The sequence below is a fragment of the Enterococcus sp. DIV0724b genome (assembly GCF_050531475.1).
GTDB classification, from domain to species: Bacteria; Bacillota; Bacilli; order Lactobacillales; family Enterococcaceae; genus Enterococcus_L; species Enterococcus_L haemoperoxidus.
The window spans coordinates 173014-403699 of the sequence record NZ_CP172890.1 but is presented as its reverse complement, the minus strand read 5'-3'; the positions used below and the strand labels follow the sequence as shown (position 1 = coordinate 403699).

The 230686-nt window shown below is 35.6% G+C and carries 206 protein-coding genes, 3 pseudogenes and 2 other annotated features (1 of these 211 cut by a window edge); of the genes and pseudogenes, 41 read left to right on the top strand and 168 right to left on the bottom strand.

The genetic code is table 11. The annotated features are described in order from the left end of the window. Positions 1-55: 55 nt before the first annotated feature. The 8 genes from IGJ02_RS01855 to IGJ02_RS01820 form a co-directional block, all read right to left on the bottom strand. The gene (locus IGJ02_RS01855; protein WP_430603045.1) at positions 56-607 is read right to left on the bottom strand and encodes a CYTH domain-containing protein; all 552 of its coding nucleotides are present in this window, start codon (positions 605-607) and stop codon (positions 56-58) included. Beyond that, the gene (locus IGJ02_RS01850) at positions 591-1385 is read right to left on the bottom strand and encodes a nucleoside-diphosphate kinase (RefSeq protein WP_430603044.1); all 795 of its coding nucleotides are present in this window, start codon (positions 1383-1385) and stop codon (positions 591-593) included. The genes IGJ02_RS01855 and IGJ02_RS01850 overlap by 17 nt, the downstream gene beginning before the upstream one ends. Beyond that, on the bottom strand, positions 1375-2427 hold the full coding sequence (locus IGJ02_RS01845; RefSeq protein ID WP_430603043.1) for a pyruvate kinase: 1053 nt from the start codon (positions 2425-2427) through the stop codon (positions 1375-1377). The genes IGJ02_RS01850 and IGJ02_RS01845 overlap by 11 nt, the downstream gene beginning before the upstream one ends. A 154-nt stretch (positions 2428-2581) precedes the next feature. Continuing rightward, the gene (gene tmk, locus IGJ02_RS01840; protein ID WP_430603042.1) at positions 2582-3205 is read right to left on the bottom strand and encodes a dTMP kinase; all 624 of its coding nucleotides are present in this window, start codon (positions 3203-3205) and stop codon (positions 2582-2584) included. Next, positions 3187-4449 carry a hypothetical protein gene (locus IGJ02_RS01835; protein WP_430603041.1) on the bottom strand — a complete coding sequence of 421 codons (1263 nt, stop codon included), beginning with the start codon at positions 4447-4449 and terminating at the stop codon, positions 3187-3189. The genes tmk and IGJ02_RS01835 overlap by 19 nt, the downstream gene beginning before the upstream one ends. Then, entirely contained in the window at positions 4434-5555 is a 1122-nt protein-coding gene (locus tag IGJ02_RS01830) for a pyridoxal phosphate-dependent aminotransferase (protein ID WP_430603040.1), read from the bottom strand. The genes IGJ02_RS01835 and IGJ02_RS01830 overlap by 16 nt, the downstream gene beginning before the upstream one ends. Then, a complete protein-coding gene (locus tag IGJ02_RS01825; RefSeq protein WP_430603038.1) occupies positions 5552-6361 on the bottom strand; it encodes a hypothetical protein in 810 nt (269 codons plus the stop codon). Before IGJ02_RS01825 ends, IGJ02_RS01830 begins: the two co-directional genes overlap by 4 nt. A 28-nt stretch (positions 6362-6389) precedes the next feature. Next, the gene (locus IGJ02_RS01820; RefSeq protein WP_430603037.1) at positions 6390-7178 is read right to left on the bottom strand and encodes a hypothetical protein; all 789 of its coding nucleotides are present in this window, start codon (positions 7176-7178) and stop codon (positions 6390-6392) included. A 570-nt stretch (positions 7179-7748) separates the two neighbouring features. On the opposite strand from IGJ02_RS01820, the gene IGJ02_RS01815 reads away from it, so the two are divergent. After that, the gene (locus IGJ02_RS01815; protein WP_430603035.1) at positions 7749-8615 is read left to right on the top strand and encodes a hypothetical protein; all 867 of its coding nucleotides are present in this window, start codon (positions 7749-7751) and stop codon (positions 8613-8615) included. Positions 8616-8837: 222 nt separating this feature from the next. Here IGJ02_RS01815 and IGJ02_RS01810 read toward each other — a convergent pair whose 3' ends face one another. The 3 genes from IGJ02_RS01810 to IGJ02_RS01800 form a co-directional block, all read right to left on the bottom strand. Further along, positions 8838-10346, bottom strand: coding sequence for a DUF1846 domain-containing protein (locus IGJ02_RS01810; RefSeq protein WP_430603034.1), 1509 nt, complete (start codon positions 10344-10346; stop codon positions 8838-8840). A 97-nt stretch (positions 10347-10443) separates the two neighbouring features. Beyond that, entirely contained in the window at positions 10444-10767 is a 324-nt protein-coding gene (locus IGJ02_RS01805) for a hypothetical protein (protein WP_430603033.1), read from the bottom strand. Between the two features lie 141 nt (positions 10768-10908). Continuing rightward, entirely contained in the window at positions 10909-12180 is a 1272-nt protein-coding gene (locus IGJ02_RS01800; RefSeq protein ID WP_430603032.1) for a Rid family hydrolase, read from the bottom strand. Between the two features lie 386 nt (positions 12181-12566). On the opposite strand from IGJ02_RS01800, the gene IGJ02_RS01795 reads away from it, so the two are divergent. Both IGJ02_RS01795 and IGJ02_RS01790 read left to right on the top strand, forming a co-directional pair. Beyond that, positions 12567-12893 (top strand): winged helix-turn-helix transcriptional regulator, encoded by a 327-nt coding sequence (locus tag IGJ02_RS01795; RefSeq protein WP_010761757.1) that lies wholly within the window; start codon positions 12567-12569, stop codon positions 12891-12893. A 90-nt stretch (positions 12894-12983) separates the two neighbouring features. Then, positions 12984-13592, top strand: a complete 609-nt coding sequence (locus IGJ02_RS01790) for a hypothetical protein (protein WP_430603030.1) — start codon at positions 12984-12986, stop codon at positions 13590-13592. A gap of 56 nt (positions 13593-13648) precedes the next feature. Here IGJ02_RS01790 and IGJ02_RS01785 read toward each other — a convergent pair whose 3' ends face one another. Both IGJ02_RS01785 and IGJ02_RS01780 read right to left on the bottom strand, forming a co-directional pair. After that, on the bottom strand, positions 13649-15421 hold the full coding sequence (locus tag IGJ02_RS01785) for a collagen binding domain-containing protein (RefSeq protein WP_430603028.1): 1773 nt from the start codon (positions 15419-15421) through the stop codon (positions 13649-13651). A gap of 201 nt (positions 15422-15622) precedes the next feature. Continuing rightward, positions 15623-16306 (bottom strand): replication initiation protein, encoded by a 684-nt coding sequence (locus IGJ02_RS01780; RefSeq protein ID WP_010761761.1) that lies wholly within the window; start codon positions 16304-16306, stop codon positions 15623-15625. A 258-nt stretch (positions 16307-16564) separates the two neighbouring features. Here IGJ02_RS01780 and IGJ02_RS01775 point away from each other — a divergent pair, with 258 nt between their 5' ends. Together IGJ02_RS01775 and IGJ02_RS01770 are read left to right on the top strand one after the other, a co-directional pair. Continuing rightward, on the top strand, positions 16565-17284 hold the full coding sequence (locus IGJ02_RS01775; RefSeq protein ID WP_010761762.1) for an SDR family NAD(P)-dependent oxidoreductase: 720 nt from the start codon (positions 16565-16567) through the stop codon (positions 17282-17284). Between the two features lie 233 nt (positions 17285-17517). Further along, entirely contained in the window at positions 17518-18519 is a 1002-nt protein-coding gene (locus tag IGJ02_RS01770) for an LLM class flavin-dependent oxidoreductase (protein WP_430603026.1), read from the top strand. A gap of 104 nt (positions 18520-18623) precedes the next feature. Here the strand turns inward: IGJ02_RS01770 and IGJ02_RS01765 are convergent, their stop codons facing one another. Next, positions 18624-19490 carry a hypothetical protein gene (locus IGJ02_RS01765; protein WP_430603024.1) on the bottom strand — a complete coding sequence of 289 codons (867 nt, stop codon included), beginning with the start codon at positions 19488-19490 and terminating at the stop codon, positions 18624-18626. A gap of 238 nt (positions 19491-19728) precedes the next feature. Here IGJ02_RS01765 and IGJ02_RS01760 point away from each other — a divergent pair, with 238 nt between their 5' ends. Next, positions 19729-20727, top strand: coding sequence for a linear amide C-N hydrolase (locus IGJ02_RS01760; RefSeq protein WP_430603023.1), 999 nt, complete (start codon positions 19729-19731; stop codon positions 20725-20727). 68 nt (positions 20728-20795) lie between these two features. On the opposite strand, the gene IGJ02_RS01755 is transcribed toward IGJ02_RS01760, so the two are convergent. The 18 genes from IGJ02_RS01755 to IGJ02_RS01670 all read right to left on the bottom strand — a co-directional run bounded on the left by IGJ02_RS01755 (position 20796) and on the right by IGJ02_RS01670 (position 38516). Continuing rightward, positions 20796-21542 carry a helix-turn-helix domain-containing protein gene (locus tag IGJ02_RS01755; protein ID WP_430603021.1) on the bottom strand — a complete coding sequence of 249 codons (747 nt, stop codon included), beginning with the start codon at positions 21540-21542 and terminating at the stop codon, positions 20796-20798. 327 nt (positions 21543-21869) lie between these two features. Beyond that, positions 21870-22448 (bottom strand): histidine phosphatase family protein, encoded by a 579-nt coding sequence (locus IGJ02_RS01750; protein WP_430603020.1) that lies wholly within the window; start codon positions 22446-22448, stop codon positions 21870-21872. Positions 22449-22552: 104 nt separating this feature from the next. Next, entirely contained in the window at positions 22553-23119 is a 567-nt protein-coding gene (locus IGJ02_RS01745) for a YdeI/OmpD-associated family protein (RefSeq protein ID WP_430603019.1), read from the bottom strand. Between the two features lie 74 nt (positions 23120-23193). Beyond that, complete coding sequence (locus IGJ02_RS01740) at positions 23194-23916, bottom strand: hypothetical protein (protein ID WP_430603017.1); 723 nt, start codon at positions 23914-23916, stop codon at positions 23194-23196. 36 nt (positions 23917-23952) lie between these two features. Beyond that, positions 23953-24477: a signal peptidase I gene (gene lepB / locus IGJ02_RS01735; RefSeq protein ID WP_430603015.1), complete on the bottom strand. Its 525-nt coding sequence runs from the start codon at positions 24475-24477 to the stop codon at positions 23953-23955. 197 nt (positions 24478-24674) lie between these two features. Further along, positions 24675-25340: a YccF domain-containing protein gene (locus tag IGJ02_RS01730; protein WP_430603013.1), complete on the bottom strand. Its 666-nt coding sequence runs from the start codon at positions 25338-25340 to the stop codon at positions 24675-24677. A gap of 14 nt (positions 25341-25354) precedes the next feature. Next, on the bottom strand, positions 25355-26416 hold the full coding sequence (locus IGJ02_RS01725) for a DUF916 and DUF3324 domain-containing protein (RefSeq protein WP_010761775.1): 1062 nt from the start codon (positions 26414-26416) through the stop codon (positions 25355-25357). A 74-nt stretch (positions 26417-26490) separates the two neighbouring features. Then, positions 26491-27240 carry a WxL domain-containing protein gene (locus IGJ02_RS01720; RefSeq protein WP_010761776.1) on the bottom strand — a complete coding sequence of 250 codons (750 nt, stop codon included), beginning with the start codon at positions 27238-27240 and terminating at the stop codon, positions 26491-26493. A 29-nt stretch (positions 27241-27269) separates the two neighbouring features. Beyond that, positions 27270-28061 (bottom strand): WxL domain-containing protein, encoded by a 792-nt coding sequence (locus tag IGJ02_RS01715; protein ID WP_430603012.1) that lies wholly within the window; start codon positions 28059-28061, stop codon positions 27270-27272. Beyond that, positions 28054-28419 carry an LPXTG cell wall anchor domain-containing protein gene (locus IGJ02_RS01710; protein WP_430603010.1) on the bottom strand — a complete coding sequence of 122 codons (366 nt, stop codon included), beginning with the start codon at positions 28417-28419 and terminating at the stop codon, positions 28054-28056. The genes IGJ02_RS01715 and IGJ02_RS01710 overlap by 8 nt, the downstream gene beginning before the upstream one ends. Positions 28420-28438: 19 nt before the next feature. Further along, positions 28439-30997, bottom strand: coding sequence for a hypothetical protein (locus IGJ02_RS01705; RefSeq protein ID WP_430603008.1), 2559 nt, complete (start codon positions 30995-30997; stop codon positions 28439-28441). A 106-nt stretch (positions 30998-31103) separates the two neighbouring features. Continuing rightward, on the bottom strand, positions 31104-33728 hold the full coding sequence (locus IGJ02_RS01700) for a lectin-like domain-containing protein (RefSeq protein ID WP_430603006.1): 2625 nt from the start codon (positions 33726-33728) through the stop codon (positions 31104-31106). 174 nt (positions 33729-33902) lie between these two features. Beyond that, positions 33903-34988, bottom strand: coding sequence for a DUF916 and DUF3324 domain-containing protein (locus tag IGJ02_RS01695; protein WP_430603004.1), 1086 nt, complete (start codon positions 34986-34988; stop codon positions 33903-33905). Between the two features lie 110 nt (positions 34989-35098). After that, positions 35099-35815, bottom strand: coding sequence for a WxL domain-containing protein (locus IGJ02_RS01690; protein WP_430603002.1), 717 nt, complete (start codon positions 35813-35815; stop codon positions 35099-35101). 41 nt (positions 35816-35856) lie between these two features. Continuing rightward, positions 35857-36525 (bottom strand): WxL domain-containing protein, encoded by a 669-nt coding sequence (locus IGJ02_RS01685; RefSeq protein WP_010761783.1) that lies wholly within the window; start codon positions 36523-36525, stop codon positions 35857-35859. 29 nt (positions 36526-36554) lie between these two features. Beyond that, positions 36555-37280 carry a WxL domain-containing protein gene (locus IGJ02_RS01680; protein ID WP_010761784.1) on the bottom strand — a complete coding sequence of 242 codons (726 nt, stop codon included), beginning with the start codon at positions 37278-37280 and terminating at the stop codon, positions 36555-36557. A gap of 169 nt (positions 37281-37449) precedes the next feature. After that, the gene (locus IGJ02_RS01675) at positions 37450-37740 is read right to left on the bottom strand and encodes a hypothetical protein (RefSeq protein WP_010761785.1); all 291 of its coding nucleotides are present in this window, start codon (positions 37738-37740) and stop codon (positions 37450-37452) included. A gap of 86 nt (positions 37741-37826) precedes the next feature. Beyond that, positions 37827-38516, bottom strand: coding sequence for a DNA-binding response regulator (locus IGJ02_RS01670; protein ID WP_430603000.1), 690 nt, complete (start codon positions 38514-38516; stop codon positions 37827-37829). Between the two features lie 255 nt (positions 38517-38771). Between IGJ02_RS01670 and IGJ02_RS01665 the strand changes: the two genes are divergently transcribed. Beyond that, on the top strand, positions 38772-40247 hold the full coding sequence (locus IGJ02_RS01665) for a helix-turn-helix domain-containing protein (RefSeq protein ID WP_034683716.1): 1476 nt from the start codon (positions 38772-38774) through the stop codon (positions 40245-40247). Positions 40248-40278: 31 nt separating this feature from the next. Here the strand turns inward: IGJ02_RS01665 and IGJ02_RS01660 are convergent, their stop codons facing one another. The 14 genes from IGJ02_RS01660 to IGJ02_RS01595 all read right to left on the bottom strand — a co-directional run bounded on the left by IGJ02_RS01660 (position 40279) and on the right by IGJ02_RS01595 (position 57487). Next, positions 40279-41793 carry a helix-turn-helix domain-containing protein gene (locus tag IGJ02_RS01660; RefSeq protein ID WP_430602998.1) on the bottom strand — a complete coding sequence of 505 codons (1515 nt, stop codon included), beginning with the start codon at positions 41791-41793 and terminating at the stop codon, positions 40279-40281. 255 nt (positions 41794-42048) lie between these two features. Continuing rightward, a complete protein-coding gene (locus IGJ02_RS01655; protein WP_430602997.1) occupies positions 42049-42978 on the bottom strand; it encodes a helix-turn-helix transcriptional regulator in 930 nt (309 codons plus the stop codon). A 99-nt stretch (positions 42979-43077) separates the two neighbouring features. After that, the gene (locus IGJ02_RS01650) at positions 43078-43572 is read right to left on the bottom strand and encodes a DUF1456 family protein (RefSeq protein ID WP_010761790.1); all 495 of its coding nucleotides are present in this window, start codon (positions 43570-43572) and stop codon (positions 43078-43080) included. After that, on the bottom strand, positions 43569-43832 hold the full coding sequence (locus IGJ02_RS01645) for a hypothetical protein (RefSeq protein ID WP_430602996.1): 264 nt from the start codon (positions 43830-43832) through the stop codon (positions 43569-43571). Before IGJ02_RS01645 ends, IGJ02_RS01650 begins: the two co-directional genes overlap by 4 nt. Positions 43833-44170: 338 nt before the next feature. After that, positions 44171-45283 (bottom strand): alanine dehydrogenase, encoded by a 1113-nt coding sequence (gene ald / locus IGJ02_RS01640; RefSeq protein WP_430602994.1) that lies wholly within the window; start codon positions 45281-45283, stop codon positions 44171-44173. Positions 45284-45473: 190 nt separating this feature from the next. Next, positions 45474-46463: a tagatose-bisphosphate aldolase gene (gene lacD / locus IGJ02_RS01635; protein WP_010761793.1), complete on the bottom strand. Its 990-nt coding sequence runs from the start codon at positions 46461-46463 to the stop codon at positions 45474-45476. 170 nt (positions 46464-46633) lie between these two features. Continuing rightward, a complete protein-coding gene (locus IGJ02_RS01630; RefSeq protein ID WP_430602993.1) occupies positions 46634-50602 on the bottom strand; it encodes an endo-alpha-N-acetylgalactosaminidase family protein in 3969 nt (1322 codons plus the stop codon). A 158-nt stretch (positions 50603-50760) separates the two neighbouring features. Then, on the bottom strand, positions 50761-51753 hold the full coding sequence (lacD, locus tag IGJ02_RS01625) for a tagatose-bisphosphate aldolase (RefSeq protein ID WP_430602992.1): 993 nt from the start codon (positions 51751-51753) through the stop codon (positions 50761-50763). A 24-nt stretch (positions 51754-51777) separates the two neighbouring features. Next, positions 51778-52956 (bottom strand): SIS domain-containing protein, encoded by a 1179-nt coding sequence (locus IGJ02_RS01620; RefSeq protein ID WP_430602990.1) that lies wholly within the window; start codon positions 52954-52956, stop codon positions 51778-51780. 18 nt (positions 52957-52974) lie between these two features. After that, positions 52975-53379, bottom strand: coding sequence for a PTS sugar transporter subunit IIA (locus IGJ02_RS01615; RefSeq protein ID WP_010761797.1), 405 nt, complete (start codon positions 53377-53379; stop codon positions 52975-52977). Between the two features lie 16 nt (positions 53380-53395). Beyond that, complete coding sequence (locus tag IGJ02_RS01610; RefSeq protein ID WP_010761798.1) at positions 53396-54205, bottom strand: PTS system mannose/fructose/sorbose family transporter subunit IID; 810 nt, start codon at positions 54203-54205, stop codon at positions 53396-53398. After that, positions 54192-55079: a PTS mannose/fructose/sorbose/N-acetylgalactosamine transporter subunit IIC gene (locus IGJ02_RS01605; protein ID WP_430602989.1), complete on the bottom strand. Its 888-nt coding sequence runs from the start codon at positions 55077-55079 to the stop codon at positions 54192-54194. The genes IGJ02_RS01610 and IGJ02_RS01605 overlap by 14 nt, the downstream gene beginning before the upstream one ends. A 141-nt stretch (positions 55080-55220) precedes the next feature. After that, entirely contained in the window at positions 55221-55697 is a 477-nt protein-coding gene (locus tag IGJ02_RS01600) for a PTS system mannose/fructose/N-acetylgalactosamine-transporter subunit IIB (protein ID WP_430602988.1), read from the bottom strand. Positions 55698-55705: 8 nt separating this feature from the next. After that, positions 55706-57487 (bottom strand): glycoside hydrolase family 35 protein, encoded by a 1782-nt coding sequence (locus IGJ02_RS01595; RefSeq protein WP_430602987.1) that lies wholly within the window; start codon positions 57485-57487, stop codon positions 55706-55708. Positions 57488-57651: 164 nt separating this feature from the next. Between IGJ02_RS01595 and IGJ02_RS01590 the strand changes: the two genes are divergently transcribed. From IGJ02_RS01590 to IGJ02_RS01575, 4 genes are all read left to right on the top strand, one after another. Then, positions 57652-58359: a GntR family transcriptional regulator gene (locus IGJ02_RS01590; RefSeq protein ID WP_430602986.1), complete on the top strand. Its 708-nt coding sequence runs from the start codon at positions 57652-57654 to the stop codon at positions 58357-58359. A 137-nt stretch (positions 58360-58496) separates the two neighbouring features. Then, entirely contained in the window at positions 58497-59435 is a 939-nt protein-coding gene (locus IGJ02_RS01585) for a 1-phosphofructokinase family hexose kinase (protein ID WP_430602985.1), read from the top strand. Between the two features lie 81 nt (positions 59436-59516). Continuing rightward, a complete protein-coding gene (locus tag IGJ02_RS01580) occupies positions 59517-59807 on the top strand; it encodes a hypothetical protein (RefSeq protein WP_430602984.1) in 291 nt (96 codons plus the stop codon). A gap of 18 nt (positions 59808-59825) precedes the next feature. Then, positions 59826-60752, top strand: coding sequence for a LacI family DNA-binding transcriptional regulator (locus IGJ02_RS01575; RefSeq protein ID WP_430602982.1), 927 nt, complete (start codon positions 59826-59828; stop codon positions 60750-60752). 81 nt (positions 60753-60833) lie between these two features. Here the strand turns inward: IGJ02_RS01575 and IGJ02_RS01570 are convergent, their stop codons facing one another. The 6 genes from IGJ02_RS01570 to IGJ02_RS01545 all read right to left on the bottom strand — a co-directional run bounded on the left by IGJ02_RS01570 (position 60834) and on the right by IGJ02_RS01545 (position 64189). Further along, positions 60834-61232 carry a DUF1801 domain-containing protein gene (locus IGJ02_RS01570; protein WP_010761806.1) on the bottom strand — a complete coding sequence of 133 codons (399 nt, stop codon included), beginning with the start codon at positions 61230-61232 and terminating at the stop codon, positions 60834-60836. Positions 61233-61244: 12 nt separating this feature from the next. Then, positions 61245-61772, bottom strand: coding sequence for a GyrI-like domain-containing protein (locus IGJ02_RS01565; protein ID WP_430602979.1), 528 nt, complete (start codon positions 61770-61772; stop codon positions 61245-61247). A gap of 86 nt (positions 61773-61858) precedes the next feature. Next, positions 61859-62584: a YebC/PmpR family DNA-binding transcriptional regulator gene (locus IGJ02_RS01560; RefSeq protein ID WP_010761808.1), complete on the bottom strand. Its 726-nt coding sequence runs from the start codon at positions 62582-62584 to the stop codon at positions 61859-61861. A gap of 217 nt (positions 62585-62801) precedes the next feature. Beyond that, on the bottom strand, positions 62802-63002 hold the full coding sequence (locus IGJ02_RS01555) for a hypothetical protein (RefSeq protein ID WP_244264897.1): 201 nt from the start codon (positions 63000-63002) through the stop codon (positions 62802-62804). 91 nt (positions 63003-63093) lie between these two features. Next, a complete protein-coding gene (locus IGJ02_RS01550) occupies positions 63094-63486 on the bottom strand; it encodes a YxeA family protein (protein WP_010761810.1) in 393 nt (130 codons plus the stop codon). A gap of 199 nt (positions 63487-63685) precedes the next feature. Continuing rightward, the gene (locus tag IGJ02_RS01545; protein ID WP_430602977.1) at positions 63686-64189 is read right to left on the bottom strand and encodes a VanZ family protein; all 504 of its coding nucleotides are present in this window, start codon (positions 64187-64189) and stop codon (positions 63686-63688) included. 122 nt (positions 64190-64311) lie between these two features. On the opposite strand from IGJ02_RS01545, the gene IGJ02_RS01540 reads away from it, so the two are divergent. Then, on the top strand, positions 64312-66117 hold the full coding sequence (locus IGJ02_RS01540; protein ID WP_430602976.1) for a M3 family oligoendopeptidase: 1806 nt from the start codon (positions 64312-64314) through the stop codon (positions 66115-66117). A gap of 105 nt (positions 66118-66222) precedes the next feature. Here the strand turns inward: IGJ02_RS01540 and IGJ02_RS01535 are convergent, their stop codons facing one another. The 6 genes from IGJ02_RS01535 to rpsO form a co-directional block, all read right to left on the bottom strand. Further along, positions 66223-67530, bottom strand: coding sequence for a PcsB-like coiled-coil domain-containing protein (locus IGJ02_RS01535; protein WP_430602975.1), 1308 nt, complete (start codon positions 67528-67530; stop codon positions 66223-66225). A gap of 293 nt (positions 67531-67823) precedes the next feature. Beyond that, on the bottom strand, positions 67824-69149 hold the full coding sequence (locus IGJ02_RS01530; RefSeq protein WP_010761814.1) for a coiled-coil domain-containing protein: 1326 nt from the start codon (positions 69147-69149) through the stop codon (positions 67824-67826). A gap of 241 nt (positions 69150-69390) precedes the next feature. Continuing rightward, a complete protein-coding gene (mreD, locus tag IGJ02_RS01525) occupies positions 69391-69906 on the bottom strand; it encodes a rod shape-determining protein MreD (RefSeq protein ID WP_034683718.1) in 516 nt (171 codons plus the stop codon). A 1-nt stretch (position 69907) separates the two neighbouring features. Next, positions 69908-70768: a rod shape-determining protein MreC gene (mreC, locus tag IGJ02_RS01520; RefSeq protein WP_430602974.1), complete on the bottom strand. Its 861-nt coding sequence runs from the start codon at positions 70766-70768 to the stop codon at positions 69908-69910. Between the two features lie 186 nt (positions 70769-70954). Next, positions 70955-73069 (bottom strand): polyribonucleotide nucleotidyltransferase, encoded by a 2115-nt coding sequence (gene pnp, locus IGJ02_RS01515; protein WP_010761817.1) that lies wholly within the window; start codon positions 73067-73069, stop codon positions 70955-70957. Positions 73070-73280: 211 nt separating this feature from the next. Next, a complete protein-coding gene (gene rpsO / locus IGJ02_RS01510) occupies positions 73281-73550 on the bottom strand; it encodes a 30S ribosomal protein S15 (protein WP_010761818.1) in 270 nt (89 codons plus the stop codon). Positions 73551-73831: 281 nt separating this feature from the next. Between rpsO and def (IGJ02_RS01505) the strand changes: the two genes are divergently transcribed. Then, positions 73832-74395 carry a peptide deformylase gene (def, locus tag IGJ02_RS01505; RefSeq protein WP_010761819.1) on the top strand — a complete coding sequence of 188 codons (564 nt, stop codon included), beginning with the start codon at positions 73832-73834 and terminating at the stop codon, positions 74393-74395. Positions 74396-74445: 50 nt separating this feature from the next. Here the strand turns inward: def (IGJ02_RS01505) and IGJ02_RS01500 are convergent, their stop codons facing one another. The 3 genes from IGJ02_RS01500 to IGJ02_RS01490 all read right to left on the bottom strand — a co-directional run bounded on the left by IGJ02_RS01500 (position 74446) and on the right by IGJ02_RS01490 (position 76788). Further along, positions 74446-75222 carry a Cof-type HAD-IIB family hydrolase gene (locus tag IGJ02_RS01500; protein ID WP_010761820.1) on the bottom strand — a complete coding sequence of 259 codons (777 nt, stop codon included), beginning with the start codon at positions 75220-75222 and terminating at the stop codon, positions 74446-74448. A gap of 22 nt (positions 75223-75244) precedes the next feature. After that, positions 75245-75892, bottom strand: coding sequence for a DNA alkylation repair protein (locus IGJ02_RS01495; protein WP_430602973.1), 648 nt, complete (start codon positions 75890-75892; stop codon positions 75245-75247). Positions 75893-75990: 98 nt separating this feature from the next. Next, complete coding sequence (locus IGJ02_RS01490) at positions 75991-76788, bottom strand: formate/nitrite transporter family protein (RefSeq protein WP_010761822.1); 798 nt, start codon at positions 76786-76788, stop codon at positions 75991-75993. Positions 76789-77405: 617 nt separating this feature from the next. On the opposite strand from IGJ02_RS01490, the gene rpsD reads away from it, so the two are divergent. Further along, positions 77406-78017 carry a 30S ribosomal protein S4 gene (gene rpsD / locus IGJ02_RS01485; RefSeq protein ID WP_010761823.1) on the top strand — a complete coding sequence of 204 codons (612 nt, stop codon included), beginning with the start codon at positions 77406-77408 and terminating at the stop codon, positions 78015-78017. A 162-nt stretch (positions 78018-78179) separates the two neighbouring features. Here the strand turns inward: rpsD and IGJ02_RS01480 are convergent, their stop codons facing one another. Both IGJ02_RS01480 and IGJ02_RS01475 read right to left on the bottom strand, forming a co-directional pair. After that, complete coding sequence (locus tag IGJ02_RS01480; protein WP_430602971.1) at positions 78180-78854, bottom strand: ABC transporter ATP-binding protein; 675 nt, start codon at positions 78852-78854, stop codon at positions 78180-78182. A 17-nt stretch (positions 78855-78871) separates the two neighbouring features. Then, positions 78872-79957, bottom strand: a complete 1086-nt coding sequence (locus tag IGJ02_RS01475) for an ABC transporter permease (protein WP_430602970.1) — start codon at positions 79955-79957, stop codon at positions 78872-78874. A 192-nt stretch (positions 79958-80149) separates the two neighbouring features. Here IGJ02_RS01475 and lepB (IGJ02_RS01470) point away from each other — a divergent pair, with 192 nt between their 5' ends. Both lepB (IGJ02_RS01470) and IGJ02_RS01465 read left to right on the top strand, forming a co-directional pair. Next, positions 80150-80695, top strand: a complete 546-nt coding sequence (lepB, locus tag IGJ02_RS01470; RefSeq protein ID WP_430602969.1) for a signal peptidase I — start codon at positions 80150-80152, stop codon at positions 80693-80695. Positions 80696-80851: 156 nt separating this feature from the next. Next, positions 80852-81295, top strand: a complete 444-nt coding sequence (locus IGJ02_RS01465; RefSeq protein ID WP_430602967.1) for a hypothetical protein — start codon at positions 80852-80854, stop codon at positions 81293-81295. Between the two features lie 66 nt (positions 81296-81361). Here IGJ02_RS01465 and IGJ02_RS01460 read toward each other — a convergent pair whose 3' ends face one another. The 11 genes from IGJ02_RS01460 to IGJ02_RS01410 form a co-directional block, all read right to left on the bottom strand. Then, positions 81362-81979, bottom strand: coding sequence for a DUF1054 domain-containing protein (locus IGJ02_RS01460; RefSeq protein ID WP_430602966.1), 618 nt, complete (start codon positions 81977-81979; stop codon positions 81362-81364). Between the two features lie 32 nt (positions 81980-82011). Continuing rightward, a complete protein-coding gene (locus tag IGJ02_RS01455) occupies positions 82012-82581 on the bottom strand; it encodes a GNAT family N-acetyltransferase (RefSeq protein ID WP_430602965.1) in 570 nt (189 codons plus the stop codon). 74 nt (positions 82582-82655) lie between these two features. Then, positions 82656-83423: a tryptophan synthase subunit alpha gene (trpA, locus tag IGJ02_RS01450; RefSeq protein WP_010761830.1), complete on the bottom strand. Its 768-nt coding sequence runs from the start codon at positions 83421-83423 to the stop codon at positions 82656-82658. Next, entirely contained in the window at positions 83420-84613 is a 1194-nt protein-coding gene (trpB, locus tag IGJ02_RS01445) for a tryptophan synthase subunit beta (RefSeq protein WP_430602963.1), read from the bottom strand. Before trpB ends, trpA begins: the two co-directional genes overlap by 4 nt. After that, the gene (locus tag IGJ02_RS01440; RefSeq protein WP_430602962.1) at positions 84606-85211 is read right to left on the bottom strand and encodes a phosphoribosylanthranilate isomerase; all 606 of its coding nucleotides are present in this window, start codon (positions 85209-85211) and stop codon (positions 84606-84608) included. Before IGJ02_RS01440 ends, trpB begins: the two co-directional genes overlap by 8 nt. Further along, positions 85208-85966 carry an indole-3-glycerol phosphate synthase TrpC gene (gene trpC / locus IGJ02_RS01435; RefSeq protein ID WP_430602960.1) on the bottom strand — a complete coding sequence of 253 codons (759 nt, stop codon included), beginning with the start codon at positions 85964-85966 and terminating at the stop codon, positions 85208-85210. Before trpC ends, IGJ02_RS01440 begins: the two co-directional genes overlap by 4 nt. After that, positions 85967-86980, bottom strand: a complete 1014-nt coding sequence (trpD, locus tag IGJ02_RS01430; RefSeq protein ID WP_010761834.1) for an anthranilate phosphoribosyltransferase — start codon at positions 86978-86980, stop codon at positions 85967-85969. A 1-nt stretch (position 86981) separates the two neighbouring features. Continuing rightward, positions 86982-87557, bottom strand: a complete 576-nt coding sequence (locus tag IGJ02_RS01425) for an anthranilate synthase component II (RefSeq protein WP_430602959.1) — start codon at positions 87555-87557, stop codon at positions 86982-86984. Next, positions 87554-88918 (bottom strand): anthranilate synthase component I, encoded by a 1365-nt coding sequence (gene trpE / locus IGJ02_RS01420; protein ID WP_430602958.1) that lies wholly within the window; start codon positions 88916-88918, stop codon positions 87554-87556. Before trpE ends, IGJ02_RS01425 begins: the two co-directional genes overlap by 4 nt. Positions 88919-89880: 962 nt before the next feature. Continuing rightward, positions 89881-90108, bottom strand: a binding site (T-box leader). Positions 90109-90178: 70 nt separating this feature from the next. Then, positions 90179-91414, bottom strand: a complete 1236-nt coding sequence (gene pepT, locus IGJ02_RS01415; protein WP_430602957.1) for a peptidase T — start codon at positions 91412-91414, stop codon at positions 90179-90181. A gap of 43 nt (positions 91415-91457) precedes the next feature. After that, on the bottom strand, positions 91458-93104 hold the full coding sequence (locus tag IGJ02_RS01410) for a peptide ABC transporter substrate-binding protein (protein ID WP_430602956.1): 1647 nt from the start codon (positions 93102-93104) through the stop codon (positions 91458-91460). A gap of 183 nt (positions 93105-93287) precedes the next feature. Beyond that, positions 93288-93523, bottom strand: a binding site (T-box leader). A 273-nt stretch (positions 93524-93796) separates the two neighbouring features. Between IGJ02_RS01410 and IGJ02_RS01405 the strand changes: the two genes are divergently transcribed. Further along, positions 93797-95059, top strand: a complete 1263-nt coding sequence (locus tag IGJ02_RS01405) for a MucBP domain-containing protein (RefSeq protein ID WP_430602954.1) — start codon at positions 93797-93799, stop codon at positions 95057-95059. Positions 95060-95127: 68 nt separating this feature from the next. Here IGJ02_RS01405 and IGJ02_RS01400 read toward each other — a convergent pair whose 3' ends face one another. The 4 genes from IGJ02_RS01400 to IGJ02_RS01385 form a co-directional block, all read right to left on the bottom strand. Further along, the gene (locus IGJ02_RS01400) at positions 95128-96093 is read right to left on the bottom strand and encodes a siderophore ABC transporter substrate-binding protein (protein WP_010761840.1); all 966 of its coding nucleotides are present in this window, start codon (positions 96091-96093) and stop codon (positions 95128-95130) included. A gap of 70 nt (positions 96094-96163) precedes the next feature. Continuing rightward, positions 96164-96922 (bottom strand): ABC transporter ATP-binding protein, encoded by a 759-nt coding sequence (locus IGJ02_RS01395; RefSeq protein WP_430602953.1) that lies wholly within the window; start codon positions 96920-96922, stop codon positions 96164-96166. Then, complete coding sequence (locus IGJ02_RS01390; RefSeq protein ID WP_010761842.1) at positions 96919-97887, bottom strand: iron chelate uptake ABC transporter family permease subunit; 969 nt, start codon at positions 97885-97887, stop codon at positions 96919-96921. Before IGJ02_RS01390 ends, IGJ02_RS01395 begins: the two co-directional genes overlap by 4 nt. Further along, positions 97884-98831, bottom strand: a complete 948-nt coding sequence (locus tag IGJ02_RS01385) for an ABC transporter permease (protein WP_010761843.1) — start codon at positions 98829-98831, stop codon at positions 97884-97886. Before IGJ02_RS01385 ends, IGJ02_RS01390 begins: the two co-directional genes overlap by 4 nt. A gap of 372 nt (positions 98832-99203) precedes the next feature. Here IGJ02_RS01385 and IGJ02_RS01380 point away from each other — a divergent pair, with 372 nt between their 5' ends. Further along, positions 99204-99650 (top strand): YueI family protein, encoded by a 447-nt coding sequence (locus IGJ02_RS01380; RefSeq protein WP_430602951.1) that lies wholly within the window; start codon positions 99204-99206, stop codon positions 99648-99650. A gap of 226 nt (positions 99651-99876) precedes the next feature. On the opposite strand, the gene lepB (IGJ02_RS01375) is transcribed toward IGJ02_RS01380, so the two are convergent. The 11 genes from lepB (IGJ02_RS01375) to gshAB form a co-directional block, all read right to left on the bottom strand. Further along, on the bottom strand, positions 99877-100653 hold the full coding sequence (lepB, locus tag IGJ02_RS01375; RefSeq protein ID WP_430602949.1) for a signal peptidase I: 777 nt from the start codon (positions 100651-100653) through the stop codon (positions 99877-99879). Between the two features lie 64 nt (positions 100654-100717). Beyond that, positions 100718-101383 (bottom strand): hypothetical protein, encoded by a 666-nt coding sequence (locus IGJ02_RS01370; protein ID WP_010761846.1) that lies wholly within the window; start codon positions 101381-101383, stop codon positions 100718-100720. A gap of 33 nt (positions 101384-101416) precedes the next feature. Then, entirely contained in the window at positions 101417-102511 is a 1095-nt protein-coding gene (locus IGJ02_RS01365; protein ID WP_010761847.1) for a DUF916 and DUF3324 domain-containing protein, read from the bottom strand. A 91-nt stretch (positions 102512-102602) separates the two neighbouring features. Then, the gene (locus IGJ02_RS01360; protein ID WP_010761848.1) at positions 102603-103418 is read right to left on the bottom strand and encodes a WxL domain-containing protein; all 816 of its coding nucleotides are present in this window, start codon (positions 103416-103418) and stop codon (positions 102603-102605) included. A gap of 32 nt (positions 103419-103450) precedes the next feature. Continuing rightward, complete coding sequence (locus IGJ02_RS01355) at positions 103451-104257, bottom strand: WxL domain-containing protein (protein ID WP_010761849.1); 807 nt, start codon at positions 104255-104257, stop codon at positions 103451-103453. A gap of 5 nt (positions 104258-104262) precedes the next feature. Then, positions 104263-104619: a hypothetical protein gene (locus IGJ02_RS01350; protein WP_430602947.1), complete on the bottom strand. Its 357-nt coding sequence runs from the start codon at positions 104617-104619 to the stop codon at positions 104263-104265. Positions 104620-104633: 14 nt separating this feature from the next. Continuing rightward, positions 104634-107399 (bottom strand): WxL domain-containing protein, encoded by a 2766-nt coding sequence (locus IGJ02_RS01345; RefSeq protein WP_430602946.1) that lies wholly within the window; start codon positions 107397-107399, stop codon positions 104634-104636. A 74-nt stretch (positions 107400-107473) separates the two neighbouring features. Then, positions 107474-108754: a pectate lyase-like adhesive domain-containing protein gene (locus tag IGJ02_RS01340; protein WP_010761852.1), complete on the bottom strand. Its 1281-nt coding sequence runs from the start codon at positions 108752-108754 to the stop codon at positions 107474-107476. 81 nt (positions 108755-108835) lie between these two features. After that, positions 108836-109546, bottom strand: a complete 711-nt coding sequence (locus IGJ02_RS01335) for a winged helix-turn-helix transcriptional regulator (protein ID WP_430602945.1) — start codon at positions 109544-109546, stop codon at positions 108836-108838. 332 nt (positions 109547-109878) lie between these two features. Then, positions 109879-110991 (bottom strand): tyrosine-type recombinase/integrase, encoded by a 1113-nt coding sequence (locus IGJ02_RS01330; RefSeq protein WP_430602943.1) that lies wholly within the window; start codon positions 110989-110991, stop codon positions 109879-109881. Positions 110992-111863: 872 nt separating this feature from the next. Then, on the bottom strand, positions 111864-114134 hold the full coding sequence (gene gshAB, locus IGJ02_RS01325) for a bifunctional glutamate--cysteine ligase/glutathione synthetase (RefSeq protein ID WP_430602942.1): 2271 nt from the start codon (positions 114132-114134) through the stop codon (positions 111864-111866). Positions 114135-114360: 226 nt separating this feature from the next. On the opposite strand from gshAB, the gene IGJ02_RS01320 reads away from it, so the two are divergent. The 3 genes from IGJ02_RS01320 (at position 114361) to IGJ02_RS01310 (ending at position 119978) form a co-directional block, all read left to right on the top strand. Continuing rightward, positions 114361-114855, top strand: a complete 495-nt coding sequence (locus IGJ02_RS01320; RefSeq protein ID WP_430602941.1) for a cysteine hydrolase family protein — start codon at positions 114361-114363, stop codon at positions 114853-114855. A gap of 199 nt (positions 114856-115054) precedes the next feature. Further along, positions 115055-115933, top strand: a complete 879-nt coding sequence (locus IGJ02_RS01315) for a YitT family protein (protein WP_010761857.1) — start codon at positions 115055-115057, stop codon at positions 115931-115933. A 322-nt stretch (positions 115934-116255) separates the two neighbouring features. Further along, the gene (locus IGJ02_RS01310) at positions 116256-119978 is read left to right on the top strand and encodes a BspA family leucine-rich repeat surface protein (RefSeq protein ID WP_430602939.1); all 3723 of its coding nucleotides are present in this window, start codon (positions 116256-116258) and stop codon (positions 119976-119978) included. Positions 119979-120147: 169 nt separating this feature from the next. Here IGJ02_RS01310 and IGJ02_RS01305 read toward each other — a convergent pair whose 3' ends face one another. Beyond that, positions 120148-120522: a winged helix-turn-helix transcriptional regulator gene (locus tag IGJ02_RS01305; protein ID WP_010761858.1), complete on the bottom strand. Its 375-nt coding sequence runs from the start codon at positions 120520-120522 to the stop codon at positions 120148-120150. A 156-nt stretch (positions 120523-120678) separates the two neighbouring features. On the opposite strand from IGJ02_RS01305, the gene IGJ02_RS01300 reads away from it, so the two are divergent. Together IGJ02_RS01300 and IGJ02_RS01295 are read left to right on the top strand one after the other, a co-directional pair. Further along, on the top strand, positions 120679-121521 hold the full coding sequence (locus IGJ02_RS01300; RefSeq protein WP_430602938.1) for an aldo/keto reductase: 843 nt from the start codon (positions 120679-120681) through the stop codon (positions 121519-121521). 22 nt (positions 121522-121543) lie between these two features. Then, positions 121544-122339: pseudogene (locus IGJ02_RS01295) on the top strand (SDR family NAD(P)-dependent oxidoreductase). Between the two features lie 63 nt (positions 122340-122402). On the opposite strand, the gene ftsY reads toward IGJ02_RS01295, so the two are convergent. The 30 genes from ftsY to IGJ02_RS01145 all read right to left on the bottom strand — a co-directional run bounded on the left by ftsY (position 122403) and on the right by IGJ02_RS01145 (position 159599). Then, positions 122403-123629: a signal recognition particle-docking protein FtsY gene (gene ftsY / locus IGJ02_RS01290; protein WP_010761861.1), complete on the bottom strand. Its 1227-nt coding sequence runs from the start codon at positions 123627-123629 to the stop codon at positions 122403-122405. Continuing rightward, positions 123630-124457 carry a Cof-type HAD-IIB family hydrolase gene (locus IGJ02_RS01285; protein ID WP_430602937.1) on the bottom strand — a complete coding sequence of 276 codons (828 nt, stop codon included), beginning with the start codon at positions 124455-124457 and terminating at the stop codon, positions 123630-123632. A gap of 27 nt (positions 124458-124484) precedes the next feature. Continuing rightward, the gene (gene smc / locus IGJ02_RS01280) at positions 124485-128063 is read right to left on the bottom strand and encodes a chromosome segregation protein SMC (protein WP_430602936.1); all 3579 of its coding nucleotides are present in this window, start codon (positions 128061-128063) and stop codon (positions 124485-124487) included. Between the two features lie 23 nt (positions 128064-128086). Beyond that, positions 128087-128779 (bottom strand): ribonuclease III, encoded by a 693-nt coding sequence (gene rnc / locus IGJ02_RS01275; protein WP_010761864.1) that lies wholly within the window; start codon positions 128777-128779, stop codon positions 128087-128089. A 235-nt stretch (positions 128780-129014) separates the two neighbouring features. Beyond that, positions 129015-129422 carry a nucleoside-diphosphate kinase gene (gene ndk, locus IGJ02_RS01270; RefSeq protein ID WP_010761865.1) on the bottom strand — a complete coding sequence of 136 codons (408 nt, stop codon included), beginning with the start codon at positions 129420-129422 and terminating at the stop codon, positions 129015-129017. A gap of 337 nt (positions 129423-129759) precedes the next feature. Next, positions 129760-129948 (bottom strand): hypothetical protein, encoded by a 189-nt coding sequence (locus tag IGJ02_RS01265; RefSeq protein ID WP_010772013.1) that lies wholly within the window; start codon positions 129946-129948, stop codon positions 129760-129762. A gap of 65 nt (positions 129949-130013) precedes the next feature. Further along, positions 130014-130991, bottom strand: coding sequence for a hypothetical protein (locus tag IGJ02_RS01260; protein ID WP_430602935.1), 978 nt, complete (start codon positions 130989-130991; stop codon positions 130014-130016). Positions 130992-131351: 360 nt separating this feature from the next. Continuing rightward, on the bottom strand, positions 131352-131951 hold the full coding sequence (locus tag IGJ02_RS01255) for an immunity protein Imm33 domain-containing protein (protein ID WP_430602933.1): 600 nt from the start codon (positions 131949-131951) through the stop codon (positions 131352-131354). A 468-nt stretch (positions 131952-132419) separates the two neighbouring features. Continuing rightward, complete coding sequence (locus IGJ02_RS01250) at positions 132420-132848, bottom strand: SMI1/KNR4 family protein (RefSeq protein ID WP_430602932.1); 429 nt, start codon at positions 132846-132848, stop codon at positions 132420-132422. A 16-nt stretch (positions 132849-132864) separates the two neighbouring features. Continuing rightward, positions 132865-133311: an SMI1/KNR4 family protein gene (locus IGJ02_RS01245; protein ID WP_430602931.1), complete on the bottom strand. Its 447-nt coding sequence runs from the start codon at positions 133309-133311 to the stop codon at positions 132865-132867. A 12-nt stretch (positions 133312-133323) separates the two neighbouring features. After that, on the bottom strand, positions 133324-135291 hold the full coding sequence (locus IGJ02_RS01240) for a T7SS effector LXG polymorphic toxin (RefSeq protein WP_430602930.1): 1968 nt from the start codon (positions 135289-135291) through the stop codon (positions 133324-133326). Positions 135292-135321: 30 nt separating this feature from the next. Further along, positions 135322-136032, bottom strand: a complete 711-nt coding sequence (locus tag IGJ02_RS01235; protein WP_430602929.1) for a DUF4176 domain-containing protein — start codon at positions 136030-136032, stop codon at positions 135322-135324. Continuing rightward, a complete protein-coding gene (locus IGJ02_RS01230) occupies positions 136032-136325 on the bottom strand; it encodes a TIGR04197 family type VII secretion effector (protein WP_010771988.1) in 294 nt (97 codons plus the stop codon). The genes IGJ02_RS01235 and IGJ02_RS01230 overlap by 1 nt, the downstream gene beginning before the upstream one ends. 24 nt (positions 136326-136349) lie before the next feature. Further along, positions 136350-136787: a DUF5082 domain-containing protein gene (locus IGJ02_RS01225; RefSeq protein WP_430602927.1), complete on the bottom strand. Its 438-nt coding sequence runs from the start codon at positions 136785-136787 to the stop codon at positions 136350-136352. Between the two features lie 38 nt (positions 136788-136825). Beyond that, complete coding sequence (gene essC, locus IGJ02_RS01220; protein WP_430602926.1) at positions 136826-141289, bottom strand: type VII secretion protein EssC; 4464 nt, start codon at positions 141287-141289, stop codon at positions 136826-136828. Then, positions 141270-142442, bottom strand: a complete 1173-nt coding sequence (gene essB, locus IGJ02_RS01215) for a type VII secretion protein EssB (protein ID WP_430602925.1) — start codon at positions 142440-142442, stop codon at positions 141270-141272. The genes essC and essB overlap by 20 nt, the downstream gene beginning before the upstream one ends. A gap of 13 nt (positions 142443-142455) precedes the next feature. Continuing rightward, entirely contained in the window at positions 142456-142716 is a 261-nt protein-coding gene (locus tag IGJ02_RS01210; protein WP_010761884.1) for a hypothetical protein, read from the bottom strand. A gap of 14 nt (positions 142717-142730) precedes the next feature. Next, positions 142731-143225 (bottom strand): hypothetical protein, encoded by a 495-nt coding sequence (locus tag IGJ02_RS01205; RefSeq protein ID WP_010761885.1) that lies wholly within the window; start codon positions 143223-143225, stop codon positions 142731-142733. Positions 143226-143256: 31 nt separating this feature from the next. Further along, a complete protein-coding gene (gene esaA, locus IGJ02_RS01200) occupies positions 143257-146637 on the bottom strand; it encodes a type VII secretion protein EsaA (protein ID WP_430602923.1) in 3381 nt (1126 codons plus the stop codon). Between the two features lie 249 nt (positions 146638-146886). Further along, positions 146887-147183, bottom strand: a complete 297-nt coding sequence (locus tag IGJ02_RS01195) for a WXG100 family type VII secretion target (RefSeq protein WP_010761887.1) — start codon at positions 147181-147183, stop codon at positions 146887-146889. Positions 147184-147531: 348 nt separating this feature from the next. Further along, the gene (locus IGJ02_RS01190) at positions 147532-149310 is read right to left on the bottom strand and encodes an oligopeptide ABC transporter substrate-binding protein (RefSeq protein ID WP_010761888.1); all 1779 of its coding nucleotides are present in this window, start codon (positions 149308-149310) and stop codon (positions 147532-147534) included. 16 nt (positions 149311-149326) lie between these two features. After that, positions 149327-150232 (bottom strand): ABC transporter permease, encoded by a 906-nt coding sequence (locus IGJ02_RS01185; RefSeq protein ID WP_010761889.1) that lies wholly within the window; start codon positions 150230-150232, stop codon positions 149327-149329. A gap of 31 nt (positions 150233-150263) precedes the next feature. Next, positions 150264-151226, bottom strand: coding sequence for an oligopeptide ABC transporter permease (opp4B, locus tag IGJ02_RS01180; RefSeq protein WP_010761890.1), 963 nt, complete (start codon positions 151224-151226; stop codon positions 150264-150266). Then, positions 151226-152170 carry an ATP-binding cassette domain-containing protein gene (locus IGJ02_RS01175; RefSeq protein ID WP_010761891.1) on the bottom strand — a complete coding sequence of 315 codons (945 nt, stop codon included), beginning with the start codon at positions 152168-152170 and terminating at the stop codon, positions 151226-151228. The genes opp4B and IGJ02_RS01175 overlap by 1 nt, the downstream gene beginning before the upstream one ends. Next, positions 152170-153177 (bottom strand): ABC transporter ATP-binding protein, encoded by a 1008-nt coding sequence (locus tag IGJ02_RS01170; RefSeq protein ID WP_430602921.1) that lies wholly within the window; start codon positions 153175-153177, stop codon positions 152170-152172. Before IGJ02_RS01170 ends, IGJ02_RS01175 begins: the two co-directional genes overlap by 1 nt. 260 nt (positions 153178-153437) lie before the next feature. Next, on the bottom strand, positions 153438-153677 hold the full coding sequence (gene acpP / locus IGJ02_RS01165) for an acyl carrier protein (RefSeq protein WP_010761893.1): 240 nt from the start codon (positions 153675-153677) through the stop codon (positions 153438-153440). Between the two features lie 143 nt (positions 153678-153820). Then, positions 153821-154819 carry a phosphate acyltransferase PlsX gene (gene plsX / locus IGJ02_RS01160; RefSeq protein WP_430602920.1) on the bottom strand — a complete coding sequence of 333 codons (999 nt, stop codon included), beginning with the start codon at positions 154817-154819 and terminating at the stop codon, positions 153821-153823. 322 nt (positions 154820-155141) lie between these two features. Beyond that, positions 155142-157196: an ATP-dependent DNA helicase RecG gene (gene recG / locus IGJ02_RS01155; protein ID WP_430602919.1), complete on the bottom strand. Its 2055-nt coding sequence runs from the start codon at positions 157194-157196 to the stop codon at positions 155142-155144. 85 nt (positions 157197-157281) lie between these two features. Beyond that, positions 157282-158955, bottom strand: a complete 1674-nt coding sequence (locus IGJ02_RS01150) for a DAK2 domain-containing protein (RefSeq protein ID WP_010761896.1) — start codon at positions 158953-158955, stop codon at positions 157282-157284. A gap of 281 nt (positions 158956-159236) precedes the next feature. Continuing rightward, positions 159237-159599: an Asp23/Gls24 family envelope stress response protein gene (locus IGJ02_RS01145; protein ID WP_010761897.1), complete on the bottom strand. Its 363-nt coding sequence runs from the start codon at positions 159597-159599 to the stop codon at positions 159237-159239. A gap of 266 nt (positions 159600-159865) precedes the next feature. Between IGJ02_RS01145 and rpmB the strand changes: the two genes are divergently transcribed. After that, positions 159866-160054: a 50S ribosomal protein L28 gene (gene rpmB / locus IGJ02_RS01140; protein WP_010761898.1), complete on the top strand. Its 189-nt coding sequence runs from the start codon at positions 159866-159868 to the stop codon at positions 160052-160054. A 44-nt stretch (positions 160055-160098) separates the two neighbouring features. Here the strand turns inward: rpmB and IGJ02_RS01135 are convergent, their stop codons facing one another. The 11 genes from IGJ02_RS01135 to gmk form a co-directional block, all read right to left on the bottom strand. Further along, on the bottom strand, positions 160099-160743 hold the full coding sequence (locus tag IGJ02_RS01135) for a thiamine diphosphokinase (protein WP_430602918.1): 645 nt from the start codon (positions 160741-160743) through the stop codon (positions 160099-160101). Continuing rightward, positions 160743-161393 (bottom strand): ribulose-phosphate 3-epimerase, encoded by a 651-nt coding sequence (gene rpe, locus IGJ02_RS01130; RefSeq protein ID WP_010761900.1) that lies wholly within the window; start codon positions 161391-161393, stop codon positions 160743-160745. Before rpe ends, IGJ02_RS01135 begins: the two co-directional genes overlap by 1 nt. Before the next feature lie 52 nt (positions 161394-161445). Beyond that, positions 161446-162345 carry a ribosome small subunit-dependent GTPase A gene (gene rsgA, locus IGJ02_RS01125; RefSeq protein ID WP_430602917.1) on the bottom strand — a complete coding sequence of 300 codons (900 nt, stop codon included), beginning with the start codon at positions 162343-162345 and terminating at the stop codon, positions 161446-161448. Positions 162346-162475: 130 nt separating this feature from the next. Then, a complete protein-coding gene (pknB, locus tag IGJ02_RS01120; RefSeq protein ID WP_430602916.1) occupies positions 162476-164668 on the bottom strand; it encodes a Stk1 family PASTA domain-containing Ser/Thr kinase in 2193 nt (730 codons plus the stop codon). Continuing rightward, a complete protein-coding gene (locus IGJ02_RS01115) occupies positions 164665-165414 on the bottom strand; it encodes a Stp1/IreP family PP2C-type Ser/Thr phosphatase (RefSeq protein WP_010761903.1) in 750 nt (249 codons plus the stop codon). The genes pknB and IGJ02_RS01115 overlap by 4 nt, the downstream gene beginning before the upstream one ends. A 15-nt stretch (positions 165415-165429) precedes the next feature. Further along, positions 165430-166794, bottom strand: a complete 1365-nt coding sequence (gene rsmB, locus IGJ02_RS01110; RefSeq protein WP_010761904.1) for a 16S rRNA (cytosine(967)-C(5))-methyltransferase RsmB — start codon at positions 166792-166794, stop codon at positions 165430-165432. A 5-nt stretch (positions 166795-166799) separates the two neighbouring features. Further along, the gene (gene fmt / locus IGJ02_RS01105; RefSeq protein ID WP_430602915.1) at positions 166800-167741 is read right to left on the bottom strand and encodes a methionyl-tRNA formyltransferase; all 942 of its coding nucleotides are present in this window, start codon (positions 167739-167741) and stop codon (positions 166800-166802) included. Next, positions 167734-168228 (bottom strand): peptide deformylase, encoded by a 495-nt coding sequence (def, locus tag IGJ02_RS01100; protein WP_010761906.1) that lies wholly within the window; start codon positions 168226-168228, stop codon positions 167734-167736. The genes fmt and def (IGJ02_RS01100) overlap by 8 nt, the downstream gene beginning before the upstream one ends. A 32-nt stretch (positions 168229-168260) precedes the next feature. Further along, positions 168261-170693: a primosomal protein N' gene (gene priA / locus IGJ02_RS01095; RefSeq protein ID WP_430602914.1), complete on the bottom strand. Its 2433-nt coding sequence runs from the start codon at positions 170691-170693 to the stop codon at positions 168261-168263. A gap of 207 nt (positions 170694-170900) precedes the next feature. Beyond that, positions 170901-171206: a DNA-directed RNA polymerase subunit omega gene (gene rpoZ, locus IGJ02_RS01090; protein WP_010761908.1), complete on the bottom strand. Its 306-nt coding sequence runs from the start codon at positions 171204-171206 to the stop codon at positions 170901-170903. A 4-nt stretch (positions 171207-171210) separates the two neighbouring features. After that, positions 171211-171825: a guanylate kinase gene (gmk, locus tag IGJ02_RS01085; protein WP_010761909.1), complete on the bottom strand. Its 615-nt coding sequence runs from the start codon at positions 171823-171825 to the stop codon at positions 171211-171213. Between the two features lie 401 nt (positions 171826-172226). Between gmk and IGJ02_RS01080 the strand changes: the two genes are divergently transcribed. Further along, positions 172227-173675, top strand: a complete 1449-nt coding sequence (locus IGJ02_RS01080) for a DUF1958 domain-containing protein (RefSeq protein ID WP_430602913.1) — start codon at positions 172227-172229, stop codon at positions 173673-173675. Between the two features lie 68 nt (positions 173676-173743). On the opposite strand, the gene IGJ02_RS01075 is transcribed toward IGJ02_RS01080, so the two are convergent. The 4 genes from IGJ02_RS01075 to IGJ02_RS01060 form a co-directional block, all read right to left on the bottom strand. After that, a complete protein-coding gene (locus IGJ02_RS01075; RefSeq protein ID WP_430602912.1) occupies positions 173744-174031 on the bottom strand; it encodes a hypothetical protein in 288 nt (95 codons plus the stop codon). Positions 174032-174101: 70 nt separating this feature from the next. Next, positions 174102-174986: a YicC/YloC family endoribonuclease gene (locus tag IGJ02_RS01070; RefSeq protein ID WP_430602911.1), complete on the bottom strand. Its 885-nt coding sequence runs from the start codon at positions 174984-174986 to the stop codon at positions 174102-174104. Positions 174987-175002: 16 nt separating this feature from the next. Next, positions 175003-175221, bottom strand: a complete 219-nt coding sequence (locus IGJ02_RS01065; RefSeq protein WP_010761913.1) for a YdbC family protein — start codon at positions 175219-175221, stop codon at positions 175003-175005. Further along, positions 175218-176915 (bottom strand): patatin-like phospholipase family protein, encoded by a 1698-nt coding sequence (locus IGJ02_RS01060; RefSeq protein WP_430602909.1) that lies wholly within the window; start codon positions 176913-176915, stop codon positions 175218-175220. The genes IGJ02_RS01065 and IGJ02_RS01060 overlap by 4 nt, the downstream gene beginning before the upstream one ends. Positions 176916-177211: 296 nt before the next feature. On the opposite strand from IGJ02_RS01060, the gene IGJ02_RS01055 reads away from it, so the two are divergent. Then, positions 177212-178645: a DUF1958 domain-containing protein gene (locus IGJ02_RS01055; RefSeq protein WP_010761915.1), complete on the top strand. Its 1434-nt coding sequence runs from the start codon at positions 177212-177214 to the stop codon at positions 178643-178645. A gap of 150 nt (positions 178646-178795) precedes the next feature. Here IGJ02_RS01055 and IGJ02_RS01050 read toward each other — a convergent pair whose 3' ends face one another. From IGJ02_RS01050 to yfmF, 11 genes are all read right to left on the bottom strand, one after another. Next, a complete protein-coding gene (locus IGJ02_RS01050) occupies positions 178796-179449 on the bottom strand; it encodes a hypothetical protein (RefSeq protein WP_010761916.1) in 654 nt (217 codons plus the stop codon). 301 nt (positions 179450-179750) lie between these two features. Continuing rightward, positions 179751-181772, bottom strand: a complete 2022-nt coding sequence (locus IGJ02_RS01045; RefSeq protein WP_430602908.1) for a MucBP domain-containing protein — start codon at positions 181770-181772, stop codon at positions 179751-179753. Positions 181773-182017: 245 nt separating this feature from the next. Then, positions 182018-182701, bottom strand: a complete 684-nt coding sequence (locus IGJ02_RS01040) for an MIP/aquaporin family protein (RefSeq protein ID WP_430602907.1) — start codon at positions 182699-182701, stop codon at positions 182018-182020. Positions 182702-183094: 393 nt separating this feature from the next. Then, positions 183095-183598: a type 1 glutamine amidotransferase domain-containing protein gene (locus IGJ02_RS01035; protein ID WP_430602906.1), complete on the bottom strand. Its 504-nt coding sequence runs from the start codon at positions 183596-183598 to the stop codon at positions 183095-183097. 55 nt (positions 183599-183653) lie between these two features. Further along, positions 183654-184841, bottom strand: coding sequence for a MoaF-related domain-containing protein (locus IGJ02_RS01030; RefSeq protein ID WP_430602905.1), 1188 nt, complete (start codon positions 184839-184841; stop codon positions 183654-183656). A 165-nt stretch (positions 184842-185006) separates the two neighbouring features. Next, positions 185007-185855: an aldo/keto reductase gene (locus IGJ02_RS01025; RefSeq protein WP_430602904.1), complete on the bottom strand. Its 849-nt coding sequence runs from the start codon at positions 185853-185855 to the stop codon at positions 185007-185009. Positions 185856-185895: 40 nt separating this feature from the next. Further along, a complete protein-coding gene (locus IGJ02_RS01020; RefSeq protein ID WP_430602903.1) occupies positions 185896-186063 on the bottom strand; it encodes a hypothetical protein in 168 nt (55 codons plus the stop codon). 331 nt (positions 186064-186394) lie between these two features. Then, on the bottom strand, positions 186395-186973 hold the full coding sequence (gene pgsA, locus IGJ02_RS01015) for a CDP-diacylglycerol--glycerol-3-phosphate 3-phosphatidyltransferase (RefSeq protein ID WP_430602901.1): 579 nt from the start codon (positions 186971-186973) through the stop codon (positions 186395-186397). A 202-nt stretch (positions 186974-187175) separates the two neighbouring features. Beyond that, positions 187176-188105, bottom strand: coding sequence for a helix-turn-helix domain-containing protein (locus IGJ02_RS01010; protein WP_430602899.1), 930 nt, complete (start codon positions 188103-188105; stop codon positions 187176-187178). A 421-nt stretch (positions 188106-188526) separates the two neighbouring features. Next, positions 188527-189819 carry an EF-P 5-aminopentanol modification-associated protein YfmH gene (gene yfmH, locus IGJ02_RS01005; RefSeq protein WP_430602897.1) on the bottom strand — a complete coding sequence of 431 codons (1293 nt, stop codon included), beginning with the start codon at positions 189817-189819 and terminating at the stop codon, positions 188527-188529. Next, positions 189812-191080 carry an EF-P 5-aminopentanol modification-associated protein YfmF gene (gene yfmF, locus IGJ02_RS01000; protein ID WP_430602896.1) on the bottom strand — a complete coding sequence of 423 codons (1269 nt, stop codon included), beginning with the start codon at positions 191078-191080 and terminating at the stop codon, positions 189812-189814. Before yfmF ends, yfmH begins: the two co-directional genes overlap by 8 nt. Positions 191081-191281: 201 nt before the next feature. Between yfmF and mscL the strand changes: the two genes are divergently transcribed. Next, positions 191282-191731, top strand: coding sequence for a large conductance mechanosensitive channel protein MscL (gene mscL, locus IGJ02_RS00995; protein WP_010761921.1), 450 nt, complete (start codon positions 191282-191284; stop codon positions 191729-191731). 136 nt (positions 191732-191867) lie between these two features. Here the strand turns inward: mscL and IGJ02_RS00990 are convergent, their stop codons facing one another. The 3 genes from IGJ02_RS00990 to treR are packed head-to-tail and all read right to left on the bottom strand — an operon-like array spanning position 191868 to position 193887. Next, positions 191868-192299 carry a GNAT family N-acetyltransferase gene (locus tag IGJ02_RS00990; protein WP_430602895.1) on the bottom strand — a complete coding sequence of 144 codons (432 nt, stop codon included), beginning with the start codon at positions 192297-192299 and terminating at the stop codon, positions 191868-191870. Between the two features lie 52 nt (positions 192300-192351). Continuing rightward, positions 192352-193137, bottom strand: coding sequence for a sulfite exporter TauE/SafE family protein (locus tag IGJ02_RS00985; protein WP_010761923.1), 786 nt, complete (start codon positions 193135-193137; stop codon positions 192352-192354). Positions 193138-193173: 36 nt separating this feature from the next. Continuing rightward, on the bottom strand, positions 193174-193887 hold the full coding sequence (gene treR / locus IGJ02_RS00980) for a trehalose operon repressor (protein ID WP_010761924.1): 714 nt from the start codon (positions 193885-193887) through the stop codon (positions 193174-193176). 163 nt (positions 193888-194050) lie between these two features. On the opposite strand from treR, the gene IGJ02_RS00975 reads away from it, so the two are divergent. The 3 genes from IGJ02_RS00975 to IGJ02_RS00965 all read left to right on the top strand — a co-directional run bounded on the left by IGJ02_RS00975 (position 194051) and on the right by IGJ02_RS00965 (position 198468). Then, complete coding sequence (locus IGJ02_RS00975) at positions 194051-196804, top strand: glycoside hydrolase family 65 protein (RefSeq protein WP_430602894.1); 2754 nt, start codon at positions 194051-194053, stop codon at positions 196802-196804. A 21-nt stretch (positions 196805-196825) separates the two neighbouring features. After that, the gene (pgmB, locus tag IGJ02_RS00970) at positions 196826-197476 is read left to right on the top strand and encodes a beta-phosphoglucomutase (RefSeq protein ID WP_430602893.1); all 651 of its coding nucleotides are present in this window, start codon (positions 196826-196828) and stop codon (positions 197474-197476) included. A gap of 167 nt (positions 197477-197643) precedes the next feature. Further along, complete coding sequence (locus IGJ02_RS00965; protein WP_430602891.1) at positions 197644-198468, top strand: VanW family protein; 825 nt, start codon at positions 197644-197646, stop codon at positions 198466-198468. Positions 198469-198564: 96 nt separating this feature from the next. On the opposite strand, the gene IGJ02_RS00960 is transcribed toward IGJ02_RS00965, so the two are convergent. Further along, positions 198565-199083 (bottom strand): ClbS/DfsB family four-helix bundle protein, encoded by a 519-nt coding sequence (locus tag IGJ02_RS00960; protein WP_430602890.1) that lies wholly within the window; start codon positions 199081-199083, stop codon positions 198565-198567. A 107-nt stretch (positions 199084-199190) separates the two neighbouring features. Here IGJ02_RS00960 and IGJ02_RS00955 point away from each other — a divergent pair, with 107 nt between their 5' ends. Together IGJ02_RS00955 and IGJ02_RS00950 are read left to right on the top strand one after the other, a co-directional pair. Then, positions 199191-200000, top strand: coding sequence for a MerR family transcriptional regulator (locus tag IGJ02_RS00955; RefSeq protein WP_430602888.1), 810 nt, complete (start codon positions 199191-199193; stop codon positions 199998-200000). A gap of 179 nt (positions 200001-200179) precedes the next feature. Further along, a complete protein-coding gene (locus IGJ02_RS00950; protein WP_430602886.1) occupies positions 200180-200347 on the top strand; it encodes a hypothetical protein in 168 nt (55 codons plus the stop codon). A 56-nt stretch (positions 200348-200403) separates the two neighbouring features. Here the strand turns inward: IGJ02_RS00950 and nagA are convergent, their stop codons facing one another. The 3 genes from nagA to IGJ02_RS00935 all read right to left on the bottom strand — a co-directional run bounded on the left by nagA (position 200404) and on the right by IGJ02_RS00935 (position 202995). Next, positions 200404-201549 carry an N-acetylglucosamine-6-phosphate deacetylase gene (gene nagA / locus IGJ02_RS00945; protein ID WP_430602885.1) on the bottom strand — a complete coding sequence of 382 codons (1146 nt, stop codon included), beginning with the start codon at positions 201547-201549 and terminating at the stop codon, positions 200404-200406. Further along, positions 201546-202316 carry a DeoR/GlpR family DNA-binding transcription regulator gene (locus tag IGJ02_RS00940; RefSeq protein ID WP_010761933.1) on the bottom strand — a complete coding sequence of 257 codons (771 nt, stop codon included), beginning with the start codon at positions 202314-202316 and terminating at the stop codon, positions 201546-201548. The genes nagA and IGJ02_RS00940 overlap by 4 nt, the downstream gene beginning before the upstream one ends. Before the next feature lie 109 nt (positions 202317-202425). After that, complete coding sequence (locus IGJ02_RS00935; RefSeq protein ID WP_430602884.1) at positions 202426-202995, bottom strand: hypothetical protein; 570 nt, start codon at positions 202993-202995, stop codon at positions 202426-202428. Positions 202996-203254: 259 nt separating this feature from the next. Here IGJ02_RS00935 and IGJ02_RS00930 point away from each other — a divergent pair, with 259 nt between their 5' ends. Continuing rightward, the gene (locus IGJ02_RS00930; RefSeq protein WP_430602883.1) at positions 203255-203767 is read left to right on the top strand and encodes a DUF6933 domain-containing protein; all 513 of its coding nucleotides are present in this window, start codon (positions 203255-203257) and stop codon (positions 203765-203767) included. A gap of 396 nt (positions 203768-204163) precedes the next feature. Beyond that, a pseudogene (locus IGJ02_RS00925) lies at positions 204164-204864 on the top strand (transposase); the annotation flags it as partial. Positions 204865-204909: 45 nt separating this feature from the next. Here IGJ02_RS00925 and IGJ02_RS00920 read toward each other — a convergent pair. From IGJ02_RS00920 to IGJ02_RS00910, 3 genes and pseudogenes are all read right to left on the bottom strand, one after another. Further along, positions 204910-205320, bottom strand: coding sequence for a hypothetical protein (locus IGJ02_RS00920; protein ID WP_430602882.1), 411 nt, complete (start codon positions 205318-205320; stop codon positions 204910-204912). Positions 205321-205438: 118 nt separating this feature from the next. Then, positions 205439-206062: pseudogene (locus IGJ02_RS00915) on the bottom strand (lipase family protein); the annotation flags it as partial. A gap of 15 nt (positions 206063-206077) precedes the next feature. Then, positions 206078-206527 (bottom strand): hypothetical protein, encoded by a 450-nt coding sequence (locus IGJ02_RS00910; protein ID WP_430602881.1) that lies wholly within the window; start codon positions 206525-206527, stop codon positions 206078-206080. A 135-nt stretch (positions 206528-206662) separates the two neighbouring features. On the opposite strand from IGJ02_RS00910, the gene IGJ02_RS00905 reads away from it, so the two are divergent. From IGJ02_RS00905 to IGJ02_RS00890, 4 genes are all read left to right on the top strand, one after another. Further along, positions 206663-207031: a DUF1433 domain-containing protein gene (locus IGJ02_RS00905; protein ID WP_430602879.1), complete on the top strand. Its 369-nt coding sequence runs from the start codon at positions 206663-206665 to the stop codon at positions 207029-207031. Positions 207032-207375: 344 nt separating this feature from the next. Next, positions 207376-207546: a hypothetical protein gene (locus IGJ02_RS00900; protein ID WP_430602878.1), complete on the top strand. Its 171-nt coding sequence runs from the start codon at positions 207376-207378 to the stop codon at positions 207544-207546. Positions 207547-207822: 276 nt separating this feature from the next. Beyond that, positions 207823-208281: a hypothetical protein gene (locus IGJ02_RS00895; RefSeq protein ID WP_430604054.1), complete on the top strand. Its 459-nt coding sequence runs from the start codon at positions 207823-207825 to the stop codon at positions 208279-208281. A gap of 234 nt (positions 208282-208515) precedes the next feature. Then, a complete protein-coding gene (locus IGJ02_RS00890; RefSeq protein ID WP_430602877.1) occupies positions 208516-209907 on the top strand; it encodes a glycoside hydrolase family 1 protein in 1392 nt (463 codons plus the stop codon). Between the two features lie 107 nt (positions 209908-210014). Here the strand turns inward: IGJ02_RS00890 and IGJ02_RS00885 are convergent, their stop codons facing one another. After that, the gene (locus IGJ02_RS00885; protein WP_430602100.1) at positions 210015-211199 is read right to left on the bottom strand and encodes an IS110 family transposase; all 1185 of its coding nucleotides are present in this window, start codon (positions 211197-211199) and stop codon (positions 210015-210017) included. Between the two features lie 317 nt (positions 211200-211516). On the opposite strand from IGJ02_RS00885, the gene celB reads away from it, so the two are divergent. Continuing rightward, entirely contained in the window at positions 211517-212863 is a 1347-nt protein-coding gene (gene celB, locus IGJ02_RS00880) for a PTS cellobiose transporter subunit IIC (RefSeq protein ID WP_430602875.1), read from the top strand. A gap of 384 nt (positions 212864-213247) precedes the next feature. Here celB and IGJ02_RS00875 read toward each other — a convergent pair whose 3' ends face one another. The 7 genes from IGJ02_RS00875 to IGJ02_RS00845 form a co-directional block, all read right to left on the bottom strand. Further along, on the bottom strand, positions 213248-213652 hold the full coding sequence (locus tag IGJ02_RS00875) for a pyridoxamine 5'-phosphate oxidase family protein (protein WP_430602873.1): 405 nt from the start codon (positions 213650-213652) through the stop codon (positions 213248-213250). Between the two features lie 189 nt (positions 213653-213841). Then, entirely contained in the window at positions 213842-214900 is a 1059-nt protein-coding gene (locus IGJ02_RS00870) for a DUF916 and DUF3324 domain-containing protein (protein ID WP_430602872.1), read from the bottom strand. Between the two features lie 59 nt (positions 214901-214959). Then, complete coding sequence (locus IGJ02_RS00865; RefSeq protein WP_430602871.1) at positions 214960-217833, bottom strand: WxL domain-containing protein; 2874 nt, start codon at positions 217831-217833, stop codon at positions 214960-214962. Next, positions 217823-218200 carry a hypothetical protein gene (locus IGJ02_RS00860; RefSeq protein WP_430602869.1) on the bottom strand — a complete coding sequence of 126 codons (378 nt, stop codon included), beginning with the start codon at positions 218198-218200 and terminating at the stop codon, positions 217823-217825. The genes IGJ02_RS00865 and IGJ02_RS00860 overlap by 11 nt, the downstream gene beginning before the upstream one ends. Positions 218201-218306: 106 nt before the next feature. After that, positions 218307-219122, bottom strand: coding sequence for a WxL domain-containing protein (locus IGJ02_RS00855; protein ID WP_430602868.1), 816 nt, complete (start codon positions 219120-219122; stop codon positions 218307-218309). 119 nt (positions 219123-219241) lie between these two features. Then, positions 219242-220675 carry a helix-turn-helix domain-containing protein gene (locus IGJ02_RS00850; RefSeq protein ID WP_430602866.1) on the bottom strand — a complete coding sequence of 478 codons (1434 nt, stop codon included), beginning with the start codon at positions 220673-220675 and terminating at the stop codon, positions 219242-219244. Between the two features lie 191 nt (positions 220676-220866). Then, positions 220867-222342, bottom strand: coding sequence for a helix-turn-helix domain-containing protein (locus IGJ02_RS00845; protein ID WP_430602865.1), 1476 nt, complete (start codon positions 222340-222342; stop codon positions 220867-220869). Between the two features lie 244 nt (positions 222343-222586). Between IGJ02_RS00845 and IGJ02_RS00840 the strand changes: the two genes are divergently transcribed. After that, positions 222587-222877 (top strand): putative quinol monooxygenase, encoded by a 291-nt coding sequence (locus tag IGJ02_RS00840; RefSeq protein ID WP_430602863.1) that lies wholly within the window; start codon positions 222587-222589, stop codon positions 222875-222877. A gap of 142 nt (positions 222878-223019) precedes the next feature. Here IGJ02_RS00840 and IGJ02_RS00835 read toward each other — a convergent pair whose 3' ends face one another. From IGJ02_RS00835 to IGJ02_RS00820, 4 genes are all read right to left on the bottom strand, one after another. Then, entirely contained in the window at positions 223020-223205 is a 186-nt protein-coding gene (locus IGJ02_RS00835; protein WP_430602862.1) for a hypothetical protein, read from the bottom strand. Between the two features lie 411 nt (positions 223206-223616). Next, positions 223617-224579: an RnfABCDGE type electron transport complex subunit D gene (locus IGJ02_RS00830; protein ID WP_430602861.1), complete on the bottom strand. Its 963-nt coding sequence runs from the start codon at positions 224577-224579 to the stop codon at positions 223617-223619. After that, positions 224579-225868 carry an electron transport complex subunit RsxC gene (gene rsxC / locus IGJ02_RS00825; RefSeq protein WP_430602860.1) on the bottom strand — a complete coding sequence of 430 codons (1290 nt, stop codon included), beginning with the start codon at positions 225866-225868 and terminating at the stop codon, positions 224579-224581. The genes IGJ02_RS00830 and rsxC overlap by 1 nt, the downstream gene beginning before the upstream one ends. A 482-nt stretch (positions 225869-226350) precedes the next feature. Beyond that, entirely contained in the window at positions 226351-227322 is a 972-nt protein-coding gene (locus IGJ02_RS00820; RefSeq protein ID WP_010761942.1) for a ribose-phosphate diphosphokinase, read from the bottom strand. Positions 227323-227725: 403 nt separating this feature from the next. Between IGJ02_RS00820 and IGJ02_RS00815 the strand changes: the two genes are divergently transcribed. After that, positions 227726-230686: the 5' portion of a 5'-nucleotidase C-terminal domain-containing protein gene (locus tag IGJ02_RS00815; protein ID WP_430602858.1), read on the top strand. 786 nt of this gene lie beyond the right edge of the window; the window shows 2961 of its 3747 coding nt (coding positions 1-2961); its start codon is at positions 227726-227728; its stop codon lies off the right edge, out of view.

The following is a 230686-nucleotide window of genomic DNA, read 5'->3' as shown; positions in this document are numbered from 1 at the left end:
TATGTCTTAATTCAATAAAAAATACATCACCTATTTATTGATAACGTAGTGAATTTTATTTCTGATGTTGATTCAAAAACCTTTTGAACTTCCCAAAAGTGTTTATATATTTTTCAAGACCTACTTTTTTTAATATTATTGTTGCACTATCCTTATCAACTAGATCAAACTCGACTTCTAATTCATAATCAATTACATTTAGATAATAGTTTTTATCTAGCATAATCTGCACTTTTTCAGTACAACATACAAACCTTTTAGTATGCAATTTCCCTATATACTTCGCTACTCCTATTTCTATTTTTTCAAGTTCGGGAATTTTATTAAGATCTAAATATTTAGGAATATCTAAAATGTCGTACTCAAGTTCTTTTCTACTAACAAATAAGCGACTCTGCTTTTTATCGGCTAACTTTATTTGAAGCTTTTTTTGTCCTGTACAAAACTCTCTTACTCGGATTGTAATATCATTCTTTTTTATTTCTTCATTTATATAATAATGATTGATTTGCTCAAACTCTTCTTCAAAATCAAATTTAGTAAGAATTTCTTTATACTTCTTTTCAGAAATAAGCCTTTTATATTCATTCTCAACTTGATCTACCATGATCCATCCTTACACCTAGATTATAGTTTCTAAAAAATCGAATTATTTTTTTAGCTTTTAAAAAATCATTAGTTACGGTAAGTGGAAATTCACCTAAATAATTTACTCCAAAAGCAATATAATATGCTTCTTCAACAGGATACTCAGGAAAGTACTCTAAAATAACTCCAGCAGTATATTTAGCATCATGAATGTCGTCATCTATCAAAAATAATTTTATATTACTTGATAATTCCATGAATATTTGAGCTATTTCTTCAAAATTATAAGTATTAAGTATTTTTTCTAAAAACAATGCACATTTATAGTTTTGTTCAACAGATATATTGTCCAATATAGGAAAATCTCCGATAATAGTAGGATTTTTAAATTCAATTACCTTGTCATTAAAATGGAAAAATACGTCCATATCTTTTTTGAACTCATCTATATCTCCTGGAGTATGTAAATAATTTTTAAACGGAGAGTTTGAAAATTTGTCTCGTGTTTCATATTTTAATTCGCTTGTTTTTTTTATAGCATCAGAATTTGATCTCACAATAATTAATAGCAATCGCTTGTTCTCAAGATATCTTGTTAAGATAGTTTTACAGACATGGTCTGTCATTGAATAAGGCCACAAATATTCAATCTGACTTTCAGTCAACTCAATAGCCACTTCCTTAACAATAGATAAATTTTTGGATTCAATCCTATCATATATATATTCTTTCACATTGATATTTTCAATTGCTTCAGGCTTTAACAATACAAAAGACTGTTTTAATTTATCTTCCATTAGTTATACTCTCCTTCAGTAACCTATCAGCGAATTCTATTCTATTTTGTATAATTCTAAATATCTGCTTAGACTTTAATTCATTAGAATTAAAAATGTCTTCCGTATTCGTACCTGGTAAAATAAAGGTATCTATACCTAATTCGAACATCGCTAGTAGGTCTATCAATTCTGCTCTTTCTGGAACCATTCTTTCGCCGATATGATTTAAAATATCAGTTGCACATATTACTTTTTTTTGCTTTTCTTTTGTTAAAAACGCAATACGTCTTAAAGAATGCAGGTATTCGGACAACTTTATATTTAATGCAAGGTCCCCTCTTGCTAACACAATTCCATCTGAAACCTCAATAATGCTTTCAATATTTTTAACGGCCTCTGCTGTTTCAATTTTAGGGAAAATAGTAACAATCTCGGGAATTATCTTTCTGATATCTGATACATTTGCTTTATTATCCACAAAAGATGGGAGTACATTAATTTTATTAGGACATTGTTCGGATAAAAGCCTAAATAAATCTCCCCACTTCTCATCCAATTTATTTTCTATATTCGCAATAAAGATTGCTTTATCTTTTTTAATATAAAAGTTATTGCACGCTTTCACAATTATCTTACTTTTTTCTATTGAGTTGATAATAAATGAGCCTTCACCATCCCCATAAAAAATTAAACTTCCCTTTCTTAAATTCGGGCGTAATCTACCTTCTTCTACAATTATGAATTGATCTTGTTGAATCTCAGTCTCTTTCTCAAATATTATGGAGTAAATACTATCTTTTTTTATTCTCCCACCTACTATATTTGAATGGGCAATCCGACTTTTATTTCTAGGGAAAGGTATATCAAAATAAAAATCAATCCCTGTTAATTCTCTTGAGAGTAACCTCGCTAAAATAGTCTCATAATAATTTCCAATTTTGTCATCAGGAATTTTACATAGATTTATTCTTACACCTTTTAAATTCAACTTTCTTATAACTTCACTAATTTTTACTATATCCGCTTGTGAATTAATCCCACTAATTGTTTGGATGAACATAAGTTAAACCTCCTTGATGAAAATCGTTCTTATTTTATAAACTATTTCAATACTTAAATAACCCCATTAATTTACAATAATTAATATACTCTATCATTTATCTAAACTGATTTACGTACAAACAATTCTTCACGCTTTAAATAACATTCATTTACTAATTATTCAAAATCTTTTTCATTTCTTTCAAAACGTTTAGGTATACTTTATCAATTGAGTTGTTTGCATTAATATATATGATTTTTTCTTTTGGGATATACTCAGATAAAAAACTTTTATATCTATTTTTTGCTGTCCTTAATGCTGAAAAATTTTCATTTTGTTCAATTTTATTACCTCGATTATTAATTCTAGCCATAGCTATTTCGATATCTATCTCAAAATACAACAAATAATCGAAATCCATTTCTCTTTTGATTATATCGTTTGCAGTATCTAGTAAATATTTAGGTATTTTTGTTCCTTGATAGACATAAGTAGCAGGGTAATATCTATCACATAAAACAATTTTACCATCATTCACTTGATCCTTTATACCACCAAATTGAAGTACATGGTTTAAGCGATCTGCTATTATTAATAAAAATTTTTCCGTGTCTGTTTCATCGGAACTATAGCTAATTAACTTATCTGCACGCTTACCAAGTTCTGAATGAGTTGGTTCTTGAGTTAAATATACGAGACTATTTTTATTAATCAGTTTTTCCCCAACTAACTTTATAATTGTTGACTTCCCACAGCCATCTATCCCCTCAAAAACAATTAGCTTTCCTTTTGACATGGTGTTTTCTCTGTTTTTTTTAAAGTCATTAGCCTTGCAATTATAGTAATAATTTGTTGCTTAATTGATGGTGAAAACGTCTCGAATTTGGGGTTAGCTTCAATTAGCAGCTTGGGATTTTTAAGATTGATTTGTTTAATCTCAATTTCAATTCCCCTACTATTTAATATTTCATTTACTTGCTCTATAGAAATAAAACTTTTATTTGCACATAACATTCTTTGCTCAATCGGACAGAGAGATAGCTCACAGTCTTTTGCTTTTAAGTAATTAGTTAATGAAATATTATTAACCTTTAACGCATGAGAAATAGCACACGATGAATGCTTATAAACTGGTACCCTAGGAAAGTATTTATCAGCTAAAAAACATATATTTTTAAAATCATCATCTGTTAAAGTTTTATTATGTCTTGAAGCCGCTGAAACATTTTGAGGTAGATTTAAACCCCTTACTTCAGTCATTCCATATTCGATTCCTTCAGTCCACCTTAGCCCACCAGGAATTATGCTATCGATCTGCGTCCCATATTTATCCGAAATTTCTTTAAACATATTTTCTAAATATTCAAAATCATTATTCCATTCTCTCACTAAAGGTCTTAAGTACCAATTAAACGATATGTTTTTACACTCCTTCAGTTTTTCAATATTAAGGAATCTGTTATTTAAAAATGGTTCTATGTTCTTTTTATTATTAGCCCAACAAATAGAAATAATTAGTTTATTTGTTTTTGAGATCTTTTTCAGACGATTAATACATTCTTCAGGAATCCCGGCCTTTGTAACTATCCAAAAAGGATTTTTTAATCTTCTGCTTTGAAACCATTCCATTATTTCCATTGTGCTTTCTATAACATCTTCTGAGAAAAAAGGTTCTGTACTTGATGTACAGATACTAATCGGCCCTGTATTTTTTTCAAACAGAGGATGGTCAATCAGTTCTTCTAATATTTCATTAAGAGAATAGTTTGTTCTTCTAATTGGTTTCCTTCTCATTTTTCCATTACAATCCAGATCTTGTTTAACCCCTTGAACATGACAATAAGCACACTGAAGTTGACAACCAGTCCAAATATCAATACTGATAGAATTTCCAGTTATACTGACTGCCGATAGTGGATTATTTTCAGATGGTCCTAAACATCCATACATATAATCTGTTACTTGAAATTCTCTCCCCGTCTTTTTACCAGTAACAGTTGATACAGGTTCACGATTCGCTATTTCTACTTTATTATGCATATATCCTCCTTGAATATTTTAATCCGATTAACAATTATATCCATGGTTTCTTCATCAACGCATAGATTAATTCTCTGAAATCCTTTTAAATTGAAATCTTCCGCATCCCTCAATATAATTTTAGTATTTTCAAAAATTTTTTCTGTTGATATATTCATACCCTTACTATCTATAATTTGAAAGCAACAAAAAAAGAATATATCTGGATAAATTAATTTCAAATTAGGCATTTCCTTTTCTAAAGCAACTAACTTTTCCAGATTTTTTTTACATATTTCCAAATGCCAATTAGAATCAATTCTTTTTATTAGTTCCAAACCAATTTTTTGACTTAAACTTGATGGACCTAAATACATATTTCTAGCCGTTTCATGCAATTTATTCACCTTATCTACACTTGTAATTGCAAAGCCAATCCTGATACCAGGGGAACGATAGTATTTAGAAAGGCTTCTAATTATTATTATATTATTTAGATTTTCAACGTAATCTAAAAATGATTCGTCATCTTTTTCAGATAACCCGAAATAAGTTTCATCAATAATTAATAGAACATTTTTTTTGTTTGATAATTCTATTAATTTTTTGATGCTGTCTTCTTCTAAAAAATGTCCTGTCGGATTTGAAGGATTAGCTAATAAAATGGCTTTTATATTAGAATTAAAAATTTGTTCTACATCCCTAACATCAAACCTTAATTTTTTTTCAACATCAAGTGAGCATTTTTTGATTTTAATATCTAATTGATTGCATATTGAACTGTAGAGAGACCAACATGGATAAAACAAACCAATTGATTCACCATTTTTTACAAATGTTTTTAACGTCATATAGATAGCCGCTGTTGCTCCGCTAGTAACTAAAACATTATCAATATTTAGAAATTGATTTGATATACATTTTTTTTGGTAAGCTCTTCTTAGATTAAAATTTCCTTTTGTGTCTTCATAATAGTTAAACAAATCAAAAAGTTCCAAATCATTATATTCACTGACCTCTATTTTTTCTGAAGTTCCACCAGCTAGAAATATACTTTTTTTACTGTCACCTAATTGTTTAACCATGTCATAGTTAGAGAACGTTTTATGTGTATACTTTCCATTCATATATTTACCTTCCTCTTGAGTATTTCAACAGTCTCTCTGGCTGCTTCGTAATTAAACTCTTCACAATTAAATTTTTCCATTTGAATTATTTTTTGAAACTCATTATAATTACTTTTGCTAACTAAATGTTTTAAACTAGGGTGAAACTCATTTTTACTTACGCAAAATAACCTAGAGAAAACACTTATCAGTTCAAAAAAAGCGAACATAAAGAGAAATTTATTTCCTTTTTCATACTGATCTAATGCTAATGTAGATTTATTTTGAAATTGAATATGCAATTTTTTTTTTGCTTCTTCAAAAAAAAGAATGGACTTACTACTAATTTCTTGAGATTTTTTAGAAATGCATTTTGATTTATCAAAACATCTGATTGAAGAAGAAATATCATACAACATCACCTCTTCAATTACTCCACCTATTGACCAATCTTTAATTAGACAATTCATAAATTCTCCATTCAAAATTTTATCTATGTATTCCATATAATTTTTTTCTTCTCTGAAAGCTAAACTAATAGAAGTCTTGTTATGTGTAACTATATATATATCATCACTAAATACTGGAGATACTAGCTTATCTTCAATTTTTTTTAGTACTTTTCTCATTTTTATATTTGTATTTGTTAATATGAGCAAATCAATATCCGAGCTTCCATATACATACATTCCTTTCGCAAGTGATCCTATAATAGAGCACGAATAAATTTCAGGAAAAGTATACAATTCATTAATAAGGATATTTAATGCCTGATACAAGTCCCTTGGTATATTTTGCTCTTTACAAATATTCCCTAGATTTTCCACTTTTAAATGCCTCGATTCCAGATTATTCTTAAAAAATATGATTGGTCAAAAGCTCTTGAATGAAAAACAGCATCTCTTCTACATGTAGTTCTAAGTTTTCTTCAGAAATATTAGAGAAATATAATAGATGAAGAAACTCTTTTAGTTCTACGTTATTACCATACCCATTATTATTGATATAAACTCTTGAAAACCATTTTGGTTTCAAAATTAATTTTCCATGTTTTGCATTATTTAAAGCAATGGCATATTTTAAAGAATTTCTAGCACAATCTAAAGCAACAATATAGTCTTGGGCTCTAAAAAAATTGAGAGCATCCGCATAATTCGATCTTGCCTCCATATCAAATTTGTTAACAATGATTGCTTCCAAATCAACTAATTTTAAAGCATTATTAATTTCATTCATTTTTTCGCTATTTGCTATTACAACACCGAACTTTAATCTCAATACTAACTTTAATATATCTTCATTTACCTCGGTTCCTCTGGTTAAAGATTGAAATTCAGTAATTATCTTTAATATTTCACCATACGTCCAATACTCAATATCTAAAGATATTCCTTTTACATTGATAACCTCAACACCGGTACAATTTTGATATGACAACAAATAATCTCTCTTCTCAAACTCATGATCCAAAATATATAAATCAATATCTGAAAATTCATTTCCCAATCCATCTAATTTAGAACAGTATCCAATGATGGTTTTACTTTTATCCTTTGAGCCAAACTTTACCGAATTAAATATCTCATTATATGAAATATTTCTTTTCTCTAAAAAACGACTAAAAATTTTTTGATTACTATCCATAACTTATTTCTCCTTCTAATAGAAGTAAAGCAACTTAATATGGAACTAACATTAAAGTTGCTTTACTGTTTACTTCTATTCGAGATATCATGTTTTAAGTGAATGCATCAACAACACAAACAATATCTCAAAACTCATTTAGCTTACCCATAATGTGCTACTGCTAAAACTTGTGAAATAACTTCTTGGCTTTCAACAAGTTTACATGTTGGTTTCTCATACATTTAACATCCCTCCTTTCAATAGTCGAATATGAAGATAAAAAATTTGTAGACCAGAAATTATTATTGAGTTTACGATAATTCTTCTTACTTACTATAGCCTGAGCTTCCCATCGTATATGTAACGTTCTTTTTAAATAAAAAAAACCTTTAAATTCTATTAGCTTAACCCATTTTGACGCTAAACCACTACAATTAATATTCCTAAAGCAACTTTTATCAATATACTAGTAACCTTTTTCATTCCTTAACCTTCCTTTCCTTTCTAATTCTTAGTATAATTGTATCAGGTAATTATTTTGTAAGAAAAATAATTTCAGATATGAAATATTTAGAGAGAAGGGATTGTTTGAAAAAAGTTGGTGTTATTCTCAAAGAATTCAGGACTAGTAAAAATTTGTCTTTAGAGTTTGTAACAAAAGATATTATGTCTACCGCCCAATTATCAAAATTTGAAAGATCCGAAGTTGATATCACTTGTGATAAATTTCTCAAAGTTTTAAAACGAATAAATATTACGTTAGAGGAATTTTCACTTGCACAAAATGATTTTTCTTTAAGCGGATTGGAAGAAATTCTTTATAAAACAAAAAAATATTATGGAGAAAACAACGCTAATAAATTAAATATTTTACTCTGTGTAGAAATTGACAACTACAAAGAGACTGGTGTAATCTATCATTTACTCAATACAATTTGTATCAAAGGCTACTTATATGATATTGATCAATCTCCTGAGTCACTACCTAGCAAAAAAGAATCACAGATAATAAATGATTATTTATTATCCGTAGATGACTGGAGTTATTACGAACTTCTTCTTTTTTCAAATTGCATAAAATTCATAAACTCTCACACAAGCATTTTACTAGCAAAAGAAATGACAAAAAAAAATTTTTTTTATCGAAACTTACCAAAGAACAAGCGTATTATAATAAAAACTTTAATAAATATTTTTATTGCTTGCTGTGAAAATTCGTTATTTAAAGATGCTCACTACTTCAAAAATGTTATTAGTTCCTTGCTCAAAGACGAAACTTTTTTATATGAAAGAAATGTTTTTTTATTTGCTAAAGGACTATTTTTTCTGAAAACTGATGAGAAAAATCTGGGTATTTCAATGATGAATGACAGCATAAAAATTTTTAAAGAACTAGGATGCGACAATTTATTTTCAAACTATAAAAAATATTTTGACGACTTGGATAAATCCTAGTCATTTTTCTTATATGAATAAAAGAATATAAAAACAGATTAGATTAATACAGACAAACAAATTCAAAAAAGAAAACGATAGATCAATAAACACACTGAAATTAGAAGCTCAAACCCTCTATGGCTTCTAATCTTAGTGTGTTTTAATTAAATATTTATATTAAAATACAAACTTTAAATCGTTACTACGAATGATATACCGTATTACTCTACACCACTTACTCTAAATATAATACAAATTCTCAGACGGATAAACCGCATCACTGGTAATATCCAATCCTAACTCTCTTAACGTTTGCTCATCATTTTTACTCAACATCACCGTAGAATGTGCTTGGACACCATTCAATTCAGATAATTGATCATAAGCTAATTGTGCTGTTGGGTTCGTAACGGCACTAATCGCTAAAGCAATCAAAATTTCATTGGCTTTTAAAGCCGTAATTTTACTGTGAAGATCTTTTCTTTTCATCGTTTGAATCGTTTCTAGAATCACTGGTGATAATAATAAAATTTCATCCGAAATATTGGCTAATGTTTTAATAGAATTCAAAATAGCAGATGAACATGAATCCATTAAACTGCTGGTTCTCCCGGTTACAATTCTGCCATCTGTTAACTCAAACGCAATAACGGCAGGTGTGTCATTACTTTGGGTTTGTTCTCTTAATCGTTCTGAATACTCTCTAGCAGGAAGCACCGCTTTTCGGTCTTCTTTTTTCAGCTCGACTTCTTCCATAATCAGCTTAATGCGATTGACTGTTTCTTCATCGATCAAGCCTTTTTTAAAGTCACATTCTGTGGCAAAACAGCGACGGATGATTTCTTGTTTAGAGGCTTCTTTCACTACATCATCATCGATGATCCCAAAACCAACACGGTTCACACCCATATCCGTTGGTGATTGATAGACAGATTCTGCGCCGGTAATTTTTTCAATGATTCGTTTGATCACAGGGAAGGTCTCAACATCACGATTGTAATTAACAGCAACTTTTTGGTATTTATCAAAATGGAATGAATCGATCATATTCACATCTTTTAGATCCACCGTTGCAGCTTCATAAGCAATGTTTAAAGGATGTTTCAACGGAACATTCCAAACTGGGAAGGTTTCAAATTTTGAATAACCAGCAGTCTTACCGTTACGGCTTTCATGATACAGTTGGTTCAAACAAGTCGCTAATTTCCCACTACCAGGACCAGGTGCTGTAACGACTACGATTGGTTTTGTTGTTGGAATATAGTCATTTTTCCCAAAACCTTCTTCACTGACGATTTTCTCAAGATTTGATGGATAGTCCTCGATTGCCGCATGTTTATAGACTTTGATATCTCTTCTTTCCAATTTGTTGATAAACATTTTTGTAGAAGGTTGTCCACTGTAGCGTGTAATCACCACACTATTGACTGCTAAGCCATACTCTCTTAATTCATCGATTTGGCGCAAAATATCCATATCATAGGTAATCCCATAATCACCACGAATTTTATTCCGCTCGATATCGCCTGCATAAACACAAATCAAAATCTCAGCCTGGTCTTTTAATTTTTGTAACAGTTTAATTTTAGCATCCGCATCAAAACCTGGCAAAACGCGCTTCGCATGCATATCCCCAATCAATTTCCCACCAAACTCTAAATATAATTTATCGTAATGATCGACCCTTTCAAGGATATATTTTGACTGCTCTTCGATGTACTTTTGTGGATCAAAACCTAGTTTTTTCACGTAAGAACCCTCCGATATTTGTATACTGCCATCTATTATAAACTTATTTACGACTGATTACGATATAGAATTTCACTTTAATGTTGAAAAAAGATCGCTATCTTGTCAGATATTTTCGATATATACAGATTCCCGTAATAAACAGGATTGCCAAATTTTTAGATACAACACTACTATACAAAAACAAACAAACTGGGACCATCACACTGACTCCGTAATACACCCACCTAACAAATAATTTACCTGCCTGTCTTTCCATTTTATTTTCTGGAGAGATTTCATAGCTTTTAATATCTAGAAGATTTCTTGCTAAAAATAACCCATTTGATTTATCCACAAGTATTGCAAATAACAGAAGAAGCAAACTAAATATAATTAAAAATAGTAAGACTTGGTCCTTTGAAGAAAATAGATTTTCCATCTTGAACCTCCTTTAACTTCCACACATTTTTCATTCTATTATACAGCAAAATAAACCTATGTTCCTCCATTAGCAAAGGTAACATAGGTTTATTTTATGATTCTTTTCTTGTAGCTAGAACTTTCATAACTTTTAGTTTAGCTATTTTACAATCGGCGGTGTTCCTTCCGCATTGCCAACAATTGCATCAATTTGGATCAATGCTCCTTTAGGTAATTCCGATACACCAACCACTCTTCTGGCAGGCACACCATCTGGGAAAAATCTTGCATAAACTTCATCTACAGCATCCATATCTTCTATATTCTTAACAAAGATATTCACTTTGACCACATCAGTCATTACATGTTCAACACTTTCAATGATCGCCTTGATATTCTCTAAACACTGACCTGTCTGCTCTTTTATTCCACCAGTAACCATCTCATTCGTTTTTGAATCGATCGGTAATTGGGCTGAAATATTATTATAATGTGAAAAAGCAACTATTTGTGTTGAGAATGGACATTTCGGCGCAAGTTCGGTATTATTCGCTTCGATGATCAGACCATGTCTATCTTCAATCGCTTGGGGCGGCGTACCATCTCCATGTGAAACGACTGCTTCAATTTGAACTGCAGCGCCCATTGGTAGATCTTTTACTGCAACCACTGTTCGCGCTGGAACATACGCAACTGTTCGGGCAATTGCTGAATCCGGGAAAAAGGTTGTATACACTTTGTTTACAGCATCCATCTTCGACAAATCTTTTAGGAAGATCGTAATTTTAACGATATCATCGAGCGGAACATCGTTACTTTCTAAAATTGCTTTGATATTTTTTAGACATTGACCTGTCTGTTTTTTAATACAACCAGCTACTACTCTCCCTGTTTTAGGGTCGAGCGGTAATTGGGCTGATAAATTATTGTAATGTGAAAACGAGACCGTTTGCGTCGATAATGAACTGGTTGGCGCATTTGATGTATTGTTTGTCAGTTTGATCAAATCACCTGATTGAGGAGCATCCGGAATGGTCCCTTCACCATTCGAAACAAGAGCTTCAATTTGTACTAAAGCGCCCATTGGTAAATCCTCTACCACAACTACCGTTCTTGAAGGCTGGTAACTCGTAAAAAATGATGTGTACACCTCATCTACTGCATCGACATCTTTACTATGCTTAACAAAAATAGTGATTCGAACGATGTCATTCATCACATGATCGATACTTTTTGCAATTGCTTTGATATTCTCAAAGCACTGTTCAGCTTGTTTGTTAATACCTCCTGCTACCAATTGACCAGTTACGGGATCGATCGGTAATTGGGCTGAAAAGTTATTGTAGTGAGAAAAAGCAACTGTTTGTGATGCTAGTGGATTCTGTGGTGCATTTTTCGTATTTCTTGCTAGTACTGCGTTGTTATTGCTCATATTCCTGTTCCTCTTTTCTTTTAGATACATTCAAATAAAAAATATTCTCCTCACGAAATGATACCGCTTTCAAATTAACCTTCATAAAAAATTGCTTTTTCCAATGTTAACCAGGAAACATAGAAGTTTCTCTTTGATAGGTTCACCATTTTTTACTCTTCTGCTTTTATTATAAAAATCATGACAAATTGACAAAAATTTTATCACTCATTTCAGTCTACAATAATAGCGCTAACATTTCAATAACGTATTTTAAAATTTATAGAACCATCATTCTCATTTTTACAATGAAAGTTGATTTTCTACCATAAACATGCAACAATTCTTCTATATCAGAGTCACTGCTATAAGCTGACTCATCTTCAAATGTTAGGAGCAACTTTTTAATGATAAAAAAAGAAGAAATGCCGCTTTGCGATGTAGCAACGACAGTTCAATTGATTGGAAGTAAGTGGAAAACGTTGATCATTCGAGATCTAATAACAGGTCCAAAAAGAAATTCCGAATTAAAACGATCGTTAAAAGGAATTTCTCAAAAGGTCTTAACTGATAGTCTTAACTCAATGATTCTAGATGGCATTGTAGAAAGAATCGATTTCCAAAAAGTGCCACCTCATGTTGAGTATCAATTAACCCCTTTAGGAGAAAGCTTATTGCCTGTCATTGAATCCATGAGACAGTGGGGACAATTTTATAAACAGCAGTTAGGATAGATAGTTACAAATTAGTGCCTACTTAACATTTTCAAAAAAGTTGTCTATACTTTATTACAGATAGCAACAACTATTAAGGAGGAGTTTTAAGTGAATACTGAATTTACACCAATTGAAGCCGTTCATACCGCTGTTGAACAAACCATACTAAATGGCGAGCCCGTTTTAAGAGTTGTAAAAAAAGATAAAATTATGGAATTTGACGAAAATACGTATGCTAAACTAAACAACTTAACTTTTCATAACGGAACAATCGAAGTGAAAATGTTAAGCCGCTTATTGCCAGATGCACCAGATTTTGCGCGAGGATTTATCGGTATTGCCTTTCGGATCAATCATGACGATACCAATTTTGAATCTTTCTACGTAAGACCAACAAATGGTCGCATAGATGATCCGGTTAGAAAAATTCGTGGGGTGCAATATTTTTCCTATCCTAAATACACCTTTGACTATTTCCGAAATCTTGGCATTACTGATTTTGAGGGTCCAGCTGATATTGGACTAGATGAATGGATCAGCTTAAAAGTAGTGATCAATGGAGCTCGTGGAGAGTTTTATTTGAACGATAGTGAAGAACCCGTATTGGTAGTGGAGAATATGAAACATGGTGCTGATGCTAAAGGTGGGATTGGTTTCTTTGTTGATATTGGGACAGAAGCATTCTTCAAAGAGTGGAAGATTACAGCAATTGATTAGATAAAAAGGATAAAACAAATAGTCGGTACTATTTGTTTTATCCTCTATCCTATTGTTTATTTAGCGGTTCTTTTACGATTCAATACATATGCTCCAAACGTCGACATAATCACTGCCAAACCAGCAACCATACCAACATAGCTATCTTCGCTACCGGCTTTAGGTAATTGTGCTTTTGATTGAGCTTTAGAAGCCTTCAAAAGTACTTTATCAGCTTTTGGTTGTTTCTTTTCTTCTTTGACTGGTATCATTTCACCTTCTGCATGCCCATTTGGTTTAATATCCTCTTTTACAGGCTTGTCTTGGTCTACCTCTTTACCAGAAATCGCCGGTTCTAATGATGGTACTTCTGTTACTTTCACCGTTTCTGGTTCAATTGGTTTGATTTCTTCTAACTCAGTTGATTCATCGTCGATTGTTTCGACTTGTTCATCAACGTAGATTTCTGGGCGTTCTTCTTTGGCTTCATTTAGCTCTTCTTCTTGGCTTTCTTTCGCCTTTTCTTCCTCGATCGGTTGGATCTCTCCTAATTCTCCTGATTCATCTTCGATGATTTCAGTTTGTTCACCAACATAGATTTCGGGTTGCTCTTCTTTTGCTGTATTTAGCTCTTCTTCTTGGCTTTCTTTTGCCTTTTCTTCCTCAATCGGTTGGATCTCTCCTAATTCTCCTGATTCATCTTCGATGATTTCAGTTTGTTCACCAACATGGATTTCGGGTTGCTCTTCTTTTGCTGTATTTAGCTCTTCTTCTTGGCTTTCTTTCGGTTGCTCTGGATCAAACGATGTGATTTCTTCTAACTGACCGGATTCATCTTCAATGATTTCTTCTTGTTCGATCGGTTCTTTGATTTGTTCATTTTCATCGCCAGTCGCATTTCCATCCAAAAAGATATTCTTCACTTGATGAGTTGCAACTTCGTTGATTGCTTTTTCATAATAAAGTTGGTAATCGATTTGACAATCGTTGGTAAAGTTCGCTTGTTTTTTCCCAGCTTCTGTTATCGTTGCTGTGTACATGATTGAAAATGAAGTCAAACGCGCTTTTTCGCGATAAAGACGAATCACAAAAGCATTATCTGCTCCAAATTCAACTGTACCATATCGCTGATTTTCAAACTCTTCCAAACTTAATGTTGATTGACCTAAATGGTTATCGATAGTAAACATAAAACTATCTTTATTTAATACTTGGCCACCACCTGATTTATCTGTCAGCACGATGTCATTACCTAATTCACTTTTATTCAAATTTGCATTTAAAAACCAACGGATTTGACCTGATTTCCCTAATAGGTCTCCTGTTTTATAAAAGAAAGGTTTCTCACCTTCCACACCACCGCCGGTATGTCCTTTAATCACAATATTTGGTACAGTGATTGATGTACCTAAGTTTGCAGGTATCTCTTTTACTGTATTTTCTGCAACATTTTTTACACGCACGCCAAATGTAAATTCACCACGGACACGATCAAGCTGGTCCACTTTCTCGTTAAATGTAGCAATTACTTTATCTTTATAAACACGGACTATTCCTAATCCATTTAAATTAATTTCTCGTGGTACGCTGTCGGAATCTGCAAGACCTTCTAGCTCTTTTGGTAATGTTAAAGTCAATTTATCTCCAGCTTTTAACTTTGTATCAGATTTTTCACTAAAGTTTACCCGAATAGAGGTAAGTTCGCCATCTGACAATTCTGTTTTATCAAAATGAATCGAATCAACAAATCCTCCACTATTTAATTCTGCCGCCAATGACTGTTCACTAAAACCAACTAATCCTAAAAACCCTACAAACATTACTACACACCATGATAATTTCTTTAACATCTTTTATAGATCATCCCTTTCTCTGATTGATATAGACCAATATGTATTCTTTATCGCTTTTTTAAATAGCAACTTTTCTGATGTTAAACAAAAAGTAAATCTGTGTCAAATCATATACATTTTAGATTAAATTATGATGATTTCGACTCATAATGCATGATTTTGTATAAAAAAAAGCCAGCTGATCATTTAGCGGATTTTTTACTGCTTCGCTCTATCAAATTTAAAAACATATCCTTCTACTTTATTTCCTTGCGTTTTGCTATATTTTTTTTCAACAAACAAATGATCAAAATACTTATTTAACTCTTCAAGTGCTGGCTTTAAAATCTTTTGATCGATCTGACCTACTTGATAATTTTTGGGAATTCCAAGTAAAAAAAACAGCGTTTCAATCTGTACTTCCCAATTGCCTTTTTGCTCAAATTGCTTCAATAAACGATATAAATTCTTAGAATACTTCTTTTTTAAAGAAATAAATTCTTCTAATGAAAAACACGTAGCATTCGTATTCACCTGATTCAAAAGACAAGTGAATTTTGGATTAAATTGCGCTTCAATTGCTTTTTCTTTTTCGAGAAATTTAATATCCCTAAAAATAGCAAAGCTTTCCAGTCCAATTTGTTCATCATCTGTATACAAATGGACATACTCAGAATCAATCAACTTTTGATGCATGCTCTTTAAATCCTTCAAGAAACGAATAGTAGAGGTTGATTTATAGTTTGCTAAACGTTTTAGATCGTCCCAAGTTAGATAAATTTGTTTATGTTCTATTTCTTTTGTTTTACTTAAAATAGCGAAAAACAGATTAAATTCGTTAGCGTTAAAAGCGCCAAATGAGACTGTATTCAACTCATTTTTATATTTTACATAATCGTTCATCCTTATGCTCGCTTTCTACGTTTAGATTGAACGTCATTATAATCAGTTTATTTTCAAAAAGCAAGCTGAAATACAAAAAAGTACTGATTGATCTTTAGAAAACATAAAATCCCCAAAAATCAAACAGGCTAAAAAGCCTTGTTTCATCTAGCTTTCGATCATCTTGATGTGTCATCCAAATTTTATTTGCACAGACATAGCTTAACAATGGTGCTATTCTTTTGTTGTAATTCAAAACACAATGGAAGGATGTTTTTTATGAGTAAATCAATTATTATCGTAGGTGCAGGTCCAGGAGTTGGCTATGAAACGGCAAAAAAATATGGTAATGAAGGCTATAAAGTTGGGCTGATCAATATTTTAGAACCTGTTTTAGTCGAATTAAAAGATGAATTAGAGCAAGAAGGAATCACAGTCTATTACGAACCAGCAGACGCAAGTAATACAGAAGAGTTAAATAGAGCAATCGACCGATTAGTTCAACAACTTGGTAGTTTAACTACGTATTTCTATAATGTGCCAGGTCCATTAGGTAAGTCTTATATGCCGATGCTGGATGCACCAGAATCCTTATTCTCTTTATTTTTACAATTAAGAGTAACGTCTGTCCTAAGTTCTGTGCAGCATGTACTACCTTATTTGGAAGAAAGTCACGGTTCTGTTTTGATTTCTAGCGGTCAATCTGACCGTATTGCTTATCCATACACTGGTATCATGGGGACAGCTCAAGCAGCGTTGAAAATGTTGATGACCCATTTGAGTCAAGAACTAAAAGAAAAAGATATTTTTGTGGGCTACTTTCCATTAGACAATCCACCAGTTATCACAGATGAGAAAAAAGAGGCAAAACGGGAAGATTTACCTGGCAGCTTTGAATTAACGAAAGAAATGCGAATCACTGCTAAAGACGTAGCGGAAGAAATTTTTAAAGAAGATGCACTTAGAGAAAACTTTGATGTTCGGATCAAAAAATCTTAATATTTACACAATTCTATTATCAAAAGATGCTGGGACATAACTCTGCGAGTCATATCTCAGCATCAAGCAATCTGAATAAACGGTGGAATCAGAAGCAACTCCTTTTTATTGCTTAAAAACATAACGAAGTATGCGTTGATGTTGCACAGTACCTACTGCGTTCTCGGAGTTCGACACTTCTTCCCTAACCTCTTTGCTATTAAAATACTACATAAGAAAGAAGCATATAATCAATGACAATGAAAAAATTAGCTCTCTCCGTTTTAAATCTTGTTTCAGTCCGCGAAGGTCAATCAAATCAGGAAGCTATCGAAGATATGGTTGATTTAGCACGCTATACAGAACACTTAGGTTATAAACGATATTGGATTGCAGAACATCATAATATCAATGGTACAATCAGTTCAGCAACCTCGATGCTGATCAATCACACGTTAGAACATACAACAACAATTCGCGTCGGCTCTGGCGGTGTGATGCTGCCAAATCACTTCCCGTTAGTCGTAGCAGAACAATTCGGTACATTAGAAACGATTCACCCAAACCGTGTAGATCTAGGTTTAGGACGTGCCCCTGGCGCTGACCCACATACAGGGAACGCTTTACGAAGAGCACTTTTGAATGGTGTCGATACTTTTCAAGATGACATTACTGAATTATTACGTTATTTCGGCCCAGAAGAAAAACAAGGAGAAATAAAAGCTTATCCAGCTGTTGGTACCAATGTTCCTCTCTACATTTTAGGTTCATCTACTAGCTCAGCAAAATTAGCAGCAAAACTAGGTTTACCCTATTCATTTGCCGGACATTTCCCAAATAATAACATAAGTGCTGCACTTGCTACATATAGGAATGAATTCCAACCATCTGATTATCTCGATAAACCTTACATTATAATGGCTCTAAATGTCATTGCAGCTGAAACAGATGAAGAGGCGCAACATGAATTAACAACAATGCAACAGATGTATCTTTACTCCATTAGAAATCAAATCCAACCTTTAAAATCTCCAGTAGCTTCTATGGATGGTTTATGGAGTCCGATGGAAAAACAATATGTAGATTCACTATTCGGTTTGACTTTACTTGGAAATAAAGAATCCTTAAAACCACAATTACAACTCTTTCAACAACACTTCCAAGTAGACGAAATCATGGCTGCTAGTTATCTATATGATTTTGATAAACAAAAAAATTCGTTTAGGGTGTTGAAAGAAGCAGTAGAGGCGTTATAGTTTTTCTTGTTAAAAAGAAAAATGCATGTGTTATTTGCGGCTACAATTGCCACATTAAAAAAGACTATAAACGGCGAACAAGCTGTTTATAGTCTTTTTTTTGATCACTCTTTACTTTGACCTTTCGACAAGAGCTCAATCAACTGTTGTTGCTGTTCAAGAACTTCTACCAATCGTTCGTTCACTTCTATTTGACGGCTCTTTTTTGTCCGCTGCAATTTCGATTCTGCCCATTGACTATTTTTAAAGAGACGAAGCCCTTCAACCATGTGACCTCCTAAAATAATTACAATGGCGGTACTACTCAATCCAACTAGCCAATTTTTCAAGACAAGCAACTGCTCCCAAGTTTGTTGTACCAAATCAGGAATTTCTGCGATGTTTCTGGTTGTTTGAATCAGTGCTTTCAATTGCTCTACCAATGATATTACACTTGGAATCATCTGATCTAAAGTAAACGTAGAATGCTGAAAAATATCTGAAAGTTTTTGATGAAAGCGATTGAGTTCCTCTGAACTCAATCGATGGATACGTCCCTCAATCACCGTATATGTTTGATACGTTTCCATTGCCATTTTAGTTAATAACGTTAAAAGAGCAATCACTAAAAATAAATAACCGACCACTACTAGTTTTTCGCTCAAATGCCACTGATCATTTTTTCTTAATTGCCATAAAAAATACCCAATCAGTGCTAATCCAACAAACACAATAATGCTCTGGATAATAACGAGTATAGTCAAATTAGTTACTACCTGATTGAGCTTGACTGAAAAAGCTGTTTGCCAATCTTCAGATGAAAAAAAAGTCAATACATTACTGACTGTGATTCGAAAAGATTTTCGAATGATGTTTTCAATAAAACCTCGCTGATTGATCACCATAAAAAGTAATACAGCAAGGTAACTCAGACTACTCAAATGAACAAGCCCTCTTAAAGGAACTCTTTTAGTAAAACGTTCTTCCTCCACAAAATCCCCCTCAATTCGATAATCGAATAAAATATAAATCAATCATAGTATTATAACAAAAAAGTCGATACTAATACATTTATCCAAAACTTCTCCTATCGAAATCTTTATACAATTTATTTGATTATAATTTTAAACTACGTTAAACTTTTAGAAAGTTCACTTTAACTTAAATTATTCTATAATATTATTTTTTAGATATGGCTTTTATTTTATAAAAAAGAGGGAGCGATAATCGATGTGTACAAGTATTACAATGACAACGAAAGACCAACATGTTTTACTGGCAAGAACAATGGATTTTGCAGTTGTTCTGGAGGCCGAACCAACGTTTATTCCACGGAATAAATTTGCATTTGTTAATGACGAAAATGATGATCGTAAAAATGATTATGCCTTTGTAGGAATGGCGCGGCAAGTAGATGACGGACACTTTGTTTTTGCCGATGGCTTAAATGAAAAAGGACTTTCCTGCGCAGCCCTCTACTTTTCAGGTTATGCTGGCTATAATAGTCAAGATACTTCTAAAAAATATACTTTAGCACCGCATGATGTTGCCCCATTTTTACTTTCTACTTGTTCAACTATTGAAGAAGTAACACGTACAATGGAAAATGCGCAGGTTGAAAATACAGCGCTAGATTTCTTAGGAATCGTCCTACCGCTTCATTGGGTCATCACGGATAAAACTGGGAAAAGCATTGTCATTGAATATACAGAACAAACATTACACATTCATGAAAATACGATCGGTGTTATGACAAATAGCCCTGATTACAAGTGGCACACAACGAATTTAAGAAATTATATTGGGCTTCAACCTGAACAGAAAACAGAAGTTCATTTAAAGGATATGGTGATGAAACCTTTTGGTGAGGGTGCTGGTGCTTTTGGTCTTCCAGGTGATTTCACTCCACCATCAAGATTTGTCAGAGCAGCCTTCTTGAAAGCTTGCTTACAAGATGTTCAAACGGAGTTAGACGGTGTTACGTCTATGTTTCATGTGCTTGCTAATGTCGATATCCCTAAAGGTGTTGTAAAAACAACACAAGCTTATGATTATACTCAATATACTTCTGTCATGGTAAACAGTTCGTTGAATTATTATTATAAGACATACAATAATCAGCGTATCCGATGTATCCAATTAGAAAATGAAGATTTTGATGCGACTTCTGGTAAAATCTGGTCTAGTGGTGATTCGGAAGATATATTGTATCGAAATTGTAAAAAATAATCCGTTAAACAAGCTAAAGAGAGCAACAACCATTTTTTAATAGGTTGTTGCTCTCTTTAAGTTTCTGCTTATATTCTTTGGCCAACGATTTCTTGTCTTTTATTAAGCGTTTGTTTCAATAGTTCTATATATTCTTTTTGGTATTTTTTCAAATAAACGTTCAAAGACTGTTCTTTTTCATCTGACCAACTCGGATCGCTTTTTATTAAATTACTAGACTCATCTACTTCGACTGTTGCATCGTATTTTACTTTTGGATCATTGGCTTTTGAAATCACTACATATCGTTTATCATTCTCTTTGACTTCAACCACTAATTTGTCTTTGCGAGCTATGACCCATGGAGTATGTTCTTTTAGGGGAATAGGATTGAAACCTGTTTCCATAATATAGGTTGCATACAAAACGCCATCCTCTTCTATAGCATAACTCCCTGAGTATCGATAATCATCTTGCTTCCATGAATAGGTAGCTAGATTCTTTAAATAATGCTTTTCATCCATTCTCAGTTTGGTATTAAAGCCGACATAGATCAAAGCCAGTACGCCAATCCCTAATAGTATCCGTTTGTAATACTTGTTCCATTTCATTTTTTTTGATAAATCTTTTGTCATTTCCGTATCCTCCCGTAATAAGTTATCAAGAGAGATACCGAACAAGTCACTGATTGCTACAATTGTTTCTAAATCCGGATAATTCCTGCCTACTTCCCAGCTAGAAACAGTGGAACGAGAAACATTTAATAATTCACTTAACTGTTCTTGTGTCAGTTCTTTTTTTAAGCGTTGCTCTTTGATTTTATCGCCAATGTTCATGGTATCACCTCTTTCTTTTTTATTATCTTGATAACTTACAATAAAAGGTAGCCACTTTTCGTATCATTTCTAGATTTTTGTATGATACAATTCGTATCATATTGATTTGTCGGTATTTCCAGGGATCAGCACTTAAACATTATAGCAAAATTCTAGCGGATTATTGTCTTATTAAAATAAAAAACACGCTCAAAAACTTGTAGAATCTACGAAGGTTTTGAACGTATTTATCTATAAAAGACTTGCACATTTATTTTTGTGTCAGCTATCTAGTTGATCAAGCCATGAGAGAAAAATTCGCTCCTCTTGGAATACACTTGCCATCTTTTATTCCAAACTTGAAAAATCGTGATTGATGATGTCTATTAATGTAAATGTATCATGCCCAAATTCAAATTTTAAAATACAACAATTTCCTAATCTATCTTTTTGATCGACTTCACTGGTATGCGCCCAGTTTCGCATAAATTGCCGACAAGATGCCCCATGTGAAACAGCTAAAACAGTCGCTCCTGCTTCTTTCATGATGTCCATCAAGGTTTCAGATATGCGCTGTCTAAATTGAAACTCTTCTTCTCCACCATATCCAGCAAAAAAGTTGCCATATGGTAATGGCGGATTCAGAGACTCACTCTCTGATTCAAAACGGCCAAAATTCCATTCTTTCAATCCTTTTACCCTTTTATATGGCTTATCCGTTACTTGCTCTAAGGTATCACTTGCTCGTTCAGAGGTAGAAGAGTATGCGCTATCAAAAATAATGTCGCGGTCCTTGAAATAACCTCCAGCGATTTGCGCTTGTCTGATGCCTTTTTCTGTAAGGGGTGAATCACACCAGCCTTGGATTTTTTTCTGTTGATTAAATAATGTTTCCCCATGCCTCATCAGATATAATGTTTTGGTCATAATCTTGCCCTCTTTTCTATTCATTGTGTTTATCATAAACCATGAAGTGAACTCCAAGGCAAGCAAAAAAAGCTGAACATTGTCGATTCAGCTTTTTTTGCTCTTTATTCAAGTAATCGGCCTTCATCATGCCAAGCACCATACATTTTTGCAGCCTTTGTATTTTTCAGAAATTTATCTAGTCGCTTCTCAAATAACTCTGGCTGATGCTTATAATTTTGGATCGTGTCGATACGGATACGCCGATATAATTCTGGGAAGGTCAAGAATGTTTCATAAATTTCCATGTCTGCTTTTAGTTTCTCTGCTATGATTTCGTCAATTTCAAAAGACTCTTCTGTCATATCAGGTAAAACGTTTCTACCTTGATCGGTCATTAAGCCTAATCTTTCCAGACGACGGACGCGTTCTTTGTTTAGCTCTGTCCATGGACTTTTTTTCGCTCTTGGTGAAAGTCGTTGAGCAGTTTGTGTATCAGAGACTTTCTTTTTGATACCATCGATCCAACCGAAACAAAGGGCTTCTTCTACCGCATCTAGGTATTGGATTTTATTGGGTTCTGGTTTGATGCTAACGATGATCCAGCAGTATTTTTTGGTTGTGCTGTTTGCTTCTAACCAGTTACGTAATTCTTGTCGGGTCGTTATGGGTAGTAGATTATCTATTTCCATCTGATAAACTCCTCTTTTACTATGATTAGAGTATTATACAGGAATCTGAAGGGAAAAATAACTATTTAGCCAAACTACTCTCTGTAATCTGTTAAACGAGCATATATTTCTTTGATTTCTGATTGTTCGTCGATTCCCACATACAAAGAAGAACGAATATTTTTTTTCTTGTACGCATCCTCTCCATTGTCTGAGACTTCTAATTCTTTTGATTTGACCTCTTTCTCATGCTCTTTCAGCTGTGTGAGCGCAATCGTTAAATTCTCCACTTGAACTAGTTCCCCTAGTTTTTTTAATAATGGCTCTACATTTTCGCTTTGAAATGCCGATGATTCTCCATAATTTGAAAGTGTGATTGTTTGGTCAATTAAATTAGCTTGTTTTTTTTCTGGAAGATAGTGGTACTCAGAATCAATATAAGCGAATGCCTGCATGGTATCCCCTTGCTCATAAGGATAAAATCCGCGTACCTGTAACTTGTTTTCTTTCGCATCGATTGTATAAGTTACGGTGCCTTTTTCTCCTGTAGCTGTCAATAATTCTTCATCTAAGATGGCTTCAGTTTTTTCAGTCAAAGTAGATAGCGATACAGCAAACTTTTCTTTTAAAATGGTTTCAGCTGCTGCTTTAGAGAGATCACTATATTCGAAAACACCGAATGGTTTGGTTCTCTTTGATTGCCACAGCAAGTCTTGCGATTCTTTAGGAAAACCGTTCTCTTTCTCACATCCAGAAATGATCAATATGGGGAGTAAACATACGATGATCAGCGTTATCACACGCGTTTTTCTATTCATAAAAGATGTACCTCTTTTCATATTTTACTTAGCTATTTAAAATTTTTGCATTTGATGTAGTGGGAACCATTTCAATTTTACGACCCCGATAACATCGTTTACTTGTATGAAACCAAATTTTCGACTATCTGTTTCATACATTCGATTGTCTACTATCACAAAATAACTATCTTTTGGCACCATAGATTCTCCTGTCTTTTCCAACAGTGTAAAGTCATTAGTGTACATGTGATTTTCTTTCGCCGCTTGGGTAATCGAGGTTGCTAAAAAGCGCTCATTTTTCATTTCTCCATTGATAAATAATTGATCATTTTGATAGTATAATGACTCTCCTTGTAATCCGATCACACGTTGAATTACTTTTTCTTTGGTAAATGGATGAATAAAATAAATCAGATCATACCTCTTTATAGAGGCTAACTTATTTACAACAAGCCGATCCCCTTCATTTAACGTCATTGTCATACTGTAGCCATTGACCCTAGGAACGGTGAACACGACTATTCGAAAAAAGCTAATTAGAAGTAAAGTAATAACGGTCGTAATACCTAGCTCTATCAAAAATCGTTTCACTCTTTTCCTAGTCTTTCGCTTTTTTCTTTTTTGCTGAGATTGTCTTGGACGCTTGACTTTCCTTATGTTTTTTTTAGTGGAACGCTTATGTATTGAAGCGGTCGTCGACCGTTTGCGTTTCTTCGGCCGCTTCTTTGTAGAGGGAATTGTCTTTTTTTTATTCACTACATTTCACCTCAACTCGTTTACTTTTTTTGTTTTAAAGCTAATTCGTTGATTTTAAAATAGTCAAAAACTTTCTTACGACTTTGTGTTAGCTTTTCTAGATCTTTTTGATAATCAGAAACCAGTTGCGCGTTGGCTAAATCCTCACTACTTAAGGCATAAATATTCGTCCCGAGTTCTTTCATCATGGCTTTATAACGAATCAATAACGACGTGCCTTCCTCTGACATCCCTTGCGCTAGATTTAGATTTCCATAACTCACTAGTAAGGAACTGACATCTCTTAACTTCGGTTGGATTTTATCGATGCTGCCACCCCTTTCGATATCTTTTAAATTTGTATTTACCTCTTCCGTGACAAAATAACTTTGCACAATCATATTGGAATCTTCTGCCGTTAAATTCGTTGATTGATAGTAACGTGCATACAATGCTCCGCAAATAGTTACGATCCCAAAAATCGCAAGCAACAACAGCCATCTGAGAAAAAAGCGATTTTGTTTTTGAAGTCGATATTTTTTCTTTTTTAGCCAACGTCTTTTTTGTTTCGTTTTTGGTCGTTTTCGGTTCAACATGTTTAACGTTCGCTTAATAGAGAACAAGCGCGTACTTACAAACAGAAGTACAAGGATGGATACGAAACCACTCGATAATAGCCCAATAAACAGCCAATCCAATACACTCATTTGGTCATGCCTCCTCAGCTATTTTTTTTACTTTTCTTTCTTTTCTTTTTCTTACTGTTGTTGATTACTCGAACAATGAAGAAAATGATGACAAAAACAGCTATAATTCCAGAAACAATCAAACCGATCAATCCCCAATCGATCCCTCTTTCTTGAATCAAGGTCACATCTTGCGCGTTATATTTATCGGCTTCTTCTTTTGTGATTTTAAATTTTTTCGTCCATTCCCATTTTTTTTCTTGATTGCTTACAAGGACATGAGCATTGTAAACACCGGGTTCCATTTTTTCAGAATTCATTAGAATAGGAAAATCAATCATCGAATTAGGAGCCATCCTCATTTTGATTTTCTTGGTTTCATACAAAATTTCACTGGAATCCTCTTTCATCACTTGGGCTTCTACATCCATATCATTGACAAAATCTGGCTGTATATTTGAATAGTTAATAAATATAGCATTACGATAGTTAGATAATCCTGGATAAACGTTATTCAGTTCTAATTCTGGTTCGATTGGTGTATCTGTTTCTTTTAACACTAAACCAATCAGATAAGCATACTCATTGATAACCCCTTTTTGTTTCTTTTTTTCCTCTTCTTCTTCTTTGGTCGGGATCACTTTCAAGTGAATCCCACCAGTTAAAATACCGTCATAACTTGTTGCAGGCATATCGATGGTTAATTCTAATACCTCTTTTTGATTCGGTGGAAGGACAACTTTCTCAGGCCCTGTCACCATTTTTTTCAAGTCAAATTTCAGTGAGGAATCGTCTTTAATTGGGCTTGGGCCAAATTCAATCACACCATTTGAATTTGTTTTTGCTTGGCTGATTTCGACACCAACAGTGACTTCTTTATCTACATCATTTTTCAATTCTATTTGAATTTTTTGTTTTTTCCCTGGTGTCATTCTTAAGTTAAAATACCCAACGTCTCCTTCTTGATTTTCTGGTTTGACTACTGTGTAAGTATAGGGCGTGGCGATTGCTTCGGTAGCATATGTTTTCTCTGTTGTCACAATCATACTAACTATGTAAAATAAACAGATTAATAAAAATGCGTTTCTTTTTTTCATCTACAAATCAACCTTTCTAAAAAAACTCACCGATTTTTTTAATCGGTGAGCTTACTTTCGTTTGCGTTACCTTTTTATTTTAATGGTGTTTCTGAAAGTGTCCAAGTAACGGTTGCTTGATACGTTCCTGTACGGACATCTGTACCAGATGGAACCGTTAATTTGACTGCTTGGTTACCTGGTTTAGCCTCGTCACCTAATTTACCGAAAGCGATAAAGTAGTCTCCTCGACCTTTTGCCCCAGTATTAGTGAAAATTGGTGTAGACTCGCCGAATTTCACTACTGCATCGTGGTGCAATCCAGATTCTCCTGGATTTTGGATACCATTTTCAGCAGCATCAAGTAGACGTTGGTGACCATAAGTGATCGTTGCATTGTCTAATTTTCTTAGTGTTTCGCCGTCTTTGAATTCAAATTGCTTTGTTACTTTAGCTGTTAATTGGTATGTGTGATCATCTACTTGGCGATCATCTTTAAAACGAATATAGTTAGCAGATTCTGCTTTAGGATTTCCAGCAGGTACATATGTTTTGGCAAATGACGTAATTTCTTTGGTCGCACTTGCTTCTGCTTTACCAAAATCTAATGGTGTCACTTTACGAATCAAGAATTTCCCGTTTGGTTGTTTTTCAGGATCTTTTTCCTCTGTATCAGGTACTGGATTATCCGTTTCTTCCTCATACGTTGCATCTGTAAACTCAACTTTACCAACATTTCCGTCCATTGTACTGTCTGGTTCAGCTGCTACCACTGTCCCTGTTGCTGCCGCTGTTGTTAACGCTGCTAGTAAAATTGTTCCGCATAATTTGTGTGTGAATTTCATTTGTATTTCCTCCTAAGATTTGTTTGTATTTATGGCAACTCGGCTATTATCCAAGTTAACACCGTTGAGTATGTTCCCGCTTCGTTTTCAGAAGTTTTGGGAATGGTTAAATTGACTGCATTATTTACATAGCTAGGTTTCTTGAATACTGGATCTTCGATTATGTTGCCAGTATTGTTGATGCGGGGAAATATGGTTGGTTGTTGCTTATTTGTATTTTCTTTTGACGCACCAAAAATGATACTCCAAGTTCCCATGCCCCGTTCAGCTTTTGCAGTCGCTATTGTATAGGTCTCACCGACATGATTCATTTGAATCACTTCTTTTGATACTTCTGGTGAGTATTGACTGTTCGTGGCAGAATTCGTCCACGTATGATCAAATGAAATGGTCGTACCTTTTAATTGGGCACCGTGTTTCATCAGTTGTTTAAATTGTGTTTCTTGTCTTAATTGAATCGTCCAACCGCTAGGTTTTTCTCGTTGATCGGTTACTTGAATAAAATTGCCGCGAACCTTGTCACTATCGTGAAACAATTGTGCATTAACAGGTAACACACTTATATCGTCTGTCATTTCGACCGTACTAAAGTTTAAGTAAGGGACAAAGTCGATTCTTAAATCGCCTTCAGTCCGAGGAATCTCTCCTGGATTTACGATTACTTTATTATCTTCTGGATCTTGGATCTGAGAGCTATCGGACCTAGACTTTTCAATTTCAAAAATGGCACCGCCAGAATGATCTGTAGCCTGACTAATAACTGGTCTCGTCGCTATAGTAAACATTAGGAAGGTCAGAATAAGTATTGATTTTTTATTCATCATCCATCCTTCCTTTCTTGCGTTCACTTTGCTTATTTTTCTTTCTTAAAAAATAAGCCGTCAAAAAAATCAACAATATTAGTATTCCACTAATGGTTAAACTTTTCTGTACCAACTCACCTGTAGAAGGCAATCGCCCGATTGGTTTTTGACTCTGTCCTTTGGTATTGGGTAGTGATGCGTCTTTTGTTGTTGAGGTAGGACTTCCACTTGTTTCAGTCGTTCCATTAATTAACGTTACTTCCCCCTTAGTCTGAACGGCACCTTCACTTCCAAGACTTTTCATCGGAAGAATGAACAGCATCATACTGAATAGAATAGAGGTGATGAAAAGACAAATTCCTTTTCTATTTTTCATTGGCTATTCTCCTTCATCATCATGGCGTATCGCCCAATTGGTATTCGATACGAGCCTGATACTTTCCGATTTTCCCTCCGCCGTTTGGTACTTCCATTTTGAACCCAAAACCAGCTTCACTCCAAGTATCACTCACAACAAATTCACTCTTAGAGTCATTTGTATGTCGCATCAGTTCTTCTACTTTGTTTAATTCAAAAATAGTTTCGCTGTCTTGTGCTCCTGTGTTGTAACGTAGAATTCCTGTCATTTGGGAATTTGGATCATCTACATTAGTGAATTCTTGTATCAAAACGGCTTTTAGTGTCCATTCTTTTTTGCTTTGGCGGGTATCTGTTATGGCTAATTTCTGACCCGCTAAATCCGGTTGGTTTACACGAACTTTTCTAAACGTTGCTTCGTGTTGCCCAAAGTCCATGATTTCGGGAACTGAATTAAGTCTTAAAACACCTTTATAATAAAATTTGACTTCTTTGACCTCTCCGTATATCACTTCAAAATCAGCTTCTGGTAAGGGCGTTTTTTCTTGACCATCAATCAGCACTTTACTTAAAATATAGTCTTCGGTTGGATGAGAAGTTATCACAACTTTCTCTCCTATCAAGCCTTCTTTAGGCTCTTCTTTGTAAAGTTCATTTTCAGGGGTCGTTTCTTCTTCTAAATGTAGTATCGTCAATTTAGCTGCTCTTGGTTTGACTGTGAATGTCTTTAATTCCCCAGATGTACTTTCTACTATTTCACCATTTGATGCCGTTCCGCTGACTTTAAATGCCTGACTCACGTCAAAAGAGCTAGTCAATATTGGGTTAGCAATGGTGGATAGAACATCGTAGGTCAGTTTTAATTCGGTCTTCGGTTCGACATTCCCCAGTTTCACTTGCAGTTTTCGATCTGCGCCAAATGTAACATCAGATGCAGGTACTGATACACCATTCAATTTGACTGTTTTCAAATCAACATCGATATTTGCTGGAAAAGCGTTGGTTGTTTCATACATCACATTGTCCCAAGGTGATGGTGCCACTGCTGTATTTTGAATGGTCGAAGTAAATGTTACTTTTCCCCCTTCTAAGATTTCCGCTTTGTCTATAGCCAGATTTGCAGAAATGTTCGGTGGATTAGGCATAGTAACATTTAGTATCATTGCAACCAACTCAGACTCCACACCATTTATATTCTTGGCTTTAAGAAAAATAGCATTCTGCCCTTGTTTTAATTCATCTTTATTTACAAGAAAGTTAAATGGCATATCCGTCCCAGGATTGGTATTATGAATCCAACTTAAGACTGGTTTCATATTAAATGGGCTACCGATAGAATACGATATATCTTCTAAAAACATAGTTTCATCATTAAATGTTCCTGATAGCGTATATCCTTTTCCTTCACCTGAATAAGTATCGGCGTTTTTATCTACTTTTAAAAACAGCTTATCATTCGTAATAGGTGCATTTTCATCTTTTTTATCAATCCCTACACTGTAGGAATACCCCATAACTGAACCAACTGGGAAGGCTTGTCTAGCAGATTTCATGAAGATTGCCGTATCAATTGGTTCAGGTTTGTTATTAGGATAGGCATCAAAGGCATCTTTCCCGGCTTCTCCATTTAGAAGTTCTGCACCTGGGGCATCATATGTTGGAAAACCACCATGAATTGGGTTAAAAACAGGATGTCCATCCAATCCCCATGGCATCTTATACTTACCAGCCTTCCAGTTGCTAACTGGATTAGAAACGTTAAAATTATAATTTAAACGATAGATAATGGATTTATCCGTGGAGCTTGGATTTTCAATATATAACCCTCGATTTCCCCCTAAAAAACGAACAGGCACTGTATCATTGACTAGGGATGTATCCATCATCGTATATAAAATCGTCTCATCATACCAACTGTCTTGAACGAGATTGGGATCAGAATTATTTTTAACAAAGGTATCTATTTTTATCGCTTTGTTCGACGGTGTCATGATGATCGTAATATCAAACTTTGATTTGTTATAATTTGCTGATTTATTGTAAGGATCTGTTAAAGATTCTCCTTTAAACATTAACGCTTCTATCGTTTGATTCGGGCTATACTTTGCATAATATTTAGGGTTTAAGATATTTTCTCCATTTATTTTATCGTCGTTTCTAAGTGAGTTTTCATGTCCAAACACTAAGCCTACAGGGAAGGTTCCTAAAGGATAGGATTGAAACCCGTGTAATGCACCAACTGTTTTTCCTTTGTCTAGTAAATAGACATTAGGAAAAAAAGCATATTTATTAGCAATTTGATTTGGTTCAACTGCCATGTATTGTTGAAACTTGTATTCTAAACTTGTCTCATTAGATATTACTAAGCTTCCTGTCGGGCTTTTCCCTTTTATCTTTGTCCAACCTTCCAGTTCAGGATTTTCAACATAACCTTCTGCTGACCTCAGTTCAGGGAGTTTTCTTTTTGTTTCTGAATCCCCCTTAGATAAGGGCTCTTCTGCAATTGTATTAGCTTTGATCAAATTGGGGTTCTGCCACACGCTCATAATTATCGCTATCGATAATAAACAACCTACTATTCCCAACCTTCTTTTCATTCACTTTCCCCCTTCCAACTCAAATAATATTTTTGAGTTTCTATTTGAACAACATTACTTTAAACTTGCTCTAATAAAAACAAACAGCTGTTTAATAGGCAGTCGCTCACTCTTTCGGAATATCTAATAACGTCCACTCTATCTCCCCTTGATAAGTTCCGCTATAATTTCCAGGTTTCAAGTCAAAAAGTATGCCTTGATTCGCTTGCCAATCTACAGCTACATTTGCAAATGTCTCTGTTGTTTCTCGTTCAAATACTTTAACGCTACTATCTACAGGGATTGGTGTGGCTTGATTGTTTTGGTTCACATAAATCAACGAATTGGTAATAATGTGGTTTTCTTTCGTTTTAAAATCGCCTGTCAATTTAGCGTAAAGCGTTGTTTTACTTCCTTTCCCTCGGAAGTCTTCTATTTGAATATCCCAACCAGCTTTTCTAGCCAACGTTTGTGGTTGATTTGTAATAGCTCCTTGTTCAAAGCTGACTTCTTCTGGTACTTTACTGAAGGTCATCGTTCCCGCTACTACCAATAAATTGATTTTTCCAACAGTAGATTTCATTCCACTTGTCTTCCACTCAGCTACAACGGTCAGACTGTACTCCCCAATAGGTAACGTTTCTGCTTTTAATGTTGCAGTCCTTGTATGAACTTCATTGATTGTAGGATTTGCGATGATTTCAGTCATTGAGTCATTCACAGCACCATTAATCGCATATTTCAACATTAAATCATCGGCTTCTTCACCAGAAACTTGCGTTTTGATCGTAAAATCTGCCCCATTTAAAATGGTTGTTGTTTCACCATCACCTTCAACGACTAATTTAGGTGCTAGTTCTAAATGCTCAACAGTGGCTTCCAAAGGTTCACTAATAGCAAATTGGCTTTTTTGAATTAAGTTTACCTTTGTGCCTTCTTTCATTCGTACCAGTGGACTTAAAACAAACTTCCCTTCAGGATCTACGGTCGTTTCTTTAATAAGTTTGTCTTGTTCATCTCTTAACTGGATAGTTAATCCAGGAACTCCAATGCCTTCGATCGAAGTCGCTTTATCTGTAATTGCAGTGTCTAATGTTACTTGTTGCGGTTTTACAGCAAATTTTGCTGTAGCTTGAATTTCTGGTTGCCCGGACAATGGTTGTTCTGGAATACCCGTCACGGTTAAGACATGTTCTTTGGTTACATCTAAGGAATCAATCAACTCTTGCGATAATTGCAGCTTCCAAGGGTTAAATTCCTCATCATTTGTTGCATAGGTTTCTTTTGGTAAAAGAATGGTTGCTCCATCATCTACTTGATAGATCAGTGACTTCAATTTTCGGAGGTTTTTAAGTGACCAATTCCCCGTAATATCAGTACTTTTATTGAGAGGCGCGATTGGATCTATCGCCAGACTATCCTTAACAGTACTTGCGGTGATTTGGTAATTAAATGTCTCTGGATTTGACATATAGTTTTTTCCAGCAAAACTGATCGTATCTGAAACATTTTGAGTCGCCGTCAATTCTTTCGTTTGTGCTTCAAACGATATTTTTCTGGTAGTCGATGTTAAAGACAGATCGCCTAAAGCGATTCGCTTGCTCTCGATAAAGGATGTATCATCAATAGGGATACCATCTAATTTCAGTGAACCAGGAACATAATCCACAAATTCATTCAGGTTCGCTACTCCTGATACATCAAACCAATCTTGTTTCCCAGATTCATACGTGACTTCTGCAGTATACGTCACCTTTTGTCTAGCTTTAAGTGATTTTCCCTCTATAGGATTTCCCGTACTATCAACCGCTGTAATAGTTGACTTCGCATTAACTAGACCTGGAACTTTCGTAAATACAACGCGGCTATACTGTGTCGAGCCACCTGTTGAACCAGTGAATCCCCAAATAACGTCATTCGTGCCAAAAATCACTTGAGGATCAATAGGGACAGCTACTTGAGGCGAACTACCATACTGATAGGTCAAAGTTTGTTTTTTACTATCCCAAAAAACAGTAAATTTATTCCATTGATCATTGGCTAACGAATTATAAACTTGTGTTGACTGATGGTTTAATGATGATTGCCATGTATAGCGTTCACCATATGAATCTTCTCTACCAGGAAAAGCATAGGCGATGTGCGCTCTATCAAAATAGCTAAAATAAGATAAATAAGCATCCATCCCTTTCTCATTGTAGTAAGTGTCAAATTCAACAGCAAAGCTATTTTCTAACGCCCCGACTGCATGTTTCTTTGTTTTTGGATCATACTTTCCATAAACACCTAGATGCTCCCCCATTATCCCTCTTTTAGTCGTTAATCTTTCGGGATCGTTGTGCATAGCAAAGGTCATACCGTCCCCATTGTCTTTCTTTTTATTCCCAAAATAAAGATAAGCTTCGAGCTCAAAGTCCTTTGTTAAATCCAATAGATTATTTGACGTTGACCAAATAGCTCCTTCTTGATTAATTTTATTGTCTGTTACTTGAACAACATTTCCGATCAACGTACTATCTGAAATAGCTGGTAATTGGAAAATCCCGTCTAAGAATACATGTTCTGGTGGGTTATCTATTCCAGTATTTGCCCTCAATAAACTTGTTTTATCAGCAATTGGAGCAGTATTTGTTTTCTTAACAACTTCTTTTTCATTAGCGCTGATACCTGATTGTGTATTTATGTAAACGAAAGTAAATACTGCTATAATACCAATCAATAGCAAATATCGCCTTTTTTTTATTTGCTTCATTTAGTGGGAAACCTCCTATTCTCATATTGCGTCTTCCCGTAATTTCTACGTTCAAAGTTATGCGACCCTTTTCCCAAGATTGTTTACTCATTTTTCTTTATGGTTGGCTTAACGGGTTCACTAAGACTTGTAGATTTCTTAAAACAGATTATTAACGTTTTTCGCACACTGTAATTACTTTTTAACGATTTTTTTCTTTCTTTTTTTTGGTCCCTTTTTTCTTTTTAGTTTCTCTTTTTTCTTTTTGTTCTTCTTGTAAATCATTACACAACCGATCAGACATACAATTATGACTACACCTACGCCAATCACTAAATACCAATTCATTGGTTGTTCTTCTAATTCAACGGCCTCTTTATTCAATCGATCACTATCTGTTTTTTCAATGGTGAATTCTTTGTCAAACTCCCAGTTTTCGTCATTCGAACTTGCCTGAAGTTTCAATCGATATGTTCCTGGTTCTAAGCGTTGATTATTCCAACTAATTGGAAAATCGAAGTTTGAATTGGGTGCCATGGTCATATTTTCTTTTGTTGTTTCATGCAGCACTTCTGTTTTATCTTTTTGGTAGATTTTTGCTGCTACTTTAAATTTACCGATCATTGTTGGTTTGATGTTTTGAAGATTGGCAGTCACAACTGTTCGATAGTTCAATAAATCTGGTTTGATTTCATTTAATGCAACATCGGGTTTTACTTTCTGATCATCAATTGTTAGTTTTGTTCCGATTACATATGAGTACCGATTTTTTATTTGAACGTTTGCTTCTGCTTTTTCTTCTTCTTCACCGATATTTTTATAGAGGTAAAAACCACCTAATATCATTCCCTCTATTTTTTCTTTCGGCATTTTTAGTTTGAACGTAACATTTTTTGTTTCATTTGAAGCTAGTTCAACGACTTGTTTGTCGGAGATTAGCTCAGTAAATGGATACTGCAATGTGTTGTCTTGTTTTTTGGGACGCTTGGTAAAGTCCATTTCACCATTTTGGTTGGTCGTCGCAACATTTGGCTCAACTGTCACACTGACTTTTTCTTTTGTTGGATTGGTCAGTACTAATGTTAAATCTTGCTCCATTCCTGGTTGCATCCTTAAATCAAAATACGTTTGATTTTTATCTACTTGATTCTCTGGAATCTCTGCTCTTGCTGAAAAATTAGCTTCTCCAGATTCTTCTTTTGCTGCTACTACTTGCGGCAATAACAATAATGCCACTATGATACTTAACGTAAACAGTGCGGCTTTTAATTTTCTTTGCATTACTTTGTTATCCTTCCATCGCTTTTTATTAACAAGGTGAGTGGATTTCTCCACTCACCTAACTATTGAGATAAATATAGCAGCTGCACTACACTATATGTTTGGCTCACTTACTCATTATTTACTGGTTTTGGTATATCTGACAGTGCCCAGTTAATTGTTGCTGTATAGCGAATATTGGTTTCTGCCGATCCTTCAAGGACAAGCAATTGTATTTTTTCATTATCATCCGCTTCCCCTGAAAAAACATCTAACCATGATCCTTTACCGCTACCTTCTCCAGCCTGCATCAAAGTATATGTATCCTGACTATCAAAGACTAGATCATACCCCTCTGGAGCAGATGACACATTGCCTGAACGTGTCTTGATAACACCATCTTTAAAAGATAAAACTGCGCCTTTTAATTCCTTTGTGCCATCGCTATTCATAAACTTAGAAACTTGTGCTGTTAAATTCCAGCCAGTCCCTGCGCCTCGTAAATCAGTGACCTGAACAAAAGGATCTTTGTTCTGAGCAAAATAATGTTTATCCCCATTGGCTAATTGTTGTTTACCAAATTTAATACTTGGAACATAATCGATTGTTAACGCCCCTACATTTCCCGTACCTTTATTTGTTGGATCTAATGGATCTATTGGCATCGGTGGTGTCGGGTTGTTAGGATCAAGAGGGTCGAGTGGCGGTTTAATGCTCGTATTCTCTGTGAATTCGATGTGATTATCTTTGGAGTTTACCTGACTGGCGTCTACTTCTACCTTGTGGAGAGTGAAAGTAAGCAGTAAAAATAATAAAGCTGTCAGATTCAATACACTTATTTTTTTCATTCTACTCCTCCAACTGAAAACATTTTACTTTAGTTTCTTGTTTATTCAGCTTTAGGTGTCGTAGTTAATGACCATTCAAGCGTTGCTGAATACTCACCAATAAAGTTACCACCAGGAATTGTTAATTTAGATGTTCCTTTATCGAAATAGTTAGCCCAAGTTCCCAAACCATTTCCCTCAGCAGCAAAAAGCAAGCTTTGAGGTGAATCATTTAAGGTAACTCCGTCAACATAACCAACTGGTGCTCTGAATGCTACACCTTGAGGGTTCGTTGTTTGAAGCTCTTTAGACGCTAAAGTAAGTGTTGCACCAGTTAACTTGTTGCTTTTATCGGCTGTTTCAAATTCTGTGATTTTAGCTTTTAAATCCCAACCGGCACCTGTTCCACGAGAATCAGTTACTTGTACATAAGGATTATTTGTATTTTTAATTGGATATTCCGTTGTTCCTACCCCAATTTTATCTGTACCAAAATCAAAGTTTGGCGCAACATCAATTGATAACGGTCCAGGTTGGTTCGTTATATCTTCTTTTGGCGTGTCCTTGTCGATTGGAGGTGTTACAGCATTAGCATCTCCAGTAGTCAATGTGACAATTCCTTTTGACGTTGGATTTTTTGCTGGTGCGTCTTCTGCAAAAGTCACTTGCGCCGCCCCCATTAAAGCGATTGCTGATAGTGTTACAACGGTTGTTATTTTAACGAATTTCATAAAAAAATCTCCTTTATTTTAATATATATTTATTCTGCTGTTGGTACGCTGATCAATGACCATTCTAGAGTAGCTGAATAATCACCCGCTAAATTCCCTGCAGGCACTGTAATTTTGACTTCGCTTGAATCCATTACATTCATCCATGACCCTAAACCAGCACCTGCTTCAGCTTTCATAAATGAATCAGCTTGAGCATTTCCTGTCAGCAACGTAATTTCAGAGACCAATGGCTCTGCAGATGTATTTCCTTCTGTTTTGTCCATACGTCCTTGTGGAAACGATAATGTTGCCCCTTTTAAAATTTTCTTATCATCCGTTTTATCTGCGAATTCTGAAGATTTCACTTGTAAGTCCCAACCAGCTCCCGTACCACGACGGTCTGTTACTTGTACTTTTTTCGTTTTGATTCCGTCAACCTGATTCGTTACTGAATAAACTTCAGTTGTTCCAGATAGTTCAAATGAACCAAATTCTAGCGCTGAAATCGCATCGATTGTCAGTGGACCTTTGTTGCCTGTTGAAGGTGTTTCAGTATCGGGTGCTTCGTTTTTTTCTTCTTCTGGAACAAGTACTTCTGGTGACTCTTTCCCTTCATTAGGCTTTAAGTTGATATGCCCATGAGAAGTCGCTTTTGTTCCATCTTTATCATTTCCAGTCGTTGTTTCCGCTGCAAGTCCTGTACTGTTTGCCGCCAACAGCGATACCGCTAACATCCCTGCCATTATCCCTTGTTTCAAACTCATTTTACTCATTTCTATTCTCCTCGTTCTGTTAATTTTTTCTGTTTCTTACTAATTTCTAAATTCTTACAATCCCTTTATCAAATTGGTAAGAACAGAGAAATCAGCGCTTGATCAGTCGATGTGATTTTTTTAGTTCTCATTTCTAGTACTCCTTCCACAGCTTTTTTCATCGCTCTAACTATTTTTTAAGCTTTAGCTTACTTTTTCTACTTACAATGAGTCCACATAAAATAACGCTGCCTATAAATGACCACCTATTTCTATTGTCTTCCCCCGTTTTAGGTAATACTCGGTTGTTGTACTCCACTCTAACTTTCTCTGGTTGTTCAAGTATGTTCTCTTCTTTTGGCAATGAATCTTTTTCAGTAAAGAAAATTCCTATCTCACTATCTGCCTCAGATGCAAAATATGGTGTTCCTACACTTGCCAACATAATCATCCCGATTACGATTAGTAATTTATTTTTCATTCGCTATTTTCACCTTCTTAGCCCGAAGGCCAACATTTTTTTGCTATTGTGTCATTGACTATCAAAATTGTACCTAGTTCATTCAATTAAATATTCAGCATATATCCTCTAGAACGCACTGTTTTTATAAAAATTGGTTTTTTAACATTTTTTTCAATTTTTCTTCTCAAGTGATAGACAACATTTGCGATTCTATACTGCTTGTTTTCTGCTGTATCTGTTTTCCATAATTTTTGGTAAATTGTTTCATAGCTAACTGCAAGGCCTTGATTTCTACATAATAATTCCAACAGTTGAAATTCTAATTTAGTTAAGACAATTTCTTTGTTTCCTTCCATCATCACACTAACATTCGTTGGAATCAGCTTAAGTAGCTCCTCTTCATGATAATTTTCTGTTACAAGGTTCGCTTTAGCTTGTGGTTGATTGATTCTTAGTAAAGAGTTTTCCATAATAAAGTTAATTTCTTTTGGTTCTCTGCTTAAATCAAAAACTTCATCTGCACCTAATTGTAAATACACCAACTTACCAACTGATTTTTCTGTAGCTGTCATGATCCAGATATAACAAGTTGATCTTTTTTTTATCTTAGAAATCAATTCACAGATCATACTTAAATTGCTGATATTTCCTTCTAAAATAATGATTGCTTGTAACGTTTCTACTAACTCTAACTCTTCTGTTACTTCAATAATTTTATGTCTTTGTTTGATTTCCTCTATGTCGATTCTATTTTCTGCATTAGTTCCTAAAGAAAGCATTCCTATGTTACACATCTATATCTTCTGCTCCTTTTTCTATGTATTATGTTTTTTATTTAATATAATATCGTTTTTATACATAACTCTTAAAAATAATATTATATTATTTCGTTTTATTTTGTTTCCAATATCGTTTGTCCCCTGAGAAGTTATTGAAATATCATTATATTTTTTAAATAAATGCTAATAATATACGCTTAGAAACTATCCGTGTTATGATAGTTTCAAGATTTTAAAAGGAGTTGTTCACACAACATGGAAACTATTTTTATGAAGAAAAATGAAACTCTTCGTTTTGAGCTATTAAAGCAACTCCTGTATGCTAAATCTGGCGCAACTTCACAACAAATGATGGATTTTTTCACTCTCTCAAGTAAAACGTTTTATCGTTATAAAAAACAACTCAGTGATGATTTAAATACTGTATTCCCACAAGGTGACGTTACGATCCAGAAGAAAAAACTCCTTTATGTCATTGAACTAGCGCCTTCACTGACATTTAGTTATGTTCTCGACTCTATGAGACTTTATTACATAAGAATCTCACAAAAATTTTCAATTCTTGAAGCCGTTTTAAAAAGACATTATATTTCTGTTGAAGCATTAGCGCAGGATCTGAATTTAAGTCCCTCTCATGTTTACTCGAATTTAACGTTTCTTAATAAGCTCCTACGTCCTTTTGAATTGAAAATTTCTTTTTCTCCCTCTATTTATAAAACAAATTTTCAAGGAGCCGAACTAAATATCCGAACTTTAGGATTTGTATTGTTTTGGAATGTTTTTAAAGGGTTAGAATGGCCTTTTGAGAAAACACCAAGTTCTTACAAGACACTTCCTTCAGCTGTGAATGATCAAAGACTTTCCCCTTCACAGCAAACCAGAATTAGATATTTTCAAAACGTTACTTACTGGCGCACGATATACAGAAGAGAAAGTTTAACTCTATCACAAGAATTTAAGGATTATCTTGTCTACTTTGAATCAGTAGCACCTACTAAATTATTTTCAAATTTAGAAAATGTAGATCTTGAACAAATCAATCTGAAAGATGAAGCCTTTTTCTTTGGCTTTTTATCAAGATTCCTTGTTGCAAATATAGATTCAATGGAAGAAAGACAAGTGATTACCCAATCACTTGTCCAGTCAAAGTTACCATTAGCTGAGCTGACCACACGTACTTTAGACAAGCTTTTAACTACGTTTAAAGTGAAGCTATCCCCTGATAGTTATCTGGAAAACTACTATTTATTAATTATCTGCTTGATTTATATCCGTTTTATTGGAATCAATTTCAGAAAATTTCTTGTTGACGATACAACGGTTTCTAAAGCAAATTGGTTTTCTTCTGATGAATCATCTTATCGTTCTTTCGTAAAAGAGACACTTGGCAAAGAACCTTTAATACGCAAACACTTGAATGCTGGTCTTGTCTCTTTTATGGCAAAATTTTTCAACTCTATTTTGAAAAGTGGAGAAAGAGATGCTAAGTTACGAATCTTCATTCAGCATTCTAACAATCATTTTATTTATGACTTTGTTAAGAATAATCTACTCACCATTTTTGGGGATACAACGTTAGAATTTACGTTTGATGTAGGGGACGCCGATGTGATTATTTCTGATGCTTTTGAAGGAGAAGACTCTAACGAAAAAACATTTCATTTTGAACATTCCCATGATCAAGTCTCTTGGAGAGAATTGATTCTTTTTATCAGTGGAAAGATTTATACATTGCATAATACTTGAGCAACTATCGTTATTGAAAACTACCACTACTCTAACCTAAATACAGGTGTCGATCATCGTAGTGTTCAATGATTTTTTTCCCAATCTCTTCCAATAACAATTCCAAGTCTGAACTGTTAGAAAAAGAAGAGATGAATATTTCTTTGGCTTTACTGTTCTTTTCTGTTAACTCGATATCTGTCACGATAATATCTGGAGAACCCTGTTGGTTTTTGACAAATTCTATCTTGTCACTAAACAGTAATTCGATTTTCTGCGATATGATTGGACCTACGAATACTTTGGAATTTTGAATTAGAATACGTACTTTCGGGAAATCAACTTGCATAAATTTCACTAAAATTGTATATGTCACAAGGTAAATATAATCGGTCAATGTTTCTTGTGATGTATATTTTTTGATTGCTTTAAAAAAAGAACCATATTCTGTTTTCGTGATTAGTTTTTCAATGACCATCTGAATATTCTGTTGGATTTTTTTTTCTGTTGGATCTGCATAAAAGAAGTTTTTTTCATCATAAATATAGTAAAACAGCTTGGGATCAATGAAACACGTCTCCATCAACAAGTGCATCATATCGAGTTCTTTTCGAAGTTTCCAATAAACCATCGGCGTGCTATTACCGTGAAAGAACGTCTCGATCAGTTTTTCAGCTAACATATGACTATATTTCACTAATTTGAAATTTTCCTCATTGAAAAATTTCTGATGTTCTTCGATCACAAATACTTCTCCATCCACTAAACGTTCTTTATAAAGCAATAGTAAAGCAGCGCTTGTTTCATCCCAAGATTGTTTTTCTGGACGATTTTTCTTTAGGTGAAAATACTCAAAAAATACTTTTGTGTACATTCCATCCTGAAATCGTTCAGATAAAGCAGTCAGGATAGATTTTTTCACCACTTTTTTTTGGCTGATACGAACGTTACAAATAAAGAGTAATAAACATACTTGTCTTTTTCTTATACAATTCAAGCTTTCCCAGCCTTGTATTCTCTCACTAAAATAAGCCCTCATTTCGTTATAACTAGCTTGATCAAAATCCCAATTGTTTGACGCATTGAAAAAGAATAGAAAAAAGAAATTTCGAATTCGTAACTCGCTTCCTTTGATCTCATTTTTTCGTGTCAAACTTAACCCACATTGATTTAATATCTTTTGAAGTTTACTTCGATTACGTGAGAAAGTTGCTGGACTGATAAATTCTAAATCACAAAATGTTATCGCATCGATTCGTTCCATTAGAAAAATATGCTTAATCATTTTATAGAGAATGGAGGTCTTTAAGTATTTATTGCTAATACTGACTAAATCAATATTACTCGCATATACGCCTTGTACCATATTATGTATGTAGGATACTTCAAACCGTTCTTTAGAAACAGTTAACTCTTGCTCGAATTGTTTAATAATAAGTGAAACTGTTTTCTTTGAAAATTTGGTTGCTTCTGCTATTTCTGATAAACTTACTTCCTCTCTTCTATTGGCAATAAAACTTAGGACATTGATTCTTCTGTCGTATACTTCATCTAAAAAAATCCGCATATTTTCACCTTCTTTTTAACTTTTAGATTTCTTTTTCTTAATAAAATTTATATCGTAAATATCATACCTGTTTAATATAAGTTTGTTTTTCTTTTACTTCTTACCCCTCAAACATTTATGAAATCACAACTATTTATATTAAATTATTTTTTATATTTTTTTTATTTTCTTTAGGTGTTTTTTTCGACAAAAAAATGGAATATAGATAAAAGTAGCATCAAAAAAGAACGCCCTAACGCTCTCTTTTGATGCTACTTAACAATCATTCTGGTATGTTTCATTCAACTTGATTATTTCCTGTTTATGCAGCTCTTTCAATTTTTCTGGTGCAATCACTCTTACACCGTTGCCAAACATCAGTAAAAAGGGGAGGATTGTTTTTTGCTGATTTGCATAAATCCTTACGTCTACATGGTTATCTCCTACTTCAATTTCATCTTCTGTGTAATAATCATACAGTTTTCCTAAATCTTCTTTTTTAAAACGTAATTGGATCAACTCTCCGTCAGATTCAATGAGTCTTGAGTTAGAGTATTCAGTAGGTTCAAATGTCATCTTTTGAATCGTAAGTTGCCGAATACGCGTGACTTTAAAATACCTACATGCATCTCGTTCCTCACAATACGAGTAGATATACCAGCTACCATTCATCAACATCAATTCATATGGGTGAATCGTTCTTTGAGTATGATCACCTTTGTTGTCCACGTACCAAATCGTCAACTTCCGATTTTGTTTGAGAGAAAGATTGATCTGATTGATTTTCATTTTTGTTTCGGCTTCAATTTCTGGTCGATGCATCGTTGGTGACTCAAAAGAGAATTGTTTTTTGAGTTGCCTTTTTTGAGTTGTTTTTTCTTGTATTAGTGTAATTTTTTCTTTGATTGTGTTTTGCTGATCCGAAATTCCGAATAAACCTTCTTGGATATTTAGCGCATTAAGAATATCTTGCTTCTCTTCTCCACTATAAGTGTATGTTCGTAATTTGAAAGAATCTACCAGAGAGAACCCACCATTGCGTCCTGGGTGAGAAATAATCGGAAAACCAGCTAATTCAATCGTTTCGATATCTCTAAAAATCGTTCTTTTGGTCACGTCAAACCGTTGAGCCAATTGAGCAGTTGAAACAAGCTCATTTTCTAGCAGTAGAACGATGATTGCCAGAATTCGTTCGATTTTCTTCATGTTGCTTCCTCCCTTAGTCAGAAAAAGGATAAAACTAGAGTTCGTTACTCTTGTTTCATCCTGATAATAATTTTTATTTTTGTTTCACTAGTTGATTGATTATTCCCGATACTTGATCGCTAAACCTTTCAGGAAATTCCTTGCATAGCGGTCGCCGCATTCCTTGTAATTTCGGTGTCCTTCTTTTCTTAAAATTGCACTTAATTCACTATCCGAAGCGTAAACTCCAGCCAATCTTAGCACATCTAGCATATCATCACTTGTAAGTGTTAAAGCTATTTTTACTTTTTTAAGCAACACATTATTGACGTTACTTTGGCTCGTGATCAAGAATGTTGGTTTAGGTGCCACACCATTTTTAACAGGTGGTTTACCTCTTTTATACGTGATCAGACCGTTTAAGAAAGCTTCTAGTGTGCGATTGTCGCAAACGGCATCTCGTGGAAGTTCGTCTTCTTCATTTTGTTTTGTTAATAAAACACGTAACTCTTCTCTTGTGATTTCTAGATCACCTAATTTAAAAATTTTGATCATATCTGTATCTTTAATGTCTAACGCATAGCGTAAGCGAATCAATATATCGTTATTATTCATCTTTCTCCTCCAGAAAACGTATCATTATTTCTTAGTATAAAGCTTTCTTTCAGAGATTGCATCAATTTGTTGTGATTCGTCAGAATAAATGAATGACAGATTTCAACTTGGGTAAGTTCCACGGTACATACATAGCTTAAATGTGATCGAAGTTTGTATGCAAAAAAATGTTGAAAAACAGCTTTTTGCTGGCTCTTCAACATTTTTTCTAATTCTTTATTTTGCTGATACATTCTTATAGTGGGACGCCAATTACGCAATGGACTTCTCCTTTGCACAATCATTTACTAAGAAAGCTTCTAATACTTGGTAAAATGGTGTCACTGGTGAATGATCCATTAATACTTTTTGAGCATCTAGCAATGGATCCCAACGATTTTCGTTTTTGGTGGCATAGGTTGTTGCTGATTCTATTAGTAATTGATCGAATTCTTCATTGCTGAATTTACCATAGTTTTATTCTCCGCTTGTTCTGAACAATTGCTACTACATCGTCTTCAAATCCAGAAACGCCTGATGCATTGGATAAACGTTCAATTGCATGTAAAGATTTAGTTTTTGTCATTGGGATACGAATTCTCCTAATAAATTAAATTATTTATAAAACGGATTGAACAGAAGAATAGGGTAAATTCAAATCAGTCGCAACTGCCTGATTCGTCATCGCACCGTTCAGCGTGTTAACACCTGCAAGTAATGCTGGATTTTGTTCTACGGCTTGTTCAAATCCTTTATTCGCTAATTCTAATACATATCGTAATGTCGCATTGGCTAAAGCAAATGTTGCGGTTTGCGGAACGGCTCCCGGCATATTCGCAACAGCATAGTGAACCACACCATATTTAACATAAGTTGGGTGTTGATGCGTGGTTACTTCATCGATTGTTTCAAAAATCCCGCCTTGATCGATAGCAATGTCGATGATCACAGAATGTTCTGGCATTGAAACAACCATTTCTTTTGTGACTAAAACAGGTGCCTTATGTCCTGGAATCAAAACTGCCCCAATCACAAGATCTGCGTCTTTGACTGCTTCTTGTATGTTGAAGTGATTTGAAACAAGCGTTTTGATTGCTCCGTTGAACTGATTATCGATCTCTTGCAGTTTTTTGATATTGACATCTAAAATCGTAACATCTGCACCAAGTCCAAGCGCGATCTTCGCTGCATTACACCCAGAAATCCCACCGCCGATAATAGTCACCTTACCTTTTTTCACTCCTGGAACGCCGCCTAACAAAATCCCTTTTCCTTCTGGAACTTTTTCTAAAAATTGGGCGCCGATCTGGGCCGCCAAACGTCCGGCAATTTCACTCATTGGTGCTAACAAAGGTAATTCTCCATTGGCTAATTGAACACTTTCGTAAGCAATCGCTTTCGTTTTTTTCTTCATTAATTCTTCAGCTAATGGTTTATTGGCTGCTAAATGAAGATAGGTGAATAGCATCAAATCTTCTCTTAAGTATTGATACTCTTCTTTTAATGGTTCTTTTACTTTTAAAACTAATTCTTGGGCCCAAGCTTCTTTAGCAGATGCTACAATTGTTGCACCAACCGCTACATATTCTTCATCATGGATCGAAGCACCTAACCCCGCATTAGTTTCAACAAAGACTGTATGACCATGTTTAATGAGATCTAAAACTCCAGCAGCTGGTAAGGCTACTCGATTTTCGCCATTTTTGATTTCTTTTGGAATACCAATTTTCATTATTCAGGATCCTCTCTAACTCATTACTTAGCATTATATTTTATACGCTACTTACTAAATTATAGTTTAATGAAAGTTCATCCGCAATACATAGAAAAAAATTAAATTTTCTCTTTATTTTTTAATCCTTGATTTACATAAAACATCTGAAATAAATCTTTGATCGATTTATTTCAGATGTTATTTATTCTTATCCAACTTCCACCTTTGAACGCCAGGATGTTCCGCAACGTTCTACTATTTCATTTAAGGTTTCAATATTTTCTTTTCCTTGTGTGGCAAACCAATCACGACCTGCTGCTTCACCTTTAGCAGCAAACGGCTTGACCCCTTCACGCCAAGTAGCCCGTCCACATAGGACACCACTAAATTTAGAACCCGCTTCTTTTGCAAATTCCAGTGTTTCTTGGAATAATTTTGTTGAAACACCGGCACTAAGAAAAATAAATGGCAGTTCCGTTAATTCACTTTGCTTTTTGAAATAGCCTAAGGCTTCTTTTTTACTATAAACCACTTCATTTTCTGCAAAACCTTCTACATAATTCATGTTAACTGGTACTTCCATTTTTAATACATCGATATGATATTGAGGTTTAGAAAATTCAATCATTGATTCCAGAACCTTATGGGGCTTAACTCTCGCAAAAGAAGCTGAACTGGAATCTGTGATTTCGGTGTCGTAAGTCACGATTTCCACAAAAAGCGGAATATCTTCACCTAAGCATTCGCTACCTAGCCGTTCAACAAAAACATGTTTTAAGTGATTGATTGCTGCTGGTTCATCTGGATCATAATATAATAGAAACTTGATAGCATCTGCCCCAGCAGCTTTTAAACGAGCTACTGACCAGTCTTCTAATAAATCCGGCATTCTACCGGGAGTTGAAGTATCGTACCCCGTTTTTTCATAAGCCAATAATAAGCCACAATTGTGATCCCGTACTTTCGTTGCTGGCAATCCGTACTCTGGATCAAGTAAGATCGCAGAAGAATATGGTGTTAACTCTTCAGAAGCAACTTTTTTAAACTCAACAATTTCTTCTCCTGTCGTCATTGTACTTGCTGTAGCAATCATTTTTTTCAGCGAGCCTCTTTGATCGATCGCTAACGCTTCGATCAGACCTTTTTCATTCGATAAACGATTCAAAGCATCCATTTTTGCTTGACTGATTTTGATCATTGTAATGACTCCTTTGCTCTTTTTTGAGGCAAAACCTCTCTTACTTTTGAGTATACTCGCTGATATTTAGAAAAACAAAGAAGAAGACTTTATCATCAGGAACGTAAAAAAGAGCTTAGTGATACGCTGCATTTTTTGCGCTTATCCACTAAGCTCTTACGGTATTCAACTTACTTTGTCGTTTTGACTGTCACGGTAAAATTATCAATGACCAAGTCATACGCGCCTCCAGTTGTATAAATACCAAATGTGGTATTTCCTGAAGCATCACCAGTAATTTCTGCTTCATATTTTTTAGTTTTTCCATCTGCCGATGTCGGTAAAATTGTGCCAACTTTTTTAAGATCTGAAAGTGATTTAAATTCACCTGTCACAGACCCTGCAGAGAAAATATCTTTTCCATCTGTTTGGTAATCAAAGCTTACTGTGTATTTTTTACCTGCTTCAAATTTTATGTTTTGCGGAGTCGTTTGAAGCATCAAACCAGTCCCTTGCTTGTGGGCTTTTAAGGACCAATTGCCTGATAATACATCAGATACTTTATTTCCATTCCAACCGTATTGCGTATACGGTTCGTTTTTCTCTGATAAGTGTATTCTTGGATCTTCCACACCACCAGCTTGCCCTTTGACAAATGGGAACAATCCAATTGCTTGGGTATCTTCAAAATCTTGTTTGATAATGGTTTCACTCGTTGGATTCATTACATCTGTTTGTCGTTCGACGATTCGAATATCATCAAATTTTGTTTTGTTGGTTCCTGCTTCTGCTGCTAGAGTAAGTGTTACTTTTTGCGCATTTTCCGGAACTACAAAATCGACTCTGGCATTTTGCATATATTGGGGATATTTGCTGCTGGTATGATTAATATCCGCTTGAATATAGTTTTGAACGACAGAATTGGTATAATCTTTGGTATATTTTTTCCCGTCGATTTCCATTGTTATGCTCGCTTTTCGGTTATGCGTTTCAGTATTGACGTATGCACTGTACTTTCCTGCTTTGGGTACTGTTAAGTCTTGCTTGATCGTCATTGCTGCTTTTCCGGCATTGAGAACATAGTCACCATTTGGGTCTTTAATGACTGCTGCATCTCCTTGAATGACTTGCCAATTTTTAGCCAATGTATCTTGCTCATTGAATCCAGGATCTTTCACGGGTGTTCCTGTGCCAAATTTTACTGGTTCAACAGTCGCTGGTTCAGCAATTACATAAGGTGTTTTTGCTGCTGCTTGAATCGTTACTTGGTTTCCTGTTATATTAGCTGCTCCTTTATCTTTTCGACCTTGATCCGTTAGTTCGTATACATGTAAATTCGTTTTTGTTTGCAATTCGTCTGGAATCGTCCATGTTGTAGAACCGCCTGTCTCATTCCAATGATATAACTTCAGTTCTTTATTGACTGTCCAAGGTAACAGATAGGTGCTCCCTTTTAATACGTCAACGTTATTTAGCGTTATGCGTTTTTGATCACTGGCATCTTTCTTTGTTACAACTACTTTATCATTAGCACTTGCCAGTTTAATCGTACCATATATTTGACCCTCGGCTGAAGTCGTTGTATCCCAGTTTGTGATTTGGTAATGTTGTAAGAATTTTGTTGGAATATTGATTGCAAAGGTTTTATCTTTATACGTATTGAAATTGGTTTTTCCAACCCAACCTTCATATGCTTCAAACTCTGCTCCACCTAATAATGGATTATCAGATATGATCCATGTATCTTTTTGATGATTACGAATAAAACGCACAATATTACTGTTAAATCCTTTCGTTGAGGTTCCTCCATATGCTTTTTCGGCAGACCAATGATTCCAAATCGAATCATATTCTAGTGCATTTGGAAACTCATTTGCTGTAATCCAACCCAGTCCATTGATTTCTTTACTTAATTGGCGGCTTAACCAACCTGCTTCACCTTGATTTCCCCAGACATCTACATAAATATAATCCAATTTCGGTACGTTTTGCTTCAATTCTTTGAAACGTTCCAAACGATTCCCACTGATTGTATCTGGGCGTTGTTTGATGAAATAAGATGGGTCTAACCAATCCCAGCCTCGTTTGGTTGGATCGACTAACTCTTCACTAAAGTGTTTTGCTTCTGGATAAGACTCGGTATCATTGACATGTACTCCAAAAATCGCGTTAAGCTTATGACCTTCCTCAATCAATTGATTTAGATCATTTACTCCACCTTGACGTTTACCAACTTCGCCATAATCTGGATGTGCTGAATCGTGTCCTTCATTTTGATAGCCTTTTAATAAGTTCATTTGCCCTAATCCATCTGTCAGGTTATACACTCGTTTTGATTCATCCAACGTTACTGAAAATGGATTTGTTGCCTGGCTGGCAAAGTTGAATGGAATTCTTTGATTGACTAATTCCGGCACTTTTTCAGCACCAACAGGATTGTTCATAATAGCGCGATAGCTTATTGCTGCATCTTGCCAATCAACTTTGCCATCACCATTCAAGTCTTTTGCAAATTTGACTTTCACCTCGGGTATATCACCTGTTAAATAAGTGTTCGGCGCATCAAACGGGCGGTAGGTCCATGAGCCACTCCATAATGATGTCACATATCCAGCCGCTGTTTCTTTTGTTTGTTTATAGATACGATTATTATCGCTGTTATCAACGGTGCCATCACCATAAGCATTGGTCCAAAAACTTGCAGCATAATCATTCGTATTTAAGAAACCATACATATACTGCTTTGTTCCAACTTCATTTGATGACACTAAGTTCTGGAATGTATCTCCGTTTTTATTGTTGTTGTTCGCATTCGTTCCTGTATTCATGACAACCCCAGAAAATGCTGCTCCTGCATCGGTACTATTTACTGAAAGCATTCCTTGATTTGCAATAGCCAATGTATGGATTTTTGTCGTTCCTTCTTTGATATCCGTTATTTTCATTGCCATTTCCAGACCGTCAGAAATAGTAAAACTCACTTTAAAACTCAAATCGATTGCTGGCACTGTTACTTGATAGATTGCCTTATTTTTTGCAGTAGTCTGTTCTTTCACCGCAGTTGCTTCGTAGGGTTTCCCATCAATCAAAACTTGATTGTTTTTTTCTTGCTGACCTTTAAAAATAATTTTGTTATCGCTTGGATTTTCGTAACGAATCACTCTTGGAAATTTAGGGTCTAAAACAGCAGTAAGGTCTGCAGATGAAATTTTATCTCCTGTTTCAATACTACCTTCATCAATGACCGTTATTGTCGCTTTAGCTTTCAAAGCTGTTCCAGTTACTGTTCCCAATACATCAAAACTACCGACTTTTTGGTAAGATTCTGGTGCAATTGGGTCCCACGAAACAGACTCATCTTTTTGAATGCCAGTATTGTAGGTTGTTTTGACAGTTGTAGGTAAAATTGGTGCTACACCAATTTTGGTAAAAATCTTACTAGGTGCTATTTCGGTAATTTCAGGTATTATCTCAGGAATCGTTCCGCTATCACCATTTTTAAAATATTGATAGGTGACAGACTTTTGGTCGTACCAAGTTCTAAAACCGATGCGCCCGGCTGTCGTCGGAATTTTAGCTCCATTAGCCAAGACAGGTTCTCCGTCATAAAATTGAGTACCATTTAGCCAAATCGTGATTTTTGTTCCAACATAACGAACTTTTAAAACGTAAGTCGTATCAGCCACTAATGTTGGTCCAGAAAGATTATCGTTCCAAGATGTTGGACTTTCAACGAGCCATTTTCCATTTACATTATAGCCAATAAAAATCCAACTATCTTTAGAAGCACCTCTAACAACGACACCCGTTCTGCCTTCTCCTGAAGTAAATTTAAATGACGTTTCAATCTCGCCATCTGCTTTTTGAGGCGAATCTAAATTGATCGATACCGCATTATTGCCAGATTCTGTCTTTCTGGAAATGTCTAGTGCGTTACTTTTTAAGGTTCTATTGGTTCCGCCAACTAAATCCTGCCAATTGCCTAATTGTCCATTTTGAAAATTTGTTTGCCAATAATTTTCTACAGCTTTTGGTTCTGCAACGATCTGAGATTGATTTTGACTACTGTTCTCATCCGCCAAAACATCGGTTGACCCCAGCAAAATCCCACAAGTCATTAAAGCTAAGATGCTAATAGATGTCGTATACTTTTTTTTCATTCTTTTGTCACTCTCCCTCTTTGAATACGTTATCATTTAAAAACGGGCAACGTTCTTCGCAACAGTCGATTTATAAAAAGACAGAATGACGGACAGAAAATATGTTTAAGTTCATTCTGTCTATTTCAATACACTTGATTTCACTTACTCCAACTCGTTTACGCTATTACTTCTACCTTGTCATGCCAAGAACTTGCTGTTCGTTCGACGACCTCATTCAATTGTTGAATATGGTCTTTTCCTTCAGTACGCAACCATTGACGAGCTGATTCTTCCCCACTTTCAACAAAGGGCGTTACTCCATCTTTCCAAGTAGCACGTCCGCATAATACACCGTTAAACGTCGAGCCTGCTTCTTTGGCAAATTCTAGTGTATCTTGGAACATTTTAGCTGTAACACCTGCACTTAGAAAAATAAATGGTAACTGGGTCGCTTCACTTTGTTGCTTAAAGTATGTCAGTGCTTCTTCTTTGGAATAAACAGCTTTTTCTGACCCTATTCCTTCAACATAATTCATATTGACCGGGACTTCTACTTTCAACACATCAACTTTATATTGTGGTTTCGAAAATTCCTCCATCATCTTGATGACTTTTTCAGGTTTGATTTTTGCATATTCGCTAGACAAAGCATCTGTAATTTTCGCATCATAAGAAATCAATTCTAAATAAAACGGTATATCTTCACTAAAACATTCACTTCCCAACCGTTCCACAAATATATGTTTTAGATGATTGATTTCTTGTGATTCATCCGCATCATAATACAATAAAAACTTAATTGCATCGGCACCTTTTTCCTGCAAACGTATAACAGACCAATCCCCTAAAAGATCTGGTAATCTTCCTGGTGTTGATGCATCATATCCTGTTTTTTCATAAGCTAGTAACAAACCAGCCTGTTGGTCTCTTGATTCAGCTGCTGGTATCCCATATTCTGGATCTAATAAAATAGCAGAGGCAAATGGCGTCAATTCTTGTGAAACCATGGTTTTAAAATCAATAATATGCTGCTCAGTAGGTTCTTTTCCTAAAGCTTTGATCATTTTTTTCAATGCGCCTCGTTGATCGATTGCTAAAGCTTCAATAATTCCATCTTTTGTTGATAAACGGTCCATCGCTGCTTTTTTACTTGCTGTCATTTTTAGCATTTATTTCTCCCTCGTTTTTTTATTTTAGTCATGATAATCGTAGATTTTGACCCCTTTTACGACACGATTGACAGTCCCTGTAGCAGAAGGTGTATCTGGTGTATTGTTTACTTTTAACGAACTATGGATTGCAATCGTTTGAGCAAATAAAACGTATGGCAAGACCAAGTAAGCTTCGGGTAATTCTTTGCCTGTTGAATAGGTAAAACGTTGTCCTGAGAAATTATCCTTGCCTTCTACATCGAGTGTGATAATCCTTGCTGCAATCTTATCGGCTTTTATTTCTTCTGCGATATCCAAATCATATTTTCTCGTATACGAGTCATTTGTTACAAAGACAAAAACCAGTGTTTTCTCGTTGACGAATGATTTTGGCCCATGCCTAAACCCAATCGATGAGTCAAAAATAGTTGCTGTTTTTCCAGCTGTTAGTTCAAGAACTTTTAATTGTGCTTCTCTTGTCAAACCAGCTAAACTACCAGAACCAAGATATGCTATTCGGTCAACTGAACCGTCTAGTAATTTTTCAATTTCAGACTCTCTTGTGATAACTTCTTCTCCCATTCGGATCGCTTGTTGGGCAAACAGTTGTTTTTCATCCATACTACTCGTGTCAAAAATCAAGAGAGCACTTAGCAACATACAGGTGAAACTACCTGTCATCGCAAATCCTAAATCATTGGATTTTTCAGGCATTAATAGTAACAAATTATTGGTATCTCCTACCGCTTCTAGCGCAAGCTGACCATCTCTTGCACATGTAATGGTGATTTGATAGAGCTTTTTAACCAGCTGTTTGGCTAATTTTACCGTTGCGACTGATTCTGGTGAGTTACCGCTACGAGCAAAAGATACTAATATCGTCGGCACCTCTGTTTGTAAATAATCATAGGGATTAGAGACAATATTCGTTGTCGGTATACTTTCAAAAATAAAATCTGCTGTATTTCCTTTGTGGTTTAAATAAGGCGTAATTGAGTCACCTACATAGGCAGATGTACCTGCTCCTGTAAAAATCACCCGGATTTTTTTGCCTTTTTCGGTTTCTACAATCGTAGCAATAAATTGTTCTATTTTTTTGCGCTGATCGTTATGGTTATTAAAGGCTTCTTGCCATAGATTTGGTTGCTGTTTTATTTCTTGTGTTGTGATCAAAGCGCCGATTTGTTCAAGTGTTTCTGGGGTTTCTTTAAATAATTCCATATTGTTTTATACTCCTATCTATTCATCTTCATCATCAAATGCATCTGCCGCTAATAATTCGTTGACTTTGACCGTACTTTCCTTTGCCTCTGCCACAAAATCGCTTTGGCTTCCTAACAAATTTGCATTAACAAAACTGATGACCATCGGCAAATTCATTCCCGCATACAATTCAAATGAGGCACCATTCATTATTTTTTTTGATAATATATTGCAAGGCGTTCCACCTAATAAATCTGAAAAAACTATAAAATTCTCTACTGATTCTGTGATCTTTTCAAATTTTTCTAAGAACTCTTTTTCACCTTCTTCAGCCAACAAAGGTACAGTATAAATATTTTCTTGTTCGCCCATGATCATCTCCGCACTGGCTTTTAGCTCTGTACAAAAGTTGCCATGACTGACTAATAGTAAATTATTCAAACCTAGCGCCTCCCAACTATTTTGAAATGACACCTAAAGCAGATAACGCAACTGAAATAATCAGTACGATAAAGATTGCTCTAGTTGACGTGATATTCTTTTTGCCAAGTAACCAATACACACCACCAACGATTGCAGCTGGCAATAATCGAGGCATGATCATATCTACATTATTTTGAACATTGATCGTTAAATCTCCAATTGAAGGAGCCCAAGCAAAATGCACATTGATCATCGTTGCGACTAAAGCCCCGACCATAAACACACCCATCAATGTCGCAGCATTTGTCATCGCTGTTAATCTACTTTGCATAGTCGTTACTAAAGAGATTCCTTCTTTATAGGCAAATTCCAGTTGTTTCCAACGAAATACCATAATCGCAATTTGCGCAGCCATCCAAATAAAGGCACCGATTGGATTACCGTTGACCGCCATATTGGCAGCTAGTGCTCCAAAAATAGTCGGCACTAATGCCCCAAAAATTGAATCTCCAATTGCGGCAAAAGGTCCCATCAACCCAACTTTGATCCCAGCAACAGAATCCTTTGCAGTGATTCCTTCTTTTTCTTCAATCGCTAAATCGATTCCTGTAATGATTGTATTCAAAAAGTTACTTGTATTAAAAAATTGTGCATGGGTACGCATCATTTCCTTTAACTCAGGTGTATCGTCACCATACATTTTTCTTAGTTGAGGTAAAATCGTATACAGATAACCTGAACCTTGCATTCTTTCATAGTTCCAACCTAACTGGAACGTGAATAAACTTCTTTTATTGATTTGGTTAAAGTCTTTTTTCGTTAATTTATAGTTAGATTTCGTCATCTTCGATCTCTCCTTCATCGGTGTCTTGCGAATGATCTTTTACAACAACAGGCTGTGCAATTGATTTTTTATATTCATTTAACGCTAATGCAAAACCGATCAACGCAATCGCAAGCATCGGTAAATTAGTAAACATTGGCGCAAAATCTTTCGCTACACCTGCAACTGCTCCACCTAATAATTGGATATTGCCAAATACAGTGGTTAAAAGAGCTGTAAGCACAAACCCTAAAATCAAATAAGATAAATGTTTTTTAACTGGTAAGTATCGTAATAAAATTGCAAAACCGACAGCAGGTAAAACAGCTCCTGCAACTGATAATCCATCACCTAACCATTTTAGATCCGTATTCAAATAACCAACCACATTATCAACAAAACCGCCACCGAAACTTAGAGCAAAAAATACTGGTAACGCTCTTGAAAGGGCCCAAGGTAAAGCTCCTAATAAGAAATTACGTTCAATCCCCTTATAATTCATCGCTTCAATATTGCTATCTATTCTATGAGCAAAAAATGTATTCGTAAAACGACCAAGAATATCCATTTGAATCATCAAACTAGCTACTGGCACCGCAATCGCTGCTATGGCTTGTTCTGGATTCATCCCTAATCCTATTGAAAATGCTGTTGCTAAAACAGTCCCTGAATTTGCATCAATCCTGGAAGCGCCACCAAATGTTCCTACACCTAAAATCGTCAACTGCATACTTCCACCAATAATCAGACCTGCAGTTACATCCCCCATAATAAAACCTGCCACCAAACCTGCAAAAACAGGTTGGCTAAATGCTGAATAAATCTGTAGCTCGTCTAAAATTTGATACCCTGCATAAAGCGTTAATAATAAAATTTGCCACCATTGAATTGCCATTGATATTCCCCCTAATTTAAAAGTATAGTGGGCTCGTTTAGTCTCGAATGGAAAATAGGAAAAATCGACTGAGGTGTTTTTTGCCTCATTCTATTTTTATCTTTTTTTTCAAGAAACTAACTCGCTCATAAAACACATTCCCTATTTCAATAAACTCATAAAGTCTTCTGATTTATCACTCGGCACCATTTGTGAAATTAATTTTACACCTGCAGCATCTAATTTTTTAAACTCTTCAATATCCTTTTCCAATACGTTGATCGACTTAGTAATTGCTTTAGAATGCTCACTTTGCGACATATTGCCAACATTTATTTCTTTAATTGGAACGCCCAATTCAACTAATTTTAATAAGCGATCAGGTCTTCTAGCAATGATCAATAGCCTTTGCGAATCATATTTCCCAGCCAAAATATTAGCGGCGGCTTTTTCTATCGGCAAAACACTTAATTTCACACCAGACGGCGTTGCTAATTTTAGCCCACTCTTTTCAATCGCATTTTCTGATACCTCATCATCAACAACCATAATGCGACTAATATCTAATTTCGTTGTCCAAAGGTTAGCTACCTGTCCATGAATCAATCTCCCATCGATTCTCACTGCAATAATACTCATCTTCTTCACTATCCTTCCTGTATTTCTTTGTATTTTGGCTGCTTATCAAAATTAAGTTCTGATGCCCACTCTCCTTCTGTTTCAAATACAATGATCTCATTGGCGCCTGTTTTCAAGACAGATGCTGGAACGTACAGAGAAAGTGTCGGTCCTACATTCCAAAATCTACCTAAATTAAATCCATTGATCATCACCACTCCTTTGCCAAATTTTTGCAAATCAATAAATGTATCGGCAGGATTCTCCACAGCGAATTCATAGCGATAAAATGCTGGTGTTCCTTCGATCCACGGTTGCTTGTAATCAATATCGTCAAGTTTTGAGAAATCAATATTGTATTGATCCCATTCACAAATAAAATGCAAATCTGCCATAACACCAGTACGAATTCCTTTTCGTTGTGTATCCGCTAACAATTTATGCCCGTAATTCACACGTCCCATATTTTCAACTAGAATATCCAACTGATTTCGTGCTTCATTTGGGTGGCAAAAGATTTTTTCACCAATTTCATCTCGATATTGTGTCGCAATTTTCGCTTGATTTAAAAAGACATGAACACGATCACTTGCGTCGATCACTCTTATAAACTCTTCATCGGAGTGTTTAGAAATCTTCGCTCTGTACAGTACGTAGCCATAATTTTGGTTTAATTTCTCCATATTCTCAGGATATTTACTTGATTTATGCTGTGAAATCAACTCTACTACAGAAAATAGACTGACCTTTTCTTTCAATTGAGCCACAGCTGGCTCCAAGACTGATTTTCTAAGTGGTTCTGATTGTTTTATATCAGGAAATAACGCATGGACTTTCCTTTGTACAGCGAAAAATTTTTCTGTTGGGTTTCCTTGTTCATCTAGTAAAGCATCATAATCATACGATGTTATCTGCGGTAAATCTTTACGCCCTCTTGCTGAGCAGCCATTCATGAAACCAAAATTGGTACCACCGTGAAACATGTAAAGATTAATACTGCCTAATTCTAAAACCTCTCCAACCGCATCTGCTAATTCTTCAGGATCTCGCTTGATAATTTCCTCACCCCAACGATTGAACCAACCGTCCCAAAATTCCATACACATCAACGTCCATTTTTTTCCATGACGTTGGTGAAGATTCCTCAATTGAGTGAAATTCTCTTTGGCTTTTGAACCAAAATTACCTGTGCTTAAGATATCTTTCTCTAAAAACATACCAGATGTCTGCGCTTCATCCCAAGCACCATCTGAGGTGAAAAGTGGTACGTTGACCTGATTTTTTCTCATTAAGTTATACATAGCCAATAAATATTCTTTATCCTCACCATATGATCCATATTCATTTTCCAACTGCATCATAATGACAGGTCCACCTTGATCGACTTGCAGCGGACTAATTTGTTGAAACAATTTTTCATAATAGTTTGCTACTTTTTCAATAAATAGAGGATCACTAGAACGAATTCTCATATCAAGATCGTTCAATAACCAAGCAGGTAACCCTCCAAATTCCCACTCTGCACAAATATAAGGGGATGGACGTAAAATAACGAATAATCCTAAGTCTTGTGCCAAATATACAAATTTTTGAATATCTAGATGCTCCGTAAAATCAAATTTTCCTTCTTCTTGTTCGTGTAAATTCCAAGGAATATATGTTTCCACTGTATTAAATCCTAAGGCTTTCAAGTTGTATAACGAGTGATACCATTCTTCTGGTCTAATTCTAAAATAATGTATAGCCCCTGACATGATTTTATACGGTTTCCCATCCAGTAAAAAATCCTCTTTCACTTCAAATGTATGCATTCCGACCTCTCCTTTAAAACGCTTCCAGTTAATATATTAACATATTAACTTCTTTGCGTAGGATTTGTCAATAAATATCTTTTTTATTCTGTATCATTAAAAATCATGGCTATTTTTCAACATTTAACTTATTATATTAAGTAAGAGAAAAATGGAGGTGTGCTATGAAAATCCCAAAGTATCAGCAAATAAAAAATGACTTACTAAACAAAATAAAATCCGGCGAATTTGAGCATGGTGATCGTTTTTATAGTGAGAACGAGTTGATCAAATTGTATAATGCAAGTTCTATCACTGTAATCAGAGCGATCCAAGAATTAGCATCAGAAGGCTATCTGGTACGTTATCAAGGTAAAGGAACATACGTCTCACGTTCTAGAAAAAGAAAACTGGTTGAATTTACAGATATAGAAATTTTTGCAGGTAAAACTGAAACTGTTGAAGTTATCAGCATCGTAGAAGAATCTGATCCAACAATCCTTGAAGCGCTAAACTTGCAACCTGACCAAACATACAGACGAATCACCCGAGTTCGTAAAGTCGACGATATCGCTTTTATTTTGCATTTTACTTATATGCCAAATCAATTTATCAATCCTGAGATACAAGAACTAAGTTACTATGACTCAATTTACGAGAGATTTAAAACAGAATTTGGGATCCACATGTATGATGAGCATGCAACTGAAACAAACGAAATTTTATTTCCTACACCAAAAAAAGTGGCAAAACTTTTAGCTATTTCAGAAAGTGAACCTGTCGTTTTCCAGAAAAAAAAGACAACCTTACAAGATGGAACAGTAGCAGAATATGTTGAAAGTTATAAAAAATGGGACTACTATAAAATCGAATTCTCAACCTATGAAATGTGATGCTCGACACATGTTAGAAACGCGCTTGCAATACGTCCTTCGTTTCTTATATGTGTCATTTCCAAGCTAAAGAATGAAACCGCTTAATTTTCTTCAGATCGTTTATTAGGTCAATAACATTTAAGGAGTTGTTCCAAATGATTCATTTGATTTGCCCAAATCCAGCCATCGACCGAACACTTTTAGTAGAAAATTTTACTTCTGAACGACCTAATCGCCCTTATGAAGTAAAAGAATTTGCTGGCGGGAAAAGTTTTAACGTCGCTTATGCACTAGACTTTGAAGATTCGACTGTTCCTTACTGCATCCATACGATTTTAGGCGGGCGAAATGGCGCGTATTTAAAAGAACTTGCCTCAATAAAAGATATTCATTTAGAAATAACCGATGTGGATGTCAATACACGATTTTGCACTATCATTGTAGATACAAAGACCCATAGAATTTATCCCATTTATGAAAATAGTTTCGTGTTGAATCCCCTTTTATTAAACAAATTTACCAAGCAATTACTAAATACGATCCAACCAAAAGACACCGTTGTTTTTTCCGGGTCCTTAATGAAAGGAATGCCTGATGATTATATTGCCCAGATTCAAAATCAATTAAAAGGGCAAAATATTCGCTTTTTCATTGATACTAGTGGTCCCGCTTTGGTTGAAGCTTATAAGGGAAAACCTGATGTGATCAAAATCAATGATGAAGAACTAAATGATTTAGTTCCTGATCGCACCTTTAAAGAGTTAGAGGATTATGTCAACTTTCTAAATTCAGAAACAGCAGCAGCCATTCCCTATTTCATCGTCACACTTGGGGAAAAAGGGGTTATCGCAAAATTAAATCAACAGATTTATCATCTTTTTGTCCCACCAGTTCAGGCGAAAAACCCAATTGCCTGTGGTGATTTCTTTTTAGGCGGATTGGTCAAATACCTGACATTAGGGTCCTTAGAAGATATTGATGTCTTGAAAAAAGCAGTTAGTTATTCAACAGCTAATGTGCTTAACTGGTTCCCTGAAATGAAACAGCTTGATATCAATCGAATCGAACAAAAAATTATCATTAAAAAGCTATAACAAAATAAATACACTCATTCCTCTTGACCTGATACGCGTTTCATACTTTATAGTTGAAAAAAAGACAGGAGGAATCGATTTATGATGAATGGTATGCTTGAATTGACTGATTTCTTAGGACTCGATTATTACTTCGTTTCTTTATCAACTGAAAAAGGAGTACTTGTGATTCGTAGTTTGAATAACTATTGCAAACCAATTGATAAAGCAGTAGAATTGGCTGAAATAGACGGATTAACGTTTGGAGAAGAAGGCGAGCTTGATTTTATTTGCTTTGATTATGAAGGAGAACATTTTCACTTTATTGATTATGGAAATCACTTGATGCCTTTTTTAAGCCGGATTCTGCGTTCTGTAAGCGTTAGTTACTAGGTTTGAAAGGAGTCATTTATGGCAAATATTCGTGATATTGCCAAGCTATCTGGTTATTCAGTCACTACCGTTTCTCGCGTTTTAAATAATCATCCTTATGTATCTGAGGAAAAACGAGCAAAGATATTGAAAATCATGCACGAACTAGATTATATACCCAATGCCAAGGCGCGTGATTTGAGTAGTGGTAAATCAAAACATATTGCGGTCATGATCCCTTATGCCAACCACCCTTACTCTGATAAAATCGTCAGCGGTATCTTGAATGCTGCGTTTGACGAGGGCTATAAAGTGACCTTACTTCCAACTAATTATGATCCTAACATCGAGAAACACTATTTGGATGAATTAGCTGCAAAAGCTTGGGACGGTATGATCATTACCTCAAAAAAAGTTTCTTTTGAAACCATTACACGTTATCTAAAATATGCACCGATCGTTTGTTGTGAAGATACGGGTGATTTCCCTATTTCCTGTGTTTCAATCAAACGTGAAGCATCCTATGTTGATCTTTTTACAAGTTTGAAAAAACAAGGCTATCATAAAATTGGTTTAACAGTCGGACGTACTGAAAAAGAAAGCGCCAGTACTGGATTGGTGTTACAAGCTTACAGTGATATCATCGGCTATTTTGACGAGTCAATGATTGTTAGAAAGTGCCGTACATACGAAGATGGTATCCAAGCGGGAATTCATTTTGCACAGTTAAAAGAACTTGAAGTGATTGTCACCAATGGCGATGATGTTGCTGCTGGTATTTTACAGCATGTTTCTCGAGACCAGGTGACAGTGATTGGAGAGGAAAATTTACTTTCCAGCAGACTGCTTAATTTTTCGACGATCGATCACCATATCGATCAGTGTGGGGAAGCGGCTTTCCATCTTTTGTGGGAAGAAGTAAGAAGAACGGTGTCCATTCCTTATACATTTATTAAACGCCAATAGGATCATCAAGCTCTATTTACGCCAACTAAAAAGGAACTATACAAACCCATTATCTGTGGTATTGTATAGTTCCTTTTTAGTTTATCTCTTATGATATGTCAATGCTTGCTCAATACAAAAAGTCAGTTCATTGACTGGTAGTTCTTTTTCAGGATCAATAACAATTGCTCGATTCTTAGAAAACTCGAAAACATCACTAAATAACGCTCTAAATTCCTCTACTAAAGTCGTTTGACAGTGAAAGAAGACCGCGATTTTTTCATCACCAAAACGATCGATACGGATTGGACTGCCTGACTTGCTTACTTTCGTTGCATAAGAAGGCTGATGCCATTTTAAACTTTCTTCTAACTCACCAACAACAGTTAAATTCGCTGCTGTAACAAAAATCAGATCACGAATTGCCAGTAAAGGTTTTCGATATTCTTCAGGATAACGTTCAAAAACAGTTGCAACACTTACATCAGTGATTTCTTTCATTTTATCCCTCTTTTACTGTTTTATAGGTATCCATAATTCACAGAGATAATCTGCTGCTTCCATGTCTCCAAGCGGATAAAACTCAATTCTCGGAATCTCAGTATTTTCCAAAATTGGCTCATCTAGCCACGGTGCATACTTTTTTTGTTTTAATTGCATCAAGTTATTAAGCTCAAAAGGCTGGTTTTCATCGATGGCCTTAATTCCTGCTGAAATCGCGCCGATACACTTAAATATTGCCCAAGAGGAGGCTGGAAATGGGCGATCGTTTAACTCGTTTTTAGCAGATTCCTCATGATTTACACTTGTTCCAATCGTATAGTTAAATTGTTCCTTTTTACTCTCGTTACTATCAGAAACACCTAATAACCCCTGGACACTGCCATCTGAGATAGACACCAGCTGATTGATTTTTTCGTCTGTCAAATTTGACCAGAAGTGTGATATTGCATAGAAATTTTCATTGTTTTCGATCTTAGCTATTTCTTTTGTGTATCCTCTAACAGTGAATGCTGCTTTTTGCTCAACTCGATAATTCATCGTATCATCCCCTTTAACGTGATGACTATAAATTAACATAAAAATGATGACAACTTTATGTCATCATTTTCACTATTTCTAAAGAATCACCTATCAGCTGAAGTGAAAACTTCTGATACATCATCGTCTTCTTCTAGTTTATCGATCAGAATTTGTAGTTGTTCTTGTTGCTCTTCTTCCAGTTCTACCAAGGTTTGCGGCACCATCGTCAATTCCGCTTGTGCCAATGTATAACCGTCTTTCTCTAAGGTATCTCTGACTGTAGTAAAATCTTCTGGTGCCGTATAAATTTCAAACACTTCTTCAGATGTTTCCAAATCCTCTGCGCCTGCTTCCAATACATTTTCAAACATCGTATCTTCATCAACCGAAAGACCTGAGCGCTCAATTGCGATATACCCTTTGCGATCGAACATATAACTCACGGAACCTGTTTCACCTAAAGAACCGCCATTTCTAGTAAAAGCAACTCGGACATTCGTTGCTGTACGATTACGATTGTCTGTCAAAGCATAGACTAAAATCGCTACCCCCGCTGGTCCATATCCTTCATAAGTAATCTCGTCATAGTGCTCATTTTCTCCCGCACTACTGGCTTTTTTAATTGCGCGGTCAATATTATCATTAGGCATATTAGCCGCTTTGGCTTTATCCATAACCAATCTTAACGCTGCATTAGTTGCTGGATCTGCTCCTCCTGCTTTAGCCGCCATATAAATTTCTCTTGATAATTTTTGAAAAATCTTTCCTCGTTTCGCATCCTGTGCATTTTTTCTACCTTGAATATTTTTCCATTTACTATGCCCTGCCATTGTTATTCCTCCTATTTTAAAAAGTGTATCTTGCTCATCCAGCATCTTATCTTTTTTCCGAAAGACTCACTCTTAAAGCTAGATAATCTAGTTTAATTTATTACCTTCTATTTTACTATTCTTCCTAATAGTTGCAACCTTTACTCTTATTTGAGACAGATTACAGTAAAAAAGGTAAGACACCTATTGAAATCGGTTGTCTTACCTTTTTTTCATTTTAATCAACAACATCTAGCTGTAAATTCACATCACGCAAGCTGAACATTTCTCCATCTTTAAATGGAATTGTACATTCTTCTTGCGCTCCGCTCAATAATTGAATATTGATGCACTCTGTATCTGGAAAAATTCGATAGGCCAACATCCCTAAGCTTGGGATCGTTGCAGTATCTCTTGTCTGCTTTTTATTAATAATCACACGTTCCAAATTTAATCACTCCTTACTTATAGATTATAGAAGGATTTCTTTTGAATTAGACTATTTTCTACGTAAGATTTTTTTCATTTAACTATAATAAGGGCAATATTTCTTTCGACAAATCTCGTTTATCTATTTCTTCCCAATCCAAAACTTTCTGACCTTTAACAGTGAGTTTAAGGAATTTGTCTGGGGTTAACTTTTTCCCAAACGAAATATACTCTAGTTTCCGCTTTTGTCCATTATTAGTGTAACAATTTTGAATATATGCAAAATTTTCTATTTTTGTGACTGCATCAGGATATTTGTACTCATATTTTTCTGTTGTCTTAGTATAAAGAGTTGCGGTCTTGACCAACGGATTAAAGTGATCGATCATAGCTGCAGCAGTCGAGGTATTATTGTACGTATAAATTCTCAGCCCCATCACACAGATTCCCATGATGACGATTATCGCCAATACCGATTTGCAGAACTGTTTCATCAGATGCCACTCTCTCCTTTTCGTCTAATTTCATCTACTCTACTCATAGTAGAATATTTTCATTCTATGGACATCCAGCTAGAGACTGATTTTTTACTTAAATTATAAAAATAAATGAAACAATCCTCTGAATATCAAAGTATCGCTCCATTTATTTAAAAAACTGAATTATTATTTCAGACGCTCATTAGTACTTCACTTATTTTTTCTTCAATTTTTTGATACCAATCACAAGTAAACAAAGAACCACTGCCGTAAGTGCGCCGATAGAATCCAGCATCACATCCTGAAATAGTGGTGTCCGACCACCTGTCAGCATTTGATGGTATTCATCCAAACCAGCATAACCAGTTGCTGTAAGCCACGCAACAACACCAATCAAAAGCGGTTGTTTGATTCTCATATTTAATCCAATAAACCAGCTACCACCTAATAAAAAGTATGTCCCAAAATGAGCACCTTTGCGAATAAAGAACTCCACAAATTTTGCATAACCTCGTGCTTGAATGCTTACTTCACTTCCAGCATAGCTAAATGAGATGCCTTTCAATTGTTCCTTAAATGGATGATTACTCAATAACTTGTCCAACAATCCAACTTGAGATTGTTGTTCGTATGTTTGAGAAGAACTATAAAATAAAACTGCCATAATTAAAAAGGCCAGAAATATATAGAAATTACTATTTTTCAACTGTTTTTTCAATTTGTCACCTCGTTTCAATTACTATCATTATAGTAGTTTTTTATAATAAAATAAACAATCGCTCAATCTTTTTTTCTTATGATATACTAGAAGAAATAGAATTAAGAAAGAAGGAATCAGATATGACTTATTCGCTCGTTTGGGATTTAGATAGCATTTTCCCAGGAGGTAGCCACTCGGTACAATTGGAACAACGTTTAACAGAATTGAAAGAGCAAAGCCAAACGTATCACCAATTGATTGAACAGTGGACACCAGAAAATGACACTGATTATCAAGAATTGCAACAAATCTTAACTTTACAAGGAACAATTTCTGATGGTTTTTCACAATGCAACAGCTTTATCAACGCATTAGCATCTGCAGATACAAAAGATAAGAAAGCTAAAATTTTGTCTGGTGACCTCTTTTCATTATTACCTGCAATTCAGTTAGCAGAAACTATTTTCACTAAAAAATTGACAGAAATTTCTGATGAGCATTGGCAAACCTTAACAGCTTTACCTACCTTTGAATCGATTGCGTTTCGTTTAAATGAAATTCGTCGTGACGGCATGCAGCTATTATCCGAGCAGGAAGAGAACATTATCAATACATTATCTTTAGACGGTCTTAACGCTTGGAGTAGCCATTACGATACGATTGTGGCGAGTATTTCGATTCCATTCACAGAGGACGGTCAACCTATTTCACTTTCAGCTGGACAAGCTTTTAATCGGATGATGAGTGATCCTAGCGCAGAGGTTCGTGCCAAACTATTCAAAGAATGGGAAAACGCTTGGAGTGAAAAAGCCCCCTTATTAGCAGACACTTTGAATCATTTAGATGGATTCCGTTTAAGTGAATACAAACTACATGGTGTGACTGATTTCTTAGAAAAACCATTGAACTATAACCGTATGCAAAAAGAAACCCTAGATGTAATGTGGGCAACGATTCAAAAAAATAAACAGCCCTTTATTGACTTTTTGACGCGTAAAGCACAATTATTCGGAAAAGAAAAAATGGACTGGCAAGATCAAGATGCACCAATCATTTTAGGCGATTTAAAAGAAAAAACATATAGCTTTGATGAAGCTGCAGAATTTATTTTAGAAAACTTTGAAAAATTTAGTCCAAAAATGGCGACATTTGCTAAAGATGCTTTTGAAAAAAGTTGGATCGAAGCAGAAGATCGTCCCGATAAACGCCCCGGCGGTTATTGTACTGAACTTCCTGAAACCAAAGAATCTAGAATTTTTATGACATTTGGAAACTCGATCAATGAAGTCGCAACCTTGGCTCATGAATTAGGTCATGCGTTCCATAGCAGCGTGATGTGGGATCTTCCAACTCTTGATCGAGAATATGCAATGAACGTCGCAGAAACAGCCAGCACGTTCGCAGAATTGATTGTTGCTGATGCAACCCTTAAAGAAGCAGAAACGCCTGAGGAGAAAATTAATTTATTAGATACTAAGATGCAAAATGCAATTGCGATGTTTATGAATATCCACTCTCGCTTCATTTTTGAAAATAGTTTTTATGAAGCTCGTCAAAAAGGGTTGCTTAGTGAAGATGAAATAACCGAATTGATGCTTGAAGCGCAAAAAGAAAGTTATCAAGATAGTTTAGGAACTTATCATCCTCATTTTTGGGCAAGCAAATTACATTTCTTTATTGATGATGTTCCATTTTATAATTTCCCTTACACATTTGGCTACTTGTTCAGTATGGGGATTTATGCTTATGCAAATAAACAAGGTAGTGATTTCGAAGATCAATATATTGCCTTGCTTCGTGATACTGCATCTATGACTTCAGAAGACTTAGCTAAAAAACATCTCGATGTTGATTTAACAAAACCTGATTTTTGGCAAGCTGCGATCGATCAAGTGATTAAAGATGTGAATGAGTTTATGGAATTGACAGAAGAGTATATTAAATAGTATTGAGAAGTTTCAACGGATTTTTCGTTGAAGCTTCTTTTTAGTTTGTATACAGAAAAAGAACCAGACAACTGTCTGGTTCTTAAATTATTAAATTAAGTTTGATTACATACGTACAGCGAAGCTTGGTGTAAATGAACCAACATTGCTGTATTGAACCCCTGTACTTGGATCGCCAGCGTGGATATAACCGCCACCACCTGTAGCAATTGCTACGTGGTAAGAAGCACCTGGGCTACCCCAGAAGTATAAATCTCCAGCTTGAGCTTCACCCACAGAGATACGTGTACCAGCACTTTCTTGTGCAGTAGTAACGCGTCCTAATTGACGTCCAGTAGCTGCGAATGCGTAATAAACTAATCCAGAGCAGTCAAAACTATCTGGTCCTTGCGCACCCCAAACATAAGGTTTACCAACTTGTGCTGCTGCAATAGAAATTGCAGAACCGCCAGTTGATGGTGGTGGTGTTACTTGACCACCGCCTCCTCCCCCTGGAGCTGGAGGTGTTACTTCTTGACCGCCGCCGCCACCTGATGGAGGAGTCACTTGTTGGCTACCGCCTCCTGATGGAGGTGTTACGCTTCCAGTATCAGTAGAGCTAGTTTCTTCTGATGAAGCAGTTGTGCTTGATGATTGTTCTGTAGTCGCTGTTGTTTTAGCCGCTGCAGTTTCTTCAGCTGCTTTTTTAGCATTTTCAGTAGCTGCTTTTTCTTGTGCAGCAATACGAGCTTGTTCTGCTACAGCTGCTTCTTTTTCTTTCACTAAGCCAGCTTTTTGATCTTCAGCAGTTGCTCTTTCAGCAGCTAATGTTGTTTGTAATACATTCAAATCTGCCTCAGCTTTAACAAGTTCACCTTTTTGTGCTTCAAGTTCAACTTGGTTGTCTTGAAGTTCTTGTAATTTATTTTCATTTTCAGTTTTCTTAGTTTCAACTGCTTTTTTATCTTCTTGTTGTTGTTTCACTAAGTCGTTGTTGGCATTAACGATTGTAGACATTGCAGTAACGCGAGTAATAGCATCAGAAACTGATTTTGCATTCAATAATGCATCCATGTAGCTTGTGCTGTTACCGTTAACTTGTACGTCACGTGCTTGGTTTTGAATGGCCACTTCACGTTTTTCAATACGTTTTGTTAATTGTGAAATTTCTTTTTCTAAGTTAGAAGATGTTTTTCTTAATTTGCCTTGTTCAGCTAGTAATGTTTCTGCTTTTTCGTTAATTGAAGCTACTTGATTTTGTACTGCTGCTACTTGGCTTTGAGCGTCTGCTTCTTGAGACTTCAATCCTGAAATTGCTTGGTCTTTTTGTTGAATTTTAGAGTCCACTTCATCTGCTGATGAAACTAATGGTAAAGCTACAGATGTTAGGGTTAATGAGCAAATCATTAGTAATGGTAATATACTTTTTTTCAAAATTCATTCCTCCGACTTTTTACTTATAATAAATTCATTCATCTTTTGAGTAATTTTCATTCTTATATTGACAACGAAATCATTGTATCATAATCACATGTCATACATATAAAATTAATGTTACAGGAGTATTTCATTTTTGATAGTTCAAAATGACATCTGAATAATCACCTATCATTTATAACACAACACTGATTCTCTTACCATACTTCAATAAATGATATATTACAAATAATCCCCACCCACAAAATCTATTTGATTTTAGTCGGTAGGGATTTAATTATTCTATTAGCTTATCCTGGAAAGCGCCATACAACGGCTCTAAAGTTTGCTGCATATGGGCTTGGTGTCCAACCAGTGGTTGTTGACACATAACCGGAACCTGCTGGATTATTTGATTCAACGATCTGAACTGAACTGCCGTTGACACCAACGACTAGGACCGTGTGAACGCCGTCCAACCAAGCATCAGGGCTAAGAGCGTTTTCGTATTGAACAACGTCTCCAACTTGAACATCAGACCAAGACACTTGAACTGCTCCTGATTGAGTATATCCACTATGAGGACCACCTGGTGAGAATCTAATGCCTGCTGCATTCAGCCAATTTTGTACAGCTACAATACACTCACCGCTTTGACCCCATCCGGTTGGATTTGTTTGGCCTACAGCATTTAAAGCAATTTGCGCTGCTTTTTTCTTTGCTGCTGACACGCCGCCAGTACCAATACTACTACCACCGCCAGCAGTACTGCCATTTGGTTTTTCTGATACTAGTGTAGCTGGAGCTTCATTCGTTGTACCATTTTCTTCTACAACATTCATTTTTGCAAGCCCAGGATTTGCAGCCTGTGCTTCAGCAAGTTTTTTAGCTGCTTCAGCTTCAGCTTTTCTTTGTGCTTCGGCTTGTTTCGCTTGTTTTGCTTGTTCTTCTTCTAATTTCTTTTGAGCTGCAGCCTTTTGATCAACATACTCAGATTTCTTGTTTTCTTCTGTTGAGCGTTGTGCTTCTAACTCATTTTTAGCAATTTCTTGCTCAATTTTTAAAGTATTTAAAGATGCTTGTTTTTCATTTAGTTCTTTTGTAGAAGTTTCTAAAACAGAAATTTGTGATTCTACTGTCTTTGTCTTTTTTTCTACGTCTTCTTTATCAGACGTTTGTCGTTCTAATAAATCATTATTTGCATTAACCAGCGTTGTGATTCCTTGAACACGGCTGATTGCATCAGAGATAGACTCGGAATTGATGATTACATCTAAATAACTAGTGCTTGTTCCACTTACTTGAACATCACGAGCTTGATTGCGCATTTGAACTTCTCTTTTTTGAATACGAACATTCAAATCAGAAATCTCACCATATAACTTTGTGATTTCTTCTTTAAGTGTTTTTTTCTTAGCTGTCAATTCATCAATTTTAGTAGCTGTCGTCAACATATCTGATTCAATTGCTGATAATTTAGACAAAGCCTCTGATTCTTTTGTTTTTAGTCCATTGATGATTTCATCTTGCTTTTCAATCTTGGTATCATAGTCATCTGCAACTGCAGCCATAGGCAAGGCAGCTGAAGTAAGCGTGATCGAACAAACCATCAACGCTGATAATATACTTTTTTTCACTCTTTATTCCTCCGGCATTTACTGTATGTATTTTATAAGTTCTGGGTATTATTTCAGTTTTATTTTAATCTGACAACGTGCTAATTGTAACATAGCAGTATGACATACAGATAAAAGGCATATTACAAAATTGTTTCACTGAACAGAATTAAATAACACCAATAATCTTTCTGAAACCTTAAAAAATGGACTTTTCAATAATATCTCTTACAATATTTTGTCCATTTCCAATAAAAAAAGACTATTCATTAGCGAATAGTCTTTTCATTGGGTAAGAAAAAATAACAAATATCAACATATTAAAAAGTAGTGTTGGTCCTAAAACTTTTGTGATAAATAATAGCGGCGCCACGTTTGATAGATGAAAAATAATTTGTAGCCCCATCGCAATCAGTTCATACGTAGTCACAAAAATAATCATCCCAAAAAAAGCCGTTAAAAGATTCGTATGAACCACTCGTTGAAACCGATACATCATCATAACAGTCGCTGCTAAAGCAACCGTATAGATCCCAATGATACCGATATAATAACTATCGCAAATCATTCCTAAAACCAGAGCTGTGATCAACAAATAGCGTTTAGACAGATTAGGGACTGCCATCAAAAATGCCAACAACATAAAGTGAGCATTTGGAAAATAGACGTTATCTGTTACATTCCGTGCAGCTTGAGTTAATTGACCGTCGATCAGCATCAGTAAAAAGAAAACTATCGGCGCATAGTATCTAACATTTTCTTTTCGAATTACTTGCATCTTACTCCCCCGCTCCAGCTAGTCTCTTGATGATCGTCACAACGGGTATATTATACATTTCAGCGTACGGCTTAACATAAACTTCTCGATCTAAGCCATAGCTGTCTGGTTTAACTTTTTGAACCACACCGACTGGCAGATTCGCTGGAGAATTTTGTCCTAATCCAGATGTTTGAACAATGTCGCCTTCTTTGATATCCATATCTCCTACCAATTGACTGACGATCAATGTATTTTCTTTGTCATCATACTCCTTCAAAAGACCATATGAATCACCTTTTTCAGAATTGATTTGAACTGGAAAATGATTTGAATTCTGATTTTTAGATGTTAATAACTCAACTTTTGAAGACGTCGCATTTACTTCAACTACACGGCCGATCAGCCCTTTTTGAGCTAAGACAGCCATATTCGGTTCAATCCCATCATTTGAGCCTCGATCAACGATCAATAAGTCTTGCCACATATCAGGAGAACGAGAAACAACTGTTGCCGTTACTTTTTCATAATTCCCTAATGTCTCATTCAATGAAAGTTCTTTTTTTAATGCTTCATTTTCTTTTTTTAAGTTATCGTTTTGGATAGAAAGTTCACCATATCCGTCAATTCTTTCTTTTAAGCGTTGATTTTCATCGTAGGTGTTAAAAAGCGTACTGATTGATGATACTCCACTACTGATTACTTTACCTGGAAACGCAATAACTTTATCAACAAAACCTACGCTGTCGTTAACTGCTGATTGCCCAAGATTTGTTTTCCCACTATTCGCTCTGTGAGCTGCGGTCAAACTAATGACCGTAACCACAATGATCACGACGATCAGCGTGATAATTATATTTTTATTTGGATTAAATTTTTTCACATCGACACCCCGAATAATCTTTAGACTGATAGCAACAATTTTACCACTAATTAGAGGCAAACAAAAGAGCTGTGATGCGTCTTTATGTTTTTTTATTAAATAAAGTCATTTTCACAAAAAAGCAGAGTAGGATGAACACCTTACTCTGCTTCGTTTGAAAGTCATTTAATAGCAAAATTCCTTTGCTTATTTTTCTTTATTTTCTTCAGTCAACAACGCTTTGCGTGAAACATTTACACGACCTTGTTTGTCGATTTCAGTAACTTTCACAAGAACTTCATCCCCAAGTTTCACAATATCTTCAACGTTGTTTACACGTTCGTTCGCTAATTGAGAAATATGAACAAGCCCGTCTTTTCCTTTGATCAAGTTAACAAATGCGCCGAATTTTTCGATACGAACGACTTTACCAAGGTAAACTTGTCCAACTTCCACTTCTTTTGTCAACTCTTCAATGATCTTGATCGCTTTTTTGATCATATCAGCATCAGCAGAAGCAATACTTACATTACCTTCTTGATCGATATCGATTTTCACGCCAGTTTCATCAATGATTCCATTGATTGTTTCTCCACCTTTACCAATCACATCTTTGATTTTGGCAGGAGCGATTTGGATCATTTCGATTTTCGGTGCGTATTTGCTTAATTCTGGACGAGGTTCAGCTAATGTTGATGTCAATTCAGCAAGAATTTCCATACGTGCTTTTTTCGCTTGAGTTAAGGCTTCTGTCAAGATTTGTTCAGTGATCCCTTGGATTTTGATGTCCATTTGTAGTGCTGTAATTCCATCTTTTGTTCCAGCAACTTTAAAGTCCATGTCGCCTAGGTGATCTTCTAGTCCTTGGATATCTGTTAAAATTGTATAGTTTTCCCCATCACTGACAAGTCCCATTGCAATTCCGGCAACTGGTGCTTTAATTGGTACACCAGCATCCATCAATGCTAAGATTCCGGCACAGATACTTGCTTGTGATGAAGAACCATTTGATTCCAAAACTTCTGATACCACACGGATCATGTATGGAAAATCAGCTTCATCAGGAATAATTTGCGCCATCGCACGTTCCCCTAAAGCACCATGACCGATTTCACGACGACCAGGTGATCCGGCACGGCCTGTTGAACCAACAGAGAATTGCGGGAAGTTATAATGATGAATGAAACGTTTGCTGTCTTCTACACCTAATCCATCAATGATTTGGTGTTCGCCAAGCGGTGCTAATGTCACAACAGACAATGCTTGTGTTTGTCCACGAGTAAACAATCCAGAACCATGAACGCGTGGTAAAATGCCGACTTCTGAAGCTAACGGACGAATTTCGTCTAGTTTACGGCCATCAGGACGGATTTTATCGATCGTGATCAATTCACGAACCACATCTTTTTCAAGATCTTCCGCAATTTGTTTTACTTCTTTGGCTACTTGCGTTTCATCTTCATGACCTGCAAATTTTTCAGCATACGCTTCTTTTAATTGGTCTTTTATTGCATCGATATTAACTTCACGAGCTAGTTTTTCTTCTGTCATAACCGCTTCTTTCATTGAAGCATAGTAAGCATCGAAAATTTCTTTTTTCAAGTCAGCATCAACTTGTAATAATTTGATTTCCATTTTTTCTTTACCAACAGCGGCAACGATTTCTTCTTGGAAAGCAACTAGTTCTTTGATTGCATCAAAACCGAAAAGTAGCGCGCCTAGCATATCTTCTTCTGATACTTCTTTGGCACCACTTTCAACCATGTTGATTGCTTTTTTCGTTCCTGCAACGGTTAATTCGATATCTGTTTTTTCAGATTGTTCTACTGTTGGATTTAGCACGTATTCGCCATCTACACGACCTACATCAACACCTGCGATTGGTCCATCAAACGGAATATCTGAAATCGCTAATGCTAGAGATGAACCAAACATTGCCGCCATTTCTGGTGTGCAGTCTTGTTCAACACTCATCACGGTATTTGTGATTTGAACTTCATTACGGAAGCCTTCAGCAAACATCGGACGGATTGGGCGGTCAATCAAACGAGCAGTTAATGTTGCACGTTCACTCGGACGACCTTCACGTTTGATGAATCCACCAGGGATTTTACCTACAGCGTACATTTTTTCTTCATAGTTGACTGTTAATGGGAAGAAATCGAAATCTCTCGCATCTTTTGAAGCAACAGCGGCACTTAATACCACTGTCTCTCCATAACGAACTAATACTGCGCCATTTGCTTGTTTGGCTAATTGGCCAACTTCAACTTGTAATGGACGTCCGCCCCAAGTTGTTTTGAATACTTGTTTTTCTGACATATATCTCTTCTCCTTCGATTCTTCGGAAAAGTTAGACTACTACTAAACAAATGAAAAGATTCAAAAAAATTGAGTCCTTTTATTTGGTTAGTAGATTCATTCAAACTTTCCAAAGATGATGATTTTTTAGTATTTTTCGGATGACTAAACCTTCGCTTTTAAATAAGCTAAAAAGCGAGGTTCATTACGAATCTCGCTTTTCCTTTTTTGATTAACGACGTAATCCTAAACGTTGGATCAATTCGCGGTAACGTTGGATGTCAGTTTTACGTAAGTAAGCTAACAAGTTACGACGGTGTCCAATTTTTTTCATTAGTCCACGGTAAGAATGGTGATCTTTTTTGTGAACGCGAGCGTGTTCATTCAAGTGATTGATATCAGCAGTTAATACAGCGATCTGTACTTCTGGTGAACCAGTATCTCCTTCATGACGAGCGTATTCGCTAATGATTTCGTTTTTCTTTTCTTTTGACATTGCCATGTTTTTCACCTCTTCTTTAATAGTCATCTTCCTACTGAGTAATGCGTTGGTGATTCGCACAACCAAGTAAAAGACGGTATGTTTCCATACAGGTATACTTTACAGGAAATTTGTTAAAAATGCAAGACCAAGCTCAATTTCCCCACTGTTTTTTGAACAATTTATCCCCATTATGCATGGTTTTGTGATAAACTGTATAGGCAAATAAATACATTGATGGAAAGATTTAGTTTCTAACTGAAACTGACCGAGACTTTTAAATATAAAGGAGGAATTATCCTATGATCACCATGAAGGATATTATCCGCGAAGGAAACCCAACACTTAGAGAAGTGGCCGAAGAAGTAGTTCTGCCACTATCTGATGAAGATATCAAATTAGGTGAAGAAATGATGGAGTTCTTACATAATAGTCAAGATCCTGTCAAAGCAGAAGAATTAGGATTACGTGGCGGTGTTGGTTTAGCGGCACCGCAATTAGACATTTCAAAACGAATCATCGCGGTTCATGTACCGAGCGGCGATTTGGAAAACCCAGAACCAACATTAAGTGCAGTAATGTATAATCCTAAAATTTTAAGCCATTCTGTTCAAGATGCTTGTCTTGGCGAAGGCGAAGGGTGTTTATCTGTTGACCGTGAAGTTCCAGGTTATGTGGTACGCCACAACAAAATCACGTTATCTTATGTAGATGCATCTGGCGTTAAACAAAAGATTCGATTGAAAAATTATGAAGCAATCGTCGTTCAGCATGAAATCGATCATTTAAATGGTGTAATGTTTTATGATCATATCAATCAAGAAAACCCATATGCGTTGAAAGATGGCGTTTTGGTCATTGAATAAAAGTGATCCGCACAAACTCAATCGTTTTGTGCGGATCACTTTTTTTATTCTTAAATTGCCTTTAGTTCTTTCAATGCTTTCCAAATACCATCATTATCATTCGTATCCGTCACAATTTTTGCTTCTTTTTGGATATGCGGCAAAGCATTGCCCATCGCCACTCCAATACCAGCCTCACGCAACATTTCACGATCATTTTCTCCATCGCCGAATGTGATGATATCTTCACGAGCAATTCCAACACGATCTGCTAAATTCAGTAAAGTCGCTGCTTTAGAACCATTATTTGGTACGATATCTACGCTTTCAGAATGCCAACGAATAAAACGGAATTTAGAAAATTCACGGTCAAACATACCATCTGCTGAATCGTCGTAAAAAGCCAATGCTTGATACACATCATTTTCTTTTTGGAAATTCACATCGTATTCCGGTGCTTCAAAATCGATTGATCCCATCGCTTCAACCATTTGTGCACGACGATGATGATTATTTTTCTTAACATCATCTAGTCCAACATAAGCAAGTCCAATCTCTCTTTTCTCGACCTCTGAAGCAAAACGATGCAATTCATCTTGATCCAGTAAATTTTGATAATACTGCTCATGATCTAAAAATGCTGCTGCTCCATTACAAAGTACATAATTGGAAAAATCTAAATCTAAAATAATATCTTGCGCCATAAATCGGCTGCGACCTGTTGCAATTGTTACGAGATGTCCTTGTTGTCTTAAACTCTTTAATGCTTCTCTTGTGCTTTCCAACGGTTGTCTGTCTGTTCCCAGTAGTGTTCCATCGATATCAAATGCAAAAAGTTTTCTTCTCATGGCGTAATAACTCGCTCGCTTTCTATGGTTTTGGCAAATATTTACTGCCTTCTCTAACTGCTAATGGGCTTAGTTCAGTCGTCTTGATCAATGTTTGAACCCATAAATGATCCGTTTTGCTATATTGACGCAAGGACCAGCCAATTGCTTTTTGAATAAAGAACTCATCTGTAGTTTTATCATAAATAATGGCTTTTTTCAATAACACAGTATTTGTTTTTTCTTTATATAACAGTTGCAGATTGATTGCAATTCTTCGATGCCAAAAATCTTTTTCGCCAAAAAAAGCTTCAAACAACTGAGGCATTTCTTCTAAATTCTGAAATCCCCAAAGGCCAAAAAATTTACGCCAAGAATCAACACTATCCCACCAAGCCTTATCGATCACAAAAGGTTTGAAGTGTAACACATCTTCAAAAGAGAAGCGTTTTACATTAACAGTTGCTAAATCGATCGCCAAATATTGATATTCCCGTTCAGGTTTATGATAGTAAAAACTGATTAAATCAAATAACTCTATAAATGGTAGTTTTTTACTCTCTTTCAACAGTTCTTTCTCTAGCACAGCGCGCTCTGGTGCCGTAACACCTGCAAAAGGAAATAAATTTTTCATATAAGCCGCCATGTGTTCTGCTTTTTCTTTATTTTTAGGAAAAACGACTTTATTCATTTCATTACTCCCTTTTTCTTTTTTACTCTATTTTACTTCAATATACTGTAGACAGCAAAAAAGCTGAAACGGAAAATCCATCTCAGCCTCTAAATTGTTTAATCTAAATATGTTGTATCCGCATTATTCAACCATGCATAACCCAAGCCCATTACTAAGCCTCCGCCAATAAAGTTACCGATCAAGGCAAAGAATAGATTGTGTGCTACGCTGCCAACTGTCATTGCCGCCATTGTTCCATGAGAAGCGAAATACGCTAAACTAAATGCTGGGAAGTTGGCGATAACGTGTTCGTAGCCTAAGAATGCAAAGATAAAGATGATAAAAATGATTGCGGCAACTTTACCAGCATCGTCTTTCATACGCATACTTACTAATACGGCTGTATTTACCACGATATTTGCAAACATTGCTTCAACTAAAATTTGTGTCGTTGTTTTATCTAATTTACCAGCAATCGATGTAAAGAAAAAGCTATCCGCAGGTAAATCTTGGAAAGGAACAGTCAATGAGATCAAATAGCCAAACAAAACGCCACCGACTAAATTAAAGAAAATACAGGCAAATAAAATTTTTGCCGCAAAAGAGAAGTTGATTTTTTTGCGATAGACCCCAACTGTCATATAAAGCATATTCGATGTTCCGAGTTCCGCATTCATATAAAGAATCATAACAAGTGACCAGCTGAACATAAAGGCATATAGAATTTTACCTAAGCCATGGACCATTCCTTCACCTTTGATTGCGATCGCAAAGGCCACTGCTGTTCCTAATGTTAAAAACATACAAGCGAGCATTGCACGAAAAGCGTAACGCATAAAACTACTTTGGAATAAGTTCATTTTTTTACTGATTGATTTGTCGATCTGCTCAAATAATGGCGATACAGGTTTCATTGTGTTTCTCCTTTTCAATTTGTTTTCATATTATATTTTCAAAAACATCCTTTACCATTTTAAAGACCAGTAAGGGTTTTGTCTAGTAGTTTTTTCACAATACTTTCTAAAATAACATTAATTCAATTCTATTTATACTATTTTCTTGTAATACTACTCTAAATCCCCATGACTTGATGCATCACTACAGTCACCTACAGAAAAACAATGAAATTGAATGCATCTCTTGGTTGTCATTATGTTACAATAAAATTATAACATACTTGCAAAAGGAGATGCACTTGACATGGAAGCTATAACGATGTTTTTTTGGGGTATTTTGGGCGGTGGTTCTTCTGGTGGCGGTGGAGCTTCTGGCAAATGGTAAATTGTATAGCTTACTTAATAAAAAGCTTGAGTTATCCTCAGTTTTAAGCTATACTATGCTTTGTGTAAAATAATGCAGCAGAAAAATAATAGGCTCGTCAACATTTCATTGCCTTGATTGCTTCGGCTTTCAGGTTCAACTGCGTAACCCACGGCTGCAAAGGGCGAAGGTTGAAGAATGAACTGAACGAATATGAATTTTTCAGAAGATTATTTTACTCCAAAAAATTATTTTATTGGAGGAATTTTTAATGTCACGTTATACAGGACCATCATGGAAAATCTCTCGTCGTCTAGGTATCTCTCTATCAGGAACTGGTAAAGAACTAGCACGTCGCCCATACAAACCAGGACAACACGGACCAAACAGCCGTGGTAAAGTTTCTGAATACGGTATGCAATTAACTGAAAAACAAAAATTACGTCATATGTACGGTATGAACGAACGTCAATTCGTTAACTTGTTTATTAAAGCAAGCAAGATCAAAGAAGGTAAACACGGTGTTAACTTCATGATCTTACTAGAACAACGTTTAGATAACGTCGTTTACCGTTTAGGCCTTGCTACTACTCGTCGTCAAGCACGTCAATTAGTAAACCACGGTCACGTTACTGTAGATGGCAAACGCGTAGATATCCCTTCATACCACGTTGAAGTTGGTCAAGTGATTTCTGTTCGTGAAAAATCTCAAAACGTAGTAACAATCAAAGAAGCTGTTGAAGCAACTGTTGGACGTCCAGCATTCGTAAGCTTTGACGCTGAAAAATTAGAAGGTAGCTTCACTCGTTTACCAGAACGTGATGAATTATACCCTGATATCGACGAAGCTCTTGTCGTTGAATACTACAACCAAAAACTTTAAGATTCTCTTGCTGTTATTGCATTATGGATCTTTCTCGAAAAAACCCTGTACAGTTTCTCTGTACAAGGTTTTTTTATATAAAAAATGAGAGCGAGACAAAAGTAAAAATACTTTTGCCTCACCCTTTAAAACCAAATAAACATGTTATCTCATTTGCTTTTTCTAATTTTTTTGTTTTTGCAACACGCCATCTTTCATCACATATACTTCATCGCAATGCTCAATCAAGCGTTGATCGTGAGTGACCATGATCGTTGCTTTATTTTTTTCCTTTGTTTCTCTCGCTAATATTTTTACAACTTCAAAAGCCCGATCTGAATCTAAGCTTGCTGTAGGTTCGTCCGCTAAGATAATAGACGGATCATTATACAAGGCCCGAGCAATTGCTACTCGTTGACGTTCACCACCAGAAATTTCATCAGGATATTTTTTCTTCAACTTTTCAATTCCTAGCTCTGTTAATAACTTATTGACTTTATCCACATCGGTCTTTTCTTTTTTTACTTTATCCACCAAACGTAGTTGCTTTTCCACTGTTAGAAACGGAACTAAGTTCGATGCTTGTAAAATAAAACCAATTTCAGAGAAACGGATTTTAGAACGTGTTTTCTCATTTTCTTCGCTAAATGCTTCATTATTTATCTTAACCTCGCCATTCGTTGGTGTTTGCAAGCCACCAGCTAATGTTAAAAACGTACTTTTCCCCGAACCACTTGGACCAATCACTGCGACAAATTGCCCTTTTTCCACAGAAAAATCGGTGGATTTCAATGCCTCGATTGTGGTGTCTCCATCTAAAAACTGTTTATCCACAGATAAAAATTCGATTGCCTTCATTTTAAACTAGCCCCCTTCTAACCAATTGCTTTCAGCGGATCTATTTTAATAATTGTCCGAACTGAGAACAGTGCACCTAATACCGCAATCACCAACATTATGCCGCCAATCGATAAAAAGAATAACCAATTCGCTTGAAATGGAACTGCCGTTGGCAAGACGAAAGATGTTCCCACAGTACCAAGCAAACCTAAAGTTATCCCTAAAACGGCTAAGACAAATGTTTGAACAATTACCGAGACCGCAATGTAAAAACCAGAAATTCCCTGCGCTTTCATGATCCCGAAAATCGTTGCTTTTTGCATAGTCAAGACATAGATGAAAATTCCGATAACTATCGCTGCAATCACAATCAAAAATCCGATCATAAACCCAAATGTTAGTACCTGAGCGTTATATCCTGGTAATTCATTGATGAATTTCGTGATACTATAACGGGTCAAGCTATCCTCTTTCAAGTGAACATTTTTTAAGTTTCCCTCTTTTGCACGAAAAACAATCGCATTCACACGAGCCTTTTTTGAGGTATCTGATTTTTCAAAGCGAATTTGCTGAAAAGCGTTTGTGGTTACGTATAATACAGGTGCAACATTAAACTTAGCATTATCCGTAAATCCGACGACTTTAAGCTTTTTATCATTACCAGCTAGTTTGATTGTATCTCCAAGTTTGATGCCATTTTCTTTTTTCAAACTGTTATCCACAACCGTTTCGTTATCATTCGTGAATGGTTTCCCTTCAATAATATTCGGCATTAAAAATTCATCTTTATTGATACCGAAAAAACTAGCATTGATTTTTTCAGCATTCTTTTTATCTAATTGAATCACTGCCGCAGTTTGTCCTAATGTCGCTTTTTCTTTTGCTTCGACTTCATCCATTGACTTTAGCTGAATCATTGACATATTGATATTGGTATTGGATTCATCCGACAACACGATGCCGTCTGCCTGCCATTTATCCACAGCTGTTCGATTATCTTCAGCCAAACCATACGCTAAGCCTGTTAAAAAGAAAACTAAATAAGAAATCAAAAACATCACACTAATGATCAATGCATAGCGTAACTTTGAGCGGGTTATTTCATTCCAAGCTAAAAACATAGTCCTTCCTCCTCCTTATCAATCGATAAGTTCTATAAAAAGTATAGCAAAATTTAGGAATGACAACAAAATATCTGCTTTAGAAATTCTATTGAACCTTAAATAATCCATAAAATCATCGGATTTTCTTATTATTTACTCTATTTATTCTGGTATACTAGTAAGAAATAATAATTAAAAAGGAGTTTATTTATGAAAAAGAAATACAGTACCCTTTTTACAGTACTACAGTTCGCAATGATTTTGATGTTTGCACTTTTTTTAAGGATGTTTGTTTTAACACCTGTAGAAGTTGTTGGCATTTCAATGGAGCCAACTTACCATGAATCGGATCGCTTGTGGCAGTCGTCTTTAGTTAGTCCAAAACGATTTGACATAGCAACATTTCCTAGCCCACGAGATGGGAAACGAATCGTTAAGCGGATTGTTGGAATGCCTGGTGATACACTTAGGATGGAAAACGATCAATTATATATTAATGACAAAAAATATGACGAACCTTATTTGGCTGAATTTAAAAAAGCTTTGACAGATGGAATGCCTTTGACTACCGATTTTACTTTGGAAAATAGTGCGGCAGGTCCTGCCACAGTTGTCCCAGATGGAAAATATTTTGTGTTAGGAGATAACCGTCGAAAAGCGGATGATAGTCGTTATTTTGGTTTTGTAGATGAAGAGGATATTGTGGGGATCGTTTATTTCCGATATTATCCGTTGAATAAGATTGGCGTGCAATAAACTTATTATCCACGTATCACAAGCTGACTTTTGGAGTCATTTTATTAAAGGCTGTATAATGTAAAAGATGCATTATATAGCTTTTTTTGTGTATGAATAATGAAAAATACTTACTAATTTCCGAGAGTAAATCAACTATAGAAAGGATTGTAAAAAATGGAAAACTTCCCTGAACGATTAGAGGGCCGCTGGATAATACGAGGGACTAACTTTCCTCTTTGGCTATCGAAAAAGCGTAGTGATCCTACTATACAATATGAAAAATCCGAAAATTCTCCCCTCAAATTTTTGGATATTGTTACTTATAACAATAATAGAGGGCAACAAAAAAAGATTATCGGAATAGATACATATAAACAAAATCACTTTGTTTGGCGTGGGAAAGGGCTCTTAGCTATTTTAAGTAGCAAATGGTCCATCTTGACTATTACGGAGACGATTTTAGTTATCAAATTCGACCGCTCTTTTTTAACACCTGCCGGAATTGACATTTTGGTTCGAGAAGGCATCGATATCGATGATCCAAAACAATTTATTTTAGATTGCTTTGAACAGTATTCCCTTACTGCTAGTGAACTCAATAGTCTAGTTTGGCTTTAGAAACTTGAAGCCTTGCAAAAAAAGCAGAACAATAGTCTACATAGTGACCTTTGTTCTGCTCTAGCCTTACTCCTGTAACCCAATCGCTAGCTGATACAATGGAATTAATTCTTCATATGTCTTCAACATATATTCACAGGCTTTTTCTGGATCATTCAACAAATCATCCGTCTTTCTAATGATTCGTCCAATTTGAAACTCTCCTTTTTTCACATCACGAAAACGAGTAAGATGCTTCTCCAAATCCGCTTCATTCAATCGTTCAATTTCGGGTTGTGTATGATCGATCGACAAATAAAAATCATCATCTAATTGCTCAAATAACGCTTGATTGTCTAAAAAAGCTTGCGCAATTTCTTTTTCATTTTTAGGATTATCAATTAGTGATAACCACATGAAAAGATAGTCTGGCCAAATACCTAATTGGAAATGAGCTTCCATTTTATAGCCGCGTTTTTTCTGACTTAATGCAGACCATGTATTTTCTGGTGGATAAACTGTTCTGCGACGGTGTTGGGCAATGTGAACAAAAAATTCTGTTTCAAGTCTTTCGCCCAATCTTTCAGCAAAATAATCATCTAATTCTTGAAATTTTGGTTGGATCGTGGAACGAATACCAGCCATCCTTGGGTCTAATCCATCTATTGTAAAAACATCAAAATCTTTTTCAGTAAACATCAACATGTAGTCATTTCTCCTCTGAGCTGTTCTGTAGGTTAGTTATGCAATTTTTGCCATTCTTCGAGCGTGATACCGCGAATAATATCTGTAACGACTTTCCCTTTCCACATCCGGGCATTCGGGATATTGCCTTCTACTTTCATACCTATTTTTTCCATCACACGACCAGATTTGGGATTATCGATATCATGCGTTGCAAAAATACGCATCAATTTTAGCTCTTCAAAGCCTAAACAAAGTAGTTTGTGTGCCGCTTCTGGCATATAGCCATGTCCCCAAAATACCTTGTTTAAAGAATAACCAATTTCTGCAATATTATGCTGATCTACCACACGCAAATCGATCGTTCCAATAAATTTTCCAGTCGCTTTTAACTCGATGCCATATTTGCCAAGTGGTGCTGCTATGAAGTAGTTTGCAATACTTTCTTTAGTGTCTTTAATAGACTGATGAATTGGGAAAACATAGGTGACCGTTTCTTCATCGGATGCATATTCGTGCATATCATTAGCGTCACTTAATGTCACTGGACGTAACTTTAAGCGTTCCGTTTCCAAATATTGATTTTCTGCAAAAATTAAATTGCGATTGATGACAATCTCCATAATTCCACCTACTTTTCATACTACTTTACAGAAAGAAATGCTTATAGGCAAGAGGAAAAATATAAAATATAAAATTATTTACTGACTGCTTCTTTGATAAACGTACTAACTTCTGCACGTTTTCCTTCACTAAGCAGCTGAACGATCTTGCTACCTACGATCACGCCCGCACAACTTTTCCTAAAACGTTCCACATGTTCTTTAGATGATACGCCAAATCCTGCTAAAACTGGTTTATCACTGACTTTTTGAATATATGCTAAATGTTCATCTAATGTTTCTTGATAATTTCGTCCTGTGCCTGTTACACCGTTGACTGCCACCGCATAAATAAATCCTTCTCCTGATTCTACTAAAGTTGGAATTCGATCTTTAGGTGTGGTTAAAGCAATCAGTGGTATCAACGAAATATCACTGTCTTTTAGTAATGGTGCTACTAATTCTTGATGCTCATGTGGTAAATCAGGGATGATTACTCCTTTTACATCCGTTTCAGCTAAATCGTGAATAAATGTTTCTAAACCATAGGTAAAAATCGGATTGAAATAGGTCATGATTACTAAAGACGTTTTAGTTTCGATTTTTTTTAACTGCTGGATTATTTTCTGCAATGTTACGTTATTTTCTAAGGCTCTTAGGCCAGCCGCTTGAATTATTGGACCATCTGCAACTGGATCTGAAAATGGAATCCCTAATTCGATAGCACTAGCTCCAGCTTCTGTTAGTAGTTGGATTTCATCGGCTAACTGATCTAGACCTTGCGCACCTGCCATGATATATGGAACAAAAATCGTTTCATTTGCTTGTTGTTTTGCTTTCAATTGCCTCGTTAGTGTTTTCATCCGTTTCCCTCCTGTTCAAACAATCCTTTGATTTGCTGTACATCTTTATCCCCACGTCCTGAAAGGCAAACGATGATTTGTTTATCTGGTCCAAGTTCTTTTGCGACTTTTAGCGCATGACTAACAGCGTGAGAACTTTCTAGAGCTGGAATTATTCCTTCTGTTTGGCATAAAATTTTAAAAGCCTCTAACGCTTCTTGATCGGTTACTGATTCATAACTTGCTCGTTGCGTTTCGCTTAAATGACAATGCTCCGGTCCAAGTCCAGGATAATCCAAACCAGCTGAAATCGAAAAGGCTTCTAAAATTTGCCCATCATCATCTTGTAATAACTTCATCATCGTCCCATGTAATACACCTGTTTTCCCTTTGGTGATCGATGCTGCATGTGATGTTGTATCTAATCCTAATCCCGCTGCTTCAACACCAATCAGCGCGACATCATCATTGATAAACGGATAGAAAATCCCCATCGCATTACTGCCACCACCAACACAAGCAACGACTGCATCAGGTAATTTGTTTTCTACTTCTAAAAATTGGCGTCTTGCTTCAATTCCGATAATACTTTGATAATCTCGGACGATTTCTGGAAATGGATGAGGACCTAACACAGACCCCATCACGTAATGGGTATCTTCAACATTAGCCACCCAAAAACGTAATGCTTCGTTTACCGCATCTTTTAAGGTTTGACTGCCTGACGTCACACTTTCAACTTTGGCGCCTAATAATTCCATCCGAAACACATTCAATGATTGACGAGCCACATCGACCGCTCCCATAAAAATCGTGCATTCCATCCCAAACAAAGCAGCAACTGTAGCAGTTGCTACACCATGTTGTCCTGCCCCTGTTTCTGCAACAACTTTTTTCTTACCCATTTTTTTCGCCAATAAAATTTGTCCGATCGTATTGTTGATTTTGTGGGCACCCGTGTGATTCAAGTCTTCTCTTTTAAGATAAATTTTAGCTCCACCAGCAAAATCTGTTAAACGTTCGGCAAAATACAACGGATTTTCCCGTCCAACATATTGTTTTAAGTAGTAATTCAATTCAGCTTGAAATGCTTCATCTTCTTTTGATGCTTCATAAACTTCCTCTAATTCTTTGACGGCATACATCAATGTTTCTGGAACAAATTGTCCCCCAAAATCTCCATAAAACCCTTGATTTGGTTGATTATACATGATCTTCCTCCTTGGCTTTTTTTAAAAAAGCAATGATTTTTGTTGAGTCTTTGACCCCGTTTGTTTCAACTCCACTGGATACATCAACTGCATATGGATCGAATCTTTTTTTGGCTTGCTGCACATTTTCTGGAGTTAGACCACCTGCAATAATGATTTTTTTAGTTTTGATAGCACTAGTATCTAATTGCTGCCAATCGAAAACTTCACCGTTGCCGCCGACAAATTGTTTGGGCGGTGCATCGAAAAGTAGAAATTCTGCGGCGGTTTCTTCCATGCGTTTTTCTTGCTCCATTCCGTCAACTGGTATCGCTCGGATCAGCGGTACTGAAAAGTTTTCTGTCGTTGATGCCCCATGAATTTGCACCATATCAAGTCCAGCTCGTTGAATGATTTCTTCTACGTCCGATTGGGTCGGTGAAACAAAGACACCCACTTTTTTTACTTCTTTTGGTACATTTTTCGTAATTTCTTTGGCTTTTTCAGGGCTGATCTGTCGTTTACTTTTGGCAAAGACAAAGCCAAGATAATCTGCGCCATAAGCTACTGCCACGTCTACCTGTTCTTTGGTTTTCAAGCCGCAAATTTTCACTTTCATCGCAAGACCTGTAATTCTTTGACCTTGGCTTTCGGATCATTTTCTCGCATCAATCCTTCTCCCACTAAAATAGCTTGATAGTTTTCTTTTACCAGAGTAATTTGTTCACTCGTTGAAAAACCGGATTCACTAATATAAATAGCATCTGTTTTTTGATTTTTCCCCAACATTTGACTCACTCCAATCGAAACCTCAAAAGTTTTCAAATTTCGGTTATTTATGCCAATTAATTGTGCTGATAATGCTTCAGCAATTCTTAGTTCCTCTTCATCATGGACTTCTACTAAAACTTCTAGCCCTAATATCGTTGCCTTTTTATACAGTTCTGCCAATTTTTGTTTGGACAAAGCCGATACAATCAATAAAATAATCGTCGCTCCAGCATTTCTCGCCCGAATCAGTTGTTTTTCATCAATAATAAAATCTTTGCATAAAACAGGAATCGTCACTTGTGAGGTTACTTGTCTTAAATCCTCGATCGATCCTTTGAAGAACACTTCATCTGTTAATACAGAAATTGCTGTAACGCCCGCTTGTTCATACGCTTTTGCCTGTTCAATCACGTTGACAGATAAATTAATTGCGCCTTTTGAAGGGGACGCTCGTTTGACTTCCCCAATGATATGCATTTTTTCGGGATGATCTTTGACTTGCTGATAAAACGAGTATGTTTTTCGTAGTGGTCTAATTGTTTCTAATGACATTGCTTTCACTTCTTGTTTCTTTTCATTGATAATTTTTTCTAAAAAATCCATTTAAGCAACCTCCTTTTGCACTTGGATCAGCTGTTGAAGTTTATCAAATGCAGCACCGCTGGCCACGCAATCTTTTGCCAATAAAATTCCTTCTTGAACAGTTGATACTTTTCCATTGCTGAAAAAACCTAAGCCAGCATTCAATAAAACAGTGTCTAAATAAGGACTTGCTTGATTTTTCAAAATAGCCAACAGTATCTTAGTGTTCTGCTCAGCATTACCACCGCGAATCGCTTCTATAGGAAGACGAGTAAAACCAAACTCTTCTGGTTCGATCGTATGCATAGTGATCATCCCCTCTTCTAGCAAAGCAAAATGTGTTGTTCCAGCTAACGTTGCTTCATCCAAACCGCCTGAACCATTGGCCACTACCGCCCGTGTACGTCCCAATTCTCCTAATGTTTTTGCTGTTTCTTCTAATAAGTCTCGCCGATAAGTTCCCATTAATTGTGAATTTAAAAGTACAGGATTCGTTAGTGGACCAATCAAATTTAAGATGGTTGGTGTTCCTAGTTCTTTGCGAACTTTCATGACATATTTCATTTTCGGATGCATATGAGGCGCAAAAAGAAAGACCAATCCGACTTCATTCAATACAGTACTTAATTTATCTGGTGAAAGGGCAAGATCTACGCCTAAGCATTCAAAAATATCTGCACTGCCTGATTTACTGGAAATACTACGATTGCCGTGTTTAGCCACAGATACGCCCCCTGCCGCTAAAACAAAGGCAGCGGTTGTACTAATATTGAAACTGCCAGATTGATCACCACCAGTTCCACAATTATCCATGACATTTTCTTTTTGACAATCGATAGTCACCGCTTTTCTCTGGATCGTTTCAGCAATTCCAGCCATTTCTTCAGCTGTTTCTCCATTACATTTTAACGCTGTTAAAAAAGCTGCAATTTGACTATCAGTTAGTTGACCTTCAAAGATTTTTTCCGCTACTTGCTGCGCTTCTATACGCGTCAAATGTTCATTTCTAAAAACTTTCTCAAATAGATCTTTCATATCATCGTTCCTCCATTAGTTGGATAAAATTTTTAATAATCACTGCCCCCATTGACGTTCCGATGGATTCCGGATGAAATTGTAGTCCAAAAACAGGATATGTTTGATGTTCGATCGCCATGATTTCCTGATCCTCTGCCGCAGTTGCTGTAACTATGAATTCTTTTGGTAGTGTTTTTTGATCAATGACTAATGAGTGATAGCGCATCACTAAATATTCATCGAAGGTTCCTTTAAAAAGTTGGCTGGTTTTATCTGTGTTAATAACGGATTGTTTACCGTGACGAATTTCTTTGGCTGTTATTACCTTAGCGCCAAATACCTCACCGATTGTTTGATGCCCTAAACAAATACCTAATAATGGTTTCCGTTGATAAAATTGCTGTATAATTTCTTTTACATAGCCTGTTTCTGCTGGCGTTCCAGGTCCTGGTGAAATTACAATTGCGTTTGCTTGTTCTGCCAATCGAAAAATATTCGTTGAATCGTTTCGAATGATTACTACATCGTGATCTGTCCCAATCAATTGAGCAAGATTGTGTGTAAATGAATCATAATTATCGATCAGTAAAATCATTTTCCCACCTCCAAAAGTGCTTTGGCTTTTTGCAACGTTTCTTCATATTCTTTCGTAGGATCAGAATCATAAACGATACCCGCTCCTGCTTGCACATAAGCTTTATTTCTGTGGATGACCATCGTTCTTATCGCAATAGCAAAATCAGCTTGATTATTTTTAGATAAGTAACCCACTGCTCCTGCGTAGATGTTTCGTTTGACGGGTTCGATTTCGTAAATACGCTGCATCGCTCGGATTTTTGGCGCACCGCTGACTGTTCCAGCAGGCAACGTCGCCTTTAATGCATCCATCGCGGTCAATCCTTTTTTTAATTTTCCTGTTACGACTGAGACTAAATGCATTACAAAGCGATACTTTTCAACGATCATATAAACAGGGACGTTAACAGTTCCTATTTCACTCACTTTCCCAACATCGTTTCGCCCTAAATCAATCAACATTAAATGCTCCGCACGTTCTTTTTCATCGGTGAGTAGCTCTTGTTCTAAAGCCAAATCTTGTTCCGGCGTTTGTCCTCTTTTGCGCGTTCCCGCAATTGGATTCGTTGTTACAAGATGGTTTTTGACACTGACTAGACTTTCTGGAGATGATCCAATCACGTACGTTTCACCAAAGTCGAGAAAATACAGGTATGTTGATGGATTGGTAACACGTAATCTGCGGTAATAATCGAAAGGTTCTTCTTCAAAATCAGCTGTTAAGCGTTGCGAGGGAACCATTTGGAATAGATCGCCTTGCTTGATATAATCTTTTACTTTAGTGACTACTTGTTCAAAGCTTTTCTTGGTAAAATTGCTTTGATAATTCAATTTTTTTAAATGGATTTCTTTATGCTCTTCTTCATTTGGCATTTTCAGTTCGATTATTTTTTGCTTGATTGCTTCGTTTAATGCATCTTCACTTCGTTTAGAGTAAGTATCTGCTTCGACCAAAAAGATTGTTTCACCGACATGATCAAAAATCAAATAAGAATCGAATAGATAAAAGTGGCTATCTGGAACATTTAATTCATCAAATGGCAACGCCCCTAAATCTTCATAACACGCAATCACATCATAGCCAACATAACCGATTGCTCCACCTTGAAAAGGAAGTTCTTTTACGACTTTTTCTTTCTTCAATACATGTTTTTCGATTTCTTTTAATGGATCTTTTACCGTGCTCGTTTGTCCATTAATTGTTAACTTTTGACCAAAACAAGTGATTTCAGAAACGGCATCCCATGCAATGATCGAATAGCGCCCTTTGCTTTTGTCTCTAGGAATGCTTTCTAAAAGGCATTTGTTTGTTCCTTTAATTCTTAAAAATGCGGATATCGCAGTTAGATAATCTGCTTGGATTTCTTTGATTAATTGCATGTTATGTCCTCTTTTCTCATTTTTTATTTTATAGTTTGATAGATCGCTTTGTAGTGATTCTCTAGTACGGTAACTTCTCTCGCTTACACGCCTTGTACTGTTCATCATCTACTCTAGCGTAACCATTCAATTCTTAGTGCTCCTGCTCTTAGGTATTGATGTGATTGAAACGTAGTGTGGTGATTCTCTAGTACGGTAACTTCTCTCGCTTACACGCCTTGTACTGTTCATCATCTACTCTGGCGTAACCCTTCAATTCTTAGTGCTCCTGCTCTTAGGTATTGATGTGATTGAAACGTAGTGTGGTGATTCTCTAGTACGGTAACTTCTCTCGCTTACACGCCTTGTACTGTTCATCATCTACTCTGGCGTAACCCTTCAATTCTTAGTGCTTCTGCTCTTAGGTATTGATGTGATTGAAACGTAGTGTGGTGATTCTCTAGTACGGTAACTTCTCTCGCTTTGCTCGCCAAGTACTGTTCATCATCTACTCTGGCGTAACCCTTCAATTCTTAGTGCTCCTGTTCTTAGGTATTGATGTGATTGAAATGTAGTGTGGTGATTCTCTAGTACGGTAACTTCTCTCGCTTTGCTCGCCAAGTACTGTTCATCATCTACTCTGTCAAAGCCAGTCGTAGTGATTCACAGCAAAAAGCCCTCACAAAACAGACTTCTATCTGTTTTGTGAGGGCGAATAATAGTATCCACGGTACCACCTCAATGAAAAGTGTATTTCTTTTTAAGTAACCTTTGGCTTGTGTCCACTATTAACTAGATTAGATCATAGCCTAGTAAGGTTGCTTCTCTCCCTTTGCACACCTTGTACTGTTGATCATCTGCATTGGCAAAGCCAATCGTACTCCTTTACTTCTTAGAGCTTTAACTCTTAGAAATTAATGAGATTGAATCGCTATGTAGTGATAAACAATAAAATAAGCCCTCAAACCACACAAAATCTGTGGTTTGAGGGCGAAAAATTCACGGTGCCACCTCAAGTTCGAAAGAAATTCTTTCCTCTTATCAGTCGTCTATCAACGACCTTACTCTATAACGGGAGTTCCCGAAAATGCCTACTAACATTCAACATTTCGCTCGAAAGTCCATTCACAACCCATCCCTTACTGATTCACAGTCCCATCAGCTCTCTGAAAAGTTCCAGTGTTGCTACTCCTCTTTCTCAAAGCTTTGCTATTGAGAACAATCATATTAGAGTTTTCTAATCTTGTCAACTGTTTTTTTATATAAACAGCAACTTTTTCCTCAAGTTTTTGACGGATCAGTATTTTCTTTAATGATTTCTACAATTGTTTTTGCTGCTAATTCCATTGACTCTAACGTGATAAACTCATATTGCCCATGAAAATTTTCGCCACCTGTAAATAAATTAGGAGTTGGAATACCCATAAAAGAGATTTTTGAGCCATCCGTTCCACCACGAAAAGGGTGGATATCCGGTTTGATGCCCAGATTTTCCATTGCTTTAACTGCAAGTTCTACAGGTGTCATATCTTTTTCGATGATTTCTTTCATGTTGTAGTATTGATCTAGAAAATCGATCGTGATTCGTTCTTTGTCAAATGAGCTGTTTAATTCGCTAACGATCTCTGCAAGTTGTTCTTTTCTCTTTTGGAACAGTTCTTTGTCATGATCTCGAATAATATACGTCAACTCAGCATGATCCAAACTACCAATAAATTTCGTCAACAAATAAAAACCTTCATGCCCACGCGTTTTTTCAGGAACTTCTGCTTTCGGTAATTGGGCATCTATATTCTCACCCAATTTGATTGCGTTGACCATTGTGCCATAAGCCGCACCAGGATGGACACTGGTACCTTCGATCGTGATCACAGCTTGTGCCGCATTAAACGTTTCATATTCAAAACAGCCCACTCTTCCGCTATCTATCGTATAAGCAAAGGCTGCTGGAAAATTAGCTGCATCAAAACGGTCTGCCCCACGTCCGATTTCTTCGTCAGGACCAAACGCAAGTAATACTTTCCCATGAGGAATTTCAGGGTGTGCCAATAAATACTCAACTGCATCTAAAATTTCTACAATTCCAGCTTTATCATCCGCTCCTAAAAGAGTTGTTCCATCTGTTGTGATCAAGGTTTGACCGATGTAATCTTTTAGATTTGGAAACTCTTCAATCTCCATGATGATTCCCAGTTTTTCATTCAGTACAACATCTTGACCGTCATAGTTTGAAAAAATGTTGGGTTGAATATTCTCAGCATTGTAATCTGCTGTATCCAAATGAGCAATAAACCCGATCGTTGGTACATTCTTGTTTGTTGTTGCAGGTAAAACAGCCGTTAAAAAACCATTTTTTTCATTGTAATGAATGTCAGAAAGTCCAATTTCAACTAATTCTTTTTCAATGATTCTTGCAAAGTCCACTTGCCCTGGTGTCGTTGGAACTGTTTGACTCGCTGCATCAGAGCGAGTATTCACTTTGACATATCGGATAAATCGTTCTAATAATCCAGTCATCGTATCCCTCTTTCATTTCAAATTTTAGCTTATATTGTGTTTTCTACTCCTCTAGATAAGCTGTTCTCAGATTGAAATAGTCACCATATAAGTGATAACTGATCCCTTTAATTTTCGGATTGATCAAATAGTTAGACGCACTTTGATACAGTGGCACTTGCGCGGCACCTTGATCTAATAAAATATCTTCCGCTTTTTTATAATCATCAAATTGCTTGTCTGGTGTGTTTGCATTGACTGTACGGGCGTCCGTAACCAACTTATCATAGTCAGCGTTTTTGTATGAACCATAATTATACGCAGACTCTCCAGCATATAAGTTAAAATAAGAATCTAAATCACTGCTACCCGCGATCCAGCCAGATAATGAAAGTTCATAGTTTTTATCTTTACGTGTTTGCAATAGATTATTTTTTGGCTGCGCATTGATCGTGATTTCTAAGCCTTTTAAGTTTTCTTGTAATTGACTTTGGATATATTCAGATATTTTCTTCCCATTATCATCATCAGAAACCAATAGTGACAACTTAATATTATCCCCTAAATCCGCTTTGGCTTTTTCCCACTCAACTTGCGCTTTTTTCACGTCATGAACCAAATGGTCACCGCTAAATTTTCTAAAGTCTTCAGAAGTTTCAGGATTTTTGTATAAGTCGCTCGGAATCAAACCATTTAACGGTTTTGAGCCATCATTCAGCACACTTTTCGTTAATGCATCTTTATCGATAGCTTGAGCAAGCGCTTTTCGTAAGTGCGTATTCGCAAGCGCTGTGCCTTCTTTTTTATTGAAATCTAAATAATTATTTGCTACATCTGAATGCGTTACATAACCGACATCGTCGCTATATTGTTGCACATATTGACCACTGATTCGAGTTAAATCTAATTCATTTGATTGGTATAAATTAATTCCTGTGTTTTCTTCTTTGATTGTATTCACTTTAACTTCTTCTAATTTTACTTTATCAGCATCATAGTATTCAGGATTTTTCTTTAGTGTCCATGTATCAGATGATGCATCCCAATCTGTTAAGATAAATGGTCCACTGTAAATCAAATGATCGCTGTCTGCTGCGTACTCTTTTCCTTGTTTCTCAACATAAGCTTGATTTTGCGGAGCTAACCATCCAATTGAAACAACTGCTAAAAATGAGGGTTGCGCCTGTTCTAATACGACGTCAAATTCTTTATCGCTTGGCGCTGAAAGACCAATCTCGTCAACAGATTTCTCACCATTACGAATTGCTTTACTGTTTTTTACATTGTCTAACAGGTAAGCATTTGGGCCAATCGTTGCTGGTGTTACAAGTTTTTTCCATGAATATAGGAAATCTTGCGCTGTGATTGGTTCGCCATTGCTCCATTTTATATCCTCTTTCAGTATAAATTTATACGTTAAACCATCTTCACTGATATCTACTTTTTCTGCTAAACCAGGAATCGGTGTACTATCATCATCAAAACGATATAGCCCTTCAAAAAGATGTTGAACGATCGTGAAAGTATTTTTGTCCATTGTTTGTGTTGTATCTAAAGTTGAGATCGGTGCTGGTGAGCTGATTTTAATTTTTTGACTTGCTGCGATTGTCCCGTCTTCGCTTTTAGTTGTTTCTTTTTTGTCGTTGCCCCCGCATGCGGTTAGAATTAATCCCGTTAGTACTGCACTTACGACTAATAATTTTTTCTTCATTTTATTTCCCCCTTCAATATCTTTATACATTAAACTACTCCTACCTTGTTTGTGTAGATGTCAGGAAAGCTGATCATAAATGAACATAGATGTAACTTCTCTCCCTTTGGTCGCCAAGTATTGTTCATCATCTACTCTGACATAGCCAATCGTAGTGATTCACAACAAAAAACTCTCATCCTATAAAAGGACGAGAGTTTTAAACTTTCGCGGTACCACCTTCAATTGACTTATATAATAAGTCCACTCTTTCAGTACAAACATACTGAGGCGCTATAACAGGCGCACCTGAATTGACCTTAACTTGTTCGATCAATTTGTTCAAAGGCCATTTTCTTTTCCATGTTCACTGTCTCTTTCCACCAGTCGAGACTCTCTTTGAGTTATCTGAAAAATACTTTCCTTATCTTCACATTTAATTTTAATAGATAATGTATTATATGGATTGTAGCATAAATTTTTAGCGAGAGTCAACAGAGTTTTTTTCATTTTAATCGAACATAATGACTTATAAACCCTCTTCTCTGATACCCCTTAATGTAAGAATAAAAATACATCCGAATTATAATCTATTACTTTGTTCTCTATTTCTTATAAAATAAATTCTTTTTTTGATAAAACGCTCTGTCTTCTTAATGATATACTTTAATTGTATCAAAATAATTTGGTACTATTTAGGAGGAGAAGGTAAAATGAAAAAAAACAAAAGATTTGCTAGTTTAGCGTTGGTTACTTTACTAGCGCCAACATTATTGAATGCACAATATGCATTCGCTGAAGAAGCTCCGTCAGTTCCTTCAGAGCAACAAGAGGTCGTTCCAGAAAAAGAACAGCCTGAAGCTGAAAAAGAAGTTGAACCTGAAAAACAACCAGAAACAGAGGCTAAACCTGAAACACCTGTAGAGGAAACTAAGCCTGAAAGCAAACCAGAAAAAGACCCTTCAAAAGAAGAGGCTAAACCTGAAGCTGAAAAAGAAACAAAAGAAAAAGAACAGCCTAAAGAAGACAAAGCTGCTACAACTGTAACTGTAATGATCAGCCTTATTGATCAAACAACAGGTACAACTCAAGTTATCCCTATTGCGGGTGAAGTTGGTACAACTAAAAATATTGGTCTACCTTTAGAAGCTGGACGATATGAATTTGTATCTACCTCAGATGGATTGGCAATTCCTATTGTTGATGAAACAGGTCAATTAGGTTTACAGCTGACATTCCCAAACTCTAATACAGGTATTCATAATATTTCTGTCACTGTTAGACAACTAGCTGGCATCGTGGGAGGAAATGTCTTTGTACTTCACCTTGACGATTTAGGCAATGAATTAACAGAAGCGCTAACTGTTTTAAATGGTTTTATTGGTGAAAACTACACAACTGTAGCCCAAAACATTCCTGGTTATACGCTAGTAAATACACCTCTTAACAATAACGGTTCGTTTACAGAAACTGAACAGACAGTCATTTATCGCTATGATCGCATACAAACAACTGTTAGTGTCATTTGTGTTGATGAAAACGGCGAACCTTTAGGTGAAGTCGTTTCCCAAGTTGGTAAGTTTAAGGATACTTTCACTATTACAGCGCCTGAAGTACCTGGTTATGAATATTTAGGTATTTCTCAAGCAACCTATTCTAATCCTTCTACAACATTTAGTGGATCATATGGTTTAGAAGATCAACACTTCGTTGCTACTTATAGAAAAATTGTTGAAGTACCAGCGACTCCCGCTGCCCCAACACCAAGTATCCAAACAGCAACAATTCCTAACCTATTAGAGCAAGTTCCTGTCAAAACAGAACTTCTTAACAATAAGCAATCTAAAAAAGATCATAAAAAATTACCTGAAACTGGCGAGGCTGAAACTAGTTCTTTAGTCGCTTCTATCGGACTAACAATCATTGCAGGTGTCTATTTCACTAAGAAAAAAAGAGAAGATCAATTTAGCTTATAAAATATAATAGAAAACAGGACATACGTCATTAGTTGACATATGTCCCGTTTTTTATTGTTTAGTAAAAATTATTTCAGTGATTTTGCCACATCTTCAATCATCAAGTGCGTAGACTCTAATCCACCACCACTTAGGTACCAAACATCAGGTTGTAAAGAAATAACTTTACCATTTTTCCCAGCATTTGTTTGTTTTACTAACTCATTATTTTCTACATTATCATTCGTATCGTCGCCACCGATTGCTTTCGTACGGTCAACAACGAATAAGATATCTGGATTTTTTTCTAAAACATATTCATAAGAAACACTTTGGCCATGCGTTGATGCTTCGATTGCATCATCTGCTTGTTTAAAGCCAAAAGTATCATGAACGATACCGAAGCGAGAACCCGTACCATAAGCTGAAAGTTGTCCTTCATTGACTAGAACAACTAACGCTTTTTCATCACTTGCTTGTGCTTTTTCTTTAACATCAGCAATTTCTTTTTCTAAATCGGCAATTTTCGTCTTCGCTTCGTCTTTTTTATCGAAGATTTCAGCTAGTGTTTCAATATTTTTCTTGGTAGAGTTCCATGTATCCTTAGCATCTACTGATAGGTAAATCGTTGGAGCGATTTTGCTTAATTTGTCTTGGAAATCTTGTTGGCGACCAGAGATAATGATCATATCTGGTTTCATTTGGTTGATTTTTTCCAAATCAGGTTCTTTGATACCACCTGCTGATTCTACTTTTTTGTAGCTTTCTAAATATTTAGGTAGGTTTTTCGTTGGCGCACCAACAACGACATCCCCCATACCTAACGCATCAATTGTATCTAGGGATCCATTATCAAAAACAACGACTTTTTTAGGGTTTTTAGGCACTTCTACCGAGCCGTTTGAATCTTTTACTGTGATCGTTGTTGCTGCATCTGAACTTGATTCTTTAGAAGCTGAACCGTCTGTCGCTTTTTTCCCATTGTTACCACATGCACCTAATGTAAGTAGTGCGATCATAGAAACAGTTGCAATTGCTAAGAATTTCTTTTTCATTTTATTTCCCCCAGTTTAATTAATAGTTTAAAATTCTTCTATTACATTTGAATGTGTTTGTTCCACTTTTCTAATTAAAATACATACAAAATCTTTTTCCTTCAATTTCACAAATTCGGATGTTCATATCATAAAGTTTATTCAATACCTCAGATTGAATAATGTCATCTGTACTACCATGTGTAAACAGCCGACCGTCTTTCATTGCTACGATTTCATCTGCATAGCTCGCCGCAAAATTGATGTCATGCAGTACAATAATGACCGTTTTACCAAATTCATCCACCAAACGCCGTAATGTCTGCATCATTTGAACTGCAAAATTCATATCTAAATTATTCAATGGCTCATCTAGTAAAATATAATCCGTATCCTGCGCCAAAACCATCGCAATATAAACTCGTTGTAATTGTCCACCTGACAATGTATCGATCAGTTCATCTGCCAATTCCAGCAATCCAAGATTTGCCATTGCTTCTTCAACTTTTTCATGATCTTCTTTTTTTAAGCGACCTTTACTATAGGGGAAGCGGCCGAAATTAACTAACTCTCTAACCGTAATTTTCAGATTGATGCCATTCGTTTGTTTTAAAATCGATAACTTTTTAGACAGTTCACTTTGTTTCCACGTTTTTACTTCGTTGTGGTCTAAATAAATCTCACCAGTGTCTTTTGGAATCAAGCGGCTCATCATCGAAAGCAGCGTACTTTTACCTGCTCCGTTTGGACCAATAAAAGCTGTCAATTTTTGCTCCGTAATGGGCAATTGAACCTCTGAAACAACAATCTTTTCACCATATCTTTTTGAAACATTTTTGATTTCGATCATCTGCGCTGCTTCCTTTCACTTATAATCTTTCCGACAAAATAAACACCGCCGCCAAATTCGATTACAATACTTAACGTCGTATTCAACTGAAACACTTGCTCTACAAGAAACTGTCCAAATACTAACAAAAGGATGGACAATAAACTACCGCCTAAAAATAACTCACGATGTCGATAGGTACCCATCAGTTGATAGCTCATATTTGCCACAATAAAGCCAAGAAAGGTCACAGGGCCCACCAAAGCAGTCGAAAGTCCGATCAATCCACTAATCACAGTCAATAAGACAAACTGAAATCTCGGAACATTGATCCCTAAACTAGTTGCTTGCTCATTTCCTAAATGCAAAACATCTAATGCATGACTTTTAAGCCATAAAAATCCTACTAATAACGTAATCAAAATTCCAGCAATCAATAGATGCTGACTATTCACATTCCCAAAACTAGCAAATAGCTTACCTTGCAGTAAATCATATTCATTCGGATCCATCACGACCTGCAAGAATGTGCTGATACTATTGAAAAATGTTCCTAAGATAATCCCGATCATCAATAGTAGAAACAGATCATTACCGCCTTTTTTCAACAAGAAGCGAGACAACATGATACTCGCACTTACCATTAATAAGACATTCAAAAGAAATGTAGCGATCGTTTCATTGCCTAAAAGTTGCTGCCCACCTAAAAAGAAAAACAGCAAGGTTTGAATAAAAACATATAATGAATCCAGACCCAAAATATTTGGCGTTAAAAAGTGGTTCTGTGTCATCGTCTGAAAACTGATTGTTGAAAATGTTGCAGCGATCCCGACGAACACAAAAGCAAGTAATTTTTTCCCTCTAAGCTCTAAAGCAAAGGCCCAGTTTCCATAAGTTTTATAGGATAAATACAAAGCGCAAACTACAATCACGGCAACCAACAGTAAAGTGATTTTTATCGCGGATGACTGGAAGAATTTTTTCATGCTGTTTTCCTCCTCATCAATAATGCGATAAAGATAAAGCTGCCAAGCACACCGACAACAACGCTGACAGGCACTTCATATGGTGCAATCACGACACGAGCTAAAACATCACAAGCTAATAAAAAGATACTTCCACCAACTGCTGTGATTGCCAGCGTATTTTTCATATGATCGCCATAACGCATCGACACCAGATTAGGAACGATCACGCCTAAAAATGGAATATTTCCCACCATAATCAAAACAACCGCACTAGATAAAGCCACAATCCCTAACCCAAATAATTGGATACGCTGATAATTTAATCCCAGATTGGTTGCCATATCTTCCCCCATACCGACAACTGTAAAGCGATACGCAAAAAGATAGGTGATGATCAATAAAGGAATCGTCAGATAAAGTAATTCATAATTTCCCTTCATCACTGTAGAGAAGTTTCCCTGCAGCCATGAAGACATATTCTGAACTAATTGAAATTGATACGCAAAAAATGTTGCCACCGAACCAATGATATTTCCAAACATCACACCAATCAGCGGAATCATGACTTGATTTTTTGCAGGTAAAAACCGTGTTAAATAGATAAAAATCAATGTACCGCCAAAAGCAAACAAGAATGCGATAAAAGACCGGAATAATAACGGCGCACTGGGAAAAAGAATCATCACGACTAAAATTCCTAAACGTGCGCTATCCATCGTACCTGCTGTACTTGGCGAAACAAATTTATTCTGTGTTAGATGTTGCATGATCAAACCAGAAATACTGATCGTACTTCCAGCGATTACCAAACTAATCGTTCGTGGTAATCGTGTTGTTAACAATACTAATTGTTGCTGTGAATCCCATTGAAATAATTGTGTCAGAGAAATATCTTTCACCCCGACAAAAATCGATGATACAATCAAAAGGAGTAAGAGAACAAATAGGCCTATTTTTTTCATATACTTGCTCCGTTTTTCTACTTGCTAGAATGATAACTTCTCAAGAACTGAACGAACTTGTTCAGCTTTTCTAATTGTCTAGCCTTACAAGCTAGTTCTTCGGAAAAAAGATAAAACTTGCTCATGCCAAAAAGCGGCACAATCACGCTTTCCTATTTTTCTGTCAGAACTGAACGAACTTGTTCAGCTTTTCTAATTGAGAATGATTTTCATTCTTACTTATTAGTCTATGCGAAATTAGTAAGAAAAGCAATACCTTTTTAGCTTTTATTCATTCTCAATCAGCAAGGGAATTCAGGTCTTTTAGGTGTTTCCTGTTTGTTGTATGCTATAATTTGAAGTAAGACTATATGGAAGCAGGTTAGATAATTAATGGCACAAGATGACTTACAGAAACATTTAGATAATGCAATGTATGGCACCCCGCTACTGAAACCCGAAGAACAGCGGAAATATATGGGAACATTCCGCGAAAGATGCTATCTGACGATGACAATAACACAGATGAAAAATACTGAGGATAAACGTAATTTCTTAAACGAACTCACAAAACACCCTGATGCTACGGTCCTTTTAAACGGGGCAATGGCTATTGATTTGCAATCGTCTTATATCAAGCTGATCAATGAGCAAAAAGTAAAATTTACAGTAGTCAATGATTTTGTTGAGAATACACCAGATGCTTTAGGGCTAGTGTTAACGGCAAAAGAGGCGGTAAATGAAGAAATGATCGATGTTGAGCTTAAGTATCCTAAGCAAACTTCAGTAAATCAAACAGAGCAACCTAAGAGAAAGTTCTGGCATAGATTGTTTCATTGAACAACTTCAGTTTCTTGCTAGATTAAGGTTTTAAAGGTATTTGTCTTATAAGTACTACAATCCAGGAGCAAATATCTTTTCTTTATAAAACGATACTAAAAATAAAAAAGAAGTTTAGATTTACCCCTAAGAGTTGTATCTAAGCTTCTTTATATCCAAATAAACGATGAAAAAACATTTCCCCATTTCCCGTAGCTAAACGCTTTTATTTCACTTTCTTTTCCATTCAATTAATCATGCGATAATCTAGATTTTCAATTTTATACATAGGCCAAATTCTGGTTGTTACTACCCCAATTATGTCCTTTTTATCGACTAAACCAAAATATCGGCTGTCCGTTGCATATGAACGATTATCACCTAATACCAAAAATTTCTCCTTGGGAATTTCCCCATGTCCCGTTAACGTAGTCGCAGTAAAGTCTTCTGTAAATGTTGTTTTCAATTCTTTAGATTCAGCTATTTGCTCACCAATAAACGTTTCATCTTTTATTTCACCATTAATTATTAAGGTATCATCCCTATAAACAACTGTTTCACCCGGCATTGCAATCACGCGTCTAATGTATTTCTCTTTTGAGTTTGGCATTTCAAAATAAATTAAGTCAAATGAACGAATTTTCTTTTTCTTATCCACAAACACCCAATCTCCTCCGTGTATCGTCGGAATCATTGCATATCCTTCAACTTTAAGTATTGCATAAAAAAAATTGAAAAAAAAGAGAAGTATTGTTGCTGTGCTAATAATTGCCAACATCATTTCAAGTAGTAACATCTTTACTTTTTCCCAGTAGGCCTGTTTACTACTCTTTTTTACTGCTTTTATTTTCTTCTTAACAGCCTTTTTCTTTTTGCGAGGTTTATGTGTAAGCGCAACCTCCGGAGCCTTTTTCTTTTTTGCTTTTTCCTGTACATTTTTACTTTTTTCTTTCACTTTCTTTTTAATTACAACTTGTCTACATTGCTTTTTTCTTTTTCGATTCTTCCGTTCATCATTTTTCACTTGTTGCTCATGTCTTTGCCGTTTTTTCGACTGTAACTTCAAAGACACCCTTCTTTCTTAGCTATTATTTTTTCTTAAATGCCTCTTCATTTACTTTGTAAAATGCAAAAACTTTTTTCTGATATTTCTGAACATTTTTTATATCTTCTATAAACTCATCAACCATTTCCTGATTTCCATAAATTGAAATGTAATTAGAAACTGTATTAGTTCCAAACTCTTTCATCGCCCTGTAATATCGGTTCAATACAAGTTGTCCTTCTTCGGTATTGACTGAACTAGCTTGTTTTGCTCCGTAACTTGCGATTTTTCCAGATAATACGCGCAAATTATTCTCAGCCTTTTCTTTACTACCTTCTTCACTTCCAGCTCTGTTCAACTCATTTGTCATATCTTTCAATAAATAATATCCTTGCGCAATAGAATCAGCGTCTTTTGCCATTAGATTGGTTGATTGATAGTAATACAAATAACCAACTCCACCCCCAAAAATAATGCAGGCAAGAAAACAAACAATTGCATTGTTTCTTCTCTTTTTTTTCTTTTTTAGCAACTTTCGTTTTTCAAGCATTAACATTTTACGTTTGCGTTTATTCTTTATACGCCTTCTCTGCATTTTTTTTAGTTTACTGCCCGCCTGCCAAGAAAGGAGAAAAAAAAGGGGAAACAAAAGAAATGTCAATACGGCTAACGATATACCACTAATAAGTATCCAATCAAATATTGTCACTTTTTTCACTCTCCTTATTAATCATTCATAATTTCACTCAGTCCTTTTTTTTCTTTTCTTGATCATTGAAAGTTCTTTCTTTTTTTTTGCTCTGCGTTTATTCACTATGCGAATACCAATAAAAATCACAATTAATACACTCATTACACTAGCTATAACCATTGCAACTAACTTCCAATTAATACCACGAGCTTGTACCAAGCCAAGATCTTCCTCATTAAATTTATCTGCTTCTTCATTAGAAATACTGAATTCTTTGGTCCATTCCCATTTTTTTTTGCCTGAGGTTGCCAATACATGAGCTCGATATTTACCAGGTACCATCTTTTCTCCTCCCATACTTACAGGGAACTTGATATTAGAGTTAGGTGCCATTCTCATAGATTTTTTTTTCGTTTCATATAACACTTCGTCACTCTTCAAGGGCATGATTTGAGCTTCTAAAGTAAGATCATTTAGAAAATTAGCTTTAGTGTTGGATGCATCAATAAACACTGCATTACGATAATTTGATTGTCCAGCAACTACCTTGTTTAATTCTAGCTCTGGCTGAACTTTGACATCACTTTCTTGAAGTACCATTGCTACAACATAAGCATACTTATTAATGATCGCTGTTCCTTCTTGCTTTGGCTTATTTGCATCATCTTGTTTCTGTAATTGAATTCCCCCAACAATCACTCCGTCATAAGAAGATTCTGGCATAGTAATCATAAAATCTAACATCTTCTCTGATTCTTTGGGTACTTCAATACTTTCTGGTGCTTTTACTAAATCTGTGAAATCATATTTTAATGATGCATCATTTTCTAGAGCTGTCGGCCCATATTCTAATACGCCATTCATATTCGTTTTAGCACCATTCAACTTGACATTAACTGCTATATCTTCATCACTATAATTTTTCACTAATATTTGAACTGTTTGTTGTTGTCCAGGTTGCATTTTTAAGTCAAAATATCCCACTTCTTGTTGTTGATTTTCAGGAAATTGTAGCTCATAAACAAACCCTGCTGCGCCACTCTCATCTTTCTTTTCATTAGCATACCCAGTTTGAGAAAAAGTGATTGTAATCCCAACTAAGAAAAAACTAAGATAGACCAACCATTTATTTTTTTGCCTTTTCATATGTACATCCTTTCCAGTGAAATAAGGACACTAATCGAAAAAATGATCAGTGTCTTATTTCAATTCTTTGTTCATTAATAAAATTTATGTTTTAAGCTTCAGGAGTTGCTGCTGGTGAAAATTCAATAGACCAAGTAATTTCAGCTTCATAGTCGCCTTCACTAATATTGATTCCAGCTGGTACAGTAAGTTTCACACCATCTTTAATTGAACCTTTGGCAGCTTCACCTTTTTCATTTTTCATATCTAAATCAGATTGACCAAATTCAGCTGTATAAGTTCCTAATCCTTCTACGCCAGTTGAATCATTGTTATCAAACACTAATGCTGATTCAGCAGCCCCTTCAGCTAATTGGAAGTCAAGAACAGCTGTTGTAGCCGGCCAACTTGTAGTAACCATGTCAGAATTCAATAATCCATAACGATAATCAATCGTTGCACCTTTTAACGTATCAGTATCGCTTCCTGCTAATGTAAATTGCTTCGTCATTTTTGCTTTAATTTGATATTTGTGATCGTTTCCTCCACGCTTATCTGTCCAAGCAACATAGTTACCACGAGTTACATCTACACCAGCTGAATTAGTCATAGAGACCGCATTAGCCGAATAAACTTGAGGTTCTGTATAAACACCAATTTTTTGTGGTGGGAAATTTAACGTTGTTACACGATCAATTGTAATTGCACCAAACGTATCGTTGTCAGTAACATCATCAGGATTTTTAGGATCTACACTGTCTTTGGGATTTTCTGGGTCAATATCTTTATTATCGCCAGTATCCTGTGTATAGTTAATTTTCCCCTTTCCTGTTGTTGTGTGTTCTGCTGCATTGGTAGCAGTTGGTACCGCTACCCCAATAGCTATTACTGATAATAATGCTGCTTTACATAGTGTTTTTACTTTCATTTTTGTTCCTCCTATTTTTTGTGTGTTATTTATTAAGGCAACTCGGCTAATACCCAAGTCAACTCCGTTTGATATTGTACCGCTTGAATATTTGTTTCATTTGGTACGGTTAAAAAAATTGAATGGTTATCATAAACTTGCTGGTTTTCAAATTCTGAATCCAATACTGGTGTGCCAAATTCATCAACCTTCGGCTCCAATGTAACTTTTTGATTTCGAGGATTACTTTGAGAGGCGCCAAAAATAATGACCCATTGTCCTTTCCCCTGCCCTGATTGAGCAGTTGCAAGCGGGAATGTAGTTGCTTGTTTGTCTACCATAATAGTATCTTTGGATATCTCTGGTGCTGTATCCAAAGAACTAGTAACAGAATTGACCCATATATTATCAAAAGATAGTGATGCACCTTTTAATTCTTTCTCTGTGCTTTTAGCTCCTTCTAGGGTTGTAAATTGTTGTTCTTGGCGAACTTGCAGTTCCCAACCTTTAATTCCGGGACGAGAATCTGTCACCTGAATATAATTCCCTCTAGCTTCTGTCCCATCATGGAACAATTGAGCATTGGCGTAAAATTTACGATCTGTCTTGGTAATTTTATTGTGTCCAAATTTCAATTTCGGAGCAAAATCAAAGCGTAATAATCCATCAGTTGAAGGTCCTGGTCCAGGATCTACCGGTTTTTCAGGATGCTCTGGGTCTACTGGATCTTTAGGTAATTGCCCCTTCATCTTAATAGTTCCTTTAGAAGTTATTTCATGTTCTTCGGCAAAATGGGATTGTGCTTGAGCTATCAAAAATGCAACAACACAGACTATTGATAATACAAATTTTTTTCCCATAATATCTAGCCACCATTCCCATTTTTTCGTTTTTGTTTGAGCAAAAGGTAACTACAGAAAAATAGTACCGCAATCCCACATACACCCAGTGAACCTTTTACAAATTCACCAGTTGAAGGCAATCTTCCTTTAGGTTTTTCTGGTTTTTCTGGTTTTTCTGGTTTTTCTGGTTTTTCTGATTCGGAACTTGCTTCCTCTAGTTCCGGTTCTGCTCCTTTTTCTTCATAGAAACTAACTACACCATTTGTGCCAACTTGTCCCCCTATTTGATTTTCATCAGCAAAGACTATTATCGTATGGCATTTCCCAAACACAACCAATAAGAAAGAAATTAGAATTGTCATATATAATTTTTTTTTCACTGTTTTTCTCTCCTTTACGGTGGTGTTGCGCCTGGCGTAGCAGATAGTTCCCAAATAATCTCCGCTTCATAATCGCCTAGTGACTGAACATCTCCTGGCAAAACTTCTAACTTGAAACCATCATCATTCTTTTTATTCCCCCAAGAATCACTTATATTATAAGCATTATGATTATCATTTTTACGGACCATAATAGGTATAGCTGAATTACTTAACTTATATTCTTGTCCATTATAGACATATCGGATCGCATCTGGTAAAACCTTACTTACATCACCCACTAAATGCATATCTCCGTTTAATTTAGCTGTCAATGTCCATGTATCCAACAGTCCTCTTCCATCAGAAATAACTAAATCGTTATCATAAGAAGGATTATCTATTCTCGTAACTTTAGCATCAAACGCTTTGATTCCGAAATTGATTACCTTTGGTGCGGAAATAAAATTTAACTCTCCATCTTTTAACGTATAAACCAATTCATTTGATTTTAACTTCTCACTATCTATACCATAGACAATTATTTTATGAGGACCATGAGATAATTTTTCCCCTGGTATTGTAAATTGGTAAGAATTATCATTATTTTTAGGCGAATTGATATACTCTGGAACAATCTTAACAGGTTCTCCACTGTCTACTTGGTAATACATTGTGATACTCTCAGAATCAGGATCGTTGAATGTTCCGGATAATATTTTCGCTTCACCAGTTGATACACCTTCTGTTTCGTTCAATGTAATGGTTGGTGGAATTAAGTTTTCGACTTTTTGAGCTAACAAAGCATTGTCCTTGTCTTTGACAGGATTACCGAGTGAATCTACTCCATTAGCATAAACCCAGTTATCAACCTTTTTCCCTGAAGCTGAAAAGTTGATTGTTGCGGAAAAATTGATTTTCAAATTAGACGTATCCTCAGGTTTTATATCTTGTTTTGGCAAGCTCAATTTACGATTATTCGCATCATAATATTCTGGATGTTTCTCAGTTGTGCCATTTTTGGTAACTTCAATTGTGCTAGTATCAATATCTAAAGACGATTCGATTTCATCAAAAATCGTGACATTTTTCCAAACATTCGTTGGGACAAGTGAAAGGTTTTTAACTTCCATTTCATAGTTCAAAATGTCTCCGACTTTTGCTTTATCCGTTGCGGGTCGCTTGTTGTCTTCAGCTGTCTTGTTCACCACTTTTTTAGAAACAAAAGTTTGAACTTCTTCGCCAGTTTTAATTTTAGAATAAGCCGTATTACTAGAAATAATTTTTTTCTTATCCTCTGTAACAGAAATATTATCTGTATAATGCAACTCTGATCTATTCGGTATGACAAATGCTTTTTCAGAAGCTGAGTATGTCGATTGTAGTGCCAGTCGATTCTCAGAATTCAATGTTCCTTTTATGTCCATCTCCAACATTTCACCATACATCAACAAATTTCCATTGGCATCTTTATCTGTCATAAAGGCTTCTGTAAACTCTACACGAATAACATCTCTCACACCTGCTGGTTCTGCTAGTACTCCTTTTTCTGGATCTGCCGATACCGCTGGCACGTTTACATCGCGATCGATCGTAACATTGTAATATTTAGCTGGTAAATCTTCTTGAGTTTGTCCAAATTTAAGCTTAATATCAGTTGCATTTTCAACTTTAATGGCATTATGAATGGGATCTAACCATGTAAATGAATTATAACGATAGTTTTTCCCATTGTTTGGTGTATATTGATAAACGGAATATTCCACATTTTTTTCATTATCAGTACTTTCATTGTCATATCCTACTTTATTAGGATTATCTGTTTCAAAGGGCAATAATCCTTCATTATCCGCCATCGTTGTACTATCTGACATTCGAAAAATTATCGGATAACCCGATGTTGGACCAAATGTGTATGCTGCCCAAGATAATTTAGCTTCTTCACGATTAGCTAGATCTTCGAGAGCATTTACGCCTGGGATAAATGGCATCAGATGTAGTAATCCATCTGTCTTTTTAAAACTTAATTTGGTGTCTTCTGACATGATAAGATTTTGTAAATTCATTTTCTTTTCATCTACTAAAATACTTTCACGGTAATCTACATCCGCAAAAACATTGTAACCCGTTACTTCAACTTTATTCTCTGTTCCATGTTCTAAGTATTCATAAGTCAATTCTACATTTGGGTATTGATCTTCTCTAGTGCTTTCTGATTTCGTTAATCGTACTTGATTAAAGTGGTTTTTTGTTCCACCGATTAATAACCCTTTAGAAGAAGTTCCTCTCGCATTAAACCCACTATTTTTTTCAACATTAGTAACCGTGAGGCGCATATCAATCCATTTCCCTTTAAATACCCCAACATTAGTGTACGTTAGATTTGCCGGTTTTTTCGATTCAAAATCCTCTGGGGAATATTGGTACACCTTACCAGTAAATCCATTCCCAGCGTTGGCAACTTCTGTAAACCCGTTATTTAATACCTCTGTACCTATATTTTTACCAGCAACACTTTCCGTCCAACGCGGTATAAAACTGTATTCTCCCGGCAAAGATGTAATATTTGTCTTTCCTAAGATAATAGTTTTATCTGCATCGTATTCTGTAAGCATTTTTCCACGATCACTTGGATTATCGGTCAAATAAGGGACTCCAAATAGCTTATTATCACTTACTGAGCTATCTGCGGATATCTTTGCTTGGAGTTTATAGTTATTGGAAAAGACATTTTGGAAAAAGATAAGGCTAACTGCTACTACAATAGCGATCAAAAATTGGATTTTTTTGTTTTTCAGCATTTTCCCCTCTCCTTTCCTTAGAATTTTATTTTAAAGACTGAGTTAGTATTATCTCAGTCTTTAAAATACTTTAATTATGTTGTAGGTTGTGTAATGATGATTCTACCAAAGTTTTGAACTTGGAATTCACTGTTAAAGTCTGCTACCGCAGAGTCAACTGATTGTGTTGAACCATTAGCAATGCTCGTTGTTGCTTCCGTTACAGACCATTCTTTAGTTAGCGTATTGTAGTCACTATATGCTTCAATTTTATCTTGATTTTGGAAAGCAAACGTTAGATTCCCTTGGTTCTTTTTAGTGCTGAAAACTGGTGAACCTAATGTTTTGTTACCTAATTCAAATTCTACTACTTCGTTCACATTGATTGATGAACCAGGTGCTGAAAAAACAATACCTTGTGTTCCTTCACCTGTAATATAAACATATGCTCCTTTAGCAACATTAATTTGAGAACCTGGTTGTGCAAGATCAATTGTTGGCTTTATTCCTTTACTTGCGCCTTTTGAGTGAATATCCAGATCTGCATTTTCACCTACGTTTAAAACAGGAGCCGTTTTGTGGTGAATTGATTTATCAAATGCTAACCCAGTTCCTTCTGTTTCAATTTTTAATCTAGAATCACTTTGTAAATTAATTTGGTTGATTTTGCCATTAAATGCAGAGCGTGCTTGGTTTTTTACATTTAAAATTACTGATGCAGTGCTCTCAACTGTTACAGTTCCTTGCCAACCATTTTCATAAGTCCCTTTGAATTTAAATGCGCTACGATCATGGCCACTATTAGCAGCAATCCCATTTAATTCAGAACCTTCTTTAAAGACAACATGTGCAACCCAACCGATTTCATCTTCTGCATCAATTGTGTTTGTTCCTTCAAACGTTAATGTTCCGTTATTCAATTGAACTAACGTTTCACCATCAAAGGTATTGTCTTTTGATACGAAGTCCCAACCATTACTCCCTTTGAAGAAAGTAGCTAATTTACGATAACCGACAACTTCTACACCTTCTAAAGTGAACGTACCTTTTTCTTTACTTGAAATTTTACCGTGAATGTAATGTTTACCAAGATCAATTTTTGCCCCTGTTGTTGAATACATTTTGACATCTCGAATTGGTACACCTGTGATAGCTCTTGGGAAAGTAATGTCCCCTGTTACTTCAATTGCAGATACTGAAGCGTCTGCCAGTGCCGCTTTCAATTGTTCAAATGTGTTTACTTGTTTCGCATTTTCTGTAGCCACAACAGATGAACCTTCGTTAGCATGCGCTGCTAGTGGTAAAACTGTCGGGGCGATCAATGCTCCTAAAATTACTGCTTTTGTTACTGTTGATTTTAATGAAATACTTTTCATCTCTATCTTCCTCCTATTTTCTCTCTATATTAAACAGTCACAAAACTGTTCAATAACTTTATTTGTTACCTTTCAATGTTTCTAAATAACTAACATATAGCCTTTGGATCGAACAGTTTTGATATACATTGGCGCCTTTTCATTTTTTTCGATTTTTTTGCGCAAATGAAAGATTAAGTTTGATACTCGATATTTTCGATCCGCAACATCGTCTTTCCAAACATTTTGATAAATTTCATCGTAACTGACTGCTCGTCCAACATTTTGGTGAAGATATTCTAGCGCTAGATACTCAAGTTTAGTCAAATCAATTTCATTATCATCAATCATTACACTAAAATTACTAGGAACAAGTTCTAATCCTACAACTGTATTTAATTGATTTCTTCTAGATACCAACTTACCATTTTGTTTTGAAAAGTTAAGTCGGCTCCTATAGCGATTCAATGCATTAGTAATCAACTGAACTAATTCATCGGGTTCACATTCATTCCCTGCAATTCCATCCGCTCCTAATCTTGGGTAAACACTGCGATTAGCTTTTGTTAAATGCTCTGAAATAATCCACACCAATGTATCTGAGTTTTTTCTTAAATGAATGATCATTTCACAGATATTTCCTACGTATTGATTGTCATCATCTTGAATGATAATCACATCTAATTCATTTGATTTTTTTAACATCACTTGTTCGTGCTCAATACTATGAACATTTTCATATGTAACTTTTAGGGTATTCATATAGTCTTTTTCTGTTGTGGTAGTCAATGCAACATATCCAATTTTATACATAGTTAATTTTTCTCCTTTCCACCAAGTAGGTAAAATCAGACAATATCCATATTCATATTCTTTTTATTTTTTATTGAAGAAAGTTATAATAAGTAGATTCTATAAATTCGATAGGACAACCTGCACTCCACTACTTTAAGGTAAAATTTTATATCATAATGGAACGTACTATATTATCTTGAAACTACTTATTTTGAGATATATGCTTTCTCATCTATGTATATCAGTACTTCTAAAGTACTTTGACCATTTTCTTGACGGTTTAAAAACGAATACTCATTACAATAGTTCACAAAATGTTTTCGTTGAGTCCATGAAAAAATCCACTCTTTTTAGGAGTGGATGCTTAATCTTTTATCAATAACACTTATTGCAGCTTTTCTATTTTCCCACAATGAATCTGTATACGTATCTAAAGTCATTTTTATAGAAGAGTGCCCTAATATTTTACTTAAAGTTGCAATATCAATTCCTTCTTCAACACATCTTGTTGCAAATGTATGCCTTAACATATGGAAGTGGATAGAACCTAACCGTGCCATCTTCACATTTTTTTTAAATCTGTAATTAATGATTCTGGGTTCGGTAAAACTACCTCTACAGTTTATGACATATTCACTTATTGCGCATTTTTTCCATTTTAATAGATACTCTTTTAGATTTACAGCTAAAGGAATCACTCTCAAGGAGCTTTTTGTTTTCGGTGTATCAATTATTATCTCAGTCTTTCCATTTATTGTAGTTGAGGGAATCCTAGATATTGTACGTCTAACATGGATAATATTTTTTTCCATATCAATATCAGACCATTTCAGTCCGCTGATTTCACCAATTCTCATTCCGGTATACAGTGCAATAATTTCTCCGGAGCACTCATTTTGTTGTAAGGCAATTAGTTCCAAACTCTTTTGTGCATGTACAGTCAGTGCAGCAATCTCTGGTTTTTGTATGGTGGGTAAGACAATCTTGGTACAAGGATCACTATAGATTTTTTCATCGTAGACAGCTTTTTTCAATGAACTTTTCAATATAGCGATAATACTGCGAATCGTGCTATTTGCTAAGTTCATCGTATTTAAATCATTGATGAAAGATTCAATATGTTCTGTCTTCAAATCCCTCAATGTTGTCTTCCCTAAATAAGGCAATATGTATTTGTCTATCTTACCTTTATAGTTTGAATAGGAGGATGCCTTGATTTTATTTTTCATCAAAATCTCTAACCAATAATTAAGCCATTCTTCCAAAGTACCTGAAAAAGAAGTGATATTTTTGTTTGAAGCAATGTATTGTGCTTTTTTTATTGATAACTTTTCTTTCACTTCTGAATAGTTTTTTCCATACACGTATCCATAAATAATTCGTTTATCTGTTGTTCGATCTTTAATAAAACGTCCTTCCCAACGTCCGTCTTTTCGTTTATAAATATTTTCACCTTTTCTCACTGACTAAATCCCTCCAGTTTATGTAAAATAATGACGGCTATCTTGACGGCTGATAATGCAACCATTTTAATTAAATAACGAACCACCTCGAAAAAAGAATATTGCAATTAGATTAGAAAAAAGAGATAAATATTTATTTTTTCATATTTTTCTCAATTTTTATTATAATTTGTAAAAAATATGAGAAGAAAACACCTAGACTAATCAAATAAAATGCTTTAAACTTGTAGAAGTAGAGATTTCCATCTCAAAATAAGTAGTTTCAAGATACTAAAATCTCATTTATATAACAATTAAAAAAGCACTTCACATACTTAAACTCCCACATTTACTTCTAACCAACCACCATCTGACGTCAATTACCTTGATTCCTTTATTATTGATTTACTCAAAAAAATGCAATAATAATCTATATGTACCATAGTATCTCCATTTAAAAAGTAACAACGTCTTCCTCAACATGATTACTTAATGCTAATTTTACTGATTGACAAAATAGAATTACATACTTGCCACATTCCAAAATTTCTACGAGTTTTAACAACATTGCTTGCAAAGAATAACCTCAACTACATTTTTTATTCATTGACTAAAACACTCACTTACCTTCTCTATCTAGTTCCCATATCATTATAGTTCAAAAACAATACTTTTTGTTATAAAAATGAAATTTTAACCAATTAAATCAAAAACAAATAACACATTTATATCAATAACCTCCTTCAATTCTATTCGTTTATTCTCTTTATCAACTCTTACATAATGGAAAACAATTTGAAATTGCTTTTCACATAAGAATTTGTCTACTCATTTTTAAGATAAAAAAAAATAAAAGATCAAGCCCTATTTACGGTCTTGATCTTTTTTTTATATTATTCAAATATCTCTGGATACAACATTTTCAATACATCCATTGTTAAATGGCGCCCATGACCCGAATGCGGATAAGCATGCATATGCATTGCTGGGTTAAAGTTTGCTTCTATGATGCCATATGTTCGGCTATTCTTGGTTCCTTTAATCGATTTATCTGGAACAATCAAATCAATACCACATATTTTTGCACCTAGTGCTTGAACCGCTTCAATAGCAATCCGTTTATAACTTTCATCAAAGTTATCCGTTACATCGATCGAATCGCCACCAGTGCTGATATTGGAATTCTCCCGCAAATAAACGATCTGATCTTTATCAGGAACCGATGTCGTCAATAGATTTTGCTCTTTTAACATCAACCGTTCAACATCACCTAATTGAATCAATTCCAGCGGTGAACGGTGGTGAGTTCCTCTCAAGGGATCAAGATTCTTTTCTGCTACTAACGCTTCAACAGAACGAACGCCGTCTCCCACAACATTAGCTGGTACACGCAGCATAATTGCTCGCACTTGATCATCTAAAACAAAAAATCGATACTCAGTTCCTGGCAAGAATTCTTCGATCAAAACAGCAGAATCTTCTTTAAATGCTAATTTCAATGCTTCTGTATAATCTGCCAAGGAAGCTCCCTCTTTAAAAATTGTGATTCCCAGTCCATAATTTGTTGTTTTTGGTTTGATTACAAACGCTTTTTCAGAATATTTGATATAAGCTTGTTCTGCCCTTTCGATCGTATCAAACTCATCTCCATCTGGTACGTTAAACCCAGCTTGTGCCAAAACCTTTTTGGTAACAGTCTTGTTCTCCATGATCAATGGTACGATATAACTATCTTTACTAGTCATATTGGCATTTTTGACGTACTCGACATGGTCGTTGTGTTTGAGTTTCAAAAATTGCTCTGCTTCATCTAACAGTTCAACTTCCACACCTTTTTGAATGATATCAAATAAAAACAACTGCGTGGATAACTCCAGATTTCTGAACCCAGCTAATTGATACGGACGTTCAAAAGCCATTCCTTGATATTCTTTTCCAAAAATAATACCCAATTCCTGATTGGAGTTACTTTCAATGATCGTCCACATTTTTCCAGCAATCGTTAAATCAGGTGTTCTTAGTTGCGCTCGGTGAACTTCTAATGATTTCTTCGCTCTAAATAAACCTAAAGCTTCGATCATTTCATCCATTTCAGCAAATATCCGATCCCCTTCTGCTAAAAGCTTTACTTGCGCAAAAGGATGGCCTAAAGCAACTTGCTCATTTAAGAAATCGCCTGTTGCAACCCAATCATTCGGTGCTTCTTTTTCATCTGTCCACAATAAATACAACATAAACAAATGAATAAATTCAAGTGACTCTTCATCCACCCCTAATGGCGCAAATGGGTTTAAATCCAGATTTCTAAGTTCAATATAGCGGACGCCAGTTTTAGGCAAATCAGCCATTTGTTTGCCCCCACGTAATCGAACCGCAGAGTAAAACTCTTTTTCTTCTGATAAGATACCATTTTCAACCATTCGGTGAATGTCATTAATATACTGTTGTAAAGATTCATAAGATACTTTGACATTTTCATTGTTTTTATAGCCAAACGAACTGTTGCGTAGACTTCTGACAGGCTCTTTCGGTCGCTCTTCTCTTTCAGTAAAGTAGCCTGATTCACTGACAGGAGATGCGCCGAATAGATACGTAATCAACCAGCGATAACGTAAATAGTTACGTGAGACTTTCATATATAAAATATTTTTAAATTTTTCAATCGTTTCGTATTCTGCTTGTTCAGAAAAAAGCTGTTGAACTAATGTAATATCATATTCAAAATTAAAATGAATCCCACTAACCATTTGCTTACGTTTGCCATATTCTCTTGCTAAGTAGCGACGATAAAGAATACCTTCAAACTGATCAAGCTTGGCTATTTTAATGTCTTCATCTTTAAGTGGCAATTTTGGCGGCATACTTAACGGCCAAAGCATTTCATGTTTATTCATCGAACGTATTGCTACATCATGAATTGCTGCAAGATAGCGGAGCATTTCATTGATCGAGTTCGCCACTGGCGTGATCAATTCCATCTGTGTTTCACTAAAATCTGTTTGAATGTATGGATGATAAGATCGATTTCCTAAAACTTTCGGATGATCTGTCGTCGCTAGTTGACCATCAAATGTCGTGCGTTGACTTTCTTTTTCTAATCCAAATCGTGCAGCCATGACATATGGACGCACACTTTTTTGCTGTAACAACTCTTTAAATTTCATACTGTCGCCTTTCTTCCCGTTATTATTCCATTACTCATCATTATATAGAAAAAGAGAAGCAAAAAGAATATTTTAGCTTAAATTTTGTTAAAAAGGTAATAAAATTCCTTAATTGGTTAAAAAATCGAGTTTTTTTGAGCCCTTTTTTCTGATATAGCATATGCTTTTACGTTTCTTCACTTCATTGTATACTAGAAAGAAAAATCGTTAAAACAAGGAGAAATTAATGAATACTAAAGCTTTGATAGTCATCGATCTCCAAAATGGTCTAGAAAATTCGGGTACTGGTTTATTTCATCTGACTGATTTATTGACAGGGGTCAACCAACGTATTGCAGATTACCGAAAAAATCACCAGCCAATTATTTTTATTCAACACGAAGATACCGAACTTGTTCCTGAAAGTTATGATTGGCAACTATTTGAGCAACTTGATGCTAGAGATTGTGACTTTTATGTCGGGAAAACTCATGCCAATTCTTTTTTTCAAACGAAGTTAACAGCCCTCTTAGATGAGCTAGCTGTCACCGAACTTGAATTTTGTGGTGCTCAAACAGAATATTGCGTTGATACCACAGTTCGTATGGCTCACGGTTTAGGGTACACTTGTTTCATGAAACGAGGACTCAGTACTACACTAAACAATGATTTATTAGGCGCTCAAGCAATTATCAAACACCATGAAAATTTATGGGATCAACGATTTTTAACTTTTATTTGATTAAATAGCACTCGTTTTTCTATTCTCTCTAATTTTACCATACTCATCGACTAAAAAATTAAAATTATCTCATGATATCTTCTAGTCATTCATGATAGTATAACTAGGGGATATTTGTTGAACTTTTTATTTTTTGCTCTTATTTTCCGTTCAAAAAGGAAATACACCCCTATTCTACGAAAATGGAGGAACGTTTTACATGAAATTTACGAAAAGACAAATCCAAGATACGTTATACGTAACGATTGGTTCTTTTATTTTAGCAGTATCGATCAATTCGATTTTACTGCCAAATAAAATTGTAGCAGGTGGTGCCAATGGGATCAGTGTAGTGATCAATTATCTGTTTGGAATCAATCCAGCTTTAGTTTTATATGCGATTAATTTGCCTTTATTAATTGTTTGCTTTTTACTCTTAGGGAAAGAAGTTGGAATCAAAACAATTTATGGAAGCTTGATTTATCCGTTTTTTGTAGGTATCACCACTCATTTGCCTGTGCTAACTCATAATATTTTTCTAGCGACGATCTTCGGGGGGATCCTAACAGGTATTGGTTTAGGTCTAGAATTTAGAGGGAATGCTTCAACTGGCGGTACGGCTATTATTTCACAAGTCGTGAATAAGTACTTTAAAGTTTCGTTAGGTGTCTCAATTTTATTTGTAGATGGATTAGTCATTTTATCGGCTCTATTCGTTTTCAATACTGACACAGTGCTATTCTCACTGATTTGTTTATACCTTATTGGACGTGTAGTGGATATGGTTCAAGTTGGCTTTGTTCGTTCGAAAAATGTGTTGATTATTTCACCAAAATTTGCAGAAATCAAAGAAAAAATCTTAGTTGATATGGATAAAGGCTTGACAATGATCCCAATCGAAGGTGGGTATCAAAAAAATCCAAGTATGCTGATGATGACGGTGATTAGCGAAAAAGACTTTGCTAAGATCAAAGAAAATGTCATGGCCATCGATGAAGAAGCATTTATTGTTTCGATGAATGCAAGCGAAGTTTTTGGTCGAGGTTTTAGTTTAAAGAAAATAGCAGAAGATTATGGAATTGAAGCGAATAATTTATAGTTACTAATTGAAATAAGGTTGCCTATGATCTTCTTATAATTTTAATATCAACTTATTTCATATATTATATTTCAAAACAATACAGAATTGAGTATCTAGTTCTGAAAAAAAATCCTATTCGTATTTTTTATTCGAATAGGATTTTTTTGTAGCATTAGCTTATGGCTCAAGCATCTTTTACCGTCCTATAATTCATAGTAACATTTATGATTAGACCAACCATATCTCAAAAACCACTATATATTTCTTAATTTTAGATATATTTATATATATAAATACATGTTATATTTTAACTATATCACCTATAAAAGGAGGAAATTTTATGAAAAAAGTAACAGGGTTGTTTTCTATTGCTTTGATTGTCACAATGCTATCCCTTTCCCATGGAAATGTTTGGGCAGATCCAGTAGAACCAAAAGGGTTTATAGAGTTAAGTCAACCATCACAACAGCTATTCAAAGCCGAAGTTCAAGGAGACGAATGGCTCTCATATGCCATCGTTGAAAATACGAAAGAACTGGTAATATTTGGTGAAAATGATTACTGGTATTATGCTACTATAGAAGCTAACACGAACCACTTAGTTGCTACAGACAGTAAATTTAGCATTGATGCAAAACCTGATAATGTAGCCTATGAAAAAGATATATCAAAAATAAAAATAGATATTCCTGAAGTAAATGTATTAGAACAAAAAGCGAAAGCTCTCAATGTACAACAAAAAAGAAACTTATTAGTCGTGATGATCGAATTTAACGATACTCCAATGGACTTTACTAAAAATGATTGGTACAACACAATTTTTGCTTCAGGTAAAGATTCCGCTAATGATTTTTATCAAGAAGCTACCAAGGGATTAATTCAATTTACGCCTGTAAAAAATACACAAGAAAACACTGTAGATGGCGTTGTCAAAGTTAAACTAAACAAAAATCATCCAAATACAGGTTTTGCAAGTGATAAACATACTTTGCCTCGTGAAATGATCAATGAAGCGCTCAACCAAGAAAACCAAACATTGAATCTAAAACAATATGATACGAATAAAGATGGGTACATTTCACCTGATGAACTACATGTTCTTGCAGTCTTTAGTGGGTATTCTGCTAGTGCAACAAACGCAAGTACTGGTGTATCTCCTACAATTTGGCCACATAGATGGGGTGGTGCTATCACAGTTGATGGGGTTAAATTAAAAACATATACAGCAGTAACAGATAAAAGAAAGTGGTATTTAAATGACCCAGATGCTCAATCAACTATCGGAACAGTTGTCCATGAAATCGGACATGACTTAGGTTTACCAGATTTGTATAATCCATCTGGGGCTAAGGGAAGCGGATTAGGCAGTTACAGTGTAATGTCCAATAGCCATACTACCATGAATGGCAAAACATCGGGTTCCTATCCAGTCCACTTTGATGCTTACTCAAAAGTAAAATTGGGACTAGTAGAACCTACTATTATAGCGAACGAACAAACACTAACTATTAACGAGATTCAACAAGATAATTTTAATATCGCTAAAGTTGAAACAGACGACCCTAAGCAATATTATTTAATTGAAAATCGCCAAATGAAAGGCTTCGATGCAGCATTAGCACCCTATATCCATTCTGGTGGTGTCGGAATTTATTATGTCAATGAACATATCCCTAAAAACGAAGGGGCTGGCAAACAAATTGTTACGCTCCGTGAAGCAGATCAAGGCGTTGTTGGCTACTCTAAATTAGATAGTAATATGGTTATAGGCTTAGATGGTTTCTATTACAAAGGAATCGGCATGCACAATAAAGAACAAACAATTGAATTAGGGAGAAAAACAGTTCCAGCAAGTACATTACCAGATGGAAAAAATCCTAAATTTGATATTATAGTGAATGATGAGTCTAAAGATGGCATGTCTGTAACATTTAGTAATCCTAAAATCTCTGTTATTGATATTACACTGAACCCAGCAAAGCTTTCGCTAGATGTAGGGAAAATTGAACAACTTACAGCAACCATTACCCCAGATAACGCCACCAACAAAACAGTTACTTGGCGAAGTTCAGATGAAAAGATTGCCACTGTAGATCAAAAAGGACAAGTCACGGCCCAAGCAAGTGGAACTGCAACAATTACTGCTGAAACTGAAGATGGCAAGCAAACAGCAAGTAGTACCGTTGAAGTAACTAGCGCTAGAGGAATTTATGGAACAACTCCTTGGACCTGGGATGAACCGACTCAAACACTTACCTTCAAAAAAGGGGATTTCCCTGCAACTAATTCATCGTACAATATTGAAAAATTAATTCAAAGGGATCAATTAAAAGGGAAGAAAATCAAAAAAATCAAATTTGAAGATACTGTTTCTCTGCATAAGGATAGTTCGTATTTATTTGCCAACTTAACTGGACTAGAGAAAATTGAAGGTATGGAAAAACTAAACACCAATGCGGTAACGAACATGGCGTACATGTTTTATAATACTACGATTGCTTCTTTAGATTTAAATACTTGGGACACTAGTAATGTTACAAATATGTCCAGTATGTTTAAAGAGACTAAATTAAAAGCATTAAATGTCTCGAATTGGAATATAAGCAAAGTAACACAGCTAAGTGAAATGTTTCGAAGTAGCAAAGTGGAAACTTTGGACTTAAACAATTGGGATACTAGTAACGTAACTTCCATATGGGCAATGTTCACTAATTCAGCTTTAGAAGAACTCACATTAGGAAAACGTTTTACGTTTAAAAATGCTGCTCTACCTGAAAAAAACAAGTATCCATATACGGGTGCTTGGATTGGTAAAGATATGACCTACACTAGTAGTAAGGACTTTATGGAAAACTATGATGGAACTCATCCTGGAACCTATATAAGGGAAAATAATCCTAAGAAATTCGGAACAGCACCATGGGATTGGGATGCTTCAACTCAAACACTTACCTTTCAAAAAGGGAATTTTCCTGATATAACCCACTATTCATTTAATATAAAAGCGTTTATACAGGATTCTGATCTACTACAAGGAAAAAAAATCAAAAAAATTAAATTTGACGATGTTGTTACTTTACACAAATTCAGTCAATATGTATTTGCCAATTTGAGCGAACTTGAGGAGATTGAAGGAATTGAAAAAATAGATACCAGTCATGTACTAAATATGGACAATATGTTCAGCAGTACTAATATAAGTTCTTTAGATTTAAGTCCCTGGGATACAAACAAAGTCATGATCATGTCAGAAATGTTCGCACATTCCAGCTTTAAATCATTGAACTTAACAAATATAAATACCAGTAATGTCCAATCATTTAAGTCAATGTTTTATAATAGTAAAATTGACTCTTTGGACTTAAATTCCTGGGATACTAGCAATGTAACTGATATGTCCAATATGTTCCAGTACTCTCAAGCAACTCAAATAAATGTAGACCGATGGAACACCAGTAAAGTAAAGACTATGGCCAAAATGTTTGGTAGTTCTAAAATAAAGGTTTTAAATTTGAACAAGTGGGATACTAGTAAAGTGATTACCATGGAAGCGATGTTCAAACGCTCCGAGTTACTCCAATTAGATATAGATCAATGGAACACAAGTAATGTTGTCAACATGGATTCAATGTTTTCTACTAGTAAAATAAATACTTTACATCTGAACAAGTGGGATACTAGTAGCGTAACCAACATATCCTCGTTATTCCAATCTTCTATGTTAACTCAATTAGATGTTGGACATTGGAATACTAGTAATGTAATAAATATGCTTAGTGTATTTAGAAATACTAAGATAAATTCTTTAGACTTAGCTAACTGGGATACTAATAATACTAGAAACATGGTAGATATGTTCAAAGATTCTGCTGTCGAAACGATTAGATTAGGAAAGAATTTTACATTTAAAAATGCTACTTTGCCTGAAAAAAAGGTTCACCCCTATACAGGCGCTTGGGTTAGTAAAGACAAGACTTACAATAACAGTGTAGATTTCACAAAAAACTATGACGGGACTTTCCCCGGAACCTACGTGAGAGAAAAAAATAAAACAAGTCAATAACCCTTTTATTTTACTTAAGGATATATATGTTAAAAAATGAGCTTTTGTGATTTCACTTTTTATATCCTCATTCTTCTTGTCACTTGTATTCAAAAAAGCATAGTAAGACTGTTGTGTTTCCAACGGCCTTGCTATGCTTTTTTTATCAATTTCTATACTATACGTTCTCTTAATTATTACAATTCAAACTAATCGCTTCACCATTATCAATCAAATGCTCCGCATGTGTTTCTCCCCAAGAACAAAGCAAATCAAGAATTTCGCCTAAAGATTCACCGTAATCACTTAGACTATATTCAACTTTTGGCGGAATTTGGTTATAGGACTTTCGATCAACAATATTATCTTGTTCTAATTCACGTAATTGCTGCGTCAACATTTTTTGGGAGATATTGGGTATCGCTCTAAGTAGTTCACTTGTGCGCATGACTTGATGTCTTAAGTTACAAAGAATGATCGGTTTCCATTTGCCACCAATCACATCCATCGTAACTTCCACACCTATATTGTACTTTTTTTTGACTGATGTTGGGACTGATTCCATACACGTCACATCCTTTCATGATTCATTTAACCAAAAAAAGCCTGAAAAATCAATTAATTACTTTTTGGTATGTATATAACTTTAAAGTACGTACTATTCATTTAGACTAGCAGCTGTTACGATAGATTTACTTTAAAAGCGAAAGGAAGATAACCGATGATTCGTTCATTAACAGACAAAATATTATTAAACAATAAAGTTGAAATGCCAGGCTTTGGTTTAGGTGTATTTCAAGTAAGTAATGAAGATACTGTTTTATCCGTGCAAAAAGCAATTGAGGCAGGCTATGTCAGTATCGATACTGCGCAAATTTATGGAAATGAATCAGGTGTCGGAGAAGGGATCAAGCGTGGTCTAACCTTGACTGGGAAAAAACGTGAAGAGCTGTTTATCACAAGTAAAATTTGGAATCATGGGTTAAACTATGATCAAACGATTACGGCCTTTAACGACAGTTTAGCAACATTAGGTTTGGATTATTTAGATCTTTATTTGATCCACTGGCCTGGAGACAATGAATTTTTAGAACCTTGGGCGGCATTGGAAGATTTGTATCTTATCGGAAAAATCAAAGCGATCGGCGTTAGTAACTTTGAAGTCCATCATCTAAAAACACTTCTTGATACAGCAAAAATCACTCCTGTAATCAATCAAGTGGAGCTTCATCCCCGAATGGCGCAAAAAGAAATTCGAGCATTTGGAAAAGAAAAAGGAATCATCACTGAAGCCTGGTCACCTTTGATGCAAGGGCAACTATTAGAAGACGAAACGATTTTAAAAATTGCCGCAAAACACAACAAATCGGCCGCTCAAATTATTTTAAGGTGGCATGTTCAAAATGATATTATCGTTATTCCAAAATCGGTTAAAGAATCACGTATCAGAAGTAATGCAGAAATTTTTGACTTTGAACTATCAACAGAAGATTTAGCTATGATCAATCAACTAGATGATGGCACACGAGTTGGTCCTAATCCAGATACGTTCTTTTTTAAATAAAATTTAGTGAGGAGATATCGCCATGGAAATGAATATCAAAGGAAAAACTGCATTAATCACCGGCTCAACAAAGGGGATTGGCAAAGCGATTGCGAGTGAATTAGCCAAAGAAGGTGTCAATGTTTTGATTAATGGCCGTAACGAAAAAGAAGTTACAGCATTAGTCGACGAACTAAAAGACCGCTTTCCAAAAACGGATCCACAATCTGCTTTTGGAGATATCGTTGTCTCAGAAGATCGCCAACGCTTTATTTAACAAATTTCCTCATATTGATATTTTAGTGAATAACATGGGGATTTTTCAACCAATGGCTTATGAAGATATTGACGATGATACTTGGGAAAGATTCTTTCGGATAAATGTACTTGCTGCCAATTCTCTCGTTAAATTTTATCTCCCTAAAATGTTAAACGAAAACTTCGGCAGAATCATTTTTATTGCTAGTGAAGAGGCGGTCATGCCTTCTGGAGAAATGCCACAGTATAGTATGACAAAAACCATGCAGCTTTCTTTAGCGAAAAGCTTGTCTAAGTTAACCAAAGGAACACAAGTAACCGTTAATACAATCATGCCAGGCTCTACCATGACTGAAGGCGTGCGTGATATGATCGAAAAAATGTATCCTGATTCAACATTGACCTTAGCAGAAAAAGAAAAATTGTTTATGGCGAACAACCGTCCCTTATCTCAGATCCAACGCTTGATCGATCCTAGTGAAATCGGACGTTTAGCTGCGTTTATCAGCAGTCCATATGCTTCAGCGTTCAGCGGTGCCGCACTTCGGATGGATGGCGGTATGGTTCCAACGATATTTTAGCGAATAAAAAAACCTTTTGGATGCCTACTTAATGTAGTCACTCAAAAGGTTTTTGTTGTTCCTTTAATCTTCGACTTTCAGTAAACCTTTAAACAATCCAATTGCAAAATCATTTGCATCAAACGGTTCTAAATCATCAATTCCTTCACCTAATCCAACTAACTTAACTGGTAAATGCAGCTCATTACGAATCGCTAAGACGATTCCGCCTTTTGCTGTACCATCCAATTTTGTTAAGACTAAGCCTGTGACATCGGTCGTTTCTTTAAATTGTTTTGCTTGTGACATTGCGTTTTGCCCAGTCGTTGCATCTACTACAAGCAACACTTCATGAGGCGCATCCGGCAATTCACGCTGAATCACACGTTTGATTTTTTCTAATTCGTTCATCAAATTAACTTTGTTTTGTAAGCGTCCTGCTGTATCTACAAGTAAGATATCTGCATTCTCCGTTTTTGCACGTTCTACGGCATCAAAGACGACTGCTGCTGGATCGCCACCGGCATTGCCTCGAACAACTTCTACACCGGCACGTTCGCCCCAGACAACTAATTGATCGATAGCCCCTGCTCTAAACGTATCAGCAGCTGCCATTAAGACTTTTTTTCCGTCTTGTTTGAATTCATGGGCTAGTTTGCCGATACTAGTTGTTTTACCAACACCATTAACACCGACAAATAACATAACAGTTAAGCCATTTGGTTGAATATTCAAGGCATTATTTTCTTCGATACCTTCTGCTTCGTACAAATCAACCATTTTTTCAATGATCGTATTTTGAACCGCGGCTGGTTTTTTCACGTTACGTAATTTTACTTCTTGACGAAGGGATTCTGTAATTTTTATGGCTGTATCAAAACCAACGTCAGCGCCGATCAAGGTCTCTTCTAATTCTTCAAAAAAGTCTTCATCAACTGAACGGAAATTAGCGAATAATTCATTCAACCGTTCGCCAAAGGTTTTACGGGTTTTTTCTAAGCCTTTTTCATACTTATCTTGTACGATGATTTCTTCTGCTTGTTCCTCAATGATTTCAGGATCAACAAGCTCTTCCGCTTGTGTCACAGGGTTCACCGTAATAAGAGGGTCGATTTCCGTTTCTGATTCTGCTTCTATAGCTTCAAGAGAATCATCTTGTGCTTGTTCCGTCACTTCTTGTTCTACTTGTTGCTCTTCTAAAACACCATCTTCTTCCACAGCTTCTGTCTGTGTTTCGTCTGTTTCGATTTCAGCTGGCTGTGCTTCTTTTTCATTCATAAACGCCTTTTTTATTTTATCGAAAAATCCCATTTATATTCCTCCTTTCAATGGTTCTAACACAAATTTTTCAACGGCTTGTGCGACGCCGTCATTATCGTTTGTATCTGTGATTACATCTGCCAAATCTTTCACTCTAGCAACAGCATTTTCCATCGCTACGCCAAGTCCTGCATATTCGATCATCGGTAAATCATTTTCTTCATCACCGATCGTCATGATTTCTTCTTGTTTAATGCCTAAATCTCTCGCTAATAAGGAAATGCCATATGCTTTAGTTATTCCTTTTGGCATAAATTCTAGTAGATTACTTCTCGTTTTGATGATTTCATAACGATCATAAAATGGACTAGGAATCTTTTTAATTTGCTCATCTAGATACGTTTGTTCCACTGCAATGACTGCTTTATTGTAAATTCTATCAGCTGTCAGTTGGTCTAATTCATAAGACTCATATGTCAGTAATGTATTTAGTTGGCTATATAACGATTCATAATTCTGCGTCGTTGGCAGTTGCAGCACTAGCCCGTCAGACAGAATATCCAAAGGTACATTCAACGCTGCAGCTAATTCAAACAAATCATGAACATTTTCTAAAGGCATGGATGCTTTTTCAATGATTTCGCCAGTATCGTTTTTTTGAACCAATCCACCATTAAAGGTAATACTGTAATCACCGTTGTCTCGCAAATTCAAAGCGTCTAAATAAATACCGATCGCTGCTAACGGACGACCTGTACAAATGACGATTTTAACACCTGCAGCTTTCGCTTTGGCCAAGGCTTGTTTATTTCTTTCAGAAATTTCTTTTTTACTATTTAAAAGTGTGCCATCTAAATCAATAGCGACTAATTTAATCAATCTGTCTTGTCCCCCAATCCTATATAATTAAGTTTCAGCGACAATTGCGCCGCCTTCTTTCACTTCTTCCAAACGAACAGAAACAATTTTCGAAACACCTGATTCTTGCATCGTTACACCATACAACACATCAGCGGCTTCCATCGTTCCTTTACGGTGCGTTACCACAATAAATTGTGTATCGTCTTCAAATTCACTTAAATAATGACCAAAACGCGAAACATTAGCATCATCTAAAGCGGCTTCGACTTCATCCAAGACACAGAATGGTACTGGTCTAACACGGATGATAGAGAATAATAAGGCAATCGCTGTTAACGCCCGTTCACCACCGGAGAGTAAGCTTAGATTTTGTAATTTTTTACCTGGAGGTTGTGCTTCAATTTCTACCCCAGTATTCAATAAATCTTCTGGATTCGTCAAAATCAGCTCTGCTCGACCACCGCCAAACATATTTGGGAACACCACTTTAAATTGTGCACGAATCGCTTCAAAGACTTCACTAAAGCGCGCTTTGACTTCTTCATCCATTTCACCCATCGTTTCGAACAACTGCTCTTTAGCATCTAACAAGTCATCACGTTGAGACACTAAAAACTCATGACGTTCATTGACTTGCTCGTATTGTTCGATCGCATTGAGATTGACTGGACCTAGGCGTTCGATATCACGTTTCAAGCGTTTGACTTCGATTTTGGCCTGCTCTTTATCAATTGTTAATTCATAATCTTCATTCGCACGTTCAAAGGTCAAACTGTATTCTTCTTGTAAGTATTGTAAAGAGTTATCTAGTTTGATTTCTGAACGGTTTTTCTCAACTTCGATCTTGGTTTGTTCTGTCAATAGATGTTGTTGCTGTTTATTTTCTTCTGCTAAACCTGTATCGATCTGATCAACTTGCTCTTGTAATTGTTGACGAGCAGTTTTAGCTTCTTGAATACTTGTTTGCAGCTGGTCTTTTTTCTCTGCTAGTTGTTCTAACTGAACCGCTAAGCTTTCTTCTGTGACCAAGTGATCCGTTGAATTATCATTTAATTGTTGTAATTGTTGACGTAAAGCTGTTTCTCTTGCTAAGAATTCATCTAACTGCGTTTGTTTTTCTGCTACTTGCTCCGTTAGATGAGCCAATTGTTCCGTTACCACAGCTTGATCTGCTTGCACTTGATTGAAACGTTCAAAGGCTTCTGCCCGCAAGGTTTCCATTTGACTAGCTTCTTGATCCACTTGCTTCATTTCCTGATCTAAACGGTCTTTTGTTTGATTCAGCTCTTGTTGCTGTAACGTTAGTTCTTCTTTTCTTGTTTGATATTCCGTTAAAAATTGATGCAATTCACGGGCTTCAAATTCAAACAAACGCTGTTCTTTCGTTAACCGTGTAATCGTTTCTTCTTGATTCGCTAGTTTATTTTGTAATTCTTGCTGCTTCAAGCGGCTTATTTCGCCAGTTGAACGTAGCTGTTCTAATGTTTCATTGAGCTGTTTGACTTCTTCAGTTAACTGCTGCACTTCTTTTTCATGGGCTGTCAATTGTTTTTCAACACGTTCCATTTGTTCCGTCAACGTTTGAAGTTCTTGGGTTTGAGAGAATAAGCTACCTTGATTGCCTCGCTTATTAGCACCACCGGTCATCGAACCACCTGAGTTCATAACATCGCCATCTAAAGACACAACACGGTACTGATAATTTACAGCTTTCGCTAATTGATTGGCGCTCTCTAAACTTTCTGCTAACAATGTTACACCTAAAAGGTTTTGAATCACATTGCTGACTTCATCTGAAAAGTGAACCAATTCACTGGCAATCCCTAGAAATCCTGAAATATTGCTGACACGATCGCGTACTGCACTAGAAACCATTCTTGGTTTGATTGTCGTTAGAGGTAGAAAAGTTGCACGACCGCTATGCTGTTGTTTTAAAAATGTGATCCCAGCTCGACCATCTTTTTCAGTTTCCACCACCACATGTTGAGCGGCTCCACCAAGAGCTGTTTCGATTGCTAATGTGTAATCTTTTGGTACATCGATCAATTCAGCAACGGCACCGACAATTCCAGTTAATTGATCTTTATGTTTTAAAACTGCTCGAACGCCTTGATAAAATCCTGAATAATTTTCTTGGATTTCTTGTAAGCTTTTTTGACGGGCTTTGGCTTGTTGCACCTGATTCATCGCCTGGTACATTTGCTTTTGTTTCACAGCTAATTGCCCTTGCTTTTGGTCCAACTGATGTTTTAATTGCGTATATTGTTCTCTTTGGTCGGTTAATGCCTGGTCGGATGCTGATAGATTTGCTTCTAGTTCTTCTTTTTCAGCTAAAGCATCCGTCATTTGTTTTTCTAACGCTTCATGCTTTTGAATAGATTGCTGATTTTTAGCCGTTTCTTGTTGATACTGACGTTCTAAATATTTTAGATCGTTGGTCGTATTAGCTTGTTCTTGCATGACTTCAACGTATTGGCTACGTAATTCTTCTAGTAATTCTTTTGACGATTTGCTGTATTTTTCGACTTCTAGTTCTGAGGCTTTGATTGCATCAACTAATGATTCACGTTGGGCTTTTTTCTCCGTAACTTTTGCTTGTAAGTCTTGAACTTCTTCACGATAACGAGTGATTTTCTCCGCATTTTCTTGTAAAGACTGCTGATATTCACTGGTTGTTTGCATCGTATGTTTTGAGCGTTCGACTAGGACGTTTTTTTGTCCTTCCGTTTGCTTCAATGCTTCTGTGATTTGTAGAAGTTGTTGTTGTTCCGTTTCGATTTGTTCATCGAGTTTATTGCGTTTGCCACGCAATTGGAATAGTTCATCTTCTGAATCTCGGATTTTTTTGCTGGCAATCTGTAACTTTTCTTCGATGCCTGCAAGTTCCGCTGTCTTGATTTCCCAAACTTCTTTTGCTGCTTCGATTTCTGTTACTGTTAAGCTAACATCGATTTCCGTTAAGCTCTCTTTAAGTTTCAAAAACTCCTTGGCCGCTTCGCTTTGTGCAGCTAGAGGAGTCAGTTGATCTTCTAATTCATAGATGATATCTTGCACACGACTTAAATTATCTTCTGTTTCAAATAGTTTTTGCTCTGCTTTTTTCTTACGTTGTTTGTATTTCAAGACGCCGGCTGCTTCTTCAAAAATACCACGACGATCTTCTGGCTTACTGTTAAAAATCGCTTCGACTTTCCCTTGGGAAATAATCGAAAATGATTCTTTCCCTAAACCAGAATCCATAAATAAATCGTGAATATCTTTCAATCGGCAAGCTTGTTTGTTGATATAAAAGTCACTTTCACCTGTTCTGCGATAGCGACGCGTCACACTGATTTCCGTAAAATCTAGCGGTAAAAAGTGGTCACTATTATCTAAGACAACCGTTACTTCTGCAATATTTAATGCTTTACGGCCTTCAGAACCCGCAAAAATAATATCCGGCATCTTACCGCCGCGAAGACTTTTAGCAGACTGCTCGCCTAAGACCCAGCGAATCGCTTCGGTGATATTACTTTTTCCACTGCCGTTAGGTCCAACGACAGCCGTAACACCATTTTCAAACTCTATAACGGTTCGATCCGCAAAGGATTTAAATCCTGCGATCTCAATTCGTTTTAAATACACGAATAAAACGGCTCCTTCCAAGCTTACTCAGGATTTTGTTTCAGCGCTCGTTCAGCGGCATCCTGTTCTGCTAATTTCTTCGACTTACCTTGACCTGTCCCGATCATTTTTTCATTAACATAAACTTCTACAAAAAAGATTCGGTCATGGGCTGGTCCTTCTTCATTGACTAAACGGTATTCAATGGTAACGTCACCTTGACGTTGTAGGACTTCTTGTAAATGTGTTTTATGATCCATCTCATGTGAAAAAGCACCGGCATCGATTTTAGGGAAAATAACTTCTGCAATAAATTTCTTGACTGCATCGACTTTTTGATCTAGGAACAAAGCACCTAAAAATGCTTCGAATAAATCACAAAGTAATGCTGGACGTGTCCGTCCACCAGAATTTTCTTCTCCTTTGCCTAAAAGAATATATTGGTCGAAATGACATTCTTTCGCAAATTTGGATAAACTATCTTCACGAACGATTGCCGCCCGCATTTTCGTCAGTTTGCCTTCTGGCATTTCTGGGAATTGTTTATACAAATATTGAGAAACCAATAACTCTAAAACGGCATCTCCTAAAAATTCTAATCGTTCATTGTCTGATAGTTTTAAGTATCGATGCTCATTCACATAGGATGAATGGGTAAAAGCTTGTTCTAATAGGTTGACATCATGGAAAACAATGCCGTAACGTTCTTTTAATTCTGTAGTTAACTGATTGTCCATTTGCTACATTCCTTTAAGTTTATTTACAACCTTCTCTATTATACTTTTTTTTGCGGGATTTTTAAATGGTTAGGGAGGAATTGCGCTAAAAACACTGCTGAATTCATGGTTTTTGAAGAATTTCCTAATGATTTTAGTGTGTTTTTATCATAAACCAAGAATTTCCACGCGTTTATTCACTTTAAAATGACAAAAAGCGTTCAAGATCGTCACAAAATCTTGATACGCTTTTGATTTAATTGGCTTCATTAAAGAATCGTTTGATTTCAACTGCTGCCGCTTCTGGTGAATCTGACGCATGGATAATATTTTCATAACTATTAGCGCCATAATCGCCTCGAATCGTTCCAGGTTCAGCTTCTAAACAATTCGTTGCACCAATCATTTTACGAACGGTTTTAATGACGCTGGTTCCTTCTAAAACAAGATAAACAACTTCTGACGACGTCATATAAGTGATCATATCTTCGAAGAAATCGAATTTTTTGACGTGTGCATAATGTTCTTCTGCTACGTTGCGAGACATTGTTGCTACTTTTAATTGAGTAAGCTTTAATTGCTTTTTCTCAAATCGCTGTAGGATTTCTCCAACTAATTTACGTGAAACGCCATCTGGCTTGATGATAACGAGTGTTTTTTCCATATGATCTCTCTCCTTGTTTAGGTTTCTTATGACGCAAGAATGGAAGCGCTTAACAAGAAGATTATCATTCTTAGAAATTTCTGTCTAGTGTAGAAGTGACAAAAAAAGTTGGTTCTTTGTGATTGTTAGATAGTCTTGAGAAACTGATTGGATATCTAAGCGTAATTAAAGATAAGTAGCTATGAATAATTCACCTGAAATGAATAAAAAAAGCAGTATAAATATCATAATTGGCATTTATACTACCTTTTTCTCTGGTGTTTATTTGAACATGAAAAAAGAACAATCCTATCAACTATTTTTCTGATTGGATCATTCTTTTAGTTTATCAACGTTATTATTTTTCTTTTTTCTTTTTAAAAGCTAGATAGTAAAATAGGGCTGGAAATACTATTAAGCTTACAAGACTTCCTGCACCATAAGAATCAGATAGATCCATTCCCTTTATTAACTGGTTGATTGCTGCCAATGTTAATAATACTGCTACTACTAATGCCCATTTACGTTGTACCTTTTTTTCATTCATTTGTTAATCTCCTTTTTTGTGTTTCTTGAGATAATTTTCTCCATACTCCCCACTCTATTGTCTGCTTATTTTTTATCGAGCTTATCCCTCACTTTTTTTATAATCCACATTATGAAAGCTACCACAAAAAAGAGTAGGATCGCCATGAGAACATATGAAAATGTAATCTGAAGGCCTTTAGGCACCTTGTAACTGTCTTCTATCTCCACCATAACAATAATCAGTAAAACACCTAAAATCACATATGTGGATGTCTTTTTTAAACACTTTTTTAGAATTTCTTTCCACGGTTTTTCTGGCTCATCAATATAATTGACCCAATATTCTTTGTCTGTATTTAATAGAAATGCAGAGTAAGCAAGCTCCATTGTTAATCTAGAAAAAACAGCGCCTAAAAATATACCAAAGACCAAGCCAAATACTCTCGCTAAATTCCCTGTTAAAAAGGCTCCTATCATTGAAAAACCAAAGATTATCCATAGAGATTTTGACTCGTAAACCTTAGCTCGTGCAAAATAGTTAGCAGTTGTACGTGTATCTGAAAACCCAATTTTTAATTGTTTTTTTAACCAATAAAAATTATAAAAAAGAGCAACTAAATATGTTAGTCCGAATAGTAAAAGAACAATAATTGATAATTTAGATTCATATCTAAATTCATTCCCATTGGTCCCCTGCGTCATAGTGTATCCTAGGAACATTAGCACAATTGTAAGCATGACCGAAAAAATTATAAGCCATATAGCTGCAAAGTCCTGATGTAGAATCAAAAATTTTTTTGTTACTCTAAAACTAACCATGCAAAGCGTTAATATCATGAAAATGACTATGCTTAAAAGTATAATATTCATTATACTTTTCATTGGACTTATTCGATAACTCCATACAGCTATATTCCAAGTTATAATCAAACAAAGAAGAGCAATGACTAAGCCCGCCCAAGATATGTATAACGAGCTAATACTTCCCCTAGTAGCTATAAATGATTTGAAATATTCTTTGTTCATTTCTTCTGGTGATTTACTTTTACTACTCGTTTCCACTAAATTAACCTCCGAATCCAAAATTAGATCCACCATCAGTAGTTCAAAGTAGTGAACATCTACTAAATCGATTACCTACTTAGTACTTGCAAAAAAAACATATAAGGTTTTAAATCCTACTCCTGTTAAAAAGAACACTGTATATTAATCGCCCAATGTTAAGATTTTCATCATAGAAATCTTTAAATTCAAAATAAGTATAGAGCAAATAGTGCTCTACTATATTTATTGAACTACTTTTCTCCATACCATTTTAATTGGGTCTTCCTTAATTATTTCAACTATCCTCTATACATTTAATCATAAGTCGTTATTCCCTTATTTCATCGTAAATAAGTATAGCTTTTGCTCATATATTTTTTATAGAACTGGTTCATCATTTTCATTCAATACAGTTTTTATTTCATTATTTTCATAAATTACCATATATTCATCTGGGAGAGCCAGAACTTGAATTATCTCAGGTTTTTGTTTTAAAAGTTGATAAGCATATAAGGAATATAGATCTTCTTCTGAATTATCCTCTTCTATACTACCTATATACCAACCAGAATCACCTAGTTCCACATCACTAGATCTTTGCATATACATTGTATCGAAAGTTAAAATATTTTTTTGAAGTATGATTTTATCGCTAAAACTAATTGATTTGCCTTCTAAGTTTAGTTTTCTCAAAAAATGACCTTGTTCCAACTGTACCCATAGTGCCAAGGTTAAATCTTTAGTCTTATCTTCAAAAGGATTTTTGCTAGTATCATTTGTTAGTATAACGAATGAGTCTTTATTTATTTCTTCTAAAAAATAAATTGACCAGCCAATTTGGAATGATAATCCATTTATTAACTCTTCCTCATTCATATTTTTTAGGATATAGAACAGGCTTAACAATTGAGGCTCTAACTCTCTTTCTGCAGTAGCTATAAATTCTTTATTTCCTATTTTTCGCTTAAATTCTCTCATTTATTTCAACCTACTTCTGATGAAAATTTTCAAAGATTCCCAGACATTTTTCTAATTCTAACATTCTCTCATCAGCAAAGAATCACTTACCTTAGATTCTACATTTTGATAGTTCCACTAGGAGGTATGGTAGCCTTTTTCTTAATATTGTAAAACTTTCTTTCAGATTTAGAATTTTCTATTTATAAGACTTTCATTAAAATTATGTAATACCACTCAAAATCATTTTTCGTATTTTTGTTCCCTTGCTGTTTTCGAAAACTCAAAAAGCAATATCTTACAAGAGATCACACCATAGATTGTTATACACGGATTCACTTGGTAGTTTAAATATACAAAAACTAGCAATCTTTGAACGAATCACTAGTTTTTATATACTATTGCTTCTATTTTTACTCTTTAATAGATATTACATAAAATATAATTAGATAGTGAAAATATTTTTCGAGTTTCTTCTTAAGTTTTAGATTAAAGAGCATCATAATAAAAAGTATCATCTTCATTAATCTTCATCAAAAAATCCGAAAAACTATTAGCTACTTTTTCATCATAATAAAAAATGTCGTTTTCTTCTGGAGCAAGTCCAATAGATAGCATAGAAGCCTCATTGCCTTCAAAAAATATTAATTTTTCATCTTCAAATTCATCATATATTTCGATATCAGGATAATATTCAAAATCGTTTTGTCTTAGTCTAAAATCTTTAACTGAGAATGGATGCATAATTCTGTTTACATTCCCAATATTACTGTGGATAAATCCATAGCCCACTTCTAAATAAAAATTTTTAAGTTCTTTGGGAAAAATAATTCCAAGTGCTTTTTCTACTTCAATTATATCTTCCATTTTTACAGCATAAAAAATATTTTTGCTATTCTCCTTGATATCTTTGAACATTCGTTGGTACCTCTTACTACTCTTCAATAGAAAATCTATTTAAAAATCCACTAAATGTACTTGCTAAAAAGTATACATTTTCCTCATCCGAAGAACTTTTTAACTCGTATGCATCATCCCAAAAATAAACTCCTTGTTCATCCCCAATAGTTATCATAATAAATAAACCTGAGTTATATTCAGTTCCAATTATAAAGCTAGATGGTGGAAGTTCATCTTTATATTCAAACAACCAAGTTCCTAAATCAAAGTTTTCATTTTCATTTATTCCAAGTAAAGAACCCAGAACTATCTCTTCCCCTATATTATCTAAATGAGTAGTTAGATAATTTTTAGCAGGTAATCCCCCGTTATAATTTTCTAAAAACTCTTTATAGTCATTTGGAAATACGATATCATATTTTTCTTCTAAAGATAAAATATCTATCTCTGATAAGTGACCAAATCCGTTAATATTATTCATTATTTCACCTCATCATTTCTTTTTTAATGCAAACCCACCTTTATGTGTAAATCTTCTGTGGACCAAAGTCGGTACATCCTGTAGCGTCTTTCCATCTTGATGATGATGCCATGTTCCGTCAGCTTTTTTGGAAGAGATTTTATCAGCTTCTCGAAAATCCTTAGTTCTTGTTGTAAAACCATCTTCTAATGTAACCTCATTCCTAACAAATCCAGCTTCTTTAAAATCAGGATATCCATCTGTATATTTAATAACATTGCCATCCCAATCTTTATACACCCATGTTCCATCATCTAGGATATCGATTTCTCCACCTTTATCTAACCATTTTTTAGGATCTCTAGAATTTTTAGGTTTTGTTTCTAGTAACTCTTTAGTAAAATCATCTGATTTTAATTTCTTAGTCACATCATCAACAGCGCCACTCCCCTTACTAAAGTTAGCTTTTGCTGCCTTCATATAATCATCCAATGTTCCCTTACCAACAACTTTGACGCTTCCTCCACCTGCAAGAGCTATTTCGTCCATTATTGGCATTGGAATATTCTTCACTTTTGTCATAAAGGCTTTTAAGGCATCATCTCCGTACTTCAAGCTTTTATCGACCATCGATGTAACTTTGCCTAGTTTACTCAACGTCGTAGCTTTCGTTGTTGCTTTGAACGCATTTAATCCCTCAGCTATTTTTGCACCTAGCTTCGTTCCTTTCAACGCCGCATTTACTTCGCCTACTCCGACAAACATACTCGCTACATCAAATACATAGCCACCTATCGCATAGGCATTTCCTGTTTTTATATCATTAACTATAGTATTAACGATTCCTGCGCCCATGTCAAAGGTTTCTTTTAACGCTTCTCGATGCATTGGGCTAACTGCCAATAACCATGGATTCGTGGCTCCTTGAAGCCCCAAGCCGATTGTTTTTAATGTACTGCCAATCGCTTTCGTATTTTCCCATGCTCCTTTGATATCGTCTAGTTTCCATTGTGGTGTTTCAATGCCTCTCGCTGAATCAAGACCCCATTCGACTAGTTCAACCCCTAAATGAATGACTTGACTACCGCCAATGGCTACTGAGCTTACCATCTCACCTGCACCGCCAAGGAACCCTTCTCCAAATAGAAGAATATCTTTAAATCCTTTTGGAATAGAAAGATTTTTTGTTCCTTGGACAACATTTCCCCACCAATCGCCGATGCTATCTGACATATTTTGAAGGAAGTTTTCTACTGGATGATGTTTTGCCCATTCTTCTTGTTTTTTCTTTGCAGCTTTTTCAGCTTCTAGTTTTGCATCTGCTTCTGCCTGAGCAATTTGACTATCGATATCTTTGATTGCTTCTGCCAATTCTGTCTGTGAGACAAATTCCATAAATCTTGGATCTGTATAACTTAAACCACTCGCGGTTTCAGACATTTTGATTTGTTGAGATAAAACATTGATGATCTCTTCTGCTGAGCTTGGTGGTTGCTTACTATCAAACTCATTGACTTTTTGAATGATCTTATCCAACTGCTTTTTTGCTTCATCGCAAGCACTAGTGAACGTACTACTGCTTGGCATAGAAAGCGAAATTAAATCGGCTATATCACTGTATGTCGATTTGATGGTTTGTCTTTTTTCTTTGTGCTCCGTCTTAAATTTATCAATGGCTGTTTTTGCCTTCGTTAAAACATCTTCGTCTAACACCGCACTTTGTGAGGTTTCTCCTGTGGTTCCTGCAAAATCTGCGTAAGTTTGTTGGAGGTCTGCTTCTACTAACTTATAGCTATTTTTTAAGCCAACAAGTACAGCATTTTTATTATTATTGATATCAGCCGCGATTGCTTGGCCTACTTGACCGTGCATCGCATTACTGTTAATGATACCATTCATTGAACTTTTGGCATTATCTAATTGTTCTTGTGCCGTTTTAGATAGTTTTTGATACTGTTCCAACGCCTTTTTCATTTCGGCTGTTTCTACATGAAAGCCCATAATATGCTCCTTTCTTTACGTTTTTATACGCTACTCCGTTGTTGTCATTCCAGAAAGTGCTTCATAATAGGAAATCGCATCTTCTGTCGTCATGTACGCTGTAGAGATTTGTTGATTTAATACTTGGGTAGCCCGTAATACATCAAAGGAAAAGGCTTCTTCATATTCATTCGTATAACTTTCTGCAATTACACGCTTGATCATCATATTTGAAATCAAGACTGGATCATTACCAGGGATTTCTCCAAACGGCCATAGTCGTCCTAAATAATCGACAATATAATGATCAAACCCTGACATCAACGGGACTTTTCTTCCAGTAAGAGTGACAATTGCTCCTAAATCGCCGTCTTTAAACATCTCTGCTACGCTGTCTGGCAACATACTTTCATCCAGTTCAACTGTTGTTCCAACAGGATAAATAGGTGCAAAAGCAACATCAATTTTGCCAATGTATTGCAAAAATTGGGGAATAGTCAATACCACTTGGCTTGATTGACGATCAAAGGTGACACACTGTTCCTCATAATCAAAGAATACGCTCAATTTAGCACCGACCATAGGTTTGTGTTCAAATTGCTGATCTAAATTTCGATACGTTTTATAGACTGATTTTAATAACTGAAAATTTGCTCCTAAGAGAACACCCGTTAGAATAAGCTCTTCTGTCACTTCAAAGGTAAGTGATTCATCATTGATCAAAACACCTTCAAAAAATTTCTTTGAATCATAATTTGCCATCACTTAAACCTCACTTTGGTTGTATTTTGTTCAAATGATTTAGATGCTTGCTTATCTTCATTGACAATATTTTCAGCAACTTGTTTCATTTTCTGTGTATCTGTACTTGAAACATTTTTGAAAGATTCTACTGTATTCACCAGTGTTTTTTGTGTCTCTATCACTTTTTTAAAGCGTTTTAGAGTTGTTTTGCCCAATTCATTAATCGTGGGCTTGGAAATACTTGAAACAGCACTATCTGCTTTTGAAACTACTGCATCCCATGCCGCCTTATCTACACCTGTTTTCCCCATCTATAATCTCTCCTCATGCTCAGGCTAAAAGATAGAAGCCAAGAAATTTTTTGCCGTATTAAAGGCACTTTCTACAGCACCAAGCAAATCTCCTTGTTCTAATTCTTTCTTTGCTATTTCTGCATCTAATTTTGCCATATTTCTTTGATAAGAATTTTCTTCTGTGTGTAATGCCGTACCCATTTTGTTTGCTTTTTCATCAAATTTATCTCGAAGTGTTCCTTTAAATTGTCCTGTGCTTAATTTTGTTGGGTATTGCTTCACTTGATTCTCAAATTGCGAAAAGTTCTTCATAGATTTTTCTAATTTGCTCTTTGCTTCTTTTAATCGTTCTAATTTTTTTTGATTTTTATCATAATTTGCTTTTCGTTCATTTCCTATTTGTTGCCATCTTGTTGATTCTCGTCTATTTTGAGCATTCTTCTCCTGACGCTTTTTTTCTGCTGCATCATCTTTAGCCATCGCTTTTTCCTCCTTGTTACAGCATATAATTATTTATTTTACTCACTAACCAACTTCACTCGACAAGCATTCCGTCCAACAAAGAAATGAGACTCATCTAGTTCAACTGTCGGTTCACTATAGCCTGATTTCACATTGATAAATCCTTGATCCGCTAAACGTGTACCGATCATTCCTGCTGGGATATTCGTACGTAGTCGTTTATTAAAGTCATCAAAGCTATTTTCAATTTGTTTTTGATTGCCTTGGAAAATAAAGTAAATCTTCACTTTCGCGGCTTTTCTTAGGTACACGTCAATTGCATCATTGGTAATGAATGTCTTATCTCCAAATACATGCGCCTCTGGAACATAGACAAACATTGGTTCAGGATCTGTTGCGTCCTGACGAACCTCGATTTCGCTGACTAAATCATTTACAAAGGTACTATAATCTGGTTCAGCAACCATCATGTCAAAGCTTTCCGTAAAGCCGCCGAAACGTTCTGATCCGTTAAAGACCACTCGTTGTGCTCGTCCTTCAAAATGTTTTAGATTTTCTACAATGACTTTTTCAATATATTCTGTTTGTTGCGGTGAATCGTCTCCAATCACAAAGTAGCCATGCTCTTGTGGGTCAAATCCGACAACATTCGTTGTTTCTTTATCCAAACCAATTGGCAATTGCATATTTTCCAGCATCATTTGTGTTTGTTTTGACTCGTAGAAATCAGCCATTGAAACCACTTTTGCAAGCATCGGAATCTTAATCGGACGTTCACCAGTCCATTCTTGATCCATTGCTTCTATCTCTTGCTCTAAATGATTTAAGCGGTCAATATCATTTTCACCATGTGTTGGAAGAAAGACTTGAAGTTCATGCGGGTCATCTAATTTGATTTGTGCTCGTCCAATGATTTCTTGTGGAATCAATGCATCTCGCCCAACAACATCTCTGATTGCCCCTTCCTCTACAAGGAATAGTCCGATATGAGATGGTATATTGCTTGCCATACTCATCTTGAAGGTAGATGTTCTAAGAACAGATAAAACAGCGTACAGACCTACACTAGCCCCTTCTCGTAGCAACTGATTCACAACAGATTCAATTTCTTCTTCTAAGGGACTTTCCTTGATGGCATCAAATCCGTCAATGATGGTAATGACTACAGGAAGTTTATTCCCTGATTTTTCTTCATATTGAGATAGACTGGCTACCCCATAATCGGTAAATGCATCTTTTCGCTCTTGAATCTCTTTTCGGATTCGCTTCAAGAATTTTACTAATTTCTCTTCTTCTTCTAAACGCACTAAATCTGCAACATGAGGAAGTTTTTTTAGCGGAAGTAAACCATTTGTACCAAAATCAAATAAATTAAACTGCACTTGACTCGGTGTATTTAATCGCGCAAGATTCATCACTAATGTTTGAAGTGCTGTTGATTTACCAAAACCTGGTGAGCCATAAAACGCCGTATGTGTCAGTTCGTTAAAATTAAAGTTGAACACGACTTGCTCTTGTTTAGAAGGAATATCCATAAAGCCAAACGGAACACTTAATTGTCTTGTATCGCTCCATTCCTTCGATAAAATTGGCGAATCGATCACTGTTTCTAGTGGCGGAAGCCAAGGTTTTTCTGGTAATACCGCGTTGGTTTCTTCTGAATATGCTTGGATTGCTTCTACAATGGCATCCAACTGCGTTTTTTCTTCTTCCTTTTTCACAACAGTATCTTCTTCTTGTGACAAATCGGCTGTTAATAATTCGTATTGTCCCAATTGATTGATCAGCCAAATACGTTCATCTACTTTTTCTTCTCGTGAGACAAACGGATCATAATTCGCTCCGCTCCAAGCAGATTGGAATAGTTCATAAATTTCATTGTTTCCGACTTGTAAATACGCACGACCTGGTTGCGTGATCGTTGCCGCATCTGGCGTTTTGATGATTTCATTTGAATCATTGGCATCGGCTACTTTCAACGCTAGTTTAAAACGAGAGTTCGACCAAATTTGGTCATCCACAACACCACTAGGTTTTTGAGTCGCTAAGATTAAATGGACACCTAACGAACGACCGATTCGAGCCGTTGAAACAAGTTCCGCCATAAAGTCTGGTTCATTAGCTTTTAGTTCGGCAAACTCATCACTGATTAAGAACAAGTGTGGCAGTGGATCGCTTGGGTATTTTTTCTTTTCTTCTGGATCTGTAATTGTTTTGCCTTGTTTATATAATTTTGTATAGCCATTGATATGATTCACTCCAAATTGGCTAAATTTACGTTGTCTTTTTTGTAATTCTGCCCGAATACTTTGTAAAGCTCTGGCAGAACTTGCGCCATCTAAATTGGTAATAGAACCCAGTAAATGAGGTAAGTCAGCAAATAAATTCGCCATTCCTCCACCTTTAAAGTCAATCGGTAAAAAGCCAACATCTTCTGGTGCAAAGTTCACGGCTAAAGATAAGATATAACTTTGAACGATTTCTGATTTACCAGATCCTGTTGTACCAGCAACTAACCCGTGAGGCCCATGTGCTCGTTCGTGTAGGTTAAGGTAAACAATATCGTCTTTACCGCGCACACCTAATGGAACCGCTAATGATTTAGACGTATCTGCTTTTGTCCAACGTGTGCCGATGTTTAACTCATCAACTGCTTTTACATCGTATAATTCAAGAAAATCGATTGCTTCTGGGATGGCATTCTTCTCCACTTCAACATGATGTAAATTCGCCAATCTCTGCAACGCTTCTTCAATCGGATAAGCCGTTGGTAAATGAGTCGGTACAAACGCTTGATTTACATACTCATTATTTTGATTGATCAAGATCGCCGCTTCACTACTTTGGTAATCAATCAACGTCGTCGTTGTCTCAGGCAACATCGGTAAGGCATCTTTCCCCCAAATCACAGTTACACCATACGGACTCATATCTTCTGCTAAAAATTCATTTAGCCCATGTCCAGATAACCAGCTCTCTTCTAAAATAGAGAATACATAATGCGGCTGGAATCGAATCTTTTCATTGCTATTTTCTTTCAGTTCTTGTCTTCTTTTCGTTAAAATTTGGTAAAACGAGTTAAGCACCATATCCCGTGTTTGGGCATTGTGGATGATTCCTCTTAGATTCAAACTACGAATCTTCAAATGAGGCAGCCAACGCCACGCATGCCAATTGACGTCATAGTCATTTTCTGGAACCAGCGTTACAAATTCAACATCTCGGTATGAATGCAGCATTGAAATTTGGAATAAGAGCGTTTGAATAGCTGTTCGTAATACTGGATAATTCCCGGCTAGCCCAACCGTTTGATCCATTAAAGGAATAACAATTGGTGCCGCTTCTAATTGTTGATACGGCCAAACGAGTTGTTTTTCCGCTAGCGAACTTAAATCACTTTCTTCATTTGCTTGATATTTTACAGAAAAACTTGATTTGATTTCGCCAGTCCCAACATGGATTTTCAGGAAATCTTCATTGGTGGTCATGCGTTCATAAATCCGTGCTTGGTAGTCTTTGGCCATCAAGGCAAGATCATTCATTGAAGGATACATATACGTCAAAGCATGCTCTTGTTCTTGTTGTAAAAGAGAAATATCCCCTTTTTTCTGAATCAGGTATTGTCTATAAGAGCCTTCACTACGTTCATTTTTCTCTTTGGTTTCTTTCTTATTCGTAAAATAACTGGAAACAGAAAAACCCGCCGTTAATAAACTAGCGCCACCCATACTCAGCATCATGATCGGATTTCCGCCACTTAAAAAGCTTGTAGCACCACTTAAAACCACCATTCCTAAAGGAGGAACCAACGTTCTTAAGAGTTCATTTTTCCCTTCTTTTTCTTTCGGTGTCGGTGTCATTACTTCTACATCCATCTTCGGTTCTTTTAAATGGATACGTGGGCTTCGTCTGAATAATGGAAATTCTGATGGGTATTCAGGTTGGTAGCTTTGTTCAATGATTTCAAATGGATTTAATTTAAAGTCAGTACCTAAATTTGTGAGCTTCAGCTGATTTTCTCGTACTTCTATAATCAGTTTATCAATCACTAGCTGATCGCCAGTACCAAACTCAAATTTTCCTTTAGTAATTCGTTGTCCGTTGAAATAAATCGTTTCTTCATTTGCGTAAATATCAACAGTATAATTAGTCGTTTTTGCCTCAACTGTAACTGAAACAAATGCCGCAGTTGGTAAACTAATTGCGGAGGAAGCTGTAGAAGAGATCGTAAAATCTTTTTTAGGTTTACTTGTAGCAATCGTTTGATACTCGGTTGGTTTTACAATAATAAATTGAGGATTATTTTTTTCAAACGGTTTGTTATCAAATAAAATCTTCTGTCCATCATAAGACACTGAATGTCCGTCGATCATTCGTTCTTGTTTTGCTGTTGTCAACTGATGATGAGAAAAGACATCACCAAAATAGAAGACATCCATAAGAACATCCGCAGCTGGCTGCATTTGATCATCGATAGGAACAATTGACTCATCTTCTGTTTTATTCGTTTTCAGAATCATCGGTTGCTCCTCCTAATAGTTTCATATATTTAGCAATGGCTTCTTCGTATTTCGTTAATAGCTCTTGTTTCTTTTCACCATTCATTTTTGTATCTAGTTTTGTTGCATCATACAGTTTTGTATAAGCGTGTAAAATAAATTGGTTATCTCCTACGTTTTGCGCAATATCAAGAGCTTTTTCGAACGCGCCTTTTCCGATATAGATCCAATATAAAAGTGTATTTTCATTTGATTTTTGTGAAATATTATTTAAAATCATCTCTTTTTGCTCATTGGATAAATTATCCAGTTGTATCGAGCTTACTGCATAGACATATTGTGCACTTTTAGGTAGATTCTCTGGTGTATCTTCTTTCAGCGTGCTTAATACGCCTGAATAATCATTAGCAATGTAATTTGCTTCTGCTGTAATGATTCTTTCTTGCGTAGGAACTTCTTTCAGTGCATAATTTCCAACAAAGAAACCTAAAATAAGCGTTGCAACCAACAATACAAGACTGCCCCATTTAAACAGCGTATAGCTTTTTTTATTTACAAGTTGATTTTGCTTCTCTTGTTTCATTTTTTGGATGACCACTTGTTCACTAATCATTTGATCGATTTCTTCTGGTGAAAGTGCGGCTTGAATATTTTTAGACAGAGGATCTTGCAATGTTCCAGCGCCTTCGATCAACCGTTCATAATCTAATTTTGGATGAAGAATAAATAGAATCAACGCACGATATTGTTTTAAAAAGTCTTCTTCATTTGTTACATGTGGTACAACTAGATTCATAAATCCTCTATGTGCAATCGATAACTCTTCTCCAAAAAGAAAAATATTTCTTGGGTGGATAAATGGTTGAATCGTTGAATGGATAAAAGGCTCAATGAAACGAATTTTTTGCGCTAAGAGCAGTCGATTAAATGATGACATTTTTCTTACCGCTTCTTCGATCGATACGGCATAATTATCTTTATCATAAGATAAGACTAATTTCTCTTCTGTTGCCTCCAACAGTTCCCCAGCTAATAGTGCGTCTCTTTTTTGGAGAACGGCTTGAAATTGATCCAGCTCTGCTAAGCGGTATTGATTCGCTTGTAATGTGACTAGTACCTTGTCTTTTTGAACTTGGATATCTATTTTTTCTGATATATCTTTTACTTCACTCACGTCATAGGCCCCTTTATTTTTTCATTGTCTCTTTCACAATTAATTGATCTCCATCACCTAGTGCATAGTTGGCCAGAAGAACTTCTCCGTTTAACTTAATTGCTTTATTTAGTATCTCTAACTCAAATGATTCTGGTAAAGAGATATTTAGTAATTCTAGTGATTCTCTCAATAGTTCTTTTAAACGATTTCCAGAAACTTTTATAGGAATCTGTAAATCAATGATTTGTTTGCCCACATGTAACCCAATACCAATAGATGTGTCTTTCCGCATAAAATTCTACCTTCCTATCCTTTTTTTACCCATGTAGGAAATGCTCGACCTAATAAAATTCCAAGGCCTACCACAAGGAGTCCACCGACTACACAAAATACAATAAATCCAATGTTATTTCCTTGCTTTAACCCTGAATCTCCAGAATCTAAACTGTCATTCAAGACATATCCGTTTGAGAAAAGAAGGGGTGTTATTTGTTGGTTAACTGTACGTTGTGCTGGTGTTTCTTTCATAAAAACTTCTTTTTGTGCATTTTCAATTACCTTCATTTTTTCTTCATCTAATTGTTTATTCTGAGCAGACATATCTTTCATAAATAATTGATTGATCGTAAAGGTAGCAGAATTACTCTGACTACCTTCATTTTTATCGTAGATCACATGGTTATTTATTTTTAAGTCGCCAGTATCTGCATGAACAGGAATGCTTTGTAAGAAAATGAAGAGTAAAGGAACAAGCATTCCTTTTAAAATCGTTTTAACATCAATTTTTGGTCTATGTTGCATCGTTTTTCTCCCTTACAAATAATAGAAAAGATCATGCTTTTACTTTTTTGTCTTCTGGTTTCACCCAAAAATTCAATAGAATACCACTCAATGCTAAAATTACGAGAATCAGATAACTTACCCAACCAATGCTGGCTCCGTTTAGCAATGCGGTGAAGCCATTTTGAATATTTTGTAATGGTGATACTCGATACAATATATTGGCGAATGTGCCTGTTTTAGTGGCTACTCCTAGTAGTGGTGTCAGCATAAAGAATAAGCCTAATATTGCACCGCTAAGATAAAGCGTCAGTAATCTGAACTGTCTCATACAGCCAAGTGTCAGCAACAATCCTGCTAGTAAAACTAAAAAGGCATAACTAAACCAAGCTAATTTTGCATTCATCCCAACGACTAGACTCAAATTAAGGGCAAATGCGATCGACAAAGCAACGCTGCTTAGCAGTATCACCATCACATTTGACGTATTGTACCAAGCTCTTGATGGATTCATCAGCAAGTCCGTTTTAGACACTTTTCTTCGTTTCATGTATTTTTGCATCGCAGTCGCGACCAAAATAATAATAAATGCAGCAATAATCGTTGCATAATAAGGAATCAAAGAATTTTGTCTAGTTTTACCAAAATCGCCTTTTTCCTGAATTGGATTTGAAAGAAAGTTAAAGACTGTTGAATTATCCGAACCGCCATTTCTTGTATTAGAAAGAACTTTATCAAATGTTTCTGCGTACTTCGCATTGTCATTTGTTTTTTCGTCTACTTCCGTGACCGTTTTATCTAGATTTGTTAAAATACCATTTGCATCTGTTTGCACCTTGTTTGTCGATTCTTTCAAGGTTTGAATAATCGGTGCAACGTCTTTGACCTGTGCTGCGGATTCTTCTGTTGCTTTAGCCGTTTCTCTTGAACTACTTGCTAATGTCTGGATACTTTTCACCAAGTTTTCCGTAGTAGAATTGATTGCAGCCGTATCATTCTTATCAGGATGTGCATTTGTATCCGTGATAACAGATTCTGCTGCTACTCGTTCTGTTTCTTTCCATGAATTATAGGTCCCGTCGATTTCTTGACTGGCTTTATCGAACCACTCACCTAAAATTGAGGCTTCTTGCAACATCATATCTGGTACAGTCATTAGATTTAACGTGCCATATAACGTCATCGTTTCGCCTTCATTTTTATCAGTATTGGTTCCGATTGTAGCGTTTAGTTTGTTGATTTGTTCTACAATGTTGTGATATAGGCTATCTCCGTTTGCCCTATAATTTTTATAGAGTGATTCCGAAATTTGTGAAACTTTTTTAGTATCCGTAACATTATCATATAGCCAATAAACAGAATTAGGCGTAGCTAGCTCATTGAATGATTTATCTGGATTGCTTGTAACATAGTCCGCGAAGCTAACCACATCTTGTTGAATCGGATCAGCGTATATAGTGGTTAATTTCTCAGCTACTGATGTTAAGGTGGTGAAAAGGCTAAACAGTTCAGGTAAATCTTGTTTTAGAGGCTGATCTTTGTCTATATAAGCAGCTAATTGCCCAGACGATGTTATTGCATTGTTCAATTTCCAGAAATAATTACACTGATAATATTCATTATGATCACTTGGATCATTCGGATATGTCCATTGTATTTGGGATTCAAATGTATACGACATGTGAGAATTCACAGGTGCTTTGGGTGGTTCAGTACTTTCAGTGTCCTTAAGTATAATTGCTATCGTTAGCTGTGTTCCATCATTAGAAACAGTTGCGGTATAGTCTGAACCAGATAAATTACGAAGGATTTCTCTTTCTAAACTTCCTCTGATTGTTTCCATATTAATAACTTCGACTCTATCTCCGCTTCCAGTATTAACTATATGTCCGAATTGTAAACTTTGACTGGCTCTTTTCAAATCTATATTAACTGTGTTCGTTACATTGAAATTAGTTGAAATATCTTCTTTAGGAACCGTTGATAGTATGTTGAATTGATTGCCATTCCCAACCGTGAGAGTAGGATCATAATGTGTCACCAAATTATAGGAAGCACTTAATTTGTCACTTTCTGATGGCGTAAGTAGTCCATCACCTACAAGTTTTGCTAAGAGAATCGGAAAATCCGTGCTTGAAGGAAGAGCCTGTTCTTGTAATTTTTGAAGTTCGTTCTTTACAGCAGTTAAGTACTCTCCGTCTTCCTTAATCTCAGAATCTTTATCCAAAGGTGAGATTAACTTAGAAATAGCTAGTTTCACTTGGTCTTCTTCCGCAGTTTCTGGATTAGCATTTCTATCGTTGTAGTACTTTTCTGCAACATCTTCTTTTAAAGTCGTTAGTTCTGTTACTTGTTTTTCCAACTCTTTTATTTCACCTGTTAACTCTTCAATTCTTTTAGTTTGTGTTTCTTTAAATGCAAATGCATTCGTTAAAAAATTCGCGTAAACGCCAGAGTCCTTAGATTCTTCAGACCCTTTTGTAAGAAACAATCCCAATTGATTTTTTATGCTATCATCAAAACCATCATATTGAGCCTTGTATCCTTTCAAATCGCTTTGCCATTGATTCTCTAATTGTTCTTTTTGTAGCTCAAATTGCTCATTAAACTGTTTAATGGATGTTTCTAGTTTTTTATTTCCTTCATCTGCATAATCGTTCACAGATTTCTGTACTTCCTCGGTTGCCTGACTATTTGCTTCTAAACCAGTGTTGTTACTTTCCATCAATTGCTTCACTGATTGAACAAACGCTTTTTGTTCGGATGTAAACATTTTATTGTCTTCATCCAAGATACTGGCTGTATCAATGACACTTGAGAAATTAGTTGGTACTTCTTTAAATGGTAAGTAAATTGTTTTTTCCAAATTATTTTTATGGTTTGTTTCCAATCCAACCATTTGATTGACATTTTGTTGGGCTTCTGACAGATTTCCTACAATACTTGAAAAATACATTTGTACAATTCGTTGATTGAAATCTTTTAAAATATCATTCACTTTTACCTGAATCGCCTGATTGGTTATCTCATTTTGTCCTTCTCTTACTTGATACTCTACTAAAGCTTTTTCAGGATTTATACTTTGTAGTGAAAGCAATCGTTCAGAGAAATCTTGCGGAATAATGATCTGTGCATCAAACTGTCCATCTGCAACTCCACGACTAGCGATATCTCTGGTAGTGGTCTCCCACCGGTTAGCGGTGTCTTGATTGATCAATGTGACAAAGTCCGTTCCTAAAGAGTATTTTCTCCCTTCAAAAAGAGTTCCTTTATCTTCATTTACCAATACATACTGCATTTTCGTTACCTTTTCATTAGACGTTTGTTGGATATTATCACTTTTGAAACCAATATAAGAAAGAATAGATAAGAACAATATGCTACCGACGATGATCGAAATAATAGGAAGATACTTTTTTAGTTTATTTTTCAATTTTCTCTTCTCTCCTAATTTAAAAGCTGAAAGAGCTCGTTCAACCTTGATAGGAAAATAGAAAAAATAGCTGGGGCGGACTTTGCCTCATTTATTTTTTCTATTTTTCTTGAAACCTTCACTCCTAAGAGCTTTAGCTCTTAGGAAATGATGCGATTACAGCAAGGCGCAACGCTAGCTCTTGAAGCTAGATAATTAAAAAACGCCCGCGCAATGAATTGCACTGACGCTTTTTATTTCAAAATTAATTTAGTTTAAACCGAAAGAACTTGCATCTTGTTGGTCACGTTGTGCCACTGTATCAGCATACTTGTTCAATTGACTATTGATGCTGATCAATAATTCTTCCATTTTTTTAACGTTTCCTTCTAATTGGTTGTATTGTTCTAAATACGATTGAAACGCTTGACCTTTCCACTCTTGCGCGATTTGTTGATTCATAGAATTTACTTTACGAATCGCATCTTGGATTTGTTGTTGTGATTGTGTATATACCTTTGCTTGTGATTTCAGTTGCTCGGGTGTGACGGAAATTGCTCCTGCCATTATAATCTCTCCTAATCTATAATAAAATTGTTTACATAAATAGTATATCGGTCATTAAGTATGCTTGTCAACGTTTTTTAGAAATAAATTATTATTTAAAGCTAACGATTGGAGCCTAATTGATATTTTTGTTATTTTAATAGAATAAAAGTTATATTTATTTGTAAAATATTTTTATTAAACCAAAACAAACGTAATTCTTTTTAATACAATACTTTCATTTTGTTTTTTTTATAATAAAAATCTTTAGTTTGTTTCCCCCTCATAGACTAAGCCAACAAAAGTAAAAAGACACTTCCAAAAAATAATGGAAGTGTCTTTTTCAATTGCTCTCTTTTACTCAATAAATTAACGTTTTTCAGCTGTTAATTCAATGTCATAGAAGTCTCTTGTTTCTTCGTAATTCCAAGTAAATGATTTCACGCGATCATTAACTGGCATGATTTCATTACGGTATAACGTTGGAATAACTGGTGCTTGTTCAAACATATATTCTTGCCATGCATCATATGCTTCTTTACGTTTTGTATCATCAAATGAAGCTTTTGAATCGATTGCTTTCAATAGTTTATCATTTTCTTCTGAAGCAAAACGTGAGTAGTTGAATGCTGCGTTACGGCTGTATAATCCTGCTGGAGATGGTGCACTATTTACGCCCCAAGCAGCTTGGAATACATCGATTTCTGGATCATCGTTTTTGATTTTATCGTAGAATGCTTGGAAATCAATTAAACGACCAGTAGCTAATTTCACATCTAATCCAATTTCTTTCCATTGTTGTAGATAGTAATCAGCTAAAGGTTGAGCTGTTTCGCCACCTGCCATTGAGGCAAAGTTGATCGTTAATTTTTCACCCTTAGGATTTTCTCTAAGTCCATCGCCATCTGTATCTTTATAGCCCGCATCATCTAGAATTTTCTTCGCTTTATCTAGATCATATTGGTAGCCTTTAACATCTGTATTGTGTAATGTTTTGAAGATTGGTGGAATTAATGTTGTCGCACCAGTACGCAAACCATTATAGAATTTTTGTCCGATTGCATCATTATCCATCGCATAACCCATTGCTTGACGTAATTTCACATCAGCCATTTTTGCATCTGGATTCATGATCACTTCGCCTTTTTCTTTATCAAAAGTACCTAGTTTGAACCCAACATACGTATAAGCTAACTCTTCACGACCTAACATTTGATAGCCTTCTGAATCTTTATATGTTGGGAAGTTATCTGTCGGCATTGAGTAAACCATGTCATATTTTTTCGCTTTCACCGCTTCAACGATTGAAGCAGTAGGCACGTTAGTAAATACAATTTTATCTAATTTAGGTTTTCCTTTGTAGTAATGTTCATTTGGTAAATATTCCACTGATTCACCTGTTACGATTTTACTCATGTAGTAAGGACCGTATGTTACAGGATTTTTGCGGACTGCATCACTTTTTTCTTGATCTTTGATCGGAATATCTTTAAAGATATGTTTCGGCATTGCGCTTGTATAAACGCCACCGTCTAATTGCAACATGCCTGGATTCATTTCTTTGTATGTTACTTCGATTGATTGGTCATCTACTTTTTTGATACCTGAAATAGTATCTGCTTTTCCATCATGGTATTCTTCCATTCCAACAATATTAGTAAAATTGTCATCATAGCGAATTCCTGTGTAGTCTTTATTCCCGATCACTTCATATGGATAAATCAAATCATCAGCAGTTACAGGTTCACCATCTGACCATTTAATATTTTCTTTCAGTGTGATTGTTGCTTTTTTATTATCAACATCTAAATCTAGCTTAGCAGCACCTTCATCTGTAATAACGAAATCTTCATCGTAGCTAAACAGCCCTTCATCAGAAGGTCTCATATAGTAATTATCATACGAGTCTTGATAGTATATTTTAGAAAATAGTCCTTTAAACTGAGTATCTGACGCAACTGCTACATCCAAAGTCCCGCCTTTGATTGCTTCTTTGTCATTTTTAACCTTCATTGTAAATTTGCTGATATCCTCAGTTTCTACATTCTTGTTGCCTGAATCTGATTTCTTACCTCCACCACATGCAGCCAATGTTACAGCTACCACTGCTGTCAGTGTAATTAAACCCAAAAGTTTTTTGCTCTTCACACTACTTCCTCCTCTTCTAACCTAAACGTTGTCTAGCATCTGCTGAACGTTTAAACGCTTGGCCAATATAATTTATACATAACATCATTACTAAAATCAGTACTGATGCAGGTACCCAGATCCATGTTTTATTTGCTAAAACATCGCCATTGCTGGCATATCCGATCAATGTTCCAAGACTCGGCACATTTGTCGGCAAACCAAATCCTAAGAACGTCAGTGTCGTTTCGATCCCGATATTTGCCGCAAAGTTGATTGTTAAGTTGGTGATGATCAATGAACTTAGATTCGGCATGATTTCTCGAAACATGATTTTAAAATCGCTGGTTCCTAACGTTTTTGAAGCACTCACATAGTCTCTACGAACCTCAGATAACGTTTTACTTCTAAACAGCCGCGCTTTGGCGACCCAGTAAAAGGCACTCATGATTCCTACAAAAGACCAAACATTATAATTCGGAATGATCGTAACAAATACGATGATGATCATCATGATCGGTAAAATCATGATAAAGTCAACCACACGCATCACAGCATTATCAAACATTCCGCCATAATATCCTGAAACAATACCGATTCCCACACCGATGATCGATGTTAGGATCGTGATTGCAAAACCGATGACAACAGAGTTACGAGCACCAATGATCAATTGACCAAGCACATCACGTCCGCCTTCGTCTGCTCCTAATATGAAGTTTCCACCAGGTTCAGCATATTTATCTAAAATACTAACTGTCATTACTTTGTCTTGATCAGTCAAAAGAGCACCGATAAAAACAACCAATAAAATGGCTACTAACAGTACAAGTGAGAAAATCGCTAATTTGTCTTTTTTGAATTCTCTTGCGATCATTCGAAATCCCATCGGTGGGATCGTTTCTGGTACAGCAACTGCTGCATTTTCTTTATTTTTATCCATCTCGTCTCTTCCTCTCCTTAAAATTGATTTTCTATTGAACCCGAATCCGTGGATCTACAAGACTCATTACGATATCTGAAATCAGATTTCCGACGAGCGTTGCAACTCCTAAAATCAATACTAAGGCTGTGATTACTGCATAATCACGTTGTCCGATCGAGTCGATAAATAATTTCCCAATTCCTGGATAACCAAAGATTTTTTCAATAACTACCGAACCACTGATTAAAGCTGTGATTTCGTAGCTAAGTTGAGAAACAATTGGTAAAGAAGCATTTCTGAAAATATGTCTTGTATACACTTTATTCGTCGGTACCCCTTTTGAACGCGCTGTCCGCACATAATCCAATGATTGAGAATCAATCACTTCATTACGCAAGTATTGGATCGTGATCGCTGTTCCAAGAAGTGCTTGAGAGAGTGCTGGTAAGATCAAATGATAGAATCGATCCCAAATATAAGCACCTGTCCCTGGCTCGACACCACTGGAAATCGACCCCGTTGTAGGAAACCAATCTAAACGGTAACCAAAAATAAACAGCATAACGAGGGCAAAAATAAATGGTGGTACTGCAAAACTGAAAAAGTTATAAATTACTACAAATTTGTCTAAAATAGAATTTTGATAGCGGCCTGATAAAACGCCTAATGGTAACGCGATCGCATACATAATCACAACTGTCACTAAGGACAAGAGAATCGTATTTATTGCACGGCTACCAATCAATGTTGATACTGGTAATTTGAAAATAAAGCTTTCACCAAAATCGCCATGGAAAACGTTGACGATCCAACGAACATATTGTGTTGTCCAAGGATCATTCAGCCCAGCTGATTCACGCATTTTCTCAATAACGGCAGGATCTGTATTTGGATTGATAAGTCCCGTAAAAGGATCCCCCGGCATCATTTTAGCTAACATGAAAATCAATACGCTTAAAATCAAGATTTGAGGAATCATAAAGAGTACACGGCGTAAAATCGTCTTCCACATTAGATTGCACCTCCATCTTTTAACGCTACTTGATGTGTATCACTAATTGTACGTAAGTCGTACACACGACCGTTTTGATCGTAATAATGTTTTTGATTCTCAATATATTCTTTTTCCACTTGACGACGTTGCGCTTTGTGCTCTTCACGATGCGCAACATCGATTTTAGGAATAGCTGATAATAAGCGTTTCGTATAAATATGTTGTGGGTTTGTATAAATATCTTGACGAGTCCCAATTTCCACAAATCGACCTTTGTACATAATCGCAATATTATCACACATATGTTTCACTACGCCTAAGTCATGGGAAATAAATAGATAGCTCAAGCCGTATTCTTCTTGAATATTTTTCATAAAGTTCAATACTTGTGCTTGAACGGATAAATCCAAAGCCGAAACTGGCTCATCTGCAATGATCAGCTTAGGACTAGTTGCCACCGCTCTAGCAACACCTAAACGTTGACGCTGTCCGCCTGAAAATTCATGAGGGTATTTGTACAATGCATCTTCTGGCATCCCGACAATATCTAAAAGCCCTTTGACTTTTTTCTTTTCTTCTTGGTCGCTCAATCGTTCAAAATTACGAATCGGCTCAGCAATGATATCCAATACTCGTTTCTTTGGATTTAAGCTAGACATTGAATCTTGGAAAATCATTTGAACATCTTTATTGTATTTCATGGCTTTACGATTATGAGCTTTTGTCACATCTTTGTCTTGGTATATAATACTGCCGCTAGTCACTTTTTCTAACCCAATTATCGCTTTACCTGTAGTAGATTTACCAGAACCAGACTCACCAACCAAGCCGTACGTTTTACCTTTTTCGATAATAAAATCAACACCATCAACTGCCAGCACATGATCAGTCACTCGATTAAAGAAGCCGCTACGGATAGGATAATGAACTTTCAAGTCTTTGATTTGAATAATTTCTGCCATTATACTTCCTCCTGATCGTCTCTAAAATGGAAATGCTGATAACATGTACAGCGGACAAAATGACCCTCTGACACTTCATGTAATGTCGGCTCTGCTTCATGAGCATCCTCTGAAATCCAAGGAATTCTCGGCGCAAAGCGACAACCTTCTCTTGGTAACTTACTTAAGGAAGGAACCACACCTTCAATTACATGTAACTGACTATCATCTGAATTTTCTTGAGGGATAGATTGTAACAATGAGCGCGTGTATGGATGTTTTGGATTATTAAATAATTCTTCTGCAGTCGCAACTTCAACAAATTGACCTGCATACATCACTGCCACCTTATCTGCCATTTCAGCTACCACACCTAAATCATGGGTGATCAAAATGATTCCTGAGCCAGTTTCTTCTTGCAAGTCCTTGAGTAAATCTAAAATTTGCGCTTGAATCGTAACATCCAATGCCGTTGTCGGTTCATCTGCAATAATAATTGCTGGTTTACAAGCAATAGCGATCGCAATGATCACACGTTGGCGCATTCCTCCAGATAATTCATGAGGATACTGCTTTCCAACTCGTTCGGGATTAGGAATACCCACTTGTGTCAATAATTCGATTACTCGCGCTTGTTTTTGTTCTGCATTCATATCCGTATGATATGTTAAACTTTCTTTAATCTGATCTTCAATTCGCATCAATGGATTTAGTGCTGACAACGGGTCTTGAAAAATCATTCCGATATCATTACCACGGATTTTATTATATAATTGTTCGTTAAATGTAGTTAAATTTAAGTCCTTATAAAGGATTTCTCCAGTTACACGGGTATTATTTTCATCATGTAACCCAATAATCGTTGTGGCTAAAGTACTTTTCCCACAACCTGATTCACCCACGATCGCTAAAATTTCATTTCTTCCTAATTCAAATGATACATCATCAACAGCATCGTAGTATTCGTCTTTAATACGAAACCCTGTATGCAGATGCTGAACGTCTAACAATTGATTACCATCACTCACTTTAATACACTCCTTCTTGCTCAGTTAAATAGCCTATCACAACAGTAAAACTTATCAAAAAAACTCCGTTTTTTAATAATTATTTTTACTATACTCATTGTAATCGTTTTAAAAAAACTCATATTCTCATTGTAATCATATTTAAGCAATTGTATATAAAATTTGTAAAAATTGCAACATTTTGGTAATACATTTTTTCCCGAATAAGCAAAAAAGTAAGACAAAACAGGATTTGTTTTGCCTTACTTTTTCATTACAACTTATAAGTTATTCATAATATAATCCACAGCGGCACCAACTGTTTCAATTTGCTCTGCGTCTTCATCAGAAATTTCTGTACCAAACTCATCTTCCAGCTCTAAAACAAATTCCATTACACTAATTGAATCTGCATTCAAGTCATCTTTAATGTTTAATTGATCTGTCACTTTCTCAGCTTCAATATCAAAGTGGTTTGAGATAATCTTCGCTACTTTTTCAAGTACTTCTTCACGAGTCAACTGTATTCACCTCCACTGCTTTTGAACAGCGTTCCTCACTATTGAGTTAAACGCTATGATACATTGTACTCACAATTGATGGATTTGTCCATCTTTTTTTGCAAAACCATTACAATACGGTTGCAATCAGGTTGCGGAAACGACTATTCTTTCGTTTCATAATAGCTGACAAGTTGTGGTACAACTTCTGTTTTCAGCATAGTGTGAATTTGACGAATCGTATAACGAACAGCTTCTGGACCTGTTGATCCATGGGTTTTGATGACAGGTGCTTTTAATCCAAATAAAACAGCTCCTCCATGTTTGGAGTAATCCATTTCATCTTTCATTCCGCGTAATGCATTCTTTAAAAGTAACGCACCCATTTTTCCTTTAAATCCTTCTGCAAGAATCGAGGATTTTAGCAACCCCATCATGTTTGTGGCTGTTCCTTCAATTGATTTCAACACTGCATTTCCAGTGAAACCATCTGTTACCACAACATCCGCTGCTCCGCTTAGTAAATCACGCGCCTCTACATTTCCGATAAAATGAATGCTTTCTTCTGCTGAAAGCAACTCAAAAGCTTTTTTAGTCAATTCACTGCCCTTAGTTTCCTCCGCACCATTATTTAAAAGTGCCACACGAGGTTTTGTGATATTTCTAACTTTTTCAGCATAAAAAGAACCTAATACAGCATATTGAACAAGGTGCTCGGGTTTATTATCAGCATTCGCACCTAAATCTAACATATCAAACCCGCCATCCGCTTGGCCCATTACTGGTAAAGTCGACATCAAACCCGGGCGTTCAACATTTTTGATTCGTCCAACAATAAATAATCCAGCGGCTAGTAACGCACCTGTGTTACCCGCAGAAAAAATCGCATCGGCTTCACCATTTTTTACTGCTTGTGCAGCGAGTACCATAGAAGCTGTTTTCTTACGACGAATCGCCTTAACGGGCTCATCATCACTATTGATTTTTTCATCCGTATGGATAATCGTAATATTCGTTTCATCTGTTACATATTTTTTAATTTCATCTTCTTTTCCATAAAGTAAAAACTCAACCTCTGGAAAATCCTGTTTGGCTAACATCACGCCTTCAACAATTGCCTGTGGCGCATGATCGCCACCCATTGCATCAACTGCAATCTTCATAACATAGTCCCTCCTAGATAAATTACAATAAGTAGTATAACATATCGAAAAGCGAAACGAGACGTTTAGCTCTGTCAGAAAAATAGGGAATCATACTCGTGATGTTCTTTATCACGAATATAATTCATCTTTTTTCCGAAGAGCTGGCTCGTGCAGCTAGATCATCGAAAAGCGAAACGAGACGTTTAGCTCCGTCTGAAAAATAGGGAATCATACTCGTGATGTTCTTTGTCACGAATATGATTCATCTTTTTTCCGAAGAGCTGGCTCGTGCAGCTAGATCATCGAAAAGCGAAACATCTCTTCAGCCAGTTCCTTAACATTAATCAAAAAACTGCTGCTCATCATCATGAGGCTTAATTTTATCGGCAATACCTCTATACTCTGGTAAAATCCACCATTGCTTTTTTTTCCAAATAGCACTAGCTTCTTGGCGGGCAACTTCAAGAATATTGAAGTCTGTCACGATATCCCCTACAGCAAACTGTGGTACGCCAGATTGTCTGGCACCAAACACTTCACCTGGACCACGTAATTCTAAATCTTTTTCACTTAACACAAAACCATTATTGGTTTCCGTCATGATTTTCATCCGTTCTACGCCCATTTCATTTTTAGGGTTAGCAACCAAGATACAATAAGATGCATCTGATCCCCGACCGACACGACCGCGAAGTTGATGTAGTTGTGCCAAACCAAAACGATCTGCATCCATGATCAACATGACCGTTGCATTAGGAACATTGACTCCAACTTCGATTACAGTAGTAGAAACTAACAGTTGTAAGTTATTTTCTTTAAACTCCTGCATGATTTCTTCTTTTTCTTGGTTTTTCATTTTTCCATGAAGTAAGCCAACTTGATAAGTAGGATTAAAGAAGGCTGACATATGCTCAAAGATCTCTGTCGCATTTTTTACATCTAGCGCTTCAGATTCTTCGATCAGCGGGCAAATCACATAGGCTTGATGTCCACGAGCTAATTCTTTTTCCATCCACTCTAAAACAGTATCTAATTGAGGAGGACGAATCCAGCGTGTTTCTATCGGAATACGGCCAGCCGGCATTTCATCAATGATCGAAACATCCATTTCACCAAAAGCTGTAATCGCTAATGTCCTTGGAATAGGTGTTGCCGTCATAAATAATACGTCTGGTTTCAAGCCTTTTTCTCTTAAAATTCGGCGTTGATTTACACCAAATCGATGTTGTTCATCCGTAATCACTAAGCCTAATCTACTGAACAAGACATCTTCTTGAATCAAGGCGTGAGTCCCAATAATAATATCAATTTCACCTATCGCCAATTGTGCAAGAATCTCTCGTCGTTCCTTTGTTTTGGTCGACCCAGTTAATAGTGCTGTGCGTACTTCTAAGGGATCGTACAATTGTTGAAGACTTTCCATATGCTGTTGCGCCAAAATCTCTGTTGGCACCATTAAAGCGCCCTGAAAGCCAGCTGTCATCGTTGCATAAAGAGCAATTGCCGCAACAACTGTTTTCCCACTCCCTACATCGCCTTGTAATAAGCGTTGCATGTGATTTGGGCTCATTAAGTCCCGACAAATTTCGTTCGTTACTTTCTTTTGAGCTGCAGTCAATTCAAAAGGCAATTTCTGCGTAAAAGATTTTAAACGTTCCACATCATACTGAATGCTCAACCCATTTTTTTCTGCTTTTTCTTGTCTCTTCAACCCTTGCATCTTCAATTGAAACAAGAAGAACTCTTCAAAAACAACACGCCGCTTCGCTTGATGGCTTTCTTCTGGATTACTAGGAAAATGCATCGCAAACATTGCTGATTTTCTTGGCATCAACCGATACTTCTCTAACAGATCTTCTGGTAGAATTTCCGGAATCAGGGTACCATATTCTTCAAATCCAGTACGAATCAACTGAATCAAACTACTTTGTCGAACTTTTTTATTTACATGATAAATCGGAGCAAAATCTTCACCATCATTTTTTGCCGCTAAAATTTTCATGCCATTCAATGACTTACGTTTTGCATCCCATTTTCCGTACACTGCTATTTCTTCGGACATGACAATTTTGTCTTTTAAATAAGGCTGATTAAAGAAGGAAACATTGATCACTGCATGGTCTTGCATCATTCGAAACATCATTCGGCTTTTTTTATAGCCATAACGACTCACAACTGGCTCCGATACAACCAAACCTTTTAGTGTGACTTTTTCTTGATCTTGGATTTCATTTAGCTCTTTTTCTTGGATATCATCATATCGAAAAGGGTAATAAGATAACAAATCTTCAATTGTTTGAATGCCTAATTCTTTCAAGTTTTCGGCACGTTTTGGCCCTACTCCAGTCAAGACACCAATATCATCTGACAAGTTCACCACTCTTCCTCCTCTCATAAATAAATACGCATTTTACTCACTATTTGTTTATTTTCTATAGAAAAAGCCAAACAACAAGTGTCTGGCTTCGATAAGTCATTTATTATTCAGCTGAAAATAGGTACGGATAAACTGGTTGTCCACCTTCATGAAGTTCTGTTTCTAGTTCTTCGTATTCGGCAGTCAATGCTTCTACAAATTTGTCAGCTTCTTTCATTGTACCACCCTCACCAACAATGATCGTTACGATTTCTGTATCTTCATCGATCATGCGTTTTAGGGTATCCAATGATGCATTGAACATATCTGGTTCAGATACTACGATTTTACCGTCGATCATTCCTAGATAGTCATCTTTTTTGATTTCAACATTATCGATCGTTGTATCACGCACAGCTGTTGTTACCTGTCCGCTGACTACACTTTCGATCATTTCTGTCATAGTTGTTTTATTTTCTTCAAGCGTTTGTTGATCATTGAATGCAAGCATTGCTGTCATTCCTTGAGAGATCGTTTTTGTTGGGACAACCGCTACTGGAATATCAGCCACTTCTGCTGCCTGATCGGCTGCCATGAAGATATTTTTGTTGTTAGGTAAAATGATAACTTGGTCAGCGTTCACTTCTTTAACAGCTTTCAAGATATCTTCAGTACTAGGATTCATTGTTTGACCGCCGCTAATAATATAGCTTGCACCAAGGCTGCGGAATAAATCTTGCACGCCTTCTCCTGCTGCAATTGCAATAACTGCATACGGAACACGTGCTTTTTTAACAACCGCGGCTTGAGCGTCATGCTCAACCAACGTTTCATGTTGTAAACGCATGTTATCTACTTTTATTTTCACTAATGAACCAAATTTTTGACCATAGTTCATCACTTCACCAGGATGTTCTGTATGCACATGAACTTTGATGATTTCATCGTCATTTACAACAAGTAACGAATCACCTAACTCATTTAAGTAGTTTCTAAATGTTTCATAATCGAAATCACTATCCACAGTTGGACCTTCACCGATTTGAACCATAATTTCTGTACAATAACCAAATTTGATATCTTCAGTCGCAACATGGCCGCTAACACCACGATGATGTTCAGCATTGACCATTTCGTCCATCTCACCTGGACTTGGCTCATAGATTTCTGTTGCTAAAAACTCACCAGATAATGCTTCTAAAAAACCTTCATAGATAAATAATAAGCCTTGACCACCACTGTCAACCACGCCAACTTCTTTTAACACAGGTAAAAGATCAGGTGTTTTAGCTAAAGCGCGTTTTGCACCTTTAACAACTGCTTCCATCACTTCGATACAGTCATCCGTTTCTTTTGCTTTACGTTCACCAGAACGAGCAGCTTCACGAGAAACAGTCAAAATCGTACCTTCTACTGGTTTCATTACTGCTTTATAAGCAGTCTCTACACCATGAGTAAACGCGGCTGCTAAATCTTTTGCATTCAACGTCTCAACATCTGGGATTTGCTTAGAAAAACCACGGAATAATTGCGATAAAATAACACCAGAGTTCCCTCTAGCGCCCATCAATAATCCTTTTGAAAGAATTGTTGTGAGTTCTCCGACTTTTTCAGAACGAGAATCGGCTACAGCCTTCGCCCCACTTGTCATAGATAAGTTCATATTTGTTCCTGTATCACCATCTGGTACAGGGAAAACATTCAATGAGTTGACATATTCTGCATTCACATGCAGACGACTCGCACCAGCCTGAACCATCTCTTGGAACTGACTTGCACTGATTTCTGTTACATTCACCTAAAAAATCCTCCTTTGAGATTCCTGTTGCATAGAAAAGCGAAACGAACCGCTTAGCCCTCGAACAACCGAGTAGGTACCTTTCTACATCAACTTATTTTTATTCGTTGTGTGTCAAGGCAATTAGTAAAATGCAGGAAAGATGCTTTTTGTCTTTTCGGCATTTTATCTATTTGTTTAGAGGTCTGGTTCGTGGAGCTAGATCAATAAAAAGTGGAACAATCACGTCCAGCCAAACTTCAAAAAAGTAAATCGCTAAATCATTGCTAACAGCTGGCTACCTAGTCAGGCAACACACGAACACCTTGCACAAATACGTTGACCGAATTAGCTGTCACACCTAATAGTGTTTCAAGGTTATATTTTACTTTTTCTTGCACATTACGAGAAACTTCTGAAATTTTTGTTCCATAGCTTACAATTGTATATACGTCGACCGCAACGCCATTTTCTTCTTGACGTACGACAACACCTTTAGAATAATTTTCTTTACGCAAAATGCCATTTAAATTATCTTTGATTTGGTTTTTACTAGCCATACCGACGATTCCGTAGATATCTGTCGCAGCACCGCCGACTACAGTGGCGATAACCTCATTGGTAATCTCAATGGTGCCTGCTGGTGTTTTGATTTTTACAGCCATTGATGAAAGCCTCCTTAAAGAGCACAATTGCCCTATTTTCTTCTATAATATTTTAACATAGCCGTACCTTAATGAAAAGGAACTTATCCAGATAATTATAGAGCATCTCATCTATTTTACCAATAATTGTATAATTTACATCGTTTTATAAGAAATGTCAAACTGATTTGAAAATCCCCTTGCAAAAAACTGCTTTCTATGATAAATTAAGTTAGTATGAGCTGAAAACTATCGCTCCGAGATCAAAGCAAAGGAGGAAACTAAAAATGGCAAAAGTATGTTATTTTACTGGTCGTAAGACAAGCAGCGGCAATAACCGCTCACATGCAATGAACGCTACTAAACGTACTGTTAAACCTAACTTGCAAAAAGTTCGTGTATTAATAGACGGTAAACCTAAAAAAGTTTGGGTGTCAACTCGTGCTTTGAAATCTGGTAAAATTGAGCGTGTTTAATAGAACGTAATCAAAAAGCTGAACGGCATGCCGTTCAGCTTTTTTTATTTATCATCGCAACTTTGGATCACAGCGATCATTCCTGTATCAAATGACAATCCAGCAGTATCTCCAACAAATTCATTGCTTGCATAAGAAGTAGGAATCGCAACGTCCACATGATCTAACGTATATTTACTTTCTGTTAACGTTAGATTTGTAACTGGTGTTAAACAACAGTACGCTAAATAATCCATCCTAGCTTCTTTTTTTACCACATATTCCCCTGGAAGATAATACGTGATACTATTTTGAAGATCTTTTACTTTTATTTGATGGGCAAACGCTTGAAAACGAGGTTCCAATGGCAACCACAGATTTGCTAAAAAATGATCCAAGCGACCGCCTGTTGCGCCTATGATCATAATCTCGGCTTCTGGAAACTTTTGGATTGCTAGGGCCAAAGCAAGTTGCGTATCTGTATCATCTTTTTCTGCTTGTGCCTGAACCAGTTCTTTTGCTTGCTTTTGAACGACCCGTTGTTCATCAATCGTTAAAGAGTCAAAATCTCCCACTGCTAAATCCAAGGACCAGCCACGTTCCACAATATACAAACTTCCCCGATCAATCCCTATCAAGTAATCGAATGTTTCTGCTTTAAACTGCGGCCACTTATCTGGCGAACCGCCTGCCACAAGAAGAATTTTCATTAGTCTAGCACAGCTCTCAATGCCTCAATACGATCTTTAGGACTTTCCGAGTTATAGATGTAAGAACCCGCTACAAAAACATTAGCTCCTGCTTCTTTACAACGTTTGGCCGTCTCAGGAACGATTCCTCCATCTACTTCAATGTCATACGTATAGCCTTTTGTTTCCTTCCATTCTTTTAATTGAGCAATTTTATCCAAGGAACTTTCAATGAACGATTGTCCGCCAAATCCTGGGTTCACTGTCATGATCAAGACCTGATCAACTAAATCAAGAACGTACTCAATAGCTGACAGAGGTGTCCCAGGATTGATCACTACACCAGATTTTACACCAGATGCTTTGATCATTTGAACAGCACGATGGATATGAGGCGTCGACTCTGCATGGACAGTGATAATATCCGCACCAGCCTTAGCAAATGCTTCAATGTAGTTTTCTGGTTGAACGATCATCAAATGAACATCCAGCGGTAATTTCGTCACTGGTCGAATCGCTGAAACTACGTTAGGCCCTAAGGTGATATTCGGGACAAATTGGCCATCCATCACATCTACATGAATATAGTCAGCTCCTAATTTTTCGACTAATTGAATATCTCTTTCTAAATTGGCAAAATCGGCACTTAAAATCGATGGTGCTAGTTTCATTAAAAACACTCCTTTAATTTTTATAAGCTCATCCTTAGATGGTTGGTATTTTCTATTTTTTCTTATAAATTGGTCTGCGATTTTCTATTTCTAGTAAAAATTGCAAGTAATCATGGTAACGTGTTTGAGCAATCGTTCCAGTTTCCACACGCTTTTTCACCTCACAACCAGGTTCTTTACGGTGCATGCATTCACGAAACTTGCATGATGAGGAAGCTTCTACAAATTCTGGAAATTGTTTTGGTAACTCTGTTGTCTCCATCTCTAAAAAGTCGATTGAGCTAAAGCCTGGTGTATCTGCCACTAGGCCATCATACAAAGGTAACAATTCTACATGACGTGTGGTATGTTTTCCTCGGCCCAATGATTCCGAAATTTCATCGGTCGCCAATTGTAAATCCGGAGAAATTCTATTTAATAACGTTGATTTCCCTGCACCTGATTGCCCCATAAAAACAGTCAAACGTTCTGGAAAATACTGCTCTAAAGCTCGAACTGCTTCTTCATCGTTCGCTTTCGTTGCAGCAATTACAGGATATCCGATCTCTTCATAAACCTTTTTGACATCTGCCACGCTGACTGATTCAGTTCCAATCAGCAAATCAACTTTCGTCAAATAAATGATTGGGGCTATTCCTTTGTCTTCTAATGTGACTAAAAAGCGATCCATTAAATTGTATGAAAAATTGGGTTCAACCATGCTCATAACAATCACACCTTGATCCACGTTTGCTACTGGTGGACGCACCAATTCGTTATGTCTAGGATAAACTTCAAGCAAGTAACCATCGGTTGGATTATCGCTTTCAAACATGACTTCATCGCCAACTAATGGCGTGATTTTTCGATTTCGAAAATTCCCGCGAGCTCTTGTTTGAAAAGTTGCGCCATCTGCATAAATGTAGTAAAAACCACTTAACGCTTTTCTGATTTGACCTTTCAGAAATGCCACCTCCTCGTTTCTATTGGTTCCATTTTACCATAGGTTGAAGAAAAGCTAAATGCAGGGCTAGATAAATCGCTTTTTCACATAAAAAAAGTGATTAAGACGTTGTTTATCTTAATCACTTTATGGTACTTATTTAATTATTCCCATCATTGGTTGGGTCAGTTGTAGTTGAGAAATTGACGGTAACAGACGTCCCTTTTGCAACACTATCACCAACACTTGGTGAAATACTGGTTACTTTTCCTTTTGAAGCATCCCCAGAGCCTTCTACATACTTCAAGCCAGCACCTTCAATTTGAGCCTTAGCCTCAGCTGAAGAAAGTCCTATTAAATTTGGAACACTCACATTACTTGGTCCTGTGCTAACTTTTAGCGTAATTTTACCATTTTTAAGATCAAATGTTGCACCTGCCCCTGGATCTTGTGAAATAACAGTCCCTTTAGGCAAATCGCTAGCTTCGTCTAGCCTTGAGATTTGGTTCTCTTTTAACCCTAAACTAATCAACGCGTTTACTGCGTTATCATACGTATAATTTTCTGCATAACTACCTAAGACAACTGTACTTGATTCAGAACTAGTCGTTGTTGTTTTATCTGGACCAGAGCTTACGGTTAAGGTAATCTTGCCTTTTTTAGGGTTAAATGGATTACCTGCAGCTGGATTTTGAGCAATCACTAAATCTTTCGCTACTGTATCACTTGGTTTATCCACTCGAGTAATCTGGCTTTCTTTTATCCCATAACTTAACAATTCAGTTACAGCATTATTATAACTGTAGCCTAGACTCGCATAATCAGCTAAGTAGACATCATCTGGTCCTTCGCTCACAACCAAAGTGATCTCGTCTGTTTTCGGATCGACTTCTGCACCTTTTTTAGGAGTTTGGCTGATGACTTTATCTTCGTCTACTTTAGAATCCGTTTCTTTTGTGATTTTGATTTGACTCTCTTTAAATCCTAATTTACCTAACGCTTCGATCGCATCTTTATAATCTTCTCCCGCGTAATCGTCAATCTTGATTTTCTTGTTCCCAGAGCTGATATAAAGTTCAACTTCGCGATTCTTTTTCACTGTAGAATCTATTGCTGGATCTGTCTTAACTACTTTTCCTTCATCGATTGAATCATTTGGAATTTCTTTTGTCTCATCTTTGACTTTCAACCCAGCATCTTCCAATATTTTTCGTGCTTCAGCTTCCGTTTTATCTTCCACATTAGGAATCTTGACTTCACTGCTGCCACGCCCTGCAAAATAGAGCCCACCACCAATGATTAAAGCCAATACTAATAAGACGATAAAAATGATCAATGGCTTCTTTTTCTTTTTTTTCTTCTTTACTGCGGCTTCTTGCTGCTCGATTTCTTCATGTTCATTTCGTTCTTCCGGTGGTGTTTCCATCGAATTAAAAGAAGACGGCATTGCCATTTCATCAGTAATAGGCGTCAAAATTTTCGTTTCGCCCATCAATCCTGTCGGTTGCCATTTTGGTTCATTTAAACGATTCGCAGCCAACACAGTATATAAATCACGCGACATTTCTTCAGCCGTTTTATAGCGATCAGCTGGGTCTTTAGCTGTTGCATGTAAGACCACATTTTCCAATGATTGAGGAATATTAGGATCAAACATTTTAACTGACGGCATCTCTTCTTGGAAATGTTTTAACGCGATTGTGACAGCAGATTCACCGTCAAACGGTACATTCCCTGTCAGCATTTCGTATAAAATAATCCCAACTGCATAAACGTCAGACTGATTAGTGGCCATACTGCCACGAGCTTGTTCTGGAGATAAGTAGTGAACAGAGCCCAACATCGTATTGGTTTGCGTAATCGATGTTTCAGTTAACGCAATTGCTATCCCAAAATCTGTGATTTTGACAACGCCGCTTTCATCCATCAAAATATTTTGTGGTTTTAAATCTCTATGAATAATTCTATGTTCGTGTGCTAATGATACTGCTGATAAAATTTGTTCCATGATATCAACAATCTTCGCATAAGGAATCGGATATTGTGTCTGAATAAATCTTTTTAGATCCATCCCTTTCACATACTCCATTACTAAGTATTGCAGGCCATCTTCTTCGCCTACATCATAGACACTGACGATGTTAGGGTGAACCAGTTCGGTCGCAGCTAAGGCTTCTCTTTGAAAGCGGCGAATCGCTGCTTGATCATTTTGGAAGTCAAAACGCAGCACTTTAACAGCCACATCACGGTCTAAAATCAAGTCATGTGCTAAAAAAACATTAGCCATTCCGCCGCTGCCAATATTGCCAATAATATGATATCGACCATTCAATTTTCTGCCGATTTCGATCATTGGTTTTCCTCCTTATGTTCGTCAAAATGGATCACTAAGACAGTAATATTATCCGCACCGCCAGCTTCATTTGCCGTTGTAATCAATGTTTCAACTTTTTCACTTAATGTTTTTTCTGAAAGTAAAATAGTTAGAATATCTTCTTCTGACACCATATTTGTCAGCCCATCTGAGCATAGTAAAATATAGTCATCCGGCACCAAAAGATGATTCGCCACATCCACTTCTACCATTCTTGGCATCCCTAATGAACGCGTTAAAACATTTTTTCTTGGATGATTGGCTGCCATTTCACGTGTTATTTCACCTGATTTTACTAATTCATTGACTAAAGAATGATCTTCTGTCAGTTGACGTAATTGATTGTTGCGGACTAAATAAGCTCGGCTATCACCAATATTTGCCAACACAAATGACTGATCTAATAATACTGCACTGACAATCGTCGTACCCATACCTAAATATTCAGGCCGAGACTGACCTTTTTCATAGATCATTTCATTTTCGTCTTGGATTTCTTTAATCAACCACTGGGCTGCTTTTTCCGATGTATCTATATGACTTTCCTGCCAGCGCTCACCAAGGTTATTGACTGCCATTTGGCTCGCAACATCGCCCGCCTGATGACCACCCATTCCATCCGCTAAAATAGCTAAAGAAACTCCTGTCTGGTTCTCAAATAGACCAGCATAATCCTGATTAGTATTTCGTTTTCGTCCGACATCTGTTTGAAAATTGATTTCCACTATGCTTCACCTCGTTTAGCAAACTTTCTGCATACAGCAAATAAAAAATCCATCCGTCCCTAATTGATGTGGGTATAGCGTGAGCATTTGGTCATGCACTGAAGACTGAACAGCCTCACTGACACTCACATCGATTTTTTTAAATTCTGGATGCTTTTGTAAAAACGCTGCAACAACTTCTTGATTTTCTTCTTCGGCAATTGTACATGTGCTATAGACCATTATACCGCATTGTTTTAATGTTTGGGCAACACTTTCTAGAATTTCTAATTGAATTTTAGGTAGCTGCTCAAAATCTTGAGCTGATTTATTGTATTTAACATCGGGTTTTCGACGCATCAAGCCTAATCCTGAACAAGGGGCATCCACTAAAATTCGATCAAAATATTCTGCTGGAAATTCTTCGCCAACCTTACGTGCATCTAATTTTTCAGTATCGACAACATCTTTGACATGCATACGTTCGGCATTTTGTTTGATCAATTTAATTTTGTGATCATGGATGTCTAAAGACTTCACACGTCCACCTTGTGCTGCGTCAAGAAATGTTGCAATGTGAGTCGTTTTCCCCCCAGGAGCGGCACAAGCGTCTAAGACTACATGATTTTTCTCGATCTGCATAGCTGGAGCAACTAACATCGAACTTTCATCCTGAATCGTTAGTTTACCGGCATCAAATAAATAGTTCCCTGCTAAAAATCCTTTTTCAGCAACTACACCGTAAGGCGAAACTTGACTAGCAAATGCATCAATATGATCTTTTTGCAGTTCTTCCAGTACATCTGAAATAGTGATTTCACGAGTATCAACACGTCCACTTACATGACTTTTTTCAAACAGAGATAGACCTAAATTTCTGGTTTCCTCCATACCCATTTGTTTGATCAATTTTTCTGTCAACCACTTAGGCATACTGATTTCTATCGATAAGCGTTCAACAGGATCTTTAATGTTCTCTAAACTTGGTGCTCCTTCACGCTGAAATGCTCGGAGTACGCCGTTAACAAACTTACCAATTCCAACATTTCCTCTGTGTTTCCCAATTTCTACAGCCTCATTAATGATAGCGTGGTCAGGAATTTTATCTAAAAATACTAATTGGTAAATCGACAAACTAAGTAAATTTTTCACCCAGCTATCCACTTTTTTAGGGTTTGTAATAAATGGAGTTAAATAATATTCTAGTAACAATTTGCGGCTGATCGTTCCATAGACAAGCTCCGTAAACAAACGACTATCTTTTTCTCCTAATGCTGATTTATTGATCATTTCATTCAACAATAAATTTGAATACGCACCGCCATTATCTACGCGTTCAATGGTTCTTAATGCCACATAACGGACAGAACTTTTAACTCTTGTTGGTATTTTTTTTCCCATATTGACTAACCCACCTTATCTGATTCTGCCACTGTTTTACCGACCCCGTTTAAAAAGTCTTGAATGAATAATTTCCCTTTGCCGGACGGTTGAATCACGTTTATGGAAAGAACCGTTCCTTCTCCACAAGCAATCCATAGGTCTTTTTTACTACGCTTGATGATTGTTCCAGGAGCAGCCTCTGTTGTTTCTTCTAAAGGTGTGACTTCCCATAATTTCCAATTGATTTCATTATACGTTGTAAAGGCTGTCGGCCATGGACGCATACCACGAACTTGATTATCGACTTGTTCCGCTGTTTTCTCCCAATTGATTCGTTCTTGTTCTCTCGTGATATTCGGAGAAAATGTTACTTGATTTTCATCTTGAGGTATCGGCGTGATTTCGTTAGCTAAGAGTTTAGGTAAAGTATCTAGCAGTAATTCTTTTCCAACTAAACTTAAACGATCAAACATCGTGCCTACATCATCAGTTTTAGTGATCGGAATTGCTTTTTGTGAAAGAATATCGCCAGCATCCATTTTTTTCACCATTTCCATGATCGTAACCCCTGTTTCCTTTTCTCCTTCAATAATCGAGTAATGAACAGGGGCACCACCACGATATTTTGGCAACAATGACGCATGGACGTTGACTGCGCCAAATTTAGGGGCATTCAAAATCTTCTCCGGTAAAAACTGGCCAAAAGCAGCAGTCACAATAAAATCAGGCGCAAGTTCAATAATTTTTTCCATTTCAGGTGAACCTGAGATTTTTTCTGGTTGCAAAACTAGTAGTCCATTCTTTACTGCCGCTTCTTTCACAGGCGTTGGTGTGATTATTTTTTTTCGACCAACTGGGCGGTCTGGTTGAGTGACTACTGCTTGGATTTCATATCCGTTTTCAATTAGCCCTTCTAAAATAGGCACTGAAAATGCCGGTGTTCCCATAAATATAATTTTAGTCATCAAAATGTTCCTCCATATATGCATCTAAATCTTCAGGTTTGATTGGGTCGATGATTTTATCAATAAATAATTCGCCATTTAGATGGTCGATTTCATGCTGAAAAGCTCTAGCAAGATAGCCATATGCTGTCACTTCGATTTCGTCTCCTTCACGATCAAAATAACGAACGGTGACTTCATCTGCCCGTTCGACTGTTCCATATGTCTCAGGTATGCTTAAACAGCCTTCTACATCGATATCGCTACCTTTACGCTCGATGATTTCAGGATTGATCAACTCAAATAGTCCGGTTTCATCATCTACTTCGATCACTGCAAGCTGAAAATTTTTACCGATTTGCGGTGCTGCCAAACCGATACCATCGTGAGCAATCATCGTTTCATACATATCTTCTAAAAGAGTGATTGTTTCATCTGTGATCATCGTTACTGGTTTTGCTTTTTGCTTCAGACGTTCATTAGGGTGTATTACTATAGGATAGCGCATAAAGTTTCCTTTCTTGTGTAAGGTTGAATAGATCAGATAAAATTCATCGGTTCAGCATCGATCGATAATTTCAACCCATGTGCTGTTGCTCTTTGGGTGTCGGTCAGTATCTTTTTTAAGATATTTTGTAAATTAGGTTCATTTTTATATTTTATGATTACTTGATAAAAATAACGATTATTGACCCGCATAATTGCATTTGGCGTTGGACCGAGCAAAATACTTTGGTCAGATAATCCTTCTTTTAACTCGTTGACGATTTCAAACATCTGTTTTGCTGCTTGATTTTCTTCTGGGTGACTGGCCGTGATTTGTACCGTAAAGAAAAACGGTGGGTAGTCTCCACGATGCCGGACATACATTTCCTTTTGGTAAAAGTCTTCATAATCTTGCGCCTTGGCTAATTGGATCGCATAGTGTTCAGGATTAAAGGATTGAATGATGACTTCTCCTGGTTTTTCTGCTCGGCCTGCTCGACCACTGACTTGGGTCAATAACTGGAATGTGCGTTCACTTGAACGGAAATCAGGTAGATTAAGTGCCGTATCAGCATTTAAAACTCCAACTAACGTCACATTAGGAAAATCAAGTCCTTTAGCAATCATTTGGGTGCCTAACAAAATATCAGCTTCATGATTTCCAAATGCCGTCAGAATTTTCTCGTGAGCACCTTTTCGTCTGGTTGTATCCACATCCATCCGCAAAACTCGACTTTCAGGGAAAAGTGCTTTTAGCTCTTCTTCCACTTTTTGAGTCCCAGTTCCATAATAACGGATTTTATCTCCGCCACAATTTGGACAATGATAAGGAATTCGTTCTTCATGACCGCAATAATGGCATTTCATCGTTTTCGTATCCATATGAAGTGTCAACGAAATATCACAGTTTGGGCAAGGCAAAACATAGCCGCAATCTCGGCACATTACAAAAGAGGAGTACCCTCGACGATTTAGTAATAAAACACTTTGTTCTTTTTTAGCTAGACGATCTTGGATTTTTTCTTGAAGCGCTAAAGAAAATGATGACGTGTTTTTATTTTGGATTTCTTCACGCATGTCTATAACATCGATCGTTGGTAAGCTCGCTGTCTGATTTGCTCTCTTAGATAGTACCAATCGTTCATAAACATTTTTTTGCGCCCGCGCTCTAGTCTCTAAAGAAGGTGTCGCACTTCCTAAAACAACAGGACAATGATGATATGACCCTCGCCAAATAGCCAGATCTCGTGCGTGGTAGCGCGGTGTTTCTTCTTGCTTATAGCTCGCTTCATGTTCTTCATCGATGATCACGACGCCAAGATTTTCCAAAGGTGCAAAAATGGCCGAACGTACTCCCACCACGACTTGCGCTTCACCACGTTCGATTTTTCGCCACTCATCGTATTTCTCACCTTGAGACAAGGCACTGTGCATTACGGCAACTTGGTCACCAAAACGGCTTTTAAAACGCTGTACCATTTGTGGTGTCAATGAAATTTCTGGAACTAGCATCATGGCTGTTTTCCCTTGATTCAGCACTTCTGCGATCACTTGCAGATATACTTCTGTTTTTCCGCTGCCAGTAATTCCTTCTAGTAAATAGGTTTGACTTAATCCTTGCTTCATCGACCCTAGAATTTTTTCTACTGCAATGTGCTGTTCGTCATTTAACGCAAGTGCTGTGGTTTTTTCAAACGTGTGATCAGCAAATGGGTCACGATACGCTTCAGCTTCGATAAACGTCAGCCATTGCCTGTTTGCTCCATCATTTAAAACGGCGGTACTAAACCCTAGTTCTTTCATCTCTTTGACTGTAGTCATTTTTTCTAAGCCTAATTGCTGCAAATAGTTGATTAATTGCTCTTTCTTTTGCGAACCTTTTCTAAGCTCCATTCGCGCTTCTTCTAATTGTTCAAAGTCTTTCAACGCTTTAATATAGCGGATCGTTTTCACTCGATTTCGTGTGTTCACTTCGTAACGGATATCGACTTTTTGCTGTTTTCTAAGTTGCATTAATTGCGGTAAAATATTACGAGCTAAAGCATCTTCCCAAGCGATTTCTTCCAATCCATCGAACAATTCATTTTGCACATTTTCTTCTAATTCATCTGTTAAATATATGTATTTGCTATAGTCTGCGCGCATCACACTTGGCAGCATAGTTTGTAAACAAGTAATTTTAAAGGCAAATGTTTTTTCCTTCATATAGTCTGCAAGTTCCAACAGTTCAGCATTTAACACAGGTTTTAAATCTAAAACAGAAAGAATTTCCTTCCATTCAAACTTTTGTGCTTTGATTACTTCGTCAGAAACTTCAGCAATCGCTAAAATGAACCCTTGTAAATGCCGATTTCCATTGCCGAAAGGAACTTCCACCCGCATACCAACTGCTAATTGTTGTTCTAAGTTAAAAGGAATCAAATAAGTAAACGGTTGGTCTGTCTGCATCGTTGGGACATCAACAATCACTTGTGCCGCTTTTCTCATAAACATTCCTCCATTCTATAAAAATTTTCTATCAATCTAAGGGGCTCGTTCAGCTTTTCTTTGCCTATTGTACTAAAGAATCAGACATTTGTCTTGTTCCTCTGATTTGTGTTACTAAAAATTAAAGCTCTCGTTCATTGTTCTTTTTAAAAGCATATAAAAACTGAGATGAAAACTTTTCATGGTTTCATCCCAGTTCCAGCTATTTTATAGACTTTTTTCTTCGCGGATGCGATTTTCAAGTTCTTTTTGTTCTTGTTCATGTCTCATTTTTTGTTCTTCTTTTGCCATACGCATTCTTTCGCGTTTTTCTTCTGGGCGAGGATCGTTGATTACTGTTGCAGCGTCGATTTCTTCTAGTGCTTGGCCTACGCTTTTTACAGATTCAAAATTTTCAAGTGTTGGTTGTGCACCTTCGTCTAATTCGTGCGCACGTTTGCTTGCTAGAATAACAAGTGAATATTTTGATGGTACTTCTTTTAATAATGAGTCAATAGATGGTTTTAGCATCATAAGGCTACATCTCCTTCAACATTTTAATATATTTACCAATTACTCGATCAACGCGAAAGTGTTCGCTCGCGATAATTTCTTTGATTCGCTTCACTGCCAATGGCACTTTATCGTTCACAACGGCATAATCATATAATGCCATCATTTCGATTTCTTCGCGAGCCACACGCATTCTTTCTTCAATCACATCATGATCATCGGTACCGCGACCAACAATTCGTGATTTTAGCTCTGATAAATCTGGTGGTGTTAGAAAAATAAATACGCCGTCCGGCACTTTTTCTTTCACTTGTTCAGCGCCTTGGACTTCGATTTCTAAAAAGACATCTTTTCCCTTATCAAGCGTTTGATTGACATAAGAAAGCGGCGTTCCGTAGTAATTTCCTACGTACTGTGCATATTCCAGCATTTCACCCGCTTCGATCATTGCTTCAAATTCTTCTTTTGTACGGAAGTAGTAATCTACTCCTTCTACTTCTCCTTCCCGCATTTTACGGGTAGTCATAGAAACTGAGTACTGAAAATCATTCTCTTCACTATCAAAAATTGCTTTTCGTACCGTTCCCTTACCAACTCCAGAAGGACCCGATAGTACAATTAATAATCCACGCTCTGACATGACGACTTCCTTTCAAAATATGTCTTTTAAGTATTACTTCTATAATGCACTTTTTTTCAGTAATTTTCAAGGCTTTATTGCTTAATATTTTCAAAAAAGGAATATACTTTTCCATCTAGATATAGAATAAAATAATTTCATCCATCACAACATTATCTACTTTGTTGAAAAGATAACAACGTTTGTCCTGCCTATAACCTTTTAAATAACATTCACACAGAGAATTTTTATCCTATTGTCTTCTATCTCTCAAAAATGTCACCTCTATTACAAAAATATTTGCAAAAAAAGTATACACTTTACCCACTTTTCAAGTAAAATGAAGTTATTACGCACTTTTATGTTCTGGTAACCTAACAACTTACAAAATTGATCTATAAAAAACGAAGGGACTTAAATCTATGTTCATAAAAAAAACATTTTGGAAAGCCACAACAGCCTTCTTACTTGCTGCTTGTATTTCACTTGGAGGTTTTGTACAAACAAGTTATGCAGAAGAAGACCTAATGGAATTTGCAAAAAAATCAGGTTATCCTATAAAAGAAGGCTATCGACCAAAAGCCTCTATCGTGATCGATGCTGATTCTGGTCAGATTTTATGGGAAGAACAACCAGATCTATCTTGGAGCCCCGCAAGTATCGCTAAAGTCATGACGATGTATCTAGCCTTCGAAGCGATGGAGCAAGGGAAATTCAACTTGGACACTACTGTCACAGCAACTGAAAAATATGTAAAGATCTCTCAAATCTACGCTTTAAGCAATAGCAAGATCACACTAGGAGTCGAATATCCTGTTCGCGACTTATTTTCAATGGTAGCAGTCCCCTCTTCAAACGTTGCTACACTGATGCTGGCAAATTTAGTTTCTGATAATGATGAAGCTGGATTTATTCATAAAATGAATGAGAAAGCAGCAGAATTAGGCATGACAAATACAACTTACTTTAACAGCAGTGGCGCACAAATCAGTGCCTTTGACGGATTGTATCAAGCACCAGGCATCGATCCTGAAGGCGATAATAAATCAACTGCTAGAGACTTGGCTATTTTAACGTATAATTTAATCAAAAAATATCCTGATGTTTTACAATTCACTAACAAGCCCGTTGTTACGACTATGGAAAATACACCTTATGCTGAAACTTTTGAAACGTATAATTACTCATTGCCCGGCGCAAAATATGGCTATGACGGAGTTGATGGATTAAAAACTGGTTCAAGTCCAACTGGTGGATTTAACTATATTGCAACAGCTAAAAAAGGTGATATTCGACTGATTGAAGTTGTTTTAGGCGTAGGTGACTGGTCCGATCAAGAGGGAGAATATGAACGGCACCTTGCTGGAAATGCGATTTTAGATCATGCCTTTTCTACTTATGAATATAAAAAATTACTTTCTAAAGGGTCAAATAAGATCAATGAAAAAGAAATCACGCTGGAACAAGATTTTTACGGATTTGCTAAAAAGGATACTGAGCTTAGTTTCACGTTAGCAGATGGTAAACTATCTTTAAATAATGAATATGGTCAAGTGTCTCCAACTATCCCTGCTCGTAGTGTTCCGTACCAAGAATCTAACTCAAAATCAGTTGTGGACCCTTCTGCCAAATCAGAAAAAAAGAAGGCTACCCAGCCTTCATCTATAAAAAAGGAGGAGCATCCTTATTTGCTCACCGGTATCTTAGCCATTTTAGGTTTATTACTACTGATTCTTTCAAAAATATTTAGAAAACGCATCGCTGGCACTAGACGTGGTAGCAGAAAAACGTCAACACCAACGACCCGTTTGCTCTTTATTTTAGGAACTCTTTTAATCCTTTCAGCAGTTTGCGTATTTATCTTTTTATAAAAAATAAAAGAATGAGACAAAACTAAAAAAAACGGTTTTGTCTCATTCTTTTTGGATTATTGTTGCGCTTAAAATCCCATATTTGATAAAGTATTCACAACACCCATAATTTCATCATGGCGTTTGATTTTTTTATCCACAGGTCCATCTACTTCTTCGGCATCCACACGGACAACGAAACGACGGTTCAATGTGACAAATGCCTCTTCATTCACACGAATATTTAAAAGCTCCTCTGTAAATGAAACACAAGCATCTTCCCAAACGTCAAATGGCTCTTTATCAGAAATGATTTCTCTTTTTACCACAGATTTCCCGCTTAATTCATGAAACGTTACATCATAATACTTTGACATTATTATTCACCTCTTTGCTTTCTTCTCTTTAATTATAGCTTTAAAAAACGGAATCACAAACTATTTTCTATTATTCGACATTTTGAATTTGTTCGCGAATTTTTTCAAGCAACGTTTTCATCTGAACTACGATATTTTTGATTTCTATCGGACTGGATTTTGAACCGATCGTATTCACTTCACGGTTCATCTCCTGAATCAGAAAATCTAACTCTCGACCAACTGGTTCTGGCTGAATCAATAATTCCTGCAACTTATCCACATGAATCGCTAGACGATCTAACTCTTCGTGAATATCTCCTTTTTCAAGTAAAATCGCAAGCTCTGTCAATAAACGAGTTTCGTCTACTTGACCGCCTAGCCAATCGTTCAACTTTGTTTCAAATTTTTCACGATAATCTTTTTCATAAATTACAACAAAGTCTGATAATCCATTGACTAAATTAATAAAATCCTGACTATACGTGTTCAACACTTGTTGAATCTTTTGACCTTCCTGTAGGCGGCTGGCGTCGATTCGTTCCACCGCTTTTTTCACGCACTCTAAGACTAGTAAGCCAAACGATTCGTCTACTTCCTGCTTTTCTGTGACCTCAACATAATCTGAATTGTTAAGTAATTGATTGATGTTTTGTGCAGGATCAAATTCAGCTTGAGGATAATTTGCCGTTAATTCTTGTTGGACTTCTCCTAATAATTGATGGATGAGATTCCAATGAACCAACACTTCTTTCGTACCACTGCCGCTTTGTTTGATATTGATATAGGCTTCGATCCGCCCGCGTTGCAATGTCTCTTTCATTAATTGGCGAATCGCCATTTCGTAAGGATTGACCTCTTTTGGCATCCGTAATTGAATATCTAAAAAACGTTGATTAACACTCTTGATTTCAACATCAATTTGATAGGCGTCATTTAAAAATGTTTCTTTTCCAAAACCAGTCATACTTTTCATCGACAGGGTGTCCTCTCTACATAGATTTTAGTGCATTAGATAATATCTCAAATTCTTCATTCGTTAAAGTGATCCCTTTACCCATTTTTTCATGATCCGCAGACCAATCTCTTAAATCGAATTTCGGCGGACGACCATTCCAACTGACTAAATTGAATTCCTTACGCCACCCTTGATTATTTTCTGATAGTACTGCAATTTCTTCTACGATTTCATATGAAAATTCTTGTTTCATTGTTCATCCACTCCTTGTATTATAAATTCTTTCATTAAAATTTGTAGCGCTTGAACTGGTAATTTATCTAGTAAAAAAACCAAGCGCTGCGGTTTTTCTTTTTCATCTGAATCCAGTAAATTATTCATTAATGATAACTGTTGTTTATCCGAAAGTAAAAAGTAGTCTTCATAATATTTCTTCAGCCATTCTTGGATAGAGATCATTCCGATCGTCTCCACCAGATTCGTCTGCATCTTCCCACTTTTTTGGAGAAGTTCCACTAATTCTTGGATCTTGTACAACTTAGAAGCAGAAATTTCCTGACTCTTTGCTATTAATTCGACTAAAACCAACCCGATATTTTCCGTATACACCCTGTCTTTATAAACTTTACGCAATTTTTTACAGATTTTATTTTGTTGTTCAGTAGAATCCCATAGATTTATTTGATAGGTATTTTTAATAAAGGCAAAAAAATCACGTTGGAATATCTCAGCATTTTTCAACGTCTCGTCAAATGTGTACCAATGGCCTAAATACTTCCGTCCAATAACTTTCATTGTTTCTAAATACCCTAACTGGATATTTTTGGTTGAACGGACCCCATCAAATAAAAGAACTGCCCCCATGGACCACGATGTCTGTAAGTTAAGCATTGTAGTCGTAGCTGGTATTTTGATTGGTTTTGTGATCCCAGGACCCTTAACGTCGACCACGATGCATTCTGTAGCTCCATTTTGCAAGGCAACATCCACTGGGATATTATTTCGATAACCACCATCTACATAATATTTCCCATCTATTTGAGTGGCTGCCATAGCGGGAAAAAAAGAGGCCGAGGCTAACAACCAACTCTGCCAGCGATCACTTTGGCATGTATTGAAATGTATATTTTTTTCTTGTAGACCAGGTAATTCAGTCGTTACTATATAAAAATCTGACGTAACTTCTTGCATTTTTTTTTGAGAGAATGTCTCTTTGATCAAATTACGTAACGGTAACGTAGAAACACCGTTTGATTGGATTGCATTTACAGTAAATGAGCCGATTTGGCTAACCATGCCGCTTAAGGTATCGGCTGACGTTGCCGTAACTGGAAAAGATAAAATTTTTTGCGTATCGATTTTTTCCCACATATTTTTAGCGGCTTCAAAATCATCTTGTAAAATCAACGCACCATTCAATGCACCTACCGATGTCCCTGTAATAATAGTCAACGGGATATCTAATTCCTCCAACGCTTGCCAAACCCCAATTTGATAAGCGCCACGAGCTCCCCCGCCGCCAAGCACTAATGCAGTATTATAACTTAAATCTTTGGTACTTATTCGATCTTCATGAACCGCGTATCCTTGTTTCAAGAAAACGTCTTGTAAGTGTAAGGTGAGTGATTGAGAAAAAACAAATGTGATCGTTGGTTGAAATGTTTGTTTAAAAAGTTTTTCAATCGCCAGAAAGATTGCTGTCCAGCTAAGTTTTACTGATTCTCGTATCAATACATTTGTGACAGCCCCATGTTCAACAGTCAAAAATATATAGGGATTCTTTCCCTTATAGATAACATACGCAGTTCCTGAATTTTCACGTGTTTTTTTATAAAATACATGTCTAGCTAAAGTATGAGTACTATAAAAAGGAAATAATAATATGCTTTTAGAAACCTGTCCAGAAAAATAATCCCACTGCGAAGCAACCATTTGTTCAATCTTCATTTCAAATCCACCTCCGTCTTTTTAAGTATACCAAAACTACCCAAAAATTACTTTTTATTTAAAGTATATAAAAAAGACACAATTTCAATAGTTTTTCACGTAAAATAGAAGCGTTACACTTTTGCTTTAACATTGACTTTGCTAAAAAACGATAGTTTAATAGAAGATGGTGTTTTTATTTTGTCACCAACTTAATTAAATAAACACAGATTGCCGACCTTTTGCAGTCAAAACTAGCAACTGAAACTTTTCGGCTTATCTATATAAAAGAATAACTAATTACAAAGGATGTTTATATGAAAAAAAGAAAAGTTTTACTGAAAATTTGCTCACTGATATTGGTTCTAGGCTATTTTTCAGGCATTTTTACAGCTACTAGTGCCTACGCTCAAGAAGATATTCTAACAATTACTCAAAATGCAGGTTATCAAACGAATGAATTTTATAAACCAAAAGCCTCAATCGTAATCGAAGCTCAAACGGGGCAAGTCCTTTGGGAAGATAATCCAGATTTAAAATGGAACCCAGCCAGTATTGCCAAATTAATGTCTGTTTATCTTGTATTTGAAGCAATGGCAAACGGACAATTTACTTTGGATACAACCGTTAAAGCAACAGATAACGATCAAGCTATTTCACAGATTTATGAATTAAGTAATAACTCGATCGTTTCAGGCGTAGACTACCCCGTTCGGGACTTGCTTTATGCAACACTCGTGCAATCATCAAATGTCGCTACTGTGATGTTAGCAAACCTTGTAACTGCCAACGATGAAGCAAAATTTATCCATATGATGAATGATAAAGCCAAAAAACTTGGTATGACAAATTCGACGTTTTACAATTGCAGTGGCGCTGAAACTGGTTCATTCAACGGTTATTACAAGCCTGAAGGAATCGACCAAAATGCGGATAACGTCACTACAGCAAGAGATTTAGCTATTTTATCTTATCATTTACTAAAAAATTATCCAGATACAGTAACATACACAAGCCCAACTCAAATCACGATCATGGAAAATACGCCTTACGCTGAGGTTTTAGAAAACCATAACTATTCGTTACCTGGCCTAGCTTATGGCTATGAAGGTGCAGATGGTTTAAAAACTGGTTCTAGCCCAACTGGTGGCTTTAACTATGCAGCAACTGCCAAACGTGAAAATACACGTCTCATCGAAATTGTGCTAGGTGTAGGCGATTGGGAAGATCAAGAAGGTGAATTGCAGCGTCACGCTTTTGGTAATGCCATTTTTGACCAAGCTTTTGCTACCTATGAATATAAGCAATTACTTCCTAAAGGAAACAACACGATAAACAAAGAAGAAGTGATTCTAGAGCAAGACTTTTATGGTGTTATTCAGCGAAATACTGAACCGGCTTTTAATCTATCCGCTGATAAAGTAACATTGAACACTAGTCTTACTCAAGTTTCACCTACAATTAAAGCTCCTAGTGTTGGCTTTAAATATGCAAAAAAACTAAAAGCATTACAACATTCTACTCTTTTGAAAAACGGAAACAAAAAAAATAGTTTATCTACCTTTTTTATAAATGGTTTGTTGGTCATTTTAGGATTCTTATTCATGGCTTTATCAAAACTATTTAAAAAAGAACCCTCAGAAACTGGTAACGCTAAAAACATTAGCCCTTTATTCGTTTTAGGGATCATTCTTGTTCTTGTAGGAATTGGTTTGAGTATATACACAGTAGGCGTTGGACCTTGGATTTAATTACAACAATGAAAGAACAGCTACCTAGTGAAATCGCTAGGTAGCTGTTCTTTTACGTATCTTTGCTAACTTAGTAAAGAATAGACATTTTATAAAATTCACACAAATTTGGGCAAGAAAGTTGAGAATTAGCTGTTTGTTATTAAGGAATTATTTATTTTTTTTAAGTTGCTTGATTTGTTTTTCGATTTGATCAATTTGTTTACCTAATGCTTTTTGTTCATTTTTATCACGTGATACTTTTTTCTTGTTGATCAATTCTTGTTTTTCTTTGATCAATGCGTTAATTTTTGCTGCGTTATCTTCAACTGGTGTAGATGGTACTGTATTTTCTGTTGAACCACCTGTTGCGCTACCGTTTTTCAACGCTTGGATTTCACGTTCGATTTCACCAATGCGAATACCTAATGCTTTTTGTTCTTGTGGGTCACGACTAACTTTTTTCTTATTGATTACTTCTTGTTTTTCTTTGATTAATGCATTGATTTTTGCCGCTGTGTCTTCAGCTGGAGTTGTTGTATTTCCAGTTGAGCTACTTGTTGTGCTACCTTTTTTCAATGCTTGGATTTCACGTTCTATCTCGCCAATACGGATACCCAATGCTTTTTGTTCTTGCCAATCACGGCTTACTTTTTTCTTGTTGATTGCTTCTTGTTTTTCTTGGATTAACGCGTTGATTTTTGCTGTGTTATCTACAAGTTGTGCTGAGTTCGCATGTACTTGAGTAGCCGTTGCTAAAAATCCTGTTCCCCCGATTGATAACGCTAAACCAGCAACTACTGCACCTTTTACAAATTTGTTCATTATAAATTCCTCCAATTTTTTTATTCGAACACTACTATTTATATAACAATAGTTCCGATACACAGATTATACCCACAGTTTCAAAAAAAGTAAACTATTATTTTATAAATAGTAGTATCAACTATTTCTGAAAATCAAGAAATTTATGAAAAAGATTGATTTACCAAGGGTTTTTAAATTTTCCAAAAAATTAAAAAACTAATTTTTTTGCTCAACTTCAAACAAAAAAACCAGTTTCTTAAATTAATTCTTTTAAATAACAATTACTATAATTTATCATAGTTAATCAAAATTATAGAGGTCATTTCAAAAACACATTATTTCTATTTTTTACACCCATCATCAGTAACAAACTTAACAGTAATAAACCTACTATACTAACTAACTTGGGTTTTTTATTAGTTTCTCCTGCCTTAGGTAATCTATTTTGATTACTATTTGAACCTACTTTGCTATCTGTAGAGGAATTAATTTCATTTCCTTCAATTTTTGTATACACGTAAATCACTTCTTGAGACTCTTCTAAAAAAATCCCTTTTTCATTTAATGGTACTTCTTTTAGTGACCAACCTGCTATTTCTTTCGCTTTCGCTTCATATGGTAACCCTACTTTTCCTGACAATACTTCTTTTGTTGCTATTTCATTGCCTTCTTCATCTTGATACTTGACTTCAATTGGTGCTGCTTCTTTACGTTCATACACATAAATCACTTCTTGAGGCTCTTCTAAAAAAATCCCTTTTTCATTTAACGGTACTTCTTTTAGTGACCAACCTGCTATTTCTTTCGCTTTCGCTTCATACGGTAACCCTACTTTTCCTGACAATACTTCTTTTGTTGCTATTTCATTGCCTTCTTCATCTTGATACTTGACTTCAACTGGCGCTGCTTCTTTACGTTCATACACATAAATCACTTCTTGGGGCTCTTCTAAAAAAATCCCTTTTTCATTTAACGGTACTTCTTTTAGTGACCAACCTGTTATTTCTTTCGCTTTCGCTTCATACGGTAACCCTACTTTTCCTGACAATACTTCTTTTGTTGCTATTTCACTGCCTTCTTCATCTTGATACTTGATTTCAACTGGTGCTGCTTCTTTACGTTCATACACATAAGTCACTTCTTGGGGATTCTTAGCAAATTCACCGCTCGTAGTTCCTTGTATTTCTTTAATTTCCCAACCAGTTATCTCTCTAGCTTCTGTCTCATATTTTGATCCTGCTAGACCAGTCAGAGTAATAGAATCTGAAAGTTCATTCCCTTCTTCATCTACATATTTAACAAGTATAATCCCTGTTGCTATCTCCCATATATATGTATCTGGATTAGTTCCATCATATGTTAAACCTAAAATATCACTAGACTCGTAGGTTTTCCCTGTTGCTAGACCAATCCAACGACCAGTATATATAGTATTAATTGTCGGAATAAGACGCAGACCTATTTTTTGGTTAAAGTTTTGTCCAGCTCCTAAGATTATAGATTCAGGAGGCCGGTTACCTACTCCTGCATTTAAAAATAAACTAGTGAGTTTCATATTACTGCTTAGCGGCAACCCCGAAATATCAATATGCTTCAAACTGCTCATTCCTGAAAACATACCATCAGCGTATTTAGTATTGTTAACTAAATTTATGTTTTGTGGAAGAATTAATGTTTCTAAACTCGCAACATCTTCAAACATGTTGTTAATATATGAAAGTGATCTTGGCGTATTAAGTGAACTAAAATCAGCACTATAAAGCTGAGTAGCGCCAGAAAACATAGCACTATAGTTTGTTGTTGCGGAAAAGTCTACTAATTCCAAGCCCTCAATAATTTCTAAATATCTGTAATTGAATAACTCTTTAGTTACTGCCCCAGCTTTTACGGGCTGAGTAAATACAATTTTTTTCACCTCTCCAGTTTTAGGTCTAGGTCTAAATGAAGCTGGGACACCTAATGTACCCGCACTAATATATGATAAAATACCATTTTCAAAAGTCCAACTAACTGTGCCAAAAACACCTACTTCTACCGCTTTAGTTGAATCATCTGAAAATCTATTACCTTCTTCACTGTTATCTACAGACAAGTTTGAATCATAACTTTCTACTTCTGCTTCAGAAGGTAGTACGGAAAGTTGATTGCTATCGCTGGACCCCTTCGTTTGATCAACTTCTTCATTGTTATCCTGTTCACCTATTTTTTCATTTTCTAAAGAGGGAGTTACCTCTGCACCATCCTGTTCTATGTTTAAATTAGCTTCATTTGCATATACTTCAACAACATTCAACAAATTAGATATGAATAACATACCTACTAACAGTAGTCTTAATTTCATTTATACAATCCTTTCAGCATTTCAAATCCGAATTATTTTTTGTTAAATATCATTTTAAGTTAAATTATTAAATAATGATTATCTAATTTAGGGATATTATTCAAAATAAGGTATGGTGCACCCAAAGTTAACTCATTGTAAAAGACATATCGAGCTTTGAACTCATTGTTGAAAACGCTTCATAATTCTATTTTAATTTTTGAGTTTTCGTTTGTGTTGACAAACAATTTTGAAAGCCATTTTATTTAGTCAACTTCTAACAAATTAATTAGATTTTTAGCTACTACGTAGGCAAGAGCCCCTCCTAAAAATGGTCCAACAGTATATACCCATAAATCTGCTACCCCATATTTACCTGCGTATAACATAGGAACTACGCTACGCATAGGATTCATAGATGGTCCTGTTAACTCCGCTCCAGCAATAATCAGTGCCATTAAAGCAATTCCGTTTATAAATGGTGCAGCCTTTTCAAGAAAGTTCTTTCTACTTGTTCTTATAACCACTAAAGAAAATAGAAATGTAAATAAGGCTTCTACCAAAAATGCAAATCCTACTGACAAACTGCCTATGTTACTTTTACCTAGATCATCTATAGGCAAATTTTTCTCAAGCAAACTAAACAATAAAAATATTATTGATAAATTAGCCCCTATAAATTGACCAACAAAGTATAAAATCATCGTCTTAGCATCAATGGTTTTATTTAGAAAAAAAACAAACGTTATCACAGGATTAGCCTGAGCACCAGAAATATTCCCAGCTAATACGGACGACATAATAATCGCTGAAAATGCACCCATTCCTGATATCAGAATATTTGATAATTTTTCGTCTTGAATTAAAACCATCGAAGATACTGTTAACGTTATCATAATAAACATAGCGATTGATTCACCCAATATTATTTGAAAAGATCTTTTTGTCATATACTCCTCCCACACCAATTAACTATTTATTTAACGTTAAAGTTGGGACAGAAATATTTAATTCCGAAAACCTAAGTAGGTAACGTTTTATGTCTGTTCCCACAATATATATATTTTTTTGTAAAGGGTTGCTTTTACACCACTGTTTATTAGGATTATAGGTGACTGGATTACAACTCGTGGAGTTACGTTCCAGTCACCATTTATTTTTGGTTTACGTGCGTGTATACGGGTGATTTATATTAGAAACCTTTTAAATAGCCCAAATCATCAATCTAATTGGACACATCACTTATAGTATTCACAACAGATTCAAGTGTTTCAATTATGTTCTCCCCAACTTCTACACGTACTAATATACAGTCATCAGATGTTGACACTCTTATCGCAGTACTATCCTTCCAACTCTGATAAAATGGCTTCATTAAAAGCAGGAATATCTTTAGGCTCTCTACTTGTAATTAAATTATTATCTTTAACTACTTCTTCATCTTTAGTTATTGCACCAGCAAAATATAAATCTGGAATGACAGGTTCTGTAGCTGTTAAAATCCTTCCCTTCACAACACCTGCTTGAATAAAGATTTGTGGCCCATGGCATATAGCAAATACAGATTTACTCATTAACATAAATTCTCTAACCACTGAAACAAATCTATCATCTGTTCTTAATTGGTCAGGTGAAAAGCCTCCGGGAATAAACAGCGCATCAAACTCAGAAATAGAAATACTCTCTATCGTGGCATCTCTCATAAATTTAGTCCCATGTTTGCCTAAAAATCCTTCATCTGGCGATACTAAGGTAACTCTATGCCCAGCTTTCTTTAACGCTTCAACAGGTTCTACTAACTCTACATCTTCAACAAGATTCGTTGCAATTACTAAAATATGCTTCATAGTTATTCTCCTTTGCATTTATTTTTTATTTTTTTCTTTCTCATTACTAGCATTACTAATCAGTGAATGAGAATACTCCTCCATGAACTAATACGTCTCTTCCACCGTATTTAGCAGCATCATTCCAAGACATAAATGCCCAAACTGTTCCTTCATCTAAATTAATATTATGAGAAACGGATACGCCTGTACTTTCAATCCAATTTACTGTATATAGATTTCTAGACAATTTATGGACATAAATTTTTTCTGTTTCAGAATTGCCATAGGTCTCCTGACTTAAAGATGTCCAAGTAACATGATTATCCTCGCTATATACTAATTTAAAATGATAGCCTGTTTCAAATAAAACTTCTGCTGTTCTTCCTGAGAAAGGATGAACCTCGGTTGCTAAATCTAAAACTTCTGCCGGACTAACATCCTCATTATCCCAATTTTGTTCACCTTTCACTACTTTTGCACTCAATTCTAAATTTCCTAATGGAAGATTAGGATATGCTTCTTTCATTGCGTTAATCAATTCTTCGCTAGTTGTCGTCTTTTCAGATTTTTCAATGAAAACTTCAATATATTGCTCCGTAAAATCCAAGTTTTGTGTACTAAAATCATTGTCCACAATAAAATGTCCCGGAACTACCTGATTTAATTCTAGTTTTTTAAAATACTGTAAATCTTTGATCCACTGCTTTTGCTCTTCAATTGTTGGAGTGTCAGCTAAAAATAGATGTTCTCCTTCAGCTACACAAATACCGCCAAGTAACATCTTATCTTTCGCATTGAACAAACTTGTCTTTAGAGGTTCCTGTCCAACTATTTGAAATTCTAACTCTTCAAAAAGTAATTTTCCGTAAATAATTTCGGGAATAATGATTTTAGTCGGGGTATCTTCTTTCAAAACTGGAGACCATATATCTAATTTACTTGCATAACTTTTTTTCATTCTAGCAATGGTATACCGAGTAGCTAGAATATCAGCATCTGGGAATACCTCCTTAATAAAACTTGTACCAAAATAATAATCTGGATCGCTATGAGAAATGTAGATTGTCGTCAGTGCTAGATTTTTCTCTTTTAAAACATCTATGATCTTTTGAGCATCTGATTTAGAAAATTGGGTATCTATAAGCAATGCCTTTCCATCTTTTTCGACAATTATTGCAGTTGTTCCCATTATCTCGTCTGGTTGCATGACATGGTAACGGTGAGTATTCTTCTCTATCGTTTTATAGATTTTTTTATTCATAAGTGTTCCACCATCCAATCTTGATTCTCACTAACTACAACGGAAATGCTGTACAGATACATGCAAAACGCTGTAATAATTTTTATTTCATTAAACATTTAATATATTATTCGCTATTTTATAAACATATAATTATTTCTGACTGTTTCATTAAATAAACTTGTTTTATATGATATCCAAACTTTGTTTACTTCTTGGGGGCGGATATATAGAATCTATAAGCATTAATTCTTCCGCGGTCAATTTAATAGTAGCCGATACTATATTTTCATATACATGCTTTTCATTACTTGATTGTGGAATTGCAATTGTAGAGCCATTTCTAATCACCCATGCAAGCATAATTTGATAAATCGTTACGTTTCGTTTTTCAGCTATAGAGCGTAGAATATTATTTTGAGTTATATTTGCTCCTCTGCTATCCCCTTGATCAATTGGTGCATAAGCGATTAAGGGAAGATTTAACTTTGTTTGAAAAGGTAATAAGTCATATTCAATTCCTCTGCTCACCATATTGTACAAATTCTCATTAGCTGCACAACTACTCCCGTTAGGAATACCATAGAGCATTCTTAGGTCAGCAGTGTCGAAGTTTGATACACCCCATGAACGTATCAATCCTTTAGCAACTAAGTTTTCCAAATCATATACGGTTTTTTCTAAGGGAATATTTCCTCTCCAGTGCAATAAATACATATCTAAGTAGTCTACTGAAAGTCTAGATAGACTATTTGTTAATGCCTTGCTCAAATGAGGTTCTTGCCCATTTTGAGGATAGAATTTTGAAATTATAAATAAATTGTCCCTATCATACCCTTTTATTGCTGATCCTACCAAAGACTCTGCGTTTCCTGAGCCATACATTTCAGCCGTATCAATTACATTAGCCCCACTATCTATCGCCATTCTTATGGCACCAATTTCTTTATCTCTTGTAGAGACATGATCTCCCATATGCCATGTTCCAATACCTATAGGGTGAACCATTTTACCGTTTAACAATACTTTTTTCATGGTTTTCTCCTCTTTCATAAGTATTTGTAATGCATTGAGGTTACTCGGACATCTCTTCATAAGCTTCGATTTTAGCAGCTAAGCGTTGGATTTGAATTTCATTTTCTATATAATTAAGTGAATTTCCTAACTCGGTACCTCTTTTTTCTTCCAATCTCTCTAATTCCTTTTTTGTTTCAACAATAAATAAATTTAGTTTTTCTTGCATCAAGACACACCTCCTAAATATTTATAAATAAAGAATATATTATCAATATAAATTTGTTAAACAAATAGCATTACCATATTTTGGGAAAAAAGGCATAATTTTGTATAAAAGTTTTGATATCGTTTTTTATTTAAAAGAAAGAATATTTTTTATACAATCAGAAAAATTAGAGCCTAATTTCCATAATTTTTTGAAGAGTTTATGCAAACAAATTTATATCTATTGACATCACAAATATAGTTTTAATTATTATCTTTAGCATAATAAAAAAGCCTAGATAGAATTCATCTAGACTTTGATTTAATTATTTTACCATGTATTCAAATAATTCTTACATTGATCCTTTAAATACATCTGCATTTTTCACAAAATAGTCTACTCCTGAATAGATCGTAAATAGCAAACAGATGTAAAGCATAATTTGATCTACTGGAAAACCAATTGCAGCAAATGGAATATTATTGATAAACAATAATATAATCGCAACCATTTGTGTTGCTGTTTTCACTTTACCTGGCCAAGCAGCTGCCATCACTTCTCCGCCTTCAACTAATAACAAACGCAACCCAGTAACTGCTAACTCTCTACAAACAATGATTGCCACTACCCAAGTTGGTGCTTTTTGTTGCCCAACTAAAACAATAAAAGCTGTCATCACGAGCATTTTATCTGCTAATGGGTCAGCAAACTTACCAAAATTGGTAACTAAACCTCGTGCTCGAGCAATCTTGCCATCTAACCAATCAGTAATACTTGCCACCGCAAAAATAATTGCGCCAACTAACTGAGTAACTGCTAAAGATGTTCCTGCTATTGTGATTGTTCCCCAATCCATTGGTATGCTAACGACAGCGATAAAAATTGGAATCATAAATATTCTAATGACTGTTAATTTATTTGGTAAATTCAATGCCTATTGCCCCTCTCTTCTCTTCCTTATTTTACGTTATCTTATAGAAGGTGTCACGAAAAAAGATACATTATCATTCTAAAGAGAGTTGTTTAAGTGTATTTGATTAAATACTCTCAATAAATGAGCGAGAAAAATGTTGGAAATGGTTTGTTCTCCATCCCAAATTTTTCTCGCTCATTTTTTCTGTGAACAATTTCTTTTATTGCGGTTGTTGAGACTGCTGTGGTTGTTCTGTTTGTGCATAAGCTACATTCATATTGATATTTCTTGGTCCAATTCCAGTATTATTCGGATTGAATTCTGCTTTTTGTCCATCTAATTTGAACTCCATATACTCAGATGCACCTAAACTTATGACCATTTGAGTTGTGCCTGCTGGTACTTCAACTGTTTTAGGCTGACCTGGCTGAATTGTTTCTTGATAGAAATAACCATTGTCATTGTTTGCCGCAGTCGCAATGTAAACACCGACCCAACAAGGTCCTGTCACAGCACTAAACTCAAGTTTCGCTGGATTTGCTACATTGACTGCACTCATATTGACAATTGTACCAGATTCACTATCGAATTTTACTTCTGTTGGTGCTTTTGGTTCTGACGAAGAACTCGTCGAAGATTCTGTACTACTTGATGCAGGCGCTTGACTTGATTCAGAACTTGAACTTGCGCTTGAATCAGATTCTCTTATGATCTCAGAAGCTGGCGGCTGAATGATAGGTGTTGTTTGACGATCCTGCCATGTAATATAAAAAACAACAATTGCGATTGCTAATCCAATCAGTGAAAATATAACTGCAGGTAAACTACGCATAAAACGTTTAGCTGAGCTATGTTCATCATACATTTGCGTCCTTGACTCATCTAATGTTTCGTATTGGACCGCTGTTTCGATATCTTCTGGTTCATCTATTCCATCATAAATTTCTACTAATTCATTGCCATCTAATCCGACTGCACTTGCATACTGGCGAATAAATGCACGCACATAAAAAGTTCCGGGCATAGAGTCAAAATCATTTTCTTCGATTGCTATCAAATAGCGTTTTTGTGTTTTGGTAATTTGCTGCAGTTCATCTATTGACATATTTTGCTGCAGTCGTGCATCTCTTAATTTTTTTCCTATATTCACGCTGGCCACTCGTCCATCTTCTCCAGTCTCTCTAATTTATCAGTTTTGCCTACTATAAATCAGGCGATTTTTAGTCATGCAGCTTTTGGGTAAATAAGATAAAAAATCTCTGAATAGACTCTTATCCAACTGCTCTTTTGTATGGTTTAAAGTTTGTGTTTATTTTATGTAAAACAGTTAGGTAAAGTTCTCTTATTCTACTTGAATTACCTAATCAAATAGCTAGAAACTTCTAATTATCCAACTGTTCTAAGGATAACATAAAAAAATACTACTGAGGATAACATTTTTGAAAGTTTTGACTAAATATCGGACTTTTTTTGTTTGATATAATCGTTACTTCTCATCCTTACTTTTCTATCCTAGGATCTGATGATTTTTCTCATAGTGAGGAAAATCATCAGCATCTAACAAATAGTGTTTATTTTTTTGGATACATATAAAAACGACTTAAGCCATCTTTGTTTATAAACACTTGTGCTAATTCTTTAACATCAGATAGTTGAATACTTTCAATAACTTCTGGTGTATCAAATAGCGTAGTTTCACCATATAGTGATTGTGAAAATTGGTTTGCAATATATTCTAATGAATTTAATGACTGAAAATACTTGCCGATCATTTTCTTCTTCAATAAAGATAAATTCTCATCTGTTACTTCAGAACTTTTATCTGCCGTTAAAAGAATCTCCTCGATTCGTTCAGCCAATTGCTCAGGATGATCACTATCTCCACCAAAATCGGCAAAATGAAAGCTACGATCCAAATTAAATTCATAGCCAAAGCTATCGTCTAACAGCCCTTCATTGTACAAATTCAAATAGTTTTGTGACGTATTGCCAAATAGTAATTGGAACAGCAAATTCGCTGTAGTTTTGTATTTAAGCAGTTCTTTGCCATCTGTAGGAAGTTCGTCTAACCCTTTTAAGCCAACAATAACTTTTGAACGGCTAATAGCCATAGAAAGAGAACTTTCCTTGATAATATCTGCTGCTGTTTCTTGAGGAAAATGACGTTTGATTGGTTCGGCTTTCGCAAATGTTTTAGTAGATTGATTCTTTCGGATAAACGTCATCAATTCTTCTGGGTCCATTTTCCCAACAACAAATAATGTCATATTACTTGGGTGATAAAAGGTGTTGTAACAAGTATATAAGTCTTCTGCTGTGATTTCGCCAATACTTTCCACGGTTCCTGCAATATCGATATGCAGAGGATGTTTTGGATAAAGATTACCCAATGTCCCGAAAAATAAGCGCCAGTTAGAATCATCCAAATACATTTGGATTTCTTGTCCGATGATCCCTTTTTCTTTATCCACTGTTTCTTTGGTAAAGTAAGGCTCTTGAACAAAATTTAGTAACGTTTCTAAGTTTTTCTCTACTTGATCTGTTGTTGAAAACAGATAGCTTGTTTTTGTAAAACTTGTAAAGGCATTAGCAGAAGCGCCTTGACGACCAAATTGTTGGAACACATCGCCGTCTTCTTTTTCAAACATCTTATGTTCTAAAAAGTGAGCAATCCCATCCGGTACCTTTACAAAATCAGTTTCGCCGATCGGCACAAATTCATTATCGATCGAACCATAGTTGGTCGTAAACAAGCCATAGGTTTTGTTGTACTCTTTTTTAGGTAGCAAATAAACAGTTAATCCATTATCTAGGACTTCTGTGTAAAGAACTTCATTGATTTGAGGATATTCTTTTTTATTCATCGACTGTTTCTCCTTCCAAAAAGAAAATGGCTTGTAGTTGCACTAATTTGGCAACACGTTGAACATCAGCGATCGTGACAGCTTCCATTCGACGAATCCACTCATCATCTTTTAAACGAAGGTGAGGAATCAAATCATTCAAATATTCATTTTCTAAGACAGCACCTGCATTATCTAAAGAAAGTAAATATTGATTTTTCAACATGGCTTTTGTTTGTTCTATTTCTAAGTCTGTCACATTTCCTTGGCGGATATTGTCTAATTCTACTGAAATCAAGCGCAGAACTTGGTTGCGATTTTTACCATCGATTCCCGTCTGAACGCTTAGAAAACCACGGAAGGTATCAATACTGCTAGATGCGTAATACGCTAAATTTTCTTTTTCACGGACATTCATAAATAATTTAGAATGTGGAAATCCACCAAATACACCATTGAAAATTTGTAGCGCAAAATAATTTTCGTCTCCATAATAAACATCCGTATGATAGCCTAAATTCAATTTAGATTGAGCTAACGTTTCTTGTTCAGAACGTTCTTCAATCACATTTCTAGATGGTTGCGCATAAAAAATATCTGCAATTCTAGACGCGCGATCTTCAAATGGTAATTTACTAAACAATGCTTTGACTTCAGCTTCATCCACATCCCCAAGGACAAAAATATCGACTTGGTCCTCTTGAATCATTTGTTGATGATAGGCCGCGATACTTTCAGCTGTTTCTTTTTCTAGATCCGCGATAGTACCGAAACTTGGAATTTTTTGGTCTTCAGATTGACTGAAATACAGATTTTGTAAAGCCAATGAAGAATAGACTTGTTTATCTTCTGAAATACTTTCATAATAGGCTTTTAAATTTTCTTTTTCGCGTTGGAAAGTCTCTGCTTCAAACTGCCCATCGATAATATTGGGATAAAATAAAATCTCTTTCACAAAATCAGCAGCATCCGCTAAGACATGGCTATTTTCTAAATATTTATCATTGACTAAGTTCATAGAAAGGTTTAACAAATGTAAATTTCCTTTCTTGTTTACGTTGATTCCAAAACTAGCCCCATATAATTCGGCTAGTTTCTCACTTAATTTTACTTGGTCTGGATAGTTCAGGCTATTTGTTTCTAGTAGACTAGATAAAAGTGTCCGCTTCGTGATTATTTCTTTATTCAAACGCGTATTAAAACGAACCAAAATACGCACTGTTTTATATTTTTCTGTTGGAACAACATGTAAGTTGACCCCTTGTGCTAATGCGATCGGCATCTTGTCAGCTCCTCTTTTTTCATCATAATAAAGCCCAGTCTGAAATACAATCATCTGGCCGTTTTTAAATGTTTTTTTAATAATTTCTACATCCATTTAATTATAGCACAGCTCAACTATCTTTCCTTGATGTGAGAGTCTTTCATTTCAATTTTTTTAAATTTTTCTGTATACTTGATTTGAGAAAGGGAGGTTAAACTTATGATCAAAGAATTTAAAGAATTTATTATGCGTGGAAATGTCCTTGATTTAGCTGTTGGGGTCGTTATTGGTTCTGCTTTTACTGCCATTGTGACACAAATCGTTAATGGGTTGATTACGCCACTCGTTAGTTTAGTATTCGTATTGACTACTGGAGAAAAAAGCGCAGATGATGCCTTAGGCGCGCTCGTTTTTCATGTTAAAGGCGTGGCATTCAACATTGGCGATGTAATCAGTGCACTTATTACATTTTTAATTACCGCCTTTGTGTTGTTCCTAATCGTAAAAGCTGTTAACAAAATGAAGAAAAAACCGCAAAATGAGGAAGAAGAAGTTTCTGGACCTACAACGGATGATTTATTAGAACAAATCCGTGACTTATTGGCAGCTCAAAATGCTACGAAAACAACTGGTATTTTGAAAGATAACGCCGAGGATATCAAAAAGTAACTATCCGTGATTAAATCTAGCTCAATTTTTTTAATGAACGTTCCCAACAAATGTATCTGCGTTTGCTGGGAACGTTTTCGTTTATACAAAGAAGAAAAAAATGACACACATTTTTCTATGCGTGCCAATTTTTTATTTAGTTTCTTCTCATATTGATATGAGGAATATCATCTTCTAAATACACATCAGAAATTGCTTCGAACCCAAAAGCTCCATAGAAATCTGTCAAATGTGCTTGCGCACCAATGATAATTGGTCGGTTTGGGTATTTATCCTCAATTACTTTCAATGTTTCTTCTAAGAGTTTGTTTCCTAATTTTTTCCCACGATAATCAAGATTTATTATTACTCTGCCAAAAGTCACCGTATCTCCTTTATCGATTATTCTAGTGTAACCAACAATATCTGGTCCCTCTTGCAACCAAGTATGCCAAGCAAACTCATCAGCTTCATCCACCTCTTGGTAAGGACAGTTTTGTTCAACCACAAAGACAGAGATTCTCAGCTTTACAATTTCTAGAAATTCTTTAGTCGTCAGTGTTGTAAATTCTTTTGCATGATACTCCATTGCATTGACCTCCTCAGCATATTAAATAGTATAAAAATAAGAGTTTTAATAATTAAACGAACAGCTGTACACCATTCCATAGATTTAACAGTAATACCAAAAGGATCACAACTTGATAAATTTGAGTCACTCGTTCAGAAGAAATCTTCCCACTAATCAACGCACCCACGAATCCGCCTATAACAGCAGCTGGAATCACATAAAACAAGATTGTCAGATCAAACCGCCCAAACCCTGTTGATTGTGCAATCGTAAATAATTTTGCCGCCTGCGAAAAGAAAATCGTAATGATCGAATAAACGGTTGCTTCTTTGATCGGAATTCCAAAACACAACATCAATAATGCTACATTGATCGGTCCGCCACCAATGCCCAATAAAGTAGAAATAAACCCTAAAAACAAACCAATACTCACATACCAAATGGGATGTGACAAATCGAAAGAACGATCATTGCCAATTTTTGTATAGAAATAAGCAAATAATAACGTTACGATCGTCAGAATAATTTGGATCAATTGAACATATTTCTCATCAGAAAAAAAACGTAATAATGATTCAAATACCGTATTCCCTAAAATTCCACCAATTACAGAACCTAAAGAAACAAAGAAAGCAATCGGAAGTTGTAATTTCAACCCATTCTTCATTTGTCTTAGTGTAGAGACGATCGACATAGTAAAAACGGCTACGCTAGAATAAAATGAAATTGCTGCTAATGGATGAAAGTGTAACGTATCTAGTACGGGTTTTATGATCACACCGCCGCCCATTCCTGAAATCGCACCAACTGTATTTGCTAAAATAATGACAATAAAATAAATAATTCCTATATGCACAATATTTTTCCTTTCCTAAAAGTAATCACACTCTCTTTAGGCTTTTCTTCGTCTAGCAAAATCAACAAATTTGAATTTATCTAATCTGTGCCTAGATTCTGTGTATTCAAAACAACGTGTATCTTCTAAACTAACTACACTACGAACAACGACCACATGAGTATCATCTTGTATATCCATTAATGTACGATCTTCTTCTGTTACAGCTTCTACTGTGATCTCTTTTTGCGCGTAGCTGATCACTAACCCTAAATCGTTTTCAAAATAATCATAGATAGAATCTGCTGCCCGCTCCTCAGGCAACTCATTAATAATGTCTTTTAGTAAATAATCGATATCAACGATTACCACTTCTCCGTCAATCTCCCGTTGTCGGACTAAACGCCAAACCACAGCCTCTTTCTTCCATCCGGTCAAACGAGCCAAAGATTCACTGACATTCTCTTCTTTTAGTTCTACGACTCTAGTGATGCTATGTATTTGTTGCGCACCTTGCAACTCTTTATAACTGATGACACCAGAAATCGGCAAATCAAATTTTCTTACATTTAAGACGATTGATCCTTTACCTTGTTGCTTTTGGATATACCCTGCATTGATCAGCAAATTCAATGCTTTACGAATCGTTTCTCGTGAAACGGAATACTGTTCAACTAATTGATTTTCACTAGGTAACAAGGTTCCAGGTTGATAATCACCATCTAAAATCCCTTTTTCAAGCTCTAAAAATATATCATGAAACTTATTCATGTCCATCCCTCCACCTTAGGATACTCAAGGAAAATGATAGCACATTCTTCCTTAAAAAAATAGCATTCTCAACAAGTAAGCTTTCGAATCGAAACAATTCATTTAGATTATCCGACTTGTATTTACAAGAGTTTCATACTATAATGAAAACGAAAACAACAACATGTCTATACAAGTTAAAATAAATTTTAGTCAGGAGCCCTTTATAATGAACTTTCTTTTACTAACACTCACCCATAATAGTTTACACATCCAAGAAAAAATGGAGAACACGCTCATCTCAGAGCATATGTTTCCCTTTTCTGATTTTGAATTCCCTAAAACAGCGGTAACTTTAGCTGCACAGATCAAAGAACAATTTCCAATGGCTACAGGCGCTGTTTTTAATACCGTAGTGCCTGACTTCTATAGCGAAAATATAAAAGTAACACCTTTAAACGTAGGCGTAGAAAGTCTAATCAAGCATTTTTCAGAGTTATTGAATTTACCGATTCTTAGCGTTTCTGAGCTAGAAGCTGCTACAGATCTAGCTGCTACATTTAAAGAAAAAAAAGAGTATTTAACTTGGAATTTGGATTATTTTGGCTATACTCCAGGCAAAGAAGAGTATTCAGTTGAATCCTTATTGACGATTGGTAATGGTTTTATGGGCTTACGTGGTACAGTCCCTGAAATGACCCTCTCAAAAGAATCCTATCCTGCGACTTACATTGCGGGACTTTATAATGAAGAAAAATCAGAAGTTGCTGGTCAAATCGTTGAAAATGAAGACTTTGTTAATACACCAAATAACCAATATATCAGTATCAAAGTAGAAGGATCAAACGAATGGCTAACTCTTGAAAAAGCCACGTTGCGTTATTTGCATAGAAATCTAGACTTAAAAACAGGTTTGTTTTCTTCTCATATGATTATTGAAGATAGCCAGCAGCATCAAGTAAAAATTACAGCTAAAAAAATAGTCAATATGGCTAAAAAAAATAATTACAGCATCCAATATTCGATCAACCCATTAAATTTTTCTAAAAATATTACAGTCAAAACAATAACGGACGGATCTATCTACAATTTCAATGTTGAACGTTACCGTAATCTAACGGCTAAACACTTTCATGTCACCCAATTGCTCGCAGAAAAAAACAACACAATGATCGAAGTTCAAACCAATCAATCGAAAATAAACGTCCAACAAGTAGCCAGGATCACGGGTGATTTTTTTGAGGCTGATTCTATTAAAAATTCTATTGGAAAAGAAATCATTGAACAAGAAATTACATTTTATGCTGAGCAAAATAAGATGTATACTTTCGAAAAACATGTTCAAGTTAAAGCATCTATAGCAAAAGAAAATTGGGAAACTGCCTTACTTCCAGCAACTTCTTTTGACTCAGAATTGGGTGAAAGTAAACATGCTTGGGCGTCATTATGGGAAAAATCAGATATCCAGGTTACAGGTGATTTGATGTCCCAAAAATTATTAAGGATCCATACGTATCATTTATTAGTTTCGGCTTCTCCATTTAATAATAATGATTTAGATGTTTCTGTAACTGCCCGCGGTTTACATGGCGAAGCCTATCGTGGTCACATTTTCTGGGATGAAATTTTTATTCTACCATTTTATATTCTTCACTTCCCAGAAACTGCTAAACAGCTGTTGATGTATCGTTATAACCGCTTAGGTAAAGCGAAGGAAAATGCTCGCGAAAGCAACTACGCTGGTGCCATGTATCCTTGGCAATCGGGGCTTGATGGTAGCGAAGATACACAAAAACTTCATCTGAATCCATTGAATGGCCAATGGGGTGAAGATCATAGTGTCCTTCAGCGTCATGTCTCATTAGCAATTGCATATAACGTCTGGATGTACTGGAACAATTCTGGAGACGATCTGTTCATCAAAGAATATGGTGCTGAAATGTTAGTAGAAATTGCTAATTTTTGGCGCAGTGCTGCAACTTTAGACGAAACGACTAATCGCTATTATATCGATAAAGTCATGGGACCAGATGAATTTCACGAAGCTTATCCTGAAAGTACAGAAAGTGGCCTAAAAAACAATGCCTACACAAACTTAATGGTAGTCTGGTTATTTGAGGAGTTAGAAAATATCCTTTCACTACTAAATACGCAAGAACAAACAGAATTATTTAATAAAACGGGTATTACACAAGAAAATCTCAAAAGAATGGAAGACATTCGCAAACGTTTATCGATCGAAGTCAATGAGGACGGGATCATCGCCCAATATGAAGGTTATTTCGATTTAAAGGAAATTGATTGGGAAAAAGCAAAGGAACAATACGGCAATATTTATCGAATGGATCGTATTTTAAAAGCAGAAGGTCAATCACCGGATGATTATAAAGTCTCAAAACAAGCAGATACTTTGATGTTATTCTACAATTTAAATAAAGAAAAAATCGATGAAATCTTAGCTGAACTTGGCTATGATTTACCTGCCGATTATCTTGAAAAAAATCTTTTATACTATTTAAATAGAACATCACATGGTTCAACGTTATCAAGAATCGTCCATGCGCAATTGGCGGAAGAAGTAGCCTTTCATGATTTATCTTGGAAGTTGTACCAAGAAGCTTTATACTCTGATTATCAAGATATTCAAGGTGGTACGACTGCTGAAGGAATCCATACAGGTGTGATGGCTGCAACGATTTATGTTACTTTGACCACTTATGCTGGAATTGATATTAAAAAGAACCACCTAACGATTCAACCAAATTTACCGAAAAATTGGACCGATATGACCTTCAATATTGATCACAAAGGAATTCACTATAATTTGATCGTTTCAAAAAATGCTGTTCAAGTTTGTCCGTCACAAGATACAACGGTAATCATCCAAAAGCAACCTTACCAATTGATTGCCCATAAAGTCACAACAATCAACTATTAAACATGAGACAGGAGAATACACATGAAAAAAGGCTTTGTTTTTGATTTAGATGGCGTGATTACTGATACAGCCAAATTCCATTATATTGCTTGGAAAGATTTAGCAGCAAATTTAGGAATAACGATCGACGAAACATTTAACGAAACATTAAAGGGCATCAGCCGCATGGATTCTTTGGATAGAATTTTAGCTTATGGACGCAAGGAAAATGATTTTACGACAGCAGAAAAAGAAGTATTGGCCCAAAAGAAAAATGATGAATACGTTAAACTTCTGGATGATCTTTCTGAAACTGACTTATTACCTGGTGTTCATGACTTTTTAGTCCAAGCAAAAGAACATAATATTCCTTGTTCAATCGCTTCAGCTTCGAAAAATGCCCCAATGATTTTAGAAAAGTTGGGTGTGCTTGATTTCTTCGGGCATATCGTTGATCCGGAAACTCTGAAAAAGGGGAAACCTGATCCAGAAATTTTCGTAAAAGCAGCGGAAAGTATCAAAGTTGCGCCACAAGATGCCGTAGGTTTTGAGGATGCACAAGCAGGAATCGAAGGCATCAAAGCTGCAGGAATGTACGCTGTCGGTATTTCTGCAACTGAAGTTTTAGTAGGAGCAGATTTACAGGTTGCTTCAATGAGTGAATTAGATGTTGAGCAATTAATAACGATTTAGAAAATAAATGAACAGATCCAAAACGTTAGACCTAAACATCTAATGTTTTGGGTCTTTTCATCTTAAAATAAATTAGTTAAATGTAATTCTTAAGATACTTTTAAACATTTCAATATAAAGTCTTTTGTGTTACAATATCATTACAGAAAGAAATGGGGTTATGACTAATGAAAAGGAAATTGTTTAGCGAATTATCACCACTGACTTATGAAATATCTATAAAAAAGAATATTCTCCAGAGAAAAATACGAGATTTTGTTCAGCAAGAACAACTTGCGCAAACTAAAAATGATGCACTTCTACCTGTATCCGTTTACAAACATACCTCTTTGATACGTAGAAAATTAGGGAATACGGATCTGACCTTACAGGAAAATAAAGCATCTAATTTGAGGATTGCCGCACCTAAAGTATCAAACATCTTGATCAAGCCTAATGAAACATTCTCTTTCTGGCATTTGGTTGGTAAATGCTCTACAAGTAAGGGATATAAAAACGGTGTAACGATTTTTAACGATACTGTTCGTCCAGGTCTTGGTGGCGGTCTTTGCCAGTTTACTAATTTGATTCATTGGATCATTCTTCATTCACCATTAGAAATCACTGAGCATCACCACCATGACGGCTTAGATCTTTTCCCAGATTATGGACGTAAAATTCCTTTTGGGACAGGAACATCAATCGTTTATAATTATCTGGACTATCGTTTTAAAAATAATACAAACAATACTTATCAGCTAATTATTTCTGTTAGTGAAACTCACCTTAATGGTGAACTTCGCTCAGACAACGAACAAATTTATAGTTATCATATTCGTGCTGAAAATGAATATTTTTCAAGAGAGAATGGACACGTTTTCCGTAATGGGCAAATTTTCAGAAAATGTATCGATAAAAGAACAGGTAATCTATTAGAAAAGAAAATGATCAAAGAAAATCATGCACGCGTTTTATACGATACAATGAATTTAGAAATAAGAACTACTCATTAAATGTACTAAGCCATTATACTATTTATACGTTCATTCTAGAAAAACTAAAGAAACAAAGAGTAAAAATCGGAAATAACATTTTTACTCTTTGTTTCTTCAGTTAGTCAATGTAGTAAGTTTCTTCCATTTACGAATTTTAGTTCGGAAATTGGTAAATGGTGCTACCGTATTGATGTGTACCCATTTGTATAAAGGCCACATCGCTTTAGTCGTGGCATAGTTTCTCTGCCCTGCTTCAAATAACTCTTGATCAGACAGTGTTTCTAGCCAGATACACACCTGATTGACAGACTCTCTCAGCATTTTTCTTTGTTCTGCGATACTGTATTTCCCATATTTTTCATAAAACGACTGATATAAGCCACCTAAATTATTCCATTTATACCCTTGCGCAGGCGTTTGGACTACTTTTCCTGCTTGTTCATCTTGCTCCCACTGAAGAATCAAGTTCACCCAGCCAAGTTGATAAGACAAATTTTCAGAAGGCGTTTTATCTACCTCATCGATCCGTTCATTCTTTAGCGCTTCCGGCACTTGCTCAAACTCTTCATCATACTTCTCGTACCTTTTTTTGATTTCATCAATCAATTCCTGTTTATTTTCGTATGTACGCATAAATAGACCCCTTTCGTGTTACGATCTGCTTCTATTTTAAACCTTGTCATAATGTCAAAGTCAAGTATACTAATAAAAAATGACTACCTATTTTAAGGAGCAAAAGAATGTTTAAAATCAGCGAATTTTCTCAATTAACAAACATCAGTCCACGTATGCTCAGACATTACGATAAACTAAATTTATTAAAACCTGAGATCATCCATCAAGAAAATAATTATCGCTACTATACAGCAGAGCAAATCAATCAAGCGAATCGAATCCTTTCGCTTAAAAATGTTGGCATCCCGCTAAAAGAAATCAAAACACTTTTAGAGAATGAAAACGACCAAACAGACTACCTAATCCATCATCGAACACTACTTGAACGGGAATTAGCGGAAAAAAAGCTACAACTTGCTTATCTAGACTGGCTGGAAGAAAAAAAGAAGTCTCCAGAGAAAACAGGAATGAATTATCCCATCGAAACAAAAAAAATGAACGATCTGCTCGTTCTTACTTATCGGCAAAACGTAACCTCTTACTATGAAGAAGAGCAACTTTGGCAACAACTTTTTGCGACTATACGAAGTGAGGATATGTCTACACTAGGTCAATCGATCGCCGTTTTTCATAAGACTACTTCGAAGAATATCGACATCGAAGTTATGGTTAGTCTTCCAGAATCGCTTAAACACATCTATCCAGAGACTAAAACCTTCTCTCCAGGATTGATTGCTTCTGTTGTAACAAACGGCTCTTACGCTTCTATGCCGACTATTCATACCGATATGAACAACTGGTTGAACGTGAATGAGTACACACTTTCTGGAAATACCTTTAACATTTATCACTCTAGCCCAGCGAATGAGGAACGGGAAGAATGTTATATTACAGAGGTTTGTTATCCCATCGAAAAAACATTCAACCAGCACTAATATTTATCTTTCTTTTTGTTTATATTTTACTATTTTCAGTTTATAATCAATATATAGTGATAGTTAATATGGATAAACAAATGGAGGAAAATAAACTTGGAACAATGGAATAAAAAGTGGCTTGTTGGTCTAATGATACTTCCAGCAGACTTAAGGCATATCTATGGGAGGGATAAAAAATGGTAGAGCAGATTCGACTCGTTTATCAGACATTTATGAACATTCTCTATGTACTATTAGACCCGCTTTTAGCAGGTCTCGTTCTTTATTGTATCCTTTCAATCAATCGACTAAAAAAAGAAATGGCTACATTAAAACATAAAATACATCAGCTAGATAACAACTGAGTAACAGCACATGAGGACCCATTTCTCATGCGCTTTTTTGCTATAAAAATCAGCTACTACTTTACCAGTCCTTTTAAGACCGTTTTGACTACTTTAAATTCTTCATCCAAAAGAATCAAATCAGCATCGTATCCCACAGCAATCTTCCCTAATTTCTTTTCACCTAAAATAGTAGCTGGTGTAGTTGAACCCATTTTGATTGCATCATCTAACGGAATGCCCATCTCCACACTCAATTTCAGTGCTTCATTCATCGTGACTGTGCTGGATGCTAATGTGCCGTCATTTAAGCGGGCAACGCCATTTTCAACCGTGACATGATGTCCGCCAAATTCATAAACACCATCTCCCACACCCATAGCTTGTAAAGCATCTGTGATTAAAACCATCCCGTCTGCTCCTTTTATTTTGTGTAATAGACGGACGATTCCCGGATGTAAATGAATCCCATCAACAATTGCCTGAACACTGACCGCATCATTTTCAAGAGCTGCAGTAACCAAACCAGGTGCCCGATGATGGATCGACGGCATTGCGTTGAAACAGTGAGTTATATGTGTAGCACCTTGTTGAAAAGCAACTTGGGCTTCTTCGTATGTTGCATCAGAATGTGCAATGGCAACGACAACGTTTTTTTGTTTTAAATAGGTGATCAATTCCAAACAACCTGGTAATTCTGGTGCTACGGTAACCATTTTGATCAAATCACCTGCTCGTTCAAAAATCATGTCCATTTCTTTTAAGTCTGGATTTCTGAGATAATTCGGATCTTGCATGCCTTTTCGTTTAATGTTTAAATAAGGGCCTTCTAAATGAATACCTAAAATCTTCGCTCCTATTTCATGCCCTATAACTTCTTTGGTTCGATCGATCATTGTTAACAATGCTACTAAAGAAGAAGTGACTGACGTTACTAAAAAACCAGTAGATCCAGTTTCCAAACACTTTTTAGACACTTCTTGAATACTTTTTGTAGTGCCATCCATCATATCAAAGTTGTTGGCTCCGTGAATATGAACATCGATCATTCCAGGAATCAGCAATTGTTTTTGGCCATTGATTCGATGATTCACGACCTCATTAGAAAAAGTGTTAGCCTCTGATGATTCTATCGCTAAAATACGTTCATTTTCTATCAGGATATCGACTAATGCTAGGCTATCTTCTTTACTGATCATTACGTTTTGAATAAGTGTTTTCATTTTTTTCCACCTTCTACAAGAATGATTTTGACTTCGTTTTTTCGTAATTGCTTCGTGATTGAATCTGGCAGTGGTTTATCTGTGATCAATAGATCGATTTTTGCAAAATCTAATTTAAAATTGGTCGTATTTCTAACTTTAGAGCTATCGAGTACAACGCAGGTTCTTTTCGCATTTTTGATAATGGTTTGTTTTAATTCGATATCTTCTAATTCAGAGTAAAACAAGCCTGCGTCACTGATGCCTGATGCACCGATAAACGCGATGTCAAAATAAAAATTAGCTAATTGGGCAATCACTGATGTCCCCTTCAACAAGTGAGAGTTAGAGTTGAAGTATCCTCCTAACAGATAGACATCCTGTTTATTATTCACTTCTGTCGCTGATATTGCATTGTCGATCGAATTGGTGACAATCAGGACATTTTCTTGGGTAAGTTCTTTTGCGATAAATTGAACAGTTGTTGAAACATCTAGCCAAATGGTTTGATTATCTGCTATTTCTTTGACTGCTTTTCGTGCAATTTGAATTTTTTCTTGGCTATGTTCAACTAAACGCTTGGAGTAATCTTCGATTTTGGTTTTAATGATCGGCAATGCAATTCCTCCACGATATCTTTCAGCTAAACCATCATTGACGATCAGTAAGATATCTCGGCGAATGCTGTCTTTAGATATTTGGAAATAGTCGGCTAATTCGGTTGCGTCTAGCTTTTCCTTCTCTTGTAGTAACTCTAAAATTTTTGCGATCCGTTCTTTTTGATTCATACGTTACCTCCTGATTTATTTTGAGTATAACAAAAAAACTCCCGTTTGCACATTAATAAGTTTTTCCGAAAATATTTTAAGTTTTCGTAAGCAAAAAAAAGACTTTTATCTAAAAAGTCTTTTTTACAACGATATTCATTTGGCGATCGATCATGTATACAGTGGGTTGACTATAGACATAAACAAAATCATACTGCCTTCCAACTTTTTTCCTATAGATATGTTTGGCTAGTTGCTCAATACTTTTTTCATCCTCTCCAAACACGAATATGAATAAATTATTTTCTTTGTATAGCTTATAATTACCACTTTGGAGTTTTTCAACTTTATTATCGTAAGCCTCGATTAAATTAAATAATGAATGCCAATTAGCAATTGAAATAGCAACCTTTTTCTTGGTATTATCAGGCAAAGGTAAATTGATTCTAAGGACATCATTTCCATATCTCTCCTTAATGATTTCAAGGATTTGCTTATCGTTATGGACATTGATTTCGTCAATACTCAACGCTTTTAGAACACTTTCTTTCAATGATTGGGTAACTTCTACACCAATATTTTGAGTTGGATTTTGTATATCTGGTTTATCTAAAAGGATTGCTTCTTGGTATTTTTCAGGTTCTATTTTTCGAAGAATTTCCAATGCTTCCCGTTCATCTGGACGTTCCATTATGGGCATGTGATCGCTCCTGTTCTTGCTTTGTTATAGTCACATTATACTAAAAATTTAGATAAATCAACTCCATAAAGCAACATAAAAAAGCTGAACATCTAGTTAATTTCACTTCAGCTAATTGTGTCCCTTCTTCTACAAAAAACTCTTGCTCAGGATATTTTCCATTAATGACTGTTTTTGGTATAGGATTAATTTGTACTTTAAATCATTTTCTCTGTGTATGTTATACTGTACTCATGATAAACGTCAAAGGAGTTTACTTATGATCATTGTACCTACAAAAAAATCATTACCACTTTTCAGCGAATTTCCAGTTTCTACTAATATAACAAGTTCAACTGAACGATCATTTTTTTCTTGGCACGCTAATTATTTTACTTTGGACAGAAAAAAAATTTTAGTTTTAGTTAATGACCTGTCTTTTTCTCCAATCGTTTTAGCTGATATTAATGCAGCAAACAGACAACAGATTTCTGATTATGTAAAAGAAGGAATTGAACATGTTTTTGGTTATAGTACAGACAAACCTTATCAACTAAAAAAATATTTTTTGAGAGCTGGCAGAATGGAAATTTCTTATGCCTATAACCGTTCGATCAGCGGTATTAACAACAACATGATTCAAACGCTGAAATCTTATCCCGAAGATATTGACCTGAATTCACGACTACAGACTTCTGTAATGGAATTCCTCGCTAAAACGCCATATCGCAGTATGACTCCTGAATATTCTTTTAGCATTGACGTTGTAAAAAAAGAGTTAGATAAGCTATAGGCTTTCTAACTCTCTTTTTGAGCAACTTTATTGAACAGTTTAAAACATTGTCAGAGCAACGATTTGGAAATGTTCATTTACTTATACCCTATTGAACTTTTCTCCTAACGAAAAAGCACCATGATTTTCATCATGATACTTGTCGTACTTTTAAAGTCGGACACTAGTCCTATATTTATTATAGTCTACAATTGATTTTCATTCAAAATTGACTCTAGAAAACTACCGCTACCTTCCCCAGATATATTCATTTTTTACAGAACGCTATCATACTTGTTCAATTTTAATTTATTTCTATTTTTTTAAACGAATGTTCAAATAACAATTTCTACCCAAATGATCTTTCAATCAATGTTCAACTGGTCCCATGATTATTAAAAAATCTTTTTCAGAATAGTTTCCCCTAATGAAGCTATTTTCATTGATGGTACAAAGATCGAAGCGGATGCCAACAAGTTCAGCTTTGTGTGGTAAAAAGCGACAACATGTTATGAACGTTCTTTGGATGAAAAATCCGAAGCGTTCTATCAAGCTCTTTATCAAGAAGAGATCGTGCCCTGTTTAAAAGAAGAAGGTCCAGCCCATGGATTGACGAGCGACCAGCTAGAAGAAGTTACTCGCCGTCTACAAACTGATTTACAGAAAACAGAAGAACCTACAAAAAATACCTCCGGAAAGTCCAAACAGATTACCTACCAAGAAAACAAAAGTATGAACGGTACAATAAACTTTATCAAGAACGAAAAAGCTTTTCCAAAACAGATACCGATGCCTCCTTTATGCGCATGAAAGATGATTACATGCGCAATGGTCAGCTAAAGTCAGGATGCAACTTACAAATCGCAACAAAAAATCAGTACATGTTAACCTATGACCTATTCCCGAATTCAACAGATACAAAAGCCCTAAATCCGTTCTTAGATCGCTTTTTAGACTAGCACAAAGAATTACCAGAATATATTGTGGCAGATACTCGGTACGGTAGTGAAGAAAATTATATGTATATCAACAATATTCTGCATAAAATTCCTTTGACTACGTATGGCGGTTACCACAAAGAAAGTAAAAAATACAAAGAAAATTCATTTTTGATTCAATATTTATAGTTTTATTTCATAACTATCTTTTTATAAATGATTGCGTTAGCTAAAAGAATTGCTACTAAATTCAATGGTATTAACTGAGTTACGGACAGCAATTAAGGACTGCTCCAATTTTTTACCACTTTTCCCTTTAATCATTTGTTTTCCATTTATTGCAACAACTTTCTTACTTGCATTTTGTGCATCTGAATTAAGACTTTTTTTAGTTTTTTTAGCTTCAGGTTTGTATTCGTTGCAGACGGTTTTACATTCTTGTATTAACGCTAATTTTTGTACTCTCTTTTTCTCTTGTTTTTTGTAGTAATCGAGCTCTATCTTCAACAGAGTAACATTCGTAGTTTTGTGTGTTAAGCTTTGTTTATCACTAGATTTCTGAGCTTCTCTATTGTATTCATCAATTTTTCTCTGATAATAATTTATATTTGATTGATACGATGCGTCTAACTTCATAGTCAATAACCTCTTTATAGTTTGAATGAATTGGCTTCTGCTCTATCCTCGTCTACAGCTTTTGTAGCAGAATTCTGCATAGCAATGCCTATTTTCCTAATATTTTGACTTGCTTTTTTTATATTGCTTTTAATTCAAGTGATACGTCAGTATTGTAAGTGCTTGGAGTATTTCCTTTGCAAAACGGGAAAACGGATTGAATAACTTCGGTCACGTCTGAATCAGATAATTCAGAATAACAGCCACCATTCAGTCCATTTTGAATCGATTTCATTAAATTCATAATAGCCATACCTTCACGCTCTTCAAAATTTTGAAGTTGCCGTAATGTCTTTAATAGAGATTCTGAAAGATTTATAAAATCTCTTCCTGATGCATTTAAAGTAGAGGGATCATAGAATATTTTAATACTCCCATCAGAATTGAATATACCTGAAAATGACTTATTCATATGACCTACTACTGGAAATTTTGCAGAATTTGACTGTACTAAAAAACGCTTACCTATTGTTTTTCCTAGAGGAACAAACCCCACTGGATCAAGTTCATGTCTATAATCTCTAATTCTATTGTTGTAGTACCCTTGATCAACTAAATCTCGGTATTTTTTAGGTAAAATACGATAACAGCGAGCAGCAGCAAAAGTTGTTGCATTTTTATTATTCATAACGCCCATAAATTGAGCTAATGCACCACCTAGACTGTGACCTGTAAAACTATAATCAGCAGGTTTTCTATTATTTACTACCTTATTTACTCATTTTTCATATTCAATAAATTGATGATTATCACTGGCAGAACCTTTACTCCAGCCAGCTAATGAATGAGAAATGATGGGATTTTTAATAGTATTCGATGCATTTTCTGCAATAAATCTCACGTATTGCGTTTTGGAAGAATTCTCTTTTATGTTATCTACTGATAGGTTTGTTCCTAATTGATTAAAATTTGTCGTCCAATCCTTTAGTTCAGAAGAGCCACGAGATACAAAGATAATATTATCAGGTTGTCCACCATTTTGGATTTTGTCATAATCAGCTTGATTTACTACTGCAACTGCTTGTAGTCCGGATTCTTTATCAATAGAATTAATTACTCTATAATCACCATCTTTTGTCTTTAGCACCGCTCCTATAGTTAAATTTTCATCTTCGTAACTATCAAAAGATAACTTTGAAAAAGTTTCATCTTTAATTTTATTAGACATCGAGTCCTCCTTATATTATCATTTAGTAATTAATAACTATACTATCACAAGAGGTGTGTTATGATAAGAAAAAAATATATATGTTTAAGTATTTTAATATTGACAATTGTATTAGCCTTTGGAGGATGTAAAAGCATGGAAGAGAGCGAAATGAATTATTACATGAAAGAACAGAAACCAAAAATAGAAAAATTTTTAAAATATAATTATAACAATATTAAATCAGTTACATTAACGCAAGCTAATAAAAATCCAATGGGTGGATTCTCAATTAAAGGATATGTTAATGAGAATAAAAATTTAAAAATATCTGTACCTGCATCACTTGAATCGGATATTGAGTATGTAAATGGTTTAGCTGATCCTTTCTTTGAAAAAAATTATAAGTTTCCTGGACAAGATACAAAATCCGTTTCTGAAATAGAAGCAGAGGAAAAAACAACAATGTCTTCTTCCGCTAGAATGAGCTTATGGAAAGAAAAATATGGATCAAAAACAACTTGATTTTAAAAGAGAACTGAGGATAGATAAAGAGGAGTTAGCTTGATCTCCGACTCCTCTTTATCCTCATCCTGAGAAACATCAATTTAGTAAGGTATCTTTTTTAATTCCAAGGTAAACCAATTAATTTTGATGTTTTTGCATACTAAAAGAGTGGTATTCCTGGAACTTGATATAATTAATTTTATGTAAAATTGATATTCACAAGATATTCTTTATAGTTGTTATTTTTGTATTCATTAAGTCATAAAATATAGTAAATAAAAAATGACGGTAGGATTTAATAAATGAAGGTTTTATCCAAGCAAAGAGTTCTAGTATTGATAGTGATAGGTGGAGTTTTCTTTATGGGTAACGTATCAAATGCAGCTAGTTTAGAAGACGTAAAAAAATCCGTTCCCAATGGAAGTGGGGAAATAGTACATCCTAATTTATATAGAGACTTAACACCCGAAGAGAAAGAATCGTTTAAAGCTTGGCCAACCCCTCCCACCCAAATAAATCATTTCAATCATTAATTATAGTAGGTTTGAAACAATTATCAATAAAGAACAGAAAATTACATTATATTGAGAAGAACAACTATTCAATGAAGTGTCTTCGTCTATTGCACTACACAAGTCGAAAGAATCTGTACTATTTAAATAAAAAAATGTTATTAAGTAAAAGTAGAAAAAGTCAGGACAAGATGCTCTGACTTTTTTATGTTTAATAAGGTATACGTAGTTAAACTATCTTAAAACGCTGCTATAACAATGTTTTAGAGTGTTCAATTTTCAGCATTTGTTGAAGAAATCACTGGTTTATTACCAAAAAAAGTACAAATTTTTATTGGCGCTGGCCTTTTTTCTACAGCTATCATTCAGACATTATCATTTCTTGAAATCAGCATTCTGACCAATGACGTTTCTGCTCTTTCCATTGATCACCCTGAGAAAAAAGCCTTGATTACAATCAGCGGTGGTGAGCTGGAAAAAAATACGCGTGCTCTTGTTGGCGATGTTGCTACCTATGCTTTTAACAAGATTGAGGCGGATTTTTGCATTATTGAAGCTGCTGGTTTTAATACACATGAAGTAACGACCACACCATTGAGTGAAACATTTGTTTATCGTACGATGATCCAGCATACCAAAGGGCCCAAAATCGTTTATCCCCCCTCCGTTAATTTAGAGACCGTTAGCTCATTTATGATCGAACGTTTTTATTTGATATATTATATACAGATATGTCGATTCCATCTTCCATTTTAACGAGCTATCAAGCACAAGGAATCCCCGTTAAAGTGTTATTTGAATAAAAAAGGTATACTAGAAGGGTTAGCTTTTTCTTAGGTGATTGTCAAATTGAACACAAGCTGTCATCTTGAACTTTTCATATATATTCTTTCATGAACAGTTCCTTAGATTGCATTGAATTTATCCAAACAATCGCTTATTTCAAGACAAAGAAAACGCTTTACAAAAAAATGATCGGAGAAAATTTATATGACACATACATTTCCAGAAAATTTCTTATGGGGCGCGTCCATTTCCGCCCACCAAACAGAAGGAGCTTACCAAACGGACGGCAAAGGATTAAGTGTTCAAGATACACGACCAAGAGATAATCATGAAATCGCAGATTTTAAAGTGGCTGTAGATCATTATCATCATTACAAAGAAGATATCCGTTTACTGGCTGAAATGGGCATCAAAATCTTCCGCTTCTCCATTGCTTGGACAAGAATTTTTCCAAATGGTCGGGGTGAAATCAATCAAAAAGGCTTGCAGCATTACAACGCAGTTATTGATGAATTACTAAAATACGGGATTCAACCTTATATCACCTTAAATCACTTTGACTTACCTCAAGCCTTAGAAGATGAAGGAGGTTGGAGCGTTCGTAGTACCGTAGATGCTTTTAAAGTATATGCTGAAACTTTATTTGAAGCATACGGCGACCGCGTAAAACATTGGTTGACGATCAATGAGCCAAACATCATGCTATTAGTTGATAAAAAAATTCTAGGGAAAGAAATCCCACTACAAGAAAAATATCAACAATTTCATCATCTAATGATTGCTGAAAAATATGCCTTCAAACGTTGCCATGAATTGATCGAAGGTAGTCAAATTGGTCCTGTACCGAATATTTCTCTTGTGTATCCAGCAACGAGCAAACCAATGGACAACCAAGCCGCTCTTTATTTTAATAGTGTTCGTAATTGGGCCTACCTAGATTTTTCTTGTTTTGGCCGATACAACGCTGTATTTAAAGACTATTTAAATCGCAATGATATCACGATTGAATTTGCCGCTGAAGATCAGGAATTGATGGAAAACAACTTCCCAAATTTCGTTGCTATGAATTTTTACACCACAGTCACTGTAGAAAAACCAACCGAAAAAGACGGTATGGCAAACGGGATCAGTGATCAACAAAGTGAAGATATTATGGAATGGGGATTTTATAAAGGCTTCACTAATCCTCATTTGAAGAAAAATGAATTCAATTGGACGATCGATCCAGATGGTTTAAAAACCACGTTGCAAACACTCTATGATCGCTATCACTTGCCGATCATTATTACCGAAAATGGTTTAGGAGCAAAAGATGAATTAACAGCAGATGGTAAAATTCACGATTCTTACCGTATCAACTATTTAGAGCAACATATTGCTCAATGCTTACAAGCCATTGAAGCAGGTGTTGACTTGATTGGATACAGCCCGTGGTCAGCAATCGACTTGATCAGTGTTCATGAAGGTATCAGCAAGCGTTATGGGTTTATTTATGTAGATCGCACAGAGCAAGATGAAAAAGAACTCGCTCGTTATAAAAAAGATAGTTTTTATTGGTACCAATCCTTGATCAAAACGAATCAACTGCCCTCTTAAAGAAAGACTAACTATAAGAAGTCAAGTAAAGAATAAAAGAATTAGTCCAAAATTTAATAACAAAAAAGTGCATAACAAATAAGAGAAAGCAAAGGTATTTTTTTGAGTTACATTCGTATTTCGTAAGGTTCGTTCTTTTTGAGAATCGCATGAACGATGTAACATAACTTTCTGGAAACTGCTCCAAGAGCTGTGAGGTGGTGTTTCCCTTCAGAACGTTTCTTTTCGTAGAAGGCTTTAAGAACAGGATCATGTTGTACTGCAATTAAAGCAGCTGAAAATAAGGCTTTTCTAAGATAAGGGGAACCACGTTTACTCATAACGTTATGTGTTGCTTGATATTGACCAGACTGAGAAACAGTCGCGTCTAGACCAGCGTATGCGACTAATTTTGTAGGATTGGAAAATTTACTAATGTCTCCAATTTCCCCAAGAATAGTAGCGCCATTGATTGGTCCGATTCCTGGGATCGTTTCAATGACAGAATGCAGAATAACCATGATTTTTTTGATTTCAGTTTCAGTATCTTTAATTTGGGCTTCCAGAAATTTAAGTTGTTCAATCATTGATCGTAATTGGAAAGTAAAGGTCTCTTGAGCAAAAGTAATACCAAAAGATCGACTCGCAGCACTTTTTAAGGCATTGGCTTTATCTATCCCTAAACGATTGTGACTCGCTTCTTTAAGTAGTTTCGCAAGAGTATTCGCAGAGATATCATGGAGTGTTTCAGGAGAACTAAATTCAAGTAAAATTTCTTTGGATGCTTTACCAAAAACACCTGATTTACCGAATACTGAGTCATACTCAGGGAAAACTTGGTCTAATACGGCAATGATTTTACGTTTAAAGTCACTCGCTGTCCCAACTAGATAAGTACGATAACGGGAAAGCTGTTTAAGAGAAAAAATATTTTCATCAGAGAGTGTCGTTTCAACAAAGGAACCGAAGCGAATCAGATCTGCAATTAAAACTGAATCAATAATATCATTCTTACGTTTACGAATTTCTGTCCCTTTACGCCACCCATCCGTTTGGATGGGGTTAAGAACATGAATTAAAAACTCTTTTTCATGTAAGTATGAAAAAACCGTTAACCAATAATGACCGGTAGCTTCCATACCTACAGTAAAATCATCTGATGAAGAAGAAAAATCATGAATTTTTCCAAGTAATTTTTCTCCACCTTCAATGGTATTCGGAAAAGAAAATCCTTTAAGAACAACCTTTCCTTCATCATTCATGATTGAAGCAACATGGGAACGTTTCCCAATATCAATTCCAATGTAGAACATAATTATACCGCCTTCATAAGGATTTGGATTGAAATCCACTCAACTGAAAAGCGTTACTACCTTGTTCTAGATACGGAGTAAAGCCAGAAGGCTTTCAACATCTAACTCATTCGTAAACAGCTAAACAGAGAGAGGTGTCAGTCTTTCGATGACGAGTTCATAGACTCAAGGAGAAAACGACATAGCCTCTCAATCCAGTAATTATATTATCTCAAATTTATTGAGTTAATACCTAATGAAAAATAACAATGGTTCATAAGGTTATCCACTAAAATCGGAAGATTAAAACCTTAAATATAATATACAAGGAGAAAAAAATGAATAAAGTATTTACTTTTTTAGAAACAAAATTGATGCCGCCTTTGAATAAAGTTGCGAACTTGCGCTTTATTCGAGCGATTATGCAAGCCGGGATCATTACGGTACCGTTTACGATCGTCGGATCGATTTTCCTGATCATCAATAATTTACCGCAGATTATTCCACCATTAGCACCATTTTTTGAAAATACTATTTTGAAATTTGCTCCGATTTATAGTGTGGCTACCACCATGTCGATCGGCTCGATCGCCATTTTTTACTGTTTGGCGACTGCTTATTATTTAACCGATATTTATCGGAAAGAAGAAAGTGACGGGCTGAGTAGCTTTGTTGGGGCTATTTTAGGATTGTTTGCCTTTTTGATGACGATTGTACAAACAGACATCGTTGATGGCGGTGCCCAGCTGATTCAATCTGAAAGTGAAACATCAATCGTTTATAATGGAATCGCACTCGGTGGTTGGGTCACTCGCTTTAGTGGTGTTGGGATTTTTATCGGGATTATCACAGCTGTAATTGCGACTCAAATTTATCGTTGGTGTGTGAAAAAGAAGATTACCATTCGAATGCCTGAAGGGGTTCCTGATGGTGTAAGTAAAGCTTTTGCTTCATTGATTCCTGCTATTTTTATTGCGTTTGTGATGTTATTTATCAATACAATTTTAGCGGTGTTCCATACTGATTTACATGGATTATTGTCAAAACCATTTGAGTTCGTTAAAGATCTAACGGGTTCTTGGTTAGGAATCATTGTGATTATGCTATTGATTCATCTGCTGTGGGCTGTTGGGGTCCATGGAACTGCCGTTATTAAAAATAGTTTTATCAATCCAATTTTATTAGTTGCATTGACTGAAAATGTGAATGGCGGAACCAATATTTTTGCTGGAGATTTTATTAATATGTATATCTTTATCGGTGGCGCTGGTAGTACACTTGGTTTAGTTTTACTGATGATTTTTGTCGCAAAATCAGACCAACTTAAAGTGCTTGGTAAGGCGGCTGTGCTTCCTGGCTTGTTTAATATCAATGAACCTGTGATTTTTGGGGCACCGATTGTTTACAATCCTTATTTAATCATTCCATTTATTGTAACACCTTTGATCAATGTGACGATTGCCTACTTTGCTTCTTCTGTTGGTTTCGTGAATAAAGTGACGACTGGAATTCCTTGGATTTCGCCTGTGGGAATTGGGGCATTTCTTGGCACTGGAGGAGATTTTAGAGCTGTATTGATTGCCCTGATTAATTTGGCGGTTTCGATTGTTTGTTATTATCCGTTTTTCAAGATGTATGATGGGAAGTTGTATGGAGAACAGACGATGTCATTGGAGAAAGATTGACTCGAATGTACTCTGCTTAAATCATACAGGTATAGTACATTAAGACAATTCACCCAGGATCTACTTTCAAGTTCCTACTAGTCAATGTATTATAAGCTCCTATTTTGCTGAGAATACTCAACACGTACTTTATCTTAAACAAATTTATTGTTTCACCTATGAACCTCTCCAAAAATATCTCCACTCTGACATTTTTACCTATTTAGTATACATTTCTTGAACTGACAAAAAAGAGAATTGAAGGACAATATTCTATCAAATAATATACCGTACAACCTTAAAAAGTATAGAATCGAAAATCTACTTTAATTCTCTTGCTTGTATTTGAATACCCAAAATATAGTTGACATATTAAAAACTGACTGCCAGCTTCTAATATGTCAACTATACAATGACCTCTTTAGTTCGTTTGTCCATGTGTATTCTAGCTGCAAATGTTTCAAAAGTAACTAATACAGGCATTTGATGATTTAACTCTTTTTGATATATAGATAATTTAGGATTTACTAGCTCTATATCTTTAATAGTTTCAATAGTGAACTTTCCTTTTAAAAGTAAGCTTTCATGTGTAACCTCTTCATAGCAACACACAGTTCCTTTAGAATTACGCTGGATATTTCTAACAGTTTCTCCATTGCCATCTAAGTAGAATTGTAATTTTAATAGCCCTTCTCTCCACAATGGTGATGATACAGCAATTACCGTAGGAAACTCACGCTTATCAAGGGTTGCAATTAAAAACACATTGCTTAAATTTAGTAGCTTCATAATTCGTTCGTGTAAACCCAACTCAAAAACGCTCCTTGTTAATTATTCATTTTCTTGTCAATCAATGGTCCAATGTATTTAAAGATTTTACTTTTTTTAATCCATTTCATTTTAAAAGGGAGCTTTATCGCTCCCTTAAGTATTTTAATAATAGTAGCAATATTTTAATTGTACTACTTTTTTAAGATATACACTTTTTTCATATTTTATCTATCTTTTTTTATAAAATATGAAAATGACTAAAAATACAACGATCAAAATTAAAACTACGACAATTGAAATGTATAGAAACATGTTTGAATTTTCAGGTTCAATGTTCACGTTAGCTTCATTTATCTTTTTTGCCTCATCTGGTAAAATCTCAAAACTATACTCTAAATTATACCTATAATGATAATTTGTTTCATCATAACTATATTCACCTATACTACTTTCATTCCCATATAAAGTACCTTTTACAGTATATTTGCCTGGATCAATCTTCTTATTTGCCATGCCGATCCTAAAATCCATGATCGAGTTTGGCGCAAACTGCATCTCTTTCTTTACAATACTCGCCACCGCCTCCGTATCACCTTCACGATAAACGTTAGCATCAATTACCATTTGTTTTAAATAACTAGTTGAATTATTTTGTAATTGCAAAATTGTGTTACTACGTCCATACTCCGTTTTCATAAACGCCTTTTCTAATTTAATATTAGATGTGACATCATTTTGGTTTTCTCGAATAATCATAGCTAATACATAGGAGAATGTATTATTGATTGCTACTGCATCTTTATCGTCTTTATCGGCTACTAATTCTTGTCCATGCTCTCTGAACTGGATACCACCAGCCAATACACCATCAAAGTTTTTTTCTGGCATTTTCACTTTAAAATCAACGGTTATTTTCCCTTTTTTGGGTACTGTCACCTGTTTAGGAAACGTAACAATTTCACTGATATCTACTGGCAAATTTTCAGTGCTTTTTAAATCATTCTCCCGATATTCTACTACGCCATTACCATTTGTTTTTGCTGTGTTTACTGAAATATCTACTAGTACGTCTTTATCCGTCGCATTCTCTAATTCAACTTGTAATGTTTCTTCTTCTTTCGGTTTTAGCAATAAGTCGAAGTACGTTAACGTTTTATCTATTTGTTTGCTAGACTGAATAGGTTTTACAGAGAATTTAAACTCCGCAGCAGTTCCATATGTAGTTCCCATAATTAAAAATAGTGTAGTTAAGATAAGTGAAATAGTGATATATTTGATTTTTTTCATAAAATTCCTCTCTGACCACTAAAAAAAGTCGATGGAGAGTTGTACTCTCCATCACTTTTTTATTCTGGCACATTTTGTAGTTGCCAATCTAAATTAGCCGTGTATTTATCTTTAACTTTCTTGGTACTTCCTGGTACTTTTAATACAACTGAACTTTCTGCCGTCTTTTCAGATGTATTACCAAATGCTATCGTCATGTTTTGATTGTCCTCTTTGCTTGTTGATTGAGCAAACAAGTTGGAATCCCCACCAGCAGATACCGTTACTTCTTGTGATAAATTCCCTTCAAAAGATTGATTCAAGCCTTCAAAAGTATTTACTTGAGCATTTTTTAATACTAATTCAACGTTAGACAAAACATTCTCTTTTTGACTATCATAAAATTCACCAAGTGACATTGAGAGTTTCCAACCACTTTGATCTTGAGAAGTATCATGCAATTGTACAAAGTTCGGATGTTCTGTTCCATCTGAACTTTTTAGTAAATTTGCATTGTATTGACTATCTTTATTTGTAATCATTTGCTCACCAAAATCAAATGAAGGAACATATACTAAGTTTAAGTTTCCTAGTTGTTCACCGACTGTACCTGTATTAGGTGAAAGAGTTTCTGTCATCGCTTCAGGGTTCAACACTGGGATTTTACTTACTTTTTCTGTTGTAACGCTTGTTCCCGTCTCTGTTCCATCGGCTAGACTAAAGATAGCATCGTTAATCAACTCTGTTCCTTGTGCCACACCTGTTACTTGAAGCTTATACTTCAAACTTACTTCAGCATCTGCTGGGATAGCATCGATCAATATTTTTAACTGATTAAGATCTTTATCATAAAAATCATCTGGGATATCAATCTTGTTCCCGTCCACAACTAATTCATACTCTCCAACATTTCGAAATAGCGTTGCATCTGGTAGCTGATCTGTTAATGTAACATTTTCAAGTGCAGTACTATAATTATTCAATTTGATTTCGTATTGTAGGATATCACCAATAAACAATGCATTTTGTTCTCTGCTCAATCCGTCTGCTTTTGTCACATTCGTATACCTTTTTTCAGGTTCTGGCATCGGCACATCATCTGTTTCTATCTTAGCTTGGGCCTCGTTTGCTTCAATGACGATATCATTTTCAACAGCTGGTTGGCGGTATGTTAAATTTCCGTTGATTGGAAATACATAATATCCTTGACCATCAATATTTTGATAAGCCTCCATCAGTTTAACATCTGATTTTGCAGTCGTTTTGAATTTTATTTCCATCGTTGATGGAAAATTATCCATCTGAATTAATGGATTTTTTATGTTTTTCAGGTCTAATACGATTTTTCCATTATCGTCAACGCTTATATCAAATTGATTGGTGATTGTAGTGTTCGTATCCAAACGTTTAACTGAAATATCCGATGCAGTGATTGGATTCAATAAATCATAATGCTCAATTTGCATATTGATTGTATATTTATCTGGCAATACAATCTGCGTCTGTCCACCACCACGTGAAGGATTCATCTGGATTGCTCGATACTCCAACGTGTTATCCGTAATGTTCGTACCAGTCTCATCACCATAGAGAACGGGTGCGTTATACCCTAATCGTAGTAAATCTAAGTCAATATTCCCTAACCATTGGGCAGCGCCCACTCCTGAACTAATATAACCATACGTAATCGGAAAACTTGCTTGATCTTCAAACATTACTGTAAACGAATTAGCAGGAGTCACAGTAGTCATCCCTGGATCTTGCCCTTGAACTCCAAAGTTCGTCGTTACGCCCGCACCATCAGGTGTAGCTAAAATATACTTCAAATTATTTTGACTAAATGAATAAACATAATTTTTCACTTTATCAATATCGAAAGCATAATACTCGGTATTGTCGACATTACCAAAAGATAAATAACCAGAAATATTAACTGTTTTGGCTGTTGCGCTATCATAGAAGTACATCGATGTATTCAAACGACTATTATAGAACATATTCGTTATAGACATGATTTTATTATCAGGGTACCCACTAAGCGTTGAGTGAAATTTCAGTGGTATATTCTGATTTAAGTTGGGACTTGGAAAGAATTGCCATTGAATATCCACATAACGTCCCTTATAAATCCCTGCACGTTTGTAATAAATAAAATAACCACCGTAATTTTGAATTGCAACCATTTCATCCTTCGTTAATTGTTTCTCAGCAATGGTCGACGTTGCATTCGTCGTGTTGTACCCAACAAGCGTTACCCCTGGATAAATCTTAGGTGTAAAATTAAATTTGGACGGAAAATCCCCCATATTGTCTTGGTTTATACTACCTGCCGCACCTGAAAGTGGTCCTAAGTACATCGGATCGTCTGCCGCATATAAACTAACATTATCTGAGCTCGCTTCTTTTGTTTGCTTCTTATCCGAATTCGTTGTTTTTTCCTCAGAATCTGATGTTGACGTCTCATTTGTATTAACAGTTACTTTAGTCACAACTGTCGATACTTCATCATTGAATCCAAAATCAAACTCATAAGTTTGTTTTTTGTCTACTATTGATGAAACCAATTCAATATCACTAATAAATTGGGATTCTTTAGGAAAAATAAGGCTGTTTTTGTCTTTGTTGTATTCTATTTCTCCAGTGATATTTTTCACCGTTAGTTCTGTTGGTAGTGTATATTCGTATTTCTTTGACAAGGCTTCACCAGTAACTTTTAATACAAACGTATTCTTTTCAACTTTAACATCTGTATAATCCTCATAGCCGATAATAACTGGCGCAATTGTTGGTGATGCCGAAGTTTCATTGGTTGGTGTATTTTGAGTATTTGGCTCTTGTCCGCTTGTTGCTGGAACATTGTCAGTTTTTTCATTAGCAAAACTTTCTGAAGAACCTATTAGCGGTGAAACTACCAGTAAAGCAACTAGTAAACACTTAGATAGCTTATTTTTCATGTTCTTCCTCCTTTCTTTTTTTTTTGAGAAAGATAATAAGAAAAAAGGCAATCGCAATTATTATCAAACCTGGCACTAATAATTTGCTCGCAGCCTCTCCTGCTTTAGGTAAATCTACACCAAAATTATTTCCATTATTCTTAGTACCGGTATCATTTTCTTCTGTGGTTGACTCAGTTACTGGTCCTGGGTTTGGTGCTGGATCTGGACCTGGATCTGGAACTACTTCCTCATAGACGCCAAAAAAGCTTGTGGATCCTTGACTTCTAATACTTGACGGCTCTTCTGCGAAAACAGCACTAACATACGCAAAAAAAGTAAAAAACATGGCGAAGCTAGCTATTAGAAGAAACACATTTTTTTTCATGATTCACCTCACACTCACTCTGTATTATCAATAACATAGCCTACTTATACTAAAGAAGAGGCTGACATATACAGCCAACCTCTACTTATGACAGAATCATATATTATTATTGAGCTGGAGTGTCTGATAGTACCCAGTCTAAGTTTGTTACATAACGTTCTGCTTGCTTCTTAACTGAACCTGGCACTGAAAGTTGTACCGCTTTATTAACTTGTGTTGCTTGAAGTTGTGGCTGTTCTTCACCAGCGATTTCTGCATAACGTTGGTCTTCTTCAACAGTTCCCCAAGAATTAACCCACGTTCCTTCACCTTCAGCAGCGGCTGCAGCAAATACTGTTTGCGCTTCGTTATTAGGTAATAAATTGATTGGATTAGCAACAACAGATGGCGTTGTAGCATCTTCCCAAACACCAAGAGTATTTGGTTGTGTTAGTGAAATTTGTGTAGCATTTCCTAACGTTGCACCTGAGCCAGAAGTAAATTCATCTTTTTGAGCAACGGTTAATGTCCAACCAGTATACTCACCACGTTCATCTGTTACTTGAACGTAATTTGGTACGTATTTCTCTACTCCACCTTCTGCATTACGTAATGGTGTTGCATATGCATCATAAACAGTGTCTTTATTTGTAATTTGGTTTAAACCAAAGTACAAATGTGGCACATAGTCTAAACTTAATGGACCATCTGTTCCTGGCTCTGGATCTGGACCTTCTGGGTCTGGATTACCTGGATCTACTGGATCAGTTGGATCTGGATCTTCTGGATCAACTGGGGGTACAGTTTCATCATTTTCAAAATACTTGATTGATCCTTCTGAACCTAATTGAGCAACATCTTCTGCATATGCACTAAATGTTGAAATTGATAATGACCCTAAAACGATTGAACTTAATAATAAACTTGTAGCTATTTTCTTCATAATAACTCTCCCTTGAAACAAAATTTGGTATATTCTATACCTTATAAATAAGGTACCATTTTAAAATGAGTTGTGATTATCCTAAAAAGAAAAATAACAGACTTAATAGGATAAAAAGATTAAACAAGGTTATAATTATGCAACGTTTTTTCCATGATACATTTATGTATCGCATTACTTAAATTGTTCCAGCAATACAAATCGTTGATATCTGAAAAATATAAATATCTCCATTTTCCCACTTTGTCTACGCCAACATCAGAAATCACTATATCCGTTTCATCGTTAGCCTCATTGCATATCTTTACTATGCCATCCATAAAAATACTATTCAAAAAATTTTCAATGATTGTTCTGTTAAATGATTTTCTATACAATAATATTGCTAAATTTATTGTCGAGGTTTCTTTTAACGTACTTGTTAATAGCTCAGAGGTATTGAACGTATAGCTTTTAAGATAGTCATTTTTATCCGAGCAACTCAATTCTGATTCAATGATCTTCTGGATTCTTTTTTGTTTTTCAAATTGTAAAACATTCTCTCTATCCATCCTAGCTATTTTCCAATACTCAAACTCTTTGTATACAATCAAACGAACTATCAATTCACCTAACATCTCTAACGTATCCATCGTTGAATTTAAAAATTCAGAGAGGATTCTATCAATAATTTTCAACAATTGAGAAACAACGCTATTTTTTTCCTTTAACTGGGATAATTTTTCCCCAATTTCTAAAAAAACACTCTTTTCATACAATTCGGGAGCATAAAATAATGTTAATATCTTAAAAAAAGACAAATCATTTTTATTTAGACTCGTTGGAAGTGTTACATCCAGATTAGGAATTGATTCTTCAATTAAAAATATACACTCTTCTAACATATTTGAAGTAAATTTTACCTTTCGATTCAATTCAGCTGATCTAACACATATATCTGAAAGTATTAGATATTTTTGAATTGATTTACTTAATAGTGGTCCTTTATGTGCCATCTTACTATTTTTATTAGTAAGACTTTCACCGAAAAATAGTTTAATATAGTACTTTATAAAACGTATGATTTTTTCATTGCCTAATAACTCTATTTCTCCTTGTTCTTTTGCTAAAAATATTTCTAAATCATTTGCCTTAAAAAAAGAAGTGATTTTATGTAAAATTTTATAAATATACGATTGGCTTACATTCACAGACATTGATAACTTGATCGTATTTGTTTTTCTTTCCTTTAACAAGATGGTCAAAATATGATAAACCATTGAATGATTGACATAATACTTTCTCGTTTCAAATATTACCTTTTGTTCATATACATTTAAGAAATGTTCATTTAACTTATAATTTTGACCGACATTTTCTATAGGTTTAACGTCAAATATATCTTCAAGTTCTTCATTTAGTGTATTAATATTCCTAGTTATATTTTTTTTAGAAATGTTTATATTTTTTTCAAGTTCAGCTCTTTTTACATGTTTATATTTTATCAAATAATCTAAAATTTCAATTTTGTTTATTTGAGTACTACTCAAAAAGATAGATGTTAAATTATACATTGATTCCCCCTTACTTTTAAAACAACTATGCACCTTAGAGTGTAATGAATTTCTTATTGTCGATTATGCATAGCTTCAGCATCTAACAAAATCCTCTCTGTTTCCTTTCCTAGTAAACTAGACTTATTATTATATAATATATATTACAGCACATCATATTTGCTTTATGCTCAAAAAAAAGACCAAAAAATTCATTTTTTGATCTTTCTATTTTTTATTTCCAATAATTTTTTTTCTATTGATATAATGTCTCTAAACTCTAAACCTTGTTTAACATACACTATTGTACTATCCGAAAAATGAACATTAATTTCTGGAGTCATGCTTGTCACTATCGTAAGATCATATCTACCGACTCTATCTTCTGTAAATTTAGTATAGCAATGTATATTGTATCTATCTCCAAAGTAATTGTACATTTTTCTCATCACTATATTTTCGTTTAATACGCCTGTATCCGTGTTTAATAAGATACTAACTTCTTCTTCATAAATGGATAATTTTCTGATTTGTCCAAATATTAAAAAATATTTTTTTATGAGATTACTACTATTCAAATCGAATTTATTTTTTATACACCTTTCCAAAAGTACTTCTAATTTTTTTCTCAAATTAGGAAAACTATATGGACTTTCATCTTTGGCCAAATCTTCTAATTCAACAGCTTTTGGATAAAGAATAGAGACCAAATGACTAGCATAAAGTCCTGGTTCTATCAATTCTATTTCTTGTTCACTTAGCGTAAAAAATTCATTCTGAAAATGCCGAATGAATCGTTCGTTCACTTTGTGTAAGAAAGAATTGTTTTCTTTCGTAATGGTTCTTATTGTCTTTCCCAAAGGTGTTTCTAAAAATCTGGGCGCTGCCATTAATGAGAGAAAAAAATAAACTAGTTCCCCTTCATCCTTAAAAATACGCCTATCACGATGAAAAAAAAAGAACTTAACAATATAGTTACTTTCAATCTTTAAGTGTTTAGGACTAATGAAATTATACCCATTTCTTGACCTCATTAATTGAATTCCTACTAAATTAAATACTTGTTGAATATTAATTAGATTTATTTTGCTTCTCATAGACAACTCAGTCAAACTACTTAAAATTTTTCCAACATACTCTTTCGATATTTTCTCAAATGGCCATACTTCACCTTTGTATATATCCCAAAAATACTTTCTTGCTATTGAACGTATGTACCACTCATCGCCAAGTAAAACTACATTTCCCTTTTGTTTTGAAATTTCTAAATGATTCTTCTCAATGATTTTCCTAATCCTTGTTAATTTTCTTCTATAACTGGATCCACTAATAAAATATTGTTCTGAAAACTTGACTTCATTTACAGAATCACCCAATATTAAATTTTTGAAAAGACATATACTTAAGTCACTTTCAATAATACTCACTCTTAATCTATTATGTTCTGAAAGACTTTTGATCACTAATCTCGCACCAGAACGATCTTTTATTAAACTCTTTTTTTCATGTCTCATATCTTCAAGATAAGACTGTAGTTCTATAATATACTTTTCTGCTGTATTTCTAGATAGTTTAATTTTTTCTACGATCTCGTTATATCGAACATAATCACTTTTCATTTCTAATAAATCTAAAATTTCTAATTTTTTTTTTGTTGTACTCTCCATAATTTCGTGTATTGAAATCATTCTTCCACCTCAATTTAACTCTTCCGAAAATATAATAAAATTTTATATTTATATAAACTATTTCTTAATTTAGTGTATTGAATAGATTAGAAAATGACAAATTTCCTGCTTACTATCCATTTTTTAACAGTCAATACACAGTAAAAGATTGGATCACTTTTTTTATCATTTTATTCATAATTTGATATAAATAAAAACTAATTATCATTTATAATTTATTTATACTAAAGAAGGAGGATGCATAATGATTACTTTAAACGTTTTTTTTGATTTAAATCCGGTATACAAAGAAGATTTCCTTAAACTACTGAACAATATGGTGGTTGAATCGAATAAGGAGACCGGTTGCACCTACTACCATCTTCTAGAAGACCAAACACAAGAAAATCGTTTTACTTTAATTGAGCATTGGGACGATCAAACTGCCTTGGATGGTCACAATAAAACTGCTCATTGGATCAATTTCAATAATACAGTCAACGATTATTTGAACCATCCTTATGAAGAACATCATTACACTGAAATAGACTTTTAGGTCTATAAAATAGCTATTTCATGATAAAAAAATAGACCTCTATTCCGCTTTCAAAAAAAAAAGGAGATTTAGATGTTTCATTATCTAAATCTCCTTTTTTGAATTATACTATCTACTTTGCACTAAAGCTTCTCATCTTTCATTATTCAGTATCTTTTTCTTTTTTTCGACGTTCTAGTTCTCTCATCTCACGTTTTTCTTTTTTTTCTTCTTTCTTAAATGTCACGTGTTCTTCATTCTTGTCGATAGTCGCTTCAAATTGTTCTTTATTTTTTTCTTCTCTAAAAGATTCTCTATTTTCTTTTTCCCCATGGCGCTTTGTTGACATAATCAAACACTTCCTTTAATTTTCTTATATTCCAACTTTTTTTCTTCTGCTTATTCATTCTCTTGTCCCACTTGCTTAACGACCACTTGACAGATAGCCGAAATGTATAAATACTATGTCTAGATTATTGTCTTAATTTTCCTATAAATGGATATTTAAAATAATCATTTCCTCTAGATATACTAGATTACAATGCTTATTTGTGTCCATTTGTTGTTTACCCCCTTCTTTCACAATAATACAATTTTTCGTCGTTTTTTTTATTCATATTTTTTTTAAAAACCTTCAATTTTTGACGTAAATTGAAGGTTTTATTTCATCTGTGTTTAGTTTATCATCAGACTAATTTAAACTAAGAAGAGACTAGCTATTTTAGATGTCTTTGACAATCTTAATTCATCCACTTCCGATTCATCTAAACTGTTCTCCGTAAATCCGTGATACCGTGTACTTATTGATCACAGGTACCAACAAATTCATTACTAAGATCGCGACCCCGATTCCTCCAGGTAAATCCATACTGATCCGCAAAGTTGCTGCTAGTACACCACAGCCAAGCGCAAATATATACTTCCCTTTATCCGTCAACGGTGAAGTCGTATAATCCGTCACCATAAAGACAGCAGCAAAAATCAATGCTCCACTTAGCAAATGAGCACTCGCAAAAGCAAAATTAAATGAACTACATAATAAAATTGACCCATAAAATGAAACCATTGTAATAACTGGCACCAACGGATTGATAATCTTTCGCACAATCAAATAACTCGCTGATAAAAGCAACGCAAACTTGCACGTTTCACCAATTGGGCCACCCAACCCAACCCCCATAAACAAATCAACTAAATCAGGCGTTGTCGGTGAAATCTCTCTCGCAAAATTCCCTAAATCGACTAATGGCGTTGCAGTTGCCACCACATCCGGTTGCGGTGTGACCCAATTCGTGATCCACGGTGAAAAGAATAATTTCAACAACACTCGGGCTGCTACAGCTGGATTCAACCAGTTTCGACCAATTCCACCTGCCAATTGTTTTACTACAATGATCGCAATGAAATCACCAATAAGCAACGTCCATAAAGGAGCTGTAACTGGTAAGGTCAAAGCTAACAACCACCCTGTGATCACTGCGCTGTAGTCCGTTATCGTCACTTTCTTCCAAACAATTTTCTGAAAAGCAAACTCAAGTCCCACACAGGCAACAATACTTACAATCACCATCACTAAAGACCATAATCCAAAAAAGTAAACAGCCGCAATTGTTGGAAATACTAAAGCAATCAACACTTGCTGCATGATCCACTGAGAGGTCCATTTTTCTCTAATATGAGGACCCATAAACGGTCCAGTACTTGTATATTCTTTATTTATCATCATCGACTCTCCAATACTTTTTGCTTCGCCGCTCGGATATCACCTAAAATATCGATTTTTGATGGACAAATATACGAACAGGCACCACAATCGATACAATTCAGAACCCCTAAGCGTTTTGTTTCTTCGATATTACCTGCTCGATACGCATTACTGATAGAAATCGGTTGTAAATTGACTGGACAAGCATTGACACACTCTGAACAGCGTATACAATTTTGTTCTTCTGGAATGTTTGCTTCCTCTCTAGTCAACGCAAGGATCAATGAGGTTGTTTTCGTTACTGGCTCATCTAAATTTTGGATTACTTTTCCCATCATCGGCCCACCATTAATCAATTTCATCGGGCTTTCAACAAAACCACCACACGCTTCAATGACATTCTCGATTGGTGTACCAATTCTCACACGTAAGTTTTGAGGATGCTTGATCGGTGTGCCTGATACAGTCACAACACGATCGATCAATGGTCGATTTTCCTTCAACGCATGAAATGTAGCGAATACCGTTGAGACATTCATGATTCCGACATTTAAATCAATCGGTAATTTCCCAGCTGGTAGTTCTTTTCCAAGAACTGCTTTAATAACAATTTTTTCAGCTCCTTGGGGATAATGATTCGGTAAAATTTTTAGCTTGATTTGCTCATTGTCGATTTTAGCTTCCAAGTTTCTGATTGCCTCTTCTGATGAGCTTTCTATCGCAATCACACATTGCTTGATCGACATCATTTCTTGAAGCATACTGATTCCTGCAATAAAATCATTCATTTGCTCAATAATAATTCTTCTGTCGGCCGTAACAAATGGTTCACACTCGACCGCATTAACGATCAATGTTTCCATGTACTGATGTTCTTTCAAAAGAAATTTTACATCTGTCGGAAAACCAGCGCCGCCCATCCCGACGATTCCGTTGTTTTTGATTATTTCCACTAAATTTTCACTACTTGCTTGCGGTAGTTCATATGTATCTTTAAAATCATTTTTAATGACCACAACGGATACTTCGTTTACGCCAATGATTCTCTGTTCGATTTTTTCAACCGTTCCTGAAACTGAGCTATGTATGTTGGCTGAAATCATGCCATCTTTGGCACCGATCAGTGTACCGATTTTCACCGTCTGCCCTGTGGAAACAACGATCTTTGCCGGTTTACCGATATGCATATTCATTGGTAAGATAATCCTACCTGGGGCGTTTAGATCTTTAATTGATTCTAGCTTTGTTAACCATTTATTTTTGGGGACTAGCACGCCGCCAAGTTTTCTTTTTATTCTAACAAACATTGATTTACCTTCCTTCTAATTAAATTTTTGTCTATCTATAAATGAAAAAGTAATAGACTAATGCAATTGCTACAACGACTAATTGCATCGTTAAACCTAAAATTTCATATTTTTCTCTTTTCATGAATACTCCTTTACCATTTCTATTATTCTATGTATTACAAGATTTTGCTCATTAAATTTAGCATATCATTAAATTTTGCAGCTCAGAATTATTTTTTTCCGCTCATTGTCGAAAGATGAACTTGCGATTCTTTTGAGAAGTCAATTCTTTTACTACTTCTTTCTATGTAAAAAAAATAAACCGTTTTCCTCTTACTATTGTCGAATATTAAACGATTGTTCGTTAATAAAAAAAGATAAAAACCAATATTTTCCAGTTATAAAACTAATTTTGATATTTTTTAGCAAAAAAATAGACATCCTCTTTCTGTATTTTTACATACAGAAAAAAGATGTCTGTCATTTTTGGTCATTTGCTTTTAACGACGTTTCGTTTCAAACAATGGACTAACGGGTTTATTTTCATGGATACGCTTGATGGCATCACCAATCAATTCACCAACACTGATTTCATCGATTTTATCGATTTTACGATCATCAGAAAGATAGATAGAATCTGTTACAACTAATCGTTTGATGGCAGAATCTTCAATACGTTGTAAAGCTGGTCCTGATAAAACAGGGTGTGTACATGAGGCATACACTTCTTTTGCGCCAGCTTCTTGTAATGCATTAGCAGCTAATGAAATTGTCCCAGCTGTGTCGATCATGTCATCGATCAAGACACAGATTTTGCCTTCTACATGTCCAATAATATTCATTACTTCAGCAACATTCGCTTTTGGACGACGTTTGTCGATGATTGCAATCGGTGCTTTCAAATATTCCGCAAGTTTGCGGGCACGTGTCACACCACCATGGTCAGGAGAAACAACGACAACATCGTCTCCTTGAATGCCATGTTCCATAAAGTAATCTGCAATTAATGGAGCGCCCATTAAGTGATCCACTGGAATATCGAAGAATCCTTGAATTTGAACGGCATGTAGATCTAATGTCAACATTCTAGTTGCTCCTGCTTTTTCAAGCATATTTGCTACAAGTTTCGCTGTGATTGGTTCACGAGCACGAGCTTTACGATCTTGACGTGCATAACCATAGTAAGGCATCACAACGTTAATTGTTTTTGCACTTGCACGTTTTAAGGCATCGATCATGATCAATAATTCCATCAAATTATCATTGACTGGACTACTTGTTGATTGGATGACATAGACGTGAGAACCACGAATACTTTCTTCAATATTTACTTGAATTTCACCATCACTGAATTGCGTGACAGAAGATTTTCCTAATTCTACACCGACAGCAGCAGCGATTTTTTCTGCTAATGGACGATTCGAGTTAAGAGAAAAGATTTTCAATCTAGGATCAAAATAATGTTTTGACATGAGGACCTCCACTTTCTTTTACTGAACAATAGTTTCCTTATAAATAGTAGTCACTTTTTCAAAATAAATCAAGTGATTTTGAGGCATTCCTCTAAATTAATACGATTTTCTAATAAAAATCAGCAAGTCTTCACGCGAAAAAAATGAAAGTAGTCAAAATATGTGGTTTTTGTTATTTTCTTTTGAAAAATCAGAGCATTTCCTAATGACAACAGACAAGAAATATATTACTATTTAGGAAGACACAAAAAATGAAAGCGCATTATTTTTTGTATTTAATTATGAACATTGCGCTGTGTATTATCTAGTTTCGCAGAAACTGTTGAACATTGTCACTATCTAGCTTCGCGGGCTAGTCTCGACTGAACGAGCCCGCTACGCTTTAAATTTAAGGAGGAATTTTGTGAAAAAGTCTGTTTTGAAAAAAGTACAACACGGGTTTCAAGTATTGATGGTTTCAACTTTATTAGCAGGTACCAGCGCCACTACTGCGTTAGCGATCGAGCAGCAAACTGGAGAATCAACGCAATCAGAAAGTACTACTGTTTCAAGTACAACATTATCGGATGAACAAGATACTGATACGCCAACTGATAAGGTTCAGACCTCGCAGAGACTTACCATTTTAGGCACTTCAGATGTCCACGGCCAGCTATGGGACTGGTCGTATGAAGATGATAAACAAACTCCTGTAGGGCTTTCTCAAGTTAGTTCTGTCGTAAATAATATTCGATTAGAAAATCCGAATGGCACTATTTTGATCGATAATGGAGATATGAACCAAGGAACGATTTTAACTGATGATTTGTATAATAAAGCTCCTTTGATCGATAAACCAAATCCAATGATCAAAGCGATGAATTATATGAAATATGATGCAATGGTATTAGGGAACCATGAATTTAACTTTGGATTAGACTTGATCAAAAAACTTAATACTGAAGCAGCGTTTCCAATCTTATCTGCGAATACCTATGTAAAAGACTCAAATAGCCGCTTTGTCGGTGGTACAACGAAGAAAGACATTGACCTAGATGGAGATGGAAAGAAGGATTTGACTGTCGGTATCATTGGGCTGACAACGCCACAAATTCCATTATGGGACGGTGCTAAAGTAGACAGCCTGTATTTTAATCCTTTAAGAGAAGAAGCAGAAAAAGCCGTAGCGGAGTTAAAAGATGAGACTGATATCATTGTCGCTTCGATGCATGCTGGACGTCAAAGCTCTGATCCTGCTTCAAGTGCTGATGAGGTCATCACTAAAGTTGCTGGTATTGACGCCTATATTTTGGGACACGATCATCGCTCTTTTGCAGAACAAGTGCAAGGACCAAATGGCCCTGTTCCAGTAGCAGGACCTAAAGATACCGGAACAGAAATGGTCAAAATCGATCTTGATGTCGAAAAAACAGGAGACAAATGGCAAGTCAAAACCAGCGACGCTACTATTGTAAGCACCAAAACAGTCCCAGCTGACGAAGCATTAAAAAAAGAAACTCAAGAATACCATAACAAAACGAGAGAATTTATCTCTGAAAAAATCGGAACAGCAACTGGAAACTTTTTACCCGCTGAAGAAGTAAAAGGAATTCCAGAAGCACAACTTCGTCCGACTGCGATGATTTCTCTGATCAATAATGTGCAACGAAAAGCAACCGGCGCACAACTTGCTGCCTCTGCTCTCTTTAAAGCGGATAGTAAATTAAACGCAGGCGATATTTCTTATTCTAATATTTTTGATATTTACAAATACCCTAACACACTGGTCAGTGTCAACATTACTGGAGAAAATCTACTAAAATACATGGAAAATCAAGCAGATTACTACAACACGCCTGGTCCAGATGATCTAACAATCAGCTTTAATGAAAAAATCCGTGTGTATAACTATGATATTTTTTCTGGAATTTCTTATAAGATCGATATTTCTAAACCGCATGGTGAACGAATTATCAATCCAACAATCGACGGAAAACCAGTTGACCTTACAGCAAACTATACGATTGCTATGAATAATTACCGTTATGAAGGTTTACTAACGCAAGGAATCGTTACAGGGGAACCAATCAAATCCACTGATCCTGAAACATTACGCGGATTAATTGCTGATTATATCCGTGAAAAACAAACTCTTGATCCGGCACAAGAAATCGAGCACAACTGGGAATTGATCGGTTATCATTTTAATAAAAATTGGCGCGATCTAGCTGTTAAACTAGTGAATGATGGTACCTTACAGACTCAACCTGCTGCCGATGGTCGGACACCTAACGTCAAACCAATCACGAAACAAGATGTACGCAACGCAGGTTATCAGCCTGATTCAGAATCAATCACAATCATGCATACCAATGATGTGCATGGACGTTTGGAAGGAAACGGAAAAGATGTCTTAGGTATGGCACGTTTGAAGACTTATAAAAACGCGATCAATCCAGACCTCTTGATCGATGCTGGTGATGCGTTCCAAGGCTTGCCGATTTCTAATTTCTCTAAAGGGAAAGATATGGTCAAAGTAATGAATGAAGTTGGCTACGATGCGATGGCTGTTGGGAATCATGAATTTGATTTTGGTTTAAAAACTGCATTGGAATATAAAGACGAGTTAAACTTCCCAATCTTATCCAATAATACATTCCAAAATGGACAATTAGTTTTTGAACCCTATACAGTCTTAGAAAAAGGCGACAATAAATATGCAGTTATCGGCGTAACAACACCTGAAACAGCCACAAAAACCCATCCAAACAATGTGATAGGTGTGACTTTTGCTGACCCAATCATCGAAACTAAAAAAGCAATCGAATCAATCAAAAATTCAGGCGAAACAATCACTGCATACGTTGTGACGGGGCATCTAGGCATCGACGAAACCACTCCTCACGAATGGCGTGGCGATACTTTGGCTGAGACACTAAGCAAAGAATTCCCTGATTTAAATATCACCGTTTTGGATGGACATTCACATACAGCCGTTGATGGCGGAAAACAATTTGGAAACGTGATGTACACACAAACTGGAAATTATCTAAACAATGTCGGTTTAGTTAACGTTAATTTGACAGACCTTAGTAAAAAGACCGCCTCACTAACACCAGCAGACACTTTAGCAACGCTAGAAGAAAATCCTCCAGTTAAAGCATTAGTTGATCAAGCTAGAGCGAACTTTGAAGCTTGGGGATCAGAAGTCGTGATTGAAAATAATCCTTATCAATTTAACGGAGAACGCGACAATGTGCGAACCAGAGAAACGAATTTGGGGAATCTGATTGGCGATGCGATGCTAACTTACGGACAGCAAGGCTTCAAAAACAAAACCGATTTCGCTGTAACAAATGGCGGCGGTATTCGAGCAAATATTGAA

Coding starts and splice junctions, on each gene's coding strand:
- IGJ02_RS01855 (WP_430603045.1), bottom strand. CDS start 607: ATGGTAGATCAAGTTGAGAATGAATATAAAAGGCTTATTTCTGAAAAG.
- IGJ02_RS01850 (WP_430603044.1), bottom strand. CDS start 1,385: ATGGAAGATAAATTAAAACAGTCTTTTGTATTGTTAAAGCCTGAAGCA.
- IGJ02_RS01845 (WP_430603043.1), bottom strand. CDS start 2,427: ATGTTCATCCAAACAATTAGTGGGATTAATTCACAAGCGGATATAGTA.
- tmk (WP_430603042.1), bottom strand. CDS start 3,205: ATGTCAAAAGGAAAGCTAATTGTTTTTGAGGGGATAGATGGCTGTGGG.
- IGJ02_RS01835 (WP_430603041.1), bottom strand. CDS start 4,449: ATGCATAATAAAGTAGAAATAGCGAATCGTGAACCTGTATCAACTGTT.
- IGJ02_RS01830 (WP_430603040.1), bottom strand. CDS start 5,555: ATGAATGGAAAGTATACACATAAAACGTTCTCTAACTATGACATGGTT.
- IGJ02_RS01820 (WP_430603037.1), bottom strand. CDS start 7,178: ATGGATAGTAATCAAAAAATTTTTAGTCGTTTTTTAGAGAAAAGAAAT.
- IGJ02_RS01805 (WP_430603033.1), bottom strand. CDS start 10,767: ATGGAAAATCTATTTTCTTCAAAGGACCAAGTCTTACTATTTTTAATT.
- IGJ02_RS01800 (WP_430603032.1), bottom strand. CDS start 12,180: ATGAGCAATAACAACGCAGTACTAGCAAGAAATACGAAAAATGCACCA.
- IGJ02_RS01795 (WP_010761757.1), top strand. CDS start 12,567: ATGATAAAAAAAGAAGAAATGCCGCTTTGCGATGTAGCAACGACAGTT.
- IGJ02_RS01785 (WP_430603028.1), bottom strand. CDS start 15,421: ATGTTAAAGAAATTATCATGGTGTGTAGTAATGTTTGTAGGGTTTTTA.
- IGJ02_RS01780 (WP_010761761.1), bottom strand. CDS start 16,306: ATGAACGATTATGTAAAATATAAAAATGAGTTGAATACAGTCTCATTT.
- IGJ02_RS01775 (WP_010761762.1), top strand. CDS start 16,565: ATGAGTAAATCAATTATTATCGTAGGTGCAGGTCCAGGAGTTGGCTAT.
- IGJ02_RS01770 (WP_430603026.1), top strand. CDS start 17,518: ATGACAATGAAAAAATTAGCTCTCTCCGTTTTAAATCTTGTTTCAGTC.
- IGJ02_RS01760 (WP_430603023.1), top strand. CDS start 19,729: ATGTGTACAAGTATTACAATGACAACGAAAGACCAACATGTTTTACTG.
- IGJ02_RS01755 (WP_430603021.1), bottom strand. CDS start 21,542: ATGAACATTGGCGATAAAATCAAAGAGCAACGCTTAAAAAAAGAACTG.
- IGJ02_RS01750 (WP_430603020.1), bottom strand. CDS start 22,448: ATGACCAAAACATTATATCTGATGAGGCATGGGGAAACATTATTTAAT.
- IGJ02_RS01745 (WP_430603019.1), bottom strand. CDS start 23,119: ATGGAAATAGATAATCTACTACCCATAACGACCCGACAAGAATTACGT.
- IGJ02_RS01740 (WP_430603017.1), bottom strand. CDS start 23,916: ATGAATAGAAAAACGCGTGTGATAACGCTGATCATCGTATGTTTACTC.
- IGJ02_RS01730 (WP_430603013.1), bottom strand. CDS start 25,340: ATGAGTGTATTGGATTGGCTGTTTATTGGGCTATTATCGAGTGGTTTC.
- IGJ02_RS01725 (WP_010761775.1), bottom strand. CDS start 26,416: ATGAAAAAAAGAAACGCATTTTTATTAATCTGTTTATTTTACATAGTT.
- IGJ02_RS01720 (WP_010761776.1), bottom strand. CDS start 27,240: ATGAAATTCACACACAAATTATGCGGAACAATTTTACTAGCAGCGTTA.
- IGJ02_RS01715 (WP_430603012.1), bottom strand. CDS start 28,061: ATGAATAAAAAATCAATACTTATTCTGACCTTCCTAATGTTTACTATA.
- IGJ02_RS01710 (WP_430603010.1), bottom strand. CDS start 28,419: ATGAAAAATAGAAAAGGAATTTGTCTTTTCATCACCTCTATTCTATTC.
- IGJ02_RS01705 (WP_430603008.1), bottom strand. CDS start 30,997: ATGAAAAGAAGGTTGGGAATAGTAGGTTGTTTATTATCGATAGCGATA.
- IGJ02_RS01700 (WP_430603006.1), bottom strand. CDS start 33,728: ATGAAGCAAATAAAAAAAAGGCGATATTTGCTATTGATTGGTATTATA.
- IGJ02_RS01695 (WP_430603004.1), bottom strand. CDS start 34,988: ATGCAAAGAAAATTAAAAGCCGCACTGTTTACGTTAAGTATCATAGTG.
- IGJ02_RS01690 (WP_430603002.1), bottom strand. CDS start 35,815: ATGAAAAAAATAAGTGTATTGAATCTGACAGCTTTATTATTTTTACTG.
- IGJ02_RS01685 (WP_010761783.1), bottom strand. CDS start 36,525: ATGAAATTCGTTAAAATAACAACCGTTGTAACACTATCAGCAATCGCT.
- IGJ02_RS01680 (WP_010761784.1), bottom strand. CDS start 37,280: ATGAGTAAAATGAGTTTGAAACAAGGGATAATGGCAGGGATGTTAGCG.
- IGJ02_RS01675 (WP_010761785.1), bottom strand. CDS start 37,740: ATGAAAAATAAATTACTAATCGTAATCGGGATGATTATGTTGGCAAGT.
- IGJ02_RS01670 (WP_430603000.1), bottom strand. CDS start 38,516: ATGTGTAACATAGGAATGCTTTCTTTAGGAACTAATGCAGAAAATAGA.
- IGJ02_RS01665 (WP_034683716.1), top strand. CDS start 38,772: ATGAAGAAAAATGAAACTCTTCGTTTTGAGCTATTAAAGCAACTCCTG.
- IGJ02_RS01660 (WP_430602998.1), bottom strand. CDS start 41,793: ATGCGGATTTTTTTAGATGAAGTATACGACAGAAGAATCAATGTCCTA.
- IGJ02_RS01655 (WP_430602997.1), bottom strand. CDS start 42,978: ATGAAGAAAATCGAACGAATTCTGGCAATCATCGTTCTACTGCTAGAA.
- IGJ02_RS01650 (WP_010761790.1), bottom strand. CDS start 43,572: ATGAATAATAACGATATATTGATTCGCTTACGCTATGCGTTAGACATT.
- ald (WP_430602994.1), bottom strand. CDS start 45,283: ATGAAAATTGGTATTCCAAAAGAAATCAAAAATGGCGAAAATCGAGTA.
- lacD (WP_010761793.1), bottom strand. CDS start 46,463: ATGATCAAAATCAGTCAAGCAAAAATGGATGCTTTGAATCGTTTATCG.
- IGJ02_RS01630 (WP_430602993.1), bottom strand. CDS start 50,602: ATGAAAAAAAAGTATACGACATCTATTAGCATCTTAGCTTTAATGACT.
- lacD (WP_430602992.1), bottom strand. CDS start 51,753: ATGCTAAAAATGACAGCAAGTAAAAAAGCAGCGATGGACCGTTTATCA.
- IGJ02_RS01620 (WP_430602990.1), bottom strand. CDS start 52,956: ATGGAATTATTTAAAGAAACCCCAGAAACACTTGAACAAATCGGCGCT.
- IGJ02_RS01610 (WP_010761798.1), bottom strand. CDS start 54,205: ATGACGAAATCTAACTATAAATTAACGAAAAAAGACTTTAACCAAATC.
- IGJ02_RS01605 (WP_430602989.1), bottom strand. CDS start 55,079: ATGGCAATTCAATGGTGGCAAATTTTATTATTAACGCTTTATGCAGGG.
- IGJ02_RS01600 (WP_430602988.1), bottom strand. CDS start 55,697: ATGAGTATTATTGCAGTGAGAATCGATGGGAGATTGATTCATGGACAG.
- IGJ02_RS01595 (WP_430602987.1), bottom strand. CDS start 57,487: ATGCATACATTTGAAGTGAAAGAGGATTTTTTACTGGATGGGAAACCG.
- IGJ02_RS01590 (WP_430602986.1), top strand. CDS start 57,652: ATGAAAATCCCAAAGTATCAGCAAATAAAAAATGACTTACTAAACAAA.
- IGJ02_RS01585 (WP_430602985.1), top strand. CDS start 58,497: ATGATTCATTTGATTTGCCCAAATCCAGCCATCGACCGAACACTTTTA.
- IGJ02_RS01580 (WP_430602984.1), top strand. CDS start 59,517: ATGATGAATGGTATGCTTGAATTGACTGATTTCTTAGGACTCGATTAT.
- IGJ02_RS01575 (WP_430602982.1), top strand. CDS start 59,826: ATGGCAAATATTCGTGATATTGCCAAGCTATCTGGTTATTCAGTCACT.
- IGJ02_RS01570 (WP_010761806.1), bottom strand. CDS start 61,232: ATGAAAGAAATCACTGATGTAAGTGTTGCAACTGTTTTTGAACGTTAT.
- IGJ02_RS01565 (WP_430602979.1), bottom strand. CDS start 61,772: ATGAATTATCGAGTTGAGCAAAAAGCAGCATTCACTGTTAGAGGATAC.
- IGJ02_RS01560 (WP_010761808.1), bottom strand. CDS start 62,584: ATGGCAGGGCATAGTAAATGGAAAAATATTCAAGGTAGAAAAAATGCA.
- IGJ02_RS01550 (WP_010761810.1), bottom strand. CDS start 63,486: ATGAAACAGTTCTGCAAATCGGTATTGGCGATAATCGTCATCATGGGA.
- IGJ02_RS01540 (WP_430602976.1), top strand. CDS start 64,312: ATGACTTATTCGCTCGTTTGGGATTTAGATAGCATTTTCCCAGGAGGT.
- mreD (WP_034683718.1), bottom strand. CDS start 69,906: ATGCAAGTAATTCGAAAAGAAAATGTTAGATACTATGCGCCGATAGTT.
- pnp (WP_010761817.1), bottom strand. CDS start 73,069: ATGTCAGAAAAACAAGTATTCAAAACAACTTGGGGCGGACGTCCATTA.
- rpsO (WP_010761818.1), bottom strand. CDS start 73,550: ATGGCAATGTCAAAAGAAAAGAAAAACGAAATCATTAGCGAATACGCT.
- def (WP_010761819.1), top strand. CDS start 73,832: ATGATCACCATGAAGGATATTATCCGCGAAGGAAACCCAACACTTAGA.
- IGJ02_RS01500 (WP_010761820.1), bottom strand. CDS start 75,222: ATGAGAAGAAAACTTTTTGCATTTGATATCGATGGAACACTACTGGGA.
- IGJ02_RS01495 (WP_430602973.1), bottom strand. CDS start 75,892: ATGAATAAAGTCGTTTTTCCTAAAAATAAAGAAAAAGCAGAACACATG.
- IGJ02_RS01490 (WP_010761822.1), bottom strand. CDS start 76,788: ATGAAACCTGTATCGCCATTATTTGAGCAGATCGACAAATCAATCAGT.
- rpsD (WP_010761823.1), top strand. CDS start 77,406: ATGTCACGTTATACAGGACCATCATGGAAAATCTCTCGTCGTCTAGGT.
- IGJ02_RS01480 (WP_430602971.1), bottom strand. CDS start 78,854: ATGAAGGCAATCGAATTTTTATCTGTGGATAAACAGTTTTTAGATGGA.
- IGJ02_RS01475 (WP_430602970.1), bottom strand. CDS start 79,957: ATGTTTTTAGCTTGGAATGAAATAACCCGCTCAAAGTTACGCTATGCA.
- lepB (WP_430602969.1), top strand. CDS start 80,150: ATGAAAAAGAAATACAGTACCCTTTTTACAGTACTACAGTTCGCAATG.
- IGJ02_RS01465 (WP_430602967.1), top strand. CDS start 80,852: ATGGAAAACTTCCCTGAACGATTAGAGGGCCGCTGGATAATACGAGGG.
- IGJ02_RS01460 (WP_430602966.1), bottom strand. CDS start 81,979: ATGTTGATGTTTACTGAAAAAGATTTTGATGTTTTTACAATAGATGGA.
- IGJ02_RS01455 (WP_430602965.1), bottom strand. CDS start 82,581: ATGGAGATTGTCATCAATCGCAATTTAATTTTTGCAGAAAATCAATAT.
- trpA (WP_010761830.1), bottom strand. CDS start 83,423: ATGAAAACACTAACGAGGCAATTGAAAGCAAAACAACAAGCAAATGAA.
- trpB (WP_430602963.1), bottom strand. CDS start 84,613: ATGTATAATCAACCAAATCAAGGGTTTTATGGAGATTTTGGGGGACAA.
- IGJ02_RS01440 (WP_430602962.1), bottom strand. CDS start 85,211: ATGAAAGTGAAAATTTGCGGCTTGAAAACCAAAGAACAGGTAGACGTG.
- trpC (WP_430602960.1), bottom strand. CDS start 85,966: ATGGATTTTTTAGAAAAAATTATCAATGAAAAGAAACAAGAAGTGAAA.
- trpD (WP_010761834.1), bottom strand. CDS start 86,980: ATGAAAGATCTATTTGAGAAAGTTTTTAGAAATGAACATTTGACGCGT.
- IGJ02_RS01425 (WP_430602959.1), bottom strand. CDS start 87,557: ATGATTTTACTGATCGATAATTATGATTCATTTACACACAATCTTGCT.
- trpE (WP_430602958.1), bottom strand. CDS start 88,918: ATGCAATTAATCAAAGAAATCCAAGCAGATTATCTAACTGCGATATCC.
- pepT (WP_430602957.1), bottom strand. CDS start 91,414: ATGACTGGATTATTAGAACGATTTATCCGATATGTCAAAGTGAATACT.
- IGJ02_RS01410 (WP_430602956.1), bottom strand. CDS start 93,104: ATGAAGAAAAAATTATTAGTCGTAAGTGCAGTACTAACGGGATTAATT.
- IGJ02_RS01405 (WP_430602954.1), top strand. CDS start 93,797: ATGAAAAAAAACAAAAGATTTGCTAGTTTAGCGTTGGTTACTTTACTA.
- IGJ02_RS01400 (WP_010761840.1), bottom strand. CDS start 96,093: ATGAAAAAGAAATTCTTAGCAATTGCAACTGTTTCTATGATCGCACTA.
- IGJ02_RS01395 (WP_430602953.1), bottom strand. CDS start 96,922: ATGATCGAAATCAAAAATGTTTCAAAAAGATATGGTGAAAAGATTGTT.
- IGJ02_RS01390 (WP_010761842.1), bottom strand. CDS start 97,887: ATGAAAAAATTCTTCCAGTCATCCGCGATAAAAATCACTTTACTGTTG.
- IGJ02_RS01385 (WP_010761843.1), bottom strand. CDS start 98,831: ATGAAAAAAATAGGCCTATTTGTTCTCTTACTCCTTTTGATTGTATCA.
- IGJ02_RS01380 (WP_430602951.1), top strand. CDS start 99,204: ATGGCACAAGATGACTTACAGAAACATTTAGATAATGCAATGTATGGC.
- IGJ02_RS01365 (WP_010761847.1), bottom strand. CDS start 102,511: ATGAAAAGGCAAAAAAATAAATGGTTGGTCTATCTTAGTTTTTTCTTA.
- IGJ02_RS01360 (WP_010761848.1), bottom strand. CDS start 103,418: ATGAAAGTAAAAACACTATGTAAAGCAGCATTATTATCAGTAATAGCT.
- IGJ02_RS01355 (WP_010761849.1), bottom strand. CDS start 104,257: ATGGGAAAAAAATTTGTATTATCAATAGTCTGTGTTGTTGCATTTTTG.
- IGJ02_RS01345 (WP_430602946.1), bottom strand. CDS start 107,399: ATGCTGAAAAACAAAAAAATCCAATTTTTGATCGCTATTGTAGTAGCA.
- IGJ02_RS01340 (WP_010761852.1), bottom strand. CDS start 108,754: ATGAAAAGTATTTCATTAAAATCAACAGTAACAAAAGCAGTAATTTTA.
- IGJ02_RS01335 (WP_430602945.1), bottom strand. CDS start 109,546: ATGTATAAAATTGGATATGTTGCATTGACTACCACAACAGAAAAAGAC.
- gshAB (WP_430602942.1), bottom strand. CDS start 114,134: ATGAAATTTAAAGAGTTGTTACAGCAAAAAAGTGTGCGTCCATATGTC.
- IGJ02_RS01320 (WP_430602941.1), top strand. CDS start 114,361: ATGAATACTAAAGCTTTGATAGTCATCGATCTCCAAAATGGTCTAGAA.
- IGJ02_RS01315 (WP_010761857.1), top strand. CDS start 115,055: ATGAAATTTACGAAAAGACAAATCCAAGATACGTTATACGTAACGATT.
- IGJ02_RS01310 (WP_430602939.1), top strand. CDS start 116,256: ATGAAAAAAGTAACAGGGTTGTTTTCTATTGCTTTGATTGTCACAATG.
- IGJ02_RS01305 (WP_010761858.1), bottom strand. CDS start 120,522: ATGGAATCAGTCCCAACATCAGTCAAAAAAAAGTACAATATAGGTGTG.
- IGJ02_RS01300 (WP_430602938.1), top strand. CDS start 120,679: ATGATTCGTTCATTAACAGACAAAATATTATTAAACAATAAAGTTGAA.
- ftsY (WP_010761861.1), bottom strand. CDS start 123,629: ATGGGATTTTTCGATAAAATAAAAAAGGCGTTTATGAATGAAAAAGAA.
- rnc (WP_010761864.1), bottom strand. CDS start 128,779: ATGGACAATCAGTTAACTACAGAATTAAAAGAACGTTACGGCATTGTT.
- ndk (WP_010761865.1), bottom strand. CDS start 129,422: ATGGAAAAAACACTCGTTATCATCAAGCCAGATGGCGTTTCACGTAAA.
- IGJ02_RS01265 (WP_010772013.1), bottom strand. CDS start 129,948: ATGAATGAAAAAAAGGTACAACGTAAATGGGCATTAGTAGTAGCAGTA.
- IGJ02_RS01255 (WP_430602933.1), bottom strand. CDS start 131,951: ATGAGAGAATTTAAGCGAAAAATAGGAAATAAAGAATTTATAGCTACT.
- IGJ02_RS01250 (WP_430602932.1), bottom strand. CDS start 132,848: ATGTTCAAAGATATCAAGGAGAATAGCAAAAATATTTTTTATGCTGTA.
- IGJ02_RS01245 (WP_430602931.1), bottom strand. CDS start 133,311: ATGAATAATATTAACGGATTTGGTCACTTATCAGAGATAGATATTTTA.
- IGJ02_RS01240 (WP_430602930.1), bottom strand. CDS start 135,291: ATGGGCTTTCATGTAGAAACAGCCGAAATGAAAAAGGCGTTGGAACAG.
- IGJ02_RS01235 (WP_430602929.1), bottom strand. CDS start 136,032: ATGGCAAATTATGATTCAAAGAAATTTTTTGAAGGTGTTTTGATCAAT.
- IGJ02_RS01230 (WP_010771988.1), bottom strand. CDS start 136,325: ATGGGGAAAACAGGTGTAGATAAGGCGGCATGGGATGCAGTAGTTTCA.
- IGJ02_RS01225 (WP_430602927.1), bottom strand. CDS start 136,787: ATGGCTAAAGATGATGCAGCAGAAAAAAAGCGTCAGGAGAAGAATGCT.
- essC (WP_430602926.1), bottom strand. CDS start 141,289: ATGATTCTGAAAACGAATAAAACAGAAGATGAGTCAATTGTTCCTATC.
- IGJ02_RS01210 (WP_010761884.1), bottom strand. CDS start 142,716: ATGCGGAAAGACACATCTATTGGTATTGGGTTACATGTGGGCAAACAA.
- IGJ02_RS01205 (WP_010761885.1), bottom strand. CDS start 143,225: ATGCAACATAGACCAAAAATTGATGTTAAAACGATTTTAAAAGGAATG.
- IGJ02_RS01195 (WP_010761887.1), bottom strand. CDS start 147,183: ATGGCAGGAGCAATTTCCGTCACACCCGAGCAACTGAAATCACAAGCA.
- IGJ02_RS01185 (WP_010761889.1), bottom strand. CDS start 150,232: ATGGATAAAAATAAAGAAAATGCAGCAGTTGCTGTACCAGAAACGATC.
- opp4B (WP_010761890.1), bottom strand. CDS start 151,226: ATGTGGAAGACGATTTTACGCCGTGTACTCTTTATGATTCCTCAAATC.
- IGJ02_RS01175 (WP_010761891.1), bottom strand. CDS start 152,170: ATGGCAGAAATTATTCAAATCAAAGACTTGAAAGTTCATTATCCTATC.
- plsX (WP_430602920.1), bottom strand. CDS start 154,819: ATGAAGATTGCAGTTGATGCAATGGGTGGCGATCATGCGCCACAGGCA.
- recG (WP_430602919.1), bottom strand. CDS start 157,196: ATGAGAGGAGGAAGAGTGGTGAACTTGTCAGATGATATTGGTGTCTTG.
- IGJ02_RS01145 (WP_010761897.1), bottom strand. CDS start 159,599: ATGGCTGTAAAAATCAAAACACCAGCAGGCACCATTGAGATTACCAAT.
- rpmB (WP_010761898.1), top strand. CDS start 159,866: ATGGCAAAAGTATGTTATTTTACTGGTCGTAAGACAAGCAGCGGCAAT.
- IGJ02_RS01135 (WP_430602918.1), bottom strand. CDS start 160,743: ATGAAAATTCTTCTTGTGGCAGGCGGTTCGCCAGATAAGTGGCCGCAG.
- rpe (WP_010761900.1), bottom strand. CDS start 161,393: ATGAAACTAGCACCATCGATTTTAAGTGCCGATTTTGCCAATTTAGAA.
- pknB (WP_430602916.1), bottom strand. CDS start 164,668: ATGATCGAAATCGGCAGAAAATTGAATGGTCGATATCATATTATTGGC.
- rsmB (WP_010761904.1), bottom strand. CDS start 166,794: ATGGGAAAAAAAATACCAACAAGAGTTAAAAGTTCTGTCCGTTATGTG.
- fmt (WP_430602915.1), bottom strand. CDS start 167,741: ATGACTAAAATTATATTTATGGGAACACCGGCATTTTCAGTGCCTATT.
- def (WP_010761906.1), bottom strand. CDS start 168,228: ATGCGCTATCCTATAGTAATACACCCTAATGAACGTCTGAAGCAAAAA.
- priA (WP_430602914.1), bottom strand. CDS start 170,693: ATGAGAAAAGCGGCACAAGTGATTGTTGATGTCCCAACGATGCAGACA.
- rpoZ (WP_010761908.1), bottom strand. CDS start 171,206: ATGATGCTAAAACCATCTATTGACTCATTATTAAAAGAAGTACCATCA.
- gmk (WP_010761909.1), bottom strand. CDS start 171,825: ATGTCAGAGCGTGGATTATTAATTGTACTATCGGGTCCTTCTGGAGTT.
- IGJ02_RS01080 (WP_430602913.1), top strand. CDS start 172,227: ATGTTCATAAAAAAAACATTTTGGAAAGCCACAACAGCCTTCTTACTT.
- IGJ02_RS01075 (WP_430602912.1), bottom strand. CDS start 174,031: ATGTCAAAGTATTATGATGTAACGTTTCATGAATTAAGCGGGAAATCT.
- IGJ02_RS01070 (WP_430602911.1), bottom strand. CDS start 174,986: ATGAAAAGTATGACTGGTTTTGGAAAAGAAACATTTTTAAATGACGCC.
- IGJ02_RS01065 (WP_010761913.1), bottom strand. CDS start 175,221: ATGAAACAAGAATTTTCATATGAAATCGTAGAAGAAATTGCAGTACTA.
- IGJ02_RS01060 (WP_430602909.1), bottom strand. CDS start 176,915: ATGAAGATTGAACAAATGGTTGCTTCGCAGTGGGATTATTTTTCTGGA.
- IGJ02_RS01055 (WP_010761915.1), top strand. CDS start 177,212: ATGAAAAAAAGAAAAGTTTTACTGAAAATTTGCTCACTGATATTGGTT.
- IGJ02_RS01050 (WP_010761916.1), bottom strand. CDS start 179,449: ATGAACAAATTTGTAAAAGGTGCAGTAGTTGCTGGTTTAGCGTTATCA.
- IGJ02_RS01045 (WP_430602908.1), bottom strand. CDS start 181,772: ATGAAATTAAGACTACTGTTAGTAGGTATGTTATTCATATCTAATTTG.
- IGJ02_RS01040 (WP_430602907.1), bottom strand. CDS start 182,701: ATGACAAAAAGATCTTTTCAAATAATATTGGGTGAATCAATCGCTATG.
- IGJ02_RS01035 (WP_430602906.1), bottom strand. CDS start 183,598: ATGAAGCATATTTTAGTAATTGCAACGAATCTTGTTGAAGATGTAGAG.
- IGJ02_RS01030 (WP_430602905.1), bottom strand. CDS start 184,841: ATGAATAAAAAAATCTATAAAACGATAGAGAAGAATACTCACCGTTAC.
- IGJ02_RS01025 (WP_430602904.1), bottom strand. CDS start 185,855: ATGAAAAAAGTATTGTTAAACGGTAAAATGGTTCACCCTATAGGTATT.
- IGJ02_RS01020 (WP_430602903.1), bottom strand. CDS start 186,063: ATGCAAGAAAAACTAAATTTATTTATTGTTGAAACAAAAAAGGAATTA.
- yfmH (WP_430602897.1), bottom strand. CDS start 189,819: ATGAATAAAAAAGAATATCCTCAAATCAATGAAGTTCTTTACACAGAA.
- yfmF (WP_430602896.1), bottom strand. CDS start 191,080: ATGCCGATCGCATTAGCACAAGGGGTCAACTTACATGTTGTTCCAACA.
- mscL (WP_010761921.1), top strand. CDS start 191,282: ATGATCAAAGAATTTAAAGAATTTATTATGCGTGGAAATGTCCTTGAT.
- IGJ02_RS00990 (WP_430602895.1), bottom strand. CDS start 192,299: ATGGAGTATCATGCAAAAGAATTTACAACACTGACGACTAAAGAATTT.
- treR (WP_010761924.1), bottom strand. CDS start 193,887: ATGAATAAGTTTCATGATATATTTTTAGAGCTTGAAAAAGGGATTTTA.
- IGJ02_RS00975 (WP_430602894.1), top strand. CDS start 194,051: ATGTCTATACAAGTTAAAATAAATTTTAGTCAGGAGCCCTTTATAATG.
- pgmB (WP_430602893.1), top strand. CDS start 196,826: ATGAAAAAAGGCTTTGTTTTTGATTTAGATGGCGTGATTACTGATACA.
- IGJ02_RS00965 (WP_430602891.1), top strand. CDS start 197,644: ATGAAAAGGAAATTGTTTAGCGAATTATCACCACTGACTTATGAAATA.
- IGJ02_RS00960 (WP_430602890.1), bottom strand. CDS start 199,083: ATGCGTACATACGAAAATAAACAGGAATTGATTGATGAAATCAAAAAA.
- IGJ02_RS00955 (WP_430602888.1), top strand. CDS start 199,191: ATGTTTAAAATCAGCGAATTTTCTCAATTAACAAACATCAGTCCACGT.
- IGJ02_RS00950 (WP_430602886.1), top strand. CDS start 200,180: ATGGTAGAGCAGATTCGACTCGTTTATCAGACATTTATGAACATTCTC.
- nagA (WP_430602885.1), bottom strand. CDS start 201,549: ATGAAAACACTTATTCAAAACGTAATGATCAGTAAAGAAGATAGCCTA.
- IGJ02_RS00940 (WP_010761933.1), bottom strand. CDS start 202,316: ATGAATCAAAAAGAACGGATCGCAAAAATTTTAGAGTTACTACAAGAG.
- IGJ02_RS00935 (WP_430602884.1), bottom strand. CDS start 202,995: ATGCCCATAATGGAACGTCCAGATGAACGGGAAGCATTGGAAATTCTT.
- IGJ02_RS00930 (WP_430602883.1), top strand. CDS start 203,255: ATGATCATTGTACCTACAAAAAAATCATTACCACTTTTCAGCGAATTT.
- IGJ02_RS00920 (WP_430602882.1), bottom strand. CDS start 205,320: ATGAAGTTAGACGCATCGTATCAATCAAATATAAATTATTATCAGAGA.
- IGJ02_RS00910 (WP_430602881.1), bottom strand. CDS start 206,527: ATGTCTAATAAAATTAAAGATGAAACTTTTTCAAAGTTATCTTTTGAT.
- IGJ02_RS00905 (WP_430602879.1), top strand. CDS start 206,663: ATGGAAGAGAGCGAAATGAATTATTACATGAAAGAACAGAAACCAAAA.
- IGJ02_RS00900 (WP_430602878.1), top strand. CDS start 207,376: ATGGGTAACGTATCAAATGCAGCTAGTTTAGAAGACGTAAAAAAATCC.
- IGJ02_RS00890 (WP_430602877.1), top strand. CDS start 208,516: ATGACACATACATTTCCAGAAAATTTCTTATGGGGCGCGTCCATTTCC.
- IGJ02_RS00885 (WP_430602100.1), bottom strand. CDS start 211,199: ATGTTCTACATTGGAATTGATATTGGGAAACGTTCCCATGTTGCTTCA.
- celB (WP_430602875.1), top strand. CDS start 211,517: ATGAATAAAGTATTTACTTTTTTAGAAACAAAATTGATGCCGCCTTTG.
- IGJ02_RS00870 (WP_430602872.1), bottom strand. CDS start 214,900: ATGAAAAAAATCAAATATATCACTATTTCACTTATCTTAACTACACTA.
- IGJ02_RS00865 (WP_430602871.1), bottom strand. CDS start 217,833: ATGAAAAATAAGCTATCTAAGTGTTTACTAGTTGCTTTACTGGTAGTT.
- IGJ02_RS00860 (WP_430602869.1), bottom strand. CDS start 218,200: ATGAAAAAAAATGTGTTTCTTCTAATAGCTAGCTTCGCCATGTTTTTT.
- IGJ02_RS00855 (WP_430602868.1), bottom strand. CDS start 219,122: ATGAAGAAAATAGCTACAAGTTTATTATTAAGTTCAATCGTTTTAGGG.
- IGJ02_RS00850 (WP_430602866.1), bottom strand. CDS start 220,675: ATGTATAATTTAACATCTATCTTTTTGAGTAGTACTCAAATAAACAAA.
- IGJ02_RS00845 (WP_430602865.1), bottom strand. CDS start 222,342: ATGATTTCAATACACGAAATTATGGAGAGTACAACAAAAAAAAAATTA.
- IGJ02_RS00840 (WP_430602863.1), top strand. CDS start 222,587: ATGATTACTTTAAACGTTTTTTTTGATTTAAATCCGGTATACAAAGAA.
- IGJ02_RS00835 (WP_430602862.1), bottom strand. CDS start 223,205: ATGTCAACAAAGCGCCATGGGGAAAAAGAAAATAGAGAATCTTTTAGA.
- IGJ02_RS00830 (WP_430602861.1), bottom strand. CDS start 224,579: ATGATAAATAAAGAATATACAAGTACTGGACCGTTTATGGGTCCTCAT.
- rsxC (WP_430602860.1), bottom strand. CDS start 225,868: ATGTTTGTTAGAATAAAAAGAAAACTTGGCGGCGTGCTAGTCCCCAAA.
- IGJ02_RS00820 (WP_010761942.1), bottom strand. CDS start 227,322: ATGTCAAAACATTATTTTGATCCTAGATTGAAAATCTTTTCTCTTAAC.